Below are 222,887 nucleotides of genomic sequence, written 5' to 3'. Positions count from 1 at the left end.
CCCCTGCGGGCCGGGCGACCATCTCGTCGTCGAGGCGGGCGTCGAGCACGCCATCCGTGTCATCGAACCAGGCCGCATTGTCCTCATTGGCAAGATGTAGCCGGCATGACGCCCGCTACCGTTCCCACCCCGAAGCAGGCCATTCAGCGCGAATGAGCCGAACGACCGCTTTGAGGACAAGCTTACAAGTCTCCTTAACGTATCGAGCGCAAAAGCTCTTGAAGGGATGTGAACCTGAGATCCTGCTATTCCGATTTTCGCTTGGTGCCATATTATCTAGTAGCTGCAGGATCTTGATCCCCTCTCAAGGTGGGAACAACGACTCTATTCGGTCGTGCCTTTTATACGTCATGACCTGACATCTCGCCCATTTGTGAATACCGCTTATCAAGAATAAGATATGAACGACAGAGAAGCGCTTCCAGACATTGATACCGCCGCAAGTCAAGACCAACTCATTGAATAGCCCCGAGTTTCGTCGACGCCCTCGGGTTAGATTTTCTGCTGCTTCTCGAACTCGACGGGCGACAGCATTCCGTTCCTGACGTGTTTCCGTTTCGGGCTGCAGAACATTTCAATGTAGTCGAACACGTCCCGACGTGCTTCATCGCGTGAACGGTGGTGCGATGAATGAATACCCCGAATCCCATACTCGATCTCTATCATGGTGACCGCGATTCAAACCAGGGAGAACGATCACTATGCATGCCCTCAAGCGCGTCGTACTTTACGCGCGTTATTCGACAGATCAACAAAACCCCGCTTCGATCGAAACCCAGCTCGATCTCGGAAAGGAATTCGTCATGCGGCAAGGCTGGGATCTGGCCGACACCTTCGTTGATGCTGGTGTCAGCGGCTCGTCATTTGAGACGCGGCCCGGTCTCCAGGCCGCATTGGCCAGGTCGAGCACTGGCGCCTATGACGTCTTTCTATGCCTCACTCTCGATCGCCTTTCCCGCGACCTCGAGCACAGTGCTCGCATTCTCAAGATCCTGCAGTTTCATGATGTCGAACTGTGGACGGTACACGGCGCCGCAGCGGTGTCGTCAATGGAATTGGGACTGAGGGCGGTTCTCAATCAAGAGGTGCTCGAACAGGTTCGCTATCGCACGCGCGAAGGCATGAAGACTGTCGCCAGGCATGGCCGGGTGCCAGGTGGTATCTGTTACGGCTACAGAGTGCGACGTGAGTTCGACGATAGCGGGGAGCCGGTGCGCGGCCTGCGTTCGATCGACATCGCTGAGGCGGCAACCATCGTCTGGATTTTTGAGCGGTATGCAGACGGCATGAGCCCGGTCAGGATCGCTGACGAACTCAATGCACGCGGTGTACCCGGCCCGCGCGGTCGACCTTGGCAAGGGACCGCTATTCGCGGTCATCGTAATCGTGGGAGCGGCATTCTGAACAATCAGGCCTATATCGGACTGATCGTCTTCAACCGCCTCGCCTACCGGAAAAATCCTGCGACAGAACGTCGGGTCTCTCGGGAGAATGCTGTCGAACACCATGTCGTGCAGGAGGTGCCGTCGCTCAGAATTGTTGAAAATGCCCTTTGGCAACGGGTGAAGACCCGCCAGGAGAACTGGCGCGCGGGCTAGGACAAGGCTCGTACCGTTCGGCCGGATGGCTTCACTCCGCGCACGTGCCAAGGATCGGCGTCATCAGCCTTACATGCGTATCGATACGCTCGAGAACCTTCGCCGGAGCGACACTACGTTCCGGCAGCGACCACCAAACTTCGTTGACGCGCTCGACCGTATCGACCACCGCTTTAAGCACAGCCGCTTCCGGCAAGCGCGCGCGATTGGCGAAGGCTTTCCATCGTTGCGCATTCAACGCCTTGAAGGGGCGCTCGCCGGCGAGCGACAGAGCCATGGCATCTGCTGGGATGTAAGGGATCGTCGAGAGCACGTCGTAGACAGGCGCAAACTCCGGTTTGTCGCCCGCTTCGCGATAGATCAGCGACCAGTTTTTCAGGTGCATGTCACCATTGCCGGTTATGGCAGCCAGAGCCAGTCGGCGGACGAACTCGAGCGCAGCGTCGGGCGAAACGGCAATGTTCAAGGCTGCGGCGATATCATGATATGCAGCTCCTTCGTACTTCCGCGAAGGATAGACGCCGAATACCTGCGCGAAATCCTCGATATGGATCCGCTCGCCGTTTGCGCCACGATCGAAACGTTTGACGAGCAGGACTCTACCGTCCGACAGCGTCTCGAACTCCTTCGGGATACCTTCGAACTCTGATTGCTCGACGAGTTCACGCTCCGGAACCTCCATGCCGATCGCTTCAGCCAGTGCAAGATTGGCATATTCATTTTCCGACACGCCGGGAAACGAGGTCGATGGAAACTTGGCAATGTAGGCCCCCTGCTCGTCGCCGATCGGCAACGTCAGTCCACCGCCCTTCCCCGTGTTCTTGATGACCGAAAGCTTCATCTGAACGCCGGCGAGCGAAAACCGGGCTTTCGGCTTGCTAGAGGGCAGATTGTCGAGACGAGCAATCGTCCTGTCGCTCGGCACGACGCGGACGGCGCCTGGCAGATCCGAACCCAGTGCGACGAGCAGATCGAAATCGTTTCCCGCGCGAACACTCCCCGCGTGGTGTTTTTCCATTGCCTCGCGCAGCTTGTCTTCGGGAAGCAGATTGGCGAAGAACGCCGGCAACGCTCTGGCGACGGGTTTCGGGTCCTTGCGCAAGCCGCCAGTGACTGCGCGAAAAGACAGGCTGAGCACCGGGAAGCCGCCCGTGGCGCGATAGCTGTCCTCGAAGCTGAAGGCGTTGAAATCGCCAGGCGTCCTGACAATCGTACCGACCTTCACATCGTTCAACAGCACGCTGAGCGACGAGATGGACCTCGGATTGGAAGATGATTCAGACATTCTCATCCCCGTCCCCGTCCGGATGAGCCATGAATGCCGGGAGATCGTCGAGATCATCCTGCGGCCGCAGCAGCGCGCTGACGGCCGGAACCATAGTCTGCGGTATAAGCATCAGTTCAAGCCCGAGGGCGCGGCCGATGTTGATCAGGGTCGTCGTGCGCGCAGCACTGCTTCCGGCTTCTATCTCACGATAGCGGGGGCGCGATATACCCGCCATGTCGGCAACCTGTTCCTGCGTCAGTTGCCTGCCTTTACGCGTAGCCTTCAGCAACTGCCCGATTTCCAGCAAGGCATCCGACTCAGACCGTGCCATCCTACCTACCCAAAAGTTCTCCGTGGAGCAGGGCAAGCTATCTCAAACTTTCTGAGCTCGGTCAACGGAAAAGATATAAATACGTATCATATAGCATTAATTGATCCGTATTAATATCATTTATGCTGCTTTCTGAACGGCCGCGTAACGGCCAACGAGTCGCGTCCACCATACATACTTTAAAGGCACGTCCCTATTTCCGTTCGCCCCGGCACTGATGCCAGAGAGAAACGGATGAGGATGCCCAAACACGATCTTTCATCACGTCATTTTCAGCGAAAAATTTCGGAATTCCGCGAGGTGCGTATTGCACCGATATCCTCCAAGCAGGTGCTGGAGAATCTTCGCCCCTATCTGATCAGCCTCATCATGTACCGCAAGCTGCCACCGATCCTGAATGGACATCTCGACTGGACCGCGATCATCCGATGGCTTAAGGCGCCTCCCGTTAGCGAAGACGCCCGCCGGCAAAGCAGTATACCCAGATGAGCAAAAGTGAGGCAGTCAAAAAGACAGCGCCAGTTTCCTCGACCAGAAAACCGAAGCGCGCTGCGACCGACGGGGTTTGCTGAGTAATCATCTCAGGTTCGACTGAGTACCGCCGCTACCAGGCGGCAGCCAGCAAGCAGCGTTATGCGATCCGCTTTCCTGGTGTCACCTATGGCGGCGGTTCGCTTTCGCCCCACACCCGGGCATCTGTAGCCAATGCCAATCAGAATATGGCCGAGGAACTCGACGACACGCTTCATCGATGACGACCGCATCGAGATCGACTTCAATACTGTCGAACGGTCCATCAGACCGATCGCCCTCAATCGGAAAAAAGCGTTGTTCGCCGGCTCCGACGCCGGAGCCGAGCATTGGGCGACAATCGCCTCACTGATTGAAACGGCGAAGCTCAACGGCGTCGAGCCGATGGCCTATCTCACCGACGTAATCACCAAGATCGTCAATGGCCATCCCAACAGCCAGATTGATGACCTGTTGCCATGGGCCTATGCCGAGATGCCAGACGCCAAAGCAGTGGCCTGACAACACCGCCTACGACGTACACGCGGCATCAAAGCAATCGTTCTTTCCGGTCACGATTCCTCGCTTGACAGAAAGGCTGGCGCGTATAGACCCGCGGCAGGTATTTTCGGTTGGAGCAAGCATTGTGAAAGCACTGGCATCCGTTTCGGCTTTCGTCGGCAAGACCTTCGCCGGCTGGGTCATCCTCTTCGCGGTCCTCGGTTTCTTTTTTCCCGATACCTTCAAGCAGTTCGGTCCTTGGATCGTCACGCTTCTGGCGATCATCATGTTCGGCATGGGACTGACCTTGTCGGTTGAAGACTTCCGCGAAGTGGTGAAGCGTCCCTTCGATGTCGCCATCGGCGTGCTCGGCCAGTTCCTCATCATGCCGCTTCTCGCCGTCCTGCTGACGCGGATCATCCCGATGCCGCCGGAAGTAGCGGCGGGTGTCATCCTCGTCGGCTGCTGCCCCGGCGGTACGTCTTCGAATGTCATGACCTACCTGTCGAAGGGCGACGTCGCGCTGTCGGTGGCTTGCACCTCCGTCACGACGCTGGCCGCGCCGCTCATCACGCCCTTCCTCGTCTGGCTGTTTGCCAGCCAGTACCTTCCCGTCGACGGCTGGGCCATGTTCCTCAGCATCGTCAAGGTCGTCCTCGTGCCGCTCGCCCTCGGTGCACTCCTTCAGAAGCTGCTGCCCGGCGTCGTCAAGACGGCGGTGCCCGCGCTGCCACTCGTGAGCGTCATCGGCATCGTCCTCATCGTTTCCGCCGTTGTCGGCGCGTCGAAGGCGTCGATCGTTCAATCCGGCCTGATGATCTTCGCCGTCGTCGTCCTTCACAACGGGCTCGGCTATCTGCTCGGCTTCTTCGCGGCGAAGGTCACGGGGCTTTCCCTTGCCAAGCGCAAGGCGATTGCCATCGAGGTCGGCATGCAGAATTCGGGTCTCGGCGCGGCGTTGGCGACGGCCTATTTCTCGCCGCTCGCCGCCGTTCCCAGCGCCATTTTCAGCGTCTGGCACAACATCTCGGGCGCACTGCTGGCCAACTGGTTCGCTGGGAGAAAGGAAGAGGCCTGACAGGCCGCACATTCTAAAGTTGCAGTTTGGCAACTCCCGTGCAACGATCCGGTGACCGAGGTAACCTCGGCGCTGCTGCGCCCGGCTGTCGGTTGGTACAATGAGCACTCCTGGCGAAGAGGACCGCCGTGACCGTTCTGAATGCCCTTGACGCCGCCTTCAGCGGCATGGCGCTGCATTCGGCCAGCGCATCCGCCGCTGGGCGCAGCCGGCACCGATGAAGCGCATGGTGCTGCTGGCGCTTTTCTGCGGCCTTGCCATCGCCGCCATCGGCGTCATCTCCGGCGGCAAGACCTTCGGCACAGGCTACGAGCAGGCCAAGGGCGCCGTGCAGGGCCAAGCTCTGCCGCTGCTTTTCTTCCTCGAAAAATTCGCAGCCGGCTTCCTCTCCATGCTTTCAGGCATACCCGGCGGCATCTTCGCACCATCGCTTTCGGTCGGGGCCGGCCTCGGCAGCACGCTTGGCTCGCTCCTCGGCACGAGCATCGCCCTTTCGGCAGTGCTCGGCATGGCGGGATACTTCGCCGGCGTCGTGCAGGCGCCGATGACCGCCTTCGTCATCATCCTCGAAATGACCGGCGACCACGAGGCCGTGATCCCCATCATGGCCGTGGCAATGCTCGGCTACCTGATGTCGCGCATCCTCTCGCGCGAACCGCTCTACCATGGGCTGGCGCGCGTCTTCATCGCCGCGGCCATCCGGGCGCGGCGGGCAGCGGAGAAGGGACAGGAAGAAATTCCGCCAAGCGCATGAATGCGTCCCGATGCATGTGGAAGGCGGAACGGTGTTGAGCCGCGCGCAACATTTTCTATAACGGCTTCGTTTCCCGGATCTGGTAAAACTCCGAGTGGCTCTTCTGGCCGCCGATCGGCCAGACAACATATCGATCAGGCCTGTTCTTCGCCGGCAAGGTTGCGAGGCTCTTCCACGTTCGCTCCGTGCTGAACGATACGGGCTACGAGCGCACCTATCATGTCGACGGCCAGATATTCTTCGCCTCGGCGGAGAGCTTCATCGCCGCCTTCGATTTCGCCGAGCCGCTCCGCAAGGTAACGATCGACGTGTCGCAAGCGCATCTGAGGGGCATCACCGCCATCGGCGCGCTCGACAAGATCGTCCTCAAACACCGCCGCCAAGGCATCGAGGCCTCGGTAATCGGCGTCAACGAGGCGCGTGCGCACATGCTTGACCGCTTCACCCTCCACGACAACGAACATGCTGCCCTATCGGCAGGAGCGGACCATTAAGGTTCTGGCGGCCCGATTTCGCGGCCGCGCGGGACTCGCTTCCCTTGGAAGGCGCTCGTCTTCAAATTCCGACGCAGCCCTACCACGGGTTCGTTCCGAAACATAGGAAGGCCCGGCTTCGGCCGGGCCTTTCCAATTCGGCGTCGCGGCGCCGGGCCGAACAGCATTTTCTACAACGACCCATTTGACGGCGCATAGCGCGCCAGTGCCTTGATCACATGGCGTGCCCTGACACGTCCGATCTGCCTGCCTGCCTCATCGAGAACACCCACCCATTCATGCTGGTCGAAACAGGGCAGCACGTCCTCGCAACGCGCATCGGCCGGCATCGCCATCTCGCAAGGCTCGAATGCTCCCTTCTCCATGATCGTGCGGATATGGATGGCCCGCGCCTTGTTCACATCGCGAACGAACTCCTCGATATGGGCGTTGGCCGGGTTGAGAACGATCTCCTCCGGCTTGCCCACCTGCTGCACGGCCCCGTCCTTGAGCACGGCGATCCGGTTTCCGATCTTCAGAGCTTCGTCGAAATCATGCGTAATGAACAGAATGGTCTTGTTCAGCGAGGATTGCAGTTCGAGAAGCTGTTCCTGCATGCCCGAACGGATCAGGGGATCGAGCGCGGAGAAAGCTTCGTCCATCAGCAGGATATCGGTGTCCATGGCCAGCGCCCGGGCAAGGCCGACACGCTGCTGCTGACCGCCGGAGAGCTGGCGCGGTCGTGACTTCTCGTAGCCGGAAAGTCCGACGATCCCGATCCAGTGCGCGGCCTTTTCCAGCCGCTCGGCCTTGCTCATGCCGCGCGTTTCCAGGCCATAGGCGACATTGTCGATGACGGAACGATGCGGCAGCAATCCGAACTTCTGGAACACCATGGCGATGCGGGTGCGCCGGAAATCGCCGAGCTGCGCCATCGTCATGTCGAGCACCTTCTCGCCATTGACGACGATTTCGCCCGCCGTCGGCTCGATCAGCCGGTTGACATGGCGGATCAGCGTCGACTTGCCGGAGCCGGAAAGCCCCATCACGACATAGATCTGCCCTTTCTCGATATCGAGCGAGACATTGTCGAGACCGACCACATGGCCGGTCTCGGCCTGCACGTCGGCCTTGGAGCTGCCCTGCCGCAGCAGCGCCAGCGCCGCCTGCGGATCCGGGCCGAAGATCTTGGTGACGCCCCGCATGATGATGGCAAGCTCGTCCGAGCCGGGCGCAGAAGCGGGATCATGAAGCTGAGCATGCTCTGTCATCAGCGAACCTCCCCAACGCCGATCCGCTCCTGGAGACGGCGCCCATAGGCCTGAGTGATGCGATCGAACACGATGGCGAGTGCGACGATGCCGAGACCGGCGAACAGCCCGCGGCTGACCTCAAGCCGGCCGATGCCCTGAAGCACCTGATAGCCGAGGCCGCCCGCACCGATCATCGAGGCGATGACGACCATGGCGAGCGCCATCATCGTCGTCTGGTTGATGCCGGCGAGGATGGTGGGCAGCGCAAGGGGAATTTGCACCCCGAACAAACGTTGCGTGGCCGAGGTGCCGAACGCGCGGCTCGCCTCCATCACCGCCGGGTCCACGTTGCGCAGGCCGAGATCCGTCAAGCGGATTAGCGGTGGCGATGCGTAGACTATGGTGGCGAGCAGCGCGGGTATCTTGCCCGGCCCGAAGATCATCACCGTCGGAATGAGGTAGACGAAGCTCGGCAGGGTCTGCATCAGGTCGAGCACGGGCGTCACCATCTGGCGGACACGGTCCGAACGCGACATCCACACGCCGACCGGAATGGAAATGACGATCGCCGTCAGCGTGGCAGCAATCATCAGCGCCGTGGTTATCATCGCGTCACGCCACAATTGCATCAGGCCGAGGAAAACCAGTCCCAGGAAGACGACAAGCGGCAGTCGCCAATTGCGTGTCGCCATGAAGGCGAGGCCGACGAAGAAGGCGATGAACAGCCACCACGGCGTCGCGATGAGCAGGCGCTCGATCCAGTTCAGCAGCATCAGCAATGGATAGGCCGCGGTTTCAAGCTCGCCGCCCCAGTTGCGCACCACCCAGCTCAACCCGTCGTCGACGGTGCGCCTGAGCGGCCTTGTGTCGATCAGTTCCGGAAACATCCGCTCCCCTTGAAATATACGATTGAAAACCCGCCAGAAGAAAATGCGACCGGGCAGATGGCCCGGTCGCTTGCAGACGTTGAGATGACCGCGCCGCCATCACTTCAGGAAGGCGCGTACCTTCTCGGCAACCTCGACCGGAACCCAGCCCGTCCAAACGTCCTGCTCCGTCTTGAGGAAGTTGCGAGCGGTTTCGGCCGCATCGGCCTTGTTCTCGTCGCCATAGACGAGAAGCTTACTGATCTGGGCATTGCTCAGGCCGGCCTTGGCCATATAAGCGGCGACGGCCGGCGCTTCCTTCGGCAACCAGGACGCAGCGCCGATAATCGCCGGGGAAGACGGGTAAGCGGTGATGCCCGGGGCGTCCGTGCAGTCGGTGTCCGTATTGCAGGCATAGACGTCCGGCTTTGCCGGGCCGAGGTCGAGCTGGACCGCATCGAATTTACCGAGGATCGAGGTTGGCCCCCAGTAGTAGAACAGGATCGGTTCCTCGCGGGTGAAGGCGCGCGCAATCGAGGCATCGAGAGCCCCGCCGGAGCCTGGCGAGAATAGGTTCCACCCCTTGCCGGACATATCGAAGGCTTCATAGAGTGCCGAGGTAGACAGCTCACACGCCCAGCCGGGAGGGCACGAATACAGCCGCCCCTTGTCGCCGTTCTCCGGGTCCGGGAAAAGGTCGGGCCGAGCGATCACCGCTTCGGCGCTCTTCAGTTCGGGATGCTTTTCCTGCATGTAGCGCGGAATGAACCAGCCCTCGACCGTGCCGTCTGTGATGGCATCGCCGAGCTTGACGACGATACCGTCTGCAATGCCCTTCTCCCAGGCTTCCTCGACCGTGCTGGTCCAAAGTTCCGGTGCAACGGCAGGCGTGCCGCGCGAAATCATCGATGCGGAGGTCGGAACCGTGTCGCCCGTCACAATCTCGACCGAGCAGCCGTAACCGTGCTCCAGGATGATCGCATGGATATGCGCAAGCGCCGCCGCCGATGGCCAGGTCATCTCGGCTATGTCGATCTTCTTCTCGGTACCACATGCAGCAGCATCCTGCGCGTTTGCAATTGCACTCGTAGAAGCGGCAGCAATCACGCCAGCAGGGAGAAAGGAAAGACCAATCAGAGCGGTAGCGACAAACGATTTTCTAAGCATATATAACCCCATCCATTCATTTCAATGGATTAAGGCTATCAACCATGAAATACCCTGTCAAATTCTTGCAGGATACATTTATATTACGCACAAATCGATCTCTTCTACATATGAAAGTATACGATTGTATATTCAAAAAATTCATCACGATTCAATCAAACAGAAATCATGTTTCTACGTAAATTTTTTGGTGGAAAAAAATTCTCATTCCCCGTCTATCGAGCAGGGTTTGAGTTCATGCACAACGCTCGGTCTGACCTCGACCGCTGGAGTTTGAGGAAACACCGGGCAGGTATCGAACTGGCTCCCGCACGCCTTTGCATGGATGCATGCACGATGCATCCGACATCCCCGCCATCGTCTGGGCGGCAAGCGGAAATCGACACTCCGACCTTAAAAGGCGATCGTGCTGACCGCCGGGAACATCGATTCGGGAGTTTTCTTCGGCATATTATTGCCGAACCAAGTCATGATCTGGCAATTTCCTGCCTGATCGATCTTCCATCCATGGCTCACTGCGAGAAAATACAATGGTTTAGATTTGGCCCGGCTCTTGCAATGAATGGAGGATGGCGCGGTAGGAGAGAACCGCGTCCTTTGCACAACGGGAGGAGTTTTCCATGAAGAAAGCCGTCAAACGCGCCGCCATCGCGGCTGTCGCCACCCTGGCCATGGCCGCGTCCGTCACATCGGCGCGGTCCGACGAATTCATCAACGTCCTGACCGGCGGCACGTCCGGGGTGTATTATCCGCTCGGCGTCGCCCTGTCCAAGATCTACGGCGACAAGATCGAAGGCTCGCGCGTCCAGGTCCAGGCGACCAAGGCGTCGGTCGAGAACCTGAACCTGCTGCAGCAGGGCCGTGGCGAGATCGCCTTCGCGCTCGGCGATTCCGTTAAGCTCGCCTGGGAGGGCGACGCCGAGGCCGGGTTCAAGGCGCCGCTCGACAAACTGCGCGGCATCGCCGCTATCTATCCCAACTACATCCAGATCATGGCGTCAAAGGAATCGGGCATCGCCACGCTTGCCGACTTCAAGGGCAAGAGCCTTTCGGTCGGCGCGCCAAAATCCGGCACGGAGCTCAACGCCCGCGCCATCCTGACGGCCGCCGGCATGAGCTATGACGACCTTGGCAAGACGGAATACCTGCCGTTCGCCGAATCCGTCGAACTGATGAAGAACCGCCAGCTCGACGCCACGCTGCAATCGGCAGGCCTCGGCGTCTCATCCTTCAAGGACCTTGCCACCTCGCTCGACGTCCAGATGGTCGCCGTTCCGGAAGACATCGCCACCAAGCTCGGTGCGCCCTACATCGCCGCCACCGTTCCGGCGGGCACCTACCAGGGCCAGGACAAGGACGTTCCGACGGTCGCCGTCGTCAACTTCCTCGTGACCCATTCGGAGGTTTCGGACGAGACCGCCTACCAGATGACCAAACAGCTCTTCGAGAACCTTCCGGCCATGGTCGCCGCGCACAAAGCGGCCGAGCAGATCGACCTCAAGGAGGCGCTGAAGGGCATGCCGATCCCACTGCATCCTGGCGCCGAGCGCTTCTACAAGGAAAAGGGGCTGCTCTGACGGGTCCGGGACAATCCATGCGGCGACGGAGGATCGCCGCATGGAAGCCCTCGCCCATCAGCCACTCGGGAGGAAACGATGCACGACACCCAAGGATCGATCGACGGCGCCGCCGTCGATCTCAGCAAGCATGATGCGCTCGCGGGCGCATTTCCCGCGACTCCGGAAGGACGCCTGCTCTTTGCAATTGCCTTCTTGTTCTCCGTCTTCCAGATCGCGACGGCCGCGCATCTTCTCGATCCGCCGAGCCAGCTCATCCGAGCGATCCATGTCGGCTTCGTCACCGTCCTGATCTTTCCATTGCTCACCGCCATGTCCGGCCGCCGCGGCCTAGTGCGCATCGCCGCCTGGACGCTTTCGGCGTTCGGGGCGGCCGTGGCCGCCTACCAGTGCTACGAATATGCGGACCTTCTGGTGCGCGCGGGCGATCCCCTGCCGCAGGACATCGTCTTCGGAGTCCTGGGAATCGGCATCGTCTTCGCCGCCGCTTGGGCCTTGATGGGACCGGCGCTGCCGATCATCGCCGGCGTCTTCCTCGCCTATTGTCTGTTCGGTGAATACCTGCCCGCTCCGCTCGACCACCGCGGCTACGACTTCTCCCAGGTCATCGACCACATGGCCTACGGGACGGAGGGCATCTACGGCATCCCGACGCTGGTATCGTCCAGCTATATCTTCCTCTTCATCCTGTTCGGCGCCTTCCTGGAGAAGGCGGGCATGATCCAGCTCTTCAACGATGTCTCGCTCAGCCTCGTCGGTGCGCGGCGGGGCGGGGCGGCGAAGGTCTCGATCATCTCTTCCGCCCTGATGGGTACGATCTCCGGCTCGGGCGTCGCCAATGTCGTCACCACCGGCCAGTTCACGATCCCGCTGATGAAGCGGTTCGGCTACAGCCCGGCCTTTGCCGGCGGCGTGGAGGCGACCGCCTCCATGGGTGGCCAGATCATGCCGCCCGTCATGGGCGCCGTCGCCTTCATCATGGCCGAAACGCTCGGCGTCGAATATCACGAGGTCGTCAAGGCCGCCCTCATTCCCGCGATCCTCTACTTCGCCTCCGCCTTCTGGATGGTGCATCTGGAAGCCGGAAAGCGCGGCCTTCTCGGACTGTCCAGAAGCGAGCTGCCCTCGGCACGCACAGCCATCGTCAAGGGTTGGTATCTGATCCTGCCGCTTGCCGCGCTCATCTGGCTGCTCTTCTCCGGCTATACGCCGCTTTTCGCCGGCACGGTGGGCCTCGGCTTCACCCTGCTGCTCATTCTCGGCAGCTCGATCGCTCTCGGCCTTCCCTCGACGGTCGTCAGGGTCATCTTCTGGATCGGCCTCGGTCTCATCGCCGCCGCCTTCTTCAAGTTCGGCATAAAGGTCGTGGTGGTCGCCCTTGCCGCGCTGATCGTCGCCAATGCCGTCTGGAAAGGCGGGCGCGAGACGCTCGTAATCTGCCGCGATGCGCTGGCGGAAGGCGCCAAGACCGCGCTGCCGGTGGCCATCGCCTGCGCGCTCGTCGGCATCATCATCGGTACGATGACGCTGACCGGCGCGGCCAACACCTTCGGCCAGTTCATCGTTTCGGTCGGCGGCAAGAGCCTGTTCCTGTCGCTGCTGCTGACCATGGTGACGTGCCTCGTTCTCGGCATGGGCATCCCGACGATCCCGAACTACATTATCACCTCGTCCATCGCGGGTCCGGCGCTTCTCGAACTCGGCGTGCCGCTGATCGTCAGCCATATGTTCGTGTTCTATTTCGGCATTCTCGCCGACCTGACACCGCCGGTGGCGCTCGCCTGCTTCGCCGCCGCGCCCATCGCCCGCGAGAGCGGCCTGAAGATATCCTTCGAGGCCATCAAGGTGGCCGCGGCGGGCTTCGTCATTCCGTTCATGGCGGTCTATTCCCCGGCACTCATGCTCCAGGACGGCGGCGCGATTGCCGCCTCCCTCGGCTATCCGGCGGCGGTCGCCTACATCGTCTTCAAGACGGGCTTCGCGATTGCCCTGTGGGGCGCTGCAGTGATCGGCTTCGCCGCCGTCCGGCTCACGCTCTTCGAGCGCGTGCTGGCGACGGCCGCGTCCTTCTCCACGCTCGCCGCGCTGCCCTTGACGGACGAGATCGGCTTCGCGCTCGGAGCCGCCTTCGCCGTCCTCATCTGGCGCAAGGCTCGCGCGGCCGAGCCGAAAGCGGCCTGATGAGCGCACTGCTGTGCATGGCGGGCGGCAAGGCCATCGTCCTTGCCGCCGGCCTTTTTACCCTGAGCTGGACCCATTCGGTGGAGAAGACCGCATGGCAAGAACTCTGGGCCGTCACGCCGGATGGTCTGGTGCTGCGGGAGGCGCGCGTAAAGGGCTCGGGCGCCGGCATGGAGCCCGGCGAAGGCGCGCGCCGACAGGACGGCTGGTGGGTATGGGAACCGCATGCCGCCCCACTTGCCGAACTGGTGCTCGCATCGTCCGGCGCCACCGGCTCCGGCTGGATGCTCTGCGCCGGCGACGATTGCCGGGAGCTTGGCCACGACAAGGGGGAGCCCATCGTGCTACGCTCTTGCCCCGCAGCCACACTGAAGGAATCCGGCAAATGATGACCGGATGCCATTCTTCTGTTCTTTCAGTACGGAAGGGGCGCTAAGCTCATGGCCGAGAACATTCACAGACGGATCGATCCGAAAATGACGCGCACCATCGGCCGCATGACGTTCGCCATGCTTGTGGCGACCTGCATCGCGCCCTTCGTCGCCTATCACCTGGCAAGCGGCGTCGCCATCGGCGCGCTCGAAGGTCAGCTCCAGCGCAGCCTCGTCCTGACCAATCGCGCCATCGAAACGGAGATCGAGCGCTTCCGCTACCTGCCGATGGTGATCGGCGAGGACGCGCGCATCCGCGCGATAGCCGGGCCGGAGCGCGGCGAGACGACCCTCGCCGCCGCGAACGCCTATCTGGAGACCATCGTCCGGCAGGCCGGCCCCGCCGACCTTTACGTGCTCGACGCCCGCGGCGTCACCCTTGCGGCCAGCAACCATGCAACGCCGGAGAGTTTCGTCGGGCAGGATTACAGTTTCCGCCCGTATTTCCGCAACGCGATGCGCAAAGGAGAGGGCCGCTACTACGCCATTGGCGTGACGACCGGCAAGCCCGGCTATTTCCTCGCCTCGCGCATCGATATCGCCGGCAAGCCGCCCATCGTCGTCGTCGTCAAGGCGGACCTGTCGCCGCTGGAGCTGACCTGGGAGGCAGCCGGCGTACAGACCGCCATCGCCGACCGCTGGGGCATCGTCTTCCTCTCTGGCAATCCGGACTGGAAATATCGTCCACTGGCGCCGCTCGGGACGGAAGCTTCGGTGCGGCTCGCGGCGGAACGCACCTACGAGGGCGCCGACCTTGCGGCACGCAGGCCGATCCTGCCGGAAGGGGTCGGCCTGCCCTCCGGCGCCCTGGAGGACCCAGCGCTCCATCTCGAAGAAGGCGGTGCACCGCTGCTCGCCCGCTTCTCGACGGTGGAGCCGGACGGCTGGCGCGTGCTGGCGGCGAGCGGCACTGGGGATACCGCCAAGCTCGCAGGCTTCTGGGCGCTCGCCGCGCTGATCACCGGCCTTTTGGCGACAGGCACGCTCTACTTCCTGCACCAGCACGCCCAAATCATCCGTATGCGGCTGCGTCAAGGCGAACTGCTCGAACGCATGGTGGCCGAGCGCACGCGGGATCTCGCCTGCGAGATCGACATGCGCCGCAGGACCGAGGACGAACTGCGCCACGCGCAGGAGGGCCTCATCCATTCGGAAAAGATGGCGGCGCTCGGCCGCATGTCCGCGGCGATCGTGCACGAGGTCAGCCAGCCGCTCGCCGCGCTCGATGCCACCCTCGCAACGGCCGGCGTGCTGGCCGGCAAGCAGGAGGCCGGGGCCGCCGGCGAACGCATCGTCGACGCGCGCTCCCTCGTCCGGCGCATGCAACGTACCGTCAAGCACCTGAAGACCTTCGCCCGCAAGGACGCCTCGGAGCTGGAGGACGTTTCGATCGACAGCGTCATCGGCAACGTGGTGGACCTCGCCGTCCCGCGTACGAAAAGCCTCGGCATCACCCCCGTCATCGAGGCACAGGCCCCCTCGCCCATCGTGATCGCCGTCGCGCTGAAGCTCGAACAGGCGATGCTCAATCTCCTGCTGAACGCGCTGGATGCCGTCGAGGGGCGCCCCGACCCCGCCATCACGATCCGGCGCACGCAGGATTCGGATCGCGTCGAGGTAGCGATCATCGACAACGGATCGGGCATCGCGCCGGAACATCGCGAGCGCATCGGCGAACCCTTCTTTACCACTAAGCTGACGGGCGAAGGCCTCGGCCTCGGCCTGTCCATCGCCACGACGATCGTGCGCGAATGCGGCGGCGAGATCCGGTTCGCCGAAGTGCCGGGCGGAGGGACCTCCGCTATCGTCTCCGTGCCGCTCGGCAGGCGTGACGCCGGCAACCTGGAGGCGGCGCAATGAACCGCGGCCACATCCTGCTGGTCGACGACGACCGCGACCTGCTGAAGGCCGCAACGGACTGGCTCACCGTCAGCGGTTTTTCCGTCGAAGCATTCCATCGGCCGGAGGAGGCCTTTACGGCGCTGCTACGCGCAGAGCCGCATGTCGTCGTCACGGACGTGCGCATGCCGGGTATCGACGGCATGACGCTGCTCAATTCCATCGTTTGCCAGAAACCGGACGTGCCTGTCGTGCTTATCACGGCGCATGGCGATGTCGGACTTGCCGTCCAGGCGATCAAACAAGGCGCGGAGGATTTTCTGGAAAAGCCTTACGATGCCGAACGCTTGCTTACGGTGCTAGACAAGGCCGTTGAGAAGCGGCGCATGAAACAGGAGATCGTGCGCCTCCAGAATCTTGTCGGTGGCGAGGAAAAGGACGCCATCGTCGGCGACAGTCCAGCGATCCAGAATCTGCGCAGCCGTGTCGCGACACTCGCCGATGTCGATATCGACGTTCTCGTCATCGGCGAAACGGGCACAGGCAAGGAGCTTGTCGCACGCGCGCTCCATCGGCTCAGCCGGCGCTCCGCCGGTCCCTTCGTCGCCATCAACTGCGGGGCGCTGCCGGAAGCCATCTTCGAAAGCGAGGTGTTCGGCCATGTGAAAGGCGCCTTCACCGGCGCGATTGCCGATCGCGAGGGCAAGTTCGAGCATGCCGCCGGCGGCACGATCTTTCTCGACGAGATCGAATCCATGCCGCTCGGCCTGCAGGCGAAAATCCTGCGCGTGCTGCAGGAACGGGTCGTCGAGCGGCTCGGCGAGAACCGGCTGCGGCCCGTCGACGTGCGCATCGTCGCCGCCGCCAAGAGCGATCTTGCCCCCGAGATTGCTGCCGCGCGCTTCCGTGAAGACCTCTTCTATCGTCTCGCCACCGTGGATATCCGCATTCCGCCGTTACGCCAGCGGCGCGACGACATTGGCCTCCTGTTCGGCCATTTCGCCACCCTTGCGGCGCACAGATATGGCCGGCCCATTCGGGCGGCTCCCGCCGGCCAGATCGAGCAACTCCGGCAGCAGGAATGGCGAGGCAATGTGCGTGAACTCAAGGCACAGGCAGAACGCTTTGCGCTGGGCCTCGACGATACCATCATGCAGGCCGGCACGGCCGCACCCGAAGCAACGGACCTTGCCCTGCCGGATCGGTTGGCCGCATATGAGGCCCATCTCATCCGCGAAGCACTTGATCGCAGCGATGGAAGCGCCGCGCGCGCAGCTGCGGTCCTCGGCATTCCGCTTCGCACACTCAACGAAAAGATGAGCCGGCGCGGTCTCCAGAGCTATCGAAGGAGGCAGACGGAAAACAACGAGCAGTAGCGGGCTTGGTTTATTGCGCATGCGCTCCACATCGCTACATGCAAATCCTCGAAGCACTTGCGTCGTCTGGAGGGAATAAGGGGCGGTTTATGACGTCACGGCGGGTCTGGTTGCTGTCCCAACTCGTGCGCCGGATCTGGTTCCGCGCAACGCTGTTTTCCATTCTCGCCATTGCGACGGCCTTGATCGCCATCGTGCTCGCTCCCTTCATACCTGGCGACCTATCGACCCGTATCGGCGCGGACGCCGCGGGCAATATCCTCGGCATCATCGCGTCCAGCATGTTGACCGTGACGACGTTCTCGCTCAGCACGATGGTTTCGGCCTACTCCGCAGCGACCAGCAACGTCACGCCGCGTGCGACGAAACTCGTCATGGAGGACAGCACGACGCAGAATGTGCTCTCGACCTTCGTCGGATCGTTCCTCTTCAGTCTCGTCGGGATCATCGCCCTCAACACTGGCGCGTACGGCGATCAGGGGCGCGTGGTGCTGTTCCTGGTTACGATCGGCGTCATCGTGCCCATCGTCGTGACCCTGCTCCGCTGGATCGACCATCTCGCGAAGTAACGCTCGCCGCACCGCCGAGACGCCAAAGGAAGCTTCGCGGCACTCTGCATCGGCGAAGCGCTGACAGACTTCCGTCTCATCCATAGCCGCAAAGTTCCAGACTATGCGGCTTTCTCAATCGGGCGCCGCGAAATCCGGGCTTGGCGACGGAAGAGACATCCACGCCAACCGGCAAAGCGCTCAACTACGCGACGTCCGGTAGGCCGCCGATCAACTTGTCCAGCGTCACGGGATAGTCGCGCACGCGAACGCCGGTCGCGTCGTAAATGGCGTTGGCGATCGCAGCGGCCACGCCGCAAAAACCGAGTTCGCCGACCCCCTTCGCCTTCATCGGCGACGACATCGGATCCGTCTCGTCCATGAAGATCACCTCCTGATGCGGAATATCGGCATGGACCGGGACTTCGTAGCCGGCCAGATCATGGTTGACGAAAAAGCCGCGGCGGGTATCGACAACCAGTTCTTCCGACAGCGCGGCGCCCGCTCCCATCGTCATCGCGCCGATCACCTGGCTGCGGGCGGTGATCGGATTGAGAATCCGGCCGGCCGCACACACCGCCAGCATTCGGCGGATGCGGGTCTCTCCCGTCGCCCTGTCGACGCCGACCTCGACAAAATGCGCGCCGAACGTCGATTGCTGGTGCGTTTCGGAGAGCTTGCCCCATTCGATCTTGTCCTCGACCGTGATCCCGTCGGGACCGGCTGCCTCCGACAGTGGAACCGAGCGGCTGCCGGAGCGCACTTCGCCATTTTCGAAGCTGACGTCCTGCGTGTTGAGGCCGAGCTTCTTCGCCACCGCCTCGCGTAATTTGACGCAGGCGGCATAGACGCCCGATGTCGAACAGGTGCCGCCGAACTGGCCGCCGGAGCCGGAGGAGACGGGGAAGCGGGAATCGCCGAGATGAACGGCCACCTTTTCGAAGGGAAGGCCCAGCATTTCAGCGGCGGTCTGGGCGATAATCGTGTAGCTGCCCGTGCCGATGTCGGTCATGTCCGTTTCGACGGTGACGACCCCGTCCTTGTCGAGCCGCACCCGCGCGCCGGACGGAACCAGCAGATTGTCGCGGAAGGCGGCAGCCATCCCCTGCCCGATCAGCCAATTGCCGTCGCGCCGCGCGCCCGGCGTGCCGCGCCCCTTCCAGCCGAACCGCTCAGCGCCGAGCTTGAGGCAGCCGATAAGATCGCGATGCGAGAACGGGCGCTCCGGATTTTCGGGATCGACCTGGGTGTCGTTGAGAATGCGGAACTCAACCGGATCCATGTCAAGTTTTTCCGCCATTTCGTCCATGGCGATTTCGAGCGCCATCAAGCCGGGCGCTTCCCCCGGCGCGCGCATCGAATTGCCTTCGGGGAGATCGAGCGTCGCCAGCCGCATCGCCGTCATGCGGCTTGCGCCGGCATAAAGCAGGCGCGTCTGGTTGACAGCAATCTCAAGCGGCCCGCCCGGCAAGTTTCCCGACCAGCTTTCATGCCCAATGGCGGTAATTTTTCCGTCGCGCTCAGCCCCGATGCGAATGCGCTGGATCGTTGCCGGCCGATGGGTGGTGTTGTTGGCGACGAAAGGCCGCGGCAGAGCCACTTTGACAGGGCGTCCGGCTGCGCGCGCACCGAGAGCAGCCAGAACGGCGTCCGCCCGCAGAAACAGTTTGGCGCCGAAACCGCCGCCGATGAACGGCGACATCAGGTGGATTTTTTCCTTGTCGATATCGAGCGTCGTCGCAAGATCGGTGCGCCACCAGTCGATCATCTGGCTGGATGTCCACACGCTCACCTCATCACCGTCCCACGCTGCAATGGACGAATGCGGCTCCATCATCGCTTGAGACTGGTCTGGAGTCATATAGGTTTCGTCAAGGCGTGCCGCAGCCGCCTTAAAGGCAGCATCGAAATCGCCGACGGCCGTATCCGGCTGCTGCGAGTCGTCAGGCTTGACGGCCGATCCCTTCGCTTGTGCGAGATCGTAGACGCCGTTTCCTTCGTCATATTCCACCTTTACCAGCACGGCCGCCGCACGCGCCTGCTCGAAGGTGTCCGCCACAACGACAGCGACTGCCTGATGATAGTGCTGGACCTCATTCCCGCCAAACAGTCTGGCGATATTGTGCTCTCCCTTCTTGAGCTCGCCGATCTCCGGTGCGGTGACCACGGCGATAACGCCAGGTGCCTTTTTTGCGGCAGTCGTATCCATCGATTTAATCCGGCCCTTGGCAATGGAGGAACCAACCGGATAGCCATAGGCATAGCGAATGTCGGGATCATGCCACTCATAGGCATACTTCGCCCGGCCGCTGGTCTTAAGTTCGCCGTCGATGCGGCGGATGGGCCGGCCCACGACCGTGAGCCGGTCTATCGGGTTGGTGGTTGCTGGTTTGTCGAACTGCATGGATTACTCCTTTGCCCCCGCGATGACGGCGCTGAGCGTGCGCGCGACGAGATCGACCTTGAAGCGGTTCTGGTCGGTGGGCCGGGCATCGGCGAGAAGCACCGACGCGGCCGCCTTGGCGCCTTTCGGCAAGACGCGCTCCGCCGCCTCCATACGCCATGGCTTATGCGCGATGCCGCCAACCGCCATACGGCCCGTTCCATCGGGCTGGACGACCGCGCCGACCGAGACCAGCGCGAAGGCGTAGGACGCGCGGTCGCGCACTTTCCGATAGATGTGTTTGCCGCCAATCGGCGGCGGCAGCACCACAGCGGTGATGAACTCGCCGCGTTCGAGAACGGTCTCGATGTGTGGTGTGTCGCCCGGCAGACGGTGGAAATCGGCAATCGCGATGGAGCGTTTGCTGCCGTCGCCCTTCACGGTTTCGACGGTCGCATCGAGGGCGCGCATGGCCACCGCCATGTCGCTGGGGTGAGTGGCGATGCAGGCGTCGCTGACCCCGACCACCGCGTGCTGGCGGCTGAAACCGCCGATGGCCGAACAGCCGCTGCCCGGATGTCGCTTGTTGCACGGCTGGTTGGTATCGTAAAAATAGGGACAGCGCGTCCGCTGCAACAGGTTTCCAGCCGTCGTCGCCTTGTTGCGCAACTGGCCGGATGCGCCGGCAAGCAGCGCGCGCGACAGCAGGCCGTAATCGCGGCGGACGGTTTCATGCGCGGCCAGATCGGTGTTGCGTACCATTGCGCCGATACGCAAGCCTCCCTCGGCAGTCGCTTCGATCGTGTCGAGGGCGAGGCCGTTGACGTCGATCAGATGCGCCGGCGTTTCGATCTCCAGTTTCATCAAGTCGAGAAGATTCGTGCCGCCGGCGATGAACCTGGTATCCGCATTGGAGGCCGCGGCCTTCGCTGCGGCCTCGACGGAGGAGGCCCGCTCATAGGTGAAAGGTCTCATGTCGGTGTCTCCGCGACTTCGGTGATGGCGTCCAGGATGTTCGAGTAGGCCCCACAACGACAGATATTGCCGCTCATCCGCTCGCGGATTTCGTCTGGCGTGATCGTCGCCTGCGCGGTCAGATCGGCTGTTACATGGCTGGGAATATTCGCTGCGATCTCTTCCAGCACCGCCACGGAGGAACAGATTTGGCCGGACGTGCAATAGCCGCACTGGAAGCCGTCATGCTTGACGAAGGCCGCCTGCATCGGATGCAGTTCGCCCGGCTGTCCCAGCCCCTCGATCGTCATGATGTCGTCGCCGTCATGCATGACGGCAAGCGTCAGACAGGAATTGATGCGGCGCCCGTCGACGATCACCGTACAGGCACCGCATTGACCGTGATCGCATCCCTTCTTTGTGCCAGTGAGATGCAGATGCTCGCGCAGCGCGTCGAGAAGCGTGGTTCTGTTGTCGATCTCCACACTATGCATCCGGCCGTTCACGGTGAATGTCACCTGAGATCCATGATTCATTGCAGCTCCTTGCGACTGGCCCGCCGCTTCTCCGACAAGCGCCGTAACCGCGACAGTGGCGGCCGTGGACGCCACCAGGTCGCGGCGGGAGATTTCGAGTTGAAGGCTTTGCATAATCTGCACCAGTTCGTTGGAAGATCCTGACTGCATCGTTTCGTCCGGCGGACGCACCGTCATGTCGCTACTGCGTCGTCACCGCAGGCTGAAGGTCCGGCGAACCGTCCGCCGCGGGATTGGTCTGGAGTTCGGCGATCAATTGCTTCATCTCCTTGATCTCCCGGACCTGAGCTTCGATGATACCGTCGGCGAGTTTTCGCACGCGCGGATCCTTGATATGCGCCCGGCCACTCGTCATGATCGCGATGGAATGGTGCGGGATCATAGCCTTCATGTAGGAGACGTCGTCCACCGTTTCCTGGCTGCGCACTAGCCAGAGCGAGAGACCGAACACGACTGTCGCCACCACGACGATCGCTACATTGACCATGCGATTTGGATACATCGACCACATGAAAGACAGCATGACGATGACCATCGCAGCGCCCATGAGAAGCGCCATCCACATGCGTGTCTGGCTATAGAAAATATGATCGGCGGCGAACGTGTTCAGGTACATCAGGCCGAACATCACGACGGTCGAAACCGCGATCATGAAGCAGAAGCGGGCATAGCTCATGTTTCGTGTTCCCATTCAGCGGTAAAAACTGTGCGCAGAATACGAAACTCGCGGGCGAAGAAATTGTGCCGCCCTGCCGCCAGATAATTGCTTTCGCTCGGTCGGTGAAACCAGTTGGGTCGCATTTAGACCACCTCTGGCCGATGCATGATTAATGCTTCATTCTCCTGTCAGCAATACTGGACGGCACGGGTGGGATGTTCCAAACTTTCTAAGAATCTATGGGGGTCTTCCCTGCCCCGTACTGCTGTAATCCGCAGCCGCGCACCACCCGGACGCAAAACTCGCTATCTGGAGGACACCATGAGCGACACTGGCATCCCCGTTCCCGAAGGTCCAACGGAACTGATCGACACGACGTACACGATCGGCCAGGACAACATCACGCCCCGGATCGGCCCCTTCGGCCTCGACGTTCACAACCCGGTTTTCCTGATCTCGGGCCTGACCATCGTCGGCTTCGTCTTCCTGACGCTCGCCTTCCAGCAATATGTCGGACCGCTCTTCTCCGGCCTGCGCGACTGGCTGACCGCGACTTTCGACTGGTTCTTCCTGGCTGCCGGCAACGTCTTCCTGCTGCTGTGTCTTTTCCTGATCGTTTCGCCCTACGGCAAGGTCCGCATCGGCGGGCGCGATGCCGTGCCGGATTATTCCTACTCCGGCTGGTTCTCCATGCTTTTTGCCGCCGGCATGGGCATCGGCCTGATGTTTTACGGCGTATCCGAGCCGATCTCCCATTACTCGTCCGCCGTCGCGGCGGATGCCGGAAGTCCGCAGAGTTGGGCGCCACTCGGCGGCGCGGCAGGAGATACAGCGACCGCTCGGCATCTCGGCATGGCCGCGACGATCTTCCACTGGGCCCTCCATCCCTGGGCGATCTATGCCGTCGTCGCGCTGGCATTGGCGCTGTTCTGCTACAACAAGGGCCTGCCGCTGACCATGCGCTCGATCTTCTATCCGATCTTCGGCGAGCGCGTCTGGGGTTGGGTGGGGCATGTGATCGACATACTGGCCGTCTTCGCTACGCTTTTCGGCCTTGCCACCTCGCTCGGCTTCGGCGCCGAACAGGCCAATGCCGGTCTCAACCATCTGTTCGGCGTGCCGGTCAATGACGTCTCCAAAGTCGTGCTGATCGTCGCGATCACGGCCGTCGCCCTGGCTTCGGTCGTGGCCGGGCTCGAAGCGGGCGTCAAACGTCTTTCCGAGATCAACATGATCCTCGCGGCGCTGCTGCTTGCCTTCGTCGTGGCGGTCGGGCCGACACTGGCCATTTTTACCGGCTTTTTCACCAACCTCTTCGAATACGTGCGCTACCTGCCGGAACTGTCGAACCCGTTCGGCCGGGCCGACGACAATTTCCGCCAGGGCTGGACCGCCTTCTACTGGGCCTGGTGGATTTCCTGGTCGCCCTTCGTCGGCATGTTCATCGCACGCATTTCGCGCGGGCGCACGGTGCGCGAGTTCCTCACCTGCGTGCTCATCATCCCCTCGTTGGTCTCCGTCTTCTGGATGACCGCCTTCGGCGGAACGGCGATCAGCCAGATCGTCAACGACGGCTACCAGGCCGTGGTCGATGCGCCGCTGGAGCTGAAACTGTTCGCCATGCTGGAAGCCCTGCCCCTTCAGGCGATCACGAGCTTCATCGGCATCGTACTGGTCATCGTCTTCTTCGTGACCTCGTCGGATTCCGGCTCACTCGTCATCGACACCATCACCGCCGGCGGCAAGGTGGACGCGCCGGTTCCCCAGCGCGTTTTCTGGGCAAGCTTCGAGGGCCTCGTCGCCATCGCCCTGCTGCTCGGCGGGGGATTGGGCGCTTTGCAGGCGATGGCGGTCTCCACGGGCTTTCCATTCACCATCGTCCTGCTGCTCGCCTGCTTCGCGATCCTCAAGGGCCTTGCCAACGAACCCCGCTAGAGACGTTAGAATCGAGACCCTGAAGCGCTCACGGGCGCTTCAGGAAGCTTGGGACACGGAGCAGGCCCTCGGCACATCGCGAGATTACTTATTCACACGGCATTCAGATCGAGCAGAAAACTCCGTTCAGACGGAAAGAGTAACCGGCTCTAGGACTTCAAGGCCAAAGCCCCGGCCGCTGCGATCATCGCACCACCGGCAACCCGCCGCGCGGCGGGCCGGTAGGGCCATCCGTGAGAAGCTCTGGCAATCGTGGCCGCGGTCATCGCATAAGCGATCTTTACGCCTGCTACGGCAATCAACGTGATGGCCGCGATCAAGGCGACATTGATGAACGTCATAGCGGTCAGATCGATAAACAAGGGAAACAGCGCTGCGTAGAAAAGGATGGCCTTCACATCGCCAAGCGTCAGCAGGATACCAGCGGCGAAGCTTATCCACAGGCCGCCCCCCCGACCATCCGCGCCGGCGCCATTGATCGCAGCAGTTTCGTTTCGCAGCAGGCTGATCCCGAACCAGAATAGATAGGCTGCTGCGGCGTAGCGCATCATGGCAAAAGAGACCCCCATCGCTTCGGTCATCGCGACCAGCCCGGCAACGGCGAAAGCGACGAAGATCAGGTCGCCCACGGCTATCCCGAGGGACGTCGCAATGCCATGGCGTACGCCACGGGTCGCCGAGCGGACGACAACGAGCGCCACACTGGAGCTAGGCAGAGCGGCCAGCGCGATCATGGCCAGGAAAAGCGACAGCGATCCCAAGAATGTCATAAGCATATCCTCCAGCCGATAGGCCGCAAACAAGGCGGCAGGTTAGGATCGCAGTGCCGTGCGTTGCAAGTTGCCGGCCTGAAGATGCACGGTGGATAGCGGCAATATCGTCTTTCTTTCCGGCTGGAGGCACAACCACGCGGATGTTAGGACGCAAATGGAGTACAGATCAACACGACCGAAGCAACGGCAGCCAAGATCATCACCGCGGCAGAGGCCCTGTTTTACGAACACGGGCTGCGCAGCGTTGGTGTCGATGCGATTGCCGAGCGCGCCGGCGTGACCAAACGCACCCTCTACAACCATTTTCAAAGTAAGGATGCTCTGATCGCCGCCTATCTGGAGGCCCGCGACAGCGCGACAGTGGAACGTTATCGCAACTGGCTGGGTGACCCCACCTGACCATTGCCCGAGCGCGTGGCGGGCATGTTCGCCGCCCTTGCAGAACACCCCCAAAACCCCAGGTGGCGTGGCTGCGGCTTTACCCGCGCGGCTGTCGAACCGGCCGGTCAGCCGGGGCACCCTCGATCCACTTAATAAGTTTGCTGCACGCGATGACGGCATCAGGCGCTGGCATAGTTCCACTCCAAAAGAGTGATTGGCCGTTAGAATGAAACTGCGATATCGAAGATCGACTTCTACCCAACGGGTTGGCGAGCTTGCAACCGCGATCGCTCGCGCCCAATTCTGCAGGTTGGCACTCTTTGTTCTGATGCAAGCGACGGGCAGATCGCAGGGATGGCATGCTTCCCAGGCAGACCGATCGCCTCGACATCGTCACAGCGCGCCGTCGACGATGACCATGGGGCGGCCACGCGAGCAAGCTTCGATCCGTGCGTCAACACGATAGATATCGCGCAGCATCGCCGGAGTGATCACGTCCGCCGTCGCACCGCTCGAAGCCATTTCGCCATCGGCGATGACGATCGTGTTTGTGCAGTAGCGGAGCGCGTGATTGAGATCGTGCAGCGCGATGAGCACGATCATACCGGTGCGAGCGGCAAGCCCGGCGACAAACTCGAGGACGTCGATCTGGCGATGCAGGTCGAGCGCGGAGGTCGGCTCGTCCATCAGCAGGACTTCCGGCTTGCGCACCAGCGCCTGCCCGAGGGAGACAAGCTGCCTCTGACCGCCTGAAAGGGCGTCCAGGCCGCGAAACGCAAGATCTTCGATGCGCAGCGCCTTCAGGATCACGTCGATCTCGAACAGTTCGTCGTCCTGCACACGCCAGCTTCCACCCTGTTTGGTGGCAAGCAGCAGCGATTCGTAGACCGTGAGCACGGCGTTCGAGCCGGTATCCTGCGGCATATAACAGATCGCCCGATCACCACGCGTCGCGTCGGAAAGCTGGACGACCCCGGGACCGGAAATCAGGCCGGCGATGCGCTTGAAAAGCGTCGATTTTCCCGCGGCGTTCGGCCCGATCACGGCCGTGGTCGCGCCGGGCGTCAAAAGCTCGATCGCCACCTTGGACAAAACCGTCGTGCGGCCATAGCTGGCGCCGAGGTCCTTCAGCACCAAGCTTACCATGCCCGCCTCCGGTTCGAGAAAATCAGGACGAAGAAGAAGGGCACGCCGACAAGCGCGGTGATGACACCGATCGGCAGGATGGCACCCGGGATCAGAACCTTGCTGACGACTGAGGTCGCCGAGAGCAGCAGCGCTCCGCAGATCATGGCGCCCGGCAGGAAGAAGCGCTGGTCCTCGCCAACGACCATGCGCGCGATATGCGGGCCGACAAGACCGACGAAACCGATCGTGCCCACGAAGGAGACGGGAATGGCGGCCAGCAGGCTGACGACGAGCATCGTATGAAGGCGCAGGCGGCGCACGTTCACCCCCATGCTTGCCGCCTTGTCGTCGCCGAGCCGCAGAGCCGTCAGCGCCCAGGCATTGCGGATGAAGAGCGGCAGCGTCACGACCAGGATGGCGGCGGTGACGAAAACCTTGCCCCAGGTCGCCTTGGTCAGGCTGCCCATCGTCCAGAACACGACGGCCGCCAGCGCCTGTTCGGAAGCAAGATATTCGAGCAGCGACAGGGCCGCGTTGAAGGTGAAGACCAACGCGATGCCGAGCAACACGATCGTCTCGACGGTGACGCCGCGCAGCGTCGAGGCGAAATGGATGAACAGCGCCGCCACCATGGCCATGACGAAAGCATTTACCGGCACCATGTACTGAACCGCGCCCGGAAAGATCGCGACGCCGCCGACAAGCCCCAGCGCCGCGCCGAAGCTGGCGGCGGCCGAAATACCGAGAGTGAAGGGACTGGCGAGCGGGTTCGACAGGATCGTCTGCATCTGTGCACCGGCGACAGAAAGCGACGCCCCGACCATCACGGCCATCAGCGCGATCGGCATGCGGATGTCCCAGATGACGACACGCAGTTGATCACCCGCCGTTTCAGGTGAGAAGAGCGCGGAAAGCACCTGCGAGAGGCTGTAGTTCGCCGGCCCCAGCGCCATGTCGATGGCAATGCTGGCCGCCAGCGCGACCGCAAGGCCGCTCAGGATGAGAATGCGCCGAAAGGCAAGGGCGCGATACTGATCGCGCCCCGTTACCTTCGTTTCGATCGCCGCAGCGCTCATTGCCTATTCACCCTTCAGCGAGACGAAATATCCCGGCTTGTAATCGAGCGGCAGGAAGCGCTCATGCAGTTCCTTGAAGGTCGCTTCCGGGTCTAGATCCTTGAAGAGGTCGGGGTGGAGCCACTTGGCGATCTGTTGTATCGCGACGAATTGGTAGGGATTGTTGTAGAACTGGTGCCAGATCGCGTGGATATTGCCGTCCTTGACCGCCTTGATGCCGGTAAAGGCCGGGCGCTTCGTCAGGTTTTCCAGCTTCCGGTGCGCCTCCGCGGCATCCGCGCCATAACCGACGCCGATCCAGTTGCCGCCGGGAACATAGCCTTCCCACATGCCGCCGGTGATGATGACCTGGTCAGGATTGGAGGCGATGATCTGCTCCGGATTGACCGCGCCGAACGTGCCGGGAATGATGTCCTTGGCCATGTTCGTGCCGCCGGCGAGCTCGACCATCTTGCCGAAGTTCTCGTTGCCGAAGGACATGCAGCAATCGTCGGAATATCCCCCTGCCCGTTCCATGAAGACGACCGGCTTTGCGGGATTGCTCTTCTCCAGGACATCCGTGACCTTCCTGATGGCATCGGCTCGGAAGGCAATGAAGTCCTCCGCGAGCTTCTCCTTGCCCATCAGCGTGCCCATGACGCGCATGCTCGGCTCGGTGTTCTCCATCGGCTTTTCGCGGAAGTCGACATAGACGAGCGGAATGCCGACCTTGGCGAGCTTCTCGATATAGCCGGCCTCTTCCGTCGCGGTCTTGGCGTCGACATTCATCAGGATGACGTCGGGCTTCAGGGCTACCGCCTGCTCGATGTCGAACGTGCCCTCCTTCATGCCGCCGAAGGTCGGCAGCTTGGCGATTTCCGGATATTTCGCGAGATAGGCGGCGTAGGATTCCGGATCGGCCTTCGGCAGGTCGTCGCGCCAGCCGACGACATGCTGGAACGGGTTTTCCTTGTCGAGGGCGGCGAGGAAGTAAATCTGCCGGCCTTCGCCGAGGATGACGTGCTTGACCGGCACATCGACTTCAACGTCGCGGCCCGTCACGTCCTTCACGACGATCGGCTCGGCCATAGTCGGAAGCGCGGTGGACAGGAGAAGGCCGAGGGCGAATATTGCCGACTTGCCTGAAAGACGCATGGGTTTCATCTCCAGTGAAAACTTCCGGCAGGTATTATTAGGCGACTTTCATAGTCAAGTTTTATCTTTTAGAAGCGTTCGAATCTGGAAATGAGGGCAACAACATGCAGAGCGAGCCAATGGCGGATGGCGCCAACTTCACGTTGCGTGATGAGATCAAGGCTTACTGGTCCGCCCGCGCGGCGACTTTCGACCAGTCGCCCGGCCATGAAATTTTCTCCGAAGAGGAACGGGCTGCCTGGCATGAACTCATCGAGCGGCATCTTGGCTGGGGCGCCGGCCGCAAGGCGCTCGACCTTGCCAGCGGCACGGGCGTGATCTCCCATCTAATGGATGATCTGGGCTATCGCGTCACCGGCATCGACTGGTCGGAAGCCATGCTGGAACGGGCGCGCGCCAAGGCGGCCTCACGCGGCCGCTCCATCCGCTTCCATCTCGGCGATGCCGAGAACACGCTCGAGGCAGACGACAGCTACGACGTGATCGTCACCCGCCATCTCGTCTGGACGCTGGTCGATCCCGAAACCTGTTTCCGCGAGTGGCTACGGGTCCTCAAACCGGGCGGCAAGCTGCTGGTCATTGACGGCGATTTCGTCAATGCGGGCCTTGCCGAGCGGCTGGTCAAGCGCCTTGCCACCCTCCTCGAGCGAACCGGCCTCGTCAAGCCGCAGGCCCCACACGCGCCGGCGATCATGGCCGGCACGCATGAGAGCATCCTGTCGCGTGTCTATTTTTCCGGCGGTGCGCGGGCCGAGCCCGTGGCACGCCTCATCGAAGAGGCTGGCTTCTCGCCAGTGACAATCGACACGAACCTTCGGCGAGTTCACGACGCGCAGGCAGTAAATCTCAGTTTCTTCAAAGGCGTGGCACGTGGGCTTCAGCACCGTTACGCAATCGTTGCGGAAAAATCGAAAGGTTAGAGTAACCGCGCCGCTCACAGTGACCTAAAAGGCTGTTACGAGTCGATCACAGCAGAGTTATCATTAGCCAAGTCAGCAAGACCATCACGACCTGGTACATCGATCCGGACGCGGAAGACTGAATGTCGGACGACGGGCAAGCCCAACCCTCATCGAACGGGAGCTGCGCGAAAGACAGTTCGTCCTACTCTGCCTCGACTTCAAGCCCATCGTGGAGGCGTATGAGATGGCTGGAGCTAAACCTTTCGGCAGGGCCGCAGGAATCGCGCGATGGCTCTAGAAATGGCGCGAGAACTGATTGCCACATTGATTTTGCTCTTGAGCGGAATCGAATCGGCGGCCGTACCGTTAAATGCTGACACGGCACGCGGGGCGCGCGAAGACGCAAAAGCGCATAGATCGCAATGACCGCGCCCCAAAAAATGACCAATCGACTTCCGATTAATCTTGCGAATCGCATAAGTGTGCGCTTATGTGACGGTATGATCGAGAACGACATATTCCGAGCCTTGGCCGACCCGACCCGCCGCGCGATCTATGAGAAGCTGGCAGAAGGCGGCATGAATGCCAGTGCCCTGCGCGAGGGCATGGAGATCAGCCAGCCGGCGATGTCTCAGCATCTCTCGGTCCTTCGGAGCGCGAAACTGGTGCGAGAGGAACGTCAGGGGCGTTTCGTGAACTATGAGGTCGATCCGGAAGGGCTCACCCTCATCGCTGAATGGCTGGAGAAGTATCGCGCCTACTGGCCTCAGCGCGTCGAGGCTCTCAAGGTATTGCTGAAGGATATGGACCAATGAATCATGGAAAGATCGAAGAGCAGAAAAATGGCATCGAACTTGAATATGAGCTCGACGAGCCGCCGCAAAAGGTCTGGCGGGCGATCAGCATTCCGGAGTTTCGGGAACACTGGCTGCCGAAGGAGGCACTGGCCGATCCCGAAGCGGACTCCGTCACGCCCGGCGAGGAAATCCGCTACAGGATGCGCGACAGTGCGCCGCCATTTCTTGAAAGCACTGTGACGTTCAGGATCGCCCCGAACGCGGTCGGCGGAACCAGTTTGCGCATCATCCACGAAATGACGGGCGCAAGGTTCGACCGGATGGCCACAGCGGCGGCCAACAACAACAGCCTACCCTTCATGCTCGCCGCTTGACGCGGCGGGATTTCCGCCAAATTCGGGAAAATGGAGTTCGCCGATGTGCGAAGCGATGCAACTCGTCCCCATGGTCATAGAACAATCCAGCAGAGGGGAACGGTCGTTCGACATCTACTCCCGCCTTCTGCGCGAGCGCATCATCTTCCTCAATGGCGAGGTGAACGATGCCGTTTCGGCACTGGTGTGTGCGCAGATGCTGTTCTTGGAGGCGGAAAGCCCGAAGAAGCCGATCAATCTCTATATCAATTCGCCAGGCGGGGTCGTGACCAGCGGCCTCGCCATGTATGACACCATGCGATACATCCGCGCACCCGTGCATACTCTGTGCATGGGCACCGCTCGCTCGATGGGATCGTTCCTGCTGATGGCGGGCGAACCCGGCCAGCGCGCCGCCTTGCCCAATGCCAGCATACTCGTCCATCAGCCGTCCGGCGGTTTCCAGGGGCAGGCGTCGGACATGCTCATCCATGTCGAGGAAATCCTGAAGACCAAACAGCGGATGACACGTCTTTACGCCGAGCATTGCGGACGCTCCTATGAGGAATTCGAGCGCGCGATGGACCGTGACCGTTTCATGACAGCGGAAGAAGCGCTTGAATGGGGTCTAATCGACCGCATCCTGGAACACAGCGAGGAACCTCCGGTCACGACCACGCCGCTAATCTGATATCCGCATACGCCGCCACATCGAGATTTGCGGACACGAACGGCAGATTGTGCAGCGCTTCCATCACCGCTGCAGCGTCCAGTCCGCGAAGAGAGACGATGTGAGTTCCAATGAAACGATCAGTTCGGCGAACACAATCAGCGCCCTTTTTCAAATCGTCCGGTGGATGGCCGCCCAGGCATAGGCGAATCCTGAGCGCCTGTCTGACCGACGCGACGGAGCCGCACTCCGATCATGGACGGCGGCGTGTTGATAGATAGATTGATGCGAGGGCCGGAACGTGCTGCTAAATGACGCGGTTTTATACTTATGACTGCTCGGCCGCCTTCGGCTCAAGAAATCGCCTGACCATCGCGGTCATGAGTTTTCTGCTCTCGTCAAAGCCGATGCCCGGCACCATCAGCGGCAGCATCGGGGCGGCGTCGACGATCGCAATCAGCATCGCGGCGGTGTGTTCAGGGTCCAGACCGCGATCGACCTCGCCTTTTGCCTGACCTGCCCTCAGGGTTTGCGCAAGCAGTTTCCTCACTCCTGCGGTGTTGTCGGCAAGAATGTCGCGGACGCGATCGTTGCGGCCGGCTTCAGCCAGGAGTTCGAATAGAATGCGGCAATGCGCCGTGTCGTCCCAGCTCGACATACTCCAGATTTCCGACAGCAGCACCGTCGCCACATCCCCTGTCTCCTGTCGACCAAAATAGGTGTGCAGCGTCGAAAGATATTCGTCTGCCATCTGCTCGATGATCGCATCCTTGCTGGGGAAGTAGTGGTAGAGGTGGCCCGGACTCATCCCCGCTTCCTTGCAGATCATCGAGATCGAGGCACCCTGCAGCCCATATCGCAAAAAGCAGCGATGGGCTGCGTCCAATATCTCCTTCCTCTTTCCTTCATGCTGCTCCGGTACACGTACGCGGCCCATATGCCCTCCTAAATAGAGCGATCGATCGATCTATCTTGACGACCTGTCAAAATTTCGAATAATTAGAGTTGCTGTTCAATCTATTATAGAAGATGCCGCGCGTCCAGTTCAATCGGATCGAGGCGGCCGCATCTCCTTGAAGGGGTATCATGAATAAAACCGTCCTGTCGTACAAAGCCGTTGTGGCGTGGTTGCTCACGGCGTTCTTCCTGTTCGGTGCCTGCGGAAATACGTTCCTATCTGCCGATTACGCCGCCGCTTATGCCCGTTGGGGCTATCCAGGCTGGTTCCATTACCTGACCGCTCTCTTAGAGCTTTGCGCGGCGTTGCTCCTGATCGGACACGGGACCCGTCTTTACGGTGCAACTCTGGGCGCCATCGTCATGGCGGCGGCGACCCTGACCACCCTTGTCCATGGTGACTACGACCATTCCACAGCGCCGGCAATTGTCCTTGCCGTTTCCCTTCTCGTGGCAGTCTTTAACCTGCCCGCGCGCAGCCAAGTCGCCTGAAACATTTCCTCGGGAGCTACCACATGACACAGCCAACCATGCAGGCGGGTGCAGAAGAGCGCGCAGAATCGGGCAACAACACATGGGCCGATCTTCTGGTGGCCCGCCATCTTGCCATCCTCACCGTTCTTGCCAGCGGCGTTCTCCTTTACGCTATGAACCTTTACTTTACGGCAGCGCTGATGCCCTCGATTGTTGCGGAGATCGGCGGTCAACATTATTATGCATGGGTAACGACGTCTTTCGTCGTCGCCGCCATCGTCGCCTCGCTCTTCGTTAGCCGCGTCCTGGACTGGAAAGGGCCAGGGACGGCCTATGTTCTTGGCCTCATCGCATTTGCGGTCGGGGCAGCGGGTAATGCCGCAAGCCCAAGTATGGAATTGCTGATTCTGGGCCGTGTCGTTCAGGGCCTTGGCGGGGGCCTGCTGGCAGGTCTCGGCTATGCGGTAATTCGGTCGGCCCTGCCCGAACGTCACTGGGCGCGCGCAACCGGCGCCGTGTCGGCAATGTGGGGCATCGGCACGCTGTTCGGTCCGGCGCTCGGAGGCGTTTTTGCCGAGCTTGGTCTGTGGCGCTGGTCCTATGGCGCTCTCGCGCTTGCCGCACTCGCCTTCGCGGTTCTTGCGCAGCGTTCCTTTGGCGGCATGGCCGGATCTGGACATCGCACGACCGTGCCTGTGGCTTCACTTGTCCCCCTCATCCTGGCAATCGTCGCGATAAGTCTCAGCTCGGTCGTTCCGATCGGATGGCCTACATTCGCCATGATCGGAGTGGGACTGGTGCTTCTGGCGCTGTTCGTCATTGTAGAGCGCCGCACCCGCGATACGATCCTGCCGCACGTCACATATCGGCGCGGCAATTCGCTGAAATGGGTCTACCTCACGGTTGCCACACTCAGCGCCGGCGTGATGGTCGAGACATTCATTCCGCTGTTCGCGCAGAAGATCGCCGGACTTCAACCGCTTGTAGCCGGTCTTCTCGGCGCGGTCCTTTCACTCGCCTGGGTCATTGCGCAATTGTTCGTCGTTTCGATTTCGTCGGAGGCCGGCAGGCGGCGTGCCATCCGTCTGGGCCCACTCCTCTTAACCGGCGGACTCATCGCCTACGGACTGTTGCAGGTCCAGGGCGCCGATATTGCCATGGTCGCGATCTGGGCTGGGGTTCTGGCCATAGCCGGCGCCGGCATCGGACTAGCATGGCCGCTGCTCGGCGTTGCGGCCATGAGCGCGACGCGCGATCCCGCCGAAGGAGGAAAGGCCGCCGCGGCCATCACCACCACGCAACTCATCGCGTTCTCCGTCACCTCGGCCCTCTCGGGAACACTGATGACCGCTGGTGGCGAGGCCGTCGTCGACGCTGCCCGTTACGTCATCCTCGGTATCTCGCTTCTTACCCTTGCCGGTATCCTTACAGCCGGTATCGCGACGAGGCGATAGGGCATCATGCCCCTCCGCTGGTGGATTCCGTTTCCGCGGAGGGGCTATTGCAAGGAAGAGAGATGGCAATGGAAAAACAGAACACCAAGAACAGCCTGACAGTCGGAGACATTTGCCCGCCGCAGCGGCATCGCCGTCTCAACAGTGCATTTCTACAAGGTGAAAAATTGCTCGTCCGTCACAAGCGCGGAATTTGAATCATGCGTGGCAGAGAGCTTTCGCGCCTTCTCGGCCATTCTCCGACCCAAGATAGACATTACTCAGCTTCGGCGCCCCCCTCCTTCAGCCGTTCACGCGCCGCGTATGCCAAGCTCCCCAGAAAAGGCTGGAAAAGAATTTGCTTGGCGTTTCGAAGCCAGCTTCAGCGAGGAGGTTTCCCACCCGTTCTTCTGATTCCGGCGGAGCAGCGCCGCTCATAATCTTGTTGAGCTTTCGCTGAACCTCATCTTTGTCCGCCCCGCCCATGCGCCAGCGGTTTGCCCACGCCGCCAGCAATAATGGTTCAGAAGCATAATTTCTGTAGTTCCCGGCAAGGATCAGAGACGCTCCTGGTCGCAAACGCATAGCGATTTCGTCCAGGAGCGTTTCCTTGCCGACGTCGTCCGGAATATGATGCAGGACACCTATCACGAGCGCCGCATCGAAAGTGGTTTCGGGCGGAACGGCCAAGAGGTCGCCATAGACAAAGGTCACTCGTGAGCTAAGACCAGCCGCCTCGATCTGCGCTCTGGCAAGGTCAAGCATCGGCGTGGACGGATCGACTGCGACAAAGCTCCAGCCGGACTCGAGACCCGCTGCTGCGAGCACTTCTCCCCCCGTGCCGCCAGCGCCGACGACCAGCACTTTAGCATCTCGGCGCTCCGGATGTGCGGCAGCCAGGATGCAGGCCGAGAGCTCATGGCAGGCGTCATAACCAGCAAGCGCGATCCGCGCCTGGCGGGCGTATTCCTCTGCCCGGGACGCATCGAATTTTGAATGTGAACTCTGTTCCACGACGATATTTGCCTTCCCTGCACGAGGTGATTATCCGCTTCAGGAAATGATAGGAGATTTTAAAACACCCAAGAGGAAATTTTCATGACTGAAAATCCCGAAACGAAGCAAAAGCATGACCGGTTGTTTGCTTTTCTCCAGGCATTTCCGCTCGAAGCACACCCGAGCGATACGATTGAATCCGCAAACCTGCTCATCGCGGCGATCCCGGATGCACAACATCCGACACACATTTTCTATCGTCCGCGCACTGGAGGGTCTCTCGGCACCATGGTGCTGCTTGCGACCGCCAGCCTCGATTTCGGCGGTCATTGTAATCCGCTGGTCGATGCGCTTCCGCAAGAGATCGTCTTTGAGCTTGCCGCGGAACCGCAGCTCGCTGCGCTCTCGGAACTCTTTATGACCGAGCGATCCTTCTCGCGATGCGGCAGCGGATTTATCGGCAAGCGGCTGAGCGAGATCCTCGTCATCTATGCGATCCGGCGCGCCATTGCCGAGGGAACGGTCACCGCAGGTCTTCTAGCAGGCCTTGCGCATTCGGAACTTCATGCCTGCCTCGTTTCCATGCACGACGATCCCACTCGCCCGTGGCGCGTTAAGGAGCTGGCGGAGCTTTCCGGCATGAGCCGAAGCCGGTTTATGAGGGAGTTTGCCGAAACCGTGGGGCGTCCCCCGCTTGCCTATCTGGCGAGATGGCGCCTCACATTGGCGCAGCTTATGTTGTCCAAGGGGTACAGTGTCAAGGTGGCTGCCGGACGCGTCGGCTTCGGCAGCGCCTCAGCCTTGTCGCGCGCCTTCTCGCGTCACTTCGGATACGCCCCGAGCGAAATCGGAAAACATCATCGGCCACTGCGGACACAATAAAGCAGCATTAATCGCGCCGGAAACCAATGATCGCTTTGTCCGTGTGGACGTCATTCGTGCTGATGGCCGCTGGCGACTGCTCACCACTCGATTGCGACCTGGCCTTGCCGGTGCTCGCCAATCGGCCAGGCGTTCATTCGGTTCGGCGAAGACGTCTCCAAGGTCGAGCGAGACCGCGATATGTGATTTGCCCTCGACGACATCCCATACGCGGCGCTCCACCTCGACCTCGAATAGGCGCCAGCAATGGGGACATCCTGGGTATCTCTTGCTGCCATCCAGCGGGCGACAACATCCCGCTTGATCGTTCGGCCCAGCTTTTCGCTCTCTTAATCCATGGTGGAGTTTATCGCGCTTCGCGTTCACATTCGCCGGCTTCTTCAGCACAAACGTCTTCGCGCCACGCGAGGGCGCGCATCGACAGAAGGATCAATGCGGTTCAAATCGCTTGAGCATTTGCCTCAGTTGATCATTTTGAAGCCGGAGCTTCACTGCCAGTCGGGACCGCAGCTCCGTGATCTCGCTGTCCAGCGCCGCCATGGGGTTTGCCTGGATTGGCCCGGCCTGCTTCGCCAAAGCAACGTCCAGTTCCGCATCCCTGGCGTGATCCGGCACTTTCGCCCTGGTTTTCCGATGGATTTTCGGCGATGCCTTGCGCTGAGAATTTCGACGTTCGGCGCCCACGGTGCCTGTAGCGCGGTCCGGGGCCAAAGCAGGGACTTCACCGGCTGGCGTCACGTAAGCGACGTCTGCCGCGATTGCCGGCGGTGGCTCCTGACGATCCCCGGTTTCGATCTTGCCAGCTTGCGATGCCGCCGATGATTCTCGCCCAGGTGCAGGCTCGCCTTCGTTCGATGTTTCAGACGCGGTGGAATGGGCTCCAAGCGCACCGGCATTGTCGAGAATCCCGATGGGGCTGGCCTGGTCAACATGACGTTGATCCGCAGTCATGCCCCGAGACAGCAATCCGGTGAGAAGTTTCCAGGGCGACTTTACCATCGCTTCTCAACTCCCATCTTGACGTACGCTCCGGTAACCCACCGGGAAACGGAGACCCCCATGCAGCCGCCGAGCAACATCGCGCTGAAGCGAAAGGCCGGCCTGGCAGCCGACCAATCCTCCGACATCAGCTCAGTCAAGGCCGAGACGTTTGCGAAGGTCCGCGTTCTCGGTGCGGAGCTTTTCCGCGAGCAGCTTCCGCAGTCGCCGATTTTCCTGCTCGAGCTGGAGCAAATCCTCCATTTTCTCACCGGCAGCTGTGACAGGCGAGACAGCCTGCTGGGCGGAATCGACAACCTGATCGACAGCAGCCTTGGCTTTGCGCCCGCCTCGGCGAGCTGAGGGCTTCATCTCCGCTGCGACGCTTTTGCTACCCCTCTTTGCCCGGGCTTTCTTGACGGCCGGTGCTTCGACCGAAGCATCCGAAGATGCAGTTTCCGACACTGCGCTCTTGGCACGCGGGCCACGCTTCCTGGGCTCCGGCGTTTTCGACAGAGCAGTTCCGGTTTCAGTGGACGTCGGTTCGGTTACGCTTGTTTCGTCGGCCATTTGTTCCTCCGGAGGAAAGTTTGATGTTGGCTTTTGCTGAAGATCTGCTGTCAACGCGGGTGCGCGCGGTGCCTCGTCTCCCGCTGCATCCGAACCTGCGGGAGACCCGCCAAGCCGAGGGGCCTCCACGTTGTCGTCGTGCTCGGCGAACTGGCGCAAATCGACGCTACCCCAGATCGAATTGGATTGCGGCACGGGTTTTCGACGTACACCCTTGTACTCAACGACAAAGTTCTTTTGTGGCTTTTTCAAATGTTCGAGGCTCCAGGTGCGCTCATTTCGTCATGCGCAGAGAGATTGTCGCGCATAAAAACGCAAAGTCCGGCTCTGCACAAGGTGGGGCTAGCCGAGGCGTCCCGGGGCTGACGAAGGCGATGGACCAGAAAGTGGTCACGCGCAGCGGCCTCGTGCGAACGATCCAAGAGAAGGCATTATTCTGCGATTACCGCATTGAGTTCTTGAACGCTGAGGCGTAATTCCGACTGGGGCGAAGATGGAAGAGGTTCTGAAAAAAGGCAGCTTTACAATCGGCGAAGTTCTTCGCTTTCGCGGCTCCCACGCTGAAGCTCGCGCCTCCGACATTCTACTCCACACGCGACATCGGCCAAGCAATTCGCCATCAGCCGGCGCATCCGTGAGGCAATCGATATTCTGGGGTCAGAAGGAGCCGGGCATTCCGCAAGCGATGCCGCTCATCACCATCTTTCCCGCTTCACGTGACGACGCTGACCTGCCAGGGAACGAACTCGTCCTGACCGTAGCCGAAGAGCTCGCTCTTCGACGGCTTGCCTGACGCGCAGTCGAGGATCATCTGGAATATCTCCTGTCCGAGCCCTTCGATGGTCGCGGTGCCGTCGATGATCGTGCCGCAGTTGATGTCCATATCCTCTTCCTGGCGGTTCCAGGTCGCGGTGTTGGTCGCAAGCTTGAGGGAGGGCGAAGGCATGCAGCCGAAGGCGGAACCGCGGCCGGTGGTGAAGCAGATCAGGTTTGCCCCCGAGGCCACCTGACCGGTGGCCGAGATCGGGTCGAAGCCGGGGGAATCCATGAAGACGAAGCCGCTCGCGGTGACCGGCTCGGCATATTGATAGACCCCGTTGAGCGGCGTGGTGCCGCCCTTGGCGACCGCGCCGAGGGACTTTTCCAGGATGGTGGTCAGCCCGCCGGCCTTATTGCCGGCCGACGGATTGTTGTTCATCTCCGCCCCGTTGCGGGCACAATATTCCTTCCACCATTCGATACGATCGATCAGCTTTCGGCCAACCTCCTCGCTGCAAGCGCGGCGCGTGAGGAGGTGCTCCGCGCCGTAGACCTCCGGCGTCTCGGAAAGGATGGCCGTGCCACCGTTCTTCACCAGGAGATCGACGGCCGCGCCCAGCGCCGGGTTGGCTGTGATGCCGGAATAGCCGTCCGAGCCGCCGCATTGCAGACCGACGACGATGTGCGAGGCAGACAGCGGCTCGCGTTCGACGTCGTTGATCGCCGGCAGCATCGCCTTGATCTGCTCGATGCCATGCTGGATGGTCTTGGCCGTGCCGCCCTGCTCCTGGATGGTGAAAGTGCGCAGCCCCTCGCCGGCGGCAAGGCCACGCTCGGCAAGGATGTCGGAAATCTGGTTGGCCTCGCAGCCGAGGCCGATCATCAGCACGGCGCCGAAATTCGGGTGCACAGCATAGCCGGCAAGCGTTCGGCGCACCATCGCCATGCCTTCGCTGCGCGTGTCGACGCCGCAACCGATGCCATGGGTGAGCGCTACCACACCATCGACATTCGGAAAATCCGCAAGCACCTCGGGGCGCAGGTCGCGCCGGAAATGATCGGCGATGGCGCGCGCCACGCGGGCGGAACAGTTCACGCTCGTCAGGATGCCGATATAGTTGCGCGTCGCCACGCGGCCATCGGCACGACGGATGCCCATGAAGGTCGCGGGCTCGGCGGCCATCTCGACCGGCTCGGCCGCGCTACCGATCGCGAAATCGTGCTCCACCTCCGTCATGACGAGATTGTGCACATGGATATGGGCGCCAGCCGGAATGTCCGCACTCGCCGCCCCGATGATCTGGTTGTACTTGCGCACCGGCGATCCGGCCTTCAGGTCGCGCACCGCGACCTTGTGCCCCGCGGGGATATCCTGAAGCGTGGCAATGCCGAGATCGGGCAGAACGGTGCCGGCGGGGATCGCCTTGGCGGCGATCACGACGTCGTCTTCGGGGCGCAGGCGGATGATGGTCGAGATGGACATGGAATTTTCCGGAAACGATGCGGGGATGGTCCCGACCCGTTTAAGGGCCGGGACCGAACGGTTAGTTGAACGAGGCCATGTCGTCGGGCAGGGCAACGCCGTGATAGGTCTTGTAGACCTCGCGCAGCTTGCCGCTGGCGAGGTTGTCCGTGACCCACTGGTCGAGCCAGGCCTTGAATTCGGGCTCGTTCTTGCGTAGGCCGATGCCGAGCGGGAAGGTCTTGAGCGTCAGTTGCGGCTCGATCTTCTTGTCCGGGTTAGCGGCATTGACCGGAACGAGCAGCGAGGGGGCGACGACATAGACGTCCTGCTGGCCGGAAACGACGGCGTTCGTGGCGGTGGCATTGTCGTCGTAGCGCACGACGGTGATGTTCAGCCCCTCGTCCTCGGCGACCTTGGTGATGATCTGGTCGTTGGTCGAGCCGCGCGTGACGGCAACTTCCTTGCCTTCGAGATCCTTGAGCGCGGAGACCTTCAGACCGCCGGTGGTGGCGACAGCCGACTGGATCACGGCATAGGGATTGGAGAAGTCGATCGTCTTCTTGCGCTCGTCGGTGATCGAAAAGCTGGCGATGACGGCATCCACCTTCTTCGTCATCAGGTAGGGAATGCGGTTGGCCGGCGCGACGGAAACGATCTTCAGCTCCACGCCGAGGTCCTTGGCGAGAAGCTCCGCGGTCGCGACGTCGGAACCGACCTGCTTCATCTCTCCGTCGACCATGCCGAAGGGCGCCTGGCCGAGGTCGACACCGATCGTGATGGTTTTTGCAGCCTTGATGTCGGCGAGTTGGTCGGCGCTGGCCGTCACGGCGCTGACGCCGAGGGCGGCAAGCGCGATGAGAGACGTCATGTATTTCGAGATACCCATTTTTTCCTCCGGGTTTGGGATGATGGTCGAAAGCCGGCTGGCCTGCTGCCTAGAGGCCGTTACCAACGAATTGCGCGAGTTCGGGGGTGGACGGCGCTTCGAGCATGGCGCCCGGCCCCTGTTCGTGGATGCGGCCCTTGTGCATGAAGATCACCGTGTCGGCGACGCGGCGGGCAAAGGACATTTCATGAGTGACGAGCACCATGGTCATGCCCTCGCGGGCGAGATTTTCCATGACACGCAGCACCTCGCCTGTCAGTTCCGGATCAAGTGCCGATGTCACCTCGTCGAACAGCATCACCTTGGGCTGCATGGCGAGAGAACGGGCGATCGCCACGCGCTGCTGCTGGCCGCCGGAAAGCTGCTCGGGATAGGAATGGAACTTCTCCGCAAGACCGACGCGCGAAAGGACCTCCATGGCGCGGTCGCGCGCCTCGCCTTTCGCCGACCTCTTGACCCAGCGCGGCGCGAGCATGACGTTCTGCCCGACGGTCAGGTGCGGAAAGAGGTTGTAGCTCTGGAACACCATTCCGACGTCGAGATGCAGTTCGCGCAGCAGGCGCTTCTCGAGCCTCGTGCCGAGCCTGTGCGAACAGATGTCGATCTCGCCGCTGTCGATAGTCTCGAGGCCATTCATGCAGCGCAGCGCCGTGCTCTTGCCCGAGCCACTCCGGCCGATCAGCGCCACGACGCTGCCCGGCTGGACGTCGAAGGAGATGCCGTCGAGGACCTGCAGCGCACCGAACGACTTCGACACATTGGTCAGCTTAACGATTGGAGACATTGAGGCGATCCTCCAGCTTTCGGCTCCACCAGGCGAGCGGGAAGCACATGACGAAGTAAAGGGCGGCGACGAGCACGAAGACCTGGAAGGGCTGGAACGTCGAATTGTTGATGAGCTTGCTGGTATAGGTGAGGTCGGCGACTCCGATGACCGAGGCGAGCGAGGTGTTCTTGACCACCTGCACCATGAAACCGACCGTTGGCGGCGTGGAGAGGCGGAGCGCCTGCGGCACGATGATGAGCCAGAAGCGCTGCGCATCGGAAAGCGCGAGACATTCGGCCGCTTCCCACTGGGTCTTCGGCACGGACAGGATGCCGCCCCGCCAGATCTCACCGAAATAGGCGCTGGCATAGATAACGATCGCCAGGCAGGCGGCAGCGAACGGCGGCAGGTCGTAGCCGAGCAGCGACAGGCCGAAATAGGCCAGCATCATCTGGATGAGCAGCGGCGTGCCCTGCACGATCTGAACGTAGAGGAAGGAGAGATTGCGCACGATCCGGTGGCGCGAAACGCGCGTGACGGCGACGAGGAGGCCGATAACGCCGCCGCCGGCGAAGGCGACGAGGGCAAGCCCCACGGTCCAAAGCGCCCCGACGAGAAGGGCCTGTATCTGGAAGGTCGTCAACATATCTGTCTCCTCAGAGCGGCGTGCCGAGACGGCGAAGGCGAGGGAACACCAGCCGGGCGATGAGCCAGAAGGCGCCGCGCACGGCCACCGCGAGCAGGATGTAGAGCACGGCCACGACGAAATAGATTTCGAAGGAGCGGAAGGTGATCGAGTCGATGCGTGCGGCGATAGAGGTCAGTTCCTCGGCCGAGATCTGCGAGACGACGCTGGTCGTCAGCATGATCAGGATGAACTGGCTGGTGAGCGCAGGATAGACGCGCTCGGTCGCCGGCGGCAGCACGATCATGGCAAGTGTCTGCAGCCGCGACAGGCCGAGACACTGCGCCGCCTCCAACTGGCCCTTGCGGATCGATTCGATGCCGGCCCGCATGATCTCGCAGGTATAGGCGCTGATATTGATGACGATCGACAGGATCGCGCAGACATTCGCGCTCAGCTTCAGGCCGAGCGAGGCGAGGCCAAAATAGATGAGAAACATCTGGATGAGGAGCGGCGTGTTGCGGATCACCTCCACGTAGACGCCGCAGGCCCGCCGTATCCAGACGCTGTGCGCGGTCCTGCCGACGGCGAGCACCGTGCCGAGCAGGAAGCCGAGCGCGATCGTGAGCACCGACATCCTGATCGTCAGCCAGAGCCCGCGCAGAAGCTCGGGCCAATAGTCCGACAGGAAACTGAAATCGAATTCATAGGCCATCGGCCGGTTATCCTCCACGTCTGCCCGCGGCTGGAAGGCCGCCCACGCTGTCGCGTCGATGCGCGGCCGCCACGTGCCCGCCCCTCCCGAGCGTTGGGCGGGCTTATAGCATCGCGGCTCTAATTGTTCAATATACGAGACATTATCCCATATTATGGGAAATCCTATTAAATTATCGCCTTAGAGAGTTGATTTCTCTCACATTATGCATACTCTTTCCAAATCTGACCGGAGGACCACATGGAGAAAAGCGAAGAAATCGTGCAGGGAACGCAATCGCTCGCGCGCGCATTTTCGGTGCTCGACGCCGTAGCCGACGGCAATGGGGACCTCGCCTCCATCGGCCGCGTCCTAGGCACCAGTCGCAGCACCACGCACCGGCTCGTCTCCTTCCTCCAGCGCAGCGGCTTCGTGCGACATGTGGACGGGCGCGGCTATGTGCTCGGCGCAAGGCTGATCGAGCTCGGATCTGCGGCCCTGGCGCAGATGCCGCTGACCAGCGTCGCCCGCCCCTTGCTCGAACGCCTCTCGCAGCAGACGGGCGACACCATCCATCTGAGCGTCCGCGACGGCGACGAGATCATGTATGTCGACAAGATCTCGGGAAACAAAGGCCTTGAAATGCGTTCCCGAGTTGGCCTTCGAAAGCCGATCGCCATCACCGGAACCGGCAAGGCGCAGATGCTCGACCTGCCTGAAAAGGAGTGGAACCGGCTCTATGCACTCGCGCAGATCGCCATTCTATCCGATGAGATGCCCCCGCCCGGCTTCCTGCCATGGGAGGAATATGTCGCGGCCATGCGGGAATATCGTGCCCGCGGCTATACGATGGAAGTCGAAGAGAACGAGGCATCGATCTGCTGTGTTGCAGCTCCGATCAGGGGAGCGCGGGGCGAGATCGTCGCCGGGCTCAGCATTGCCAGCACCCTACCGTATATGACGCGCCAGCGTCTGACGGCCCTCGTGCCGCTCGTGACCTCTTGCGCGGAGGATATTTCCCGCGAGCTCGGCTTTACGAGAAAATGATCGTTCAAAGATGCTGTCGGTGCGGACCCTGCTCCTCACAAAAGCATTCAATCGGCTCACGAGCTTCCGAGGGACAGAGCTTCTTCCGATATTGAAGTACTACGCACCACAACGACTTTCGATTCGGCGCCCAGATTGGGAATGACGGGACCGAGGCGCTTCCTGGTAAGCCGGACCCAATCCCACCACAGGAATTGCTCGTCACAGGGTCGGCATTGCTTATGGTGAGATCACTTGAAGACATTACCGATGCAAGCTCTTGAAGGGATGTGAACCTGAGACCCTGCTATTTCGTTTTTTGCTCTGTGCCGGATTATCTAATAGATGCAAGATCTTGATCCGTCCTAAGTTGGGATCAGCGCCTTTATTTGGTGATGCCTGTTACGTGTCGTGAACTGACACACGGCCCATTGTTTGTGAACGCTGATTATCAGAATAAGATAGGGCATGAACGACAGAGAAGCACTTCCAGATATTGATATCGCCGCAGGTCAAGATCGACTCACATTCGTAAAACGGATGGTCTCCATCGCGGAGTCCGAGTCGGGGGTGACTGTCGAACTTCATCAAGATACGTTCGGCAATGAAGGACTGCATTTCGCGAATTTCCTTCTACCGGGATTTTCAGAGAATATACGATCAGGCGGGCAACTTATTGTCCGACCCGGAGAGGCTAGAATCCTCATAGAAATGCGGTCGGCCGATTGGCAAACGGACCATCCGACCAGGAACGAATATATAGCTTTCTGCAAAGAGGTATTCGGACCGCTTTTACGTGCCTACAACAAAGCCTTCGGCACGCATTATAGGATGCGGGTCTCGCGACCGCGTGCTGACTATCAGTTGCCTCCGCAATCGAAGCGTCTGTTCGAGCGGTTTTCGATCTTGGCCAACACGCGTACACTGCATCCATTGGATTGGGAGAGGTTTTACCTATTCGTCCGCAACAGCCGGAAGGAGTTGCCCGAAGGCGCGCTTCGCCCGCTTCTGATACAAAAAGGGTTTTCCTCGGAAATGGCTCAGATGCTCAGCGAACTGTATTATCATCTTTGGCGCTTTAAACGGCTAAAGTTTTAGGCGTAGCCGGATATTCGGTCCGAGTTGCATCGCCGTATGTCACCTCCAACGAATTTAAGTCGCGATAGCCTAAAGCTTCAGCAATGTGGCTATGAGAAATCCGGCCTTATCCGTGTGGAGACCTGATAGGAAACATATCTTCGCCGTGATGGTGTAAGCGGGTATGATGCAGGCGGCATAACCATCGAACGACGAGAGGCTCGTCATAATGATCGTGATGCGCGTCAACTCCTTCAGCCCCACAAACTTCGCATGTCTGCTTCGCCAGATTCCCTGCCTTGACAGCTCGCTGCACGGCAAGATGAGCATCGTACTTAACCGGGTTTGCTCGGCGCCAGTGAGCTTGACGGGTATTCGTTTTTAGCATCCGCATATTCTCCTCGACACTATGTAGCCACAAGCTCGGCGAGCTTGTCGGCCACGCCGGACATCGTGTCTTCTTCGGTGCTTAGACCGCTTCGCGAGGCCAAAAGAGGACTGACATTTCGCAGAGCTTCATATGTCGTGTTATGCACGATTGGCACGAGCTGTTCTGTCGCCAACAGAGCTGAAAGCTCTTTATCTGCGACCCCTGCTGCTGGAAGGCGACGGAGCAATGCAGGCGTTACGAGAACGATACCTACGCGCGATTTCGCCAGTCCTTTGTCAATTTCCCGAAGCAACGAAGTACCGAGAGCGACGTCTTTCTCGCTGAACCAGACTGATACACCGCGTGCTTCAAGCAGGTCGTGTAGCGTCTTGGCATCCTCCTGACGGTCGTCCCACGCATGACATAGAAAAACATCGCGGAGATCGGGAAGCTCCGCTCGGACTTCTGCAGTCTGACGTATTGGCGTGAGCGCTCGCACTTCCGTGGGGGTGTACAATACAGATGAACCGGCCTTCGACCATTTCGCACGGACACGACCGGATCCGCCACCTCCGCCTACTGATGAGGGACGGTAAGGTGCCGTGTAAGAGGGGGAGGAACCGTAGCCGCTGTCGTAACTGCTATAACTGCTATAACTGCTGTAGCCACGATAACGGCCGCTTCCACGGCATGCCGGACAATTCGCTGCGGCACTCGCTGAGCGATGCCCTTCAACTGGCGCTGTGCATCGAGCCATTGGGAATATTCCTTCGAATGAATGTAGCGTCTAGCTATCTTTGATCGTCGTGCGCGGATTGGCTTTCCCGTATCTCGTGGATACGAAACGACCGGATATGGCACTTCGATATGTACCACCTGTACTACCGCCGCCTTTTGCCTCTCGAATCGTCGTTCGTGGACTGGCCAGTCCGTGTTTGGTTGTGACAAATCGTCCGCTGATTGCGCTGCGGAAATTGCTTCCGCCGCTTCTACTTTTCGCCATCTTTAGCTCCATTCGATCGAACGTAGGATTCGGGTTGTTCCCAACGTACGGCGTGAGGGTGTCAAAAACTGTCACCCTCACGCTGCGAGGCGTGCCGCCGTCGTTGCTACGTTCGAGCCCTCGGAACCATTTTACGGCAGAGCGTCAAAATCGCTTCTGCGATGCTGTTCGACTAGAGTGCGCAGACCTTCGGGAGCGATGATTTCAACGGCATTCCCCCATTGATAAAGATGCCAAGCCATTTCAAGCCAACCGGCGGCCTTAAAGCGCACGATCAGGCTTCCATCATCCTGTAGTTCCACTGTTTGTTTCGGGTGGAAGGAAAACTCGGCCGCTCTTGCTGCGGCATGCGGAGCAAAACGCCAAATGACTTCGTCATACTGCTTTGGGTCTTGGTAGACGCCGAATGATTTTGCCGCGTAATCTTCCAGCGAAAAGCCTGGCGAGAGGCTGAAGCTCTCATCGAGAGTCTGAGCGCTTAGGATCTGGTCCATACGAAAGTTAAGCATATCTTCGCCGCGGGCCGGCTGGCGCGCCACAAGATAACTGCGGTGCCCGAGAAGGAGCCCGTGCGGTTCGATGATCCGTTCAGGTTCATCTTGGCTTCGATAACGTAGCCGCAAGCGCAATGGTCCGCGTAGTCCCTCGATTACCGCGTCAAGAACCGCAGGTGCCAAGTTGACGCGTGGACCGGGGCGAGTAACTGAGCCCATGGCTAGGAGGACCGCCTCGACATCTGCCTCGGTGCGCAAAGCATCTTTTGGCGTCAAACGCGCTAGCAAAGCGTCGCGCAAATCATTCAGGGCAGCAGTGTGGCGAAGACGGCCATCGCCGCGCGCTGATCTACTTGCGATCTCGAGGGCCTCGATCGCAGTTTCCTGGCGGATCTGGAGTCTGTCGAGTGCCGGGTCGGCAACACGCCATCGCCGGCGCCGATCGGGACCGTCCACGACCTCGACGTTGATGAAGACGGTCTCCAGCGCTTCTGTCATGCGTTGCGCTGTTCGATGCGAAACTCCGAACTCCTCACAGATTTCATCGAGGCAGATCCCGGTTCGCCTAGTTGCAGCCAGCCGGGCCAGTCGGATCAGATCTTGAGCCTTGGAGTGTGACATGGGCATTCCCGCGGGCCGGTTGTGATGCACAACTCGCTTTAGTGCTTGAAGGTATTCTCACGATGCCATTTCAGAAATTGAGGATGAGGTCGCTCATGGATACCTGCCGGCACGATCGCTCTTCCGGTTCTATTGATGAGGCCTTGGATGCTGTCGCGGTCGTTTGCGTGACGCGAAACCAGAACCTCGAGATCGTCCGACAAGCCGATAAGGCCGCGATCGAACATCCAGTGTGCAGTTCCGGAAAGCGCAATGCCGTTCGACAAAATGTCCGGGCCACTCGCTTCAACGGGGCGGATATGGGCAGCATCAACCTCCGCGCGGCCACCGCCGTTGATCAGCTTCAAGCCTGTTACCGCGCAGCGTTTGTCATAGGCCTGCAAGATCAAGCGGCGGAACAGCCGATCGCGAACGACGCGTGATGAAAGCTGTGTGACTCTCGTTCTATCCAGCTCGAATATGAAAGGAGCCTGGGCGCTCTCAGCGAGCCCGCTTGGCAGTATCGCGTCGATTGCCTCACCCGACCGCGGCAGTTCCGGTTGATTTTCCGCCAGCCCAATCGACAGAATGCGATTGAAATCTGCGGCTGAGATCGGCCGGACTGCTGCTTGAGCCCTTCCCGAAATCCCTCCCGCGTCGTTGAGCACCCCGTGCTCGATCACACCATTTGGCCCGTTGAAGGGTACGGCATTTACGAAATCAAGATAGCTGCCGGGTTCAATCAGAGCCAGATACATCCCGGGCGCTTTAGGATCCGGGATGACCTGCGCGACTTTGGCCACCGCGAAATATCCGCGCGTCGCCGCAACCTTTCGAGGCTCGTAATAGATGATCCAGTCCCCAACGCAGGCTTGAACGCGACCGAGATACTGGCTCGGAAACTGATATTGTTCAGCCGGACTGTCGTCGTAGATCGAATCTGTGCGGTGAATGAAAACCCCGAATCCCATACTCGATCTCTATCATGGTGACCGCGATTCAAACCAGGGAGAACGATCACTATGCATGCCCTCAAGCGCGTCGTACTTTACGCGCGTTATTCGACAGATCAACAAAACCCCGCTTCGATCGAAACCCAGCTCGATCTCGGAAAGGAATTCGTCATGCGGCAAGGCTGGGAGCTGGCCGACACCTTCGTTGATGCTGGTGTCAGCGGCTCGTCATTTGAGACGCGGCCCGGTCTTCAGGCCGCGTTGGCCAGGTCGAGCACTGGCGCCTATGACGTCTTTCTATGCCTCACTCTCGATCGCCTTTCCCGCGACCTCGAGCACAGTGCTCGCATTCTCAAGATCCTGCAGTTTCATGATGTCGAACTGTGGACGGTACAAGGCGCCGCGGCGGTGTCATCAATGGAATTGGGGCTGAGGGCGGTTCTCAATCAAGAGGTGCTCGAACAGGTTCGCTATCGCACGCGCGAAGGCATGAAGACTGTCGCCAAGCATGGCCGGGTGCCAGGCGGTATCTGTTACGGCTACAGAGTGCGACGTGAGTTCGACGATAGCGGGGAGCCGGTGCGCGGCCTGCGTTCGATCGACATTGATGAGGCGGCAACCATCGTCTGGATTTTTGAGCGGTACGCAGACGGCATGAGCCCGGTCAGGATCGCTGACGAACTCAATGCACGCGGTGTACCCGGCCCGCGCGGTCGACCTTGGCAAGGGACCGCAATTCGCGGTCATCGTAATCGTGGCAGCGGCATTCTGAACAATCAGGCCTATATCGGACTGATCGTCTTCAACCGCCTCGCCTATCGAAAAAATCCTGCGACAGAACGTCGGGTCTCTCGGGAGAATGCTGTCGAACACCATGTCGTGCACGAGGTGCCGTCGCTCAGAATTGTTGAAAATGCCCTTTGGCAACGGGTGAAGACCCGCCAGGAGAACTGGCGCGTGGGCTAGGACAAGCCTCGGTACCGTTCGGCCGGATGGCTTCACTCCGCGCACGTGCCAAGGATCGGCGTCATCAGCCTTACATGCGTATCGATACGCTCGAGAACCTTCGCCGGAGCGACACTACGTTCCGGCAGCGACCACCAAACTTCGTTGACGCGCTCGACCGTATCGACCACCGCTTTAAGCACAGCCGCTTCCGGCAAGCGCGCGCGATTGGCGAAGGCTTTCCATCGTTGCGCATTCAACGCCTTGAAGGGGCGCTCGCCGGCGAGCGACAGAGCCATGGCATCTGCTGGGATGTAAGGGATCGTCGAGAGCACGTCGTAGACAGGCGCAAACTCCGGTTTGTCGCCCGCTTCGCGATAGATCAGCGACCAGTTTTTCAGGTGCATGTCACCATTGCCGGTTATGGCAGCCAGAGCCAGTCGGCGGACGAACTCGAGCGCAGCGTCGGGCGAAACGGCAATGTTCAAGGCTGCGGCGATATCATGATATGCAGCTCCTTCGTACTTCCGCGAAGGATAGACGCCGAATACCTGCGCGAAATCCTCGATATGGATCCGCTCGCCGTTTGCGCCACGATCGAAACGTTTGACGAGCAGGACTCTACCGTCCGACAGCGTCTCGAACTCCTTCGGGATACCTTCGAACTCTGATTGCTCGACGAGTTCACGCTCCGGAACCTCCATGCCGATCGCTTCAGCCAGTGCAAGATTGGCATATTCATTTTCCGACACGCCGGGAAACGAGGTCGATGGAAACTTGGCAATGTAGGCCCCCTGCTCGTCGCCGATCGGCAACGTCAGTCCACCGCCCTTCCCCGTGTTCTTGATGACCGAAAGCTTCATCTGAACGCCGGCGAGCGAAAACCGGGCTTTCGGCTTGCTAGAGGGCAGATTGTCGAGACGAGCAATCGTCCTGTCGCTCGGCACGACGCGGACGGCGCCTGGCAGATCCGAACCCAGTGCGACGAGCAGATCGAAATCGTTTCCCGCGCGAACACTCCCCGCGTGGTGTTTTTCCATTGCCTCGCGCAGCTTGTCTTCGGGAAGCAGATTGGCGAAGAACGCCGGCAACGCTCTGGCGACGGGTTTCGGGTCCTTGCGCAAGCCGCCAGTGACTGCGCGAAAAGACAGGCTGAGCACCGGGAAGCCGCCCGTGGCGCGATAGCTGTCCTCGAAGCTGAAGGCGTTGAAATCGCCAGGCGTCCTGACAATCGTACCGACCTTCACATCGTTCAACAGCACGCTGAGCGACGAGATGGACCTCGGATTGGAAGATGATTCAGACATTCTCATCCCCGTCCCCGTCCGGATGAGCCATGAATGCCGGGAGATCGTCGAGATCATCCTGCGGCCGCAGCAGCGCGCTGACGGCCGGAACCATAGTCTGCGGTATAAGCATCAGTTCAAGCCCGAGGGCGCGGCCGATGTTGATCAGGGTCGTCGTGCGCGCAGCACTGCTTCCGGCTTCTATCTCACGATAGCGGGGGCGCGATATACCCGCCATGTCGGCAACCTGCTCCTGCGTCAGTTGCCTGCCTTTACGCGTAGCCTTCAGCAACTTCCCAATTTCCAGCAAGGCATCTGACTCAGACCGTGCCATCCTACCTACCCAAAAGTTCTCCGTGGAGCAGGGCAAGCTATCTCAAACATTCTGAGCTCGGTCAACGGAAAAGATATAAATACGGATCATATAGCCTTAGTTGATCCGTTTATATATCATTCATGCTGTTTTCTGAATAGCCGCGTAACGGCCAGCGGGTCGCGTCCACCATACATGCTTTGTTAAAGGCACATCCCTATTTCCGCTCGCCCCCGGCACTAATGCCAGAGAGAAACGGATGAGCATGCCCAAACACGATCCTTCATCACGTCATTTTCAGCGAAAAATTTCGGAATTCTGCGAGGTGCGTATTGCACCGATATCCTCAAAGCGGGTGCTGGAGAATCTCCGCCCCTATCTGATCAGCCTCATCATTTACCGCAAGCGGCCCCCGATCCTGAATGGCCATCTCGACTGGACCGCGATCGGAGAGGCCTGCGGGGTCGAAGACGAAATGACAGCTGAACTCAGGAAGCAGTTGCGGCCGGCACTGGACGCGATCATCCGATGGCTTAAGGCGCCTCCCGTTAGCGAAGACGCCCCGCCGGCAAAGCAGTATACCCGGATGAGCAAAATTGAAGCAGTCAAAAAGACAGCGCCAGTTTCCTCGACCAGAAAACCGAAGCGCGCTGCGGCCGACGGGTTTTTTGCCCGGAACACATCCGCGCAACGCGGTCCTGCACCAAAGCCGATCAGCCCATTTCCGGATCCATTATTCGAGGCGACTGCCGATCCGACAAGCTTTCAGGATGCGCTCATCTACCATATGCGCCGGTTCGGTGACAGTTACTGGCAGCTCTACCGCGCCGTAGTTCGCCTGACCGAGACCTTCGACAGCAAGACACTTCTGTCCTGGATCCAGGGCGAGCGTGTCCCGCGGTCGGTTGCCAGCTTCGACATCCTGCGGCGAATCGAGCAGCGGTATCGGTTGTCGGAAGGCTATTTCAAGGCGAAGCTGCCGCATCAGCAGCGCTCCCTCTACGGCCATGACCTCGGCGACATCAGCCCGGCCGAGCGTCGGCGCATTTCCTTACATCTACCGGAAAACTTCAACACCCTGCCCTTCACGAAGCGAGAGGAGATTCTCGACTGGGTGCGCCGAGTAATCATCTCAGGTTCGACTGAGTACCGCCGCTACCAGGCGGCAGCCAGCAAGCAGCGTTATGCGATCCGCTTTCCTGGTGTCACCTATGGCGGCGGTTCGCTTTCGCCCCGCCCCCGGGCATCTGCAGCCAATGCCAACCAGAATATGGCCGAGGAAATCGACGATCCGGACCTTCTGTCCGGTGTCGTCGACGCGCCGCCACGTCTCGCGATGGAAATGGCCGATTTGATCCGGTTCAAGACTTCGACGCTGACGGCGATCGGCTTGCAGCGCAACGGGGTCTGGGGTGAAGAAACCGCCTCTCAAAAGATCGAACATCTCGGCCTGATGTTCGGCGCACTTGCCGCTTCCCCATCGGGCATGATCAAAGGTCGAGGCGTGCCGCTCAGTCACCTGAGCTTTGGCTTGCTGATCTTTCCCGGTGTCTGGGACTGGTATCTGCAATGGCGCGAGCAACGGCGTGGCTTCTACACGAAGTGGGAAGAAGACATGCTGATGGTCGCGCAGGCACTCACGCGCGCGGAGGTAGGATGGATCCGACAGCACCCGGAGCTTCTGAAGAATGTCAGACCGATCGATGGGCTGATTGCACCGGAGGAAATCGAGTTCGCTACCCGCGACTGGAACGGCGCCTGCGATGCGTTTCACCGGCATGCCGCCAACCGTTCGAAAGAAATCCAGCGAGTAGCGCGCGTCCATCGCGATCCGTTCGAGCCAATCATGTGCGTTCTCGAAGCGGACAGCCCGCTCGCGGAGTACCGCAAGATCACCGACGAGATCCTGAAACGCATGCCAGATGAAAATCGCTACCCGCGGCCGGCGGCGGAAGCCGTTCGATCCTTGCTGCTGTTGCGCCTTGGCCTGCATCTCGGCCTTCGCCAAAAGAACCTGCGGCAGTTGCGTGTCTGCCCGCGCGGACATTTCCCAACATCCGAACGCCGCCTCGAAGACATGAAGTGCGGTGAACTGCGCTGGAGCGATCGTGATGGCGGCTGGGAAGTACTCATTCCGTCAGTCGCCTTCAAGAACGCCAGCTCATCGTTCTTCGGTCAGAAGCCGTTCCGCTTGATCCTCCCAGACCTGCTGGACCTATACAAATACCTTGAGGCTTACATCGACAAGCATCGCGGTGTGCTGCTCGGAAATGCAAAGGATCCTGGCACCTTCTTCGTCAAGACGGTGAAGACGACAAGCCTCGACGCCGCATACGACTCAACAAAATTCTACGAGGCATGGCGAACCGTGATCCAGCGGTACGGGATCTACAACCCCTACACCGGTCGCGGCGCCATCAAGGGCTTGTTGCCGCATGGGCCACATAATCTCCGCGATATACTTGCAACGCATATCCTGAAGCAAACCGGGTCGTATGAGCAGGCCAGCTATGCCATTCAAGATACGCCGGATGTGGTACAGCAGCACTACGGTCGCTTTCTACCTCAAGACAAGGCAGCGTTGGCCGCTAAGATTTTGAACCAAGTTTGGGAAGCTGCATAGCTATCCATTTTGCGTCAGGTGCGGACATAGATCTGCACCTGACGATGAGTAGTTTTCGCCTCGAAACGAATGAACCTATGACTCATTGACGAGTCCAATATATTGACTATCAACCAAAAATTCTCGTTAGCCTACGCTGCGTTGACCGACTCAAGGATTTCCTGAATAAGCTCACCGAAATCGCCATCGTATTCGATGTGGGTCAACTGCACGACATCGCAGGTTCGGGCTCTCAATTCCTTCAGTTGATCCATTCTGTCGGACGTCAATTTCTCGCGCACGTCGTTGCCAAGCTTGATGAGCCTCTGCTGAAGGTGGAGAAGAGACGCCCCCACCATAAAGTTCGACCAATCGCTATAGCGTCGAGCAAAGCGCAGGCCCGATCCGGTAAGGGATTCCGAAAGGAACCGAGCTTCTTTGTGATTTGCCAGAAGCAGGAAAAGAAGACGCTCGCCTGAAGTAGTAGGTCGCCACGGCTCGGCGTCGTCAATGAATTCAATCATCGTAGAACATGCACGCAAGATTTGAGTCGGAGTTACGTTACAATTTAAGGGGCCCTGAGGCGAGCGCTCTTTTGCCGTGGGTGACGGCATAATTGACCGGCCACGCTGCCATCGACTGCAGTTTTCTGGGGAACCTGCATGCCCCCGACAGTAATTTCTTGAACTCACCACAACGGACAGTTATTTTTCGCGCGAAAAGTGATTTGCAGTTTTGTGCGAGCCCATAGCATGACAGTCATTCTAACAGCTTGCACCATGCGCAAACGGTTTTCCCCAGCCCCTTCCCTGATCGCGGCGAGTCTTCAGCATGGGAGCCTCCGTTCGGTTGCCGAGGAATGGAGCACCCGGTTAGCAGGGACAGCCGGCGTCGCAGAGGCGATCAAGGTCTATGCCGGTCGGAGCATGCTTGAGGCAAAACAAGCGGCCTCCGGTGCCAACGCTACTCTTTTCATTGCGTCCGCAGGGTTGGGTCTTGTCGAAGCGACCGATCTCATCCCGTCTTACGACCTCACGGTGGCCAAAGGCCTTCCTTCCTCGATCCTGTCGAAACTCCCGGACGGGACGACCGAAGAGGAGTGGTGGAATGCGATTTCGAGGCGAGACAAGGTCTCTCAGATCGAGACGCTGTTGAAAATCGACCATGCCCTTCTTCTGGTCGCTCTTCCCGCAAGCTACCTCAAAATGCTCAGCGGGTTTCTGAAGACGTTATCCGTCTTCGCGAGTGGCCGGATCCGAATTTTCACTGGATCCGAGCAATTCGAGATCGATCTCGAATTAAAGCCTTATCGCATGCCGTACGATCGACGTCTGGATGGGGGACCAACGCCTGGCACGTTCGCTGACTTCGCCCAGCGCGCCCTTTGGCATTTCGTGACCGACATATTGCCGGCGTCGCCGAATGGTGATGCGTTAGACCACGCTGGTCGAGTGGCTTCGGCCCAGGATCGGTGGGACAGGCCCATTTCAAAAGCCGGAATCCGACTGAACGACGACGACCTTTTAAGGACCATCCGCGAGGAGTGGGGTTCTGTGCAGGGTCGTTCGACTCGACTCCTCCGCATGCTTCGCGATGAGCTCGGTATTGCTTGCGAACAGGGCCGATTTGCCAGACTGGCCGCAATCGTTCGCGCCGAGAGGACACAGCTATGACAGCAACGCAGTCGATGGCCGTTCGTGCGGTCCGGACACAGCAAGGGTACGGAACCGACGTTTATGCGTTTTTCCTTCCCGGTTCTGCGGTCATGCAGATTGCCGAGATTAGCCGCATCAAACGCGATGAAGCCGAGTTACAGGGCTTCCAGCGGCAGGAAATCCGCAGCCATGTGAACTCGATTGTCGAGTTTCTGAATAGCGGACCTGTCCTCTTTCCAAACGCGATCATTCTTGCGCTTTCGGACGCGGTCGAGTTCAAAGCCGCACGCGGTACCAAACCATCCGATATCATTGAGATCGGGACATCCGGCACTCTCCATTTACCGCTTAGCAAGGACGGGAAGAAGATTGCCTGGATTGTTGACGGCCAGCAGCGATCGATTGCTCTTGCGCGCGCAGAAAACAAAGACGTTCCAGTCCCAGTCATTGCCTTCGTTTCGCAGGACATCGAGGTTCAGAGGCAACAGTTCATCCTGGTAAACAAGGTGAAGGCCCTCGACACGAGGCTCATCAATGAACTCCTGCCGGAAGTCAGCACCCTTCTGCCGCGCGATCTCGCTGCAAACAAGCTTCCAAGCGAGTTGTGCAACCTCCTTAATAACCATAAGGCTTCGCCCTTCTTCCAGTTGATCAAGAGGCGGTCCGACCAGAAGGCGAAATCTGCTGTCGTAAGCGACTCCGCTCTGATCGCTGCGATCAAGATCAATCTTAAAACGCCGACGAGTGCGCTTAGCCAATATGCCGGCGTTGACGGCGCCTGTGACGCCGACGAGATGTTTCACGTCCTCGTCAAGTATTGGTCGGCTGTGCGCGATACTTTTCCGGAGGCATGGGGACAGCCGCCGGAGAAAAGCCGCCTCATGCATATGGCCGGCATTCGGGCGATGGGCGCACTCATGGACCCGATCATGGTCCGTGCTGATAGTGTTAGCGATAGCGAAGAGGACATCCGCCGATCGCTGACTCGTTTGCGCGACCATTGCTGCTGGACGTCCGGAAAGTGGGATGAACTCGCCTGGAGATGGAATGAAGTCCAGGGGACCCAACTGCACATCGACCGCCTGACGCAACATCTGATCCTATTGGATCGCAAGCTATCGAAGGCCTCTCGATGAAGTTTATTTTCGCAGACAGCCTCGACCATGTTGATCCGGGCTACGATTTTCTCCGCGACCGGTATTCCGAAGGCCGCACGCCTTATTGGGACGACGCCTATCCGCATGAAATCATGGGTTATGCCCCCTATAAAGGCATGCTGGTTTCAAGAGGTATCGTGGGTGGCGTGGCCGTCGGTGGTAAGTACACTGAAGCGCAGGCTATGCGCTTCCGGCGGGTCGGTGCTCGCGAATTCCTGCGCCTCGACAAGCCCGAGTTCGAGCATCTGCCGATCTTCGGCGATTGCGGCGCCTTCACCTATCACAAGGAAGACAAACCTCCTTACACACCGGAGGACACGGCGGAATTCTACGATGATGCCCGTTTCACCCATGGCTGTTCTGTCGACCACATCATCTTTGATTTCGACGAAGACCTTAAAGGCATGGAGGGTGGCACCCAGGAAGCGCGTCGCCGGTTCGAAATCACGCTCGAAAACGCCTCGGCTTTCCGGTCAGCAACGGCCCACATGTCGGGGCGGTTTACGCCGATGGGGGTCATTCAGGGCTGGTCGCCGGGTAGCATGGCAGAGGGCGCCCGCCGTTTGGTCGCGATGGGTTACGATTACCTGGCGCTTGGTGGTACCGTCCCACTCAAAGCCTCGCAGATCAAATCCTGCCTGGCAGCCATCCGCGATATCGTTCCCGCTTCCACGCGCATCCACATTCTCGGCTTCGCCAAAGCTGACGAGATCGACACTTTCGGTTCGTTCAACATCACCAGTTTCGACACGACTTCGCCCCTGATCCGCGCCTTCAAGGACGCCAAAGCGAACTACTATCTGCCCTCCAAGGGCGGCAAGCTCGATTATTACACCGCCATTCGGGTGCCGCAGGCCCTCGAGAATCCCAAGCTGATGCGCTTGGCCAAGCGTGGCGCGCTTCATCAAGAAACGCTGGTCGAGATGGAAAAAAAAGCGCTATCCGCCTTGCGTGCCTATGACCGCGGCGAAGCTGTGCTCGATGAAACGCTCGATACGGTGATTGCCTACTCGACACCGGCCGTGACGGGGTCGCCGGTCGAAGAACTGCCGGACGCCAAGGCAGTCAAGGATCTTCGCGAGCGGTACAAGCGCACGCTCATCGACCGACCGTGGAAAAAATGCTCCTGCGCGATCTGTTCGGCCCTCTCGATCGAAGTCGTGCTGTTCCGGGCCAGCAACCGCAACAAGCGTCGCGGTATCCATAACCTTGGCGTCTACAACGCCCTCGTCGATCAACTTCCAAGCAATAGCGATAACAATGACCATACTCAAATTTCCGGCAATCCGAGCGAAACAGAGCGAAACGCACACCGTTCTTTCGTTTGCAGCGAAAGCGTCTGACCTGAAGAATTTCGCCGTGATCGAACGGGTTGCGCGCGACGAGGGTGGCGCGCTGAGCGGTTTTCAGCGTCCGCAGATTGCTGGTCACATCCGCGAAATCCGCGACTATCTGGAAAAACCGGAAGCGATCCTTCCCAACCCGATCGTTGTCGCCTTCACCACCGGAATCACGATCAGTGAGGAAGCCGCGGACGGCCGCTGCATGGTGGAGATTGACGCAATGGGTGGTGCGCCCGGTCTCGTCGTCGATGGCCAGCAGCGCCTGACTGCCCTCAGCCAGGTTGAGGAAAAGGATTTCCAGGTCTTCGTGTCGGCCATCGTCTGCAGAGACGAGGAGGAACTGCGCCGCCAGTTCGTGCTCATCAACAATACCCGGCCGCTTCCGAAATCGCTGATCTATGAACTGCTGCCGACGGTAAGGGGGCTGCCGCGCCGTCTGGGTGATCGTTCGGTCGCGGCAGATCTGGCAGCACGCCTCAATTACGACGACGGCTCTTCGCTCAAGGGCAAAATCTACCAGCACACGAACCCGACCGGGATTATCCGTGACACGGCGATCCAGCGGGTCGTTATCAACTCGATGAGCGACGGCGTCATGCGTGAACTCATCCGCGAACCCGATGGAGCCGATCTCAGCTTCGCCCTCGTCAGTGACTTTTATCGTGCGGTACAGACCGTCTTCCTCAATGAATGGGAGGGTCACACGCCGAAGACTTCTCGACTGGTCCATGGCGCCGGTATCATGTCGCTGGGCTATGTGATGGAGGTGCTCGCGCTCCTCGATGGCGCCCGCACCGTTCACGACTTCTCCAGGGGCCTGGCATGCCTTGTCGGCAATACCGCGTGGACGTCAGGAGAATGGAACTTCGGCGAGAATGATCGCCGCCATTGGAAGTCCGTGCAGAACGTCAACCGCGATATCGTGACCCTCGCGCAATACCTCATCGGGATCGTGCGTGCCGATGTCAAGCGGCGCCGCGCCGACGATGTCGAACCGAAACAAGCGAGCATGTGATGGTCTACGCCGTCAAGGAACTGTTCAAGACGTTGCAGGGAGAAGGCGCCCAAGCCGGTCGGGCGGCGGTGTTTTGCCGGTTTACTGGCTGCAATCTTTGGTCGGGACGGGAAGAGGACCGTGACCAGGCCGTCTGCAAGTTCTGCGACACGGACTTCGTGGGCACAAACGGCACCGGCGGGGCGAAATTTAAAGACGCAGAAGCGCTTGCCCTTCAGATCGCCGCGACGTGGGGCGATGCGACGCACCGGCGCTACGTCGTGTTCACAGGCGGTGAGCCCCTCCTGCAACTCGATGACGATCTCGTTGCAGCCGTTCACCGGCACGGCTTCGAGATTGCGATCGAGACAAATGGCACGCTTGAGCCTCCAGCCGGCGTCGACTGGATTTGCGTCAGTCCAAAAGCCGGCGCGCCCTTGAATCTGAGGGCCGGCAGCGAGTTGAAGTTGGTTTTTCCGCAACCGGATCTTCTGCCGGAGGCGCTGCCGGACTTAGCCTTCGAGCACTACTTCCTGCAGCCGATGGATGGACCGAACCGGGCTGCAAACACGGTGGCTGTGACGGAATACTGCCTGGAAAATCCAAAGTGGCGCCTGTCGCTGCAAACGCACAAGATGATCGGGATCCCATGAGAATCACCCAAGCTTTCACTTTTGAAGCGGCGCATCGCCTGCCCCACGTGCCGGCCACCCATAAGTGCCACCGCATGCATGGTCATTCCTACCGGGTCGAACTGCAGTTGGACGGCAAGGTGAACCCGGAGACTGGTTTCGTCATCGACTTCTTTGATCTGGAGGAGGCTTTCGGTCCCCTCCTCGCGCAACTCGACCACCACACGCTTAACGAGATCGAGGGGCTGGAAAACCCGACGGCCGAGAACATTGCATCATGGATCTGGACGCGGGTTCGCCCGCTGCTTCCGGAATTGAGTTCAGTGAAAGTCTTCGAGACGCCCATGTGCTGGGCCGAATACGACGGCAATTAAAAGGATGGACCGATGACATCGACAGCGCTGGTTTTGTTTTCCGGAGGTCAGGATTCGTCGACCTGCCTTGCTTGGGCCCTAGATCGATATGAACGGGTGGAGACGGTGGGCTTCGACTACGGCCAGCGTCATCGGATCGAACTCGACTGCCGGAAAGCCCTTCGCCTGGAACTCGCGGCCATGAACCCGGACTGGGCAGGGCGCCTAGGTGAGGACCATACGATTTCGTTGGCCTCGCTCGGCGAAATCTCCGACACTGCGTTGACCAGCGAAATCGCCATCGAAATGGAAGATACCGGGCTACCGAACACCTTCGTGCCGGGCCGGAACATCATCTTTCTGACCTTCGCGGCCGCGCTTGCCTACCGCCGGGGATTGAAACACATCGTCGGCGGCATGTGCGAGACGGATTATTCCGGCTATCCAGATTGCCGCGACGATACGATCAAGGCGTTGCAGGTCGCTCTCAATCTCGGCATGGAAAAGCGCTTCGTGCTCGATACCCCCCTGATGTGGCTTGACAAGGCGGATACCTGGAGTCTGGCGGACCGTCTCGGAGGTCCTCGCCTTGTCGCGACCATCGTCAAGGAAAGCCACACCTGCTACCTCGGAGAACGGGGTGATCTCCACGACTGGGGATATGGCTGCGGTACATGTCCGGCCTGCGAATTGCGGGCGAATGGCTATGAGCGATTTGTTGCAGAACAGGTTTGAAGCGAGGGCGATCATATGAACACGACAAACAGACAGCGTATCGAAGGCGCACTTTTCCTGGCGGGTTTCATGGCCTGCATCCCGCTGGCAAACTACATGATCGGCCACATTGGAACGGCATGCGTTCCGAACGGCCCGTGCATCATTCCGGTCGGTCCCGGATTGACAGCTCCAAGCGGTGTTCTGCTGGTAGGGCTCGCACTGGTGTTGCGGGATCTCGTGCAGCGCCGGCTCGGCATCGTTTGGGCGATCGGCGCGATCGCCGTCGGCGCGGCTTTGTCCACCACGTTCACGGCCTCTGCCCTTGCTTTCGCATCGGCCGCGGCCTTCCTTTCCTCGGAAATCGCTGACCTGCTCGTGTTTACTCCCCTGCAGAAGAAGGGCCTAGTCAAGGCCGCTCTGCTGAGCAGCGTGGCCGGCCTGGTCGTCGACAGCGTAATGTTCCTCTGGTTGGCTTTCGGGTCGCTTGAATTCCTCACAGGACAAGTTGTCGGCAAGGCGCTCATGGTGATTGCCGCCCTTCCCCTGCTTTTTTGGATTCGCAACCGGGATCGACGATTGGGACTTACGCCAGCATGACGGAATAAGTCAGAAAATCTTCTGGGAGCGTCCAGGATGCTGGTTATCCGCTCCGATGAAGTTAAGTTAGATCGCCAAGCAAGACGCCAGGTATCTGTCACAAGTCCTAATCAGTCGCAGGCTGCACTAAATATGAACCGTCGTAACAGCCACGAGGTTCACCCACTCCGGAGTTCGGAGATGGTGCTTTTCAGCTTCAGTTGAGCCGATCGAGGACTGCCCGTAGGATGCTAGCCGTGCCTTTACCCGGCGCCCAGATCGGCTCTTTACCGATCAGCGCATCCTTCACGCAGTAGAAGGCTTGATGGCTACTGCTCTTCCAGGCGAAAACGAACAGGTCTGCAGTCTTGGCGAGATTTGTCAGTTGAGTCGTCGCGACCAGGTCCGAATTCACGACGACTTTGCAACCGGGAAACAGCCTTTCAAGCGCGGTCTTCGCCCGGCTGCCCGCCGCTTCGGCCAGCGTGTAGATGCCGATTGTCTTGCCATCAAGGTTGGGCAGAGCAGCGGCGGCAATGTCATCCACGCCCTGCTCGCGCTGGAGGGTGCTGACCGCCTCGGCCCCGACGCCATAGTCTTTCGCCAGCGTGTGGACCGAAACTAGATCTGCCGACATCAGTCGATGGGCAAAACCGGCGGCCTGGCCAAGCACCTGCAGGAAAAGCCTCAGCCGGGCATCGCGGGCCTGATCTGACGGGCTGGGAAGGATCGCGAGCGCCTCAGCGACGTCGAGGCTCCACGGCAGATAGGCGTAGGAGCCGATCCTTTTCTGCACATCTTCAAGATCATTCATCAGCGACACGTACTCGGATGAAGACAATCCCTGCTCGATTAGCAGTGTCGTCAACTGTGCGAGTAGGTCGAGGTCCGATCGTGATAGCGTATCGCTCATCGCGATCAGCAGGAACAGCAACGACGCGATCGGCTTCGCCGCCGGTGACGCCTTCACATCGTCTGGGAAGAAGCTCGCGAAGAGCTGCGGAACGGCAGCGCGAGCGATCGCGCTGGCCTCGCCGTCGAGGCCGCCGATGATATTCGCGAACTGGTGGGCGAGTGAACTGCTTTCTCTTATCTCTGCCGCGTTCCAGTTGGTCGGAGCGGATTGCGCGTCGCGCTCAGCGGCGACGAGATTGCGCCCCGCCCGCAACTGCTCCGCCCACCGCAACCAGGGGCTTACCACGGCTGCGGGCACCAATTCGGCTCGCGCGTGTTCGCCATCGTCGGTCAGCGACTGCCTCAGGCTCTCGATTTTCGCCGCAACGGCGGGGGCCAAAGAATCGAGGAGCGCCGGATCGGAGCCTTCAATTAGCGCAAGGAAACGATCCTGAGCCTCGTCGGTTCCGATCGTGCCCACACAGGACACCAACCTGCTAATGGTCTTCCTGCTCGGCGGCAGCCGCATGTAAAATTCAAAAGCGCGGTCAATCTGCCCGTCGTCAAAAGCCTCGTCCGCCTCGTCCAAAGTCGTGGCAGATGAGGGCTTGGGTTCTGCGACAGGTCCCTGCTCGAACAACGCGGTGTCCGTTCCTGCAGGCAACAGGGCGAGCAGCGAAGCGACAAGCGCCGGGTCGGGGCTCGGTTGCAACTGCTCGAACAGCGAGAACGCCTTGACCACGCGTGGCGCACGAATGCCACGGCGCGACGTAAACAGTTTGGGATAAGGTGTTGCGACGTGAACGATGAAGGCTTCGCGCAGCGCGGCCGGATCACCACTGGCCTCCGCCTCGTCGACATAGGTGCGGTAAAGCGCCTCGATCAGGTCTGCGAGAATCTGCGGCGGAAGGGCAAGATCCGAGAGCGTCTTGATGAGCCAGTGATCGCGCGCGATCTGCGGCCAGAGCCCGAGGCCAGCGCTCAGCCGCACGTCGAGATATTTGAGGTTCTCCTCGTTGAGGCGTCCGGTCTGTTTCAACTCGGCGATCATTGCCTCAGCCTGCGTTTCGTCGCCGGCCAGCAGAGCGCGCTCGAAGTCGCCCCGGATCGCTCCGACCGGGCGGATCTGCGCGCGTGTCACTCGCGGCTTTCGCTCGAGAAGCCCGGCAAAATCACCTAAGCGACCGGCGATCACCCGCTTTGCTGCGGCATCGGGTCCGGTGAAGCGATAGACAGTCCCACCGAAGCGGTCGCGAAGCGCGGCCGCCATCGGATCCGGGGCATCGCTCGGCACTCGGTCGAAGCGGCTGAGCCACGTCGGCCCCAGCCACGCTTTGAGCTCGTCCCCGAGCTCAAATCCGCCGGCGACTCCTTGTGTGGTGGCATACCAGCCCGTCACCTCTCCGCCGCGCACGAACGGTAGAACCAACGGCGCGTTGGTCCTATCAGCGCCGAGATGGGCGAGCCATCGCCGAACCTGATCCGCCTGTTCGGCAGGGGCGGAGCCGCCGAGAAGTGACCTCCAGCTCAGCTCGTTTGGAGAGGCGAAGAAGTCCTCCAGCCATTCTTGCTCACTCTCGGGCAGATGCTCGATCATGTGGCCGCGCCCATATATGATTCAAAATTTATCCGCGCTTCGGCGAGCGTCTTCGGTGTGGTGTCGTAGACCACCATCTCGTCGTTCAATTCGAGGCCGTTGTAGGTGAGGTTCATCGACCCGGTGAGCAGGCCTCGTTTGAGTAGCACGCCCTTTATGTGAAGATGCTGCCGCCGGACGACGCACAACTTGTCGGTGAGACCGGACTCGTCGGCTGCCATCGTGAGCGCATCGATGAGCGGATCGTTGTGATCATCAAGACTCGTTGTAATGCCCAGCGCCGTGCCGCGCGCCATGACGTCGGTCAAAACCTCGACCAATCTGATCTCGCGGCTGCCCCACTCCGGATTGACCGAGCCGAAACCGCCTGCGCGGTTGTCAAATAGCACCACGTTGCTGATCCATGGGCTGACCAGCCAGGCGCGCTCTCCGCCTGGCGCAAGGAGTTCGCCGAGGAACATCATTTGCAGGAGTTCACGAATGAGATTCTGGCTCGTCACCGCGCTCTTGAAGATCCGTCGTGTTTCGAAGCTCATTGCAGCGCCTCCGCGACATCGAGATCTACATGGAAGGCGTTCTCCACCCGTCGCACCGCCTGTACGCGGGCAAACACCGACAAATAGGCGGACTGCACCGGATTGGTCGCCAGGAAGCTCAGAGCGTCCGCCAGCAAAGGTGAAGCCGCCATCGGGCACACCAACGTCGCCGCGCCTACGGCGGCGAGACGATCAAGGCAAAGGTCCTGCCAGCCGTCAGCCTCGAGATCGACGAGCGCAGCATCCTCTGCTAGATAGGTCCGCACCAGCAGCGGATCAGGCAGCGGCAGATCGGCAAATGGCGAATAAGGCCGAAGACCCGATTGCCTGATGTGCGCCCCGCGCGGCCAGAGCAGTCCGTAAATCACGCCGTATCGCCACTGATCCGGATTGACCGTCGGCGGATCGATGCCGGCCAGGGCAAGTGCCGCATCAATATCGTCGGAGCGCGCGAGCCGGTAGGCGAGCACGCGAGCATCCAACTCGATGCCAAGGCGCGCTTCCTCGGCGTCCCACAACCGCACAGCGAAGAGGAAGAAGGCATCGCTGTCTCTGCTCGATCCGGGCCGGAGGATGCGATTGGCGAGCGCGACGACGAACGCGTGAAAGGTGACGAATCCTTCCTCCGCAAGCGCGTGACGCAACGCGGTGAAACTCGCATGGCTTTCCACCGCGCCCGAGCTATTCCGGAACGCACACGTCGCGGTTAGCAGTGGATCGTCGTTGTCGCCCTCCACGACCGATGCAAGGAAGCGACCGAGTTGATAATCGCTGAGCGAGAAGTCATTGTCGCGCAGCGCCGCCGTCATCAGGGTGAAGAACCGCCGCGGGTCCTCAACGTATTGACGCTGCGCCTCCTCGATCTGCCCATTGCCGCCCGGCGTCATCTCACTGATCCAGATCTCGCCATCGGGCGTGCCGGCGAGCACGTCATCCTCTTCCCGAACTCCGGCCGTCACATCGAGGATCAGACCGTCGCCGTCGATCTGCGGACATAGGCTGGTAATGGCGCTGAGCGCAGCCGTGCCGACGGTCGAAGCGTATCGCTCGCGCAGCCATGGCTCCCAGCCCGCGTCGATCGGCGTCCATAGTATCTCAGCCAATTCAAACAGGCTGGCCACCACTTGCCGGTCGGCGAGGAAGCCGGCCAGATCCTGGCGCAGCTTGTCCTGCTGGTTGCCTTGAGCATTGGCATCATCGACGATCGCCGACTGAAACAGGATGTTGAGCGTCTGGTCGAGGCCGAGTTCGGCGTTCCCGACCGCCAACCGTTCGGCCGCTTCCCTCAACGAGACCCCACGCGCCATCGCTTCATTGCTGAGGGCTGCGAGCATAAGATGCGCCAACCACTCTCGCGCGAACGGGTTTTCTACCCGTTCGCTAAGCGGCCCGTTCAATGCCTGATGGTGGAAGCGCGCCGTGCGCATCGCCCGATATCGCGGGTCCGACTCCGCTCCGAGGTTCGACCACAAGGCCTCGGGGAACCGCAGGCGCATGCACATCGCATCGACAGCAAGACTGAACCCGAGGGCGACCGCTTCACCACCAACTTCGAAGTGGAACTCCTTGGGGAGTGATCCTCCGTCGCGAAAGCGAATGCCCGCGTCGCTCCCAAGCGCCATTCGGCGGACTTCGATCGGGCTCAGTCCTTCATGCGAGTAGAACCGCACGTCTTCGATCAACGATGTCCAGTGACTACCGCGCGGCGGATCGAGCACTAAGCCCTGATCGCGGGCGACAATCTGACTGCGCCAGCGAAGTCGGGCGTTGGACGTATCGACGACAGTAGCGGGCGGTGGCTGGACTTCGAGAACACGCGGCCGATAGACGGGGACCAGCCGAGCCGAACCGGCGACATTGATGCGCCAATCGCCGAGGCGGTCGAGACGGGCGAGCGGCTCGAGCGGCACAGTCTGCCCGCGGTTCTGGTTGAGGGCCGGGCATAACCAATGCCGCTCGAACGCATGGCTGATGCCGTATCGCCGCGACACGCGGCCGGGCGCGAACTCGCGCAGGGCCTGCGCGATCGGCATAGCAACCCGCTCGGGCGTTGCGCTGCCGGGTTGCGGCAAGACGATATCGACTTCAGGAAGGTTGAGGTCGCTGAACAGGTTGGCCGGCGCGAATTCAGGTAGAGGCGAGTTGAAGACCTGATGATCCTCGCCGGGCTCGCCCCAAGCGCGCCAGTTGCTCTCGAGCCGGCGAAGCGCAGTTGGCAGGACCTGCGTCATGAGCGGCCTGGGGTGATCCCAGAGCAAGGGCGTGACCGCGCTTTCATCGACCTTGAGCGCCGAGGCGAGATAGGACACATAGCGGTCGAGTTCGGCAGGGATGGTGAGGATGCGGCGGATCACGCCGGCGAGCGCTGTCTGCCGCGCCCGCTGATAGTTGTTGTCGGTGCTGCTCGATAGGTCCAGCCACACGCTTCCCGGTCGGGAGGGGCCTAGCATTTGGCTCAAATAGTCAAGCGTCGCATAGACCGCCTGAATGCGCATCACATAGCGGTTAGCGATCGGTAGCGTACGCAGCGGCAACTCGGGATCGAACAGCAGGTCATAGCCCTGGTAGGCGAGACGGTCCCGTCCATAGTCGGACAGCACCGCGACGGTCCAAGGCCGCATCAGGCGTGATCGGCCAGCGCGACCTTTGCGCTGGAGAAATTGCGCAACGTCGCGGGGTGCCTTGTGCTGGATGACCGCGCCGACGCGCGGATCGTTGAACCCAACTTCGAGCGAAGCGGTCGCGACAATAATGTCGAGATTGTTGCCGACCCCCGGATCCATCGACATCACGCGCCCGATCGCCTTGCGATCCTGCGGCTGGAGAGTGTGGCCGATCTCAACCACCGCCTCCCAATCCTGCCCATGCAGCTTGCGGTGCTCGACCGGCAGCGGACGACGCAGCGAAGCCAGACCACCGTCCGGCTTGTTCGCCAAGTCGGGTACACCGCTGCTCCGTCGACCCTCGGCATCGAGCATGGCGAAATACATGCGGTTTGTAACATCGATGTCGTCGGTGAACAGGAACACACGTTCGCCGATGATGCCCTGGCTCTTGCGTTCATCCGGCGCGTCGAGAAGCCGGGAAAGGAGCATCCCTGTCTGAATCGTCGTCGACAGCAGTGCGGTGCGCGACACGGGATCGCCGCGCAGCGCGAGCAAATACTCGGCACCTTCCGCGATCATGTCACTGTTGGAAGGGGCGATCTCGGCCGACGCCTGTTCGTACAGGCCGGTCAATTGCGCAAAGAAGCGCGCACCGTCCTTGAGCGTGGCGGACAAGCCCACAAAGCTGACGTGCCGCCGGAGGAGTCGCCGCCAGCGACGTAAGAGGAAGGCAACTTGAGCACCGGAACTACCTGCGTAGGTGTGGACTTCGTCCAGCAGCATCATCTCCACCGGTCGCTGCGCACGCTCGCCGATTCCAAACAGATGCCGGAAACGGTCGTCCCCCATGCGCTGGTTGAGCATCTCGGTGGTAGTGAACAGGATGTCGGGCGTCTCGGACTGCAACCGATCGCGGGTGAGAATGATCTCGTCGCTCTCGATGGCGGCGCAACATTCTAGGCATTCGAGCCGTTCACGCCCCGTGCGCCGGTCCGCGTCCCGCCACGCCATGTCGCCGTCACAACCCGGCGAGGGACAACGGAGATATTCGCAGACGAGACCGGCGGAGGTTTGTCGCCAGCCGCTGCGCGCCTCGTGGGCTTTTTCTGCGGACCGAGGCGTCGGACCGAAGAACGTGCCGATCAGGATCTTCCTGCGTCCGCGCGCCGCGAGCAACGCATCGAGCCGGCGCGACTGGCCATAGACCTCGGCGAACTGATCCTTGAGCAGTTCGTTGCGCGGATAAAGGGCGAGGACCTTGACCCACCGGTCGCCGACGGCATCACGTTGTATATGCGAGGCGATCCGCGACAGCGCGGGCAGATAGAAGGCCATGGTCTTGCCGCTACCGGTGCCGGCGCTGACAAGCGTGGCTGTCGATTGCGAGCCCTCAAAGCTCCCAAGGATCCGCGCAGCGGCCGCGACCTGAAAGCCTGCAAGCGCAAATCTTGGCCCATAGCTATCGACGAGCGCCGAGAGGGCAGCGCGCGCGGCCTGATCGGGCGTTGCTGACGCAATCGTCTCGAGCGCAGTCGCTGCGTCGATTTCTCGCCGCGGGTATCGGCGTCGGCGCCAAATGAAGCGGAAGTCGGCAACGAGGGTCGGCGCGGCCTGCCAGCCGATGGGTCCGCGATGTTGCGGAAAGAGTTGGCGCAACCGGAACAGTAGACGCACGCCTTCCGCCATCCGCGACCGATATCGCGAGCCCGATACCTCACCGACGTCGAACAGGAGGGCACGATCGATCAGCGCGACGATGACGTGACCTGCATCCGCGAAAGAAACCCCCGCGCCCAATCGCGGATCGTCGAGCAGTGCATCGATAATGCCGTGCAATTCGCCCGCTGAGACGTGGCCATCGACCAGGCCCCATGTCAGGAGCCGGGCTTCACGTTGCTCGATCTCATCGAGCGCGGCGAGCAGCAGAGCTTCATCGGCTTCCATCGGCATTCCCCGGCACGATACGGTAATTGTCGAACGCATCATTGTCGTTGAGCCATTTGAGGACCGCTTCGGTCAGCAGGTCGAGCTTCGCTCCCCCGCTCTGGATGGCCTCGAGGAAGCGCTTCACGTCGACCGGCACGTCGAAGTCGAACTCCTTCGCCGTCTCGGTAAGTCGTGCCGCCAGTGCCTTCACGCGTCCGATCGCTGCCTCGTCCGCTGGGAGCTTGTCGAACTCGGCTCGGAACGTCTGGTGGAGTTGTTCATAGGTCTTGAACGCGGCATTATTCGCCGGCGTGAAGGCAATGCGGCCTTTCACCAATGCTGGCGCCTCGCCGGTGAACACGGTTTGCCGATATCCCTTCCAGGCACGCACGACGGAGTCGGAGACGTCCGTGGAGGCCGTCTTTATCTCCTTGAGCAGATTGGCCCAACCAGTGCCCTTTTTGAGCGCGGCTGCCTTTCGCTCCGCCGTAAAGCGTTCGAGTAGTGTCGCGGCCCGTTTGCGTGCCGTCTTGAGCGAGGGTGGTTCGGGCGTTTCGATTCCCGAACCGAGCAGCAGCGCACGATGGTCAAGGGCGCGGCTGAGTTCGGCCGCGAGCGGCGCGAGGTCCGAGCGCAGGTCCTCGAGCAGCCCTGTTTCCTCGACATTCGCACCAAGCAGATCGAGCGCAACCAGTCGTTCGCGAAGCGCCTTGGTGCGAGCAGGAAGCGAAGTGCTCATTCGGCGGCCTCCGCTGCCACGGGCGACTTTCCACTCGCGCCTTCGAGCAGGCTCGTGATCTCCGCCGCAACGGAGTTGGGATCCGATTGGCCCCGAACCGCCTCCTGCTGAGTGACGCGCGGCTGAGCTTGCGACACGATCTCGTTGGCGAGGGTCAGGAAGGACATGGTCCTCTGGATCAATCCGAGATCGAGCGACCCAAGCGCGTTGAGCAACTTAGGGATTTGCTCACGATCCGCTTCGTCTACGATCGTCGCCGTCTTTTCAACCAAGTCTACGAAGCGGCTGGTCTGAAACTCCGTTAGGCGCATTTCGAACTCGCTGAGCTTGATCGTGACATTAGCGGGCCAGCAGTTGGTCTTCTGCAGCAGCGGGATGATCTCGCGCAAGTCGGCAACGAAAGCGCCCTTGTCGAAGCTCTCATCTACATAATCAGTGATCTCGCTGCGGAAGGCACGAAGCTTGGCTATGACCGACTGGAGCTTTCCCCAGATGCGCGCGTCGGTCATGGTCGGGATGAAGGTCCGCGCCTCGTCCGGCAACCCGTCCGGAAGCGGCCCCGCCGGCAAATCCCAGGCAAGCGCGTCGAGCAGCCGGGGGCTGTCGACCGCGAAGGGCTTGCTTCCGGTGCCTTGGAAGCTGGCGCTGCGATCGAGCAGTAGCTGCTGCAGGATCGTGCGCGTGCTCCGGCCGTTGACCGACCCCGTCGCCTGGGCGCGAAGCTGATCCCAGCCTTCTTCAAACGCTTGCGTCTCCACCTGCGGCGGCGGCGAGAAGAGGCCGCGCAGAAGCGGCTCGGCGCTAGCCGGCCGAACCGGAGGGGAAAGGCCGACGATGCGCGATTGATTAAGTAGGGCTCGGCCGATCACCGCGGTCTGCGCATTTGCTTCCGCAACGAGCGTTGGGACCAACTGCGCGACCAAACGATCGATGATCGCGGCGCTCGCGACATAGTCAGTATCTGCCTCGGGATAATCCCAGCGATGACCGTTGAAGCCGAACCGCAGTGCACCGAGAAAGCCTTCGCGCAGCGCACCTTCCGGGTCGTCATGGCTATCGCAAACGACAAGGATGCGACCGCCGACCGGATTGTTGCGCGACCCGGCGATAGCTAGCCAAGTAGCCTTGATCTCCTGATCCGGAATGCGAAGTGCCGGCCAATTGATTGCACCCTTCAGCATCACCGCCAAGGCGCTTCGAAGCTCACGCGCGTCAGCCTGAACCAACTCGGTACCAGACGCCCAAGCATCCAACTTCTTCGACCAGGCCGCGACACGCGGATCGTGATCGGCTCGCGCTGGAGGAGGCGCGGAGGGCGGAGTTTCTTCGAGGGTCGAGCCTGCCGGCAAGGTTGGTGGAGTGGGTGTCGGTACGTACGCCACGTTGGCGAGTTCGGCTGGCGTCGGTAGCGAGAAGGTCGAGAAGATCGCCGGCGGCACATGGGCAAGCGCGGCCTGATCCGCCGCATTGCCGGCCCATACCGCCAGCGCCGAACCCAAGCGCCGCTTGACTTGCTCGGGCTGGCTTACCTGCCGGACCAGACCGGCGAGATAGGCGTTCGGGCGCAGCCCGTGGAATTCGGGCGGCGGGAAGCTCCCGCTGACAAACGTGCCTCGCATCAGCATGGGGCGGCGGAGGATCTCGTTGATTACACGGCGTGGGTTGAAGACGAGCCGATTTGCCTCCGTTAGATGCTGGTGGACGAGTTGCTCGATCGCCAGACGGTTGAACGGAAATAGCGCGTGGCCGCGCGCAGAAAAGCCGAAAGCGGTCAGCGCCTCGGCTTCCTCGTCGCTCTGCTCCTCATCCTGCCAGGCTGGCAACCAGCCGGTGAGAGCATCGTCGGCGCCGCGACGGTCAAAGCGTTTGCGCAGGCCGTCTTCGCCCCAGCGGGCCGCATTCAGATAGGCGCCGACCATCTCGGTCACGGCGCGCTTGATCTCATCATCGCTCTGCTCGCGGTGGCCGACCACCCAGACGCGTTGCGCGCGCGTCAGGATCGTGTCACGCGAGGCGAGATATCCGTCTGTGAGCGCGAGCGCCGTGCGCATGGTGGCGCGCACCTTCTTGCCGTCATGGGTGCCTTCCTGCACACAGACTTTGAGAAGCACATCCTGAATGCCCGACAGCGCGGCGAAATCCTCCACGAGCAGCACCAGGTCCATGTCGTCCTTGAGCAGGATCTCACGGATCCCCAGGATAATGTCCTGTAGGGTGATGCCACCGGTGCTCTGCTCGAGCTGAAAAACATTGCCAATAGCAGTATCGACGATCGTGTTGAGAATGTCCGCCGCGGCTTGCCGGCGGCGCACGTCCTGGACGGCAAGCTGAGTCTGATAATAGGTCTTTACCGGCAGGGCCGCTTCGTTAAGATCGATCGCATCGGGAAGAAGCAGGTCTTCGGCGAAGAATTGCGATTGGGTTTCGTCTCCCTCCGCACCGTCTTCCCGTCCCCGCAGCGCGCGCGCGACGACTCGCGCAAGGACGACCTCATCGAAATGGTCCTTGAGCGCGGCGTCCCCAAACAGCTTCGGCAGCATTTGGGCATGACCGATCAGCGGCCTCAACTCCACCGCGCGGTCCTTATGTTCGCGCGCCTCCAGCAACAGCGTCTCCGCCCGGCCTGCCAGCGCGTTCTCGATCTGCGCGCGGAACAGTACTACGGCCTTTCGCTTGTCGATCTCCGCAAATGCACGCGCGAGTTCCGATCGTGATCTCTCGAAGCGAGGATCGCCATCCAACGGCTCGAGGATGAGTTCGACAACGCGTCGGAGGCTTGCACTCTTGGGAATACGGATGATGTGGAGGCGATCGCGCTTGGGCGAGCGCTGGAGTTGCGCGTCGAGCCAGCGGATGATGTGCGACTTGCCGACGCCGGAAGGTCCGGTGATCGGAAACAGCATATATCCACCCGGCACGTCGTCGGAAAGAAAGGCATCGAGCAGTTCCTGCTCGCTTGCCGGAGACTCGATATTCGTACCGGCATTGCGCGTGGTGAGCGGAGTCGGCTGATGAACTGCCAGCAGAACCGACACGTCCGCGGTCTCAGCTTCGTTCTTGATGCACGCGTTGACCTCGTCGGCCCCAGGCCAATATCTCTCGAGCATCAACGCGCCTTTCCTGATTGCGCCAGGGCTACATGCGAGACGTCCCGCCAGGTGCGCGCATTGCTGCCGGTGAGCGATACGACGCCTTCGGTATCACTTCGGTTTGAGAGCGTGATGAATCCCTCACGATCGAGTCGCTGGATAGCCCGCGACATGGAAGAGGATACGAGGCCAGCACGTAGTCTGGGCCAGGCGCTCTCCTTTAACGCACCCTCGACCTGCACCCGGTAGGCGCCTCCGTCGAGGACCGGCAGCACCGCGCCAGCCCGCTCCACAAAGGCAGGAGCGGACAATTCTCGGTTCGAACCGAAGATCTCGGGAAGCGCCTCGCGCAGCGCCTGCGTTGGATCGACGACCCACTGCATGCCGTCGCGGGCGAATCCCAGATAGAGCATCCAGGTTTTGAGGCCGTTCCAGCGCGTATTGTTCTGGGCGATCTTCTGCGTGCCGCTGTCGATCAGCTGCCGCCCCTCTAGTTCAGCCAAACGGTCGGAATTGACGTCGAGCGTATAAACGTCCTGGGTGAGCATCCAAGCCACGCCGCGCGACAGGTCCGCGCTCTTGGCTCCCTCGCTCTCCCAGAAACGCGCATTGTTTGCGGAGTGCAACGCCACCGTGCGTGCCACTTTCGGAAGGCGGGCTTCCGCTTCGTCGGCGTTCTTGCCGAGCGCGGAGCGGTACGGCTCGGCGATGATAACGGACCCGTTTTCCTCGCCGAACAAGCCAAGTTCGGTCCAGCGGTTCAACGTTTTCGTCAATTGGCTGGTATCGCACGCGTCGGTGGCGCCGCCACAAGCAAGGATTAAATCTTCGCGGCTCTTTGGACCAAAGCGAACGAGCGCGCGAACCAGCACGATCAGCACATTGAATAGCCCGTCGCTTGCTTGGTTGAGGAGACTCACAGGCGCGCTCCAAGGTTGAATTGGTCGACCGCTAGCACATTGGAACCGGTGTCGGCAATGCGGCGCACGAAGTTCCATGGGTCCGGCGTCGAGGCCGATGCTATAATGACATGCAGCGGTCGCTTCATGATGAATAAATCTTTCGGCAGCGTCGTGCCAGTCGTGTCCGTCCAGAGTGTCACCCGGGGAAGCTCGTAGGACGAGGGACGCAGCATTTCTTCCTCGAGCGTCTGCAACAACAGCACATGATCCTCGCCGTGCTTGTGCAGGACTGACAGCGCCGGATTGCGCCGGCGAAACGACGCGGAGGTCGCGATCTCACGCACGCCGAACATCGCAACGAAATTTCGGAGCAGGCCGACGATCTCAGCTTCGTCGACCAGGTCCTCGAGGGGCAGGATAATCGGCTGGTTCAAGTCGAGATGCGGGAAACGATCAGAAAAGAGGCTGAGGTCGAACTGGCCGACCTGCTCGATCCCGTAGGCGGGAGGCGCCGGATACTCCGTGTTAGCCGTCCCCTCGCGTCGATGCGTCGGGCATCCCCCACACGCGCGTGACACAATTACCGAACGCCCCGGGGCGTTACTGCGGTAGAGACGATCCAGCAGCAGCGAAACCTCGGTCGAACCGCTGAGCAGCTTGTCGAGCAGCACGCGGTTCTCGGTCGCTGCATCGAACGAGCGCTGCCGCTCCTGACCGATCAGCGCTTCGAAGCGTTCGCGGCTGAGGTGGCCGAACTCCGACATGCCAACGACGGTGCGCTGAAAATATTTGGACCAATGCTCATCGCTGCGGAGCTCAAAGGCGGTTTCGCTCTCGTCCTCCTGCTGCGCAATACGGGACGGCGGCTGCGATTCCAGTTCCAGCATGCCAGCGCGAGCCATCATGATCAAAGTGCGCATGTTCCAAGACTCGTTATAGTCTGACTGCCTCCGCAGCCGCGGAGGAACGACCGCCAGGTCCACCTCGAGCAGCTGCCCTATGGTATCGAGTTGCGCGCTTTGACCATACATGGTCGACCACCGCTCGAACGCGAGAGCGTCGCTGATCAAAGAAGGCGAGGCGATCTGGTGGGCCGTCTCCTGGTCCTCGCGCGAGTAGATCAGGAACGACGCCGAGGGACACCCATCGCGTCCGCCGCGCCCCACTTCCTGGTAGAAGCGATCGAGTGTCTCGGGCACGGCGGCATGAATGACCGTGCGCACATCGCGTTTGTCGATACCGACCCCAAAGGCCGAGGTGGCGACGATTCCATCGAGCCCGCCCTCAGACCACTGGTCGATGATGCGCAGACGATCGGCATGCGGCGTCTCGCCGTGAAAGCAATCGATACGCGCATAACCTTCGCTCCGCAACAACCGCATCCATCGTTTCGCATCACTGCGCTTCGTCACATAAAGGATGAACGGGCGCGGCGCGTGCCGCAGGAGTTCGAGAACCTTACGGTCCTTGTCTTCGGGATCATCCTCGCGGTGCACCCAGTATTGCGGCTCTGGCCGAAGATGGACGGAGGCGACCATCTGGACAGTGCGCGCGGGCCCGAACAGCGCGTCGATTGTTTCCACCGTGTCAGGCGCCAGGGTCGCGGACATCAGAAGCGTCCTGAACCGCCGGCCCTCGGGGCATGCGTCAAGCAGACCGCGGCGAACGCCCGCCAGCATTTGAAAGGCGGGGCGGAAGCCATCACCCCATTGGCTCACCAAATGGGCCTCATCGACGATAAGATACGAGATCAGCCCGGCGCGCGCCGCATCGTAAAGTGAGGGCAGCAGCGCGCTCGTCACCGCCTCGGGTGAACAATAGAGAATGCCTTGGCGACCCTCGCGGATGGCGGACTTGATCGCGGCGCGCTCCTCCGTGCGGAGGCCGGCATGCCAGGCAAGCGCGGGCACTTCGCGTCGTGGGTAGCGGCGTTTAAGCATGTCTCGCATCTGCCGCGATTGATCGAGCTGTCAATGCCGCGTGAATTTTCCCCAGAAGTGCCGAAGTAAAATTCCCCAGTTATGCCGACGTCGACGACATGGCGAATTGAGGATTTTTCGGCGGCCGCCCGCGCGGCTTTTGTGGTGGGGCGAACGCCGGGGGAGCGATGAGGGCTTTGGAGCGAACATGCTCCGGCATGAGTTCGGCATGCTGCCTCAACCGATAGCTGGATCCTTCGATCTGCACGACGACGGCATGATGCAGCAGTCTGTCGAGCAGTGCCGTCGCGACGACAGGGTCGCCAAAGACATCGCCCCATTCTGCAAAACCGCGGTTTGACGTGAGGATCATTGCGCTGCGTTCATAGCGGGCGTTAACGAGCTGGAAGAACAGATTGCCGCCGCCCTGGACGACCGGCAAATAGCCAATCTCATCGACGATGAGCAGGCTCGGCCTGCAGAAGAAGCGAATGCGTTCCTGCAGCTTGCCTTCCCGCTCTGAACGGGCAAGCGAACCGATCAGATCGGCGAGCGTCGTGAAATACACGCTCTTTCCGGCCTTCACGGCTTCGACGCCGAGCGCCGTGGCAAGATGGCTCTTTCCCGTTCCCGGTGGGCCGAGGAAATGAACCGCTTCGTGACGCTCGACGAACCCGAGCTGGGCCAGGGTGAAGATGCGATTCCGGTCGAGAGATGGTTGAAAGGTAAAATCAAAACCGGCGAGCGTCTTGATCGTCGCAAGCCTGCCCATCCGCAGGGCGGTCTTGATGCGACTGTTCTCGCGCAGGGTGAGTTCCTCCGACAGGAGAATATCGATGGCCTCAAGGGCCGACAGCTCACCGTGCTCGAGGCGGCGCACGACATGGTCGAGAGCTTCCAGTGCGCGCGGCATCTTCAGACCAACGAGATCATGACGGATACGGTCGATCATCGACGGAATGGGGTCGAGGGTGGCGCTCATGGTCGGTTCTCCTGTGCCAGGACCTTGCCGACGGCATCATAGAAGGCAAGCGATCGCTGCAGCACGGTATCGCCGGCGGGTTTGACAACATGAGATTCCTGCCGTCTCCCCGGCCAATGTTGCGGCTGAATGGGTCGCCGATGATCCGGATGAACCCGGCGCTGTTTACGGCCCTCCAGGACAGGATGTGCTGCGATCAGCGTGCCGTTCTCGAAGATGCGGACTTCGTCAGCGAGAGAGTGGACCTCTACCATTCGGCTTCGCGTGGCATCCGGAACGCTGTAGGTATTGCCACCGACGCTGACCATGCCCTCCCGCGACACGCGGCGCTCCAGCTTCAGAACGGATCTGAACGGTGCCAGCGGTAACGGTCGCAGGTGCGGCCGCTCCTCGGCGAAGGCTTCATTGACGAAGCGCAGGGTTGTTGCATGCTTCCTCGGATTGGCGACGGTGTCCAGCCAGTGCCGGAGCTGGGCGTTCAGGTCATCGAGATTGCGAAACGAGCGGGCCAGGAAGAAGTCCTCGCGGATGTACCGGAACGGCCGCTCGACCTTGCCCTTGGTCTTGGCGCGATACGGTTTGCATGCCTTCGGGTGGAAGCCGTAGTGGCGTGCCAGGTCGATGAGTACGCGATTGTAGATGATACCTTCCGTCTGGCCTTCGCCAATGACGGCGGTCTTCATCCGGTCGTAGAGCACCTCCCTTGGAGCGCCGCCAAGGGCCTCGAAAGCCGCGATGTGGCAGCGCAGGACGGTTGGCAGGTTCTGATGCATGACGAAGCGCGCCCAGATGAGACGGCTGTGGCCCAGCACCATGGAGAACAGCCAAACGATCCTCGGCGTCATCGGTTCGTCGGTGAAGACGACATGGAATTGGGCGAAATCGACCTGAGCCTGCTCGCCGGGTGGCGTCTCGAAACGAACCTCATAGCCTTGGCTTGCTGCAGGGCGCACATCACGGAGAAAATCCGTCACGGCCGTGTAGCCGCCCGTATAGCCTCGCTCGCGCAGTTCTCGTAGCAGCCGACTGCCGGTCAGGCCTGGATAGGTCTTCACCCGTTCCCGCAGGTAAGAAGCAAACGGATCGATCACCGTCGCTCGCGGCTTCCTGGGACCATAGGCCGGAGCCTCAAGGCCTCGCTCTATGTATTTGCGCACCGTCTTGCGGTCGATGCCCGTTTCTCTGGAAATGGCCGACACCGTCAGCCCCTGCTGATGCAGATCCAGGATCATGATCGTCTCCCTCAGCTTGATCACCAAAATCCCCCTCCCGACCATCGGAAGGAGTATCGGCGATGACGCGCCGCCGGTCTTCCGGGGCCCGCCCCGGAAGACCGGCGGCCGCAGCACCTGGGGAAGATTCAAACGGCACTATTGGGGAGTATTGCTCCGGTACTGACACGAGCACCAGCGCTGTCGTCGGCACAATACAAAGCGATAGACCGCCTTCGATGCCCCGCGCGAGGACGGGGGCCTGGGCGATAAAGCTCTTGCCCGACCCAGTCGGCAGAGCGACCACCAAAGTCTCTCCGGGCGGCAGCAGAAAGGCGCTGCGCACGGCTTCGCGCTGTCCCGGGGACACGTAGGTGTCGAAACCGCTCGCCTCGCTAAGAAAGGGATCGATCGGCCTTTGCCAGTCGAGCCGGACATTCCGCTCGGCAAAGACATCCTCGAAGACCGGGTTGTCACTGTCTCCGAGCCAGGCCGCATGCCATGGCCGGGCTTCGATGAGGAGATGCCCGCTCGATTCACTATGGGCACGGATGCCAAAGCTCGCCCAATCGGTTCGGCTGGGCCAACCAACTCCGGACGGAACGCGCAACTGCGCCTGCTGACCCGCGCGCAGCGATTGCCGGCGCAGCACGTGCCGGAAAAGCGCCATCGCGTCCTGCGGACTGTTCAGCCGCCCCGCTTCCTTCGCGGCTAGGAGCACTTGGGTCAGCCTATCAAAAATGCCATCTGTGATCGGCGACTGTCTGACAGCCTTGGCGAGGTCTAGCAGAGCATCCTGCAAGCTTCCGAAATCATGCACGGCCATCAGATGCCGCCCGAAATTTGGTCGGTCGCCGATCGGCTCGCCGAGATGAAGACTGCACCAATCGTATCAAGCCGAACACGAGGGACATTGATGCCGGCCCGCAGTCCAACGGCGAGTTTCTCCTCGAATGCAAGCTCCGCACTTTCTCCTTCGCGGCCCTCCGCACGTGCCCGCACCCGCAGTTGCCCTAGGCGCCCTTGATCGATGCGAGCCGCTCGCTGCTCTGCCTGGCCGAGGCTTGCTATCAGTTCTGGATCAGCACGAAGTGCATCCTCCGCCACCGATCTAGCCTTTCCGCAAAGCTCTCTCCAATAGGCGAGTTCCGGGAGTTGCAACTCCAGCAGACGCTGCCATCTCCTCGAATTCAGGTTGAGATCGAGTGCTCCGCTACGGTCGGGCTTGACGCTATACGGACGCGCTAATCTCGCCAACAGTGCCTCGTTATGGACAGGGTTCAGCTCACGATCGAGCCAAATCGAGCGATAGAACGGAGCGAGCGCCATGTCGCCTCGCCGGCGAACGGCTGCGCGGGCAGCGCTCGTATCACGGTCGTGCGCTGCTAGCACGCGCATCGCCACGGCGCTGTCCGCCTCCAAAATGAAATCGAATCGGAAATAGAATTCGGCAAGCGGGTCGCCAATATGATCGGGCACGAAGCGCCACATAGCGAAGGATCGACCGCGGTCGTCGGCGTCCGTGAGCGCGGTCATTCCACTGATCAAGGGATCGCCATAGCGCAAAAGACCAACGCCATTGGCGCGCTCGACACGACTGAGCGCAGTGCGTCTGCGGAATGTATACGGAATCGTCCCGATCGTCCGCACGCCCCTCGACCCGAATCCCAGATCGAGCGCGTCCGCGCACTGCGCCAGGAACGCGGGAAGCGAGATCAGGGTATGCGGATTGGAGGTCGAATAGACGTAACGAAATGGTGCCGCCACACCGGCGCCGGCGAGGAGGCGCGCCTCGTCGGCGCGGCCGAACTGCAGAGTCTGGTCGAGCCAGGCTGCGGTATCAGTCGCAAGCGACTGCCAATCATCGTCGATTTCCGAAAGCTCATCGATCATATCGGTGGGAGGCGCTCCCAACGCATCGAGGGCATCCTGTTGATCTATCGATTTGATCTCCCGTTCGATGAAACCCTGGTCGCCTGCGCCGCTCGCTGTCAGATCGGTAATCACTTCTGCGCCATCCGTGAAAAGTGCGGGCCTGATCTCGCGCACAGTCTGCTCGATCAAATATTGAAGGCTCGCAACCGAACGGTCGAATACCCTTAGGGCGGTGTCGAGATAGCCTATCCAAGCCACTTCCAGGGGATCGTCCTCGCAAGCCAACACGAGCGATCGCACGGCTTCGCCGGATCCATAGCGATCCACCCGGCCGAGTCGCTGCTCGATCCGGTTTGGGTTGAGCGGCAGGTCATAATGAACAACCACTTTATTTCCGCCCTGTAGGTTTAGACCCTCCTCGGCTCGTCGGTCGCAGACGAGCACAGGATGATCGGCTGCCGCTGCAAAAGCTGTCCATACATCGTCCTCTGGATCGTGCCGATCGACCGTAATCTCCAACACGTCACGGATGCGTTGCGCGAGGGCGTCGGCGGTCTTCGGATCGGAGCAGAAAACTACGCACTGCGCGCGACTGCGCACTAATGGAGCAAGCGCTTCAAGCAGCGCTTGTACCCGGTCCTCAAACAGGCCATCGCGGCCGAGACAACGGTTGATTGACGCAAAACGTTCTTGATCTCCGATCACCGCGGTTTCGCTGGCGAGGAAACCGATTATCCCAGGGCCAGTACTCGGATATTGCGACGCGCGGTCGAGTACCTCCCAGAAGGTGCGCACAACACGATCACTCCAGAGCTTTTCGGAGCCGGCCGCGTCGAGTTCGACGGCCTCATCGAACCGCCAGTCTTCCAAGGCGGCAGTCAAAGCTGCGCGATCGGTGCTACGATATCGGATGATCTTGGCGCCAGAACGGTCAGGGGTTAGCCCCCCGATGCTCCGCCGCCGATGGCGCAGGATGCGCCGGTGCAACCTGTAAACTTCGCTGAGATGGGTGTGTAGTCGTCCGATCGCCTCTACGAGAGCAGGATCATCGGGATCGGGCATCGTGTCGATGACGCTGCGCAAATCCCCCGCATGCTCCTGCAGCAATTCGTCATGGGGAAATAGGGTCGCCAACTGGTCGATGGTATAGTCAAGGTATAGCGCGTTTTCGATCGTCAGACCGGCCACGATCTCCGCCAGCGCCTGGCGGCTTTCGACCTTTCGCCGAAACGACTCCTCATCATCGAGCTGGTAAGTAGCGGGGTCGAGCAGGTGTAGCATCTCAAGAAAGCCGCGCTCATTGTGGAGTGCTGGCGTCGCAGACAATAACAGGACACGGTCGATTGATGGAGACGCTGCAGCAACATCGGCGTAAATTCGGTCACCGATGACCGTCTTTTGCCCAGTCAGATGATGCGCTTCGTCGATCACTAGCATCGTAGCGCTAGGCAGAAGCGCGCGTATGCTCTCGTAGTCGTCGAGTGCAACAATGTGAAGGCTGTGGTCTAGGCAGCGCCCGAGAAAAAATTTGTTCGCAAGCTCCCTTCGCCACTGATCGACTAACGCTGCGGGCACAATCACAAGAATGCTGCATTTCTGCTGCGTATCAATAATGCATTGCCGGATAAGTACGCCGGCTTCGATCGTTTTGCCCAGCCCAACCTCGTCCGCGAGCAAATAGCGCTGCACGGGGTCCTGAAGGATGCGGCGCACTACCTCGACTTGATGCGCTTCGAGTTCGATCGCCGACGCAAGTAGAGCCGACATTCCCATCGACGCTGCGCGTTGGCGGGTCTGCGAACGCATGAACGCACTGCGACCATCGGAAAATCGCGGGCTCTCGTTGATCCGGTTGGCGAGGAACAACATCGGGTCCTCGATTGGGAGAGCCCACCGCACGAAGAGCGCCTCGGCCTTCAGGTGCTTCGCCTTGCCGTTCGGGAACTGGACGAGTTGGCTGTCGCCATGATCGTCGAGCAGCCGACCAATCTCCCAAGAACCCGCCGCCTCGTCGAATTGATAGATGCGGGTCTGCTCAGCGAGCGTCACGCGCTCGATCAGATCAGCTTCAATCTGGTGGACGACCAACTCGGACGTGGGTGAATCGAAATATTCGACAGCACAGAGAGACCCTTTCCGGTCAATCTGCTTGCCAATGCCCAGCGATGCGTACTGCCCCCCGTTCGACCGAACGAACAATGCCTAACCTCCCCGCGCTATTACATCGTCTTATTTCATTAAAGTTTATGATTCGCTGCCCAATCGTAAGAGAGGTTCTCAAACTAGTTGACGACGGCTCGCAGGCGGAACAGTGGGCGCAGCTAAGGAAGGCGCCAGTCACGGTACGTCGAGCAGATTTGACAACAGGAGTGCTATGTCGCGGCATCCGTGAAGGAAAGGGGCTTTTTCGGCGCCTTTTCATCGAAAGCGCTGGGTTCGTAGAATTTTTCGTGGGAACTGTCGAACAGCAAATCCTTCGGAAGGTTGTCGAACAACGTAAAGAACTCGACATACTCTTTGAATTTTCGAGCAAGCGGAAAGAGGCCATTATAGAAGAGCACGAGGAGCTCAAAGTCGGAAAGTTGGGCCCTCAGGATGCGGATGTATCGAGCCTTGTTGACGTTACTTTCGTTGATGAATCGGATGATGTTGTAGAGATATCGGTAATAGTGCGCCAGGTCGTTCTGATACGACTGCCACAGGCGATCGTGAGCATTGAGCGATTTCTGAAGCTCGTCTAGGTTAGGATCGGCCTCGTAAAACGTCCTCATTTGGTCGCGGAAGTACTTGAAACATTCTCTCCCCTTCAACTGGTTTTTCGAGGTGCCGCGATCGACATCGATGGAGTTGACGATCGTATTGTGAATCGAGACCATCTGAAAAAACGTGTTTTCGAACTGCATCCGCTCGCTGCTCAATCGATCTTCAAGCTTCTGCTTCTGAAGATCTAACGCGTCCTGCTTCGCACTGTGGATCTCGCGTTGCTGGAGGATGATCGTGAGCAGCAGCGCCATGAAGCTCAGGAAAGTCAGAACCGGGTTGAGCAACCCGCCAAAAAAATCGCCGAACGTGCCCCAGTTTTTCCCGGCAGCCTCAGCGTGGATTGCAACGACGAAAACGGCTCCCATCGACGCCAAGGCAACCGAAAGCAGAACGGTAAACAGGCCCCTTGAATCGCCGCCGCGCGGTGCGACGGCCCGATCGACGATAATCGAGTTCCAGAGAACCATCGACCAGACCGATGCGATGGTCGCTACGATGAGCCAGGTTTCTGTTCCAAAATCACCAAGGGGTCGGTAGAAGACAGCGCCCGCTCCAATCACGGCGAGTCCGGCAAACCAGGCTACTATACGCATGCAACGTCCTTCCTTGAGCTACGACGTAGCATCGATCTGATATAGCTTGCTTTGCCCCGTCTGGTACACCAAGTAATTCCTGCCGCTCTAGCTGACATCGAAGACCAGTTGCGATCCCATCATCCTTAACGCAACCAGACTGGTCTCCAGGAATACCTTTATGATGCCCTTGTCCGGAGGCATCGGAAGATCTTCGAAATCGAGGCGGTCCGGAAATGAGAACTCCGGTAAGACGCTTGTCAATGATTTCGCGAGTTCCAAGTAAACTACTTTCCCCACGCGAAGTAGGAGCGAGTTTGAAACCGAACAAAATATCACCGAAGCCAAGCGATCGGAACGAGCTTTATTCCATCACGCCAGCGTTCGACCGTGGCATCGCGAAACCAATCAATGAGCAGGTCAACGTGATCAGTTACGATGATCTGCATTTGTGAGGATTGACCAACACAGTAATCAAGGAGGAGACGATAGAGCCTTGCGACCGCAGCCTGATCCTCATCCTCACCTCCTGATATCTCGCCAACATCTCGATCTGGCGGATAATGAGCTTGTGAAGGTTGATCCAGCATCAAAAATGCTGGCACCGGCCGGCGGCGAGCGCGGAAGAGCTTGTGAAGTGCGAGATGCGCAGCCACGTGATAACCAACCCAGTTTTCACCGCTGCCAATCTGCGGCAGTGATAACGGCCCATCAACCGTATCCGCGACAACCGTCAGATTCTTCCGATCAAGTCGTAAGCTATTTTCGCCGTGTTCAAGCTGCAGCCGTCCCGCATATTCTGTGATGTCACGACCGACGAGACTGAGTGCAGTTGTAAGCCTTTCTTCCATCGCCTCCTGATCGAGCGCACGCTCCAACTCCGTGACTTCAGCCCGTACCCGTGCGATCTGAAGCCGCAGGCCATCATCATTGGATACCGCCTTCGCGTTTTCCAAGTAATATCCTATTCGTCCAGCAACCCTCGCCTGCTCTGTAAATTGATCCTGCTCAACACGCAGACGCTCGTTGTCGGCGATACGGGTCGTGATATCGCGTTGAACCAAACCCAAATCGGACTCAAGAGTGGTTCGCTTTGCCTCAAGCTCGGCGATCTGACCTTGTAACCGAGGATTATCGCGACGGACCGCACTTAGCTGCCGATCTAAACCCGCTAGCGACCGCCGTATTTCATTCACCGAGGGAACTGGCACGGGAAGGTGACTATCACAGAGCGGGCAAACCTCGTGGCCGCGCTCGCCGACATCCACGAGCCCTATCGATGCCAATCGTGCCTGCTGTTCACGCGCTTCGGCCTCAAAATCAGTTGCCTCTCGAGTCAGGCGCTGGAGGTCTTTGATTTCGTCTCGGATCTCTTGAAGCTCGGTTCGTAGCCGCCTGCGACGTTCTTCCAGATCAGTCAGATCGGCGGCCGGATCGTCGTTGTGAGCGTAAGTGAGCGTGCGTGGGGCCTCAGCCTGAACCAATAGTTTCCTTACATCGTCAACCGAATCCGCTGTTGCATCAAGAGGAAGCAGGCCAACGCGTTTTGCCTCTTGCAGAAGGCTCCGGGCGGTACCGGAGGCCTCGTCAGCCAACGCTTTTGCCTCGGCGAACTCGCGTTCCAAAGTCCGAAGTCTGCGACGCGCATCCTCGTACCGTTTCTGTTTGAGGTAATGATCCTCACCCATTGCTCCGACGAAGTAAGGAAGTGTGTCCTTAATCGCTTGCGGGATCCGTTCCTCACCTTGCCGATGAAACAGCAGTCGTCTGTTTGCAATCTCGTCCTGGCCTTGGAAACTGAAGAAGATTGCCTGACCGGAGGACGCTTCCAATGGACGCCGCGTTGCTCCTGGCTCTGGTACATATAAGTTTTCTGCGATGCCGAGGATCGCCGAGAATCGAGCCCTCAGCCCATCAGCCGTGGAGTTCTTCACAAAGACGTCCGGATGTTCCGGAAAGTCTTCAACGTTTCGCTGAAAATAGATTTCGTCGCTGGTCTTGACGGCCGGCCCTGGATTTTTCCTCGCAACAAGAATGCCTTCACCGCTGTTGTCGAACAGCACAGCGAACCAGGATACACCCCGGCGAATCTCCCCTTCAGCAACAGTGCATTCCGTCCGTCCCCAGCAGTAGTCCACGATGTCGAGCAAGGCGGACTTTCCCGTTTTCGAGGCGCCCGTAACGACGTTCAGAGCACCAAGATTGAAGCGAACATCCCTGCGCTCACCTTCTTTCGAATAAATAGCGATGGCTCGAATCTGTAGTGTCATACCCTTATTCCCATCGTCTGAAGGACAGCGCCCGTGGCCTGCAACACAGCGTCTGCTTGTGATTGATGAGCAAACCAGCGTCCGAGCAGACCGGCAGTGCGCCGGATCTCATCGACTTCATCTGTGCTAACCGAAGGCTTGGCGGTTAAGCTCAAGGGCTTATCACCGATACTCACGCCATTCTTGTCGACTCTGATCGCGCCAAGCTGCGAGAGAAAAAGCAGCGCTTCCCGGCTGACAGGCCGCAGACGCAATACGCGGTCGGGCACCGTACTAAGAACATCAGCGTTTTCGCCGGCCCACGACGCAAAGGCTGTATTTGCCTTTCGTGGGAGAGCTTGTCGCGTTGCCGGATGCAGAGCAAGCGGAAGCACAAGAAAAGTTAGGGCAAACGGCAATGGGTTCGGGCCAAGTTTGCTGTAGCCATGCAGGGTACGCGCGATCAGCTCGCCACAAAATGCCGGATTGAAATGAGCAGCCTCTTCCAAGGGTCGCTCTCGCCAAGGCCTGGTGAAGTGTCGGGTATCAGCCATCTTGGCTTTCCTCGGCGCACAAAACCATAAAGTCCTTGTGCCACCCAACGCGAAGATCATTGGCAAGGATGTGGTAGGAACCGACGTTCAAGAACTTCGCGGTGATCGACCGGAACGGCAACCGGGCTTCGGTTTCGACCCAATAGTAAATTTCTTGTGCATCCTGTTTCAGTTTTGTGTCGTCGATCTCGCCCTCAGCATGCGCATCGCACATTGCAGCGAAACGAGGCTCCCACTCTTCCACGAGCCGCTGTTCAAACCTCTCTAGCTCTTCGTCCAAAACAACGTGCTCTCGGGTCCACTTCGATCGCTGGACGAATGCGCGATAATAGTCTCGTTTTGCGAAGCGCAGGCGATTTCCACCAAGCCCGATGACATGAAGCTGCTTCACAAACCGGAAGCCATCGTATTCCGCAATTTCGATGTCACTCGGCTCGGCGTACTCAAAATCCGCGATGATCGCGTCGCGCTTGAGAAGCTCTCTGATATCATCGAGCTTTGCTTCTAGCGCGCTTATGGGAATAGGATCAGGCGGGTTCGCCATGAGCACCTCGCATATGCGAGGCCACCACCAACCTTCGAGCATTTCGCGTGCGAGTGCGGCCTTCCCGGTTGGAGCGACAAGACGCAGCGAATGCTCCAGTTCTTCCCCGAGATCATTCAAGAGTGGCTGCCGATCGACAACTTCAATTGCACTCAGCAACGACGAACGCATGGCATCCGACAGGGCAAGAAAGGCGGAGAATGCCAACTTCAGAGATTTATTGTCGGAGGTTTCCGCAATCGTCGTCAGAATCTCCTTAGCCAGCTTTGGATTGCGTTTCGTGCCGGGACCATATGACTGCCGCGGACGTAGCAATGATGCCGCAGACCCCTCAGGCGCCTCCCCCGTCGTGACGAGCATAAGCTTCGCCCTCGAGGGTAGCGAAGGATCGTCGGCTGCGGCCTCGGCCCATACTCGAAGCGTTTTCCAAATGTCGGGACTGGCGTCTGTCAGGCTAGCAACGCGATCAATGTGATGTTTCGTCTGCAGGAGCTCGATTGGAGTTCCTTCTTTCTCAAAAGATACATCATCCAGTCGCTCGACCGAGACCTCTACTTCCGCTCCGCTGTTTACGTAGGGAATAGACAAAAACAGCGCCAAGCGGGCTTGATAGAGATATCCGGCGGCTGAGGGTGCTGCGCTAAACTGATTATCTCGACTGCTCAACCTCCCCTCCTTTTTGTTTTCTTCCGGTCAGCGGCCGTTTCTTGCCACCCTGATATTTTCCTATGGTTTATCAGAGGCATCACCGAGTCAACGTATGATGGCACTCAAGTAACCCAATTCACAACCGGTTTAGGCTCCTAATGCTCAGGAAACAGGACCATGGTCGCGGGTCATGTGCGATCGAGTTCCGCGCGACCTATTCGAGATCGAAGCGGCGGAGCCTCATCTGGAAGACTTGAAGAAATGGTTGCGCAGTCGGAGCGTGCAACAGAAGCAGCCAAAGGGGTGCGCATGGTGCCGATTGCCTCTTTCCTCCTTCGCCTTCTCCGGCCTCGGTGCTTGCCGCACGACAGAAGATAGTCAGCGGTGGCGGGCGGCGATCAATCTCTATCGCTAAGGTTCATCGTCACCGGCCGGCGCCAAGTCGGTTTCTGCGGCAGTTGCCGTTCGGCTTAACAATCCCGCATCCTCCAGCGCTTCGATGTCCGGCAGGTCGCGCAGCGTCTCCATGCCGAAGGCGGTGAGGAAGTGTTTCGTCGTGACATAGGTATAGGGCGCGCCCGGCGTCGGACTGCGTGGGCCGGAGGCGAGGAAGTTGGCGCCTCGTAGGCTGGCGATCGTGTCGCGGCTGACCTCCCTGCCGAAGATTTTCGACAGGTCGCCGCGGGTGATCGGCTGGAAATAGGCGATCGCCACCAGCACCATCGCCTCGAAGTCGGACAGCGCCAGCGCCCCTCCCCCCGTCGACGCTTGCGACGCCCGAATCGCGGACGCGTAAGCCGGACGCGTTCGGTGCTGCCAGCCGCCGGCGGCGAAGACGATCTCATAGGGCCGGTCACGCAGTGCTTCCTGCAGGTCGTCGATCAGGAGATCGATGCTGCAGTCCTTGCCGACGACACGCGCCAGTGTCTCGCGACCGACCGGCTCAGCCGCGGCAAAGATCACCGCCTCGACGCGCAGCATCCATTCCCGCCAGCGCAGCTCCGGCGGTAAATCCACCAGGTCCCGATCCAGGAGATATTCATCTCCGGCCTTCGCTTGCCTCTCTCGTCCTTTACCGTGGGACGGTTTGGCTAGGTCCGCTTCGCTCATCGTCACAACCCAAAAATCCGGAACGCGCTGCGACCGGACAGTTCCCGCACCGCGCCAAAGCCTTCCAGCCGGTCGAACAGCCGGGTCGCCGCCCAGCGCGAGAGATTGCTGCCGGGCGCCGAGGCCGCCACGGCGTCGTGATCGAGAAGCGCTTGGATGACGGCGCCGGCGCCCTTGGTGCGCACCTTTGGCGCGGCGGCGCGCAGCGTCTCGGCGCGCCGGGAAATCTCGCCGGCGGTGCGCAGGGCCGCGCCCGTTGCCTCGGTGAGGGCGAGGCAGACGGCGCGGGCGAAGGCCGGTTCCCCCGGGCGCACGCGGCCCCTGCCCCCAAGCGTCTTGAAGGCCGGTCCATAGCGTTCGGCCATCAGCAACGGCACGGCAAAATCCCATTCCAGCAGCGCGGCGATCAGCATGTCGGCCAGCATCCAGGCGAGCGGTTCGGCATCCGGGCGCGTAGCATAGATGGCGCTCACCAGGTCCGCCGCGGCAAGCGGCGCCGGGCGGCCGGATTGCAGCGCATCGTCGGCGTGGTCGACCGCCGTCGCCAGTCGATCGTCCCAGGCCAGCCCCAACAGATCGGCAAGCTCAGCCACCGCTTTCGAGGAAAAGGCGGTTTTTCGGGTGGAAAGCCTTTTGGTTGCCAAAAACACCTTTCCCGCCGGTCCGGGATCGTCACCGGCGGCCGTCAGCAGAACGGCGTCGCGCAACGCCGGCTCGTCCTCGCTGCGGCCCATCAGCCGAACCGCGACGGCGGCACATTTGAGGGCCTGGCGTGCGCGCCAGCAGCCGGCCCAGACCGGCGTAGAACGGACAAGATCGTCGAGCGATTTCAACGCGATGCCGGCGGCGAAGGTGGCGGCAAGATCGTCCGGCTCGCGGCCGCGCGGCAGGGTCCAGCCGGGCAAGGCGGCAATGAACGCCGAAGCGGAAACGGGCGAGGCGACGGGCGAATCCATGGCCGCCATCCTACAATGGGTGCGCGGTTTATGCTATAGATTTCGATAAAACCGCACGGCTTGTCGTCTATGTATAATGATGGATAAGTTTGCATTATCAATCATTTACGCGATATTAAATTCCCAATTGGCGACTAAACTGGCGATAACTCCCAACTCTTCGAGAGGCCTAACGTCACCAATAATCTGAGACAATGATACGAGTCATTTGGCTCGGCAAACGAGACCTCCTCCTCCGAGATCATTGAATGACCCTCACCCTTTTATGAAGGGGTCGCCCGCATCCTTTTGCAAACGTCGTTTTGCGAAGTAATGGGGAGAGAGCGCAGAATATTAGACGACATCGTTTGCCGAGAGGATGCGGGGGGCATGCCGGATCAATCGCCTAGAAGGCGGCCTGGACACCGACAGACAGCGCATCACTGCTGGTCCCCGCGGGTACAAGCCTTCCCCTCCAGATATCGCTTGATACGGAAGGGCCTTATGTCGGGCTCGTACTTCTCCGCCAGCGCCTCGAACACGACCTCGCTCTCGCACATATCGAAGCCCTGGAGCACCAGTTCGGCGACGATCTCGTCGCAGAGCCTGTCGAGTATCTCGTCGCGTTTTTTCTTCTGTTTCGCCGTCACGATCATCTGCCACAATAACGTGCGGGCGATATCGTCCCGCGTCGGCCGCCTGTTCTCCCGGGCATCGTCCCTCACCCTCTGCTGGCGAACCCGCTGCTCGGCATTCCTCTGTCGTATCGATTTCCTGGCCATATGCTTGTCTCCTTGTGTTGGAGACCCAGCCTCGCCGGCGGCGATGCAAGTGACAAACGAGGTTTGCAGACCGCGCTTCCCCTCGCCCGCAAACGCCGTTTCCTGCAAACGGGGTTTGCCACTGAATCGCGGTTTCCCAATCCGGCAACGCGGATTTCCTGCCGGGAATCGCGTCAGGGTAAATTGAGATGATGTGTTTCAACATGCCCGCAACCCACATCGGATCGGCGCAAATCGACTTGATGCAGAACGACGTGCGGACACGGCGCAATGCCGCCCCCGCACGTTGATCGACCATGTCGGCGACGTATTCGAGTCAGCCAGCCTCGCACTTTGCGGCGTTGATTATTTCCCGCAGTTCGTCGCCCGACATGATCCCGACTGCACTCAGACGTGTGGCGATCTCGCGGTGCAGGTTCCGATGCTCCTCCAGCAGTTGCCTTGCAATGGCCTCGGCAGCAAGGAGCCGTGCATGAACCCGCTCGGCTAGGTCGCGATCAAGGGCGAGCTCGTTCATCGCCGCGGTGGGCGGGCGGTAGAGCAGCGGTTGATGGCGGGAGAAGCCGAGCCGCGTCTCCGCGGCCAGCGCCATGTCCGTCGCCCGCGCCAGATCGCTCTCATCTGCACCGCCAGCCCCTGCAAGCGTTTCGCCGAACAGCAACAGCTCCGCCGTCCGCCCCGCCAGGATCGCGGCCATCGCGTTCGTCAGCCAGGTCTCGTTCTGCGGCAAACAATCGTTCGCGACGGTTGCGACCATACCGAGGCCGTGGAGACCGATGCTCGCGGCCTGCACCTCGGCAATGCCGGTCAACGTGTAGACCAATGCATGTCCCGCCTCATGCACGCTTGCCCGCCGGCGCAGATCGTCGGACATCGCCGCCTGTCCATCGCGCAGGGCCGTTTCGAGATCGTCCCAGACCATCGCTCGTCCTTCACGCCGCAGCTTGCTCCTGACTTCGCGAACGAGACGCTCGATATCGGCGCCCGTCCGGCCAAGCGCCAGCAGTGCGAGCGGACGCAAGCTACCCGGAGACCGGGAATGATCGGCAGCTTCAGTCATGACGGCGTCCTTTCTCTGCTTGCGGCTTGTAATCCGGCTCATGCCGGACTGGCGGCTTACCATTTATGGGCGGCGGCGGGCGCAGACGTCGCCGTGCGTACGCCACAGGCGCGGAAGCGAGCACCGCATGGAGATCGGAGCCGAGGTGATGACCGAGGATGCCCACCAATGCCTCCAGGTTGGGCATTGGAATCTGGACGTGGGTTTCCAGCCGGCCGGAGCGCAACAGCGCCGGATCGATCCTCTCCGGAAGGTTGGTGGCCCCGACGACGATGATGCCTTCCGTCTTCGAAGCCCCGTCCAGCAGTTCGAGCATGCGGTTGATCAGCGACGCCCAGTAGTCGTCGTAGTTTCTGCTGCCCGCGCCCTGCCGCCTGCCAATATTGTCCAACTCGTCGATGAACAGGATTGACGGCGCGCGCTCCGTGGCGACGATGAAGGATGCCGACATGCGTGTCAGCACATCGCCGAGATAGCCGGGCTCGAGCCAGCGGGCGACCGATGTCGCCAGCAAGGGAACCTCGAGCGTGTTGCAGAGCGCCCGGGCAAAGATCGTCTTGCCGGTTCCGGGCGGCCCCGACAACAGAAGCTTCGTCGTCATGTCGTCCCAGCGCAGTTTCCCCTGCTTCCAGAGCAGCAAATCAGCCTTGAGGTTGAGCGCCCAGTCACGCGCCGGGCCGTAACCGGCAAGCGTCTCGACGGACAGCAGACGATCCTGCTGTGACGGTGTTCCCGCCGCATCAGCCGCGGCCGCGTCGCTATCCGGCGGGGTGACCGGCTCGATCACTTCGATACCGACATCCTGCGGCTTCTTCTTTCCGGCATTCCTTTGCGACGTCGTCTCGCTGGCCCGCCCCTTTCCCGACCGCTGTTTCCGGCCTCGCTCATCCTTGCCCTCCCGCTCTTCCTCTTCCTCGGCCGCCGAGCGCTCGGCGAGCATGGCCAGCACCGACAGCGTCTGCTCGACCGCCCTCCCCGGGCGAACTGCAAGCGCGACGTCGTCGAGGGTCAGGCTTTCCGGATCGAACGCCATGTCATCCATGGCGATCAGGCTTTGCTTCGGGGGAGTGCCACAGCAGACATGCAGCAGCTCCGCGAGCATCTCATAATCGATCCCACCACATTCGAGGACGAGATCGGCGGTCTCGGTGACGACCGGCGTCAGGGCGGAACGGGTCTCGTCGGCAAGGAGGATCGGCGCAGGGTCATCGAGGAGCGCCTGACGAAACTGCTTCCGGATGTCCTGATCGTCCGTATTCTCGACTGCGATACCCGAAAGCGTCTTCAGCTTGCGCCGATTCACCGCGGACTGCTGCTGCCTGTACCGGCCGGACAGAGGATTATCACGAAGCACGTCTTCGAGCGCCGCCCGGAACGGCAGGAGCAAGCCATCCTCAAGCATCATGCCGAGGCACAGCTCGAAGCGCGGCACGGGCGCCTTCAACAGGACAAACGGCGCTGCGGGACGCAGCGCCTCGATCAGCGTCTGTATATCAGGCAGACTGGCGCCGACGGCGCGGGCAACGAGCAGCGCAACGGCCGCACGGACGGGATTTGGCGGCGGCAGATGCTCGCGAAGAAGCGCAGTGACATAGGGAAAGTCGATATCCAGCGTGCCAGCGCTTCGGCTACCCGCTGTGCTGACCCTTTGGACTTTCCTTCGCCTGCCCTTCGGCTGATCCTCCGATGCGCCCACGGTTCGGCATTCGAACGTCACAACTCCGTCGACCGCATCCTCATCCGGCACGATAAAGGTGATGGGTTCGTCGGCGCGTTGACGAGGAGCGCGGCCCACGCCCATCATCCGCGCGACGGTCGCGCGATCCCGATCGGGATTGCCGGTCAGCAAATGCCAGGCCTGATCGGTCACCTTCCAGATCGTCCCTTTCCGCTCCTCCCCCTCGATGAAGGCGGACGTCAGCAATCCCGCATCGCCCGCCCGCTCATAGAGCGTCAGCACGGCGCGGCGGCGAAGGCGCTTCAGGAGATAGCGCGTCATCCGATCCGTCAGCGTGTCCATCATACAGTCTCCTTCACGAGGGACGCACAGAACAGGCGGTTTCCGGAAAGCCAGTCGCGGATCATGCGGCAGGTCGGGTCACCCTGATTGCAGAGATCGATCAGCCAGACGCGCAACTGCGGCGGCAGGCTATCGAGACGAACGCCCTTGCGGCGGGCAAACCGGATCGAGGCGCGCACGACCGCGGCGACATGTGCAGCGCAGTCCTCAGACAGGGCGCTGTGCTCACCGGCAGATTCGACCGCAGCGGTGAACGCGGCCGCCCGCTCCTGCAAAGACGGCGCCGTCATCACCGGCAGGGTTCGCGTGATCGGGAAGGGAATGACATTGGAAGCGGGTTGCGTCATGGCAGACGTCTCCTCATCGCCTGTCCGAAGGACCAGGCGTCAAAACAGTTTCAGCAAGGGAAGAAGGTGTGGTCCGGGCAGCTACGGGCTGGCGGCCCGCGGCGCGCGCGCAAAGCCTATCGCGACGGGAAGCCGCGGCCGGCCCCGAGTCTCTGTTCCGCAGACGTCGTCGCCATCGCAATGAAGCGTCGACGCTTTCCGGGCATTGCCGGCAGAAGTAACCTGCCGACAGCTGGCCAGCGCCGCCGACCAGTTCTCCTCGACCCGGCGCTGGAAAAGCTCGCGCAGATGCGCCATGGCCTCGCCGGCTCCGGTAACCTCAAGAAGATGATCGAGATGCGAGAGCGGCCAGACACCGCCGTCGATATCGGCGCGCTGGTTTTCCGCATTGAGGACGACCACCCGGACCTCTTTCGCCCGCAGCCTGCGATGCTCTTTATAGAGCAAATCGGGAACGACCAGTGCCGCCGCCAGCATCCTGCTTTTCAGTTCGGCGATGCGAGACAACTCGTACGAGCCGAGGCTTCTCTTCACGTCGACCAGATGCGCGACCTCGGTCCTGCGGTTCAGGATCAGCAGATCAGGCGTGTAAGTCTTGCGCCCGCCGCTATCGGCATCGAGACTGAGCGAGCGGTACAATGCCGGATCGTTCATCTCGACGAGTTCGCTGGCGGCCTTCGTGACCGGCAGGCGCAGGTTCTGCGTCAGCACGACGAGATCGGGATTGCGGCCGGCAACCAAGGCGATGCCGCGCTCCAGCAGCTTGCCCTCGGCGGCCGGCACGGCGCGTAGCACGGCGGTCACCTCGATCATGCCCGCATCGAGCGCCCGACTAAGGGCATCGCGCGACAGACCCGTCGCGACGATCTCGTCGACGAGAGCCTCAAGGGACGGCAGCAGGACCGCGAGATCGGCCGTGTGGGGATAGATTGGCGTCGGCACGCCATTATCTGTGTTCAGGTCCATCATATCTCTCCTGTCGAAGGATCGGGATCACCAGCCCTGCGAACGGCGGACACAGGTCCACGGATGCGGAAACGATTTCCGCATCGGACTTCGCAGAACGGACGATCGGTTGCGATCAGCCGCGGCCGCGCGACATCGACACGGAGCGGCGGTTCTCGACAGGAGAACGGGGAGAAGAAGCTTCCACCCGGGAAGCGAAGCATTTAAGGGTCGACATAGCCGGTAGCCTTTCAACAGAAGGTTTCTGGTCAGGCCCTCGGCGGATGCGCCAACATCCTCGGGGGCCGCTAAGTGTCTTCAGAGGTTTCAGTTTCCACAGACCAGACTGGCATAGCCCGGAGATTCCCTTCCGGCAAGCCGGCGGAACACATCCGGAACAGATAGAGCTCCGGTATGGTTAATGCCGAACGCGGGTCGCCTTCGGAACGCTAGAGCATGCCCCTAGCGCATCCTTCTCGCACCCTCGTGAGAGAAGACCGGCCAGGCGGCGCGACCACACCTCGTCTGCCGACATTCGATCAGACCAGACCAAGAGCCCGATTGAAATAATCACCGATCGCCTGCAAATCCTTCGCCCGCTGAGCCTCCACCTTGCTCGCCGGCCGTTTCTTCGCTTTCGCTGGAGACTTACTGCGAGGTTCGCCATCTTATTCCAATTTTTCTCCGTTTACGCGATACTGAACTCGGAAACTTCAATCCTTTTGGTTCGGAAACCATACGCTGCGACACCAATGGTTCGGCAGGAATTCGAGCCTGTCAATAGCAAAACAATTGTCAACATTGACTTTTTTCGCCTCCCCTTCCAAACGGCCGGCAGTCCAGAAATTAGCGGCACTCTCATACCCTGAAAATAAAGGATTTGGCCTCGCTCCTTCGATATAATATAAAAATAGTCATAATAGGGGTTGTGCTTGGTGATTTTTGCAGTTCTCATTTTCTTATAGCAACAAGTACGGAGTAGCTACGAGATGATACTAAAGACACCAGACTTCCCGGCGCAATTCGAGAAGGCATGCGAGAGCAGCAAGAAGCGGAAGATCGAATATCAGGGCAAGCTCCTCGCTCCGGGCGAGGATGCGGCGATCATTGTCACGCCGGACGCTCTCAGTATCCTTCTCGATGGAAAGCCCGCGCCGGCCGGTCATCCGCTGATGGCGTTGGCGACCAGGCACGAGGAGAAAATCCGAAGCGAAATGGCTGGCGACCTCAGCCTCTTCTGCCGCAAGATCGCCATTGTCGGCCGGTGGAGCGGCGACGGCCAGGACAAGAGTGTGTTCGAGCCCTATCTCCTTAACAGGACCGAGCATGACGGCTCCACGCAAAGCCGTCAGTATGAATATCAGATTTTTCCGCGCGACGACGCTTGGCCGAAGGTCCATTGCGTCGTGAATCTCAACCGGACGATGAGCGGGACGCTCGCACGCCGAACGCTTGTCTCTTTCAGCGAGGCGATCACGACATATCCCCATCTGCACGAGATGCTGATCGGGCTGTTCAACCTGCCGCTCGGTGTCGTGTGGTGTCCGCCGCAAGTTCCCGAGTTTCCGATCCTTGTCGCGGAGTGGAACCGCTTTACGGGCTGGAAGGACAGGAAGGCGCGCAAGCGGGAGCCCGCATGACCAGTCTGCGTGTTCTCGACCCGTTCAGTGGAATTGGCGGTTTCAGTCTCGGGCTGGAGCGCACGGGCGGGTTCAGGACCGTCGCCTTCTGCGGGATCGCAGAATTCCAACGCCGCATTCTATCAAAGCATTGGCCGGAAGCGCCCATCTATCATGACGTTCGAACGCTCAACGCCGACATTCTCAAACACGACGGCATCGCGGTCGACGTCATCTGCGCCGGCTTTCCCTGCCAGGACGTCAGCATCGCCGGTCGCGGCGAAGGCATTGACGGATCAAGGACGGGGCTCTGGCGGGAGGTCATCCGCCTTGCGGAAGAACTCGCTCCACGACTCGTCATTCTGGAAAACATCTCCCAAATTCGCTCTCGCGGACTGGAACGCCTGCTCTCTGCACTCGATGCGATCGGGTATGATGGCCAGAATACGCGCCATCGGCAACGCCGTCGTGCCGTTCATCCCTCAGATGATCGGCAATGCAATCCTTCTCGCGACCGGCTATCCGGCAACAACGAACCCGGACAACCATGGAAGACATGGAATATGATCATCGAGCATCATCATAACGAATATTGCGACGAGGATGTCGTCTACATCTGGATTGACGAGGCCCTGCCGCCCGGTTTCGAGCTTCGTCTTCTCATAGAACTTCTTGCCTTGGCGGGCCCGCGCCGGTTCGGTTCGAGAGATGCTTCAGGGCGAAGGGACGAAAGCGCTTACGCCCTCATAGAGGAGGAGCTGCAAAGGGCGGCATACAAACATGGAGGAGAAATAAGTTCCGATAAGGGCTACAGGCTCGACTATGTGGACGGCTACCGCATCAAAGTGGAATATCTGCCGTTCGGGCGGACCATTCTTGAAGACAGCTGCCACATTCGTCGACGCAATCCCGGAATGCCGCGGGTCTCCTCAGCAGACTTCGAAGGCATGTACGGCGATGGCGCGCTTGCTGGGGTGATAGAGCGGGCGCTTGCGGTTCAATAGATGCTGACACTGGATACACCCGACTTCCCGAACGCATTCGATGACGCGCTGAAGGCCAGGGCGAAAAGCAAGCTTTCCTATCGAGGCAAACTGCTGCTGCCGGGCGAGGATGCCGCAATCGTCGTAACGCCTGATACCCTGCATACCTTCCTGAACGGAGAACCTGTATCGGCGGAACACCCGCTGGCTATGAAGGCGGCGGCTTTCGAGGCGGAGATTCGGCGGTCGGCCGAACGCGATCTCATCCGCCATCGGCAGATCGTCGTCATCGGCCGGTGGCATGCCGGCGACCGCGACCCGAAGGATTTCGAGCCCTATGTCACCCGCAAGATCGGCCGCAACGGCACTATGCGAAGCTATCGATACCGCTACAGGATTTTCCCCTGCGACGGCCTGGGCTCGGGTGAGGGATACACCATGAGCTTCGACAACGGCGCGGATGGCGCATCGGCACACAAGGCCCTCGCCGCGTTCACCAGAAGGATCACCGCTCCTGAGGGCCTCAGCGAACGCGCCATTATCGCACTCGACCTGCCGAGGGGGGTTGTCTGGTGTCCGGCGACCGGCGCGAGTTTCCCGATCCTCGTCAGCGAGTGGACCGCGTCGGCCGCGGCGACGCAAGACGACACATCCGGGAAGCATACTGCTCCCACCGCATAAACCTGCCCCCAAACGCAAAAAGGCCCCGCACGATCGCGGGGGCCTTTGGATTTTGCAGGCGAGCACGGTATCAGGCTGCCCGACGCTCAACCTGTTCAACGGTGGCTTCTTCATCGACGTCTTCGACCTCGCCAGGCAACGGCTCGCCGTGGACGACGAAGCGCAGCAGCGGCACGACTTCATTCTGAAGCCAGGGAACGAAGTCGTCGCGGGCCGGCCAGGACTCGACCCCGCCCATACGGTGAAGCAGCATCTGGACCTCGCGCCAGACGGTCCCTTCCGGAAGCCTGGCCGGCCGCCAGTTGTCGCTTTTGATCATTTGAGGCTGGAGCGGCGCGGCGATGCTGTTGACGAGATCGTGCGCGTGCCGGCAGTCATGAACGATCTTGTCCTGAAGCGCGCCCTTCCGGACGGCGCGCCCGCGAGCAAGCGGCTCCAGCGCCTTCTCAACCTGATCGAGCACCGCCGACATCAGTTGGCCGAACTGAACGGCATCCCGATCGATCTTCCACTCCGCGACCTTGCGAAGACCGGCCGGACCTCCTGCATTGAGGATGGCAGCATCGCTCTTGCGCTTCGGCTTCGTGCCGAGCATCTCCCTGACGTCCTTGACCTTGATGCGCTCGCCGCTCTCCATCTGCGCGATGACCGCCTCGATCTGCGCGGGCTCGCCCTTGGCCAGCTCGAACATCACCGTCGGCAGAATCGCATGCTTCAGCAGAGCGTCCCGATAGTCCCCGAGCCGCTCATGGACCGAGATGTAGTTCCAGGCGGAACGGACGGTGTAGTCCGTGAAGACCTTGAGGCACCTGCCGAAGCCCCGTTCCGGGACGAGCGCCTTGATTTCGGCAAAGCAGGCGCCGAGCTCGAAGGCGTGATGGGTAGAATCCCGGTTCAGCGCAACGATCTTCTCCAACGCGCGCCGGAGCGCGTTGTCTTGTTCGCCGACGGTCGCCGAAGCCGCGGCAACTGGCTTTCCCTTCCCCTTCTTCTGATTGTGACCCTTCAACTTGATGACTGTACTCATATGTGATCCTTTCGGTTATCCAGCACGTTTGCTGTACCTCCATGATCGTTCCATGAGGTCCACCTGTCAAATCGACGACACACATAAGCTATTGATTACAAATATCTTTTACTGATTTTATTGGGTTTTCCGAAGTGCGGATTCGCTTCAAAATGCCAAAACTGCGACAAGTTGACGCACCACAAATGCATCCCCGTCGCACCCCTCAAAATGCAATCATTGATTGATTTTTCAATCGCCAGCAGTCACGATCCGGCAATTATTTCCGCGTCGGACGTCTTTCATCTCAACTGGCGCATCGAGACCCAAATTCGCCCGCAGAGCATCCGCTCCTGCCGCAAGACGATCACGAGTCCGACTTCTTCGACCGCCCGAGGCGTTTCTCGTGATTGACGACCTGCTTGATCAACCTGATTGGATGAGGCAACAGCTTGGCGCTCGGTACGGGAACTACGGACAGTGCCTGCGCCATAACCCTCAATCGTGCAGGATCTGTGTAGCGACCTTCGTTCACGTCATCGTTCGAATGACCGAGGATGTCTTTCCTTATTTCAGGCCGAATATCCCCCTGCTTCATTTCGTTGTTGCACCAATGTCGCAGGGAATGAAACACCTTCCCCTCCTCCTTGGCGTTTGACAGCGCAGCGGCACGCATTTTCTGCCAGTTGTCGTCGAAGACGTCTCCCATCGGCGTTGCACTATTCGCCGCTCGCAATTCCGGAAATAGCAGTTTGTGGCCAGAGCTACGCAGCGCGGCCACATATTCGAGAAAGCCCAATCGAACAAGTTCCGCGTGAATCGGGGTACGGCGCTTTGATTGGGGATTCTTCAACTTGCGAATCCAGTTGTTTTCGATGCGAAAACACGGCAATTCACCATCGTCGTCAATTTCACTAAGCAAAAGCCCGCAATTCTCCTCACGCCGCGCGCCGTTATAAACCGCCATAAGCGGCAACCAATAGGCCGCATCATGAAAAACAGTCTCACCGTTATCCAGTCGTTCGCTCTCGCTTGCCGAGCCGTTCCAGATAGGAAGACTAAATAAAGCCGAGAGTTCATCAGTGCTGAACCGGCCTCGCTCGTCGCGAACGTCTCCCTTCCTCTTCGATCGCAGTCCTGCAACACCTTCATAGTGACCGAAGGGGTAACCTGCATGCTTGCAGACGTCGACAATATTTCCCATCTGCGTCATGTGTCTGTTGATTGTGCTGGTGGAAAATCCTCTTTCATCGGCGGACAAATTCTCCGCGCGCTTCAGGATTTCAGCGACGCTACAATCGAAATCCTTCGGAGATTTCCCGTAGTGCTTCGGCATTTTGTAGAAAATACTCTTGAAATCGGCGATGTGCGACTGCCGCATTCTTCGAGGATCATCATGTCCCATGAATCGGACGAAAAGATTTGCAAGGGCGATATGCTGCTTGCAGGTCTTGTTGTTCCAGTCGCCCGATGCCAGCCGCTCACCCGCTGCCCTTGTCACAAGTTCGACAAGGCCACGGCCTTCCGTATCGAACATCTCCTCTTCGAGGTCGGCACCGTCGGTATCATCTCCCTCAACTTCTTGTGTCGCGGCAGGCTGGGCGGCTGTAGTCCCGCCGGGTTGCCAGGCCACCGGACAGGCTATGGCCGGAGTCTGTGCAGCCAGCGGAAATTCCTCGGGGACCGGCCGTGCATAGGGCGCCGTCGCGGCTATCGCGGTCGGTAGCACGACCTGAGCGGACAGCGCGGCCTGCACAAGTGCAAGATCGTCTTCCCGCACCCCAGACCAACGCCGCTCCGTGTTAAGGAGCGCTGCCGCCATACCGCGCATGTAGATTGATTCTGCCTCCCGGAAATGACCGTCGACAAGTGGGATGTTGTACTGCTTCAAGATACCTTCGAGTTTCTGTCTGCCGGGGCGGGCGAAGCCGGATGTCCTGTGGAATTCAAGGCAATTCCTGACCTCGTCGATCATGCTGTTGTCCAGACCGGCCGCGTACAACGCGCGCTCCTCGATCGGACCGATGGCAGCATTCTCCCCTTGGGCCGCATAGAGCCGAATGGCCCATGCCGACACGGTCTCGCTTCTGCGGGATTTCTGGGCGTCACGGCCGGACGTTATGGCGTCGAGATAATGGCTGTGCTTCGTCGCAACCTGAATCAGTATCCTCTTGGCGTCTTCGGGAGAAATCATCTTGCTCTTCAAGGCTGGCAAAAGACAATCACTGGCGAGCGCAACCTCGGGCGCGATTCTCCTTGCCAGCTCCATCTCCTTGGTGTGCAGGCTCAATTCGAGCCGCATCCAAGCACGAGCACCGATTCCATTCGGTAAACGCCGCCGCCACCAGTAGACCGAACCGCGTTTGAAGACGTGTTGAATTGCCGTCATGCTGAACCCTTTCTGAAAGGGTGAGCAGGATCTTGTCCGCCTTCCCGTAAGACAGCTGTGTACGACAGTCGTGTAAGACAATCCTGTACGACAGTGCCCCGAATTCGATTCCCAGCTAACTCGGAAGTGCTGGAGAACCGGGATTTGACTTGAAATAAGGAAATGCTGGCTGGGGCGCCAGGATTCGAACCTGGGAATGCCGGTACCAAAAACCGGTGCCTTACCGCTTGGCGACGCCCCAACACGGCGGGAGCCTGATAGCAAAGCGGGAGGGCGCGGACAATGCTTAAGTTCCGATTTTGCGCGATTATTCTAAAGGGGCGGGCGGCGATTTCGGCGGGCATGCCGCTTGGCAGGCCGGTGCTGCGGCGATAGGCTCCGGCGGAAAGATCATCCGTCCGGCTGCAAGCCAAAGCCTCTGCCGCCGTCTTCCCGAGGAGCCGCCATGTCCCAGTTCCGCGCCCGCCCGCCGGCCGTGCCCACCGTTCTTCTCGACGACGCGGTGGTGCGCGTCACGCGCTGGGATTTCGAGCCGGGCGCCGATACCGGCCATCATGTGCACGGGCTCGGCTATGTCGTGGTGCCGATGACGGATTGCGACTTCCTCATCGAGGAGGAGACCGGCGAGCGGCGCGTCCACACCAGGACCGGTGCCGTCTATCGCCGCGAGGCGGGTGTGGCGCACAATGTCGTCAATGGTGGCGACAAGCCGATGAGCTTCATCGAGATCGAATACAAGTGACGGGTAAAGCGAGCGACGGGAAGGACGAAGCGCCGCATTTCGACCTCGCCTTCAAGCCGGCCTATGGCGAGGCGGTGGCGGTGGCGCCGCGTGTGCAGCGCCTCACCGTCAACAATCCCAGCCCCTTCACCTTCCATGGCACCAACAGCTATATCGTCGGCGACCGCTCGGTGGCGGTGATCGATCCCGGACCGGAGGACGAGGCGCATTTCCGCGCGCTGATGCAGGCGCTTGCCGGCCGCGAGGTGACGCATATCGCCGTCAGCCACACGCACCGCGACCACTCCCCCCTCGCCCGGCGGCTGAAGGCGGAGACGGGGGCGCTCATCGTCGCCGAAGGCCCGCACCGCGCCGCCCGGCCGCTCCATGCCGGCGAGCGCAATCCCTTCGCCGAAAGCGCGGACACGGATTTTTCGCCGGACATCGCGCTCGGTCACGGCGAGACCGTCGAGGGCGACGGCTGGGCGCTGACGGCGCTGCTGACCCCCGGCCACACGGCCAACCATGCCGCCTTCGCGCTCGACGGGCCGGACGGCATCGTCTTTTCCGCCGATCATGTCATGGCCTGGGCGACGACCATCGTCGCCCCGCCGGACGGCGCGATGGCGGACTACATGGCCTCCCTGGAGCGGCTGCTGGAACGGGATGACCGCATCTATTTTCCCGGCCATGGCGGGCCGGTGACGGAGCCGGCCTCCTTCCTTCGCGGGCTGCGCACCCACCGGCGCATGCGCGAGCGGGCGGTGCGCGAGCGCATCCGCGCGGGCGACCGGCTGATCGCCGATATGGTGAAGGTCATCTACCGCGAGACCGATCCGCGGCTGCACGGGGCGGCGGCGCTTTCGGTGCTGGCGCATCTGGAGGATCTCGTCGCGCGCGGCGAGGTGGTAACGGAGGGGCCGCCTTCAATGAAGGGGCTCTATTTCCCTGCTCCCGGCCTTTGAACATGCGTCACAAGGCAGGCGCTAGTCGCCGGCGATGCCCAGCAATTCGGCATCTAGCGCCTTGAGGTAGCCTTCCACCAGATCCGCCCCGATGCCGAGGTCGTGCGGGCCGTAGCGGGAGGCAGCGCGCATGTCGACCAGCGTCGTCTCCGCTTCCTCGCGCAGGCGGATCACCACATCGAAGCGGAAGCCGAAGACGGGCGAGCGCCACTCCCCCTGCAGGAGCACGTCGCCAGCACCGCCGATATGCGGCTTGATGGGCGTTTCCAGCGGGCGGGCTTCGGGAATGGGCACTTCGCCAAGGGCGTCGGAGCTTTGCGCCGCCTTGCTCGGATCGACCACCAGGTCCTCGAGATCGGCGAGGATATTGTCGAGCCCGTCTTCCGCGGTGATCGTGATGCCATAGGCGGCTGCGACCTTGCGCACGCCCTGATAGACGCGATCGAGCGCGCCTTCGTAGCGCCGGCCGGAAAGGGCGGGATAGGCTTCGAGCTGGATTTCACGGTCACGCGGCGTCACGGCGCCGGCGCGCGGCAGCCAGTCCTGTTCGGCGGACGGCACGGCGAGCCATGGCGGAGGCGCGGCGGTATCGGTCGTCACGTCGAAGAGCGCCGGCTTGTAGAAATAGGAATAGCCGGCCGCGCCCGCGACGCCGAGCGGCAGCAGCGAAAAAAGCAGCGCGACGAGCGATGCCTTGCCGCCCCGCGCGCCGACCTGCCAAAGGCGCGCAAGGCCGAAGGCGGCCAGCAGCACGGCGACCGCCGCCATGGCGCAGGCAAAGCCGGCGAGCGCCAGGAAATGCGGCGTGGTGAGCGGGCCGAAGCGATGCGACAGCACGACGGCGATGAAGAGCATGCAGGAAAACAGCGCCAGACGCCGGGCCCAGTGCGCCGCGTGGGAAACGGGCCGTTCATACTGGATCGTGATCGCCATGGCCTCACCGGATGCTCGCGGCGCCGCTGCCGCGCTCTTTTCCTAGCGCAACAGGGCGCGGTTTTCCACCGCTCCGCTGCGGCATCGTGGCTGTGACTTTCCGGCCTCGCGCGGCAAATATCCTTGCGTGCCGCAAATTTGCCACGCTCGTTAACGAGTTTTCACGAACGGGGGAATTTCATTCGATGCAGTTCCGGCGGCAGGACCGCTTCGCTGGAATTGCGCTAGGAGCCTGACGATGTTGCCGACGCAGACAGCCGCCGACACACCTGTCGCCACCAATGCTGGCGAGCCCGCCCTCCCCCTGGAGCTTTTGGAACTGGAACTTTCGCTCGACGGCTTTGCCGGCGATGCGGAAACCTTCACCGAGGCCGTGCGCAGCGCCGCCGACCAGGTGGGCGGGGATTTCCTCTTCGAGCTGCCCGCCTCCGGCCTTGCAGAGGATTGCCTGCGGATTGCAGCGCTACGCGTGCCGAAGGGAGACGCAGGATCGCTCGAAGTGGTGTTCGCCCTGCTCGATGCGGAAGGCGCCGCGATCCGGGTCGAGAGCCCCGACGATTCGACGAAGGACCTCAAGCGCTTCGCCGACGCCTTCATCGACGTGCTCGAACGCATCTGAGGGCTTGCCGCCGCGCCCGGGCAAGCCTATCTCCATGGGGTCAACAGACCGCCGGAGGCCGCATGTCCACGATGTTTCCAAAGCTCGCCGCCCTTGCGGCCATCGCCGTCGTCATCGCCGGCTGCCAGACGGCAGAGGAAATGCGCGCGGCCGATGAGGACCGCTGCGTCTCCTACGGCTTCCGCCCCCGCACGGATGCCTTCGCGGAATGCCTGCAGCGCATTGATCTCGACCGGCGCTATGCGCTGCGGCAGGCGAGCCGCGACGCGCTCTACATGCCGCCGCCCGTCATCATCGTGCGCGACCACCGGCACCGCTGAGGCGGGCGCCGCGCTTGCCGCCGGTCAGGCCTTGCCGCCCTTGAACGCTGCTTGCGCCGCCGCGAGGCGCGCGATCGGCACGCGGAAAGGTGAGCAGGAGACGTAATCCAGCCCCGCATCCTCGCAGAAATGGATCGAGGCCGGGTCGCCGCCATGCTCCCCGCAGATGCCGAGCTTGAGGTCGTTGCGCGTGCGCCGGCCGCGCTCGGCGGCGATGCGGATGAGTTCCCCCACGCCGTCGAAATCGAGCTGGACGAACGGATCCTGCTCGACGATGCCCTTCTGGATATAGGTCGACAGGAACGCCGAGGCGTCATCGCGCGAGATGCCGAAGGTCGTCTGCGTCAGGTCGTTGGTGCCGAAGGAGAAGAATTCGGCCGATTCGGCGATGACATGGGCGCGAAGGGCGGCGCGCGGCAGCTCGATCATCGTGCCGGTGAGATAGGTGATCGGCACGCCGCTCTCGGCGATCACCGCCTTCGCCACCGCCTCGATGCGGGCCTTCACATAGTCCAGCTCCGCCTTGAGGCCGACCAGCGGCACCATGATCTCCGGCTCGACGGCGGCACCCGTCTTCTTCGCCGCTTCCGCAGCGGCCTCGAAGATGGCGCGGGCCTGCATCTCGGCGATTTCCGGATAGGAGATGGCGAGGCGGCAGCCGCGATGGCCGAGCATGGGGTTGAATTCGTGCAGCGTATCGACGCGGCGGCGCAGCACGGCCTCGTCGATCGCGAGGGCGGCGGCGACCTCGGCGATCTCCTCGTCGCTCTTGGGCAGGAATTCGTGCAGCGGCGGGTCGAGCAGGCGGATCGTCACCGGCAGGCCGTGCATGATCTCGAACAGCTCGGCGAAGTCCGAGCGCTGCATGGGCAGCAGCTTGGCGAGCGCGGCCCTGCGGCCGGCCTCGTCCTCGGCAAGAATCATCTCGCGCATCACATTGATGCGACTTCCCTCGAAGAACATGTGCTCGGTGCGGCAGAGGCCGATGCCCTCGGCGCCGAAGGAGCGGGCCGCGCGGGCATCCGCCGGTGTCTCGGCATTGGTGCGCACCTTCATGCGGCGCGTGCGGTCCGCCCATTCCATGATGCGGCCGAAATCGCCGGAAAGCTCCGGCTGCAGCATCGGGATCTCGCCCTTCAGGATCTGGCCGGAGGAGCCGTCGATGGTGATGACGTCGCCCTTCCGAAGCGTCACGCCCTGGGCGACCAGCAATTCGTTGCGCAGGTCGACGCGCAGCGTGCCCGCGCCGGAAACACAGGGCGTTCCCATGCCGCGGGCCACTACCGCCGCGTGGCTGGTCATGCCGCCGCGCGTGGTGAGAATGCCTTCGGCGGCATGCATGCCGTGAATGTCTTCCGGGCTGGTCTCGATGCGCACGAGGATGACCTTGCGGCCCTCGTCATCCGCCTTCACGGCCTCTTCGGAGGTGAAGACGATCTCGCCCGTCGCCGCGCCCGGCGAGGCCGGCAGGCCGGAGCCGATGACGTCGCGCCGCGCGCGCGGATCGATGGTCGGGTGCAGGAGCTGGTCGAGCGAGGCAGGGTCGATGCGCGAGACGGCCTCGCCCTCGCTGATCAGCCCTTCCGTCGCCATGTCGACGGCGATCTTCAGCGCGGCCTTGGCCGTGCGCTTGCCCGAACGGGTCTGGAGCATCCAGAGTTTTCCCCGCTCGATGGTGAATTCGAGGTCCTGCATGTCGCGGTAATGCCGCTCCAGCCGCTCGCAGATGCCGCGGAATTCGGCGAAGGCCTCCGGCATCAGCTTTTCCAGCGACGGCCGGTCGGAGCCGGAGGCAAGACGCGCCTCCTCGGTGATGTTCTGCGGCGTGCGGATGCCGGCGACGACATCCTCGCCCTGCGCGTTGACGAGGAATTCGCCGTAGAGCTTGTTCTCGCCGGTCGAAGGATTGCGCGTGAAGGCGACGCCGGTGGCTGAGGAATTGCCGAGATTGCCGAAGACCATGGCCTGGACGTTGACGGCGGTGCCCCAGACAGCGGGGATGTTATGCAGCGTGCGGTAGGTGACGGCGCGGGCGTTCATCCAGCTTGCGAAGACGGCACCGATGGCACCCCAGAGCTGGACTTCCGGGTCCTGCGGGAATTCCTCGCCGAGCTCTTCCGCGATGATCTCCTTGTAGCGGGCGATGACATGCTGCCACTCGACGGCGGAGAGCTCCGTATCCTGCTCATGACCGAGCCGACCCTTCTCGTCTTCGAGGATCTCCTCGAAGACCTCGTGGTCGAGGCCCATGACGACATCGCCATACATCTGGATGAAGCGGCGGTAGCTGTCCCAGGCAAAGCGCGCGTCGCCCGCATCGTGGCCGAGCGCCTCGACCGTATGGTCGTTGAGGCCGAGGTTCAGCACCGTGTCCATCATGCCGGGCATGGAGGCGCGGGCGCCGGAGCGCACGGAAAGCAGCAGCGGTTTCGCCGTGTCGCCGAAGGCGCGGCCGGTGATCGCCTCCATATGGCGAAGCCCCTCGCGGACCTGATCCTTCAAGCCGGCGGGCAGCGAGCGGCCGTTCTCGTAATAATGATTGCAGGCGGCGGTGACGATGGTGAGCCCCGGCGGCACCGGCAGGCCGAGATTGCACATTTCAGCAAGGTTCGCGCCCTTGCCGCCCAGCAGATTGCGGTCGCCCGCGCTGCCTTCGGCACGGCCTCCCCCGAAGGTATAGACCCACTTCTCCATCGACGCCTCCCAAATGCGTTCCCGTAATCTACAGGAACTGCATCCCTTTGAAAACGCGGTAGGATGGGAAATTTGCTGCATTGCATCAATTTTGCAACGGCAATGCAACATCACGAGAGGAGGCTATGGCCGTGCCCATCGGGCACGGCGGCAATCGGCGGCTCAGTTCCCCTCGATGGAAAGCCCCTTGTCGTCCAGCCGGATCTCCACGCCGTCCGGCTTCTTTTCCTGCTGCCAGGCATAATAGGAAAACCCGGCCACCACGACGACGAGGGCGCCGATGATCATGTAAAGTGCGTTTCTGCTCACGTGTGATCCCCAATTGCATAGTCCCGCCGCAACGTGCGGGCAGCGGTCAACGCATTGGAAAGGCTTTTGTTCCCGGCGATCAGGAGGCTTCGCGAAGCTGCTCGGCCGTCTGCAGGTCCACAGAGACCAGCTGCGACACGCCCTGCTCGGCCATGGTGACGCCGAAGAGGCGGTTCATGCGGGCCATGGTGATGGGGTTGTGGGTGATGATGACGAAGCGGGTCTCGGTGGAGGCCGCCATCTCGTCCATCAGGTTGCAGTAGCGCTCGACATTGTGGTCGTCGAGCGGGGCGTCCACCTCGTCCAGCACGCAGATCGGCGCGGGATTGGTGAGGAAGACGGCAAAGATCAGCGCCATGGCCGTCAGCGCCTGCTCGCCGCCGGAAAGCAGCGTCATGGTCTGCGGCTTCTTGCCCGGCGGGCGGGCGAGGATTTCGAGGCCGGCATCGAGCGGGTCGTCGCTCTCGATCAGTTGCAGCTCCGCCGTGCCGCCGCCGAAGAGGTGGGTGAAGAGGCGCTGGAACTGGACGTTGACGACATCGAAGGCGGCGAGCAGGCGCTCGCGGCCCTCGCGGTTGAGGCTCTGGATCGCCGAGCGCAGCTTGCGCACCGCCTCGATGATATCCTCGCGCTCGGCAACGAGCGCGTCGAGCTTTTCGGTGAGATCCTTCTGCTCTTCCTCGGCGCGCAGGTTCACCGCGCCGAGACGCTCGCGCTCCATCTTCAGCCGGTCCAGCTCCCGTTCGCGTTCGCGCGGATCGGACAGCGGGGCATCGGCGGGATGGCCGGTGAGGCGCAGCGCCTCGTGCGGCGCGCAGGACAGCGCCTCGCGGATACGCGCCTCGCCCTCAACGCGGCGCTCGCGGGCGGAAACGAGACGTTCTTCCGCGCGGCCGCGCGTCTCGCGGGCTTCGGCAAGCTGCGAAAGGGCCGTCGCGGCCATGCGGTCGGCCTCGCGCTGGTGGTTCTCGGCCTCCTGGAGGGCGTCGGCGGCTTCACGGCGGGCGGCCTCGGCATTGGTGAGGCCGATCAGGAGCTCGCGGCGCTTCTCCTCGATCTCGTCGGGGGCCTCGATGAGCTCTTCCATCTCCTCGCGCGCCTCGCCTTCGCGCTCGCGCAGGGTTGCGATATGGCTTTCCGCATTGGCGGCGCGGCTCTTCCACGTCTCGCGCTCGGCCGAGATGGCCATCAGCCGGCGGCGGCGGTCGGCCATCTCGCGGGCAAGGCCGTCATGGGCGGCCCGGGCTTCGGCCAGCGTCGCCCGGTCGGTCGCGACATCCATCGTGTGGGTGCGCAGGCGCAGGTCGAGATCGGCGAGGTCGGGCGCGTCTTCCAGCGCGGCGCGGGCATCCTCCAGGCTTTCGGCGGCCTCCTCCACCTGCGCCTCGATCTGGGCGCGCGTTTCCGAGAGCACGGCGCGGCGGCGGATAAGGTCGCCGGAGGCGCGCTCGGCCGCTTCCAGCGCCTCGCGGGCCTCGGCCAGCGTGCGGGCGGCACCCCGCTGCGCCTCGCGCGCCGCTTGCTGGCGCTGCGTCTCGGCGCGGATCGTCTCGGCCGCGCGGGCTAGATCGGCTTCCGCTTCGGCGAGCGCCGCGCGGGCGTCCTCTGCCTCGGTCTCCAGTTCGGCGAGGCGGTTCTTCTGTTCGAGGCGAAGGGCAGCGGCGCTCGGCGCATCCGCGCCGGTGACGTGGCCGTCCCAGCGGAAGACCGCGCCGTTGCGCGTAACGAGCCGCTGGCCCGGCTTCAGCTTCGGCAGCAGGGACAGCGCCAGCTCCACGCTGGCGGCAAGGCCGATCTGGGTAAGCCGGCGGTGCAGGACTTTTGGCGCACGGACATGGGCGATCAGCGCCGGGACGCCATCTGGCAGGGCCGGATCGCCGACGGGGTCTCCCGACAGCCGCCAGTGAACGGGCGCATCCACATCCGCGGGCGAATCGAGATCGTCGCCAAGCGCGGCACCGAGCGCGGTCTCATAGCCGCGGTCGACATCGACCTCCTCCACGACCGGCGCGAAGGAACCGCCGGCGGCACCGGCTTCCAGCATGCGGCGGATGGTGCGGGCTTCCGTCTCGATCCCGGCAAGCCGGGCGCGGGCGGCATCGACCGGACCGCGCAGGGCGGATTCGTTGAAGCGGGCTTCTTCCAGGGCCTCTTCGACCGCAACGAGCATGTCGCCGGCCGCCTCCAGCGCCTCTTCGGCGGACTGAACGGCGACGCGGCGCTCTTCCGGATCGGGAAGCCCCGCGATGCGGGCGTCCATCTCCTCCAGCTCGCGCGCCTGCGCGTCCAACTGCTGGCCGAGCCGGAGATGGCGTTCGGAAAGGTCGCGGATCGCCTTTTCGAGCTGGTTGCGCACTGCCTGCGCCTCCGCGCGCTCGGCGGTGACGGCGGCAAGGGCGGCTTCGCTTTCGGCAAGCTTCGCGGCGGCCTCGTCCATCGTCTCGCGGGCGGCCTCGGCGCGCTCGTCGGCCTCGGCGAGGATCTCGCCGATCTCCTCCTCCTCGGCCGTCAGCCGTTCCAGCACGGCGGCATTATCGGCCACCATGCGCTCCTCGCGGAAAATATCCTCGGCGAGCTGGGCGAGGCGGCGGGTGAGTTCGTCACGACGGCGCAGCAGCCGGGCGGAATCCTCTTCGAGCTGCGCGCGGGCGATCTGCAGGCGCTGGAGGACGGCGGCGAGCTTGGCCTCGTTCTCGCGCAGTTCCGGCAGCTTGAGGCTGGCGACGGCCTGGTCCTTTGCCGCCTGCATCTGCGCATTGGCGCGCTCGGCGACGAGCGAGGTCGTCTGGTTGAGCTGGCTTTCCGCCTCGCTCTCAGCCTCCTTGGCCTGCGCCCAGCGGATATGCAGCAGCATCGCCTCGTGGCGACGGATGTCGGCGGAGAGCGCCTTGAAGCGGCTCGCCTGCCGCGACTGGCGCTTCAGGCTCTCGATCTGGCTTTCGAGCTGCGAGGTGACATCGTCGAGCCGTTCGAGATTGGTCTCGGCGGCGCGCAGGCGCAGTTCCGCCTCATGGCGGCGGGAATGAAGGCCCGAAATGCCGGCCGCCTCTTCGAGAAGCTGGCGGCGGGCCTGGGGCTTGGCCTGGATCAATTCGCCGATACGGCCCTGCCCCACCATGGAGGGCGAGCGGGCGCCGGTGGAGGCGTCGGCGAAGAGGAGCTGCACATCCTTGGCGCGCGCCTCCTTGCCGTTGATGCGGTAGACCGAGCCGTTCTCGCGCTCGATGCGGCGCGTCACCTGGATCTCGTCCTCGTTATTGAAGGCGGCGGGTGCGGTGCGGTCGGAATTGTCGAGATAGAGGCCGACTTCGGCGGTGTTCCGCGCCGGGCGGTTACCGGAACCGGAGAAGATGACGTCGTCCATGCCGGACGCGCGCATGTTCTTGTAGGAGTTTTCCCCCATCACCCAGCGCAGCGCCTCGACGAGGTTCGACTTGCCGCAGCCGTTCGGCCCGACGACGCCGGTCAGGCCCCGCTCGATGACGAATTCGGTGGGCTCGACGAAGGACTTGAAGCCGAGGAGGCGGAGCTTGGTGAATTTCATGCGGCACCGGCAAGGGCGGGATACCCTTCCTTCGCATGGCGAAGGATGCCCCTCACCTGCCTGCCGGCATCCTCTCCCCGTAAACGGGGCGAGGAACGATGGACGCGCCGTTTTCCTCCTTCTCCCCGCAGCCAAGGAGAAGCTCCCGGCAGGAGGATGAGGGGCAACGCCGCCGCAAAATAAAAAGCGGGCGCACGGCTTCCGCCGTCGCCCGCCGAAAATCCGGTCGAAGGATCAGAGCATGCTGTCGATGAGGGCCGACATGGTGTCAACCGACATGTCCCCCGCGTAGCGCTTGCCGTTGATCAGGAACGTCGGCGTCGCGGCGACCCCGAATTCCTTGGCGGCACGTTCCCGTACCGCGTTCACATCATCCAGAAGTTTCTGGTTCGTCAAGCAGGCCTGGAAGCTCTCCTGTGTAAAACCGGCGAGCTTGGACATCTGCAGCAGCGCTTCGCGGCCATCCTGCGCGGCGGCCCAGGTTTCCTGCTGCTTCATCAGCATGGAAAGCATCGGGAAATACTGCGCAGCATCGGTGAGCTTCGTCGTGTCCTGCGGGTTGCAGCGCGCCAGCATGAAGGCGGCCGCGGCACGCGGGTCGAACGGGAATTCGCGCACGATGAAACGGACCTTGCCGCTGTCGACATATTTCGTCTTGATCGCGTCGAAGGTCTTGTTGTGGAAGTCCGCGCAATGCGGGCAGGTCGTCGACATGTATTCGACGATGGTGACGGGCGCATTCGCCTCGCCAAGCGCCATGTCCGGCAGGGCGCCGGGCTTCAGCACCTCGGCCATGTCCACGCTGCCCTCGGAAGACGGGACGTCCACAGCCGCGGCGGGCGCTGCCGCCGTTTCGGTCGTTGCCGCCGTGGTCTCGTTCGATGTGCCCGAGGCGGTCGCCGGCGTCGAGCTTGCGGTCTCGCCCGTCGTCTGGCTGGTCTCGGGAGCCTTGGCGGTCTCCTTCTTCTCGTCGGAGCAGGCGGCCAGCGTCACGGCGAGCGCCGCAACGGCGGCGCCGGTCAGAAGACGCTTCATCAGGCTCATTTCGGAAAGGGACATGGTCTCTCCTGTCGGAAGGGATGTAAAATTCTTTCGCTCTCCCGTTATACCTGCTTTCGGGCGCGAACAAGCGGTGTGAAGGCCAGTAACTTCAAAGAATTGTGACCGTTCGATGATCAGCGGCGCCGGCCGAGCACGGCGGTGCCGAGGCGCTTCAGCGCCGCCTTCAGCGCCTCGCCCTCGATGCCCTCGACCAGTTCGTCGAGATGGCGGGCCGCAGCGCCGGTCAGCGGACGGGGCCGGGGACGATGGCGCGTATGCAGCGCCACCGGCTTCTGCACGATCCTCACCTGGCTGACGGCGGGAAAGCCGAAGAAGCCGTTGATGCGCTGGATGATCTCGCCCTGCTGGTGGCTGAGGAAGAGCGCGCGCGCACCCTCGCAGGCGATCGTCAGCACGCCCGGCTGGTGGCCGCCGCCCTCGCCCGCCATTTCCGAGGCGCGGCGCGGCCAGGCGATGCGCTCCGGCCGCGTGCATTCGGCGAACTCGGCGCCGGCGATCTCCTCCCACGAGCCGAGCAGCATCGTGTTGATACCGGCGCGCTTTGCCAGCACGGGATCGATGAGGTCGTTGGCGACCTCGCTGATCTGGACGACACCGCGTCTCGACTGGCGTGCGGGCATTTTCGCGTTCACGGCCTACCCCTTGCGGGAAAATATTCCTGTTCTCGCCCGCAGGATGCCTTGAACATCGCGGACCACTCGGCCAGTTATAGAGCAATTCCAGCAGAAATGTGCAGCGGTTTTGCGCGCGCCGCCCTGTCAGGCTATAGAAGCGCCCCGATCCCGTTTCAGGCAGACCATGACCCAATCCCACCGGACCGCGGCGCCCGCCGACCTGCTTCTCGCCTGGTACGACCGGCACCACCGCGATCTGCCGTGGCGCGTCAGCCCGCCAATGGCGGCGCGGGGGATTGCGCCCGATCCCTACCGCATCTGGCTTTCCGAGGTCATGCTGCAGCAGACCACCGTGCAGGCGGTCAAATCCTATTTCGCGCTCTTCACCGCGCGCTGGCCGACCGTGACGGACCTCGCAAATGCCGACAACGAGGACGTGATGAAGTCCTGGGCGGGCCTCGGCTATTACGCCCGAGCCCGCAACCTCAAGAAATGCGCCGAAGCCGTCGCCTTCGAGCATGGCGGGGTCTTTCCGGATACAGAGGACGGGCTGAAGGCCCTGCCCGGCATCGGCGACTATACGGCGGCGGCCATCGCCGCCATCGCCTTCAACCGGAAGAGCGCGGTGCTTGACGGCAATGTCGAGCGCGTCGTCTCGCGCCTTCACGCCATCGAGACGCCGCTTCCGGCGGCAAAGCCGGAAATGCGCGCGCTGGTGGCCGAAATGACGCCGGAGGACCGGCCGGGCGACTTCGCCCAGGCGATGATGGACCTCGGCGCGACGATCTGCACGCCGCGCCGCCCGGCCTGCGCGCTCTGTCCGTTCAACGCGGACTGCCGGGTGCTGGGGCGCAATGACCCCGAGCTCTATCCGCGCAAGGCGGCGAAGAAGGAAAAGCCCGTCCGGCTCGGCGCGGCCTTTGTCGCCGAGGACGAGACCGGCGCCGTCTTCCTGCGCAAGCGGGGGGAAAGCGGCCTTCTCGGCGGCATGACGGAAGTGCCGGGCAGCGCCTGGACGGCGCGGATCGACGGGGAGACCGATATCTCCGCCGCGCCCTTTTCGGCGGACTGGCAGGCCTGCGGCACCGTCGTCCATGTCTTCACGCATTTCGAACTGCGCCTCAGCGTCTACCGCTCCGTGGTTCTGCGGGATGCGCAGGCGGGCGCGGGATGGTGGCAGCCGAAGGAAACGCTCGACGGCGAGGCACTGCCGACCGTCATGAAGAAGGCCATCACGCAAGCCATACCGGACGCGTTTCAAAAAAAGAGGAAAGCATGAGCAGCATCGAAATCCGCCACATCGTCTTCGACATCGGCCGGGTGCTGATCCACTATGATCCGCATATCCCCTTCGCGCGACTGATCCCCGACGAAGCGGAGCGCAACTGGTTCTTCGCCAATGTCTGTACGCATGACTGGAACCTGGAGCAGGACCGCGGGCGCCGGTGGGAGGATGCCGAGGCGCTGCTGATCGAGGCGCATCCCGACCGCGTCGAGCAGATCCGCGCCTTCCGCAAGCACTGGCACGAGATGGTCTCGCCCGCCTATGTGGAGAGCGTCGCGATCCTGGAGACGCTGATCTCACAGGGACGCGACGTCACCATGCTGACCAACTTCGCCGCCGACACCTTCAAGGAGGCGCGAAAGATGTATCCCTTCCTCGACAAGCCGCGCGGCGTCACCGTCTCGGGCGAGATCGGGCTCATCAAGCCGGATCTTGCGATCTACGAGAAGCACAGCCGCGACTTCGGCCTTTCGCCCGCCCATACGCTCTTCATCGACGATGCACCGGCCAATGTCGAGGGCGCACGCATGGCGGGCTGGAACGCCGTGCTGTTCACCGGTGCTGAAAAGCTGAAGAGCGACCTTGCCGCGCACGGCATCGCGCTCTGATCCGGTCACATCCGGCCCGAAACCGAAACGCCCGGAGCCGCAAGGCTCCGGGCGTTTTCGCATTTCCGGGACTGAAGGTACAAAAACCGGAAAAGCGATATCCGGCCGGTTGATCGGCCTCGGCTTTCGCAACGATTTCCGTTGCTTGGCCTGATGTGTTTGCCGGATCACAGTAAGCGGGCGATGGTTAACATCGTTTGAACGCGGTGTCGCAAATGTGTGGGCAGGAGGGGAGCGCAATGCTTTTTTGGCAGCTCCTCATCCGGCTGCCGCCACCTTCTCCCCGCAAGCGTGGAGAAGGGCCCGTGCGGGACCGGTTTCCCAAGAGCAAAACCGATAATCGGAAGCGAGCGTTGCCACGCGGTTCCTTCTCCCCGCTTGCGGGGAGAGCGACTGTCTTTGTTGTCAAGTGTTTTGCCATAGCCTTTGGTCCCTGATGATGGCGTTGAGCATGGTCAGCAGCTTCCGCATGGTTGCGACGATGGCGACGATCTTCGGCTTGCCGGCCGCCACGAGATGATCGCGGAAGGCCTTGAGCACCGCATTGTGGCGACTGGCCACGAGGGCTGCCATGAACAGCACGGACCGCACGTTGCTCCGGCCTCCGCCGATGAAGCTCCTGCCCTTCCACTTGCCCGATTGCCGCGTCCACGGTGCAAGCCCGGCCAGCGCCGCGATCTGTCGCCGGTCGAGGCTGCCCAGTTCCGGCATATGTGCCAAAAGCGTGCGCGCCACCGCCGGTCCCACGCCCGGCACCGAGGTCAACAGCCTCTCGCGCACCCGCCACAACGGTGATTTGCGGATCCGGTCGTCCATATCGGCATCAAGGCTCTCCAGCTCGCGCCGCAGCGCCGTCAGGACGCGCCGGATGCTCTTGCGGGCGGGCGGGGATGCGGCCATCCGCTCGCGGTTCTCTTCCGCCACCATCATCTGCACGATCTGGCGCCGCCGTGTCACCAGTTCGCCGAAGGCCCGCGCCGCCTCGTCCTTCAAGGGACGTATGTCGGGCTTGGCCGCTTCGACGAAGGCCGCGATCACTGCCGCGTCGATCGGATCGGTCTTGGCATGTTTGCCCAGAGCATTCGCATAGGCGCGAACCTGTGCCGGATTGACGACCACCACGGCAAGCCCCGCCGCCGAAAGCGCCGCCACCGCCACATGCTCGTAGCCGCCCGTCGCCTCCAGCGCCACCAGAGCGGGGCCGTGCGACGACAGCCGGGCTATCAGCGCCTCCACGCCGGCATGATCGTTGCCGACCCGGAAATGTTCACCCGACGGTGCGACATGCACGTCGAGCCAGTCCTTCGATACGTCGATACCGACGACAACCTTGTCCATCCGATCCCATCCTTGCCTAAGCGGGCTTCGCAATGTCGAGCGGCCCTGGCGACTGTTCGGGTTCGATGGAACGGCGGATGGAGACCCGGGCTCTCCCGCGGGCTTGGTGTCCCAAAAGTGCTGCGGGATGCCATCCGCCACCGCAATGCCAAATACACCGGCTTTCGCGGATAAAGGGAAGTTACAAAGGTGCCGGCAGGCCGGATGAGGGGCTGCAGCCCGACCACAAAAGCCACAGCCCCCGGTGCAGGGAACACCGGAGGCCGCAGCTGGAGAAAGAGTAAAGGTCGTCAGGTGGCCTATTCGAGGCCAGCCATACCGGAGCGCACGACAGCGCGCAGCGCGTCGATCGGCTTCAGCTCCGCGCCGTCGGCATAGTGCCAGAAGGTCCAGCCGTTGCAGGCGTCGAGCCCCTGCACCTTGGCGCCGACGCGGTGGATGGAGCCGGCATCGTTGCCAGAGGCGAGCGTGCCGTCGGCGCGCACGATGGCGCTGTGGCGGCGGCGGGCATCCGTCAGCACCGTGCCGGGCTGGAGAAGGCCACTTTCGAGGAGCGTGTTGAAGGCGACGCGCGGTTCGGCCTTCTTGCCGCTCATCACGGAAAGGGTGCCGGAGCCGAGCGGCTCGACCGCGTCAATGCGCGCGCGGGCCGCATCGATATAGCTCTGCTCGCGCTCGATGCCGACGAAATGACGGCCGAGGCGCTTGGCGACGGCGCCGGTCGTGCCGGAACCGAAGAACGGGTCGAGCACCACGTCACCGGGCTTGGAGGAGGCCATGAGGATGCGGGCGAGCAGCGCTTCGGGCTTCTGCGTCGGATGCACCTTCTTGCCGTCCGCGTCCTTCAGGCGTTCGCCGCCGTTGCAGATCGGGAAGAGCCAGTCGGAGCGCATCTGCACGTCGTCATTGGCGGCCTTCATGGCATCGTAGTTGAAGGTGTAGCCCTTGGCCTTCGGGTCGCGGGTCGCCCAGATCATCGTTTCATGCGCGTTCTGGAAGCGGCGACCCTTGAAGTTCGGCATCGGGTTGGTCTTGCGCCAGACGATGTCGTTGAGGATCCAGAAGTTGAGATCCTGCAGCGTCGCGCCGACGCGGAAGATGTTGTGGTAGGAGCCGATGACCCAGATCGTGCCCGACGGCTTCAGCACGCGGCGGCAGGCGAGCAGCCAGGCGCGGGTGAAGGCGTCGTAGGCCTCGAAGGAGGCGAACTGGTCCCACTCGTCGTCGCAGGCGTCGACCAGGGACTGGTCGGGACGGTGCAGCGCGCCGCCGAGCTGGAGGTTGTACGGCGGATCGGCGAAGATGACGTCGACGGACTGGTCCGGCAGCGCTTCGAGCGCGGCAACGCAGTCGCCCTTGATGATCGTGTCGAGCCAGCCGCTCTTGCGGGGCGAACGGGAGACGTCTGCAAGCGAAAGAACAGATGGCATTTTTTACTCGCTGATACGCTAACTCGGAACGGAACTTGATGGTGCTTATGGTTACCGAAGATGGTTACCAAAGACTGAAGGGTTTGGAGAAAAAGCGAAAACCGTTTCGCAAGGGGATCGCGGCGCCGAATTCAAGAGACCGCGAATAGACGCCCCTTCCCGCACGTTTCCCTGACAATGCCGCCGCCTGGCCGAGGGGATCGGCCGGTTTTCCGGCAAACGAGGAGGACGACCGTGCGATTGAGAGCCGTTTTCATGCTTCTGGCGGGGCTGCTTGCCGCCAGCGGGGCGCTCGCCGCCGACAAGACGATGATCGTGCTCGATGCCTCCGGCTCCATGTGGGGCCAGATCGGCGGGCGCAGCAAGATCGAGATCGCCCGCGAGACGCTCGGCTCGGTGCTGAAGTCCGTGCCGACGGGCACAGAGCTTGGCCTGATGGTCTACGGCCATCGTGAAAAAGGCTCGTGCAGCGACATCGAGCTGGCCGTGCCGCCGGCCGCAGGCACCGAAAACGCCATCACCGCCTTCGTCAACGGCCTCAATCCGAAGGGCAAGACGCCGCTCACGCAGTCCGTCGAGCAGGCCGCCGACATCCTCAAATATACCGAGGAGAAGGCGACCGTGGTTCTCGTGACGGATGGGCTGGAGACCTGCGAGGCCGATCCCTGCGCCCTCGCCTCCGCGCTCGAAAGCAAGGGCGTCGATTTCACCACCCATGTCGTCGGCTTCGGCCTGACGGAGGAGGAAGGCAAGCAGGTCGCCTGCCTTGCGGAAAATACCGGCGGCAAATATTTCCAGGCCTCTGACGCCACGCAGCTCGTCGCCGCGCTGACGGAGACGGTGGCGGAAGCGCCGATGTCGAAGCCGGAGCCGGAAGTGGTCGAGACCACGCCGGAGCCGGCCGTCGAATTCAACACCGCGGCCGACAGCGTGCTTTCGGAAGGTGGGCTGTCGCTCGGCGACAATGATGACGTCCACTGGCTGATCTACAATGCCGGTGCCGACGGCAAGCCGGCCGGCGACTATATCGACAGCCAGTACAAGGGCGCCTATTCCGGCAGCTACCCGCCCGGAAAATACATCGCCGTCGTGACATTGCAGAGCGCGATCGAACGGCAGGTTCCCTTCGAGGTGAAGGCCGGCGAAGTGGCAAAGCCCTTCGTGAACTTCGATTCCGGGCATGTGACCGTCACCGCGCGGCGCACGCCGACCGACGCCGAGCCCGACTCGAACGGCGCGATCCAGGTCTCCTTCGGCAGCTATTCCAGCACCTATTACGGCACGGCGAAATTCTATGCTCCGGCCGGCGAGGTAAAGCTGCAGGGCACCATCGGCCCCTCCAAGGTGGAGGAAACCATCGCGGTGAAGGCCGGCGAGGAGATCGCGCGCGACCTCGTCATCGGCGCGGGCATCGTCCTCAACAAGGCGGTCTATGCGGAAGGCGGGCCGGAGGTCGATTCCGGCAATGTCTTCTTCGAGATCGTGGCGCCGGAAAAGGCGATCGACGGCAGCCGCAAGAGCGTCGCCTACGGCTACGGCACCGGCACGAAGCTCGACATTCCGGCTGGCGACCATGTGCTGACGGCCAAGCTCGGCTCGGCGACGGGGGAAATCCCCTTCACCGTCAAGGCCGGCGAGATGAAGGAAGTCGTCGTCAACATCAATGCCGGGGTTCTGGCGATCACCGCGCCGGGGGCCAATTCCATCGAGATCCTCAGCGCCGCGAAGGACATCCAGGGCAACCGCAAGTCCGTGTCGATCAATTACGGCGCGGAATGGCAGGACACGGTGCCGCCCGGGGACTACATCGTCGCGGTGAAATACGAGGGCGACGTCGCGCCCAAAGAAGCGAAGGCGACCGTCAAGGCCGGCGAGCGGGCCGAGGTGACGGTGCAATGATCCGAAAGACGATGCGGCCCGCCATATGCGGACCGCGTCGTCCTCATGCCGCGTGGAAGGCGCGGCTGTCCTCCGGCGCCTCGTTCCGGTCGTTGAGGCCGTAGTCGCGCACGACACTGGCAATGCGCAGCCGATAGGCGTCGAAGACACCGCCGCGGCCGAGCGACTGGGCAGTGCGATGTTCCTCGGTGGTGCGCCACGCCTTCACCGCCGCCTCATCGCGCCAGAAGGAGAGCGAAAGCAGCCGTGTCGGATCGGTGAGGCTGCGGAAGCGCTCGATGGAAATGAAGCCTTCGATGCCGTCGAGCAGCGGGCGGAGGTCGCGCGCCGTGTCGAGATAGAGCTCCATGCGGCCGGACGCGGGCACGACCTCGAAGATGACCGCGATCATGGCGTCATCCTCGGCGCATGGGGCGGCGAGGCGTTCCTGAGAAAGATGCGGTCCTCCTTCAGGAAGCGCTCCCTGCGGGAGAATTCATAGTTCTCCCGGCCGAGCGGATCGGCGGCAAGCCGGGCGCGATAGGCCTCGTAGGCCGCAAGACTCTCGATGTTGTAGACACCATAGGCCGTGGTCGCCGAGCCCTCGTGCGGGGCGAAATAGCCGATGAGGTCGGCCCCGCAGCGCGGGATCACCTGGCCCCAGTTGCGGGAATATTCGGCGAAGACATCCTTCTTGAAGGGGTCGATCTCGTAGCGAATGAAGCAGGTGATCATCGTCGTCTCCTTGATTGCGATGATCCCTTTTCCCACATTGCCCGACGCCAATGCTTCGTCTATCATCGAAGTATGAAAGAAGGACCGGACATTTCCCAGATCGGCGCACTCATCGGCGATCCTGCACGCGCCAACATGCTGACCGCGCTGATGGGCGGTCAGGCACTGACGGCGACCGAGCTTGCCGGCGCGGCCGGCATCACCTTGCAGACGGCCAGTTCGCATCTTTCCAAACTGGAGGGCGGCGGGCTCGTCGTGCAGCGCAAGCAAGGGCGGCACCGCTATTTCGGGCTTGCGGACGACGAGGTGGGCGCGTTGCTCGAAAGCATCATGGGTTTTGCGGCCAATCGTGGCCTGCTGCGCACCCGCCCCGGCCCGAAGGATCCGGCACTGCGCCGGGCACGGGTCTGCTACAACCACCTTGCCGGCGATTTCGGCGTGCGCATGCTGGACCGGATGGTGGCCGACGGCGACGTCACGCTCGACGGCGACGATGCCGAGCTGACGGCTTCCGGCGAAGCGCGTGTGGCGGCGCTTGGCATCGACGTCCCCACCCTCAGGGCGCAACGCCGCCCGGTCTGCCGCACCTGCCTCGACTGGAGCGAACGCCGCTCGCATCTCGCCGGCTCCCTCGGCGAGGCGCTACTAGCCCGCTTCATCGCGGATGGCTGGGCGAAGCGTGAGAAGGACAGCCGCGCCATCCGCTTCACGGCAGAAGGCGAGCGGAAGTTCACGGCATTGTTTCCGTGAGGGCAGGCGAATGCCCCTCATCCGCCTGCCGGCACCTTCTCCCCGCTTGCAGGGAGAAGGTCGCGGCAGCGGGATGAGGGGTAGCCGCTCCCGGCCGCTACGCATGGCTCCCTCCCCGAATCGGCAATTGTCCCACGCCCCCCTTTCGTGTAGGGAAACCGCGGCCTCACGGGCGCTCCGCGCCCCTTCGTTCTTCCGTAATTCCGGATGCAGCCCTCCCGGACTTGCCCCTATGAAAGACAGCAGCTCATGAACGGTTTCGATCTCATCATCTTCGATTGCGACGGGGTTCTCGTCGATTCGGAAATCATCGCGGCGGAAGTGGAATCGGCGCTGCTGACGGATGCGGGCTACCCGATCAGCGTCGAGGAAATGGGCGAGCGCTTTGCCGGCATGACCTGGCACAACATCCTGCTGACCGTCGAGCGCGAAGCCTCCATCCCGCTCTCGGCCACCCTGCTCGACAAGTCGGAAAAGCTGCTCGACCTGCGCCTCGCGCAGGAGGTGAAGGCCATCGACGGCGTCAAGTCGATGCTCTCGCGCATCCCCAGGCCCTATTGCATCTGTTCGAATTCGGCCTCGCACCGCCTCGACATGATGCTCTCGAAGGTCGGGCTTCGGGAGGTCTTCGGCCCCTATGTCTATTCGGCCAAGGATCTCGGCGCCGACCGTGTGAAGCCGAAGCCGGATATCTTCCTGCACGGCGCAAAGCAGTTCGGCGCCAATCCGGCGCGCACGCTGGTCATCGAGGATTCGGTTCACGGCATTGCAGGCGCCCGCGCCGCCGGCATGCGCGTCGTCGGCTTCACCGGTGCCTCGCACACCTACCCTTCCCATGCCGACCGCCTGACGGAGGCCGGCGCGGAAACCGTCATCTCGCGCATGAGTGAATTGCCGGACGTCGTCGCCGCGCTCGCCGAATGGCAGGAAGCGATCTGAGCCTTCCAATCATCCCAACGAAAAGGCCGCGGAACGATGTTCCGCGGCCTTTTCTTTTGAGATGTGCAGAAGCGGTTACTTCTTCCGCTTCTTCGCCGACCCCTCTTCAAAGCCGACATAGGCCTTGGTGAAGCTGCCGGAGCCGCCGGGGATCGCGACATTGCTCTGGGTGAAGATGAACTGGGCCGCGCTGCCATCGGCCGGAATCGTGACCGGGAACTGCACGAGCTGGGAATAATGCGAGGTCTCGCCGTCCATGACCGCGACGCGGATCGGCAGCGTTACCGTACCGCCGGCACCGGCCGGGCCGACGACGATGCGGCCTTGCACCATGATCGTCATGACGAGCTGGTTCTCGTTCAGCACGCACTGGCGCGTCGTGTCGCCGAGCGTCACCTGATAGGCAAGGTTCTGCGGATCGTCCTTGGCGCCCTTGCCGTAGCGCTGCAGGACGGCGGTGCCGTCGCGCAGGAAGACTTGCGGGCACGAGCCCTGGATCACCGCGACCTGCGTCTGCTGCTGCGCGGCGGCCTGGACGCCCGACGGATCGCTCGTCACGCCGAGATCTGCTGGCTTGTCGGTCTGGTTGCAGCCGGCGACGACGGCGAGAAGGGAGATGCCGAGAAAACGGCGGATGGTCATTCCAAACACGATACGTTCTACCCCTGCGATCAGGCCCCGCCCCCGGCGTCCAAGCCTTTCGGAACTCGTTTTACGGGCCTTTTCACGACCCTAGGCGATGGTCTATAGCAGCGACGCGGCGAAAAATCGATTGTCGAATGAAACCGCCCTCAGAAATTCGGAGAGGCCCGCCTCGCTTCATCGGGACGGGCCGGACGCAACGGCATTTGCAAATCCAAGGACGTGCGACGTGGATTATGTTTCGACCCGGGGCGAGGCCCCTTCCCTCGGTTTCTCCGATGCGCTTCTGGCGGGCCTTGCCCGTGACGGCGGCCTCTACGTGCCCCGCGAATGGCCGTCCTTCTCGAAGAAGGATATTCGGGCACTCCGCGGCAAGTCCTATCAGGAAATCGCCTTCACGGTGCTTCTTCCCTTCGTCGAGGACGACATTCCGGCCGACAAGTTCCAGGCGATGATCGACGAGGCCTATGCCACCTTCCGCCATCCGGCGGTCGCCCCACTCGTCCAGACGGGCCCGAATTCCTTCGTCATGGAACTCTTCCACGGCACGACGCTCGCCTTCAAGGACGTGGCGATGCAGCTTCTCGCCCGCCTGATGGACCATGCGCTGGCCGTGCGCGGCGAGCGCGCCACCATCGTCGGCGCCACCTCGGGCGATACCGGCGGCGCGGCCATCGACGCCTTTGCCGGTCGCGAGCGCACCGATATCTTCATCCTCTTCCCCGAAGGCAAGGTCTCGCCGGTGCAGCAGCGCCAGATGACCACCTCGAAGGACAAGAACGTCCACGCACTCGCCATCAAGGGCAATTTCGACGACTGCCAGAACCTCGTCAAGGCGATGTTCAACGACACGAAGTTCCGCGATGGCGTAAAGCTCTCGGGCGTCAACTCGATCAACTGGGCGCGCATCATGGCCCAGATCGTCTATTACTTCACGACGGCCGTCGCGCTCGGCGGGCCGGACCGGAAGATCTCCTTCACCGTGCCGACCGGCAATTTCGGCGACATCTTCGCCGGTTACGCCGCCAAGCGCATGGGCCTTCCCATCGACAAGCTGGTGATCGCGACGAACGAGAACGACATTCTCGCCCGCACGCTGAAAACCGGCCGCTACGAAATGAAGGACGTCAAGGCGACCACCTCGCCCTCCATGGACATCCAGATCTCGTCCAATTTCGAGCGGCTGCTGTTCGAAGCCCACTACCGTGACGCCGGCGCCGTGCGCCGCGCCATGGCGAGCCTCAAGCAGTCCGGCGCCTTCGAGATCGGCGATCACGCGCTGAAGACGATCCGCAAGAAGTTCCGCGCCGGCCGCGCCTCGGAAAAGCAGGTGGCGCAGACGATCAAGGACACGCTGGCCGCGACCGGATACCTGCTCGACCCGCATTCGGCCATCGGCGTCTTCGTCGCCGCCAAGCACGAGAAGCCGAACGCGCCGATGGTGACGCTCGCCACCGCCCACCCGGCGAAATTCCCCGCCGCAGTAAAATCGGCATGCGGTATTGACCCGGCGCTTCCGACGTGGCTTGCTGACCTCATGCAAAGGGAGGAGCGGTTCGACGTCCTCGAAGCGGAACTCGATGCGGTGGAAGCCTTCATCGGGAAGCATACGCGGGTTCGGGGATAGAATCGCAGAAAGTGCGTATGATGAAAGTTGAGTGCACCCGGCTTGCGTCCGGGTTGACCGTGGTGACCGAAAACATGCCGCATCTGGAGAGCGTCGCTCTCGGCGTGTGGATCAAGTCGGGGTCACGCAACGAAACCACGGACGAGCACGGCATCGCCCACCTTCTGGAACACATGGCCTTCAAGGGCACGGAGCGCCGCTCCGCCCGCCAGATCGCCGAGGAAATCGAGAATGTCGGCGGCGAGGTCAACGCCGCCACCTCGACGGAAACCACCTCCTACTATGCCCGCGTGCTCAAGGACCATGTCCCGCTCGCGGTCGATATCCTTGCCGACATCCTGACGGAATCCGTCTTCGACGAGGAAGAGCTGCGCCGCGAGAAGCACGTCATCCTCCAGGAAATCGGCGCGGCGAACGACACGCCGGACGACGTGGTCTTCGACAAGTTTTCCGAGGTCGCCTATCGCGACCAGATCATCGGCCGCGCCATCCTCGGCACGCCGGACACGGTGCTGTCCTTCTCGCCCGGCGAGATTCGCTCCTATCTCGACCGCAACTACACGACGGACCGCATGTTCGTGGTGGCGGCCGGTGCGGTGAACCATGACGAATTCGTGCGCCAAGTCGAGGACCGCTTCTCCTCGCTGCCGACCGCGCCAAAAATCTCCCCGGTCTTCGAGCCGGCCCGCTATACCGGTGGCGATATCCGCGAGACGCGCGACCTGATGGACGCGCAGGTGCTGCTGGGCTTCGAGGGCAAGGCCTACCACGCCCGCGACTTCTACTGTTCGCAGATCCTCGCCAACATCCTCGGCGGCGGCATGTCCTCCCGCCTCTTCCAGGAAGTGCGCGAGCATCGCGGCCTCTGCTACTCGATCTACGCCTTCCACTGGGGCTTTTCCGATACCGGCATCTTCGGCATCCATGCCGCGACCGGCGGCGAGAACCTGCCCGAGCTGATGCCCGTCATCTTCGACGAGCTGAAGAAGTCGTCCGAGACGATCGACCAGCAGGAAATCGAGCGCGCCCGCGCGCAGATCCGCGCCCAGCTTCTGATGGGCCAGGAAAGCCCGGCCGCCCGCGCCGGCCAGATCGCCCGCCAGATGATGCTCTACGGTCGCCCGATCCCGAACGAGGAGCTGATGGAGCGCCTCGCCGGCATCACCATCGAGCGCCTGACGGACCTTGCCGGACGCCTGTTCTTCGACACGGTGCCGACCATCTCGGCCATCGGCCCACTGGAACACCTCGTCCCGGCCGGCGACATCACGCGCTCGCTCTCGCGCGGGACCATCGACCGCGCGGCGAGCTGAAGCCGCGCCTTTTCCGATATCCTGGGGACCCGCAAGCGGGCAAAATAAAACCCGCCTTGCGGCGGGTTGCCTGATCGGGACCCTGGGAGGAGAGAGGTCCCGATGAATGGGACGGGATGACCGGACTGGCGCTGCCGGATATGGCGCGCCGATGTCATCCCTCATGGCGCGGGGCGTTGGCCCCAAGCCGTATCAGCCGAAAACGACCATGCCCTTGACGGCAGCCTGGATGTTCGAGCGGGAGATGCCGAGGTCCTGCAGGGCGCGGTCGTCGAGGGCGCCGAGTTCACGGACGGCGCGGCGGTCAGCGGCATTCTTCTTGAGCTTTGCGAAGATGTTCATCGTTCAATTCCTTTGTGTTTCCCTTGCGTTGATCAATAGATAAGCGACCTCCTGCCTAAAGAAAATGCATATGCTCACACCGCTGACATGCGGCTTTTGCATAGCACCGAGGCAGGCCCGAATCGGCCCGGCGACGCGAACGAAAAAGGGGTGTCGCCGGCTCCATAGGACTGCCCCGTTTCATTTGACGCCGGCGAGGCTCTCGGCATAGTCTTTGTGAGAAAGGGGCCGCCACGAGGACGGCGCGCGGAGGACTGAATGGCACGGTCGGTTTTTCGGTTTCTGTCGCGCCAGCCCGACACCGTGGAACTAGCCGGCGAACGGCACCTGCTGCGCCTCCCCCGCTTCCAGGATTACAGGCAATGGTATGCGTTGCGCTCCCAGAGCCGGCGCTTCCTCGAACCATGGGAGCCGACATGGCGGAGCGACGATCTGACGGAAGGCGCCTTCCGCGCCCGCGTCCTTCGTAATGAACAGGAATTTTCGTCGGGGCAGGCCGTCCCCCTCTTCGTCTTCACGCGCGAGGAGAAGACGCTGCTCGGCGGCCTCACCGTCGGCTATATCCGGCGCGGGGCGGCGCAATGCTGCATGATCGGCTACTGGATGGGTGAGCGCCATGCCGGCCAAGGCCACATGTTCGGTGCACTCAACCTCGCCATACCCTATATCTTTTCGAGCCTTCAGTTGCACCGTATCGAGGCAGCCTGTATTCCAGACAATACAAGAAGCATACGTCTCCTTGAAAAGGCCGGCTTTCAGCGGGAAGGCTACCTTCGGGAGTATCTGAAGATAAACGGGGAGTGGCGCGACCACGTGATGTTCTCGCTTCTGGCCGCCGACAGGCGGCCCCAGGCGGCACCGGGCGCGGCAGGACTGGGCAGTACCTAAGGACAATGCACTTTCAATGACGTCTTCCTTCGTGCCGCAAGCGCTGCGTGCCAGCCGGTTGCTCGCTTTCATCCTTCTGGTGCCGATCCTCCTTGCGGGGATGCTGCCGGCGCGCGCCTATGCCGTCGAGCCGGTGAAGATCTCCCGTGACGACACCGCGCTCGACCTCACCGCCACCACCGAGATCTATACCGGCCGGGGCGAGGCTTTCCAGGTTTCCACAGCGCCCGGCACCGATGGCATCGTGCGGCGCATCGAGGTGCGGGCCACCTCCGACGAGCACCAGGGCGACTGGGCGGTCTTCGCGCTCGCCAACGTTTCCGACGAGCAGATCGACCGCGTGATCGTCGCCCCGCATTTCCGCCTCGTGCAGTCCAAGCTGTTCTGGCCGGACCTCGGCTCCAAGCGCATCATCTCGATCACGCCGAGCGAAGGCTTCGCGCTCGACCGCGAGCCGAGCGAAGAGGCGGACGTCTTCTCCATCACGCTCAACCCCGGCACGGTCGTCACCTTCGTCGCGGAGCTCGCGACACCCGACCTGCCGCAGATCTATCTCTGGGAGCCGGACGCCTACAAGGACACGGTCAACGCCTTCACGCTCTATCGCGGCATCGTGCTCGGCATCGCGGGCCTGCTCGCCGTGTTCCTCACCATCCTCTTCGTGGTGAAGGGCACCTCCATGCTGCCGGCGACAGCGGCGCTCGCCTGGGCGGTGCTCGGCTATATCTGCGTCGACTTCGGCTTCCTCTCCAAGCTCATTTCGATCACGGCGGGCGACGAGCGGATATGGCGCGCGGGAACGGAGGTGTTCCTCGCGGCGGGCCTTGTCGTCTTCCTCTTCACCTATCTCAACCTCAACCGATGGCATGCGCATCTCGCCTATGCGACGCTCGCCTGGATCCTCGGCCTCGGCCTCCTCTTCGGCGTCGCGATCTACGATCCGCCGATCGCCTCGGGCATCGCCCGCCTCTCCTTCGCGCTGACAGCGACGGTCGGCATCGTGCTCATCGCTTATCTCGGCTTCAACCGCTATGATCGGGCGATCCTGCTCGTGCCCGCCTGGGCGCTGATCCTCGTCTGGCTGTTCGGCGCCTGGCTGACGGTGACGGGCCAGCTCAACAACGACATCATCCAGCCAGCGCTCGGCGGCGGCCTCGTCCTCATCGTGCTCCTCATCGGCTTCACGGTGATGCAGCACGCCTTTGCCGGCGGCGCCTACAGCCAGGGCCTGTTCTCCGATCTCGAACGCCAGTCGCTGGCGCTGACGGGCTCGGGCGACACCGTCTGGGACTGGGACGTGGCGCGTGACCGCGTCGTCACCATTCCCGACATCTCCATCCAGCTCGGCCTTGCGCCGGGCGTCATGCACGGCCCGGCGCGCAACTGGCTGCCGCGCCTCCACCCCGATGACCGCGACCGCTTCCGCGCCACGCTCGACGTGCTGCTGGAGCACCGCAAGGGCCGGCTCAACCACCAGTTCCGCGTGCGCGCCGAGGATGGCCACTATCACTGGCTCTCGATCCGCGCCCGCCCCGTGCTCGGCGCCAATGGCGAGATCATCCGCTGCGTCGGCACGATCATCGACATCACCGAACAGCGCAACTCGATCGACCGCCTCTTGCAGGACGCCCTGCACGACAACCTGACGGGCCTGCCGAACCGTCAGGTCTTCCTCGACCGCCTGCAATCGATCCTGTCGCTGACCGCCAGCTCCGAGACCGTGCGCCCGACGGTGCTGACCATCGACATCGACCGCTACAAGCAGGTCAACGACGCGCTCGGCATCGCCGCCGGCGACAATATCCTCATCGCGCTAACCCGGCGCCTGCGCCGGCTCCTCAAGCCGCAGGATACGCTGGCCCGGCTTGCCGGCGACCAGTTCGGCCTGATCCTCATGTCGGAGCGGGATCCCACCAAGGTGGCGGATTTCGCCGATGCGGTCAGCAAGGCGATCATGGTGCCGATCAATTTCGGCGGCCGCGAGATCATCCTGACGGCCTCCATCGGCCTCGTCTCCTGGGTCGACCAGCAGGAGGATGCGGCCGGCCTGCTCAACGATGCCGAGCTTGCCATGTACCGGGCCAAGAAGGCCGGCGGCAACCGCGTCGAGCCCTTCCGCCCCGCCTTCCGCACCTTCGGCGCCGACCGCCTTCAGATCGAGACGGACCTGCGCCGCGCCATCGAGCGCAAGGAGCTTTCCCTCGTCTACCAGCCGATCGTCCGGCTCAAGGATGCGGAGATCGCCGGCTTCGAGGCGCTGATGCGCTGGGACCATCCCAAGCGCGGCAATATCTCGCCGGCCGAGTTCATCCCCATCGCGGAGGCGTCCGACCTCATCAACCAGCTCGGCCTCTTCGCCTTCGACAAGGCGGCGAGCGACCTGATGGACTGGCAGCTCCAGACCGGCGAGCTTCCGGTCTTCGTCTCGGTCAACCTGTCGAGCGCGCAGCTTCTCAACAACGAGCTTTACAACGACGTGCGCGCGGCGCTCGCCCGCACCCGCTGCGAACCGCAGAAGATCAAGCTGGAGCTTACCGAATCCGTCGTGATGGAGAATCCGGAACAGGCCCGCCTGATCCTCAACAAGCTGCGCGATGTCGGCCTCGGCCTTGCGCTCGACGATTTCGGCACGGGCCATTCCTCGCTCTCCTATCTCACCCGCTTCCCCTTCGACACGATCAAGATCGACAAGGCGCTGGTGCGCGACGGTTCCGACAAGCGCACCGTGCTGCTGCGCTCCGTCATCTCGATGGCGCGGGAACTGGAAATGCAGGTTGTCGCGGAAGGAATCGAGTCGGAGGAGGACGCCATCGAGCTCGGCAACATGGGCTGCGAGTTCGGCCAGAGCTACATCTTCGGCCCGCCGATCGGCTACGATTCGGTGCTGCGCCTCCTGAAGGAACGCTTTCCGTTGATGAAGCGGGCGTAAGAGGCAGTAGGCAATAGCCAATAGGCAGTAGAAACTCCCTACTGCCTATTGGCTATTGCCTACTGCCCTGACCAGCCGATTGATGAAATCCAGCTTCTCCACCACCGGCGGCGAGAGCACGAAGGGGTAGCTGTCGGGCTGGCCCATGGAGCGCTGGATGGCGTTCATCGCGACGCTGAGCGGAACCCAGGATTCGACGAGCCGGCCGGCATTCGGCGCCCGATAGGGATCGAAGGTGACTTCCGCTTCCAGCTCCTCATGCCCCTTCGGATCGGTGTTGAGGCCGAAGGCGCGGGCGGTTTCCAGCGTATCGACGATATGGAAGAAATGCGCCCAGCATTCGGCGAAATCCTCGGCCGGGTGGCAGCTTGCATAGGTGCTGATGAACCGCTCCTGCCAGTCCGCAGGCGGCCCCTCGTCGTAGTTGCGCTGGAGGGCGGCGGCGTAATCTTCGCGCTCGTCGCCGAAGAGATTGCGCGCCTCTTCCAGCATCGCCTCGTCGCAGACGAGCTGCGTCCAGTAGAAATGCCCGACCTCATGGCGGAAATGGCCGAGCAGCGAGCGATAGGGCTCGCCCATGGCAACGCGCACGCTCTCGCGCACCACATCGTCCGCCTCGGCGGCGCGCAGGCTGATCAAACCATCCTCGTGGCCGGTCATGGCGGCCGCGACGACATTGCCGTTCGCATCCAGCTCGTCGGCAAGGAAATCGAAGACGAGTCCGCCGGCGGGGTCCTCCTCGCGGGTCGGATGCGGCAGCTTCCAGCGCAGGATCGAATAGAAAAGGTGCCGCTGCGCCGCGCCGATACGCCGCCAGCGCTCCAGCCCGACGGGATCGGTGGTGGGCACGATGCGATTGTGCCGGCAGGCCTCGCAGAAGGCATGCGGACTGTCGGCGGGAACGATCCAGTTGCAGACATCGTGAACGGCATTCGCGCAGTAGCGATAGAGGCCGCCCGACGCGATCCTCCAGACGCCCTCGCCTTCCGGCACCAGGGCATGCAGCGTCACGTCCGCGGCAAGGAAGCCGAGAGGCGCGCCGCAGCGCATGCAGAGGCGGTTGTCGAAATGGATCGTCTGGCCGCAGGTCCCGCAGGTGAAGAGTTTCATGGCGTCCCGGATCGTTCGGTGCATTCGGCAGGATACCCGCGCCGGCATTTGCCGGTGCGGGTATCCCTGTTCGAAAAGGACTGGACGGCCTTGGCCATCCGGACAGGATCAGAGCCGGTCGACGGCGCTCTTGACCGCGTCCTTGGCTTTGCCGACGGCCTTCTGGGTCTTGCCCTTGGCTTCCTGTGCGGCGCCCTCGGCGCGCATCTTCGGGCTGTCGGTCGCCTTGCCCGCGGCCTGCTTGGCCTTGCCGGCCAGTTCGTTGGCGGTGCCCTTGATCTTGTCGCTCGTGCTGCCCATCGTCATGCTCCCTGTGTCCGGTTGCAAGCGCCACTATCAGCGCGCCGGGAGAACGGCGTGCAACGCAGCAGGTTCCATCAGGGCGAAAAAATCGGAAGGCAGACCCTCAGGCGTGGCCCGCTTCCGTGGAGAGCATGGCGGGCGTAATGCCCATCAGGCCGAGCGCGCGCTCGTACTTGCTGTCGAGATTGGTGTCGAAGATCAGCTCTTCCTGCGCCGGGCAGCTCAGCCAGCCATTGGCACCGATCTCGTTCTCGATCTGCCCTGCGCCCCAGCCGGCATAGCCGAGCATCATCATGCCGCGCTGCGGACCACGGCCACGGGAAATGGCGCGCACGATGTCGAGCGTCGCGGTCAGGCAGATCTCATCGCTGACCGGAATGCTGGATTCGGACATGTAATCGTCCGAATGCAGCACGAAGCCGCGCCCGCTTTCCACCGGTCCGCCGCAGCGGATGGGAAAATCGAGCGTCGCGCCCGGCAGGCGGATCACTTCCTCCTCGCCGAGGAGATCAAGATGCAGGAGCACGTCGGAGAAGCTGAGCGGCTGCGGCCGGTTGATGACGAAGCCCATGGCGCCGTCTTCCGAATGGGCGCAGATATAGACCACGGTGCGGGCGAAATTGTCGTCGGCCATCCCCGGCATGGCGATCAGGAACTGACCGTCAAGGAAGCCGCGTTCTCGTGTCTTTTTCAGAACCGACATAGCCATAGTGCAGACAGCCTATCAATTCGCGGCCAAATGAAAAGCGTTCTTTTCGCCGGCCCACCCATCCGGTCTTACATGAAAGGCATGCCGGGCCGGCGCGCGATCAAGCTTTTATGATGGCCGCGCGAGGTTTTGTTGCTGGCAAGCGGCAAGAGCCGGCGCTAGATATGAGGCCATGAAACGCCTGCTGATCGCCGTCATCCCGCTGCTTTTCGCCGCCTCTTCCGCCGCCGCCGCCTCCTCTTCCTGGGTCGAGACGCCGGGCGGAGATGTGCGCCTCGTCGCCCTTCCGGCTTCCGCCGACGGCACGATGCGCGCCGTGCTCGATATCCGCCTGCACGACGGCTGGAAGACCTATTGGCGCGATCCCGGCGGCAGCGGCATTCCCCCTTCGGTGGCAGTCACCGGGGCGACGCTGACATCGGTCGGCTTTCCCGCGCCGAAGCGGCTCGGCGATGCCGAGACCCATTACATCGGCTACGACAGGCCGGTGCGCCTGCCCCTGACGCTCGACAAGGCGGCGGGGCCGATCACCGCCACCGTCTTCATCGGCATGTGCAAGGAGATCTGCATTCCCGTGCAGGCGGAACTGACGGTGGATGCGAGCGACGAGAGCTTCGCCAACCCGCTCGAGGAAGCCGCCGTCGCCGACGCCGAGGCGACGCTGCCGCATGGCGCGGGCAACGGTTTCAAGCCGCTCTCCGGCGCGTGGGCGGCGGACGGCAAGAGCGTGACGGTGCGCTTCGAGGCGCCGGCGGACGGCCCCCTTCCCGACGTCTTTCTCTCGGGCTCATCGAGCTTCGAATTCGGCGCGGCGAGCGCCGCGCGGCTTGAGGGCGATGCCTATGTCGCCGAGGTGCCGGTGCTGCACAAACCCAAGGTCTTCGATCTTGCGAAGGACCCTATCCGCCTGACGGTGCGCGCCGGCGAGAAGACGATGGAAAGCCCGCTTGCCATCGACTAGCGCTCCCCTATAGTTCCGCCGCAAGCCATTTTGCCACCAGACAGGAGAGACGCCGTGACCATTGCCGTTGGAGACAAGCTGCCCGACCTCAAGCTGAAGGAACGCACGCCGGACGGCCCCGCCGACATCTCGACGGACGAGCTGTTCAAGGGCAGGCGCGTCGTGCTCTTCGCCGTACCCGGCGCCTTCACGCCCACCTGCTCGCTGAACCACCTGCCGGGCTACCTGGAAAACCGCGACGCGATCCTTTCCAAGGGCGTGGACGACATCGCCGTCGTCGCCGTCAACGACCACCACGTCATGGGCGCCTGGGCGACCTCGACGGGCGGCGTGGGCAAGCTGCGCTTCCTCGCCGACTGGGACGCCGCCTTCACCAAGGCGCTCGGCATGGACATCGACCTTTCCGCCGGCACGCTGGGCGTGCGCTCCAAGCGCTATTCCATGCTCGTCGAGGACGGCGTGGTGAAGGCGCTCAATGTCGAGGAAAGCCCCGGCCAGGCGACGGTTTCCGGTGCGGCAGCGATGATCGAGCAGCTTTGATGAGGCGTTTTGGATGAGGGATCGCCCCTCATCCCCCCTGCCGGGACCTTCTCCCCGCAAGCGGGGAGAAGGAGAAGGTAGAGCGCTCCCCGCCCTTGCCGATACGTTTCGAGGGAGGGAAAACGGCAAGCCCATCGCTCCTCGCCCCGCTTGCGGGGAGAGGATGCCGGCAGGCAGGTGAGGGGCAGCAGCAACCCGCTCAGCCCCTCTTGAACGGCGCCATGCCCTTGCGCGCCAGCTCATCGGCGCGTTCGTTCTCCGGGTGGCCGGCATGACCCTTGACCCAGTGCCATTCGACCTTGTGGCGAAGGCGTGCCTCGTCGAGCGCCTGCCAGAGGTCGCCGTTCTTCACGGGCTTCTTGTCGGCGGTCTTCCAGCCGTTCTTCTTCCAGCCGAAGATCCATTTCGAAATGCCGTCCATGACGTATTTCGAGTCCGTGTAGAGATCGACCTCGCACGGGCTCTTCAGCGCGGTGAGCGCGCTCATCGCCGCCATCAGCTCCATGCGGTTGTTGGTCGTCGCCGCCTCGCCGCCGGACATTTCCTTCTCGACCTCGCCATAGCGCAGCACCGCGCCCCAGCCGCCGGGGCCGGGATTGCCCGAGCAGGCGCCGTCCGTGAAGATATCGACATGCTTCATCGGGAAAGCCCGTATTCGCGGGCGTCAAGCACCTGGCGGTGGAAGCGCAGCCGGCGCAGGTATTCGAGCGGGTCCTTCTTGACGACCAGCGCGCCGGGCGGCGTCATCAGCCAGTCGTAGAGCCGCGTCAGGAAGAAGCGGATCGCGGAGCCCTGGGCCAGCAGCGGCAACGCGGCCACCTCGGCGTCGGACAGCGGGCGCACGCTCTCGTAGCCCTCCAGCAGCGCCATGCCCTTGGTGAGGTTGAACGAACCATCCTTCTCGAAGCACCAGGCATTGAGGCAGGTGGCGACGTCATAGGCGAGAATGTCGTTGCAGGCGAAGTAGAAGTCGATCAGGCCGGAAAGCTCGTCGCCGATGAAGAAGACGTTGTCCTGGAAGAGGTCGGCATGGATGACGCCCGTCGGCAGGTCCTTCGGCCAGCGTGCTTCCAGGAGATCGAGCTCACCGGGGATCTCGTCCCGCAGCCCCGTCTCCACCTCGTCCGCGCGGTCGGCGGACTTGTCCCAGAGCGGTCGCCAGCCATCGACGGAAAGCGCGTTCCGCCGGGTGAGCTCGAAGCCCTCGCCGGCAAGGTGCATCTGCGCCAGCGCGCGGCCCACCTCCCGGCAATGCTTCGCCGCCGGCTTGCGCAGCCACATGCCTTCGAGGAAGGAGATGACGGCGGCGGGGCGGCCGGAGAGCTCACCGAGCAACGCGCCGTCGCTGCGCGGCAGGGGCAGCGGGCAGGACAGGCCTCTTTCCGCCAGATGGTGCATCAGGCCGAGGAAGAACGGCAGGTCGCCCGGATCGACGCGCTTCTCGTAGAGCGTCAGGATGAGGGCGCCCTTCGTGGTGTGCAGCAGAAAGTTGGAATTCTCCACGCCCTCGGCGATGCCCTTGTAGGAGAGCAGCGTGCCTGCGTCATAGGCGGCGAGGAAACGGGAGAGATCGTCTTCGGTGATATCGGTATAGACGGCCACGGCGGGTCTCAGGCTTGATAGGTGGGGTCGATCGGATAGGTGGTCGGTGCGGCGCGCTGCCCCTCACCTGCCTGCCGGCATCCTCTCCCCGCAAGCGGGGCGAGGAGCGATGGGCTCACAGGTTCCCCTCCAACCGCAAAGTGGGAAGAAGGGAACGGAAGACGGCCCGGATTTCCCCTTCTCCCCGCTTGCGGGGAGAAGGGCCCGGCAGGGGGATGAGGGGCGCAAGAGTGGTTCACAGTCTCACTCGCCATTGACGAAAGCCATGTCGGCCGAGGTCAGCTCGATGCTGCGCAGTTCACGGTTGACGAGGAAGTGCTCGTTCTCCTCGACCGTATCGGCAAGCTCCACGACCGCGTTGTAACGCGCGCGGAAAGCCTCGATGATCTCGTTGACGATGACCTCCGGGGCGGAAGCGCCGGCCGAGAGGCCGACGGTGCGGATGTCGCCGATGGTCTCCCAGTCGATCTCGGAGGCGCGCTGGACGAGCACGGATTTTGCCGCCCCTGCTCTCAGCGCCACTTCGACGAGGCGCTTGGAGTTGGAGGAGTTCGGCGCGCCGACGATGAGGAAGAGGTCGCAGCCGGGCGCCGCCTGCTTGACGGCCTCCTGCCGGTTGGTGGTGGCATAGCAGATGGAATCGGCGGCGGGGGCCGTGAGGTTCGGGAAGCGCTCGTGCAGGCGCTTGATGACGCCGGCCGTGTCGTCCACCGAGAGCGTTGTCTGGGTGACGAAACCGAGATTGTCGGGATCCGGCGGCACGTATCTGTCGGCGTCCTCGACCGTCTCGACCAGCGAGACGGAGCCTTCGGGCAATTGCCCCATCGTACCGATGACCTCCGGGTGGCCGGCATGGCCGATCAGCACGACATGACGGCCGAGGCGCTGGTGGCGCATCGCCTGCTTGTGGACCTTGGAGACGAGCGGGCAGGTCGCGTCGAGATAGAAGAGGTTGCGCGCCTCGGCATCGGCCGGAACCGACTTCGGCACGCCATGGGCGGAAAAGACGACGGGCTGCTGGCGGTGCTCTTCCGGAATCTCGTCGAGTTCCTCAACGAAGATCGCGCCCTTGGCTTCCAGCCCCTCCACGACATAACGGTTGTGCACGATCTCGTGGCGCACATAGACCGGCGCGCCATAGGCCTTCAACGCCAGCACGACGATCTGGATGGCGCGGTCGACGCCCGCACAGAAGCCGCGCGGGCCGCACAGCCTGATGGTCAAGTCCGGTCGGTTTTCAATCATGCTCATCGGTTATCCGGAAATGGGACGGGGCCTTGCGCCCATATAGGCCGTCGCAGGCCGCCGCGCCAAGGGAAAACAGCTTCAGGCGGCACTTTCAGGGCGCCGGATCGCCCTTCCGGCGGAACAGGGCATAGAGCGCCACGCCCACCAGCGCCGCGGCCAGACCGTACCAGGTGACGGCATATTGCAGGTGGTTGTTCGGCAGGTCGAACTGGGTGACGCCGCCGATCGGCAGGCCCTTCGGGTTCGGCGCATCGCCCGCATCGACGAAGAAGGGCACCAGCCTGTCCGCGGCAATGCCGGTGCTCGATGCCATGGCATCGAGGTCCTTCCAGTAGAAGATGTTCTTGGCAATATCATTGTCCGGCACGATGGAGGACGGCTTTTCGGCAAGGCGGGCACGGGCAAGGCCGGTGACGGTCTGCTCGCCGGTAAGCTGGCCCTGCTTGCGCATTTCCGGCTCCTTCGCCTCGTAGGGCACGAAGCCGCGGTTGACGAACAGGAAGCGGCCGTCGGCAAGCTGCAGCGGCGTATAGATGTAATAGCCCGTTTGGCCATGCCAGGTGGCGAAGAAATGGCGCTCCCGGTTGTTGGCGAAGACGCCGGAGACAGTGACCGGGCGGTATTCGATATCCTCGCCCCTTGCCGCCATCGCCTCGATATCGGCAAGCGGCACGGGGGCGGCGACGCGACGCTCGGCGATATCGGCGAGCAGCGCTTCCTTCCAGTAGAGCCGCTGGACCTGCCAGGTGCCGAGCGAGAGCAGGATGGCGAGCGCGACGAAGAAGGCGATCCACGTCACGACCGTCTTGGCCCTGCCCATGCGCGGCGCGCGGCCTGCCGGCACCTCAGCCACGGTCGATCTCGCCCGGCCGCGCATTGTTGCGGTATTGCAGGGTGATCAGCAGGCCCTTGAGGATGCGCGTCAGCCAGAGGCCGAGGCCGATGACGAGCGGGATCCAGAGCAGGAAATGCACCCAGAGCGGCGGGTTGTAATTGACCTCCATCCAGAGCGCCGCGCCCACCACGACGAAGCCGACGATGAGCAGCACGAAGACGACCGGCCCGTCACCCGAATCGGCGAAGGAGTAGTCGAGCCCGCAATTGGTGCAGGCCGGCCGGACCTTCAGCAGCCCGTCGAAGAGCTTGCCCTCGCCGCAGCGCGGGCAGCGGCCGCGCGCCCCGGCACTGAAGGGATCGATGGGCGGATAGAGTGCCTTGTCTTCGTCCATGGTGAAATTCCGTTTCGTAGACCGGTCGCGTGAAGGCCGGGCACCACCTATAATCGCCAGCATCCGCCCCGTCCAATCGAAAGCCCGCGACAAAGACGCCTGAAAGAGAAACGGCCGCATCGCTGCGGCCGTTCGTGTCGTTGCGTTTCGTCCGCTCAGCCGTGGGCGAGCGGGGCGCCCCAGCCACCCCAGATGTAGATGGAGAAGAACAGGAAGAGCCAGACGACGTCGACGAAGTGCCAGTACCAGGCGGCCGCCTCGAAGCCGAAGTGCTGCTTCGGCGTGAAGTCGCCGCGCATGGCGCGGATGAGGCAGACGATCAGGAAGATCGTGCCGACCAGGACGTGGAAGCCGTGGAAGCCGGTCGCCATGAAGAAGGTCGCGCCGTAGATCGAATCCTTGAAGGCGAAGGGCGCGTGGGCATATTCGTAGGCCTGCACGGCCGAGAACAGCACGCCGAGGGCGACCGTCAGCGCAAGGCCGTTGACGAGGCCCTTGCGGTCGTTGTGCAGCAGCGCATGGTGCGCCCAGGTCACGCAGGTGCCCGACAGCAGCAGGATGATGGTGTTGTAGAGCGGCAGGTGCCAGGGATCGAGGACCTCGATGCCCTTCGGCGGCCAGACGCCGCCGGTATAGGCGGTGCGGGCGGCCTGGATCGGCTCGCCGGGGAAGAGGCTGGCGTCGAAGAAGACCCAGAACCAGGCGACGAAGAACATCACTTCCGAAGCGATGAACATGATCATGCCGTAGCGCAGGTGCAGCGAGACGACGCGGGTATGGTGGCCCTCATGCGCTTCCTTCACCGTGTCCGCCCACCAGCCGTACATGGTGTAGAGCGTGATCAGCAAGCCGATGAAGAAGACCCACGGCGTGGCGAGGTCCATGCCGAACATGTGGAAGGCGCCGCCCGACAGGTAACGCATGTAGGCGATGCCGCCGAAAGCCATGACGAAGGCGCCGATGGAGGCGAGCAGCGGCCACGGGCTCGGGTCGATGATGTGGTAGTCGTGTTTCTTCTGATGCGCATCGGCCATGTGACTTATCCCCGAATGTATCGCGTTCCGTTCCCGGCATAGCCGGAAACGCATATATTTCAAAGCTTGTTCGCGTTGTCCGCCTTCACGTCCACAGCCGAAACCACCGGTTTCGACGCCTCTCGCGGATAGAAGGTATAGGACAGCGTGATCGTGTGGACGCCCTTCGTCTCGACCGGACCGACGATCTCGGGATCGACGAAGAAGACGACGGGCATTTCCATTTCCTCTCCCGGCTTCAGCGTCGTCTCGGTGAAGCAGAAGCACTGGACCTTGTTGAAGTAGGCGCCGGTCGCCTCTGGCGTGACGTTGAACGTCGCCTGGCCGGTCGTCGCCTTGGAGCTGTTGTTGCGGGCCTTGTAGAGGATCTGCACGGTCTCGCCGATCCTGATCTCGACCTCGCGCTGCACCGGCTCGAAGGTCCAGGGCAGGCCCGGGCCGACATTGGCGTCGAAGCGCACCTTGATCTTCTTGTCGAGAATGACGTCGGACGCCTGCTCGACGCGCTGCGTCGTACCGCCGTAGCCCGTCACCTTGCAGAACATTTCGTAGAGCGGCACGGCGGCATAGGCCGCACCGACCATGCCGATGACGAAGGAACAGCAGATGGCGACGATGGCGCCATTGCCCAGCCTGCTCTTTTCGGTCTTCTTCATCTCGCTCATGCTCAGCCCACCATTCCGCCGCCGAATTTCACCAGCGTGACGATGTAGAAAAGCACGACGAGACCCAGGAGCACCGCGCCGAGCGCGATGTTGCGGCCGCGACGGGCCTTCTTCTGGCTTTCCGTGAGATTTATCGTTTCCATTACAATACCCATCCGAACGAGGCGATCAGGTGGTCGAGCATCAGACCGGAGAAGACCGCGAACAGGTAGACGATGGAGAAGGCGAAGAGCTTCTTGGCCGGAACCATCGCGCGGTCGCCCTCCGGCATGCGCAACACGCCGACAGAATACCATACGAAGCCGAGGCCGAGGGCTGCGGCAAAGAGACCATAGCCGAGGCTCGCGAAACCGAGGACGCTCGGCACGACCGCGATGGCGGCGGTCAGCACCGCATAGACGAGAATCTGGACCTTCGTGGTGGCCTCGCCGGCAACATTCGGCAGCATCGGCACGCCGACGGCGTCGTAGTCGCGCATCTTGAACAGCGCAAGCGCCCAGAAATGCGCCGGGGTCCACAGGAAGGTGATGAGGAAGAGGACGACGCTCTCGATGGAGACGCCGCCGGTGACACAGGCCCAGCCGATCATCGGAGGGAAGGCGCCGGCCGCGCCGCCGATGACAATGTTCTGCGGCGTCGAGCGCTTCAGCCACATCGTGTAGATGACAGCGTAGAAGAAGATGGTGAAGGCGAGCAGGCCCGCCGAAAGCCAGTTGACCACGAGGCCGAGAATGGCGACCGAGAAGGCCGAGAGCGTCAGGCCGAAGGCGAGCGCCTCCTGCGGGCGGATACGGCCCGAGGGAATGGGACGCTTGGCGGTGCGGGTCATGACCGCATCGATATCCGCGTCGTACCACATGTTGAGGGCACCGGAAGCACCGGCGCCCACGGCAATACAGAGGATCGCTATCGCGCCGATGAACGGATTGATCGTGCCGGGCGCAACGACGAGGCCGGCAAGGGCCGTGAAGACGACCAGCGACATGACGCGCGGCTTCAGCAGTTCGAAGAAATCGCGCGGGGACGCTTCGGAGAGATAGACCTCGCCGCCGCCCGGGATCGTTTCGTGATGCTCGATGACCGCCATGTTCTTTCCGTCTCGTTCCGTTGTCCGCAAGAGCGCTGGCCTGCCGGCCCTCCCTCTCTGTCGTCATCCTCGGGCTTGACCCGAGGATCCACCCCCACGGCACGCCGGAGAGGTGGCATGGATCCCCGGGCCAGCCCGAGGATGATGGAGTATGGGGTGTCGGTTGCTGCCAAACGACCCGCCGACCTCCGTCGGCATTCGCATGTTCTGCCAGTCTTGAGGCCGCCGTCGCCGGCGGCCTCGATCTTGCAAGACCTTACTTGATCTTCGGGAGCTGTTCCCACTGGTGGAAGGGCGGCGGCGAAGAGAGCTGCCATTCCAGCGTGTTGGCACCCTCGCCCCACGGATTGTCGCCGGCGACGCGCTTCTTGGCGAAGGCTTCGAAGACACCGAAGAGGAAGATCAGGACGCCGACGCCTGCGATATACGAGCCGTAGGACGACACCGCGTTCCAGCCGGCGAAGGCATCCGGGTAGTCGATGTAGCGGCGCGGCATGCCGGCAAGGCCCAGGAAGTGCTGCGGGAAGAAGATCAGGTTCACGCCGATGAACATGACCCAGAAGTGCAGCTTGCCGATGAACTCGGAATACATGTAGCCGGTCATCTTCGGGAACCAGTAGTACCAGGCCGCGAAGATGGCGAAGACGGCGCCGAGCGACAGGACGTAGTGGAAGTGGGCAACCACGTAGTAGGTGTCGTGCAGGGCGCGGTCGAGGCCGGCGTTTGCGAGCTGGACGCCCGTGACGCCGCCGACGGTGAACAGGAAGATGAAGCCAATCGCCCAGACCATCGGGGTCGTGAAGCGGATCGAACCGCCCCACATCGTCGCGATCCAAGAGAAGATCTTCACGCCCGTCGGAACCGCGATGACCATCGTGGCGAAGACGAAGTAACGCTGCGTGTCGAGCGACATGCCGACCGTGTACATGTGGTGCGCCCACACGATGAAGCCGACGGCGCCGATGGCGACCATGGCATAGGCCATGCCGAGGTAACCGAAGATCGGCTTGCGCGAGAAGGTGGACACGATGTGGCTGACAATGCCAAAGCCGGGCAGGATCAGGATGTACACTTCCGGGTGACCGAAGAACCAGAACAGGTGCTGGAAGAGGATCGGGTCACCGCCGTTTTCCGGCGCGAAGAAAGCCGTGCCGAAGTTGCGGTCCGTCAGCAGCATGGTGATGCCGCCTGCCAGAACCGGCAGCGAGAGCAGAAGCAGGAAGGCGGTGATCAGAACCGACCAGGCGAAGAGCGGCATCTTGTGCAGCGTCATGCCCGGAGCGCGCATGTTGAGGATCGTCGTGATGAAGTTGATCGCGCCGAGGATCGAGGACGCGCCGGCGATGTGCAGGCCGAGGATCACGAAGTCCATGGCCGGCCCGGGCTGGCCCGTTGTCGAGAATGGCGGATAGACTGTCCAGCCACCGCCGGAACCGTAGGCACCGGCCGGGCCTTCGACGAACATCGAGAGCAGCACCAGCAGGAAGGCCGGGACGATCAGCCAGAACGAGATGTTGTTCATGCGCGGGAACGCCATGTCCGGCGCGCCGATCATGATCGGAACCATCCAGTTGGCGAAGCCGCCGATCAGCGCCGGCATGACCATGAAGAAGATCATGATGAGCGCGTGAGCGGTCGTGAAGACGTTGAACATGTGCTTACCGCCGTCGATGGCAGCATCGCCCTCGAAGCCGTAGACCATCTGCGCCAGACCGTGGAAGATCTGGATGCCCGGCTCCTGCAGCTCCATGCGCATGAAGATCGACAGCGTGCCGCCGATGAGGCCGGCGATGATCGCGAAGATCAGGTAGAGGGTGCCGATGTCCTTGTGGTTGGTCGACAGGAACCAACGCTGGAAGAAGCTAAGCGGCTTGTGTTCGTGGTGATCGTGGTGATCGCCGTGGGCAGCGGATGTTCCGGCCATGGTCTCAACTCCCTAGTATTACTGCGCGGCGTTTTCGGCGACGGTGACGGACTTGGCCGCACCATCGACAGACGCCATCAGGGCCTTGTTTGCATCGCCGACATTCGTCGCGGCGGCGGCAAGCCAGGTATCGAACTTTTCCTGCGAGACGACGCGGATGGCGATCGGCATGAACGCGTGGTCCTTGCCGCAGAGCTCGGAACACTGGCCGTAGAACAGGCCTTCACGATCGGCCTTGAACCAGGTCTCGTTGAGACGGCCCGGAACGGCGTCGATCTTGATGCCGAAGGACGGCATGGCGAAGGCATGGATCACGTCGGCGGCGGTGACGAGAAGACGGACATGCTTGCCGACCGGGACGACGAGCTCGTTGTCGACGGTCAGGAGGCGCGGATAGACCGCCTTGTCTTCCTTGCCGGCGGCGGCGCGGTCGGCGTCGGCCATCAGCAGGCTGTCGAAGGAAAGCGGATTGTCGCCCGTCTGGTACTCGTAGCCCCAGTACCACTGATAGCCGGTGGCCTTGATGGTCATTTCCGGCTCTTCCGTCGGAGCGAGCTGCTTGGTCAGAAGCTGGAAGGAAGGAACGGCGAGGAACAGGAGAACGATGACCGGGCCGAGCGTCCAGACAACTTCGATCGCCGTGTTGTGGCTGGTCTTGGACGGGACGGGATTCGCGCTTTCGCGGAATTTCACGACGATGAGGACGAGGAGAAACAGAACGAACAGGGTGATCGGGACGATGAACCAGAGTGTGTACTGCTCGAACCAGCGAACCTCTTCCATGATCGAGGTCGCGGCGGGCTGAAGACCCTTCTGCCACGGCATCGGCTGGTCAGCGAAGGCGGTCGAAGCAAAGAGCAGACAGCCGATGGCGGCCAGAACTGCAAAAGCTTTGTTTTTCACAACGTATCTCCCCAAGGCGTTTGATTGGGATCAAACAGACGCGCAGAATCCCTGCTATACTGAGTGCTTAAAATCATAGTTTCATGCTCGCCGCAACAGCCATGGGGGACACCCCGTGCGGCATTTTTGCGCAAAAGCAAAAGCCCGGGGCGACTCCCCACAGTTTCTTCATAATTCCCTATAGCATGAAAGGTTTGACCGCGGCGAGCCGAAGCGCCCTGCCCGCCTGCCGCGCACCGCAGTGCACGCGGGTTATATATAAAGTATCGTCGTCCCGCCTGTTCGCCGTCCAATTTCCGCCTTCAATCAATCGGAAATGAGCGGCCGGGGCTTTTCATTTCCCCGCCGCCTATTCAAAGATACCGCGATTGATTCGAGATTCCGAGGTTTTCATGGGTTTTGCTTCCCTTTCCCGGCTGTCCCGGGCGGCACTTGGAGCTGCCGTTCTGGGGCTCGGCGCCGCAGCGCTCCCGTCCCTTGCGGCGGCCCAGCAGCCCGGCACGGTGAAATCGAACCATGGCGCCTGGTCGATCGTCTGCGATCAGCCGGCCGGCGCCTCCGGTGAACAATGCGCCCTGATGCAGAACGTGCTTGCCGAGGACCGGCCCGAGCTCGGCCTTTCAGTGGTCGTGCTCAAGACCGCCGACCGCAAGGCGAAGATCCTGCGCGTGCTCGCCCCGCTCGGCGTCCTGCTGCCGAACGGCCTCGGCCTCAATGTCGACGGCAAGGATATCGGCCGCGCCTATTTCGTGCGCTGCTTCTCCGACGGCTGCTATGCCGAAGTCGTGCTGGAGGACGAGCTCCTGAAGACCTTCCGCTCCGGCGCGACGGCCACTTTCATCGTCTTCCAGTCGCCGGAAGAGGGCATCGGCATCCCCGTCGACCTCAAGGGTTTCGGCGAAGGCTACGACGCGCTGCCGTAAGAGGCGCACCGGCGGGCTTGCCGCCCGCCGCCGGGGAACTTACATGAACCCCGTATTCAAGAGCCTGCGGAGCCGCCCATGAACACCGACCTTCTTTCCCTCTTCGATGCCGACGAGGCGTCCGTTCAGGCGGTGCTGCGGGAGACGCTGAAAGGAGCGGACGACGGCGAACTGTTCCTCGAACATGCGCAGGCCGAATCGCTCTCCTTCGATAATGGCCGCCTGAAGGGCGGCAGCTTCAACACGGACCAGGGATTTGGCCTGCGCGCCGTCGCGGGCGAGGCGGTCGGTTATGCCCATTCGGGCGAGATGGCGCTTTCGGCGCTGAAGCGCGCGGCGGATGCGGCCGGCGCAGTGACGCGCGGCTATTCCGGCGATTATGCCGACGCGCCCGTCGGCACCAATCGCCGGCTCTATACGGAAGACAATCCGATCGGCTCGCCGACCTTCGAGCAGAAAGTGGCGCTCCTGACCGAGATCGACGCCTATCTGCGCGGCAAGGACCCGAAGGTGCGGCAGGTGACGGCCTCCATCGCCGCGAGCTGGCAGGTCGTCAATATCCTGCGCGCCGACGGCCACCGCGTCACGGACGTCCGCCCGATGACCCGCGTCAACATTTCCGTCGTCGTCGGCGAGGGTGACCGGCAGGAGACAGGCGGCTACGGCATCGGCGGGCGCACGACCTTCGACGCCTTCCTCACCGGCGAAAGCTGGCGCGCGGGCGCCGACGAGGCGCTGCGCCAGGCGCTCGTCAATCTCGAGGCCGTCGAGGCGCCCGCGGGCACGATGGACGTGGTTCTTTCCAACGGTTGGCCGGGCGTCATGCTGCACGAGGCCGTCGGCCACGGGCTGGAGGGCGACTTCAACCGCAAGAAGACCTCGGCCTTTGCCGGGCTGATGGGCGAGCAGGTCGCCGCAAAGGGCGTCACCGTCGTCGACGACGGCACCATCGACAACCGCCGCGGCTCGATCACCGTCGACGACGAGGGCACGCCCTCGGCCTATAACGTGCTGATCGAGGACGGCAGGCTGGTCGGCTACATGCAGGACCGGCAGAACGCCCGCCTGATGGGCATGAAGGCGACCGGCAACGGCCGCCGCCAGGGCTATGCCTACCGCCCGATGCCGCGCATGACGAACACCTACATGCTCTCCGGCGACAGGACGCCGGAGGAGATCATCGCTTCGGTGAAGAACGGCCTCTATGCCGTCTCCTTCGGCGGTGGGCAGGTGGACATCACCTCGGGCAAGTTCGTCTTCGGCTGCACCGAGGCCTATCTCATCGAGAACGGCAAGGTGACGGCGCCGGTCAAGGGCGCCATGCTGATCGGCAACGGGCCGGACGCCATGCGCCGCGTCTCGATGATCGGCAACGACACCAAGCTCGACACCGGCATCGGCAATTGCGGCAAGGCCGGTCAGTGGGTGCCGGTCGGCGTCGGCCAGCCGCATCTGCGGATGGACCAGATCACCGTCGGCGGCACGAAGGCCTGATTTTCAGGCTTCGATGCGCCGCAGCAGCCAGTCGCGGAAGGCACGCGCCTCAGGCGAGAGGCGCTTGAAGCTGCGCGCCACCAGCCAGTAGGCGCCGTGGCGGATCGACAGGTCGAAGGGCTGGACGAGGCGGCCGGCCGCGATGTCCTCGGCGGCCAGGAAACTGTCGACCAGCGCGACACCGTGGCCGCGCAGCACCGCCTGCAGCACCAGATTGCCTTCCGCGAAGATCTGCGCGCGGCCGAGCGCTACGTCCGGCAGGCCGGCGGCGGCAAACCAGCGCTCCCAGACGCTGCGGTTCTCCTCGTGCAGCAGGGTATGGGCGAGCAGATCGGCCGGCGTCCTTATCGCGGGACCCCCGGCAAGAAGGCCCGGCGCGATCACCGGCACGAGTTCCACGTCGACCAGGTGGTCGACCTCGGTGCGCGGCCAGGCCTTCGCATCCAATCCATGCCGCACGGCGATCTCCGCCTCGTGAGTGCGGAAATCGATGAGCCGCATGTCGGAATCGACCGCCACGTCGATCTCCGGATGGCCCATGCGGAAATCGTCGAGATGCGGCACCAGCCAGCAGGCGGCGAAGGACGGCTCGGCGCTGATCTCAACCAGCCCGCCGCCGCGCCGGCCGCGGACCTCCGACAGGCTGGCGTCGATGGCGTCGAAGGCGCGCGACAGGACGGCAAGCAGCGCCTGCCCCGCCGGCGTCAGGCGCACGGCGCGATGGCGGCGCTCGAAGAGCGGCCTGCCGAGATCGGCCTCCAGTTCCTTGACCTGCCGGCTGACGGCGGCCTGCGAGACCGCGAGCTCGTCGGCGGCAAGCGTGAAGCTGCCGAGCCGGCCCGCCGCCTCGAAGCTCCTCAGCGCCGTCAGCGGCAGCCGTCCACGTTTCATCGCATAACCTCAAGTCATCTGAATTCGACGATAAACTCGTTTGAGGACAGGTGGCAAGCGGGCGGACAATCCATGCGGAAAACAGGCATGGAGGAATAAAACATGCTCGCCGATCTCACGACCGTCTTCCTGGAGGTGATCCGCATCCTCACCTTCCAGTCCGGCCGGTCCGCGCCGCCCCGTCACAGGAAAGCCGTTGTTAACCACTCGGATACCGACCGGATGCGATAACCGCGGCGGAAAACAGCAAGGAAAGACGAAGACGACATGCCGATTCGCAGCGTCATGCGACAGGGACTGAAGCGCGCCGTGATCACCGGCGGGCTGGAGTTCGCGCATCTGGCGGAGCGCGTCGGGCTGATGGCGTCCGCGCGCGGCATGGGCGCGATCTTCACCCTGCACCATGTGCGGCCGAAAGCGCCGCAGACCTTCGATCCCAATGCGCATCTGGAGATCACGCCGGAATTCCTGGAGGCTGCCATCGAGCATCTTCGGGACGAAGGCTATCAGTTCGTCGCGCTTGCCGACATGGCCGCGCGCCTTGCCATCGCGCGCGCCGGCGAACGCTTTGCCGCCTTCACGCTCGATGACGGCTACCGTAACAATGCGGTCCACGCCCAGCCGGTGTTCACCCGGCACAAGGTACCCTTCACCGTCTTCGTCGCGCCCGGCCTTTCCTGCAAGACCCACGGCATCTGGTGGGAGACTGTGACGGAACTGCTGCGCGCCGTGCCGCATCTGGAATTCGACTTCGGCTCCGGCCCCGTCACCATGCCGCTCGCCACGCCCTTCCAGAAGCAGGCGGCCTATGCCCGTTTCGCAAGGTTCGTCCATGGCGGAGCCGACGAGGCCGCGGCCATCGAGCGGCTCGACACGTTGGCGAAGGCCCATGGCATCGATCCGCTGATGATCACGGAACGGCTCGTCATGCGCGAGCCGGAACTGAAGAGCCTCGTCCTCAACCCCCTCGCCTCGATCGGCGCGCACACCGTCAGCCACCGCGCGCTGTCGCGCCTTGGCGAGGAGGAGGCCCGCCGCGAGATGGACCAGTCGGCCGAGCGCATCGCCGCGATCACCGGCCAGCGCCCGGAAACCTTCGCCTATCCCTATGGCGACCGCGCCGCCGCATCGCCGCGCGAATACCGCCTCGCCAAGGAGCTCGGCTTCCGCGCCGCCGTGACGACCGAGCCCGGCACGCTCTCCGCGCGTTCCTTCGACCTGCCGACCGCCCTTCCCCGCATCTCGCTGAACGGGCTTTACCAGAAGCCGAAATATGTCGGCGCGCTCGCTTCGGGCATCCCGTTCAGGCTGATGCGGCGGTAGGCTTCGAGCAATTGCCCCTCATCCCCCTGCCGGGACCTTCTCCCCGCAGGCGGGGAGAAGGGGCAGAACGGCGCGCCCATCGCTCCTCGCCCCGTTTACGGGGAGAAGATGCCGGCAGGCAGGTGAGGGGCGCCCCTTCCCCCATGCCATTTCATTCACGGATACATCCGCACCTTCGTCCACCCCTTCCCATCTTCCGTGTGGCGGAATTCCACGCGGTCGTGCAGGCGGAAGGGGCGGTCGTGCCAGAACTCGATGGAGACGGGTTTCAGGCGGAAGCCGGACCAGTGGGATGGGCGGGGAATGTCGCCGATCGCATAGCGCGCGGTATATTCCGCGACCGCCTTTTCCAGCGCGAAGCGGCTTTCAAGCGGCCGCGACTGCTTGGAGGCCCAGGCGCCGATGCGGCTGCCGCGCGGGCGCGAGGCATAATATTCGTCGGCCTCCGCATCCGACACGATCTCGATATCGCCGCGCACGCGCACCTGCCGGCGCAGCGATTTCCAGTGGAAGCACATGGCAGCCTTGCGGGCACCCAGGATCTCCACGCCCTTGCGGCTCTCGAAATTCGTGTAGAACACGAAGCCCCGCTCGTCGAAGCCCTTGAGCAGGACCATGCGCACATTCGGCAGGCCCGTCTCGTCGACGGTGGCGAGCGCCAGCGCGTTGGCGTCGTTCGGCTCGCTCTTGCCGGCTTCCGCCAGCCACGCGCCGAACAGGGCATAGGGTTCGTTTTGCTCGGTGAAGTCACCGCTTGTTAACGCATTATCGCTCATATTTGAATCAATGCCGATCTATCTAGCTGTATGAGGCAGTCTGGAGTGAAAGACATAACAAAGACGCGACCGGAGACAAAGCCAAACTGGACGCGCAGCCTCGGGCTCGCCGCCGTCATGATGTCCGGCGTGGCGCTTTCGGGCTGCATGAGCGGTCTTGACCTGTTCTCCTCGGACAGCAACGTCGACAAGACGGTGCGCACCAACACTGTGCCCAACGGCAACGCGGAACGGCTGACCGATGAGATCACCGTGCGCAATGCCGTGTCCTCGGCCGACCTCCTGCGCACCGGCGGCAATCCCATTCCATGGGCGAACTCCGCCTCGGGCAGCGCGGGCGTCATCAGCAGCATCGCGGAAAACCAGGACAGGGCGGGCCGTCCCTGCCGCGACTTCGTGACGACCAAGCACTCCTACCAGGGCATCGCCAGCTTCACCGGCCGCACCTGCATGGGCAATACCGGCGAATGGCTGCTGCTCGCCTTCGACCGCCAGGGCTGATCCGGTTCGGGGCGTATTTGCACTTTCTCAACCCTGATCCGTAACAGCCGATTAGGACGTTTCTCGCTATCTTGGACTGTAAACGGAAACGGGTGGAAGTAATGCGTGATCCCTATTCGGTCCTCGGCGTGAAGCGAAATGCGGGCCAGGAGGAAATCAAGGCCGCCTGGCGCTCGCTGGCGAAGGCCGTGCATCCCGACCAGAATCACGACGACCCGCTCGCGACCGTGCGATTCACCGAGGCCGGCCGCGCCTACGATCTCCTGCGCGACCCGGAAAAGCGCAGCCGCTACGACCGCCAGCAGCGCGAGGCCGAGCTTCGCCGCATGGAGCAGATGCGCCGCCGAGAGGCCGAGCGCAAGGGCAAGGTCGAGGCCCCGCGCATGTCCGAGGACGCGGAAGACATGATCGCCCGCATCTTCGGCGTCGATTCCCGCGGCCAGCAGGCCGAGCCGAGACCGCAGGCCCGTCCCCAGCCGCAGACGCAATCCGCCTCGCCGGCCCAACCGCAGCAGGCCGCGGCGCAGGATGCCCGCAAACCCGCGGACGAGCCCGCCGCCACCGACGAGACGATGCCGGCGCGCGGCAGCGCTCCAGGCGGCGCCATCATCTCCGCCATCATCCGCCGCATCCGCGGCAGCCGCGCAAGGATCGACAAGGCACCGGATCTCGTTACCGACATCACCGTGACGGTGGAGGACATCCTCAACCGGGTGCGTCCGACCATCGAGACACCGGAAGGCCAGACGATCCGCGTGCCCATCGGAGCGGGCACGACGGACGGGCAGGTCATCCGCCTCAGGGAGGCCGGATACCGCATCGAGAATCTGCGGCGGGGCGACGCCGTCGTCACCGTGCGAGTCGCACCCGGCCGCTTCCGCACCGACGGTTTCGATCTCAGGATCGACCTGCCGATCACCATCGAGAACGCCGTTCTCGGCTGCGAGACGACGATCGACGGGCCGCTCGGCCCGATCCCCGTGACGGTTCCGGCCTGGTCGGGATCGGACCAGACGATCCGCATCGAGGGCGAGGGACTGACGAAGGACAACGGCGAACGTGGTGATCTCATTGCCGAAATCCGCCTTCTCCTGTGGGAGAAGCCGGATGCCAAGATGATCGATCTCATGCGGTCGCTGCGCGAAGGTCTCTATCTTTAATCGATTTATGATTCTTCTGTGAAACATGCACCCAATGTTACGGATGCTAACAGTTCCTGAACCCCCGCGCGCTTGAACCGCATTGCCGCCTATGCCATAGGCAATTTCGACTTTGATATCAGGGGGCAAACCATGGTTCAGGCATCTGGTCTGATGAAGGGCAAGCGCGGCGTCATCATGGGCGTCGCCAACAACCGTTCCATCGCCTGGGGCATAGCCAAGGCTATCCATGCACAGGGCGGCGAAATCGCCTTTACCTACCAGGGCGATGCCCTGAAGAAGCGCGTCGAGCCGCTGGCTGCCGAAATCGGCGCGGTGCTGGCCGGCGACTGCGATGTTTCCGACGAGGCGTCGATCGACGCGGTCTTCGACAATATCGAAAAGATGTGGGGCAAGATCGACTTCATCGTGCACGCCATCGGCTTTTCCGACAAGGAAGAGCTGACGGGCCGCTATGTCGACACCACGCCCGGCAACTTCGCCAAGACGATGCAGATTTCGGTCTATTCCTTCACGTCGGTCGCCCGCCGTGCGGAAAAGCTGATGACCGACGGCGGCTCCATGCTGACGCTGACCTATTACGGCGCCGAGAAGGTGATGCCGAACTACAACGTCATGGGCGTCGCCAAGGCCGCGCTCGAGGCGAGCGTCAAGTATCTCGCCGTCGACCTCGGCCCGAAGAACATCCGCGTCAACGCCGTCTCGGCCGGCCCGATCAAGACGCTCGCGGCCTCCGGCATCGGCGACTTCCGCTATATCCTCAAGTGGAACGAGTACAATGCGCCGCTGCGCCGTACCGTCACCATCGAGGAAGTAGGCGATGTCGGCCTCTATCTCCTGTCGGACCTGTCGCGCTCCGTCACGGGCGAGACGCACCACGCCGACAGCGGCTACCATGTCATCGGCATGAAGGCCGTGGACGCACCGGACATTTCCGTCATCAAGGACTGACGCACTTCAGGGACCCGCCTTGCTCATCTACATGATCCGACACGGCCAGACCGCGTGGAATGCAGAGGGCAGGCTGCAAGGCCAGAAGGACATCCCGCTCAACGATACCGGCCGCCGCCAGGCGGCCGGCAACGGCCATGCCCTCAAGGGCATTCTCGGCGACACCGTTGCGGATTTCGACTTCGTGGCGAGCCCCCTCGGGCGCACGCGCGAGACGATGGAGATCCTACGCCGCGCCATGGGTCTCGACCCGCTCGCCTACCGCACCGATCCACGCCTTGTCGAACTCTCCTTCGGCGACTGGGAAGGCCATACGCTCGCCGAGCTGAAGGCGAGCGCCCCGGAGCGAGTGGAAGAGCGCGCCCGCGCCAAATGGAACTTCATTCCCCCGGGGGAGGACGCCGAAAGCTACGAGATCCTCTGCTGGCGCATCGGCTCGTTCCTCGGCGACGTGACACGCCCAACGGTCTGCGTCAGCCACGGCGGCGTCTTCCGCGCGGCCTTCCGGCTCAATGGCATGGATGAGGAAGAGGCAGCGAACACGCCGATCCACCAGGACCGCATCCTCAGGCTCGACGGAACGGGGATGCACTGGCTTTAGGATGCCGTGCTGATTGAAGCTGCCTGCCGACGCACCCAGCGCCCTTCGCCCCGCCCGCAGGGAGAAGATTCCTGCAGGGGATGAAAGGCAGCGCCACCTCTTACTGCACGATCTCCAGATCGTTGATGACGCGCTTGCCGTCGACGTCGGTGTAGAACACCACCACCTTCACGCCCGGCTCGAGGCCGTCGAAGTTGAACTCCTCCGGCGCCTGGTACTTCTTGCCGTCGTCGAGCGACAGGCTGAGATTGGCCGTATCCACCTTGGTGATCACCGCCTCGACATCGGCGCTTTCCGCGGAAGCGGCGAGCGGTGAAAGGAGAACAGCCATGGCCATCAGTGTAGCGATGAGCAACCGCATCTTGCGAATCCCTGGAAATGAATCAGTCTTTTTGCCGGTCACGTCAGATGCCCCCCAAATATGGCGAAATTCGCCCGTTGCCCGTCCCGGATGGAATGGATGACGGGAAAGGGCCCGCGAATCAAGGTGACGGTATGCGTCATCCCCCGCATTGTCCGACGGGCAAAGCGCCGCTGCTACCCACGGTCAGGAGGAAGCACAAGTATTTCAGTTGCTTATAAATGCAATTTTAAGGAAGCCTCCCATAGTGTTTCGCCACAACCGGGGAATTCTTTTTGCCTTTGCTCGCCGCCCTTCGCCGTCATCTGGCGTCCATCGCAGAGTGGGCGCGGCCCTCGCTCGTTCCCGCCGCGATCGCGGGCTGTGTCATCCTCACCGGCGACGTGCTCTATGAGCGGCTGAACGAGAACATCTACCGCAGCGAACTGCAAAACCATGTATCGGCCGATCTGACGCTGGCGGCCGCACGCCTGCAGAGTGAGGTAAAGGGCAATATCGCCGCCCTGCGCAGCATTTCCAACCTGTTCTCCGTCGCCCCCGATCAGGGCACCGCGCAGTTCGGCGTTTTCGCCCACAAGCTGATGGTGCAGAACAACCACTTCCGCCGGATCGGCGTGGCACCCGGAGGCAAGGTCTCGCAGGTATTTCCGCGACAGGGCGCCGAGCATTATCTCGGCACGGACTTCAACCGCTTTCCCTCCTTCCGCACCGCAGCGGAGCGCGTGCGAACGCGCGGGCGGTCGCTGATGTTCGGCCCGGTCGAATTCGCCAGCGGCGGGCGCGGCTTCCACCTCTTCATGCCCGTCTTCACCCGTGTCGACGCGCGGAGTGATTTCTGGGGCTATATCGACGGGCTGATCGACGAGCGTAGGCTGCTGATCGATGCCGGCCTGCTCCAGACCGGCCGTCATATGCGGCAGGGCGCCCCGCAGCACACCACCGACATCGAACTTGCCATCCGCGACGTGAGCGTGCCGGACAATATCGTCGATCCGTTCTTCGGTAGCGCCGACGTGTTCGACAACGAACCGGTCGTGCAGGTGCTCGATTTTCCCGGCGGTCGCTGGGAACTGGGCGCGGTTCCGGCCAGCGGCTGGCACCATCCGCCCGCCAACCTCATGCAGATAAGGCTGACCGCCGCCGCCGCCGCGCTCATCATCATCGTCCCGATCTTCCTGACCGGCGGCCTCGTCAGCGAGCGGCAGCGCAACATGGCGCGGCTGCGGGCGCGCGAGCGGCAGGTCCAGTCCCTGTCGCAACGCCTCGACATCGCGCTCGACGCCTCCAAGATCGGCATCTGGGAAATCGAACTCCCCGCGGGCGGCCGCAGTTGGGACAGCCAGATGCACCGCCTGCACGGCTTTCCGGAAGACGAGACGCCGGACGACGACGAATGGCGCTCGGTGCTGCATCCCGACGACATCGCCAAGACCAAGGCGGAGATGGACCTCATCCTGGCCGGCGGCAGCGAATACCGGTCACAATACCGCATCCTCATGCCGGACGGCAGCTGGCACTATATCCGCAATGTCGGCTCGCGCCTCGTCGGCCCGAACGGCATGGAAAAACTGACCGGCATCAGCTGGGACGTCACCGAGGACGTCCTGCTCAACCAGGCGCTTCAACGCGCCAAGGAACATGCCGAGGTGCAGAATGCCGAGCTTGCGAAGCTGACGCGGCGCCTCGACCTTGCGCTCGATTCCTACCAGTGCGGCCTGTGGGAAGCGGACCTGGAGAACGAGTTAACGCTGTGGGACGAGCGCATGCACCAGCTCTACGGCTTGACCTATACCGACGGCGTCGTCACGCGCGAAATGTGGCTGGGCTCGATCCACGAGGCGGACCGGCAGGCGATCATGGACAATGTGGGCCACTGCATCGAGCACGATCTGCCCTATGTTCACGAAGCGCGCATCCTGCTTGCCGAGGGCATCATTCGCCACGTCCGCTCCGTCGGCAAGATCCATAGAGGCCCCGACGGCGGCCGCAAGCTCATCGGCCTCGCCTTCGACGTCACCGAGGACGTGATCCTCAAGCAGAGCCTCAAGGCGGCGAAGGAACAGGCGGACGCCAAGAATGTCGAACTGGCGCAGGCCAAGGATCGCATCGAGCACAATGCGCTGCACGATCCGCTGACGGGCCTTGCCAACCGCCGCAGGCTCGATGACGAGCTGACCGCGATCGCAGCGCGCAGCGGGACCGCCGACGAGCGCGTCGCCATCCTGCATATCGACCTCGACCGCTTCAAGCAGATCAACGACACGCTCGGCCATGCGGCCGGCGACGCACTGCTGATCCATGCCTCGCAGGTGCTGCGCTCCTGCGCGCGGCCGGGCGATCTCGTCGCGCGCATTGGCGGCGACGAATTCCTCGTGGTCGCCGGCGGCACGACGGACGAGACCTATCTCAGTACGCTCGCCCGCCGCATCATCGGCCTCATGCAGCAGCCGGTCGAATACGAGGGGCATCTGTGCCGCTTCGGCGTCAGCATTGGCATCGCGCTCGCCGAGGGCCGCGCCATCGACACGGCGAAGCTGCTCGTCAATGCCGACATCGCGCTCTACCGCGCCAAGGCGATGGGACGGAACCGCCACGAATTCTTCACCGAGGTGCTGCAGGCCGAGATCATCTCGAACAAGCGCATCGCCGACGACATCCTCTCGGGCATCGAGAACAACGAATTCGTGCCCTATTACCAGCCGCAGATCGACGCCGGCACGATGAAGCTCGCCGGCGCCGAGGCGCTGATCCGCTGGAACCACCCGCGCGACGGGCTGCTGACGCCCGACCGCTTCCTCAAGATCGCCGAAGACCTCAACGTCATGGCGACGCTCGACCGCATCGTGCTGGAAAAGGCGCTGATCGACTGCGCCCGCTGGGCGGCGCAGGGTCTCATCATGCCGAAGATATCGGTCAATGTCTCGGCCCGGCGCCTGCGCGACGAGAGCCTGATCGACAGCCTCACCGGCCTCTCCATCCAGCCCGGCCAGATCTCCTTCGAACTGGTGGAATCGATCTTCCTCGACGAGAGCGACGACGTCGTGCTCGCCAATCTCGAGCGCATCAAGGCGCTCGGCATCGATATCGAGATCGACGATTTCGGCACCGGCCACACCTCCATCGTCAGCCTCCTGAAGCTGAAGCCCAAGCGGCTGAAGATCGACCGCCAGCTCGTCGCGCCTATCCTTTCCTCGCACAACGAGCAGGCGCTGGTGCGCTCGATCATCGAAATCGGCCGCTCCCTCGGCATCGAGATCGTCGCGGAGGGCGTCGAGACGATGGAGCATGCCGAGATGCTGAACCGGCTCGGCTGCGACCTCCTGCAGGGCTTCGCCTTCGCCAGGCCGCTCTCGCGCGAGGCGTTCCTCGCCTTCGGCACCGAGATGCGGTGGAAGATCGCTTCGTAGTCGCAAGTCTGCCCCTCACCCCCCTGCCGGGACCTTCTCCCCGCAGGCGGGGCGAAGAGGAGGATGCATCGTTTCCCTCAATCGCAAGCGTTCCGCCGGCAGGAAAGCCGGGCCACATGTCCCTTCTCCCCGCCTGCGGGGAGAAGGTGGCGGCAGGGGGATGAGGGGCAATCGCACCCCGGAAGTGCGAAACCCTTGTCCCTCCCCGCCTTTTTCCACTAAGAGAGGGCGCATATCTTTCAGGTCCGGTTCCGCTCATGTCGCACAACACTTTCGGTCACCTTTTCCGCGTCACCACCTGGGGCGAAAGCCATGGGCCGGCGCTCGGCTGCGTGGTGGACGGCTGCCCGCCCGGCATCCGCTTCACGCTCGCCGAAATCCAGGCCTGGCTGGACAAGCGAAAGCCCGGCCAGTCGCGCTTCGTGACGCAGCGCCGCGAGGACGACCTCTTGAAAGTGCTCTCCGGCGTCATGCCGGACGAGGACGGCGAGACGATGATCACGACAGGCACGCCCGTCTCCATGCTGATCGAGAACACCGACCAGCGCTCCAAGGATTATGGCGAGATCGCCCGCCGCTACCGCCCGGGCCATGCCGACTACACCTATGACGTCAAGTACGGCATCCGCGACTATCGCGGCGGTGGACGCTCCTCCGCCCGCGAGACCGCGGCGCGCGTCGCCGCCGGCGGGCTTGCCCGCAAGGTCGTGCCGGGGCTGACGGTGCGCGCCGCGCTGGTGCAGATCGGCAAGCACAAGATCGACCGCAATAACTGGGACTGGAACGAGGTCAACAACAACCCGTTCTTCGCGCCCGACCCCGCCATCGTGCCTGTCTGGGAAGAGTATCTCGATGGCATCCGCAAGGCCGGCTCCTCCGTCGGCGCCGTCGTGGAAGTCGTTGCCGAGGGCGTTCCGGCCGGCATCGGCGCGCCGATCTACGGCAAGCTCGACCAGGACATCGCCTCGCTGCTCATGTCGATCAACGCCGTCAAGGGCGTGGAGATCGGCGAGGGCTTCGCCTCCGCGGAACTCACCGGCGAGGCGAACGCCGACGAGATGCGCATGGGCAATGACGGCAACCCGATCTTCCTGTCGAACCATGCCGGCGGCATCCTCGGCGGCATCTCGACCGGCCAGCCGGTCGTCGCGCGCTTCGCCATCAAGCCGACCTCTTCCATCCTCACCGAGCGCCGCTCCATCGACGCCGACGGCAACAATGTCGACGTGCGCACCAAGGGGCGGCACGATCCCTGCGTCGGCATCCGCGCCGTGCCCATCGGCGAGGCGATGGTCGCCTGCGCCATTGCCGACCATTACCTGCGCGACCGCGGCCAGACCGGCCGTCTGAAATAGGAGCCTGCCATGAGCTACGACCAGAAGCGTGTCGTCGACGCCATCCGCGCCTTCGAGGCCGGCGAGATCGTCGTCGTCATGGATGACGACGGCCGCGAGAACGAGGGCGACCTGATCGTCGCCGCCGTGCATTGCACGCCGGAAAAGATGGCCTTCATCGTACGCCACACCTCCGGCATCGTCTGCACGCCCATGCCGCGCGAGGAAGCCAAGCGCCTCAACCTCAACGCCATGGTGGCGGAGAACGATTCGGCCCACACCACCGCCTTCACCGTCTCCGTCGACTTCAAGCACGGCACGACGACCGGCATTTCCGCCGACGATCGCACGCTGACCGTGCGCAACCTCGCCAATCCGAATATCGGCCCGAGCGACTTCGTACGCCCCGGCCATATCTTCCCGCTCGTCGCCCGCGAGGGCGGCGTGCTGATGCGCTCCGGCCATACGGAAGCCGCCGTCGACCTCTGCAAGCTCGCGAGCCTTCCGCCGATCGGCGTGATCAGCGAGCTCGTCAACGACGACGGCACCGTGATGCGCGGCCCGCAGGTTGCAAGCTTCGCGGAGAAGAACGGCCTCAAGCAGGTCTCCGTCGCCGACCTCATCGCCTATCGCCAGCGCAAGGAGACGCTGATCGAGCAGGTCGGCAGCTTCGACATCGAAACGCCCTACGGCAGGGCAAGGGCCGTGACCTACACGCTACCCTGGGACCCGATGCAGCACCTCGCCGTCGTCTTCGGCGATATCCGCGACGGCGTCGACATTCCGGTGCGCCTGCATCTCGAAAATGTCGGCGGCGACGTCTTCGGCGCGGACCGCCAGATCGACGGCATCATGAAGCGCATCGCAAGTGAGGGCCGCGGCGTCGTCGTGTATCTGCGCGAAGGCTCGGTCGGCGTCGGCCAGTCGTCCACGGCGCGCAAGGGCATGCACGACCGCGAGGGCCATGACGAGGCGCAGGCACGCGAGAGCGAATGGCTGGAAATCGGCCTCGGCGCGCAGATCCTCAAGGATCTCGGCATCACCTCGATCCGCCTGATGGCCTCGCGCGAGCGCCACTATGTCGGCCTCGAGGGCTTCGGCATCAAGATCAGCGCCACAGACCTCTGCTGAATTTCAGCCCCATTGAATATCCCGCATCCGTGAAACGTCTCGCGGTTGCGGGATTTTCCTTGGGGGCGGACGGCATGTGGGATTTCAGCATCGGCAGGACCATCGGCATCCTCGCGCGGACGATGCCGTTCATCCTCATGCGCATGGCGATCTATTTCGTCATCACGCTCGCCTTCATCCTGGCGTCCGGCACCGGCGCCGGCATCGGCTACGGGGTGGGCTCGCTCAGCGACAGCCCGGAATCCTTCGCCATATGGGGCGGCATCTTCGGCATGGGCTTCGTGGGTGTCGCCGTCTACTGGGCGCGCGAATGGCTGCTCTACATGGTCAAGGCCGCCCATATCGCCGTCATCGTCAAGCTGATCGACGGCGAGGCGCTGCCGGACGGCAAGGGCCAGGTCGCCTATGGCCGCGAGATCGTCACCGCCCGGTTCGGCGAGGCCAACGTGCTCTTCGCGCTCGACCAGCTCATCAAGGGCATGATCGCCGCCATCACCGGGCTCATCGGCGGCATCGCGGCCTTCCTGCCGATCCCCGGCCTCGACGGTATCGCGCGCTTCGCCAACACCGTCATCCGCCTGTCGCTGACCTATGTCGACGAGATCATCCTCGGCTACAACATCCGCACGAACAGCGACAACGCCTGGGAAAGCTCGCGCCACGGCCTCGTGCTCTATGCGCAGAACGGCATAAAGATGGTCAAGAACGCCGTCTGGCTCTCCGTCTTCCTGTGGCTCCTCTCCATCCTCGTCTTCGTGCTGGCGCTCGCACCGGCGGCCGCGATCCTCTACGCCTTCCCCGGCGAGATCGCCGGCCTCAGCTTCGTCGTCGCCATCGTCTTCGCCTGGGCCTTCAAGGCCGCGGTGCTGGAACCCTTCGCCATCGCCGCGCTGATGGCCGTCTATCTCGACACGATCCGCAGCCAGGTGCCGGACCCGGAATGGGACGCGAAGCTGACCGGGGCTTCGGACAAGTTTCGGGCGCTTGCGGAAAACGCGCGGGGTGCGTTCGGCGGGCGGCCAGTGGCGGCGTAGCTGCCCCTCATCCGCCTGCCGGCCACCTTTGTAACTTCCCTTTATCCGCGAAAGCCGGTGTATTTGGCATTGCGGTGGCGGATGGCATCCCGCAGCACTTTTGGGACACCAAGCCCGCGGGAGAGCCCGGGTCTCCATCCGCCGTTCCATCGAACCCGAACAGTCGCCAGGGCCGCTCGACATTGCGAAGCCCGCTTAGGCAAGGATGGGATCGGATGGACAAGGTTGTCGTCGGTATCGACGTATCGAAGGACTGGCTCGACGTGCATGTCGCACCGTCGGGTGAACATTTCCGGGTCGGCAACGATCATGCCGGCGTGGAGGCGCTGATAGCCCGGCTGTCGTCGCACGGCCCCGCTCTGGTGGCGCTGGAGGCGACGGGCGGCTACGAGCATGTGGCGGTGGCGGCGCTTTCGGCGGCGGGGCTTGCCGTGGTGGTCGTCAATCCGGCACAGGTTCGCGCCTATGCGAATGCTCTGGGCAAACATGCCAAGACCGATCCGATCGACGCGGCAGTGATCGCGGCCTTCGTCGAAGCGGCCAAGCCCGACATACGTCCCTTGAAGGACGAGGCGGCGCGGGCCTTCGGCGAACTGGTGACACGGCGGCGCCAGATCGTGCAGATGATGGTGGCGGAAGAGAACCGCGAGCGGATGGCCGCATCCCCGCCCGCCCGCAAGAGCATCCGGCGCGTCCTGACGGCGCTGCGGCGCGAGCTGGAGAGCCTTGATGCCGATATGGACGACCGGATCCGCAAATCACCGTTGTGGCGGGTGCGCGAGAGGCTGTTGACCTCGGTGCCGGGCGTGGGACCGGCGGTGGCGCGCACGCTTTTGGCACATATGCCGGAACTGGGCAGCCTCGACCGGCGACAGATCGCGGCGCTGGCCGGGCTTGCACCGTGGACGCGGCAATCGGGCAAGTGGAAGGGCAGGAGCTTCATCGGCGGAGGCCGGAGCAACGTGCGGTCCGTGCTGTTCATGGCAGCCCTCGTGGCCAGTCGCCACAATGCGGTGCTCAAGGCCTTCCGCGATCATCTCGTGGCGGCCGGCAAGCCGAAGATCGTCGCCATCGTCGCAACCATGCGGAAGCTGCTGACCATGCTCAACGCCATCATCAGGGACCAAAGGCCATGGCAAAACACTTGACAACAAAGACAGTCGCTCTCCCCGCAAGCGGGGAGAAGGGCGTTGTGGCGCTGCCTCACCCCCCCGCCATGGTCGCGATGTCTGGAAACGGTCCGACATACCCCTTCTCCCCGCTTGCGGGGAGAAGGTGCCGGCAGGCGGATGAGGGGCCGCGCTACGCCCCCTCCCCGCGCCACCCATTGAGATACCGCACCTCCTCCACGCCGGAGAACTTCGCCAGCCGCCCCAGCTCCGCCTCCAGCCTTTCCATCCGCCCCGCCGAGGCGCGCACCTTCGGCTCCCACCAGAGACGCTTGACATCCAGCGTGCCTGCCTTGCGGTCGGCCTTCATGTCGATGCGGCCGACGAGGCGGTCGCCTTCCAGCAGCGGGAAGACATAGTAGCCATATTGCCGCTTCGGTTCCGGCACGAAGACCTCGATGCGGTAGAAATAGCCGAAGAGCCGTTCCGTCCGGTTCCGGTCGCGGATCAGCGGGTCGAAGGGCGAGAGCACGCGCAGCCGGTTCGGCGGTTCGGGAATGTCGCCGAGACGTTCCGGGAAATCGGCGAAGGCATGGGAGGCGCGTGGCTTGCCGCCGTCGGCCGGCTCGATCAGGACGGGGCGAAGCTCGTCGCGGTGGGCTTCCACCCAGGCCCTCGCCTCGTCCGGCGAGATGAGATCCCAGAAGGCGGCGATCTCGCCGTGGGTGGCAAAACCGAGCCGCTCCAGCGCGCTGCGGCAGGCCCAGTTGACGAAGGCGTCGTGCTCCACATCCGGCTCGTGATGATGCGTCGGGACGACGCGCTCGACGAGATCGTAGACCTTCTGGAAATTCTCCCGCCGGGCGATGGCGACCTTGCCGGTGCGCCAGAGATATTCCAGCGCCGTCTTGTTGGGATGCCAGTTCCACCAGCCGCCGGACCTGTGATCGTCGGCCTTCAGATCGCGCGAAAGCACGGCGCCGCCCGAGACGATGCGCGCATAGGTCTCGTCGAAGGCCTCCTCGAAGCCCGGCTCGCGCCATTTGCGCCAGCGTTCGATGATGGTGGCGTCCTCGCGGCGGAAGCGGTGCTTCCAGTAGCGGAAGAAGGCGCTCGGGATGATCGAGGCATCATGCGTCCAGTTCTCGAAAAGCTCGCCGTCCTTTTCCAGAAGCTCGGCCAGATGCTCGCGCCGGTAGGTCTGGTTGCGCGAGAAGAGGATCTGGTGGTGCGCGCGCTCGACCGTGGCGATACTGTCCACTTGCACGAAGCCGATATCGTGGATGAGCCGGAGCAGCCCTTCCTTGCCGAGCAGGCGGCCGGGAGAGGCGCTGAGACCCTGTCGGGCGAGGAAGATGCGCCGAGCCTCGGCATTGGGGAGAAGAATCGTCATGGGTGGATGATAGGCATATATTCTTGGTTTGTTCCACTTCTTTTGAAACACCGCATCCAGCCCGCCCCCTCTGCATGCCGGCATCTCCCCCACAAGGGGGAGAAAGCGGGAGGTTTTCTCATCGCTCAGAATGGAATGCGGAAGGCACGGCACAGTAAGCCCCTCCCCCTTGTGCGAAGGGGTTTCCCCAACGACCACCGCCCGGGTTCCCTTTGCGCCGCGCCATGCTATAGCTCCCACCCACTTTCCGCGAACCGGGACCCCGCTCTTGGATATCGTCTTTTCCGCCGCCACGGTGCGCTACGGCGGGCGCATCGCCCTCCATCCGCTCGACCTTTCGCTCACGGAGCGGCGCATCGGCGTGGTCGGCCTCAACGGCTCCGGCAAGACCACCATGGCCCGGCTCATCAACGGCCTCGTCAAGCCGACCGAAGGCACGGTGACGGTCGGAGGGCTCGATACGGTGAAGGACGAGGCGGCCGCGCGCGGGCGGACCGGCTTCATCTTCCAGAACCCGCAGCACCAGATGATCCTGCCGATCCTTGCCGAGGACATCGCCTTCGGCCTCAAGAATCGCGGCCTCGCCAAGGCCGAGATCGCCGAGAGAACGGACGCCGTTCTCGCCCGCTTCGGCATAGCGCATCTCGCGCGGCGGCGCGTGCACGAGTTCTCCGGCGGAGAGACGCAGCTCGGCGCCATCGCCAGCGTGCTCGTCACCGGGCCGGACCTCCTCATCCTCGACGAGCCGACCAACCAGCTCGACCTGAAGAACCGCACCCTGATCGAGCGCACCATCGCCGACCTGCCCGAACAGGTCCTCGTCATTACCCACGACCTCGCGCTGCTTGAGAGCTTCGACCGGGTGCTCGTCTTCAGCGAGGGCCGGCTTGCTGCCGATGCGCCGCCGGACGAGGCGATCCGCACCTACCGGAAGATCGCGGCATGCTGAACGGGCTCGACATCGAGGGCAACTCGCCGCTCCACCGCATGCCGGTGCGCGGCAAGTTGATCGTGCTCTTCACCGCGGCGATCGGGCTGTTCTTCCTTTCGGACCTTCGCCTTCTCGTGCCGGCGCTCGGCCTTGCGGCCGCGCTCTTCCTTTCGACGGGCATCGGCATTGCGGAAGCGTTCCGCCGCACGCGCTTCGTGCTCTTCACGGTGCTGCTCGTGGCGGCCGCGAACTATGTCTTCGTATCGCCGCACGAGGCGGTCGTCGTCTTCTGCCGGCTTTCCATCCTCGTGCTGCTTGCCGCCACCATTACCGCGGCGACCGGCATTTCGGCCTTCATGGACGAGATCGCCCGGCTTGCCGCGCCGCTGGAACGCCTCGGCCTCGTGCGGGCGGCGGATGTAAGCCTTGCGGTCGGCCTCGTCATCCGCTTCGTGCCGGAGATTCTGGCGCGCTATCACGACATCGCCGATGCACACAGGGCGCGCGGCCTGCCGCTGCGCCCGCTCACGGCCCTTGTGCCGCTGATCATCCTGACGCTGAAGGATGCGGATACGATCGCCATGGCGATTGACGCCCGTGGCTTTCGGCGTCACTAAAGTGCCGAGGCCTTTCGAGCCACTGGCCTTTTCGAACGAGGACATGAAGTGACCACCAGAGATCTCGTGCTTGTCGCCCTTTTCGCCGCCATCATGGTGGTTCTCGGCCTTCTGCCGCCCATCACGCTCGGCTTCATTCCGGTGCCGATCACCGCGCAGTCGCTCGGCCCGATGCTCGCCGGCTGCATTCTCGGCGCGCGGCGCGGCTTCCTCTCCATGCTGCTCTTCCTGTTGCTCGTCGCCATCGGCCTGCCGGTCCTGTCGGGCGGACGCGGCGGCTTTGCCGTGCTCGCCGGCCCGACGGGCGGCTATGTCGTCGGCTGGGCCTTCGGCGCCCTCGTCTGCGGCCTGATCGCAGAGCGCCTCGTGCGCGAGGGGCAGAACGAGATCGCCCAGATCGCCGCCTTCGTCGCAGCCGCCTTCATCGGCGGTGTCGTCACCGTCTATCTCTTCGGTCTCGTCTGGCTGAGCTACGCGACCGGCAATGCCTTCCTGCCGGCGGTCGCCGCGTCCGCGGCCTTCCTGCCGGGCGACCTGATCAAGGTCGGCATCGCCGCCCTTGCCGGTCGCGCCGTGCTCGCCGGCTACCCGCTGCTGCCGCAACGCGCCTGAACCCATGCTGCGTGCCGTCGTCCATGCCTTCGGCGATCCCCGGAAGGTGATCGGCCTCGAAGAGGTGGAGCGCACGGCACCCGGCCCCGGCGCGGTGGAAATCCGTATCCGCCGCGCCGCGATCAACCCTTCCGACCTCATTCCCGTCACCGGGGCCTATCGCAGCCGCACCACTCTGCCCTTCGTGCCCGGCTTCGAGGGCGTGGGGGAGATCACACGCCTCGGCGAGGGCGTGACGGGGCTTGCGGCCGGCCAGCGCGTGCTGCCGATCGGCGCGAGCGGGCTCTGGCAGGAATACCTTGTCCGCCCGGCCGAATGGTGCTTTGCGGTGCCGGACGACCTTTCCGACGATCAGGCCGCCATGGCCTATGTGAACCCGCTGACGGCCTTCCGGCTGATCGACGCGGTCGAGACGCATTTCGGCACGGCAAGCGGCCAGCGGATCGGCGTCACCGCCGCAGCCTCCGCCATAGGGTGGATGCTGCTCGCACTGCTGGCCGATGCAGGCTTCCGGCCCGTCGCGCTGGTGCGCAGCGCTGCGACGGCGGCGCGGCTCGGTGGAACCTTCGGCGGCGAGATCGTCGTGCAGTCGACACCACCGCTTGACGGGATACTCGATGCGGTCGGCGGCGCGGCGGGCGATGCGCTGTTCCGGCAAATCCGCGCCGGCGGCGCCTTCATCCAGTATGGCGCGCTTTCCGGCGCGCAGCTCGATCCGGCGCTGGTGACGGCCCGGCTGGAAGAGGTCGCCTTCGCCTTCCTCTGGCTGCGCAACTGGGTGCATTCCGCCCCGCGCGCCGCCATCGAGGCCGCCTTCGCCGGGAGCTTCGCCGGCATCCGCGCCGGCATTCTCGGCTCGGCGGTCGACAGCGTCTTTTCGCTGCCGGACCTTCCGGCCGCCCTCGCCCGGCAGGACGACCCGTCCCGCGCCGGCAAGGTGCTCCTCACGCCCTGACGGTTGAAAAGGCGTGGACACCGGCCCATTTCCCGTGGACCTCGCCAACCGCAATGGGTAGCTTCCGGCCATGACGACGTTTCTCTTCGAGAACCCGATCTTCCTTGAGCATCACACGCCCGAGGGCCATCCGGAGCGTTCCGACCGCATCCGGGCGCTGAACCTTGCGCTGGAACATGAGCGTTTCTCGCCGCTGGTGCGCGAGAAGGCCCCGCAGGCGAACGAGGATTTCGTCCTGCTCGCCCACCCGGAAAGCCATCTGCGCGCCGTGATGTCCGAAATCCCGGAAGAGGGCATCAACCAGGTCGAGGCCGATACCTATGCGAGCCCCGCGAGCCTGCAGGCGGCGCTGACCGGCATCGGCGGGGCCATCGCGGCGGTCGACGCCGTCTTTTCCGGCAAGGCCGACAATGCCTTCGTCGCCGCCCGCCCGCCCGGCCACCATGCCGAGCGCGAGAAGGCGATGGGCTTCTGCTTCTTCAACAACGCCGCCATCGCCGCCCGCCACGCGCAGAAGGCCCATGGCGCCGAGCGTATCGCCATCGTCGACTGGGACGTGCATCACGGCAACGGCACGCAGGACATCTTCGAGGACGACCCGTCCGTGCTGTTCTGCTCGACGCACCAGATGCCGCTCTATCCCGGCACCGGCGCCAAGGACGAGACGGGCGCGGGCAATATCGTCAACGCGCCGCTTTCGGCCAATGACGGCAGCGACCATTTCCGCGAGGCCTTCAAGTCGCGCGTCCTGCCGCGCGTCGCGGAATTCAAGCCGGACCTAATCGTCATCTCCGCCGGCTTCGATGCGCATCACCGCGATCCGCTCGCCCAGATCAACCTCGTCGCCGACGATTTCGACTGGGCGACCGGCAAGCTGATGGACCTTTCCGAAAAATCGGCGAACAACCGGGTGGTCAGCCTGCTGGAAGGCGGCTACGACCTGCAGGGCCTCGCCGAATCCGCCGCCACCCATATCTACCGCCTGATGAGAGGCTGACCATGACCGCTACCGCCCCTGATGTTTCCGCCCTCTCCTTCGAACAGGCCGTCGAGGAACTGGAAAAGATCGTCGCCGCCCTCGAACGCGGCGACGTGCCGCTCGACCGTTCCATCGAGATCTATGAGCGCGGCGAAGCGCTGAAGAAGCACTGCGAGACCCTGCTTTCGGCCGCCGAGAACCGCATCGAGAAGATCCGCCTCGACCGCGCCGGCAAGCCGCAGGGCACCGAGCCGCTCGACGGGGCGTGAGCTTCGTTCCGGCGACACATCGTCAACAGCCGCCGCCCTATCCACGTCCCTCCTTGCCCGCTAGCATGCGGGCACGAACCAACGACAGGAGGGTGTGATGAGCTTCTTTCCGGGACAGGACCCCGAGGCAGGGGATGCGGCGGCGTGTGATGCGCTGGAAAACCTGATCATTCCGCGCACCAGCGACATCGGCGGGCTGGAGGTGCGGCGGGCGCTGCCGACGGCCAAGCGCCGGCTGGTGGGGCCGTTCATCTTCTTCGACCGCATGGGGCCGGCGCTGTTGCGCGCGGGCGAGGCGATCGACGTCAAGCCGCATCCGCATATCGGGCTCTCCACCGTCACCTATCTCTTCGACGGCGAGATCAAGCATCGCGACAGCCTCGGCACCGAGATGGTGATCGCCCCCGGCGACCTGAACCTGATGACGGCCGGGCGCGGCATCGTGCATTCCGAGCGCTCGCCGGAGAACCTGCGCGGCAAGCCGCAATCGATCTCCGGTCTTCAGACCTGGCTGGCCTTGCCCGACCATCTCGAGGAATCGGCCCCGGTCTTCTCCCACACGACGAAGGCCGAGCTTCCCGCCTTCTTCGCCGACGGCATCACCGGGCGCACGATCATCGGCAAATACGAGGGCCATGCTTCGCACGTCAGCGTGCCGACCGATACGCTCTATACGGACCTGATGCTCGCCCCCGGCGCCTCCGCCCCGCTGGCGGCGGACTGGGAGGAGCGTGCGGTCTACATTCTCTCCGGCACGCTGGATGTCGCCGGCGACGTCTTCGAGGCCGACCGGCTGCTCGTCTTCCGCGCGGGTGACCACATCACGCTGAAGGCGGGGCCGGAGGGCTGTCACATCATGCTCTTCGGCGGCGCGGCGCTCGGCTCCAAGCGATACATCTGGTGGAACTTCGTCTCCTCCTCCAAGGAGCGGATCGAGCAGGCCAAGGAAGAGTGGCGCACCGGCCGCTTCGACATCGTGCCGGGTGACGAGGAAGAGTTCGTGCCGCTGCCGGCGGGATAATGCATAGGTATCGAGCTATTTATTTTTTCTCCTCTCTGTTGTCGTGCTCGGGCTTGGCCCGAGCACACACCTCCTCTGCAGAGACTCTAGATCCCGGATTCGAGGTCGGGGATGTCGCATAAGAAGTTTTGTTATTGACCAATCCATAGCTATCGAGCTATATAAAAATCCATAGCCATCGAGGTATGGATTTTGACCGAACCGCACGACATCCTCTTCCGCACATTGGCCGACCCCACGCGGCGAGCGCTTTTCGAGCGGCTGTGCCGCGAGGGCGAAAAAACCGTGGGGGCGCTGACGGCGCAGGCCGGGGTTTCGCAGCCGGTCGTCTCCAAGCATCTCGGCCTTCTCAAGCAGGCCGGCCTCGTGCGCGACCGCCACGAGGGGCGGCAGACCCATTACAGCGCGCAGCTCGGCGCGCTTGCGCCGCTGGTCGACTGGACCAGCCAGATGACCCGGTTCTGGGAGGCGCGGTTCGACGATCTGGAAAATTTGCTCAGGAGAATGGACCAATGAACACGGAGATACGCTCTGTCGTCGTCGAGCGCGAGATCGCGCATCCGCCGGAAAAGCTCTGGCGCGCGCTGACGCAGCCGCACCTCATCGCCGAATGGCTGATGCGCAACGATTTTGCGCCGGTCGTCGGTCACAAGTTCACGCTCAGCGGAGACTGGGGCAGCGTCGAATGCGACGTGCTGACGGTGGAGCCCGGAAAAAGCCTCACCTACACCTGGAATCACGCGCATGCTGACCCAGCTTTCGATCTGAGAAGCGTGGTGAGCTTCACGCTGACGCCGACAGGTTCCGGCACGCTGCTGCGCATGGAGCAGACCGGCTTCCGGCCGGAGCAGAAGCAGGCCTTCGGCGGCGCGCGCTACGGCTGGGAGCAGCACTTCACCAATCTCGAACGGGTCCTGGCAGGGCTGGAACAGGGAGGCGCGCAATGAACTGGACCCTGAAAATCCGTCAGGTTCACCGCTGGCTTTCGATCCTCTTCACGCTCGCCGTGCTCATCAACATCGCGGCGATGACGCAGGGGCAGCCGCCCCTCTGGGTCGGCCTTCTCGCCCTCTTCCCGCTCATCCTGCTTCTGGCAAGCGGGCTCTATCTCTTCGCGCTGCCCTATGCCGCGCGGTGGCGGCACGGCTAGGAGGGCGCGATGGCTGGCGAGAAGACCGATAAGCCCGTCCTGCTTTCGGGCGGCAATCCGCAGATCGCCAAGGGTTACGGCGACGGGCCGATCCAAGCCTATATCGCCGCGATGCCGGGCTGGAAGAGCGATATCGGACGGCGGCTGGATGCGCTGGTCGAAGAAATCGTGCCCGATGTCCACAAGGCGGTGAAATGGAATTCGCCCCTCTACGGCATCGAGGGCGACGGCTGGTTCCTCAGCTACCATTGCTTTGCGAAATACATAAAGCTGACCTTCTTCCGCGGCACGTCGCTCGACCCGGTTCCGCCGGTCGCATCCAAAACGGCGGAAACGCGCTATTTCCACATCCACGAAGGCGAGGCGCTGGATGAAGGGCTGCTGGCCGGGTGGATCCGGCAGGCAAGCCGCCTTCCCGGCGAACGCATGTAACCGGCGAAAGGCAGCATCATGACCGACGCGCAATCCCCTTCCGAACTGATCGACGGACGTATCGCGGAGCTTGCCGACTGGCGCGGCGAGATGCTGGCGCGCCTGCGCGCCCTGATCCGGGAAACCGATCCCGAGGTCGTCGAGGAATGGAAATGGCGAGGCGTTCCCGTCTGGGAACATGACGGCATCCTGTGCACCGGCGAGACCTACAAGGCCGTGGTGAAGTTGACCTTCGCCAAGGGCGCCGCGCTGGAGGACCCGGCCGGGCTCTTCAACTCCAGCCTCGAGGGCAACACGCGCCGCGCCATCGACTTCCGCGAGGGCGAAACCATCCAGGAAGACGCGTTCAAGGCTTTGATCCGCGCCGCGGTCGCGCTCAACCAGACCGCGCGGGCGAAGAAGAAAAAGTAGAGGGCACCTTTCCCTTGCCCGTCCGGTAAGGCCGGGCGTCCGCAAAATGCCCCATTTGCCCAACAAGACTCGGTGCATGCGTCGGTTTGTAAGGTATCAATCCGGCGAAATACGCTCTAGACTTGCCGAAACGGTTGAAATCGCGCGCCGCATTCTGCATGTGACAGGCTAGCGCGGTACATGTACCGAACGCCCGGGCGCGCCTCCGCGAGGAGCTGCCATCTTCGGGCCCGACAACGAGGCATGAGAGTGACACAAACGCCAGCCACGCCCCTGCTCGACAAGGTCCGCATCCCGGCGGACCTGAAGACCGTCGAAGACCGTGACCTGCCGCAACTGGCGGCGGAGCTGCGCACGGAAATGGTCGACGCCGTCTCGCGCACCGGCGGGCATCTGGGCGCAGGCCTCGGCGTGGTGGAGCTGACCATCGCCATCCACAAGGTCTTCGACACGCCGAAGGACCGGCTGATCTTCGACGTCGGCCACCAGTGCTATCCGCACAAGATCCTCACCGGCCGTCGCGACCGCATTCGCACGCTGCGCCAGGAAGACGGCCTTTCCGGCTTCACCCGCCGGGCCGAGAGCGAATACGACCCCTTCGGCGCCGCCCATTCCTCGACCTCGATTTCCGCCGGCCTCGGCATGGCGGTCGCCGCCGACCTTTCGGGCGAACACCGCAACGTCATCGCCGTGATCGGTGACGGCGCCATGTCGGCCGGCATGGCCTATGAGGCGCTGAACAATGCCGGCGCGCTCGACGCGCGCCTCATCGTCATCCTCAACGACAACGACATGTCCATCGCCCCGCCGACGGGCGCGATGAGCGCCTATCTGGCGCGCCTCGCCTCCGGCCGCACCTATATGGGCTTCCGCGAACTCGGCAAGAAGCTGACGGCCTATCTCGGCAAGAAGGTCGATCGTGCCATCACCCGCGCCGTCGAGCATGCGCGTGGTTATGTCACCGGCGGCACGCTCTTCGAGGAAATGGGCTTCTACCACATCGGCCCGATTGACGGCCATTCCTTCGAGCATCTCCTGCCCGTGCTGCGCAATGTGCGCGACAATTCCAAGGGCCCGGTGCTGATCCACGTCGTCACCCAGAAGGGCAAGGGCTACCCGCCGGCCGAGGCCGCCGCAGACAAGTATCACGGCGTGAACAAGTTCGACGTCATCACCGGCGCGCAGGCCAAGGCCAAGCCGAACGCGCCCGCCTATACCTCCGTCTTCGCCGATGCGCTGGTGCAGGAAGCGGGCTTCGACGACAAGATCGTCGGCGTCACCGCCGCCATGCCGAATGGCACCGGCCTCGACAAGCTCGCGAACGCTTATCCCTCTCGCACCTTCGATGTCGGCATTGCCGAGCAGCATGCCGTGACCTTCGCCGCCGGCCTTGCCGCCGAGGGCTACAAACCGTTCTGCGCGCTCTATTCCACCTTCCTGCAGCGCGGCTACGACCAGGTGGTGCACGACGTCGCCATCCAGGGCCTGCCGGTGCGCTTCCCCATCGACCGCGCCGGCTTCGTCGGCGCCGACGGACCGACCCATGCCGGCTCCTTCGACACGACCTATCTCGCCACCCTGCCCGGCTTCGTGGTGATGGCAGCCGCCGACGAGGCGGAGCTGAAGCATATGGTGCGCACCGCCGCCGCCTATGACGCCGGCCCGATCTCCTTCCGCTACCCGCGCGGCGAAGGCGTCGGCGTGGACCTGCCGGCCCGCGGCGAAATCCTCGAGATCGGCAAGGGCCGCGTCGTCAAGGAAGGCACGAAGGTCGCCCTCCTCTCCTTCGGCACCCGCCTTGCCGACTGTCTGCTGGCCGCCGAAGACCTCGACGCCGCCGGCCTTTCCACCACGGTCGCCGATGCGCGCTTCGCCAAGCCGCTCGACCACGACCTCATCCGCCAGCTTGCCCGCAACCACGAAGTCCTCATCACCATCGAGGAGGGCGCCGTCGGCGGTTTCGGCAGCCATGTGCTGCAGTTCCTCGCATTGGAGGGCCTGCTCGACCAGGGCCTCAAGGTGCGCCCCATGGTGCTGCCGGACGCATGGATGGAACAGGCCAAGCCCGAGGCCATGTATGCCAAGGCCGGCCTCGACCGCGCCGGCATCGTCTCCACCGTCTTCCAGGCACTCGGCCAGAAGGCCGTCGCGGATGTGGGCGCGGCGGGCTGAGGCACCCTCATCCGCTTGCCGGGGCTTGCCTCTTTGCCGCCGAAGCGGCATGAGAGGCGCATGTCCCACACCAGCGAAACCATCCGCCTCGACCAGCTCCTGCTGAATGCCGGCCTCGTCGCCAGCCGCTCGCGGGCGCGCGATGCGATCACGCGCGGCACCGTCACGGTGAACGGCCGCGTCGTCACCAAGCCGAGCGCCAGCTTTCCGGCCTCCGCCACCCTCGCTATCGACGATCCGGCACAGGCCTATGTGTCGCGCGCGGCGCTGAAGCTGACGGCGGCGCTCGATCGGTTCGGGCTCGATCCCAAGGGTCTCGACTGTCTCGATATCGGCGCCTCCACCGGCGGCTTCACGCAGGTCCTGCTGGAGCGCGGCGCGGCGCATGTCGTTGCCGTCGATGTCGGGCACGACCAGATGCATCGAAGCCTTCGCGCCGATTCGCGTGTCACCAATCTCGAAGGGCTGAACGCGCGGGCGCTCAGCCGGACCGATCTCGGCGGGCGGGCCATCGGCGCGGTCGTCTCCGACGTCTCCTTCATCTCGCTGAAGCTCGCCCTGCCGCCGGCGTTGACGCTGGCCGAACCCGGCGCCTTCTGCGCCCTTCTCGTCAAGCCGCAATTCGAGGCGGGGCGCGAGGCTATCAGCAAGGCGGGGCTTCTGAAGGACCCGGAAAGCGCCCCCGCCGTGGCGGCGGAACTGGAACGCTGGCTGGTCGAGGAGATGGGCTGGCAAAGCCTCGGCCTCGTGCCTTCGCCCATCACCGGCGGCGACGGCAATCACGAATTTCTTCTTGGAGGGCGAAAGCCATGACGACGGAAACCCTCACCATCGCGCGGCTCGGCAGCGGCGGCGACGGCATCGCCGAGGCGCCGGGCGGCCCGGTCTACGTGCCCTTCACGCTGCCGGGCGAGACCGTCGCCGTCGCGCGGGTGAAGAACCACGGCACCGTCATGTCCATGTCGGTCGCCTCGCCCGAGCGGGTGGAGCCGCCCTGCGTGCATTTCGGCTCCGACGGCAGGAACGGCACCTGCGGCGGCTGCACGCTGCAACATGCGAGCGACGCCCTCTACCACGACTTCAAGCGCGGCCTCGTCGTCAATGCGCTGAAATCCAAGGGCCTGACGCCCGACGTGGCCCCGCTCGTCATCGCCCGGCCGGGCGAGCGCCGCCGCGTCGCGTTTACCGCGCGCAAGACGGAAAAAGGCATGCTGCTCGGCTTCAACCAGGCCGGCAGCCACCACATCGTTTCCATCGAGCACTGTCCCATCGCCAGCGATGGCATCGTCTCCCGGCTGGAGGACATCCGCCGGGTGGCCGCGGCCATCGCGACGTCGAGCGAGCCCTTCCGCCTGACGGTGCTGGAAACCGCGACCGGCCTCGACCTCGCCTTCGAGGGCGTGAAGAAGGTCGGCGACAGGGAGCGCCGGGCCGTCACCGAATGCATCCTTTCGCTGCGCGGCATCGCCCGCGTCTCCAATGACGGCGAAATCCTCATCGAGCCGGTGAAGCCGGAGATCGACTTTGCCGGCGTGCGCGTCTTCCCGCCGGCCGGCGGTTTCACGCAGGCGACGAAACCGGCGGAAGAGGCCATGGCCGAACTGGTGCTGGACGCGCTCGGCAAGGCCAAGCGCGTCGCCGACCTCTTCGCCGGCTCCGGCACCTTCGCGCTGCGCATCGCGCGCAGGGCCAAGGTCCATGCGGTGGAGGGCGACGAGAAGGCGATCAAGGCGCTGGACCACGCCGCGCGCAACACGCAGGGGCTCAAGCCCGTAACGGTGGAGCGGCGCGATCTCTTCCGCCGCCCGCTGATGACCTCCGAACTCAAGGTCTATGACGCCGTGGTCTTCGACCCGCCCCGCGCCGGCGCGGAGGACCAGTGCAAGGAACTCGCCCGCTCCGGCGTGAAGACCATCGTCGCCGTCTCCTGCAACCCGGTGAGCCTTGCCCGCGACCTTTCCATCCTCACCGCCGCCGGCTACCGCATCCGCCTCGTCACGCCCATCGACCAGTTCCTCTGGTCGGCGCATGTAGAGGCGGTGGCGGTGCTGGAGAAGGCCGCATAGCAAAAGGCCCGGATCGCTCCGGGCCTTTCGTTTTCCTGGGCTTCTATGTTCAAGCCGCGCGGCGCGCCGGGGCAGCGTGGGAGGCGGCTCCCGCCCCCAGCCTGAACTGCGCCAGCAGCGTGTTGAGGGCTGCGGCCTCGGCGGCCAGGCCATGGCTGGCGGCGGTCTGTTCCTCGACCATGGCGGCGTTCTGCTGCGTGCCCTGGTCCATCGTGTTGACGGCGGTGTTGATTTCCTGGAGGCCGGTCGACTGCTCGCGGGCGGCAGTGACGATGGCGTTCACATGGCCGTTGATCTCCTGCACCTCGCGCACGATGGCCTCAAGGGCGGCACCCGTCTCGCCGACGAGGGTCACGCCGGAGCGCACCTGATCGCCGGAAGTGGTGATGAGCGCCTTGATCTCCTTGGCGGCGTTGGCCGAACGCTGCGCAAGTTCGCGCACTTCCTGCGCCACGACCGCAAAGCCCTTGCCGGCCTCGCCGGCGCGGGCGGCTTCGACGCCGGCATTCAGCGCCAGAAGGTTGGTCTGGAAGGCGATATCGTCGATGACGCCGATGATGTTGGAAATCTCGTGCGAGGACTTTTCGATGCCCTGCATGGCGTTGACCGCGCGGCGGACCACTTCGCCGGACTTTTCGGCGCCGGTGCGGGTGCGCGAGACGAGCGAGCCGACTTCCTCGGCGCGGCGAGTCGAGTCCTTGACGGTGGTGGTGATCTCCTCCAGCGCGGCGGCGGTTTCCTCGACGGAAGCCGCCTGCTGTTCGGTGCGGCGGGCGAGATCGTCGGCGGCCGAGCGGATTTCCGTCGCGCCCGCATCGATGGCGCGGGCGTTCTGGCCAACGGTCGTCATCGCCGTGTGCAGCTTGGTCAGCGAATGGTTGAAGTCCGTGCGCAGGCGGTCGAGGTGGCCGGCGAAGGGTTCTTCGATACGGTGGGCAAGGTCGCCCTCGGCGAGGCGGCCGAGGCCATCGGCCAGCGCCTCGACGGCGTGCTGGATCTCAGCGGCTTCGTGGGCCTTCATCGCCTCGCGCTCGCGGCGCTCGCTTTCGGAAAGCACACGGCCCTCCTCGGCGGCGTTTTCGAGGCGCGTGCGCTCGATGGCATTGTCGCGGAAAACGGCGACGGCGGCGGCCATGCGGCCGATCTCGTCGCGTCGCTCCTCGCCGGGGATTTCGGTGCCGACGTCACCGGCGGCAAGCCTGTCCATGGCGACGGTCATGTCCTTGACCGGACGCACGACGAGGCGCGACAGCACAGTGGCGAGGAAGCCCATCATGACGATGACGGCGAGCACGGTGGCGATCGTCGCGGCGATGCGGAACTGGTCGATGGCCGAGAAGGCCATGCCGCTGTCGATGGTGAAGCCGAGATACCATTCCACCGACGGCAGGCCCGTGACCGGCACGAAGGAGACGAGCACCGGCTTGCCGTCATAGGTCGTGTGCACGATGCCGCTGCCGATGGCGGGCGTCGCTTCGGGGAAGGCATCTGCGAGCGTCTTGGTGACGAGCGCCTGGTTCTTGTGCACGAGGATCTGGCCGTCCTTGCTGACGAGGAAGGCAAAGCCCGCGCCGCCGAGATCGACCGAATTGACCATGTCGACGAGGGACTTCAGCGAGAAATCGCTGCCGGCGACGCCGACGAGCTTGCCGTCGCGCTTGACGGGAACCGCCGCGGTGATGACGAGATCGCTGGTGGAGGCGTCGACATAGGGCTCGGTCAGCACGCCGCCATTCGCCTTGACGGCATCCTGATACCAAGGCCGCTGGCGCGGATCGTAGCCTTCCGGCATGTCCGACTTCGGCCATTGCGTGAAGACGCCCGCCTCGTCGCCGACATAGGTGGAGATGAACTGGCTGCTCAGGACCTCGTTGTCCAGAACGGCTTCGGTGCCGGCCGGGTCGGTGGATTTCGCGGCCGCGTTGGCGGCCATTTCGGTCAGCGCCACGCGGCCGTTCAGCCAGTTGGCGATGCTCTGGGCGGCCTGCTTGCCGGAACTGTCGATGCTCTCCTCGACGGATTTCGTCAGCACGGAGCGCTGCAGGCTGTCGATATAGAGTGAAAAGCCGGTGAACGCGGCGATGACGACGAGGGACGCGACGACAAGGATGCGCGTCATGAGATTGGAGCGTCTGGACACGGTAGCAGTGTTCCTTCCGATCGCCGGCGCAAAAGCGCCGGCGCTATGCTGAACGGCATGCCGGAGGCGAGGTCGACCGCATCATGCGGCAGCCGGCTGGATCGCCGGGAGAATGCCGCACCATAGGAAAACGTGTTTAAGGTCCTCTTAAAATTGACGGACCACAAATGGGGGACGCCTATCCTTTGCCCCGCGCCATGAAGGCCTCGAAGGCGGCGCGCGCCTCGGGACTCTTCAGTTGCGCGGCGAAATGGTCCGCCTCCTCGTCGATCCGCGCTGCGACCTCCGCCCGGTCGCCGCGGATGAGACTGCGGGCGATGGCAAGAGCCTTCGGCGGCTTGGCGGCAAGGCGTCGTGCGGCGGCAAGCGCCTCGTTCTCCACGGCGGCCGGCTCCACGACTGCATAAACGAGGCCGGCATCTTTTGCGGTGGCCGCCGAAAAGCCTTCGCCGGCGGCCAGCAGCGCGAAGGCGCGCTGGTGGCCCATCAGGCGCGGGGCAAGGAGGCTGGAGGCGGCTTCCGGCACGAGGGCGAGGTCCACGAAGGGCGTCCTGAATTCCGTGCGGATGGAGGCATAGGTGAGGTCGCAATGCAGATGGATGGTCGTGCCGATGCCGATGGCAAGGCCATCGACGCCGGAGACCAGCGGCTTGCCGTGGGCGGCGAGCGCGTGGAGGAAATCGATCACCTCGCGGCCCATCGTGCCGCTCATGGCGAAGGCCATGAAGTCGTTGAGGTCGTTGCCGGCTGAAAAGCAACCTGCGGAGCCGAGAAAGACGGTCGCACGCACGCCGTCGTCCGCATCGCCCGGCCTCAGCGCATCGGTCATCGCCTGGTACATGGCGCGGGTGATGGCGTTCTTCTTTTCCGCCCGGTTGAGGCGGATCACCTGCACCCCGGGGGCGCTTTCCGGGCGCTCGATCAGGATATGGTCGGTCATCGACGTGGGTCCTTTATTCGGTTGCAATCCCCCCTTTGCCTGCCGGCATCTCCCCACAAGGGAGAGACAGATAGAAGCTTGCCCACCGTTCCAAAATGATTGCCACCGGGGCGGCACATTAAGCCCCTCCCCCTTGTGGGGAGGGGTTGGGGAGGGGTCTTATTCCAGAACCACCCGCGCTGCTTCCAGGCTCGCGGCACCGGACATCACCCGGTCCTTCAGCGCCGCCGTCTCGCCGATGACATTCTCCGCGGCGAAGCGGCAGAGCGCGGCGCGTTCGGCGTTGCGGCCGTCGCCGCCATCGGCGAGCGCGCCCTTGGCGAGGTAGGCGCCGGTGAGCACGAGGCCGAAGAGGCGCTGGTAGGGCGTCGCGCCGGCAAGCGCTTCGGCCTGCCGGCCCTCGGCGAGTGTCGCGAGCAGCCATTCCGTGGCGGCTTCTAGATCGGCGATGGCGGCCTCGAGGCGCGCGCCCGTCTCGCCGAGTTGCGGCGCATTCGCGGCGCTTGCCTTTGCCGCGATCGCGTGCAGTTCGGCGATGAAGCCGCGCACGTGGCTGCCATCCGAAAGCGGCAGCTTGCGCGTGACGAGATCGATGGCCTGAATGCCGTTGGTGCCCTCGTAGATCGGCGCGATGCGGGCGTCGCGGTAGAGCCGCGCCGCGCCCGTCTCCTCGATGAAACCCATGCCGCCATGCACCTGCACGCCGAGCGAGGCGACATCGACGCCGGCATCGGTGGCAAAGCTCTTGGCGATGGGGGTGAGGAGGCTCGCGCGCTCCGCCCAGTGCTGCGCCTCATCGCCATGCGCCATGTCGACGGCATGGGCGCAGGCATAGGTGATGGCGCGGGCGCCCTGCGTCAGCACCTTCATGGTCAGGAGCATGCGGGCGACATCCGGATGTTCGATGATCGGACTCATGCCAGAACCCTGCCAGCCGGGCGCCTTGCCCTGCGTGCGCTCCTTCGCATAGGCGATGGCCTTCTGCGTCGCGGCATCGGCGATCGCCACACCCTGCATGCCAACGGCAAGGCGGGCGTTGTTCATCATGGTGAACATGCAGGCAAGGCCACGGTTCTCCTCGCCGATGAGCCAGCCGATGGCCCCCGGCTCGTCGCCGAAGCGGCCGTCACCGTAGATCATGGTGCAGGTCGGCGAGCCATGAATGCCGAGCTTGTGCTCGATGGAATGGCAATAGGCGTCGTTGCGCGCGCCGAGCGACCCGTCCTCATCGACGAGGAATTTCGGCACGAGGAAGAGCGAGATGCCACGCGTGCCGGCCGGCGCATCCGGCAGGCGGGCGAGGACGAGATGCACGATATTGTCGGTGAAGTCGTGCTCGCCATAGGTGATGAAGATCTTCTGGCCGAAGAGGCGGTAGGTGCCGTCGGCGCGGCGCTCGGCGCGGGTCTTCATGACGCCGAGATCGGAGCCGGCATGCGGCTCGGTGAGGTTCATCGAGCCCATCCACTCGCCCGAGATCATCTTCGGCAGATAGGTGCGCCTGAGATGGTCGGAGCCGTGGGCCGCCAGCGCCTCGACGGCGCCGATGGTCAGCGTCGGGCCGATGGCGAAAGCCATGGAGCCGCCGTTCCACATTTCGAGCGCGGCGACATGCAGCATGTGGGGAAGCCCCTGCCCGCCGAAATCGGGGGAGGCCGTCAGCGAATTCCAGCCGCCTTCCGCCCAGGCCTTGTAGAGCGCTGGCCAGCCGTCGGGCATTTTCACCGCGCCGTCGGCAAGGCGGGCGCCCTGCCTGTCGCCGATCTCGGCGAGCGGCGCCACTTCCTCGGTGGCGAAACGGCCGGCTTCGGAGAGGATGGCGTCGACGAGATCGTCCGTGAGGTCGCCGAGATGGCCGCCTTCCAGCGCCGGGGTGAGTCCCGCCACATGCTTCAGCGTGAACGCAATCTCCTCGACCGGCGCCTTGTACATCTCTATCCTCCTCCATCGCGCCCGAACCATGGGCGCCGCTTGCTGGCTGGAAGATTATTGATTTTTACGTAAACGTCAATATTCGACAACATATTCCCGAAGAGAAACGGGCCGGCCGGCGAGGAGCCGGTCGACCCGTTTGCGTGCCGCAACGCCATCGGACATCTTGAAGACGGAACCTCAGCGATAGGGCGAGATGCACTGGCGGCGCGGCCCGTGATAGGGCTGGAACGTGTTGTCATAGGCCCGGTACGAGCGGTAGCGGTTGGCGCACCAGCGCACATGCGAGCTGCCGCCGCGATAGTAGCCACGGTCGTTCGCCACCGCGCTACCGATCATGGCGCCCATACCCATCATGGCGAAGGGAACCCAGGCATCGCTGTGATGGCGGTGGCGGTAATAGCCGTAGCGTGGGCCATGACGATAGTAGCGGCCCCGATCATAGCGGTTATGGCGCGGGCCGTATCCACTGCGGTCATGGCGCGGCCCGTACCCGCTACGGTCATGGCGATTCCAGTTTTGGCCGCCCGAATTCCGCCACTTGCGCCAGTAGCGCCGGTCTGCGACGCGCTGGACCACACTAGCGCCGTCGTCGGCCGGCTGCACCTTCACCACCGGCAGCGGCATGGCCCCAGCCGGCACGACAGGCGTTGCCGCAAAGAGGGCGGAAATGGCGACGACGAGGCATTTGCTTGTAAGTCTCATGGCATTTCTCCCGGATCGATTGCCGCGCGCAAAGCGCAAGGCTTTGATGCTGAAACGCAAAACGGCCCGGATGGTTCCGCCCGCCGGAAGCGGCAGGCATCGCTTAGCGCTTCGTTAACCATGATAGCCGCACCATGGGTGCTTGCGAAGGACCTGAGATTCGCAAGGAGCGTCCATGAATCCGCAGCTTTCCGGCCTTGCCGCCCTCCTCCTCCCGTCGGCCCTTGCCCTTGCGGCACAGGCCGCGGATGTCGAGCCGTGGAAGAAGCAGGAAAATGCTATCGTCATCGACGCCTACGAGCTGAACGAGATCGACTGGTCCGAGATGCTCGCCGACAAGCGTATCGCCGGCTTCATCTCCAAGGCTTCGGACGGATTGCCGGAAAGCTATAGCTGCAAGGGCGATCACAACGGCGACACGGTCGCGCATTGCAAGACCATGTGGCGCAAATACGCGGTAAGCCGCGAGCTCTACGAGACGCGCCGGCTGCTCGCCCGCTCGAAGGGCCTGCTCTGGGGTGCCTATCACCTGGCGCGGCCGGGCAACCCGATCGAGCAGGCCAACCATTTCCTCGATTATGCCAATCCGCAGGACGACGAGATGATGGTGCTCGACATCGAGAGCATCGACGCGGACAACTATATGTCGCTCGAGGATGCGCAGGTCTTCGCCGGTCACGTCAAGACGCGCACCGGCCGCTATCCGGTGCTCTACACCAACCATGCCACCGCCCGGTATATCGCCGCCAACCGCGACAGGTACCGCATCCTCTCGCGCCTTCCGCTCTGGTATGCCCGCTACAAGCCAGCCGTCGCCGGCAGCTTCCCGATGGGCAACTGGGAGAATTACGCGCTCTGGCAGTTCTCCGCCGCGGCCAACTGCACGAAGCGCCGCTGCCCCTACCGCGTCAAGGGCACGGAAAGCGACATCGACGTCAATGTCGCGCCGATGGGCAAGGCGGCGCTGCGGCAGGTCTGGGCCTTCGGCAGCCTCCTGCCTGAAAAACCGTTCGAGCCGGTGGACGACATCCTCACCGCCTCCATTCCGGCGACCGGCGCGCTGAAGGCCTCCGTCGAGGCAGCGGCCGCCACCGGCGCGGCGGCGCAGACGACGGGCGCGATCACCCTTGCCTCCGGCACCGCCGCCACCTTCTCCGTCAGCGTTTCGGCCGACGCCACGGCCGGCCTTGCCGCGTCGGGCGCGGCGACGGTCACGCCCGGCCGCAACCTCGTCGAGGTGACGCCGCTCAACTACCAGGACTTCTGACTACCAGCCCCCGCCGCCACCGCCGCCTCCGCCCCCACCGGACGAGCCGCCGCCGGAGGAGAAGCCGGAGGACGAGCTTTTCGGCGGATCGGGCAGCGAGGAGCGCATCGTGCCCGCCATGGAGCCGGCAAAGCCGCCCATCCGGTCGGAGAAGGCACCCGAGGAGAAACCGTCGCCGTGATACCAGGCGGGCTGGTAGGCGGCAGCAGCCCCGGCGGCCGCGGCCGTCAGCAGCCAGCGGTCGAAGGTCTGCGACCACGGCTTCTCGACGCCGAGCGCAACCGCATAGGGCAGCAATGTCTCGTAATGACGCGGCGACATTTCCGGCGCGCCGGCCATGTTCATGCGGTCCTTTTCGGCAAGCGTCAGGTATTGGCGCAGCCCCTCGATGCCGTCCATCATCCTGCGCCCCACCGGCGTCGGCGCGCCCATCAGGAAGAAGAAGACCAGATTTGTGACGACGATGCCGCCGATGGCGGCAAAGAGCGGCAATTGCCCGGCCGCCTCCACCGAAACGAAGGTCGCCAGCGCGATGCCGCCGAAGACGGTCAGGAGGATGAAGCCGACGAAGGCGATGAGCGCGACGGCGAAGATGCGCGCGCCGAGCGTTTTGGCCTGCCGCAGGTTCTGCCCGAGCCCGGCCGCGAAGACCGAGATGAAGATCGAGGCGAAGACGGGCATGATGACGAGCGCGATGCCCTCCTCCGGCAGCGAGCCGAAGATCAGCAGCGCCGCAAGGCAGGCGAGCGTCAGGACGATGCCGCCGATCGCCTGCGGCCAGTTGGCGTGGTAGTATTTCTGCCGGTGTTCCTTCTCCATCGCGTCGCGAAAGTCCCGGCCGAGCTTCTGGACACTTCTGCCGCTCGACTTCTGGATGGAGAAATGGCTGCCCGCCGCCGGCAGGGCGGCCAGCAGCGTGGCTTCGCCGGTCGGCAGGGGTCCTTGCACCGGCTTGTCCGTGCGCGTGACGGTGATGGAATTCTTGAGGTCGCCGAGTTCTACCAGTCCCTTGACGGCGAGGTTGAGGAAGGCCGCCGAGATCGCCGTCCAGCCGTGGCCGCCGAAGCCCTTCTCGTCGATATAGTTGACCAGCCCCGGGGAAATGCCCTCCGGCGCATCCCAGCGCGGCACGACCACGCCGCGCGGCGGATCGCGGCCGACGGCAAGCCAGGCCCAGAGATAGTAGCCGAGGACGAGCGCGAAGCCGCCGAAGGCGAGGAAGAGATTGCGGTTGTCCTTGAAGAACAGCGCGCGTTCCTCGGCGGTCGTCGGCTTGTCGATGCTGCCGGCGGGCATCTTCACGCCGATGGTCAGGCCCTCCTGCGGGCCGAGCGCGCGCGTCGTCTCGAAGAGCGCCCGGTTGCCGCGGTTCTCGGCGCGGGCGTTCCTCTCCGTCGCGCCATTGGGGCCGGTGAAGTAGGTAAGTTCCTGCGCGCTGACGCCAGCCGGCAGCGTCACCGTGGCGCTCGCCCGATGGATGGGAAAGGCCCATTCCGTGCCGGTGACGTTCCAGAAGAGTTCGTCATGCGTGTCGAAGAAGCGGATCTGCCGGCTCGTCTCGTAGGTCAGGCGATAGTCGTGGAAACCCGGCGCGAGCTGCGTGTCGGACGAGCCGAAGAAGATGCGGATGCCGCGGCGGATGCTTTCCGTGTGATAGGGCTCCGGCCGCCCGTCCCGCTCGACGCCGAGAATCTTGAAGCCGACCTCCTTCTCGCGGCCGTCCGCATCGGTGAAGGTCAGCGGAAAGTCGCGGTAGATGCCGCGGCGGATTCGGTTGCCCTCGGCGTGGACGCGCATCGTCTCGGTGACGGTGAGCGTGCCGTTCTTCGCCACGACGATATCGGAATTGTAGCGGTCGAAATATTCCTCCGCGCGCGCCGCGCCTCCCACAAGAAAGCAGAACCACAGGGCCAGGAGGGCGGCGATTCGCGTCATCAGGCGCTCCGGGTTCAGAATTTCACCGTGGGCACGGCGCGGTCGGCCGGGTTGTCGATCTCGAAATAGGGCGCCTTGGCGAATTTGAAGAGGCTGGCGAGGAGGTTCGACGGGAAGCTCTCGACCTTCACGTTGAGATCGCGGGCCGCGCCGTTGTAGTAGCGCCGCGACATCTGGATCTCGCCCTCGATGGTCTCCAGCGTCTGCTGCAGCTCGGCGAAGTTCTGGTTGGCCTTGAGGTCCGGATAGGCCTCGGCAAGGGCGAAGATGCGGCCGAGCGCCTGGCTCAGCATGCCCTCTGCCTGCGCACGGCCGGCGACGTCGCCAGCGGGGACGGACTGCGCTCGGTTGCGCAATTCTACGACCTTTTCCAGCGTCTCCTTCTCGTGCGCGGCATAGCCCTTCACGGTTTCGAGGAGGTTGGGGATAAGGTCGGCGCGGCGCTTCAGCTGCACGTCGATGCCGGACCAGGCCTCCTCCTTCATCTGCCGCGCCCGCACGAGGCCGTTGTAGATGACGATGGCATAGATGACGACCACCGCCGCGATTGCGAGACCAATCATGCGCTTCAAAGCTCCCTGTTCGCGTTTTCCGGGAGATTAGCATCCGAAACGCCGCTGGAAAGCCCCGGAGGCCGCTTTCCTGTAACCGCGGGAACCGCGCCGCCGGTCGCCCTGCCCGATAGTTGCTTCATCGACCACCCGAACCCGAAGCAACCGCCATGAAAACCCTCGCCCTCTCCATCAACGTCCTCGGCTTTGCCGCCCTCTTCCTCGCCTATGCGGCAGGCGCTTCGGTCGAGCGGCCCTCGGGCGTGCGCCGGGCCCTCCAGACCTATGCCGGCCAGCTCCCGACCGGCGCCTATCCGACGCTCAAGCCGGTTTGGGAGCTGGGGGTGACGGTTTCGGCGAAGGCTTGAAGAAGGAGAGAAAGGATCGCCCCTCATCCCCCTGCCGGGACCTTCTCCCCGCAAGCGGGGAGAAGGGGAGGATGCAAGGTTTTCCCAAAGCTTGGATGGGTAGGAAGCCGTTTCTCCATCACCTTCTCCCCGCTTGCGGGGAGAAGGTGGCGGCAGCCGGATGAGGGGCTATCCCGTTCAGGCCGCGTCCTTGGTCCAGTTCGCGCCGCCCGCATCCGTCAGCAGGAAAGCCTCGCCGCAGGCTTTGGCCAGCGTGCGCACGCGCAGGATGTAGCTCTGGCGCTCGGTGACGGAGATCACGCCGCGCGCGTCGAGCAGGTTGAAGACGTGGGACGCCTTGATGCACTGGTCGTAGGCCGGCAGCACGCATTTGTGCAGCGCGTTGGTATCGCCCGGTGCGCCGGCCGCGAGAAGCGCCTGGCACTCCTTCTCCGCGTCGATGAAGTGCCGGTGCAGCATGGCCGTGTCGGCATATTCGAAGTTATGGCGGGAATATTCCTGCTCAGCCTGCAGGAAGACATCGCCATAGGTGATCTTCTCGTCGCCCTCGCGGCCGTTGAAGTTGAGATCATAGACGTTGTCGACGCCCTGCACATACATGGCGAGGCGTTCCAGGCCATAGGTCAGCTCGCCCGCGACGGGCGCGCATTCGATGCCGCAGACCTGCTGGAAGTAGGTGAACTGCGAGACTTCCATACCGTCGCACCAGCACTCCCAGCCAAGGCCCCAGGCGCCGAGCGTCGGGCTTTCCCAGTCGTCTTCGACGAAGCGCACGTCATGCAGCAGCGGATCGAGGCCGATGGCGGCGAGCGAGCCGAGATAGAGCTCCTGCAGGTTCGACGGGTTGGGCTTCAGGATGACCTGGTACTGGTAATAGTGCTGGAGACGGTTCGGGTTCTCGCCGTAGCGGCCGTCCGAAGGGCGGCGCGAGGGCTGCACATAAGCGGCGCGCCAGGGCTTCGGGCCGAGCGCGCGCAGGGTCGTCGCCGGGTGGAACGTGCCCGCGCCGACTTCCATGTCGTAGGGCTGGAGCACCGCGCAGCCCTTGTCCGCCCAGTAGTTGTGCAGCGTCAGGATCAGCCCCTGGAAGGAGCGGGTCGGATTCATGTGGTCGGGCAGGGCGGTGGAGGTCATCGGTTTCGTGTCCGGGCATTCTGGAAGAGCTTGCGGACTGGTGCCACGATGCGCCTGATGGGTCAAGGGTTTCGGCCTGGCGCGGGCGCCGCCTCAATGGCGCTCCAGCGAACGGAAGAGGCCGGAGCCCGCGGCCTGCGTGACGGCCTGCACCCGCTGCGGCGCAAGACCGGGCACGCCGCGGATGCGGCGACGCGCGCCGCCCGGCACGCGGGCACCGTACCAGGCGGCCAGCATCGGCAGTTCGCGGCGCAGCGTGCCCGCCGCCCGCCAGCCGAGCGCCTGTAGCGCGCTTGTATCGAGCGGCGAACGGCCGGCATCGCCCGGCCGGCCCTCGGTGAAGGCGACGCCCGCGACCGGGTCCTGAACGGCCTCGAGCACCATACGGGCGATGGAGAGGATGTCGTGAAGATCGTCGCCCGCCACATTGTAGGTGGCGTTTTCCGCTCCGCGGGTGACGACCGTCCTCAGCGCCGCGCAGAAATCGGCGATCGTGACGAAGGCGCGCGTCTGGCGCCCCTCGCCATGCACCGGAAGCGGCTGGCCGACGGCCGCCATTTCGAGGAAGCGCGGCAGAAGCTTTTCCGTGTTCTGCCGCGTGCCGACGATATTGACCGGGCGCAGCACGCGGATATCGAGATCGAAGGAGCGGCGAAGGCCGGCGATCAGCATTTCGGCGGCGGCCTTGGAGGCGCCGTAGGGATTGTCCGGCAACAGCGGCGCGCTCTCGCCAATCGGCGCACCCGCGCCGGCGCCATAGACCTCGGCGGTGCCGACATGGATCATCAGCGGCACGCGGCGGCGGCCCATCGCCTCGACAAGCACCTGCGTGCCGAGCGCATTGGCGACCGTGAAGCGCTCCGGCACCGCGAAGGCGCGCTCGACATGGCTTTCGCCGGCCGCATGGACGACGAGGTCGGCATCCTTCAGCATCTCCGTCACGAGATCGAGATTGCCGACGTCGCCCTGCTGGATCGTCACCCGGCCGGTTCGGAAGGCGGCGTCGAGATGCGACATGTCTGCGGCATAGGTGAAGGCGTCGAGCACGCGGATGCGCGCCTGCGGGCAATGCACCAGGAGATCGTCGACGATATGCGAGCCGACAAAGCCCGCGCCACCGGTCACGACGATGGTGTTGATCCGGTCGAGATCGAGCGAGGCCATGGGTAACTCCGTTCATGCGAACACGTCACGGGCCGCATCATGCAACCCTGGCCCACAGATCGCCCTGCCTGCGCGCGGGCGCAACGGCGGGGAACGTCCGCAAACGGATAAATACGCCGTTAACCTTACGGGGCATGGTTAATGTGCCGGAACGGCACGAGGGGCCTCTTTCCGCCAGTCCCGCCGCAGGACGGAGGCGTGCCGCGACGCTACTCGTCGTCGCGGCGCAAACGGTATTCGCCGGTCTCCGGATCCTTGACGAGCGTGCCCGTCGCCCCGGTGCGGCGCTCCTCCTCGGTGCGGCGGCGTTGCTTGCTCAGCCGCTCGGCATCGGTCACGAACTTGCGATAGCCGTACCAGGCAAGCCCGACGACCAGAAGCAGAAAGATGATCTGGGCCATCGCCCCTCCCCTTATCGTTTTGTCGGCGCCTTAGCCGGAAAGGCCGAAGCGACCCCACAGCGCCTTTTCCTCCGCAAGGTCGGCCACCGTCGCCACACCCGCAGAGCCTATACGCTCCGCCATGTCGCCGGAAAGCCCCCCGACGCCCGGGGTCTTGCGGCCGAAGAGCCCCTTCGGCGCCGAGACGAGCTCCAGCCGCGTCTTCGGCCCGTAGCGCCGTTTCAGTTCCGAGCGCATGTCGGAGAGACCATCGACGAGGCCGAGCGCACGGCCGCGGGTGCCAGTCCAGAACAGGCCGGAGAACAGGTCCGGGTCGGCGGCAAGCCTTGCCCCGCGCCGCGCCTTCACCATGTCGATGAAGACCTGATGGATCTCGAGCTGGAGGGATTTGAGGTATTCGATCTCGTTCTCCCGCTCCGGCTGGAACGGATCGAGGATCGCCTTGTTGGTGCCGGCGGTATAGACGCGCCGCTCGACGCCGATCTTCTTCAACATTTCCGGGAAGCCGAAGCCGCCCGAGACGACGCCGATCGAGCCGACGATGGAGGTGGGATCGGCGAAGATCTCGTCGCCCGCCAGCGCGATCATGTAGCCGCCGGAAGCCGCGACGTCCTCGACGAAGACGAGCACCTGCTTGCCCTTCTCGGCCGCAAGATCGCGGATGCGCTGGAAGATCAGACGCGACTGCACCGGCGAGCCGCCGGGCGAATTGATGGAGACGGCGACCGCCGGCGCATCCTTGTAGGCGAAGGCCTTGTCCAGCGCCGTGGCGACGCCGGCGAGGTTCAGCGCCGGCCGGAACTGGCTGCCGCCCGTCATGATCGCACCCTGCAGCCGGACGACCGGAATGACGACCCCTTCCTTGCGGAACTTCTTCGGCACCAGTCTCTTCAAAAATCCGGCCATCGCGCGACCCTGTCTCCTGTTCGGTTGCCCGGCAGATGTATGCATGGCCGGAAAAAACGCAATGCCACGCCTGAAAAATCAGGCCCTCGGCAGGCGCGGATAGGCCGCAAGGCCGTTATTGAGGTCGTCGACGAAGGGGGTGAAGTCGTGCTGGCCGGGCTCGTGCATGACGAGCGGCATGCGCAGCGCAAGCTTACTGCGCGAGCCCTTGATGGCCGTGACGAGGATGCGCAGCGCCACTTCTCCGGCGTGGGCGTGGAGGGCGGTGATCTCGATGCCGCCGAAGCGGCGGCCGCAGGCGGTGATGATTTCGGCGATGGATTGCGGACGGGCGATGAGGGAGAGCTGGCCGCCGGGCTTCATGATCGCGCCCGCTGTCTTGATCCAGCGCTCGAAGAGGTCATGCTCCATCGCATGGGCTTCCGCCTTCAGGGCATCGGGCGTGCGGCTGTCGGTGCGGTCGTTGAAGGGCGGGTTCATGATGACGTGGTCGTAGACGTCGTCGAGAAGGCCGGCCGCGATGCGCGCCTTGCCGGAAAGGGAGACATCCGCCTCCAGCACCGAGACGCGGCCCGCAAGGGCGGCATTCGCGGTAAGCGCCAGCGTCTTGCGGGCAAAGCCGGCCATCAGCGGCGAGCGCTCGACAAGCGCCACCTCCGCCTTGTCAAGGCGCGAGGCGACGGCGAGGCCGGCCGCCCCCGCCCCGGCCCCGAGGTCGGCGACACGCATCGGCCCCTCACCCGCGACAAGCGCGGCGAGCAGCATCGCATCCATGCCGGAGCGATGGCCTATGCCCTTCGGCTGGACGATGTGGAAGCGGCCATAGTGGAAGGCGTCGACGGTTTCGCGGACGGTCATGGGTGGGGAGCCTTGGCGGAGAACGAGTGGGAGGCGGCACCTGGGCAGCGCCCCATGCCCCTCATCCGGCTGCCGCCACCTTCTCCCCGCAGGCGGGGAGAAGGGACAAGCGGCGAGGTTTTGGGCAAGGGCGAATGTCTTCTGACTTGGGAAAGCCGGGCGGCATTCCCCTTCTCCCCGCTTGCGGGGAGAAGGTGGCGGCAGCCGGATGAGGGGCACTTGCCCGCCCACATGCTCACGGCCGCAACTCCACCCCAAGCCCCGCATCCGTGAGGATGCGCCGTGCCTCGTCCTCACGGTCCGCCTCCACCAGGAAGCGGCGCGGCAGCATGCCGAGGGAGCCTTCGAGAATGCTCATGCCCTGGTCGGCGATGAGGCAGTGGATACCCGCCTCCTTCATCAGGCTTTCCGCAAAGGAGAGCAGGACGGCGTCGTTGGTACGGATCAGTTCGATCATTCCGGTCTTTTTCCAGCCTTAATTCCGAGGGCGGGACAATTCGCCTCTTGCCGCAGAAGGCCCCGCTTTCTATTGTCTTTCAACAAAAATGAACAGGAGTCCGGGCATTTGGGCGTCGTGATACCGCTTGAAGAAGGCAAAAACAAACAGGCATCGGTGAAGCCGCTCGTCGACCTTACGAAAGCCGACATGGAGCGGGTGAACCAGCTCATCCTGTCGAAGGCCGGTTCGGACGTGCAGATGATCCCGGAGGTCGCCAACCATCTGATCTCCTCCGGCGGCAAGCGCCTGCGTCCCATGCTGACGCTCGCGGCCGCCTCGATGTTCGGCTATGACGGCGACCACCACATCAAGCTCGCCACCAGCGTCGAGTTCATGCACACGGCGACGCTGCTGCATGACGATGTCGTGGACGAGAGCGACATGCGCCGCGGCAAGTCCACCGCCCGCATGATCTGGGGCAACCAGGCGAGCGTGCTCGTCGGTGACTTCCTGCTCGGCCAGGCCTTCAAGATGATGGTCGAGGTCGGCTCGCTGGAAGCGCTCGACGTGCTCTCCACCGCCGCCACCGTGATCGCGGAGGGCGAGGTGCTGCAGCTCTCCGTCGCCAAGAACATGGAGACGACCGAGGACGACTATCTCGAAGTCATCCGCGCCAAGACGGCCGCGCTTTTCGCCGCCGCCGCCGAAGTCGGCCCGATCATCGCCAATACCAGCCGGGCCGAGCGCAACGCGCTGAAGTCCTACGGCATGAATCTCGGCCTTGCCTTCCAGCTCGTCGACGATGCGCTGGACTATGGCGGCAAGGCCGCCGATCTCGGCAAGAACACCGGCGACGACTTCCGCGAAGGCAAGATCACGCTACCGGTCATCCTCGCCTGGCGGCGCGGCACGGCGGAAGACCGCGCCTTCTGGCGCGAGGCCATCGAGGGCGGCAACAGCGACGATGCCAATCTGGAGCGCGCGCTCGGCCTCATCACCCGCTATGGCGGCCTTGCCGACACCATCGCCCGCGCCCAGCACTACGGCATGATTGCCCGCGACGCGCTCGCCCCACTGCCGGCCTCGCCCTGGAAGGACGCGCTGCTCGAGGTCATCGACTTCTCGATCGCCCGCGTCAGCTGACCCGGCCCGCGAAAACGCGGGCGGCAGGATTTTCTTGCCGCACCGCGCCAAAAAAGCCATTCTCTGCCGTCACGAGTCCGTGACTGATTTGGGCGCCATCGTGGCACGATGTGCCATGCGCGGCTCGGGGCGAACTCCATACCTTCCGGCGAAAGGCATTTTGATGCGGCATTCCCTTCTCCTTCGGCTTCTTTCCGGCGTGGCGATTGCGGCCAGCATCGCGCTCACCGGTCCTCTGGCGGCATTCGCGGAGGACAAGCCCGCAGCAGCGGCCACAGCCGCCGCGGAGGAAACGCCGTTCGATCCGCTCAGCGTCAACACCTTCTCGGGCGCGTTCCTCGCCGCCCGCACCGCGGATTTCGACAAGGACTACGAGACCGCCGTCACGCTCTACAAGATCGCGCTGCAGTTCGACCCGACCAATTCGGACGTCAAGCAGCGCCTGATGGTAACGCACCTGATGAACGGCGACTTCTCCGAAGGCGTGAAGCTCGCCGACACGCTGAAGAACGATCCGGCCGTCGAGCGCATCACCTCGGTCGTGCGCGCCATGGAGGCGATCCGCAAGCGCGAATACAAGACCGCGGAAAAGATCCTCGCCTACAAGGGCCCGAACGATCTCGACCGCATGATGAACGACCTGCTGCTTGCCTGGGCCAAGTTCGGCGACGGCAAGCCGAAGGAAGCGCTGAAGCTCATCAGCGGCATGCAAGGACCGGAATGGCTCGCCATCTTCAAGAACTACCATGCCGGCGCGCTGGCGGCTGCCGCGGGAGATAAGACGACGGCCCGCGCACGGCTCAACGAGGCGATCCTCGACCGTAACGGCGCGAGCGCCGCGCCCGACACGTTCCTGCGCGCCGTGATGGCGCTGGCGCGGCTGGAAGCGCGCGAGGGCAACAGGCAGAAGGCGCTCGACGCGGTTTCCGTCGGCGACAACTTCGTCAACAGCTATGCGCCGCTGAAGGCGCTTCGCCAGAGCATCGAGGCCGGCGACAAGCAGGAGCAGCAGGTACGCACCGCCGCGCAGGGCGCCGCCGCCGTGCTCTTCTCCATTGGCGGGGCGCTGAACCGCGAGGGCGCGGAAGACATCGTCTCGCTCTATCTGCAGGCCGCCCACGCGCTCGATCCCGACAGCGACGATGTGCTGGTGCTTCTGGGCGGCCTTGCCGAGACCCAGAAGAAGCCGGAAAAGGCGATCGAATATTACCGCGCCGTGCCGGAAAAGTCGCCGATGCGCCGCATTTCCGAGCTGCAGCTCGGCCTCAACCTCAACGACACCGGCAAGCCCGACGATGCCAGGAAGCATCTTCAGGAGCTGATCGATGCCGATCCCTCCGACCTGCGCTCCTATCTGGCGCTCGGCAGTGTGCTTTCCGACGCCAAGGACTACAAGGCGATGGGCGCGCTCTACGACAAGGCCGTCGACGTCATCGGCTCCGTGCCGCAGCGCACCCATTGGACCATCTTCTTCCAGCGCGGCATCGCCTATGAACGCCTGAAGGAATGGGACAAGGCCGAGCCCAACTTCCGCAAGGCGCTGGAGCTCAATCCGGACCAGCCGCAGGTGCTGAACTATCTCGGCTATTCCTGGGTGGACATGAACCTGAACCTCGACGAGGGCCTGGACATGATCCGCAAGGCGGTGAGCCTCAAGCCCGACGACGGCTATATCGTCGATTCGCTCGGCTGGGCCTATTATCGCATGGGCCGCTTCGATGACGCGGTGGCGGAACTGGAACGGGCGGCCGAACTCAAGGCCGGCGACCCGACCATCAACGATCACCTGGGCGATGCCTACTGGCGCGTCGGCCGCAAGCTGGAAGCCACCTTCCAGTGGAACCGCGCGCTCGGCCTGAAGCCGGAAGAAGCGGAGATACCCAAGATCAAACTGAAGGTCGAGAACGGCCTGCCGGACCTGCCGAAAACCGTCCCTGCCTCCGCGGAAGCCAAGGACGACAAGCCCGCGCAGAACACCTCGCCGGAAGGCAAGGCGACAGACCGCAAGTCCTGACGCGATGCTCGCCGAAAGCCTTTCGGGCTTTGCCGTTGTCGAACCGGCACCGGCCAAGATCAACCTCGCGCTCGCCGTGGTCGGCCGGCGCGAGGATGGCTACCACCTCCTCGACAGTCTCGTGACCTTCGCCGCCTTCGGCGACCGCATCGGCCTGTCGCCCGCGGCCGAAGACCGCTTCACGCTTTCCGGCCGCTTTTCCGAGACCCTTGCTGCAGAGGGCGACAACCTCGTCATCCGTGCTCGGGACCGCCTGCGCGCTGCGTTCGCCCGGCACGGCAAGGCCGCCCCGCCCGTCCACATCCATCTCGAAAAGAACCTGCCCATCGCCTCCGGCATCGGCGGCGGCTCGGCGGATGCGGCGGCGACGCTGCGCGCTCTTGAGGCGCTCTGGCAGACCCGCCTGCCGCACGGGGAGCGCGAGGCGCTCGCCCTCGGGCTCGGCGCGGACGTGCCGATGTGCCTTGCCGGCCGCCCGCTGATCGCCCGCGGCATCGGCGAGGATATCACGCCCCTCGCCCTGCCGGCGCTGGCGATGGTGCTGGTCAATCCGCTGGTCGGCGTTTCCACGCCCGCGGTCTTCAAGGCGCTCGCCTCCCGACACAATCCGCCGCTCGTCATGAACGACGCGCCTGCCGGCTGGCTCGATGCCATCGGCGGCCTGCGCAACGACCTAGAGCCTCCCGCCCGCGACCTCTGCCCGGAGATTTCCCTGGTCGCGGAAAGCCTTGCCGCGACGGATGCACGCGTGGTGCGCATGTCCGGTTCCGGCGCCACCTGCTTCGCGCTATATACGAGCGAGGCGGCGGCGGAAGCGGCGGCGGCGATGCTGGCGCAGCGCCATCCCCGCTGGTTCGTCACCGCCACCCGGACAATCGGAGGCAGCGATGGCGAAGCTTGACGAAACGAGACCCTTCATTCCCGTCGGCATCGCCGTGCTCACGGTCTCCGATACGCGAACGCCCGAGACCGACCGCTCCGGCGATACGCTCGCCGCACGCATCGCCGATGCCGGCCACCGCCTCGTCGCCCGCGCCATCGCGCCGGACGATGTCGGCGCGATCCGCGCCCGGGTGGAGGCTTGGACGCGTGAGGAGGCGATCGATGTGATCATCACCACCGGCGGCACCGGCTTTACCGGCCGCGACGTGACGCCGGAGGCGCTGGAGCCGATCTTCGAGAAGCGCATGGACGGCTTTTCCGAGGTCTTCCACCGCATCTCCTACGACAAGATCGGTACCTCGACGATCCAGTCGCGCGCGACCGGCGGCGTCCTCAACGCCACCTTCGTCTTCGTGCTGCCGGGCTCGCCCGGCGCCTGCAAGGACGCCTGGGACGGCATCCTCAAGGCGCAGCTCGACTATCGCCACATGCCCTGCAATTTCGTGGAAATCATGCCGCGCCTCGACGAGCATCTGAAACGCTCGCCCGGCTGACCGCACTCTCTAATTCTGTGTTTTAACGCGCATCGCTTTCACCGCCCAAGTAGGCACGATCTCGGCGACAAGCTCGCGCACCGCCCGGCCGTTGGCGATGTCCGCCAGCGCCATGCCCGGGCGCAGGCCCGCCGCCGCCGTGCGCTTGCTGACGAGATAGCCCTGTTCGAGCAGCGACCTGCGGCCGATCCGCTGGAGGAAGCTCCGGCGATGGTTGCGGGAAGCGGCGAAGCGCGCCGGCTTCAGATCGATCGCGACATGGTCGGTGACGGCGTCCACCCAGCCCGCCAGCGGCCGGGCACCGGGCTCCAGCAGCAGAAGCCAGTCGCCGCGCGCCGACTGCACCACGTCCTTCAGGTCCCAATCCGTCAGAAACCGGCAACCGGCAGCGTCGGCCACCCGCGCCGAGCCATCGGTCGAACCGTGGTCGAGCACGATCACGTCACGTACCACGCCTTCGACCGCGCCCGCCACCAGCGCGGAAAGCGTCTGCGCCAGTTCCGCCTCGTCGTTGTGGCATTCCATGATGATCGTCAGCATTCCTTCCCATACCGCATCGCAGCATCGATTGCCACCATCCGGCCGCCCTGCCGGGCGGAACGGAAATTTGTTCTTGCAATGTTCTCATTTCGGCGATAGGAATATAGTCATTGAATCGGGGCGAGACGGCCCCGCCCGGAGACAGCCATGAACGATCTTGTGAGCCTCAGGCAGGGCGCATTGGCGCCCGGCCACACGAAGGACGTTGCCGATGCGCTGATGGCGCAGACGGGCATGCGGGTCGACGGCGATCGGCGGCGCGGCCGCGCAGCAAGCCTCAATTTCACCGGCCGTTTCGAGCCGGTGACGCGCGAGACATTCGACGACGGCTGGCAGACGCTGGAGGAGCTTCCCCCCTTCCGCACGGAGGTGCAGGTCGAGAAGCCCCGCACGATCATCACCCGCAACGAATCGCCGGACATTCCCTTCGACCGCTCGATCAATCCCTATCGCGGCTGCGAGCATGGCTGCATCTACTGCTTCGCCCGGCCGACCCATGCCTTCATGGGCCTTTCCGCCGGCCTCGACTTCGAGGCGAAGCTCTTTGCCAAGCCCGATGCGCCGAAGCTTTTGGAGCGCGAACTTTCCAGGCCCGGCTACAAGCCGCGCGTCATCGCCATCGGCACCAATACGGACCCCTACCAGCCGATCGAGAAGGAGTGGCGCATCATGCGGCAGATCCTCGACGTGCTGGATAAAGCGAACCATCCGGTCTCCATCGTCACCAAGTCGGCGCTGGTCATGCGCGACATCGACATCCTCTCGCGCATGGCGGCGCGCGGGCTCGCCTGGGTCGGCATGTCCGTCACCACGCTCGACCGCAAGCTCGCGCGCACCATGGAGCCGCGCGCCGCGACCCCGCCGCGCCGGCTGGAGGCGATCCGCGCGCTGTCGGAAGCCGGCATCCCGACGGCGATCATGATGGCGCCGATCATCCCCGGCCTCAACGACCACGAGATCGAGCGGGTGCTCGATTCGGGCAAGGCGGCGGGCGCGCTCGAAGCGAGCTACGTACTCCTCCGCCTGCCGCTGGAGGTAAGCCCGCTCTTCCGCGACTGGCTGCTTCGCAACTACCCGGACCGCTACCGCCATGTCATGTCGCTGGTGCGCTCCATGCGCGGCGGCAAGGATTACGACGCCGAGTTCGGCAAGCGGATGAAGGGCGCCGGCCCCTATGCCTGGCAGATCGCCCGCCGCTTCGAAATGACTGCCAAGCGGCTGGATCTGACCCGCACCCGCCGCAACCTCGCCATCGACCAGTTCATCCCGCCCTCGGGCAGCGGCGTGCAGCTTTCGCTGCTGTAAATCCGCATCGCAGGCGAGGGATGTGTCGCCACACATCTCTCTCCGGCAAGCCTATCGCCATGGGATTGGACCTCGCCATTCCTCCTTTTCCCTTCGGGGAGAAGGCTGCCCGAAAGACCGGATGAGGGGGCCACACAGCTAACGGCGTCAATTTGAATATGTCCTCCGGCCCGGTAGCGGGCCGGCCTCGGCAGAACCGCTTTCCGGCCCGCGCCATCCCCTGGGCGCCCCGGAAGCTCCTCTGGCGCGCCGCATCCGCCGGAGGACTTGCAGGGAATCGGACGGATGTGCATGGTCTCCGCCATGGCCAAGAGCATATCCTCCGATTCCCGCCTCCTTTTCGACATGCCCGAAGGGCCCGATTTCTCGATGGAGATCGCGGCCCGCAAGCGGGGCCTGTGGCCGGTCGCCGGCACGGACGAAGCCGGGCGCGGCCCGCTCGCCGGCCCCGTCGTCGCCGCCGCCGTGGTGCTCGACCCGGACAATATCCCGCCCGGCCTCCACGATTCCAAGCAGCTGAGCGCGGCAAAACGTGAGTTGCTTTTCGCGCTCATCATGCAGAGCGCCTTCGTCTCTGTCGCCTCCAGCTCTTCGCGCCGTATCGACGTCATCGATATCCGCAAGGCCAGCCTCGACGCCATGCGCCGGGCGGTCGCCGGCCTGGAGGTCGCACCGAAGCTGGTCCTGACGGACGGCCGCGACGTGCCACCGGGGCTCGCCTGCGAAGGCCGCGCCGTCGTCAAGGGCGATGCGCTCTCCGTCTCCATCGCCGCGGCCTCCATCGTCGCCAAGGTCATGCGCGACCGCATGATGGCCCGCGCCGAAGCCACCTTCCCCGGCTACGGCTTCGCCATCCACGCCGGCTACGCCACGGAAGTCCACCGCAAGGCCATCGCATCGATAGGGCCGTGCCGCCTCCATCGCATGAGCTTCCGGCCGCTGAAGCAGGACTGACGCGCCGAGCCATACGGAGTCTACGGAACCCGCCGTTGGCCGGCCCCCTCCCTACACGCGTCTTCCTCGACTATGTTTTACTTGGAACGGGCGATCTGGAGCCACGCTATGGAGAAGGCTGTAAGGCGACTATTCGAGCGGTACGAACGCTTTTTCAACCGCTCTCTGGGCGGCAAGTCGGACATGAGCGAACTCGCATCGCTTTATGCTTCCGAGTTCATAGGCGCCGCTCCCGCCGGGGTAAGAACCGGGAAGAACGACGATCAATTCAGGCGAGGCATGACGCAGGGCCATGATCACTACCGCGCGATCGGGACGAAGGAAATGCGGATACGCGATATCCGCCTGTCCCCGATCGATGAGCATCATTGCATGGCCCATGTTGCCTGGACCGCCACCTATGCGCGGACAGATCGGCCGGACGTCAACATAGATTTTGACGTTCACTATCTGGTTCAGGCGCTGGACGGAGAGCCGAAGATTTTCGGCTGGATATCGGGTGACGAACAGGCGCTTTTGAAGAAGCATGGCATAGCCTGAACTTCAGCGGCGGATCAGTCACAATCGGCGAAGCAGCCGCCAATACAAAAAGGCCGCCCTCGGGCGGCCTTTCTAAATCGTTCTGCGAAAGGCACCTCAGTTGAGGCGGGCCTTCACTTCCTTGACGGCGTTGTCGAAAAGCGTCTTGCCGGTGGTCGCATCCGCCTTGGCGGTGATGACCTTCTCGGCAGCGGCGACAGCGAGGTCGACGGCGGCAGCGCGCACGGCGTTGATCGCGTCGGCTTCCGCCTGCTTGATCTTCTGCTCGGAGAGCGCCGTGCGGCGGGCGACGTATTCCTCGGTCTTCTGCTTGGCTTCGGCGGTCAGCGCGCTCGCCTCGCGTTCAGCGGCGGCGACGATGCTGGCGGCTTCCGCCTCGGCATCCTTGCGCTTGCGCTGGTACTCTGCGAGCAGGTGCTGGGCTTCCTCACGAAGACGCTTGGCTTCCGCCAGCTCGTTCTGGATCTTCTCGGCGCGGGCGTCGAGACCCTTGGCCATCATGCCCGGAACCTTGAGATAGGCGATGAGGGCCAGGAACAGCAGGAGGCCGACAAAGGCGTAGAATGTTGCGTCGAATTCCATCGAAACCTCCCTTATTCGCCTGCGACCGTCTTCACGGCGGAAGCGATCTCGGCCTTGGTGGCCTTGGCGCCGATCAGCTGTTCGACGACGGCGGCCGTGGTTTCCTCGGCGATGGAGCCGACATCGGCAAGCGCCTTGGCCTTGATTTCGGCGATGCGGTTCTCGGCACCGGCAATCTTGTCCTGCAGCGAGGCTTCGATCTTGGCGCGCTCGGCATCGGCCTTGGCCTTGGCTTCGTCGCGGGCGGTCGAGGCGATGGCGTTGCCCTTGGCACGGGCGCTCGCGAGGTCCTGCTCGTAGGACGCGATCGCGGCATCCGCTTCCGCCTTCAGGCGTGCGGCTTCGTCGAGATCCTGCGCGATGCGGTCGTGACGCGTCTCGAGGATGCCGCCGATGCGCGGAATGACGACCTTCGACATGAGAAGGTAGAAAAGACCGAAGGTGATCGCCAGCCACAGGAGCTGCGATGCGAATGTGGTCTGGTCGAAAGGCGGGAAGACGCCGGTGGCGTGCTCTTCACCATGTGCGACACCAGTTTCGGTGTGCACTTCGCCTGCCGGCTGGGCCTCATGCGTGGTAACGGCAGGAGTCTCGGCCTGGGCGATTTCGAAAGGGGTGGACTCGGCCGACGCCGGGGTCACGGACATGCTCACCTCCAGGGGGCACTCTCAATCATGTACTCAAGCGTACGGTGGACCACGGCCCAAGGGGCCATGGTCCGATCCTCTGCCGATATCAGACGGCGAAGAGGAGGAGGAGAGCGATGAGCAGCGAGAAGATGCCCAGAGCTTCCGTAACGGCGAAGCCGAATACGAGACGGCCGAACTGGCTGTCAGCAGCAGACGGGTTGCGCAGAGCGCCGGAGAGGTAGTTGCCGAAGATGTTGCCGAGGCCGAGAGCCGTGCCGGCAAGACCGAACGTGGCAAGACCTGCGCCGATGAACTTTGCTGCTTCCGCTTCCATGTTGAACTCCTTGAATGGGTTGTTGCGGCTTATGAGCGACGCCCGAGGGCGCCGACGACTGTTTCCTTAGTGACCACCCGGATGCACGGCATCGTTGAGGTACATGCATGTCAGAACTGCGAAGACATAGGCCTGCAGGAACGACACGAGGAATTCGAGACCGGTCAGGGCGACGGTCATGAGAAGGGGCAGGACGGCGCCTGCGACACCCACGGCGCCGAGGGCGCTCAGCGAGGTGACGAAGCCGGCGAAGACCTTCAGCGTGATGTGACCCGCCAGCATGTTGGCGAAGAGACGGATCGAGAGGCTGATCGGGCGCGAGAGGAACGAGATGACCTCGATCGAGACGACCAGCGGAAGAAGCGCGCCGGGCACGCCGGAGGGCACGAAGAGCTTGAGGAAGCCGAAGCCGTGCTTGTAGAAACCGTAGACGATGACCGTGCCGATGACGAGGATCGCCAGGGCGAAGGTGACGATGATCTGGCTGGTGACCGTGAAGAAATAGGGCATCATGCCGATGAGGTTCGCCGTCAGCACGAACATGAAGAGCGAGAAGACGAACGGGAAGAACTTCATCCCGTGGCTGCCCGCCCCTTCCCTCAGCATCGAGGCGATGAACTCGTAGGACATTTCCGAGACCGACTGCATGCGGCTCGGCACGAGGCCGCGCTGGCCCGTGGTGAAATAGAGGAAGCCCGCGGCGACCGCGACGGTGGCGACCATGAACAGCGAGGAATTGGTGAACGAGAAATCGATGCCGCCGATTTCGATCGGAACAATCTTGTTGACCAGGAACTGATGGGTCGGATCGTTGGACACCGCTTATCTCTCTCGCTTGCCCGCCTTGCGGCGGAAGTCACCCACTATAGGGACCACGCCGTCAGGCGCCGTCCTTCGTCTCGGTTTCGTCCCGCCTGCCGCCGGCCTTGCCGGGCTCTCGCCCCGCCAGCCTGTCGACCGGGTGGGGCGATGCCACCATGCCAGCCGCGCGCATCACGTTCAGAACGCCGGCACCGAAGCCAAGGAGCAGGAAAACGATCATCCCCCAAGGCCCTGTACCCGCAAAATGGTCCAAAAGATAGCCCAGAAGCGCCCCGACGATGACGGCTGCGACGAACTCGCTCGAGAGCTTCATGGCGACCGCGTAGCCCGTACGGCTCTCGGCTGCCCTCGCCTCGGCGGCTGCATCCGCCCCGTCTGTCTTGCGCCGCTCCGCGAGTTCCGCGTCGAGGCGCTTCAGCCGGTCTTCCAGACTTTCCTTTTGCTGATCGGTCATGGCGCCCTCCTCGTCTTTCTCCGCCGGTGCATTCGCCCCATTGCGGACATATTAAAGGCTAGGCTGCAAGCCATATCCGACCCCTTTTGAAGTCGGGCGCAACATAGTTTTAGGTGCCGGTATAGTCAAGGCATGGCGAAGCTTTGCGCAACACCAAAAATATCGAACAATATCAGTTAATTAACAGGATTCACGCGGAGGCCGCGACTCTCCGCCCCGGGAATCGCGCGCGGTGTGGCACGGACTCACCACACCCGCCGGACGATCGGCAGGCCTCTCAGCTCCAGCCGCCGCCATAGGTGCGGTAGAAGATGTGCTTGCCGATCTTGGCCACGCGCTTCATCGTCCGCCCCCAGGGCGGGTTCACATAGGTCGCGTGGTAGTGGGTGGCCGAGCCGACGTCGTCGAGCCAGATCTTGCCGGCGGTGACGGCCATGGCGACTTCCTTCGCCGTCTTCCAGTTCCAGGGCGACAGGATCAGGTCGGGAATGCGGTCGCAGGCGAAGGAGAACTGGCAGCGGCCGCGCCAGTTTTCGTTCTGGTAGACGACGCCGCAGATGGTTTTCGGATAGGCGGGATTGCGCACGCGGTTGAGGATGACCTGCGCGACGGCGGCCTGGCCCTTCACCTCCTCGCCGCGCGCCTCGAAATAGATGCCTTCGGCAAGGCACTTCTGTTCCTTGGCGCTGAACACCTCCGCCGGCAGGGCCGTTGCGGCCCAGGCGTGATCGTCGGGGGAGATGTCGGGAATGAAGCGGCCGAGTTCCGCCTTGGGCTTCAGGATCGAATCGAAAGGCGATTCCCGGGCATAGTCCGGCCCGACGGGGGCATAGGCGGTGGCGAGCACGTCGGCCTTGTCGTTGGTGACGAGGCTGGCGAGCATGGGCGAGACGCCCGGATCCTTGTGCGCGGCCTTCTTCTTGTAGAAGGCAGTGGCGATGGCGATCTCCTTGCCCTTGATCTGCGGCTTGGCGAAAGCCATGCGCTCCTCGGCGTCGAAGACCGGCGAAAGCAGCGAGCTGGTGCGCTCCAGGATCGAGCCGGCGGCAAAGCCCTTCGGCGGCAGGACGGGCAGGACGGCGATGATGCGGCCCTTCTTGTCGCGACGGTTGACGCGTTCCTCGTCGGGAATTCCGCCCTTGCCCTTGTCTTCGCTGAGCACCGCCGCCTTGACGCCGCCCGGCAGGTCCACCCCGGCCCCGCTCTCGATGCCGCCGGTGGTCATGGCGTCGGCGAAGTCGATCTCGATCTCGTGCACGGAGCCGGCAGGCGAGCGCGTCAGCACCATGGTCTGATTGCCGCCCTTGCGGTTGAGGCCGGCAAGATAGGTGGCAAGGTCGGTCCTTGCCGATTCGGTGGGAACGATGGCGGCAAGGCCGAGCCCGAGCGCCAGAGGGACTTTCCATTCCCGCTTCAGATACGCAAAGAAGCGGCCTGCCTTGGCATGACGAATGCTACGCTTACGCAACTGTCTACTCCGCACGCATGTGCAGGCCCCCGCGCCGACGGCTCGCCGGCGTGTTCTCCTGCCCGGAACTGTTCGATAGGAGCCTGCCGCGCCGAGGCACGGGCCCAAAGCGGCTCGTTGTCAGGGTAAAATGAAGCATTAACCTTGATGGTACGTTAACAAAAAATCGCTTTGCGCGTTGATTCCGTTAACGAATAGTAAATGTGCCCCCGCACTTATGCGCTTGGCTCGTCTATTGATTCCATTGGCGAATCCATTGCCATCCCCGCACCTTGACACTCTTTTTGACAGCGTATGTCATGTGCCTATGACCGATCCCTACCAGCCCCGCTACCAATGGCGCAGGACGCAACTAGACGAGAACGATCCTCCGACCGATCTCGACTGGTGCGGATTTGATGGAGTGGCCTATATTGGCAGGATCAGGAAAGACACGGCGGGGCCGACGGCCGGCAAATGGCAGTGGGCGGCGGCGTATCCCCGCGAGCTACGTGACAAGAGGATATTGCCGAACACCGGCTTTGTAGATACAGCCAGGATTGCCACGCAGATGGTGGAAGAGTTCTGGGATAGGTGCATCGAGAAGATAGAGGCTAACCGCGCCGACTGATCTCTCTCTGGATGCGCAGCTCTTCCCGAATCCTGTCAAGCTCGATCGCCATATGGGTTTCGGTCTTCGTCATTTCCTCGCCGACCTCGACAAGGTTCCTCACCGCCGCGACGAGTTTCCCAACCTCCTCCGTCAGTCTGTTGAGGGCGGATGGATCGACAATAACGGCGGCCACCTGGGCCTTATCTGTTGCAGGAGTGGATTTCTGCCCCTGCCACAACCCGAGGCGTTGAACCGCGAATATCACCGCCAGCACCGCTCCGAACGTAATAAGGGCGGCCGGCGGTAGCTCAGCCAGCTTTTCCATTCAGTCTCTCCCCTTGGTCGCGAGCCGCGCGATGGATGTTGACAAGCTCGCCGACCGCGAAGAGCGGATATATGGCGAGCCAAAGGCTCACGACATCAGAGGATGCAAAGCCATAGGATATACCGGACCAGATGAGACATCCGATACCGGCAGAGAATTGCCGTATCTGCGGAGTGACTTCCTTCTTCGCCCCATTGATGATCAATCCCATGAGGCGGGCAAAGCCGATGATGAGCATGAACCAGCCCATCATATCCTCGGAAGGGACCACGGCCCGAAAAGCCGAGAACGCTGGCTGGTTGAACGTAGCGACCGGCAAAAGAAGGACATAGCCGGCAAGGACCATGTGTCCGGCATAAAACCATTCCATCATCCTCGGGCCGAAGCGATGCGATATCCTGATCCACAGACCAGGCGTTCCGATCTCGCCCGTCATTTTGACGCCTCATCGTGCCTGGCGCATTCGTCTCGCGTCCACGTGTGCGACCCGCATAACCCGGCAACAGTATCGTCTATCTTGTCCTGATCGCCAGCGGTTGCCCCGCGCGCGCCGATCAGGGAGGTTCCGACAACCGCCCGGGCCGCGCTATTCAGCCGCTCTTTCGACGCAGACACCCGTTGCGTTGAGGTACACGCGGCCACGCTCGCGGCACAGGCGACGAGCAACACGAGCTTTGTCAGCTTCATTGGTCAGTTCTCCAATTGCTTTCGTAGTTGCGGCATCGAGCTCGGCGCGCTCCAACGCCCTGCCCTGCTCCTCGGCGCGCGGGAGGAGCCAGAGGTCATTGACGACGCCGAAGCCGAGGAAGACGACGAAGCCGCCGATCAGCGCGCCACCGATGAGGGAGATCTTGTCGATCATGTCGCCCACCTGAGCCGCTTGGCCGCGGCATAGGCCATTTCCACGCCTGCCCCGAGACCGAAGCCGGCGAGCATGATCAGATCCGGGTCAGCACCGATCTGCTGGCCGAGATCGGCATCGAGATAGCCAGCGGTGACAAGCGCGGCGGCGATATAACGCAATGCAATGCGCGCGAGGACAGCGGTCATTTCTTCCATCCGAAAATGAGGGAGAGGAGAGCTTTCAGAAGGGCAGCGAGGCCCGCCTTTGGCGCCGAGGATTGCGGCGCGGGCTCGGCAGGTGGGGATTTCTTGGCGGCAGGAGCTTCCGCGGCCGGGATGTTGATTCGCGGGCTATAGCCAGCATCCCGCAGCGCCTTTTCGAAGGCCGCAGCGTAGCCGGCAATCATCGCCCCGTTCTTGGCGGTGTCACCATTCACGATGGCGCGGGAATTGTAGTATTTGAAGCCCGGCACGTCGGGGTTTCGGATCACGAGGTAATCATAGTCGGCAAGCTTCTTGCTGGTGAAAAGCCCCTGCTCCATGCCGTCGAACGTCGCTCGGACTGAGGCCTTCAGATCAAGCGCCGATGCCTTTGAAAGGCCGAGCTTTCGATAATTCTCCTCATGCGTGATCTGGATGAGGCCGCGGCCGAACCAACCTTCGCGCCAGTAAGGTTTCGTGACCCACGGAAGCTGTCCCTTGGCATAGGCAGCATCGAGACGCTTGATCACGGTCGCGTCGGACGGATTCCGGTCCTTGCTGTTGGCGTAGACCGTTTCCTTCACCGGCTGCATCTGGCCGCCGGTCTCGTGATAGACCTCCGACAGGATGGCCGCGAGATGGAAGAGCGGCGTCCCGCGCTTCTCTGCCTCATCGAGAATGGCCTCGACACCGTTGACCTGCGCTTGAGACAAAGACGTGCCGAAGACGCCGGATGCGCGTTGGCGCACCGACGCATAGAATGCGGAGCGGTTCATGGGAATGTTCCTGAGGTGGAAGGGTTAGGAGGCCGAGAGGATTTCCGCGGCACGCTCGGCGCCGAATAGACCGGTCGCCATGGTTTCGAGCAGCGGCCAAAGCTCATGATCGCTGCGGTAGGACGAGGCGTACTTGAAGATGTTCTGGACGCGGATGGGCTGAGTTGTCATGGCGGCTTCGACCTGTGCCGCCTCGTCGTCCGTCATACGAGACCAAAGGTCCACCGGGTAAAGCACGATGGGCAAATCGGGCAGCGGAAGCCAGCTATCTCCATCCCATATCTGCCGGGCATCGCCGCTGGGCGGAGGCGAAGCAACCTCAGTCGCGTACCGATATTTCTCGTCGGCAGCGTCCTCCGGATCTATATCGATCAGGCTTCCGCAATACGATCCGTCAGGGTTCACGTAGAACTTCTGGGCCATGGTCTCAAAGCTCCGCGATGATAATGATCTGGCCAGACGCCGAGGGAACGCCTGTAGCACTGGCACCCGTGGCGTTGAGCACGGTGGATATACCGCCGTTGGTAACCTGGTACTTGATCTGGGTCGTATTCCCCGAGGGGATGGAAAGCTGCACGCCGTAGGCCGTGCTTGCTACCACACCGTAGTCGGCTTTCAGAACATCGCCTGCCGACATTGCCGAGACAGTTGCCGTGAGCACGACATAGGCGCTGAGCTTCTTCGGTGCACTGGGCAGGCCGTGAGAGATCAGGCCGTTAGAGCCGAGTGCCGCGGTGAAGGGGGCACTGATGAATGCGGCGGCGGCGGGCACGTTTCCGAGATCGACCGCACGATCCGGCATCGTGATTGCACGGTCTGCCGTGAGAGCTGCGAGATTGAGCGTCAACGCCCGCGGCGTTCCGGCCGCGTTGAAGAGCTTGAACGAAGCTGCCGCGAACTGAGCGTTCGCGATCGTCCGTGCCGTCTTGAAGATGCTGGAGATGAGATTTGCCAGCGTGAACTTCTTCAGGCCCCACGACGCAGCACTGTCAGCGAGGCCCATTTCGTCCGCGTCATCGAGTGCGGCCTTGGTGGTCGCAGCGTGAATTGCCGCCGCGATACCGCCGGTCACAGTCGCTGCGGCCTTCATCGCCCAATGGTAGGCTGAGTACAGTCCGGGAAGAACCGGCACATCTTCGGCTTCCGTGGCCCACCTACTTGCGAGCGCGGCACTATCCGCAGCACCCCCCGCCGAGGTGTCAGCATCCGAAGCGCTTGCCGCCGCTGCGTTTGCGGCCGCTTCAGCTGCAGCCACAACGGCGGCGGAAACCTGATCGCTCACAAGTCGGAACGTCGACCCTGCGACCACACCGAAAAGCTGCATACCCGCCGTGAGGCCTCCAGGCGCAACATCATTTCCCGTGTTCGTCTTGATCGTGAGCGTCGGCCCGCCGTTGAACACGACAGTCACGGGAGAGCCCGTGTTTGCTTCATAGACACCCATCATCACCAGCGCCGAGGGACTGATCGGTAAAGAACTGGTCGCAATGATCGCGTTCGGGGTCCCTGTGCCGACATCCGTGGCCGTGATGAAGCTGTAGGGAAGATCAGCAATCCGACTCCATGAGCCGGTACCGGAAGCGCCCGTCTTTTGATAGATGCCGTTATAGCCGGCCGTCGGGTCATCAACGACCCAAGCCATACTGTTCGGCCCGTGCACGAGATCAGAGTAAAGCGCCGCGCGGGTGGCGTACACGGATCCGCTGTTCGCACCGATAGCGGTGACAAACGATTCCAGCCAAGACCCCCATGCTCGAATTTTTGCCTTATCAGGCTGCAAGGGCGCGCTCGCCGGGCCATCCGCCCAGATCGTGTTTGCGGTTTCAACCATGTTGTCTCCGATAAGTTTAGGTGACAGTGAAGGCGCCGGTTGCAACAGGGCTGCCGGCAATGTCCGATCCGTTCACGGAAACCACCCACCCGTATTTCACGCCGGCAGACAGGCCCGTTACCGTTCGAGCATCGGTCGAACCCGCAGCGCCGTATTCCGGTGGTGGATAGTAGGTGGCAGCACCGAAGCTGTTGGTGGTGCCGATATAGATCTTGGCACCGACGTAATTTTCACTGTTCGGCGCCGTCCAATTGAATGTTGCCGACCCCGCGGAAGCAGAGACCGAAAGGTCCGTCACAACACCCGGAGGATTGGGATCGGACGTCGTGGCGACCGTTTCAGTGGGTGACCAATCCGAGTAACTCCCCCCGGACCCCTTGAATGCAACCTCGACATCAAGGATCGTGTCAGCGGGAACGGCTGATGTGCTGAGAATAATGATGCCGCTGGCCGGCATCACATCGGGGAACGCTTGCTCTACCCATGCTCCCGTCGCACCCGATCCGTCATTCTGCACACGATAATGCAGGACCGGCGTGAGGCTTTCGTCTTCCGGGTCCGTGATAATCGCTTTTAGGTAGACGGAACCGCCTGTAGCGATAGCCTGGACGGCCTCTAGAACCGGGGCATTCAAGCCGGCCGCATTCGGCGCGGGCGGAACGGGCGGCTGCCGTCCTTCGTCGACTGCCGGGTTCCACGCGTCGATATTCTCCGGGTGCTGCACGATCTCCATCGAAAATCCTCCCCTTGTGATGGCGAGGATCGATCGTCTGTTCTCGACCAGCTTCCCGTTGAGGCGTGGCAGGCGGTTGGGAGTCTGCAGCCTCACCCATCGGGAATAGATGGCGTTAAGGCCAGACAGGCGCACGTCAATGCTCCCCTTGACCTTCTCCTGAAGACGAAGCCAATCGCGTTTGCCGAGGCGCCTGGCTTGGCGCCACTGGTGCACCCATTGATAGTTCGCCTCTTCAGACAGCACGCGCCCCTCCTCGAGCTGCGCCGCGGTGTCCTCAAAGAAGTCTGTATCGCTCGTTGTGTAGTCGGTTGCAGGATAGGTGAACTTCGGCACCAGCCTGTTGATCGCATCCTCGAAGAGGACATCGTATTGGATCTGGTGCCCGACTATGTCGGCATCCGTCAGAACCGCGACCCGATCCTCACGAAACTTGCCGACGGTGAGAAGAAGGGCACCATCTCCCCGCTCGCATATCCATCCGTCACATGCGGCCAGGATTGCATTGGTCGCAGCCTTGGGACCGTTCTCGGTGGTATCCCAACCGTTGCACTCATATCGCTTTTCGGTCCCGCCCGAGGCGCGCGGCACATCCTCATCGCAGATGTTTGCCTCTTCGATCCACATGCTGAGGACAGGCAGGATAGCTTTCCGATAATCCCGGCGATGACCGAATTCATTGAAACACTGATGCCAGCACATGATGAGCGCGGCATTTCTTGTAAACGTCCAGGTGGACGGATCGTCAGGGCTTTGCGACGGGTTTCGATAGTCCCAGCAATGCGCGCCATCGACCTCAACCGACAACTGCGGTGCGCCGTAAGGGTACGTCCTTTGCTGCTCCTTTTGCCGCGCATTGCCGACAAGATACCCAACGGACGCCTGACCATCCCCACGGTGATCGTTCGTCCATATCCCCGATGGCCCAAGCCGGGATACGATACCTGCATAGGCCGTCTCCACCGGAAGCCCCAGCCGGCTGGCAATGCGAACACCGCCCGCCGCATATCGCCCATCGGCCAGCCCGTTTACGAGAGCCATGCCACCGGAAATGTTGTTGCTCAACGTCACGACATCGTCATGCAGGTAGTATCGATTGACCGCATGAATGCGGTGTCCTGCAAGCGCCTGCACGCAATAAAGATATGGCCCGAGCGATTCCCACAGCATCCGAGCGCCGGCAACTCGTGTCCTGCCGACGATGAAATTCCGGTAGGGAATAGCCTGTGTCAGCGGAACCTTGCCATCCTCTGCCTTGGGTGGCTTCGGGGCCAAGAGCATTTGCAGGCCGATGGATATTGCCGTCGTGGCGATGGCCGAGGCTATCGATGCGAACGTAATTGTCGTGGCGCCGATCGTGAAACCGGCGGTCCCGAAAATTGCGGTGAAGATCGGCGTAAAGATCGGGTCGAAGAGAACCTGGCTATAGAGCGACGTCGTATGCCCCAGCCCGTACCGCTGGAGCATCATGCGATGGTGAAAGCTCAAGGCGTATATCTCCAGGCTGCGACGTGATCGGCACGCTTTCCAGCCACACCATTCGGGCCAAGCGCGACCCAAAGCGGGCCGAATCGGACGGCACAAATTTCCCTGACGACACAGTCGATGGCAGACGGAGCGCGAATGACGCCGATATCCCCGTCTCGAAGATCATCCATCACGCGCACGAAGCCGAGCGGTTCGATCCCGCCGCCGATCATCTTCACCAGGCCTCCTTTGGCCGTCATCACGGCGTATGCACCGCGCTCGTCGCTGTAGGTCCCGCGGACACGGGCGGCCGGGTCGGTCCCGCAGAGATGCTGCGCCCACGTCGCGCAGAACATCACGCAATCGTCGCCGGAGACCCCGCCCCAACGAAACCGGTGAGGCAGGCGAATGAATTCGTGAATATCCATGGACTTCTCAGAAGTTGGGCCAGACCGGCTGCACACCGCGCGCAAGCCGCGCCGTGCCATCGCAGAACTTGTCGGTGGGCGAGATTGCCTTTTGATGCGCAGAGGACCACAGCGACCGCGATGGGCGCGATCGCGTACTTTCCCCTGCGACCACCGACAGGGAAAGCATCAATGACAGGTCTCCGTCGCTTGGTTGTGCCTGAGATGCCTCCCCGACGTGAGAAGCTATCCCGCTCCAGATCGGAATGATCCTGCTCATCGGCTGGTAATAGCGGTCGAGCGTCGTAATCCCGATTTGGACCTGTGCGCCCCTTACCGGAGGCAGAGCGTCCAGCGTCTTCGCGCCTGTAACAGGATCGATGCCCGACAGTGTGAAATCCACGCTGTCCGCAGTCCCATTGATCAGCACCTCCAGCGTCGGCACCCCGATCAGGACGCCGCCGCCGAGATAGACGGTTCCGTTCGGATCGATGCTGTCGAAATTGGCCGGGATGTCGTGCACCCCAAACCAGACATGGAGAGCAGGCTCGGTCCCCACCCGAAGGAAGAGCCCGAGTTGATGGCTCCCGCGCATCTCCTCAATGACGGCATCAGGTATCCACGCCATCAGAACGCCTCGGTGAACTGGAGCGTCGGTCGAGCTTGGAGCCAGCCGTCGACGTCCAAGGGAAGCGTGAACCCTTGCGGAAAGCGCATGACGCAGAGCGGTCGCGCTAACTCGACACGGGTGTTCTCCTCGCACGCCTCTCGAAGAGCTGGCCCGATCCCGAGCGCGTAGTCGGCATAGCTCAGCTCTACACCTTCCACGGTCTCGCTCCCCTCCTCGGTCTTGATGCTCTCCCAATACCGATATGCGCGCCAGCCCTTAGTGGGATGATTGATCGAAAACCAGTCAGACCAACGCAGAGGCCGGGAAGCCCCGTAGACGCGCAAGAAGATATTCCCTGCCCCGAGTGCGGCTGAAGCCGTCAAACGCCCCCACACAGAAGCCTGCGAGTACCCCGAGGTATCAGAGAACAACGCACCGTCCGAATGCGGGATGCCGTCGATGACAGGCCGACGTGCCGCGAATGGTCCCCAAGCATCGGTCAAGAGAGGCACGTTGAAGAAGCGGAATCCGCCATTGCCGCGGGCACCCAGCCAGTTGATGATCTCGAAGCGTTCGGTGTCGTCTGCCTGAAGGACGCATTGCTCGTAGAGCGCCTTCACACGGCCCCCACCGCTCATCTCTATCGAGATCGCCTCGCCTGTCCCGTTCACGCCGCCATCAATCGAGTTTCCGATGATGTCGAAGGACGCCCGCTTCGGCCGGAGATATCGAACCGGAACGGTAGGATTGTCTGTGTAACGAGCCATCCCTAGCCTTTCTGGTTCGAGTAACGCCGCTGCATGTCGCCGAAGCCGCCACGCCGCATCTGGTAGCTCTGCTCGCCCTGCGCCGCTGCAATCCCCTGTTGAACGAGGTCGCGGATATGCTGGTCGCCGGAGCCGCCATAGATATGGATGTCGTATTTCGGCGGCTGGACTTTTGGGTCGTTGCCGTTGGCAGCCATCATGTCCTGGCTCTTGTTGGTGTTGAACACCTTGGAGCCCTGCGGGAGATTGACGAGTTCGGGACCGCGCTCACCGACGATGGCAAGACCGCCGGGCGCATAGTTCGTGCCATCAGCGTAGAGCCCGACGCCGCCTTTCAGCCAAGCCGACGCGAACTGCGAAGAGCCAGAGAACAGGCCCATGCCGTATTTGGTGAGGCCGGAGAGGATGCCACCGCCACCACCGTTCGCCATAAGCGCTTGCGGTATGCTTTCCAGGGTTGAGCCGAGCTTTCCAAGGCCACCACCAAACTCACCGAGGCCTTTGGAGGCCTTCTCCAGCTCCGCATTGAACTTGTTCACATAGGACTTCCCAGTCGTTCCCAGTACGTCGGCGGAGTTCGCTCCTTGGGCAAGCGGACGGCCGGTAAACCACACTGACGCCGCGTCCTGCGGATTACCGTACTTTGCAACGGAAGCACCGAAGTACTTCTCGAATACAGCATCTTGAGCGCTCTTGCTGCCCAGAAACTCGTTCGGCGTTAATGAAGTACCCAGCGCACTTTTCGTCCACGACGGGATGTTGGCTCCCATGACCTGATAGGCGCCATAAGCACGATCTCCGGTGCGCGTGACGGGGCCGAGCGCGCTGTAATTTCCGCCACTGCTCTCAATCGCTTTGATTGCAGTTGCATAGGATCCGATATCGCCCAGAAGCGAACGACTGACAGGGACGACGGGAGCCTTACCGAAATTGTCATTCGCAGCAGAACCGCCAAGTCCAAGGGGTTTAGCCGCTACCGCACCGACTGCATTCGCTCCAGCGCCCGTTCCGCCCTTCGAGCCCGTGAGCCAGTCGGCAAAGATGGTGCCGATCCCGTCGAAGAACTTCTCCCACAGCTTCGAGGCCTCACCCGAAATCGCGGCCTCAAGGCCCTTGAGGAAGGCCTTGCCGATGTCGTGGCTGCCAGAAAGCAGCTCGGAACTGAACGCGTCTCCAAAGCTCTGGGCCAAGTCCTTCGCCTGCTTCCATTGAAGCTGCTGGCGGATGGCGTTCGCCTCAGGGGAGTTCAGATTCTCATCGAAGCCATATCGCGTCAGCGTGGTGGCAATCTGCCTATCCATCGCGCTACGGCCAGCCTGGCGCTCGGCGAAGCTGACATCGAGCCAGAAGTTCGCCTTCGCCTCCTGCGCGCGGAGATAGGCCTTGGTAACCTCATCAACCTTCTCGTTTTCCTTCTCCAGCTCGAAGAAGTTGGGCTTTTCAGTTGGCACCGGAACGGCGGTAAACCGCCCATCGGAGTTAAGAATGCGAGAATCGGCGACGTCAGGATCGCCCGCTAGATCGGAAGGTCTCGAAGTTGGGATGCCGGGAACGCGGGGGATAAACATTTCATCACCGAGTATCCGCCCGTTCTCGGACCAGAGGGGCGACAGCCTGGGCAAAGAGGTGAACGATTTCGCTTGATCCGCGACTTCTCGCATCTTGTCGGCTGCGCCAGAAAGTAGATCATAGAACTCCTTGATGACCGGATTTGACTTGTCCCCGAGTATTGTCGAGAGGCTTTCCAGAGCGCTGTTGAGTGCCAGGGTTGGGTCTTTACCCGCTTCGATCGCGTCTTTGACGTCGACCATGTTCTTGCGGAAGATTGAGACCTTCTCAGTGTCAGCCGAGTTGATGGCATTGGACAGAGCGAAATCGGTGTCCATTCTCCCAATCGCTGATACCAAGCCCTCCATCTCACCGCGGAGGCCCTTGATCTTCAACTCTGCAGCGGTCGCGGATGCTTCCTGCTTGTCTTGTTCTTCCCGCGCGCGTTCGAGTTCGTCGGCGTACGCTTTGAGAGCAGGGGCTGCATCGCCCCAACGAGCGGCAACTGTCTGAATAAGCTCGCTCTGGCGCTCCAGATCGGCTTCCATTTTGCCGGAGCCGTCTTCGGACGTGGAAAAATACTGGATCAACGCCGCCACACCGGCGGTCAGGCCGACCGTGACAAGCGTAACCGGGCTGATGATCGAAGCGAAAGCTGCGCCAAGCCCCATGACTGGACGCTCCATAGCAGCCAGCACCGACGCCAACTGCGTACCTTGCTGAAGGCCGATCATCAGCGGGCTCATGCCCATCGCTGACGTAACCGCGACGTCTTGAAACTGATAGCCAGCATTGATGCCGGCCGCTCGCTGCGCGCCGCTCACCCCATTCTGGTTTGCGGCCTTGACCGCAGTTCCCGCCGTCGTTGCTGAAGTCTTCAGGCGCTCAAAGGCGAGGCGTTCACCGTCAAGCGCCTTTTGCATCTGCTGGGCATTGATGATCCCAAGCTGATGAGCCCTGTTGATCTCCGACACCGCTGCGGCGTAGTTCTTCTGTGCGTTCGCCAAGGGCTGATACTTGACCGTCAGGCGCTCGATCTCGGCGCGGAACGCCCTAACATGCTCATCCTGGTTCTGGAACGGGCGGGCGACCGGCGGCACCTTCTTCGTCTCGTCTCCGACACGCCTCAAGGCACCTGCAAGTGCTCCCGCCGAGGTCGTCAGGCTCTCTGCCGCCGTTTCCATCTTGGCGGCTGCGGCATACAGCCTTTCCAGATCGACCGCGGCCGACGACGCCTGTGTGGAATCGATTTTGAAGCCAAGTGAGGCAACAGTCATGGGTTTACCTTTAGGTGAAAGGCGGTATCGTCCTCGCCGAAACGGAGGCCGCTAGGATGATGAAGAATTTTGTTGCTCTGGGCGCGGTTCTCGCGCTGGTAGGCTGCAACACCATAGAAAACCAGTATGTCAGCGCCACAGGTCGTTACGGTAGCGGACAGACAACCTTTGGGGCCATGCAGGAGAACGTGAAGTTCTCCATCGGCGATGGTCGGGTAACCTGCCGCGGCACCGCACCTGACTGGCGGAAAGCAACGGTCGTCATTCCGGTGGCATGCACCGATGGGAAGTCAGGGACAGTAACCATGACCAGACCCATGACGAACGCATCCATGGTCGCTGGTGAAGGGACCATGCAGTTGACCAATGGCGAAACACGTCGCTTCATATTCGGCCGCAAAGACCAGCTTTGATCCACGCCAGCTTGTTGGGGGAGAGCCTTCCTCCGTGATAAACTAGAACAGCTCAGAGAGATAATGCTCAAGACCATCAACACGCCCCTTGGCTGGGGCGCCATCACTTTCGTTGCCTCAATGATCCTCATTGGCTCGCTACTAGGCCCCGTCGCCTGTAATTCCGGCTGGCAGTCTTCCTCCATTGGCAGGCAGGGAGCATGTTCTCATCACGGCGGAGTTAATCGCACGCCTGCGCTGCTGCAGTTCCTAGCGAGCCTTGGTTTGGGTGTATGGGTAGGCGTTCGCATCAAAAATAAACGAACAGAGAAGCCGTCACGCCAAATCGTTTCTAGCGCAACTCAGAGGGCCACGAACTCCAAACGAGGCACGATCTGCCCATCTTGCGGATTGGCAATGAGGGCGTTCGCCTTGGATGGAAAAATCCTTCTGCGTTGCGACTGCGGGACGGAAGTACGGTATCGATGAACGATGCTCCGGTACCTACGGCTTTGGTCGCCCATCCAGGGTCTATTCCATCTACATCAAGTGCTCGTAGGCAGTGAAAAGGCGCCCCGAAGAGCGCCTAAAGGTATTGGCATTGTGGCAGTGGTTATGCTTCTGCCAGCGCCGGTTTGATGAGCTGCGCCAGCTTCGTCAGGCCCTTGGCCGTCACGCGAACCTGCTCCGTGACCTTTTCGGAGCCATCAGCGCGCAGAACCGTCGTTACCTTGTGCTCCAGAAGGCCGGATTGCGTCTTGGACGAGTATCCGAGGTCGTGGGACGCCCCCACCCGCTTGTAGATCCAACCGTTCTGGCGAAGCCAGTTGAACAGGTCGCTGGGACGCATCTGGAGCGCTTTTGCGGCGTCGGTGATGCAGAGAGAACCGTCAGCCTCGGAAAGGCGCTGCAATGCCTCCTGCGACGGCAGAAGCTCCTTGACCTGCCTCTCCAGTTCCAGCGCCTTTTCGCTGTAGGTTAGCAAAAGGCCGCGAAGAGCGCCGGGGTCGTTGAGATCGACGGTCGGGCCGCTGTTGGCGATACGACGAAGTTCCGCCTCCATGGCGTTGAACGCTTCGATGTAGCGCAACTTCCATTTCAGCGCCTTGCCGCCGGTGAAGCCCATGGCGAGGAGCGTGAAGCCGTCGCGGTCCATATCATAGGATCGGTAGGTCTGGCCGGTCGAAGGCTCAACATATGGGGTCTCTCCAAATTTGGAGAGACCTAGCTGCGGCTCGCTGGCAATCAGATTACCGATATCACGCAAAATATGGCCGTGCTGTTTCCCGAAGAACTGAGCCACGTCGCGGCTGTTGGCGAACACCTCGCCGTCCTTGGCATGTACGATCGGGTTGCGTGTGGCATCGATCGGTGTCATCTGTGCATTCGTCATTGCCTATGTCCTTTCCGAGGTTAGGCAGTGGAGCTAGCCATCGCGGAAACGATGGCCGGTGGTCGTGACAGCGGGGCCGCTTGCAAGGCTCAAACCCCGCCGTCACGGATCAGGCGACATTGCCGCCCAATTTCTTAATTTTCGTTAACCATTCGACTGCACTAGGCGCCCGGCCTGCCAAGCCCGGTAACGCACAGGGGTTCGCTTTCATGAACGCCGGAGCCTATGAAGCTCGGGTTCGCGTTACATCCCCATGGCAGCGGGGAATTGGTGATTTCAGATGATCAGGCTGCGAAGAAAGTGCCGGTGCAGACGGCCAGCCTCTACATCCCATCCACATTCGGCTGTTTCGCAAAGCCACTGGTCGGACAGGACAGCTTTGATCTTTTCCTGCACCTCTTCGGCGGTCTGGCATTGGTGGGTGACAACATCCTTCACCGCGCTCCATGCCGCCTCGTATTCAGGCCCCTCAGCCTCAACGTCTCCATCTGCGCCAGCCGTCGCAAGCCACGCGGCGTTTGCGGCGCGGTAACGATTGACGAGAACGCCGATGCCCAGCGTAGAGACAGCGCCGATTGCCGCTGGCGTCGAAGCGGCGATTACTGCCCCACGGATAAAGGTGCGCCGATCCATCACGCTACCTCCGGCTTGGGACTGACACGCCCGCTGCCGATACGGCGCGAAACCGTGACGCATTCGTTCACGTGGTTGATCTTCACGCGCCACATTCCGCCGTGGATGCGTTGCATCGTCTCGGCGAGGTAATTAGCTGCAGCCTGAGCCTCTGCCATTTCGTTGGTGGCAGAAAGAGCGGCTTTGACGATGGATGGGTGGATTGCCAATGATGGCGCACGTTTGCTATCATGCTCGCGCATGTTGAAATCCTTTCGAGGGTTTTGATGTTGCTGCGAAAGGGCGAAGCGGGTTTACGAGGCCGTTGCTTCGCCCTTTTCCTTTTCGGACTCAGCCAATCCCTTTTCGATGAGGGATCGCACAGCCGCAGTCCGCGATTGAATCCTGTTCAGGAAACGATAATCCTCTACTCGTTCCAGCAATGAGGGCTCCATGGTGATTGGAATCCTCTCGCTTTTCATTTCGCTCAACATTGCCTCCTTTGTGTGATGTGGTACGAATGGGATAGTGGCACTTGGGCACATTGATGGCAATAGGGCATTAGTGCCCAAATGCCATTATTCAACTATGGCATTGTTCAGGAACGGATATTTCTATGGCTGACGCCCCATCGCGCGACCAAAACAAGTTCATCATTCGTATGCCTGATGGCCTGCGAGAGCGAATCCGCGCTGCTGCCGAGAAGAACAATCGTTCCATGAACTCTGAGATCGTCGGGACCTTGGAGTCCTTCTATCCAGAGCGGATGTCGCTAGAAGATATCCGCAACTACATCGCTCAGTTAGTGGATGGATATCGGCATAGCCCGGCCGAGGACCTTCTCACGGAGATCGCCGACATGATTCAGTTACTCGGAGAGAAGCTGCCGATAGAGGACAGCCTCGCCTATCGCGCCATGAACGAAGATCCTGAAACCGAAGATTGGAACCGTGAGCACCCAGACAACCCGACCGCTGGCTCCATTGCGCACTCCAAGATGCAACGCGGAAAATCCTGAACCTCCCCTTCCGTTGAACACCCGCGCATTGGGGCAGGAAACTGCCAACGTCGCAATTCCCTCCGCCACAAAATGGAAGGGAATTGTTTTGGGAACGCGCCTCACGGAAAATCAGACGATTATGCTGAACGTGCCCCAGATTGCTCATCTGAGGCGCTGAAACGTTATCCACAGAAACGCCAAAAAGCGGTTGGAAATTGCAGAGACGCTCTGTCGCGCCGATTTAACCGCGTATCAATCTCACTGCGTTAGGCTAGACTCCAACACAATCTTGGGTAATGTCGCGAAGAAACTTCTTCTCACTCCAAATCGTCTTACGCGGATAGCATGTCAGCCAAGCCAACCACTCAACACCCTCCGAAGAAACAACGTATCCTTGGGTTTGGAAGTGGAGGGGTGGAGATTCCGACATCTCAGTCGTTCCAGGAAGGTCTCGTAATTGCGGGACATGGGCCCTATATTCCAATTACGCCGCCGCAAGCGGGAAGCCCTAAGAAGCAGGAATCAACCGTGACAAGGGAAGAAGTCGACGCAAAACTCGAACGCACCGAAGCAAAGGTCGAAGCCACAGTTTCGGAAATGAAGGCAGAGTTCGCGAAGTTTGAGACTGAGATGGTAAAATTCCGCTCAGATATCTCCTCTGGGATTTCTGAGATGAACACCAATGTCGCCATTTTGAAGAACACTCTCCCGTCAAAGGGCTTTCTCGTTGTGACTGCGATTTCCATCGTCGCCGTCACCATCGCTATCCTAGCATTGGGAGCGACACAGTTTGGCAACGGCATTATGGCGTCCTCTGCCTCCGTCAGTCAGGCCGTTAATGCTGAGAAGGTAGCCGTTGAGGCGCAGCGGATTTCCGCAGAGAATGCGACTCAACTCAAGAGTATTTCCGAAAGCCTCGGTGCGATCGCAGTGAAGTTCGAAGCGATGCAACGCGAGCAGGCGCCGCAGCAATAACGGATGCCCCTGCCCGTTTTGACAACCCCACCTTCCGAGGTGGGGTTTCGCGTTTAAGGCTTCTTGTTCGCCTCCCGCTGCGCCTCCCGCCATTTGCGAGTGCGGCGAGATGGGTGGTTACCTTCCTCGATGAGGAAACAGCGCATCGAACAGGCGAGCGGTAAGCGGACGCTTGGAGACCTCGACCTTAGGAGCTTCCTTGCCCTCTGCAGCCTTGGCTGCGTCCATAGACCTCCGCTTGATGTCGAGGGCGATTATCGCGTCGAGTTGCCACGGCAGAAGCGAGATTTCGCGAAGGTCGGCCCAAGCCTTGATTTCGCGAAATCCGAGGGCATTTAGACCGAACCCGTTTCCCTGTCGCTGACTGTCTAACTCTCGGAACCAGTACCAGACTTGTTCCCCGGCCGACGGGATTTTGATTTGCTTGCCGTCGGCTTGGTCAGCGACGAGCTGGCAGAGGCGTTCGATGAGCTTGTAGCGAAAGGGCTACGGCGCACCGCCCGCGCCTGAGCCTGCTCCATGAACATGCGGAATCGACCAAAGAAGGTTCGCGCATTCTCCTCAGAGAAGGGAACTTCCTTGCCGCCGATTGCCGGGTTCGGGCTCCAGTGCGTCACGACCTTGGAGAGGAAGGCGACCATTCTTTCGTCTTCCTCGTCCTCAGCCGTCTGAAGGCTCCCCTTCTCCTCTGCACGAGCTGCAAACTCGGCGGCGACCGATTTCATCGCCTGCCGAGCCCGCTTGCTGTCAGGGCCGACCATTCCAAGCTTGAGGCCGATTGGCTGGCCTACCTCGTCGAGAAGGTCGAACTCGATGCCGGCCTCCTGCGCTTGGACGAGTGCATCGAACCGATCAAGAGAGATTGCCTCAGCCATTACGCGCCTCCAGTAGCGGCCACCGTAACGATAGCGCTGTTGATTTCGATGTTGCCCGAGATCAGGCGGGCGGTGTTGGCGCCGCCACCATTCTCCTGCGCGGTCATGACGATGCCATAGAAGAGCTTCGTCGTACCGGTCGGGACAGTGGTGGCGGTATGCGTGCCGCTCTGGGTGCCCGTCGTCGTGATGGCCGAGCCGCCCGGCGTAGCCGCTACGCTGAACGCATCCGTGGTGGGGCTCACGACATAGTAGGTGGTACCGGCGGTCAGGCCGGCCGGAAGCGCGCCGGTCGTGCTGAACTTGACCGGTGTATCCGCGGCGAGGCCGTGAGCGGTCCAGGAGATCACGCCAGGCGCTGCGATCGTCATGGTCACCGCCGACGTTGCCGGAGCCGGAGCGTCATCAAAGGCGAGCTTGAACGGGAAGTTATGCGCCGTCGCTTCAGCGGCGATGAGCGCGATCTGACCGTCATCCTCGGGCAGGATGATGAAGTTATTCTGCATCGAGCCGGCGTTGCGGGTGCCTTTCGCCTTCAGGTCGCGGCCGGAGGAGATCACGGATTCGGTGATGAGCGTGGCGGCATCGCCGATTGCGCCCATGGTCTGCCAGCCCTTGATTTCGGTCCAGACGGTGGAAGCGAACAGCGCCGCCGTCATGTCCTCGTCGTCGGGCACGTCATTGACTGCCGGGCCGATATAGATCTTGGCACCGGCAACCGGATAAAGCTGAGCCATGGCTCATTCCTTTCTGTCTGATTGCGCTTGCCGAAGGCGCTGGGACGGCAGGCCAATCAGGCCGGAACTCGTGGGTAGCAAGCCCACCGAATTGTGACTGGGATCGTCACATGGGTATCGCCAACGACGAAGACGCCGATCTCCGGGTCCTCATCGATCCTGACAAGCGCGGTGTCTTTCGCGAAGCGCGTGCCTCGCTTGAAGTGCGCCCTAATCTGGGCAGCGATATCCAGGCCTCGGGCATGTGTCGTGCCGTTAGGCCACGTCACGTTCGCACGCATGAAGCCTTGGCGGATCGGGTCCATCTCCAGTGAGAGATCCGTCTCGATCGATCTGTTGAAGTGGACCTCGAGACTGACGAACGGCTTGGCTGCCTGCGGAACGAATTCAATGCCGGGATATGCGACATTGCCGGCTGCGGTCCACCCCGGAGGAAGGGGCCACGTACCGAAGTATTCCATCAGGCCGCGAAAGATATTCTCTTCAACCGTTGCCGCCATCCGTGCTACTCCGTCAGTCCATGGCCGAACAACCGCTCAGCGATCGCGAGATATTTGCCCTGCTCGATCAGGCCGTTGACCTTTTCCGGGGGCAGAAGGCCGAAACCGAAGGCGGTGAGGCCGTGATGGAGATGTTCATCAAGAACACCGACTTCATCCAGCGCGCGATGCTGATCATGCTGGCTGAGAACCGCCCTCAAAGCGGGAACGAACCTTAGCCTCTGCCTCGGCCACGATTTGCGGCCACCGCTGCGCGACGGCATCGACAAAGCCGAAACCTGCCTGATTGTAGACACGCCCCAAGCTATCGGTCCCGACGAAGCCGTAGTTCATGCGCGCTGCGTATCCAGCCTGAAAACCGAGATAGACGGTCGAGCCTAGCTCGGCCCCGGCGATCAACATCTCCACGCCGCTATCGGAAAACTCCTTCTGCTCCGGCTTCACCGTCGGCATTTCGGCCGTCGATGCCATCAGAGACCGGCGAAGGTGGCCGAATTTGACCGGCATCCTCCCGCCTTCCGCAATTGGCTTTCGCACCTCATTGGCTACCGTCTGCGCAGCAGTCTGGAAGATCGCCTCAGCGCGATCCATCTCCGCCCTGCCCCATTCCCCGATAGTGGCCGCGAAACTCATCAGCGCCCCCGTGAGCGGGCGTAGGCCTCTGCAAAATCGTAGTCGTATTCGACGTCACACCGGCAGCCGATAATCTCGGCAGCGCCAGCACCAAGCGAAGTGTCGCCCGGGTAACGGAGCAACGCGCCGGAAGGCGACTGGAAGGCGAGATCCATTCCCTGCACGCTCTGCCCATTCAGAACCATATGCGTGTGCCGCACGCGCCTGTCTCCAGCCGACCGCCACTTGCGGGTGACCAAGCTTGCATCGCGGCCCATCTTGTCGAGGCCCTGCTGAAACGCCTCGTGCTTTGCGGCCATGACCGATGTCATTGTCTCAGTTCTGGCCACCATCTCACCGCGGAGCTTCAGGTTCCGGTCTCGCAGTCGCATCAGCACCTTTTCGAGAGTGGCCTTATCCAGAGGCTTCCCGGCGTCGATAGCGCGCCGCACGGCTCCATCCAGCCGTTTATCGCGGGTCTTGAGCGTCAGATACTTTCGCATCAGTTCGGGATCGCCCGAGAGAAGGTTGATGCGGGTGCGTTCGATCAGCGCCGCCTGCTGGGCGTTCAGTCCGATAACTCCGCCTTCCCTCTTGCCCGTGATGCGGCTCTGCCGGCCGACCAAGTCGAGGGCAATCGTGCCAGGCCCCTGTCCTTGGGCATAAGCTGAGACGATGGTCTCGCGCGCAGCCTCCCGCGTCTGCTGCGTGATCCCCTTGATCATCGTCGAAGATAGATCGCGGATGTTCGCCTCGGCCCTTTGGTTCTGGACATCCCAGCGGAGCACGACTCGCCCGCCGAGCGGGTCGGATAGGCGCGGCATGTCTTTGACGACCAGAATGCCGCCAGCGTTGTAGGCCTGCCTCAGCGCCTCAGCGAGCGGGCGAAAAGCCGCCTCGTCGATGTGTAGGGCTTCGATTGCCCCTTCTACATCTCGCCGTTCCAACCTCTCCACAATCTCGCGAAGCACGATCTCGGACTTGATGTCCTCGACCGCCTCCAGAAAGGCCCGCTCCATCTCCGGGGCCAGCCTGTCGATCAGGTCAAGAAGCTGCTGGCGTAGCGTGGCCATCAGTCGGAAGGCTTCTCAGCTTTCTTGACGGTTTTCTCGGCGGCAGGCGTATCATCCTTGATGATCGAGCCGAGCCCAAGCCGTTCGATGGCCTTTGCCTCCGACACTGGCAGACCGGTCAGCATCTTTCCGGCCTTCTGGCTCTTGTAGTTCTTCGAGAGCAGGACGTTGGTCATGCCGAATTCCTTCCGTTGTGGCCGTCTAGCGGCGCGACTGAATTTCCCAGAAAACCACCAGCCCGGCGGGCGACAGCGGCTTGACGTTGATGATGGCGTGCTCCTCGCCGCCGATCACCACCATGTCGGCCGTGCTCGGCTCGATCGAGAGGCCGGCGGTCGAGAGATACACAAGCTTATCGCCCCGCATGATGAGCGTTCCGTCGATTTTGTCGTCGGTGTATTCCATGACGGCCAACTCGCAGGCGTGGTCAGTTATGGTCGTCACCGGGTCGTAAGGCGGGCCGCTTGTCGTGGTGCGTCGGATGGCACCAGTCTGGCCGAACTTGGCGATAAGACGCTCAGCCGTGGCGCGGGTGCGTGCGTAATCGAAGGTGCCCATCAGACGACCATTATGCCCGGGAGTACCGGCATGAGCAGCGGCCACAGCATGCCTTCAATGAGGGTGACGACCGGCGTGGCGAGCGCAACCAGGTCATCAATGCTGGCGGTCTGGCTGACGCTGTATTCTACTTCGATCTGGCCGATCTTCTCGCGCTTCACGGTCGAGGTTCCGGTAACGACGGGGCTCAAGGAGCCGGGGTTCGTCAGTTCCAGCCATGCGGCCTCGTAGCTGGCGTTGATCACAATCTCCGGTATCTGATCGCTTCCGATAGGCTCACCCCACTGTGTGGAGGCGTCTGTGCGAGGCCAGGCACGATCCTGAGCGAGACCGCCAGCCCTGCGCCCGCTGAACCGCGGCTCGTATCGATCGATCACCAGAGAGCCACGTTGACGCGCTGCGGCAATCTGAGGCTCAGTCGCATCCTCGGGAATGACATAGCCCGCCGCAGCCCAATAGGCCGAAGCCCCCTCATTCGTGCCGTAGCCAGCCATAGGTTACTCCGCCAGCTTCTCGTCGATCTTGGCCTGCAGTTCCTCGGCGCTCCAGCCATGATAGGGCTTCTTGCCGACGATCTCGGCATAGTCGGAGCGCAGCTTGGCCAGTTCGTCGGACTGATCGGCCGGCTTGGAACCGCCCTTCTTGCCGTCTTCGTCGTGGTCCAGCGGATCGCGCTTTGACTGGCCTTCGATGACCTTCACGGCCATGCTGGCTTCGAGGAGTTGCAGATAGTCACCCGAGAACTCGCCCGACACCTCGCCGAAGGCCGGGAGGCGGATCATGCCTTTCGTGCTCTGCAGGTCGTAGGGCGAATTGGTGAGGTTCTTGACGGTGATCATTTGCAAATCCTCGTGAAAGAGAGGCGAGCGGCACGAATGCCGCCCGCATGGTTATGACGGCGATCAGGCCGGCGGCTGGCTGATCTGATCGAGATAGCGCATCGCTACCGTCGTCAGCAGTTCGACGCCGCCCGTGCGGAAGATGCCCGGTACAGCGAAGTTCAGCGGGCCATCCTGGTAGACCGGCAGGAAGCGATGCGGCATCGGCAGGTGCAGGCGCACATACTCGGCATCGTTCTTGTAGGCGACGAGGCGGCCGGCAGTGCCAGCGGCATCGCCCGTGCCGAGTTCGCGAACCGTGCGGATCGTGAGCGGGCGGCCGGTGGTCAGGGTGTAGATGTTCGTCCGCATCACGAACGACAGGATCGTTTCCATCGTCGTCGCGCTGTAGGGCGTGGCGGCGATGTAGTTGTAGGCCTCGATCGGGAGCAAGATGGTGTCGGCCATCTCGATCTCCTTGGAGTCGAGCCAAACGCCCTGAAGCGCGATGTTGATGTCGCGGACGATCTGCGCCGGGGTCTTCTGGCCGACGCCGGACGAGTCCACCCAGTAGCGGGAAGAACCAGTACCGTCGTTCGGCGCATCGGTCTTGGTGACACCAGAGTAGTTGATCAGGCCGCCGAGACCTTTCTCGGTGTTGCCCTTGAGGGTCAGGTCGTACATGAACTTCATGTAGGCCAGACGGGCGGCACGAGCGCGGCGATCCGGCAGGTTGGCGCCGGGGAAGCCCATGGTCGTGTTGACCTCTTCGATATTCCACTGGTAGCCGATGGCCGCCAGATGGAAGTTCTTGGTCTGGTAGTCCTGGCTGACGTCGGCCATCGGCACGTCCTTGGCACCGCCAGCCTGCCAATTGGCGCGGCCGCTCATGTCGGACGAGTACGTGAGGACGCCCGGGGACCACTCGGGGCCGGAGGTATCGACGAAGATCAGGCGACCGAAATCCCAATCGGGATAGCGGGCCTCGTAGACGGTCTGATTGACCTTGTAGGCCTGCGCGGTGACGAACGCGAGGGCCTGCGCGTCGTTGAAATGCTGGTTCATGGCTTAGGTCCCCGAGACAGAGAGCGAAGGAACCGGACGACGATAGCGAACGAGGCCGATGGCGCCGGATTTGCCGGCAACCTCGAACTGCGCGCCCGGGATGGTGACGACCGTCGCGGACTGTGCCGCACCGGTCCAGGTCTTGTTCGCCGTGTTCCAGCGAGCGGCAGCGCCCGCCGTGACGTCGGCACCGAGCAGAACGCCGATGACGCCGGATTCGCAGATGGCGACATTGTCATACTGCGCATAGGCATCCCCGGTGTGGGGCAGAACCTGCGAGGCTTCGGTGATGCCGATCACATTCTCGCCGTTCGTGGCGGTGATCTCGACGCAGGTATGCTCACCCGTGCCGGGCTTCACCGGAACGCCGAATCCAAGGGTGCCGGAGCCTTCCTTGGTACGGGTGATGGCATTCCATTCCTCCATGTTCGCCCGGCGACCGAGCGCATAGGAGGTGAGAGTGTCCTTGAACGTGAGTGCCATTGCTTAGGCCTCCTTCTGATTGCGCCAGGCGTTGATGTCGGTGACGCTGTCCGACCACGCCTTTTCCGAGGCGGTCGCGCCGTCAAGTGTCTGCTTGAGACCATCCTTGACGACCGCGGCGAACGGATCGGCCGGCTTCACGTCCTTGGCGATGGCCTTGAACATGCCGGTGATCATGTCGTCGGAAGCGTCCTTGATCATGTCGTCGCCGAGCTTGGCCTTGACTGCGGCGCGGCGGAGGTCGGCATCGCTGCCCTTGATCTCGATCTTGGCGTCGATAGCCTTCACGGTCTGGACGAGAGCGGCGCGGTCGGCGACGAGTCGATCAACGTCCTCGGGCTTCAGTGCGGCGTCCTGCGCCTTCTTGAGATCGGCCTTGAGGGTGCCGATCTCCTGATCCTTGGCAGCGATGGCCGCAGTGTGGGCGGCATCGTTGGCAACGATCTTGGCGGCAGAGGATTCGAGATCCTTCTGCAGTTTGGAAATGGCCTGGGCGCCCTGGTCGGTCGTCTGAACCGACAGTCCGTCCACGACCACAGTCCGAAGTGCTTCAGTCATGACGACTGTCTCCTTGTCAGTGGTAGATACCGGGGCGGCGCCCCACGAAATCGCACCGTCGCCGATGCGAGCTTTGGAACCAGCCCGCGCCCGATCGACGATCGCGAGATGGTTGATCTTGATGTTCGATTGCTGGGCGTCGTAGGCCTGCCCATCGGGAGCCACACCGTCGCCCCAGACGAGTTCGCAGGTGTACCCGGCCGACAGCTCGCGCTTGCCGGTCTCGACGGCCTCGATCGCCGCAGCGTCCTTCAGGATGAGCGGTAGATGCACCCACTCGCCGTCCTTCTTGGCCGCCGTGCTGACCTCGCCAACGGCGAGCTTCTTCCAGTTGTCGGCAGTGACCGCCTCCGCCGGGTGATCCATGGTCACCGGGGCATGGGTGAAGCTCTGAAGGCTGGCGTCGGAAAAGACCTGATCGGCGGGGCGGTAGACGCGCACCACGGGCAGTTCCGGTTTCCCGACCTCGGAGCCCGCGTAAAGCTGGATGCCGGTGCGCACAGACCGCGCTTCGGCGACGAGATATCCATCGGCCGTCCGACGCGTGCCGGACACCGCTACAGCGTCGGTGAATTGCATGATCGTTTCCTTAGATGCCCG

At 62.8% G+C, this 222,887-nt stretch carries 218 protein-coding genes, 1 tRNA gene, 8 pseudogenes and 1 other annotated feature (1 of these 228 cut by a window edge); of the genes and pseudogenes, 97 read left to right on the top strand and 130 right to left on the bottom strand.

The window, feature by feature from the left end:
• Positions 1–100, top strand: the final stretch of a protein-coding gene (locus tag ShzoTeo12_RS19725; RefSeq protein ID WP_318913783.1) for a cupin domain-containing protein. The gene continues 182 nt to the left of window position 1, outside the view; 100 of the gene's 282 nt are visible here — the last part of the coding sequence; the start codon falls outside the window, past its left edge; the stop codon is at positions 98–100.
• Positions 101–492: 392 nt separating this feature from the next.
• Here ShzoTeo12_RS19725 and ShzoTeo12_RS19720 read toward each other — a convergent pair.
• Positions 493–621, bottom strand: a pseudogene (locus tag ShzoTeo12_RS19720) (IS3 family transposase); the annotation flags it as partial.
• Positions 622–701: 80 nt separating this feature from the next.
• On the opposite strand from ShzoTeo12_RS19720, the gene ShzoTeo12_RS19715 reads away from it, so the two are divergent.
• Complete coding sequence (locus ShzoTeo12_RS19715; protein WP_318913781.1) at positions 702–1,598, top strand: recombinase family protein; 897 nt, start codon at positions 702–704, stop codon at positions 1,596–1,598.
• Positions 1,599–1,629: 31 nt separating this feature from the next.
• Here the strand turns inward: ShzoTeo12_RS19715 and ShzoTeo12_RS19710 are convergent, their stop codons facing one another.
• Positions 1,630–2,883: a type II toxin-antitoxin system HipA family toxin gene (locus ShzoTeo12_RS19710; RefSeq protein WP_318913715.1), complete on the bottom strand. Its 1,254-nt coding sequence runs from the start codon at positions 2,881–2,883 to the stop codon at positions 1,630–1,632.
• The gene (locus ShzoTeo12_RS19705) at positions 2,876–3,196 is read right to left on the bottom strand and encodes a helix-turn-helix domain-containing protein (protein WP_318913780.1); all 321 of its coding nucleotides are present in this window, start codon (positions 3,194–3,196) and stop codon (positions 2,876–2,878) included. The genes ShzoTeo12_RS19710 and ShzoTeo12_RS19705 overlap by 8 nt, the downstream gene beginning before the upstream one ends.
• Before the next feature lie 234 nt (positions 3,197–3,430).
• Here ShzoTeo12_RS19705 and ShzoTeo12_RS28290 point away from each other — a divergent pair.
• The 5 genes and pseudogenes from ShzoTeo12_RS28290 to ShzoTeo12_RS19680 form a co-directional block, all read left to right on the top strand.
• A pseudogene (locus ShzoTeo12_RS28290) lies at positions 3,431–3,936 on the top strand (hypothetical protein); the annotation flags it as partial.
• Position 3,937: 1 nt separating this feature from the next.
• Positions 3,938–4,228: pseudogene (locus ShzoTeo12_RS19695) on the top strand (transposase domain-containing protein); the annotation flags it as partial.
• A gap of 124 nt (positions 4,229–4,352) precedes the next feature.
• Positions 4,353–5,285 carry a bile acid:sodium symporter family protein gene (locus ShzoTeo12_RS19690; protein WP_318913776.1) on the top strand — a complete coding sequence of 311 codons (933 nt, stop codon included), beginning with the start codon at positions 4,353–4,355 and terminating at the stop codon, positions 5,283–5,285.
• Between the two features lie 143 nt (positions 5,286–5,428).
• Positions 5,429–6,039 (top strand): annotated as a pseudogene (locus tag ShzoTeo12_RS19685) (chloride channel protein); the annotation flags it as partial.
• Positions 6,040–6,111: 72 nt separating this feature from the next.
• Positions 6,112–6,167, top strand: a sequence feature (sul1 is cis-regulatory element that is thought to sense ions involved in sulfur or methionine metabolism; They are found in Alphaproteobacteria).
• Between the two features lie 6 nt (positions 6,168–6,173).
• Positions 6,174–6,533 (top strand): annotated as a pseudogene (locus ShzoTeo12_RS19680) (STAS domain-containing protein); the annotation flags it as partial.
• Between the two features lie 170 nt (positions 6,534–6,703).
• On the opposite strand, the gene ShzoTeo12_RS19675 reads toward ShzoTeo12_RS19680, so the two are convergent.
• The 3 genes from ShzoTeo12_RS19675 to ShzoTeo12_RS19665 all read right to left on the bottom strand — a co-directional run bounded on the left by ShzoTeo12_RS19675 (position 6,704) and on the right by ShzoTeo12_RS19665 (position 9,798).
• A complete protein-coding gene (locus tag ShzoTeo12_RS19675) occupies positions 6,704–7,783 on the bottom strand; it encodes a betaine/proline/choline family ABC transporter ATP-binding protein (RefSeq protein ID WP_318913774.1) in 1,080 nt (359 codons plus the stop codon).
• Positions 7,783–8,652: a proline/glycine betaine ABC transporter permease gene (locus tag ShzoTeo12_RS19670; protein ID WP_318913773.1), complete on the bottom strand. Its 870-nt coding sequence runs from the start codon at positions 8,650–8,652 to the stop codon at positions 7,783–7,785. The genes ShzoTeo12_RS19675 and ShzoTeo12_RS19670 overlap by 1 nt, the downstream gene beginning before the upstream one ends.
• Before the next feature lie 99 nt (positions 8,653–8,751).
• Positions 8,752–9,798, bottom strand: a complete 1,047-nt coding sequence (locus tag ShzoTeo12_RS19665; protein WP_318913771.1) for a glycine betaine ABC transporter substrate-binding protein — start codon at positions 9,796–9,798, stop codon at positions 8,752–8,754.
• Between the two features lie 620 nt (positions 9,799–10,418).
• On the opposite strand from ShzoTeo12_RS19665, the gene ShzoTeo12_RS19660 reads away from it, so the two are divergent.
• The 6 genes and pseudogenes from ShzoTeo12_RS19660 to ShzoTeo12_RS19635 form a co-directional block, all read left to right on the top strand.
• Positions 10,419–11,375: a TAXI family TRAP transporter solute-binding subunit gene (locus ShzoTeo12_RS19660; protein WP_318913770.1), complete on the top strand. Its 957-nt coding sequence runs from the start codon at positions 10,419–10,421 to the stop codon at positions 11,373–11,375.
• Positions 11,376–11,453: 78 nt separating this feature from the next.
• Positions 11,454–13,556, top strand: a complete 2,103-nt coding sequence (locus ShzoTeo12_RS19655) for a TRAP transporter permease (RefSeq protein ID WP_318913769.1) — start codon at positions 11,454–11,456, stop codon at positions 13,554–13,556.
• On the top strand, positions 13,556–13,945 hold the full coding sequence (locus ShzoTeo12_RS19650) for a DUF1850 domain-containing protein (protein ID WP_318913768.1): 390 nt from the start codon (positions 13,556–13,558) through the stop codon (positions 13,943–13,945). Before ShzoTeo12_RS19655 ends, ShzoTeo12_RS19650 begins: the two co-directional genes overlap by 1 nt.
• An 87-nt stretch (positions 13,946–14,032) precedes the next feature.
• Complete coding sequence (locus ShzoTeo12_RS19645) at positions 14,033–15,847, top strand: sensor histidine kinase (protein ID WP_318913767.1); 1,815 nt, start codon at positions 14,033–14,035, stop codon at positions 15,845–15,847.
• Positions 15,844–17,202 (top strand): sigma-54 dependent transcriptional regulator, encoded by a 1,359-nt coding sequence (locus ShzoTeo12_RS19640; protein WP_318913765.1) that lies wholly within the window; start codon positions 15,844–15,846, stop codon positions 17,200–17,202. The genes ShzoTeo12_RS19645 and ShzoTeo12_RS19640 overlap by 4 nt, the downstream gene beginning before the upstream one ends.
• A gap of 89 nt (positions 17,203–17,291) precedes the next feature.
• Positions 17,292–17,768 (top strand): annotated as a pseudogene (locus tag ShzoTeo12_RS19635) (DUF2254 family protein); the annotation flags it as partial.
• A gap of 187 nt (positions 17,769–17,955) precedes the next feature.
• Here ShzoTeo12_RS19635 and paoC read toward each other — a convergent pair.
• From paoC to ShzoTeo12_RS19615, 4 genes are all read right to left on the bottom strand, one after another.
• Complete coding sequence (paoC, locus tag ShzoTeo12_RS19630) at positions 17,956–20,154, bottom strand: aldehyde oxidoreductase molybdenum-binding subunit PaoC (RefSeq protein ID WP_318913764.1); 2,199 nt, start codon at positions 20,152–20,154, stop codon at positions 17,956–17,958.
• 3 nt (positions 20,155–20,157) lie between these two features.
• Positions 20,158–21,108 carry a xanthine dehydrogenase family protein subunit M gene (locus tag ShzoTeo12_RS19625; RefSeq protein WP_318913763.1) on the bottom strand — a complete coding sequence of 317 codons (951 nt, stop codon included), beginning with the start codon at positions 21,106–21,108 and terminating at the stop codon, positions 20,158–20,160.
• On the bottom strand, positions 21,105–21,737 hold the full coding sequence (gene paoA, locus ShzoTeo12_RS19620) for an aldehyde dehydrogenase iron-sulfur subunit PaoA (RefSeq protein ID WP_318914327.1): 633 nt from the start codon (positions 21,735–21,737) through the stop codon (positions 21,105–21,107). Before paoA ends, ShzoTeo12_RS19625 begins: the two co-directional genes overlap by 4 nt.
• A gap of 67 nt (positions 21,738–21,804) precedes the next feature.
• A complete protein-coding gene (locus tag ShzoTeo12_RS19615; RefSeq protein ID WP_318913761.1) occupies positions 21,805–22,299 on the bottom strand; it encodes a DUF305 domain-containing protein in 495 nt (164 codons plus the stop codon).
• Positions 22,300–22,602: 303 nt separating this feature from the next.
• Here ShzoTeo12_RS19615 and ShzoTeo12_RS19610 point away from each other — a divergent pair, with 303 nt between their 5' ends.
• Complete coding sequence (locus ShzoTeo12_RS19610; RefSeq protein ID WP_318913760.1) at positions 22,603–24,216, top strand: BCCT family transporter; 1,614 nt, start codon at positions 22,603–22,605, stop codon at positions 24,214–24,216.
• 149 nt (positions 24,217–24,365) lie between these two features.
• Here the strand turns inward: ShzoTeo12_RS19610 and ShzoTeo12_RS19605 are convergent, their stop codons facing one another.
• Positions 24,366–24,986, bottom strand: a complete 621-nt coding sequence (locus tag ShzoTeo12_RS19605; protein WP_318913758.1) for a LysE family translocator — start codon at positions 24,984–24,986, stop codon at positions 24,366–24,368.
• A 168-nt stretch (positions 24,987–25,154) separates the two neighbouring features.
• Between ShzoTeo12_RS19605 and ShzoTeo12_RS28285 the strand changes: the two are divergent.
• Positions 25,155–25,262 (top strand): annotated as a pseudogene (locus tag ShzoTeo12_RS28285) (TetR family transcriptional regulator); the annotation flags it as partial.
• Positions 25,263–25,265: 3 nt separating this feature from the next.
• Positions 25,266–25,388 (top strand): hypothetical protein, encoded by a 123-nt coding sequence (locus tag ShzoTeo12_RS19600; RefSeq protein ID WP_318913757.1) that lies wholly within the window; start codon positions 25,266–25,268, stop codon positions 25,386–25,388.
• Between the two features lie 375 nt (positions 25,389–25,763).
• Here the strand turns inward: ShzoTeo12_RS19600 and ShzoTeo12_RS19595 are convergent, their stop codons facing one another.
• Genes ShzoTeo12_RS19595 through ShzoTeo12_RS19585 form a run of 3 tightly spaced genes read right to left on the bottom strand, consistent with a single transcriptional unit; the run spans position 25,764 to position 28,708 of the window.
• Positions 25,764–26,516 carry an ABC transporter ATP-binding protein gene (locus tag ShzoTeo12_RS19595; protein ID WP_318913755.1) on the bottom strand — a complete coding sequence of 251 codons (753 nt, stop codon included), beginning with the start codon at positions 26,514–26,516 and terminating at the stop codon, positions 25,764–25,766.
• Positions 26,510–27,574: an iron ABC transporter permease gene (locus tag ShzoTeo12_RS19590; protein WP_318913754.1), complete on the bottom strand. Its 1,065-nt coding sequence runs from the start codon at positions 27,572–27,574 to the stop codon at positions 26,510–26,512. Before ShzoTeo12_RS19590 ends, ShzoTeo12_RS19595 begins: the two co-directional genes overlap by 7 nt.
• A gap of 3 nt (positions 27,575–27,577) precedes the next feature.
• Entirely contained in the window at positions 27,578–28,708 is a 1,131-nt protein-coding gene (locus ShzoTeo12_RS19585; RefSeq protein WP_318913752.1) for an ABC transporter substrate-binding protein, read from the bottom strand.
• Positions 28,709–28,812: 104 nt separating this feature from the next.
• On the opposite strand from ShzoTeo12_RS19585, the gene ShzoTeo12_RS19580 reads away from it, so the two are divergent.
• The 4 genes from ShzoTeo12_RS19580 to ShzoTeo12_RS19565 all read left to right on the top strand — a co-directional run bounded on the left by ShzoTeo12_RS19580 (position 28,813) and on the right by ShzoTeo12_RS19565 (position 31,451).
• Entirely contained in the window at positions 28,813–29,628 is an 816-nt protein-coding gene (locus ShzoTeo12_RS19580) for a class I SAM-dependent methyltransferase (RefSeq protein ID WP_318913750.1), read from the top strand.
• 482 nt (positions 29,629–30,110) lie between these two features.
• Entirely contained in the window at positions 30,111–30,425 is a 315-nt protein-coding gene (locus tag ShzoTeo12_RS19575; RefSeq protein WP_318913749.1) for a metalloregulator ArsR/SmtB family transcription factor, read from the top strand.
• Complete coding sequence (locus ShzoTeo12_RS19570; protein WP_318913747.1) at positions 30,422–30,781, top strand: hypothetical protein; 360 nt, start codon at positions 30,422–30,424, stop codon at positions 30,779–30,781. Before ShzoTeo12_RS19575 ends, ShzoTeo12_RS19570 begins: the two co-directional genes overlap by 4 nt.
• 43 nt (positions 30,782–30,824) lie before the next feature.
• Positions 30,825–31,451, top strand: a complete 627-nt coding sequence (locus tag ShzoTeo12_RS19565) for an ATP-dependent Clp protease proteolytic subunit (RefSeq protein ID WP_318913745.1) — start codon at positions 30,825–30,827, stop codon at positions 31,449–31,451.
• 307 nt (positions 31,452–31,758) lie between these two features.
• On the opposite strand, the gene ShzoTeo12_RS19560 is transcribed toward ShzoTeo12_RS19565, so the two are convergent.
• Positions 31,759–32,367 (bottom strand): TetR/AcrR family transcriptional regulator, encoded by a 609-nt coding sequence (locus ShzoTeo12_RS19560; protein WP_318913743.1) that lies wholly within the window; start codon positions 32,365–32,367, stop codon positions 31,759–31,761.
• Positions 32,368–32,516: 149 nt separating this feature from the next.
• Between ShzoTeo12_RS19560 and ShzoTeo12_RS19555 the strand changes: the two genes are divergently transcribed.
• From ShzoTeo12_RS19555 to ShzoTeo12_RS19545, 3 genes are all read left to right on the top strand, one after another.
• Positions 32,517–32,879: a DoxX family protein gene (locus tag ShzoTeo12_RS19555; protein ID WP_318913741.1), complete on the top strand. Its 363-nt coding sequence runs from the start codon at positions 32,517–32,519 to the stop codon at positions 32,877–32,879.
• A gap of 23 nt (positions 32,880–32,902) precedes the next feature.
• Positions 32,903–34,315 carry an MFS transporter gene (locus tag ShzoTeo12_RS19550; RefSeq protein ID WP_318913739.1) on the top strand — a complete coding sequence of 471 codons (1,413 nt, stop codon included), beginning with the start codon at positions 32,903–32,905 and terminating at the stop codon, positions 34,313–34,315.
• Positions 34,316–34,383: 68 nt separating this feature from the next.
• Positions 34,384–34,512: a hypothetical protein gene (locus ShzoTeo12_RS19545; protein ID WP_318913737.1), complete on the top strand. Its 129-nt coding sequence runs from the start codon at positions 34,384–34,386 to the stop codon at positions 34,510–34,512.
• Between the two features lie 85 nt (positions 34,513–34,597).
• On the opposite strand, the gene ShzoTeo12_RS19540 is transcribed toward ShzoTeo12_RS19545, so the two are convergent.
• Positions 34,598–35,308: an SAM-dependent methyltransferase gene (locus ShzoTeo12_RS19540; protein ID WP_318913736.1), complete on the bottom strand. Its 711-nt coding sequence runs from the start codon at positions 35,306–35,308 to the stop codon at positions 34,598–34,600.
• A gap of 84 nt (positions 35,309–35,392) precedes the next feature.
• Between ShzoTeo12_RS19540 and ShzoTeo12_RS19535 the strand changes: the two genes are divergently transcribed.
• Positions 35,393–36,172, top strand: coding sequence for an AraC family transcriptional regulator (locus tag ShzoTeo12_RS19535; RefSeq protein WP_318913735.1), 780 nt, complete (start codon positions 35,393–35,395; stop codon positions 36,170–36,172).
• Positions 36,173–36,601: 429 nt separating this feature from the next.
• On the opposite strand, the gene ShzoTeo12_RS19530 is transcribed toward ShzoTeo12_RS19535, so the two are convergent.
• A complete protein-coding gene (locus ShzoTeo12_RS19530) occupies positions 36,602–37,171 on the bottom strand; it encodes a hypothetical protein (RefSeq protein ID WP_318913733.1) in 570 nt (189 codons plus the stop codon).
• A 60-nt stretch (positions 37,172–37,231) separates the two neighbouring features.
• Here ShzoTeo12_RS19530 and ShzoTeo12_RS19525 point away from each other — a divergent pair, with 60 nt between their 5' ends.
• Positions 37,232–37,513 (top strand): hypothetical protein, encoded by a 282-nt coding sequence (locus tag ShzoTeo12_RS19525; protein WP_318913731.1) that lies wholly within the window; start codon positions 37,232–37,234, stop codon positions 37,511–37,513.
• A 919-nt stretch (positions 37,514–38,432) separates the two neighbouring features.
• On the opposite strand, the gene ShzoTeo12_RS19520 is transcribed toward ShzoTeo12_RS19525, so the two are convergent.
• The 5 genes from ShzoTeo12_RS19520 to ShzoTeo12_RS19500 all read right to left on the bottom strand — a co-directional run bounded on the left by ShzoTeo12_RS19520 (position 38,433) and on the right by ShzoTeo12_RS19500 (position 42,936).
• The gene (locus ShzoTeo12_RS19520; RefSeq protein ID WP_318913729.1) at positions 38,433–39,962 is read right to left on the bottom strand and encodes an altronate dehydratase family protein; all 1,530 of its coding nucleotides are present in this window, start codon (positions 39,960–39,962) and stop codon (positions 38,433–38,435) included.
• A gap of 61 nt (positions 39,963–40,023) precedes the next feature.
• Positions 40,024–40,830, bottom strand: coding sequence for a transporter substrate-binding domain-containing protein (locus ShzoTeo12_RS19515; RefSeq protein ID WP_318913728.1), 807 nt, complete (start codon positions 40,828–40,830; stop codon positions 40,024–40,026).
• 49 nt (positions 40,831–40,879) lie between these two features.
• On the bottom strand, positions 40,880–41,614 hold the full coding sequence (locus ShzoTeo12_RS19510; protein ID WP_318913726.1) for an amino acid ABC transporter ATP-binding protein: 735 nt from the start codon (positions 41,612–41,614) through the stop codon (positions 40,880–40,882).
• Entirely contained in the window at positions 41,598–42,242 is a 645-nt protein-coding gene (locus ShzoTeo12_RS19505) for an amino acid ABC transporter permease (protein WP_318913725.1), read from the bottom strand. The genes ShzoTeo12_RS19510 and ShzoTeo12_RS19505 overlap by 17 nt, the downstream gene beginning before the upstream one ends.
• A gap of 10 nt (positions 42,243–42,252) precedes the next feature.
• A complete protein-coding gene (locus ShzoTeo12_RS19500) occupies positions 42,253–42,936 on the bottom strand; it encodes an amino acid ABC transporter permease (RefSeq protein ID WP_318913724.1) in 684 nt (227 codons plus the stop codon).
• A gap of 240 nt (positions 42,937–43,176) precedes the next feature.
• Between ShzoTeo12_RS19500 and ShzoTeo12_RS19495 the strand changes: the two genes are divergently transcribed.
• Together ShzoTeo12_RS19495 and ShzoTeo12_RS19490 are read left to right on the top strand one after the other, a co-directional pair.
• Complete coding sequence (locus tag ShzoTeo12_RS19495; RefSeq protein WP_318913723.1) at positions 43,177–43,962, top strand: IclR family transcriptional regulator; 786 nt, start codon at positions 43,177–43,179, stop codon at positions 43,960–43,962.
• Positions 43,963–44,409: 447 nt separating this feature from the next.
• Positions 44,410–45,039, top strand: a complete 630-nt coding sequence (locus ShzoTeo12_RS19490) for a hypothetical protein (protein WP_318913722.1) — start codon at positions 44,410–44,412, stop codon at positions 45,037–45,039.
• A gap of 106 nt (positions 45,040–45,145) precedes the next feature.
• Here ShzoTeo12_RS19490 and ShzoTeo12_RS19485 read toward each other — a convergent pair whose 3' ends face one another.
• The 4 genes from ShzoTeo12_RS19485 to ShzoTeo12_RS19470 form a co-directional block, all read right to left on the bottom strand.
• On the bottom strand, positions 45,146–45,406 hold the full coding sequence (locus ShzoTeo12_RS19485) for a hypothetical protein (RefSeq protein WP_318913721.1): 261 nt from the start codon (positions 45,404–45,406) through the stop codon (positions 45,146–45,148).
• A gap of 19 nt (positions 45,407–45,425) precedes the next feature.
• The gene (locus ShzoTeo12_RS19480) at positions 45,426–46,145 is read right to left on the bottom strand and encodes a toll/interleukin-1 receptor domain-containing protein (protein WP_318913720.1); all 720 of its coding nucleotides are present in this window, start codon (positions 46,143–46,145) and stop codon (positions 45,426–45,428) included.
• 377 nt (positions 46,146–46,522) lie between these two features.
• Complete coding sequence (locus tag ShzoTeo12_RS19475) at positions 46,523–47,506, bottom strand: helix-turn-helix transcriptional regulator (protein WP_318913718.1); 984 nt, start codon at positions 47,504–47,506, stop codon at positions 46,523–46,525.
• 38 nt (positions 47,507–47,544) lie between these two features.
• On the bottom strand, positions 47,545–48,456 hold the full coding sequence (locus tag ShzoTeo12_RS19470) for an HNH endonuclease (protein ID WP_318913717.1): 912 nt from the start codon (positions 48,454–48,456) through the stop codon (positions 47,545–47,547).
• A gap of 51 nt (positions 48,457–48,507) precedes the next feature.
• Here ShzoTeo12_RS19470 and ShzoTeo12_RS19465 point away from each other — a divergent pair, with 51 nt between their 5' ends.
• Positions 48,508–49,404 carry a recombinase family protein gene (locus tag ShzoTeo12_RS19465; protein ID WP_318913716.1) on the top strand — a complete coding sequence of 299 codons (897 nt, stop codon included), beginning with the start codon at positions 48,508–48,510 and terminating at the stop codon, positions 49,402–49,404.
• Positions 49,405–49,436: 32 nt separating this feature from the next.
• Here the strand turns inward: ShzoTeo12_RS19465 and ShzoTeo12_RS19460 are convergent, their stop codons facing one another.
• Positions 49,437–50,690, bottom strand: a complete 1,254-nt coding sequence (locus ShzoTeo12_RS19460; protein ID WP_318913715.1) for a type II toxin-antitoxin system HipA family toxin — start codon at positions 50,688–50,690, stop codon at positions 49,437–49,439.
• Positions 50,683–51,003: a helix-turn-helix domain-containing protein gene (locus tag ShzoTeo12_RS19455; RefSeq protein WP_318913714.1), complete on the bottom strand. Its 321-nt coding sequence runs from the start codon at positions 51,001–51,003 to the stop codon at positions 50,683–50,685. The genes ShzoTeo12_RS19460 and ShzoTeo12_RS19455 overlap by 8 nt, the downstream gene beginning before the upstream one ends.
• A 238-nt stretch (positions 51,004–51,241) precedes the next feature.
• Between ShzoTeo12_RS19455 and ShzoTeo12_RS19450 the strand changes: the two genes are divergently transcribed.
• Positions 51,242–53,605: a hypothetical protein gene (locus ShzoTeo12_RS19450; RefSeq protein ID WP_413251180.1), complete on the top strand. Its 2,364-nt coding sequence runs from the start codon at positions 51,242–51,244 to the stop codon at positions 53,603–53,605.
• A gap of 131 nt (positions 53,606–53,736) precedes the next feature.
• On the opposite strand, the gene ShzoTeo12_RS19445 is transcribed toward ShzoTeo12_RS19450, so the two are convergent.
• A complete protein-coding gene (locus ShzoTeo12_RS19445) occupies positions 53,737–54,108 on the bottom strand; it encodes a hypothetical protein (protein WP_318913713.1) in 372 nt (123 codons plus the stop codon).
• A gap of 228 nt (positions 54,109–54,336) precedes the next feature.
• Here ShzoTeo12_RS19445 and ShzoTeo12_RS19440 point away from each other — a divergent pair, with 228 nt between their 5' ends.
• From ShzoTeo12_RS19440 to ShzoTeo12_RS19405, 8 genes are read left to right on the top strand one after another with little or no spacing between them, the layout of a single operon-like run.
• On the top strand, positions 54,337–55,257 hold the full coding sequence (locus ShzoTeo12_RS19440; protein ID WP_318913712.1) for a hypothetical protein: 921 nt from the start codon (positions 54,337–54,339) through the stop codon (positions 55,255–55,257).
• Positions 55,254–56,375: a DGQHR domain-containing protein DpdB gene (gene dbpB / locus ShzoTeo12_RS19435; RefSeq protein ID WP_318913711.1), complete on the top strand. Its 1,122-nt coding sequence runs from the start codon at positions 55,254–55,256 to the stop codon at positions 56,373–56,375. The genes ShzoTeo12_RS19440 and dbpB (ShzoTeo12_RS19435) overlap by 4 nt, the downstream gene beginning before the upstream one ends.
• Entirely contained in the window at positions 56,372–57,739 is a 1,368-nt protein-coding gene (gene dpdA / locus ShzoTeo12_RS19430) for a tRNA-guanine transglycosylase DpdA (protein ID WP_318913709.1), read from the top strand. Before dbpB (ShzoTeo12_RS19435) ends, dpdA begins: the two co-directional genes overlap by 4 nt.
• Positions 57,657–58,754 carry a DGQHR domain-containing protein DpdB gene (dbpB, locus tag ShzoTeo12_RS19425; protein ID WP_318913707.1) on the top strand — a complete coding sequence of 366 codons (1,098 nt, stop codon included), beginning with the start codon at positions 57,657–57,659 and terminating at the stop codon, positions 58,752–58,754. The genes dpdA and dbpB (ShzoTeo12_RS19425) overlap by 83 nt, the downstream gene beginning before the upstream one ends.
• On the top strand, positions 58,754–59,386 hold the full coding sequence (gene queE / locus ShzoTeo12_RS19420; protein ID WP_318913705.1) for a 7-carboxy-7-deazaguanine synthase: 633 nt from the start codon (positions 58,754–58,756) through the stop codon (positions 59,384–59,386). The genes dbpB (ShzoTeo12_RS19425) and queE overlap by 1 nt, the downstream gene beginning before the upstream one ends.
• Positions 59,383–59,739: a 6-carboxytetrahydropterin synthase QueD gene (gene queD / locus ShzoTeo12_RS19415; RefSeq protein ID WP_318913704.1), complete on the top strand. Its 357-nt coding sequence runs from the start codon at positions 59,383–59,385 to the stop codon at positions 59,737–59,739. Before queE ends, queD begins: the two co-directional genes overlap by 4 nt.
• Before the next feature lie 12 nt (positions 59,740–59,751).
• Complete coding sequence (gene queC / locus ShzoTeo12_RS19410) at positions 59,752–60,453, top strand: 7-cyano-7-deazaguanine synthase QueC (protein ID WP_318913702.1); 702 nt, start codon at positions 59,752–59,754, stop codon at positions 60,451–60,453.
• A 15-nt stretch (positions 60,454–60,468) separates the two neighbouring features.
• Positions 60,469–61,032, top strand: coding sequence for a VUT family protein (locus tag ShzoTeo12_RS19405; RefSeq protein ID WP_318913701.1), 564 nt, complete (start codon positions 60,469–60,471; stop codon positions 61,030–61,032).
• 196 nt (positions 61,033–61,228) lie between these two features.
• Here ShzoTeo12_RS19405 and dpdD read toward each other — a convergent pair whose 3' ends face one another.
• The 22 genes and pseudogenes from dpdD to ShzoTeo12_RS19295 form a co-directional block, all read right to left on the bottom strand.
• On the bottom strand, positions 61,229–63,502 hold the full coding sequence (dpdD, locus tag ShzoTeo12_RS19400; RefSeq protein ID WP_318913699.1) for a protein DpdD: 2,274 nt from the start codon (positions 63,500–63,502) through the stop codon (positions 61,229–61,231).
• Positions 63,499–64,038 carry a phospholipase D-like domain-containing protein DpdK gene (gene dpdK, locus ShzoTeo12_RS19395; protein WP_318913698.1) on the bottom strand — a complete coding sequence of 180 codons (540 nt, stop codon included), beginning with the start codon at positions 64,036–64,038 and terminating at the stop codon, positions 63,499–63,501. Before dpdK ends, dpdD begins: the two co-directional genes overlap by 4 nt.
• A complete protein-coding gene (gene dpdJ, locus ShzoTeo12_RS19390; RefSeq protein ID WP_318913696.1) occupies positions 64,035–68,588 on the bottom strand; it encodes a protein DpdJ in 4,554 nt (1,517 codons plus the stop codon). Before dpdJ ends, dpdK begins: the two co-directional genes overlap by 4 nt.
• A complete protein-coding gene (locus tag ShzoTeo12_RS19385) occupies positions 68,575–69,309 on the bottom strand; it encodes a hypothetical protein (protein WP_318913695.1) in 735 nt (244 codons plus the stop codon). Before ShzoTeo12_RS19385 ends, dpdJ begins: the two co-directional genes overlap by 14 nt.
• Complete coding sequence (gene dpdH, locus ShzoTeo12_RS19380) at positions 69,306–72,416, bottom strand: protein DpdH (protein WP_318914325.1); 3,111 nt, start codon at positions 72,414–72,416, stop codon at positions 69,306–69,308. Before dpdH ends, ShzoTeo12_RS19385 begins: the two co-directional genes overlap by 4 nt.
• Entirely contained in the window at positions 72,416–73,318 is a 903-nt protein-coding gene (gene dpdG / locus ShzoTeo12_RS19375; protein WP_318913694.1) for a protein DpdG, read from the bottom strand. The genes dpdH and dpdG overlap by 1 nt, the downstream gene beginning before the upstream one ends.
• Positions 73,315–75,255, bottom strand: a pseudogene (dpdF, locus tag ShzoTeo12_RS19370) (protein DpdF); the annotation flags it as partial. The pseudogene dpdF and the gene dpdG, both read right to left, overlap by 4 nt.
• A 64-nt stretch (positions 75,256–75,319) precedes the next feature.
• Positions 75,320–76,201, bottom strand: coding sequence for an IS21-like element ISRel3 family helper ATPase IstB (istB, locus tag ShzoTeo12_RS19365; protein ID WP_318913693.1), 882 nt, complete (start codon positions 76,199–76,201; stop codon positions 75,320–75,322).
• Positions 76,198–77,433: an IS21 family transposase gene (gene istA / locus ShzoTeo12_RS19360; protein WP_318913691.1), complete on the bottom strand. Its 1,236-nt coding sequence runs from the start codon at positions 77,431–77,433 to the stop codon at positions 76,198–76,200. Before istA ends, istB begins: the two co-directional genes overlap by 4 nt.
• A complete protein-coding gene (locus ShzoTeo12_RS19355) occupies positions 77,330–78,238 on the bottom strand; it encodes a DEAD/DEAH box helicase (RefSeq protein ID WP_318913689.1) in 909 nt (302 codons plus the stop codon). The genes istA and ShzoTeo12_RS19355 overlap by 104 nt, the downstream gene beginning before the upstream one ends.
• Entirely contained in the window at positions 78,238–81,486 is a 3,249-nt protein-coding gene (gene dpdE, locus ShzoTeo12_RS19350; protein ID WP_318913687.1) for a protein DpdE, read from the bottom strand. Before dpdE ends, ShzoTeo12_RS19355 begins: the two co-directional genes overlap by 1 nt.
• 173 nt (positions 81,487–81,659) lie before the next feature.
• Complete coding sequence (locus tag ShzoTeo12_RS19345; RefSeq protein ID WP_318913685.1) at positions 81,660–82,643, bottom strand: putative phage abortive infection protein; 984 nt, start codon at positions 82,641–82,643, stop codon at positions 81,660–81,662.
• 314 nt (positions 82,644–82,957) lie between these two features.
• Positions 82,958–84,892 carry a DUF3732 domain-containing protein gene (locus tag ShzoTeo12_RS19340; RefSeq protein ID WP_318913683.1) on the bottom strand — a complete coding sequence of 645 codons (1,935 nt, stop codon included), beginning with the start codon at positions 84,890–84,892 and terminating at the stop codon, positions 82,958–82,960.
• Entirely contained in the window at positions 84,889–85,425 is a 537-nt protein-coding gene (locus ShzoTeo12_RS19335) for a three component ABC system middle component (protein WP_318913681.1), read from the bottom strand. The genes ShzoTeo12_RS19340 and ShzoTeo12_RS19335 overlap by 4 nt, the downstream gene beginning before the upstream one ends.
• Positions 85,418–86,635, bottom strand: coding sequence for an ABC-three component system protein (locus ShzoTeo12_RS19330; RefSeq protein WP_318913679.1), 1,218 nt, complete (start codon positions 86,633–86,635; stop codon positions 85,418–85,420). The genes ShzoTeo12_RS19335 and ShzoTeo12_RS19330 overlap by 8 nt, the downstream gene beginning before the upstream one ends.
• Before the next feature lie 393 nt (positions 86,636–87,028).
• On the bottom strand, positions 87,029–87,727 hold the full coding sequence (gene scpB, locus ShzoTeo12_RS19325) for an SMC-Scp complex subunit ScpB (RefSeq protein ID WP_318913676.1): 699 nt from the start codon (positions 87,725–87,727) through the stop codon (positions 87,029–87,031).
• A 2-nt stretch (positions 87,728–87,729) separates the two neighbouring features.
• The gene (locus ShzoTeo12_RS19320) at positions 87,730–88,683 is read right to left on the bottom strand and encodes a DUF1403 family protein (protein ID WP_318913675.1); all 954 of its coding nucleotides are present in this window, start codon (positions 88,681–88,683) and stop codon (positions 87,730–87,732) included.
• 419 nt (positions 88,684–89,102) lie between these two features.
• On the bottom strand, positions 89,103–89,444 hold the full coding sequence (locus ShzoTeo12_RS19315; protein ID WP_162911176.1) for a hypothetical protein: 342 nt from the start codon (positions 89,442–89,444) through the stop codon (positions 89,103–89,105).
• Between the two features lie 316 nt (positions 89,445–89,760).
• Positions 89,761–90,504, bottom strand: coding sequence for an ATP-dependent Zn protease (locus ShzoTeo12_RS19310; protein WP_162911175.1), 744 nt, complete (start codon positions 90,502–90,504; stop codon positions 89,761–89,763).
• On the bottom strand, positions 90,497–92,527 hold the full coding sequence (locus ShzoTeo12_RS19305) for an ATP-binding protein (protein WP_318913673.1): 2,031 nt from the start codon (positions 92,525–92,527) through the stop codon (positions 90,497–90,499). Before ShzoTeo12_RS19305 ends, ShzoTeo12_RS19310 begins: the two co-directional genes overlap by 8 nt.
• Positions 92,524–92,871: a hypothetical protein gene (locus ShzoTeo12_RS19300; RefSeq protein ID WP_119254555.1), complete on the bottom strand. Its 348-nt coding sequence runs from the start codon at positions 92,869–92,871 to the stop codon at positions 92,524–92,526. The genes ShzoTeo12_RS19305 and ShzoTeo12_RS19300 overlap by 4 nt, the downstream gene beginning before the upstream one ends.
• Positions 92,872–92,952: 81 nt before the next feature.
• Complete coding sequence (locus ShzoTeo12_RS19295) at positions 92,953–93,840, bottom strand: hypothetical protein (RefSeq protein ID WP_162911173.1); 888 nt, start codon at positions 93,838–93,840, stop codon at positions 92,953–92,955.
• Positions 93,841–95,030: 1,190 nt separating this feature from the next.
• Between ShzoTeo12_RS19295 and ShzoTeo12_RS19290 the strand changes: the two genes are divergently transcribed.
• Genes ShzoTeo12_RS19290 through ShzoTeo12_RS19280 form a run of 3 tightly spaced genes read left to right on the top strand, consistent with a single transcriptional unit; the run spans position 95,031 to position 97,099 of the window.
• A complete protein-coding gene (locus ShzoTeo12_RS19290; protein ID WP_318913670.1) occupies positions 95,031–95,456 on the top strand; it encodes a hypothetical protein in 426 nt (141 codons plus the stop codon).
• On the top strand, positions 95,453–96,439 hold the full coding sequence (locus ShzoTeo12_RS19285; RefSeq protein ID WP_119254552.1) for a DNA cytosine methyltransferase: 987 nt from the start codon (positions 95,453–95,455) through the stop codon (positions 96,437–96,439). Before ShzoTeo12_RS19290 ends, ShzoTeo12_RS19285 begins: the two co-directional genes overlap by 4 nt.
• Positions 96,440–97,099, top strand: a complete 660-nt coding sequence (locus ShzoTeo12_RS19280) for a hypothetical protein (RefSeq protein ID WP_318913667.1) — start codon at positions 96,440–96,442, stop codon at positions 97,097–97,099. It begins immediately after the preceding gene.
• Positions 97,100–97,169: 70 nt separating this feature from the next.
• Here the strand turns inward: ShzoTeo12_RS19280 and ShzoTeo12_RS19275 are convergent, their stop codons facing one another.
• From ShzoTeo12_RS19275 to ShzoTeo12_RS19265, 3 genes are all read right to left on the bottom strand, one after another.
• Positions 97,170–98,126, bottom strand: coding sequence for a hypothetical protein (locus ShzoTeo12_RS19275; RefSeq protein ID WP_119254550.1), 957 nt, complete (start codon positions 98,124–98,126; stop codon positions 97,170–97,172).
• Positions 98,127–98,472: 346 nt separating this feature from the next.
• Positions 98,473–100,494 (bottom strand): site-specific integrase, encoded by a 2,022-nt coding sequence (locus ShzoTeo12_RS19270; protein WP_318913664.1) that lies wholly within the window; start codon positions 100,492–100,494, stop codon positions 98,473–98,475.
• A gap of 166 nt (positions 100,495–100,660) precedes the next feature.
• A tRNA-Gln gene (locus ShzoTeo12_RS19265) sits at positions 100,661–100,735 on the bottom strand.
• A 204-nt stretch (positions 100,736–100,939) separates the two neighbouring features.
• Here ShzoTeo12_RS19265 and ShzoTeo12_RS19260 point away from each other — a divergent pair.
• Both ShzoTeo12_RS19260 and ShzoTeo12_RS19255 read left to right on the top strand, forming a co-directional pair.
• Positions 100,940–101,236: a cupin gene (locus tag ShzoTeo12_RS19260; protein ID WP_318913663.1), complete on the top strand. Its 297-nt coding sequence runs from the start codon at positions 100,940–100,942 to the stop codon at positions 101,234–101,236.
• On the top strand, positions 101,233–102,180 hold the full coding sequence (locus ShzoTeo12_RS19255; RefSeq protein WP_318913661.1) for an MBL fold metallo-hydrolase: 948 nt from the start codon (positions 101,233–101,235) through the stop codon (positions 102,178–102,180). The genes ShzoTeo12_RS19260 and ShzoTeo12_RS19255 overlap by 4 nt, the downstream gene beginning before the upstream one ends.
• Before the next feature lie 21 nt (positions 102,181–102,201).
• On the opposite strand, the gene ShzoTeo12_RS19250 is transcribed toward ShzoTeo12_RS19255, so the two are convergent.
• Entirely contained in the window at positions 102,202–103,107 is a 906-nt protein-coding gene (locus ShzoTeo12_RS19250) for a DUF1499 domain-containing protein (protein WP_318914324.1), read from the bottom strand.
• A 244-nt stretch (positions 103,108–103,351) separates the two neighbouring features.
• On the opposite strand from ShzoTeo12_RS19250, the gene ShzoTeo12_RS19245 reads away from it, so the two are divergent.
• The gene (locus ShzoTeo12_RS19245) at positions 103,352–103,732 is read left to right on the top strand and encodes a hypothetical protein (RefSeq protein WP_318913659.1); all 381 of its coding nucleotides are present in this window, start codon (positions 103,352–103,354) and stop codon (positions 103,730–103,732) included.
• A 62-nt stretch (positions 103,733–103,794) separates the two neighbouring features.
• A complete protein-coding gene (locus ShzoTeo12_RS19240; RefSeq protein ID WP_245424701.1) occupies positions 103,795–104,052 on the top strand; it encodes a hypothetical protein in 258 nt (85 codons plus the stop codon).
• Between the two features lie 24 nt (positions 104,053–104,076).
• On the opposite strand, the gene ppdK is transcribed toward ShzoTeo12_RS19240, so the two are convergent.
• The 5 genes from ppdK to ShzoTeo12_RS19215 form a co-directional block, all read right to left on the bottom strand.
• Complete coding sequence (gene ppdK, locus ShzoTeo12_RS19235; RefSeq protein WP_318913657.1) at positions 104,077–106,746, bottom strand: pyruvate, phosphate dikinase; 2,670 nt, start codon at positions 106,744–106,746, stop codon at positions 104,077–104,079.
• 162 nt (positions 106,747–106,908) lie between these two features.
• Positions 106,909–107,055 carry a hypothetical protein gene (locus ShzoTeo12_RS19230; protein WP_318913655.1) on the bottom strand — a complete coding sequence of 49 codons (147 nt, stop codon included), beginning with the start codon at positions 107,053–107,055 and terminating at the stop codon, positions 106,909–106,911.
• 79 nt (positions 107,056–107,134) lie between these two features.
• A complete protein-coding gene (locus ShzoTeo12_RS19225) occupies positions 107,135–110,599 on the bottom strand; it encodes a chromosome segregation SMC family protein (RefSeq protein WP_318913653.1) in 3,465 nt (1,154 codons plus the stop codon).
• A gap of 234 nt (positions 110,600–110,833) precedes the next feature.
• Positions 110,834–111,658 carry a DsbA family protein gene (locus ShzoTeo12_RS19220; protein ID WP_318913651.1) on the bottom strand — a complete coding sequence of 275 codons (825 nt, stop codon included), beginning with the start codon at positions 111,656–111,658 and terminating at the stop codon, positions 110,834–110,836.
• 116 nt (positions 111,659–111,774) lie between these two features.
• Positions 111,775–112,281, bottom strand: a complete 507-nt coding sequence (locus ShzoTeo12_RS19215) for a DUF721 domain-containing protein (RefSeq protein ID WP_318914323.1) — start codon at positions 112,279–112,281, stop codon at positions 111,775–111,777.
• 178 nt (positions 112,282–112,459) lie between these two features.
• Here ShzoTeo12_RS19215 and mutY point away from each other — a divergent pair, with 178 nt between their 5' ends.
• Both mutY and ShzoTeo12_RS19205 read left to right on the top strand, forming a co-directional pair.
• Positions 112,460–113,554, top strand: coding sequence for an A/G-specific adenine glycosylase (gene mutY, locus ShzoTeo12_RS19210; protein ID WP_318913649.1), 1,095 nt, complete (start codon positions 112,460–112,462; stop codon positions 113,552–113,554).
• The gene (locus tag ShzoTeo12_RS19205) at positions 113,551–114,168 is read left to right on the top strand and encodes an HAD family phosphatase (RefSeq protein ID WP_318913647.1); all 618 of its coding nucleotides are present in this window, start codon (positions 113,551–113,553) and stop codon (positions 114,166–114,168) included. Before mutY ends, ShzoTeo12_RS19205 begins: the two co-directional genes overlap by 4 nt.
• Before the next feature lie 405 nt (positions 114,169–114,573).
• On the opposite strand, the gene ShzoTeo12_RS19200 is transcribed toward ShzoTeo12_RS19205, so the two are convergent.
• A complete protein-coding gene (locus ShzoTeo12_RS19200; protein WP_318911869.1) occupies positions 114,574–115,506 on the bottom strand; it encodes an IS110 family transposase in 933 nt (310 codons plus the stop codon).
• Positions 115,507–115,805: 299 nt separating this feature from the next.
• Positions 115,806–116,936: a site-specific DNA-methyltransferase gene (locus ShzoTeo12_RS19195; RefSeq protein WP_119254539.1), complete on the bottom strand. Its 1,131-nt coding sequence runs from the start codon at positions 116,934–116,936 to the stop codon at positions 115,806–115,808.
• Positions 116,937–117,170: 234 nt separating this feature from the next.
• Between ShzoTeo12_RS19195 and ShzoTeo12_RS19190 the strand changes: the two genes are divergently transcribed.
• Positions 117,171–118,835, top strand: a complete 1,665-nt coding sequence (locus tag ShzoTeo12_RS19190) for a vWA domain-containing protein (protein WP_318913645.1) — start codon at positions 117,171–117,173, stop codon at positions 118,833–118,835.
• Positions 118,836–118,878: 43 nt separating this feature from the next.
• Here the strand turns inward: ShzoTeo12_RS19190 and ShzoTeo12_RS19185 are convergent, their stop codons facing one another.
• Together ShzoTeo12_RS19185 and ShzoTeo12_RS19180 are read right to left on the bottom strand one after the other, a co-directional pair.
• Positions 118,879–119,226 (bottom strand): antibiotic biosynthesis monooxygenase, encoded by a 348-nt coding sequence (locus ShzoTeo12_RS19185; protein WP_318913643.1) that lies wholly within the window; start codon positions 119,224–119,226, stop codon positions 118,879–118,881.
• A complete protein-coding gene (locus tag ShzoTeo12_RS19180) occupies positions 119,223–119,549 on the bottom strand; it encodes an NIPSNAP family protein (protein WP_318913641.1) in 327 nt (108 codons plus the stop codon). Before ShzoTeo12_RS19180 ends, ShzoTeo12_RS19185 begins: the two co-directional genes overlap by 4 nt.
• Positions 119,550–119,621: 72 nt before the next feature.
• Between ShzoTeo12_RS19180 and ShzoTeo12_RS19175 the strand changes: the two genes are divergently transcribed.
• Both ShzoTeo12_RS19175 and ShzoTeo12_RS19170 read left to right on the top strand, forming a co-directional pair.
• A complete protein-coding gene (locus ShzoTeo12_RS19175; RefSeq protein WP_318913640.1) occupies positions 119,622–120,299 on the top strand; it encodes a winged helix-turn-helix domain-containing protein in 678 nt (225 codons plus the stop codon).
• A 249-nt stretch (positions 120,300–120,548) separates the two neighbouring features.
• Positions 120,549–121,238: an HAD family hydrolase gene (locus tag ShzoTeo12_RS19170; protein ID WP_318913638.1), complete on the top strand. Its 690-nt coding sequence runs from the start codon at positions 120,549–120,551 to the stop codon at positions 121,236–121,238.
• A gap of 75 nt (positions 121,239–121,313) precedes the next feature.
• Here the strand turns inward: ShzoTeo12_RS19170 and ShzoTeo12_RS19165 are convergent, their stop codons facing one another.
• Positions 121,314–121,880 carry a hypothetical protein gene (locus tag ShzoTeo12_RS19165; protein WP_318913636.1) on the bottom strand — a complete coding sequence of 189 codons (567 nt, stop codon included), beginning with the start codon at positions 121,878–121,880 and terminating at the stop codon, positions 121,314–121,316.
• Between the two features lie 229 nt (positions 121,881–122,109).
• On the opposite strand from ShzoTeo12_RS19165, the gene thrC reads away from it, so the two are divergent.
• Positions 122,110–123,507 (top strand): threonine synthase, encoded by a 1,398-nt coding sequence (thrC, locus tag ShzoTeo12_RS19160; protein WP_318913634.1) that lies wholly within the window; start codon positions 122,110–122,112, stop codon positions 123,505–123,507.
• Positions 123,508–123,524: 17 nt separating this feature from the next.
• Complete coding sequence (locus tag ShzoTeo12_RS19155; protein WP_119254532.1) at positions 123,525–124,820, top strand: M16 family metallopeptidase; 1,296 nt, start codon at positions 123,525–123,527, stop codon at positions 124,818–124,820.
• 192 nt (positions 124,821–125,012) lie between these two features.
• Here ShzoTeo12_RS19155 and ShzoTeo12_RS19150 read toward each other — a convergent pair whose 3' ends face one another.
• A complete protein-coding gene (locus ShzoTeo12_RS19150) occupies positions 125,013–125,162 on the bottom strand; it encodes a DUF1127 domain-containing protein (RefSeq protein ID WP_119254531.1) in 150 nt (49 codons plus the stop codon).
• A gap of 258 nt (positions 125,163–125,420) precedes the next feature.
• Between ShzoTeo12_RS19150 and ShzoTeo12_RS19145 the strand changes: the two genes are divergently transcribed.
• On the top strand, positions 125,421–126,050 hold the full coding sequence (locus ShzoTeo12_RS19145; protein WP_119254530.1) for a GNAT family N-acetyltransferase: 630 nt from the start codon (positions 125,421–125,423) through the stop codon (positions 126,048–126,050).
• Between the two features lie 16 nt (positions 126,051–126,066).
• Positions 126,067–128,979: an EAL domain-containing protein gene (locus tag ShzoTeo12_RS19140; protein WP_318913631.1), complete on the top strand. Its 2,913-nt coding sequence runs from the start codon at positions 126,067–126,069 to the stop codon at positions 128,977–128,979.
• Positions 128,980–129,024: 45 nt separating this feature from the next.
• Here ShzoTeo12_RS19140 and ShzoTeo12_RS19135 read toward each other — a convergent pair whose 3' ends face one another.
• The 3 genes from ShzoTeo12_RS19135 to ShzoTeo12_RS19125 form a co-directional block, all read right to left on the bottom strand.
• Positions 129,025–130,089 carry a putative zinc-binding metallopeptidase gene (locus ShzoTeo12_RS19135; protein WP_318913630.1) on the bottom strand — a complete coding sequence of 355 codons (1,065 nt, stop codon included), beginning with the start codon at positions 130,087–130,089 and terminating at the stop codon, positions 129,025–129,027.
• 108 nt (positions 130,090–130,197) lie between these two features.
• The gene (locus ShzoTeo12_RS19130) at positions 130,198–130,389 is read right to left on the bottom strand and encodes a CsbD family protein (RefSeq protein ID WP_119254528.1); all 192 of its coding nucleotides are present in this window, start codon (positions 130,387–130,389) and stop codon (positions 130,198–130,200) included.
• Between the two features lie 106 nt (positions 130,390–130,495).
• On the bottom strand, positions 130,496–131,101 hold the full coding sequence (locus ShzoTeo12_RS19125) for a YqgE/AlgH family protein (protein ID WP_119254527.1): 606 nt from the start codon (positions 131,099–131,101) through the stop codon (positions 130,496–130,498).
• A 172-nt stretch (positions 131,102–131,273) separates the two neighbouring features.
• Between ShzoTeo12_RS19125 and ShzoTeo12_RS19120 the strand changes: the two genes are divergently transcribed.
• Complete coding sequence (locus ShzoTeo12_RS19120; protein ID WP_318913628.1) at positions 131,274–132,062, top strand: protein-disulfide reductase DsbD domain-containing protein; 789 nt, start codon at positions 131,274–131,276, stop codon at positions 132,060–132,062.
• A gap of 54 nt (positions 132,063–132,116) precedes the next feature.
• Positions 132,117–132,602, top strand: coding sequence for a peroxiredoxin (locus ShzoTeo12_RS19115; protein ID WP_318913627.1), 486 nt, complete (start codon positions 132,117–132,119; stop codon positions 132,600–132,602).
• A 199-nt stretch (positions 132,603–132,801) separates the two neighbouring features.
• Here the strand turns inward: ShzoTeo12_RS19115 and rnhA are convergent, their stop codons facing one another.
• The 11 genes from rnhA to coxB form a co-directional block, all read right to left on the bottom strand.
• Positions 132,802–133,242, bottom strand: coding sequence for a ribonuclease HI (gene rnhA / locus ShzoTeo12_RS19110; protein WP_318913625.1), 441 nt, complete (start codon positions 133,240–133,242; stop codon positions 132,802–132,804).
• On the bottom strand, positions 133,239–134,204 hold the full coding sequence (locus ShzoTeo12_RS19105) for a homoserine kinase (RefSeq protein WP_318913623.1): 966 nt from the start codon (positions 134,202–134,204) through the stop codon (positions 133,239–133,241). The genes rnhA and ShzoTeo12_RS19105 overlap by 4 nt, the downstream gene beginning before the upstream one ends.
• Positions 134,205–134,447: 243 nt before the next feature.
• Positions 134,448–135,455, bottom strand: a complete 1,008-nt coding sequence (ispH, locus tag ShzoTeo12_RS19100) for a 4-hydroxy-3-methylbut-2-enyl diphosphate reductase (RefSeq protein WP_119254522.1) — start codon at positions 135,453–135,455, stop codon at positions 134,448–134,450.
• A gap of 88 nt (positions 135,456–135,543) precedes the next feature.
• Positions 135,544–136,272: an SURF1 family protein gene (locus ShzoTeo12_RS19095; protein ID WP_245424723.1), complete on the bottom strand. Its 729-nt coding sequence runs from the start codon at positions 136,270–136,272 to the stop codon at positions 135,544–135,546.
• Positions 136,273–136,297: 25 nt separating this feature from the next.
• On the bottom strand, positions 136,298–136,681 hold the full coding sequence (locus ShzoTeo12_RS19090) for a DUF983 domain-containing protein (RefSeq protein ID WP_119254520.1): 384 nt from the start codon (positions 136,679–136,681) through the stop codon (positions 136,298–136,300).
• Between the two features lie 155 nt (positions 136,682–136,836).
• Positions 136,837–137,715 carry a cytochrome c oxidase subunit 3 gene (locus ShzoTeo12_RS19085; RefSeq protein ID WP_119254519.1) on the bottom strand — a complete coding sequence of 293 codons (879 nt, stop codon included), beginning with the start codon at positions 137,713–137,715 and terminating at the stop codon, positions 136,837–136,839.
• 59 nt (positions 137,716–137,774) lie between these two features.
• Positions 137,775–138,380: a cytochrome c oxidase assembly protein gene (locus tag ShzoTeo12_RS19080; RefSeq protein ID WP_119254518.1), complete on the bottom strand. Its 606-nt coding sequence runs from the start codon at positions 138,378–138,380 to the stop codon at positions 137,775–137,777.
• Positions 138,381–138,382: 2 nt separating this feature from the next.
• Entirely contained in the window at positions 138,383–138,523 is a 141-nt protein-coding gene (locus ShzoTeo12_RS19075; RefSeq protein ID WP_318913621.1) for a hypothetical protein, read from the bottom strand.
• Entirely contained in the window at positions 138,523–139,467 is a 945-nt protein-coding gene (locus ShzoTeo12_RS19070; RefSeq protein WP_318913619.1) for a heme o synthase, read from the bottom strand. Before ShzoTeo12_RS19070 ends, ShzoTeo12_RS19075 begins: the two co-directional genes overlap by 1 nt.
• A 256-nt stretch (positions 139,468–139,723) precedes the next feature.
• Positions 139,724–141,391: a cytochrome c oxidase subunit I gene (ctaD, locus tag ShzoTeo12_RS19065; protein WP_119254515.1), complete on the bottom strand. Its 1,668-nt coding sequence runs from the start codon at positions 141,389–141,391 to the stop codon at positions 139,724–139,726.
• An 18-nt stretch (positions 141,392–141,409) separates the two neighbouring features.
• Positions 141,410–142,294, bottom strand: a complete 885-nt coding sequence (coxB, locus tag ShzoTeo12_RS19060; RefSeq protein ID WP_119254514.1) for a cytochrome c oxidase subunit II — start codon at positions 142,292–142,294, stop codon at positions 141,410–141,412.
• A gap of 392 nt (positions 142,295–142,686) precedes the next feature.
• On the opposite strand from coxB, the gene ShzoTeo12_RS19055 reads away from it, so the two are divergent.
• Together ShzoTeo12_RS19055 and tldD are read left to right on the top strand one after the other, a co-directional pair.
• Entirely contained in the window at positions 142,687–143,217 is a 531-nt protein-coding gene (locus tag ShzoTeo12_RS19055) for an invasion associated locus B family protein (protein ID WP_119254513.1), read from the top strand.
• A 78-nt stretch (positions 143,218–143,295) separates the two neighbouring features.
• Positions 143,296–144,711, top strand: coding sequence for a metalloprotease TldD (tldD, locus tag ShzoTeo12_RS19050; RefSeq protein ID WP_318913617.1), 1,416 nt, complete (start codon positions 143,296–143,298; stop codon positions 144,709–144,711).
• Positions 144,712–144,714: 3 nt separating this feature from the next.
• Here the strand turns inward: tldD and ShzoTeo12_RS19045 are convergent, their stop codons facing one another.
• Positions 144,715–145,602: a LysR substrate-binding domain-containing protein gene (locus tag ShzoTeo12_RS19045; protein ID WP_318913615.1), complete on the bottom strand. Its 888-nt coding sequence runs from the start codon at positions 145,600–145,602 to the stop codon at positions 144,715–144,717.
• 102 nt (positions 145,603–145,704) lie between these two features.
• On the opposite strand from ShzoTeo12_RS19045, the gene ShzoTeo12_RS19040 reads away from it, so the two are divergent.
• Both ShzoTeo12_RS19040 and ShzoTeo12_RS19035 read left to right on the top strand, forming a co-directional pair.
• On the top strand, positions 145,705–145,833 hold the full coding sequence (locus tag ShzoTeo12_RS19040) for a hypothetical protein (RefSeq protein ID WP_318913614.1): 129 nt from the start codon (positions 145,705–145,707) through the stop codon (positions 145,831–145,833).
• Positions 145,834–145,869: 36 nt separating this feature from the next.
• Positions 145,870–146,925 carry a polysaccharide deacetylase family protein gene (locus ShzoTeo12_RS19035; protein ID WP_318913612.1) on the top strand — a complete coding sequence of 352 codons (1,056 nt, stop codon included), beginning with the start codon at positions 145,870–145,872 and terminating at the stop codon, positions 146,923–146,925.
• Positions 146,926–147,080: 155 nt separating this feature from the next.
• On the opposite strand, the gene pdxH is transcribed toward ShzoTeo12_RS19035, so the two are convergent.
• On the bottom strand, positions 147,081–147,701 hold the full coding sequence (gene pdxH / locus ShzoTeo12_RS19030; protein WP_119254509.1) for a pyridoxamine 5'-phosphate oxidase: 621 nt from the start codon (positions 147,699–147,701) through the stop codon (positions 147,081–147,083).
• A 45-nt stretch (positions 147,702–147,746) separates the two neighbouring features.
• Between pdxH and ShzoTeo12_RS19025 the strand changes: the two genes are divergently transcribed.
• The 4 genes from ShzoTeo12_RS19025 (at position 147,747) to ShzoTeo12_RS19010 (ending at position 150,914) form a co-directional block, all read left to right on the top strand.
• Positions 147,747–148,202: an RT0821/Lpp0805 family surface protein gene (locus tag ShzoTeo12_RS19025; RefSeq protein WP_245424699.1), complete on the top strand. Its 456-nt coding sequence runs from the start codon at positions 147,747–147,749 to the stop codon at positions 148,200–148,202.
• 101 nt (positions 148,203–148,303) lie between these two features.
• Entirely contained in the window at positions 148,304–149,362 is a 1,059-nt protein-coding gene (locus ShzoTeo12_RS19020) for a DnaJ C-terminal domain-containing protein (RefSeq protein WP_318913611.1), read from the top strand.
• A 132-nt stretch (positions 149,363–149,494) separates the two neighbouring features.
• Entirely contained in the window at positions 149,495–150,313 is an 819-nt protein-coding gene (gene fabI / locus ShzoTeo12_RS19015) for an enoyl-ACP reductase FabI (protein WP_119254947.1), read from the top strand.
• Positions 150,314–150,332: 19 nt separating this feature from the next.
• On the top strand, positions 150,333–150,914 hold the full coding sequence (locus tag ShzoTeo12_RS19010) for a histidine phosphatase family protein (protein ID WP_318913609.1): 582 nt from the start codon (positions 150,333–150,335) through the stop codon (positions 150,912–150,914).
• A 100-nt stretch (positions 150,915–151,014) separates the two neighbouring features.
• On the opposite strand, the gene ShzoTeo12_RS19005 is transcribed toward ShzoTeo12_RS19010, so the two are convergent.
• Positions 151,015–151,275 (bottom strand): DUF1344 domain-containing protein, encoded by a 261-nt coding sequence (locus ShzoTeo12_RS19005; RefSeq protein WP_119254505.1) that lies wholly within the window; start codon positions 151,273–151,275, stop codon positions 151,015–151,017.
• A gap of 275 nt (positions 151,276–151,550) precedes the next feature.
• Between ShzoTeo12_RS19005 and ShzoTeo12_RS19000 the strand changes: the two genes are divergently transcribed.
• From ShzoTeo12_RS19000 to ShzoTeo12_RS18980, 5 genes are all read left to right on the top strand, one after another.
• Positions 151,551–154,682, top strand: coding sequence for an EAL domain-containing protein (locus ShzoTeo12_RS19000; protein ID WP_318913607.1), 3,132 nt, complete (start codon positions 151,551–151,553; stop codon positions 154,680–154,682).
• 257 nt (positions 154,683–154,939) lie between these two features.
• Positions 154,940–156,037: a chorismate synthase gene (gene aroC / locus ShzoTeo12_RS18995; RefSeq protein WP_318913605.1), complete on the top strand. Its 1,098-nt coding sequence runs from the start codon at positions 154,940–154,942 to the stop codon at positions 156,035–156,037.
• A 9-nt stretch (positions 156,038–156,046) separates the two neighbouring features.
• On the top strand, positions 156,047–157,147 hold the full coding sequence (gene ribB / locus ShzoTeo12_RS18990; protein ID WP_318913603.1) for a 3,4-dihydroxy-2-butanone-4-phosphate synthase: 1,101 nt from the start codon (positions 156,047–156,049) through the stop codon (positions 157,145–157,147).
• A 74-nt stretch (positions 157,148–157,221) separates the two neighbouring features.
• Positions 157,222–158,181, top strand: coding sequence for a hypothetical protein (locus tag ShzoTeo12_RS18985; RefSeq protein WP_318913602.1), 960 nt, complete (start codon positions 157,222–157,224; stop codon positions 158,179–158,181).
• Positions 158,182–158,396: 215 nt separating this feature from the next.
• The gene (locus ShzoTeo12_RS18980; protein WP_318909409.1) at positions 158,397–159,329 is read left to right on the top strand and encodes an IS110 family transposase; all 933 of its coding nucleotides are present in this window, start codon (positions 158,397–158,399) and stop codon (positions 159,327–159,329) included.
• A 154-nt stretch (positions 159,330–159,483) separates the two neighbouring features.
• On the opposite strand, the gene ShzoTeo12_RS18975 is transcribed toward ShzoTeo12_RS18980, so the two are convergent.
• A complete protein-coding gene (locus ShzoTeo12_RS18975) occupies positions 159,484–160,683 on the bottom strand; it encodes a winged helix-turn-helix domain-containing protein (protein WP_318913601.1) in 1,200 nt (399 codons plus the stop codon).
• A gap of 268 nt (positions 160,684–160,951) precedes the next feature.
• Between ShzoTeo12_RS18975 and ShzoTeo12_RS18970 the strand changes: the two genes are divergently transcribed.
• From ShzoTeo12_RS18970 to ShzoTeo12_RS18900, 15 genes are all read left to right on the top strand, one after another.
• The gene (locus ShzoTeo12_RS18970) at positions 160,952–161,632 is read left to right on the top strand and encodes an ABC transporter ATP-binding protein (RefSeq protein ID WP_318913599.1); all 681 of its coding nucleotides are present in this window, start codon (positions 160,952–160,954) and stop codon (positions 161,630–161,632) included.
• Positions 161,626–162,231 (top strand): energy-coupling factor transporter transmembrane protein EcfT, encoded by a 606-nt coding sequence (locus tag ShzoTeo12_RS18965; RefSeq protein WP_318913597.1) that lies wholly within the window; start codon positions 161,626–161,628, stop codon positions 162,229–162,231. Before ShzoTeo12_RS18970 ends, ShzoTeo12_RS18965 begins: the two co-directional genes overlap by 7 nt.
• A 48-nt stretch (positions 162,232–162,279) precedes the next feature.
• On the top strand, positions 162,280–162,843 hold the full coding sequence (locus tag ShzoTeo12_RS18960) for a biotin transporter BioY (protein WP_318913596.1): 564 nt from the start codon (positions 162,280–162,282) through the stop codon (positions 162,841–162,843).
• A gap of 4 nt (positions 162,844–162,847) precedes the next feature.
• Positions 162,848–163,798, top strand: coding sequence for a zinc-dependent alcohol dehydrogenase family protein (locus ShzoTeo12_RS18955; protein WP_318913594.1), 951 nt, complete (start codon positions 162,848–162,850; stop codon positions 163,796–163,798).
• A gap of 70 nt (positions 163,799–163,868) precedes the next feature.
• Positions 163,869–164,795 (top strand): histone deacetylase family protein, encoded by a 927-nt coding sequence (locus tag ShzoTeo12_RS18950; RefSeq protein ID WP_318913592.1) that lies wholly within the window; start codon positions 163,869–163,871, stop codon positions 164,793–164,795.
• Between the two features lie 2 nt (positions 164,796–164,797).
• On the top strand, positions 164,798–165,046 hold the full coding sequence (locus ShzoTeo12_RS18945) for an exodeoxyribonuclease VII small subunit (RefSeq protein WP_119254494.1): 249 nt from the start codon (positions 164,798–164,800) through the stop codon (positions 165,044–165,046).
• A gap of 97 nt (positions 165,047–165,143) precedes the next feature.
• The gene (locus ShzoTeo12_RS18940; protein ID WP_318913589.1) at positions 165,144–166,067 is read left to right on the top strand and encodes a pirin family protein; all 924 of its coding nucleotides are present in this window, start codon (positions 165,144–165,146) and stop codon (positions 166,065–166,067) included.
• A 192-nt stretch (positions 166,068–166,259) separates the two neighbouring features.
• A complete protein-coding gene (locus tag ShzoTeo12_RS18935; RefSeq protein ID WP_318913588.1) occupies positions 166,260–166,583 on the top strand; it encodes a metalloregulator ArsR/SmtB family transcription factor in 324 nt (107 codons plus the stop codon).
• The gene (locus ShzoTeo12_RS18930) at positions 166,580–167,014 is read left to right on the top strand and encodes an SRPBCC domain-containing protein (RefSeq protein WP_318913586.1); all 435 of its coding nucleotides are present in this window, start codon (positions 166,580–166,582) and stop codon (positions 167,012–167,014) included. Before ShzoTeo12_RS18935 ends, ShzoTeo12_RS18930 begins: the two co-directional genes overlap by 4 nt.
• A complete protein-coding gene (locus tag ShzoTeo12_RS18925) occupies positions 167,011–167,217 on the top strand; it encodes a hypothetical protein (RefSeq protein WP_318913584.1) in 207 nt (68 codons plus the stop codon). Before ShzoTeo12_RS18930 ends, ShzoTeo12_RS18925 begins: the two co-directional genes overlap by 4 nt.
• 9 nt (positions 167,218–167,226) lie before the next feature.
• Positions 167,227–167,649: a DUF1801 domain-containing protein gene (locus ShzoTeo12_RS18920; protein ID WP_318913582.1), complete on the top strand. Its 423-nt coding sequence runs from the start codon at positions 167,227–167,229 to the stop codon at positions 167,647–167,649.
• Positions 167,650–167,667: 18 nt separating this feature from the next.
• A complete protein-coding gene (locus ShzoTeo12_RS18915) occupies positions 167,668–168,060 on the top strand; it encodes a DUF1801 domain-containing protein (RefSeq protein ID WP_318913580.1) in 393 nt (130 codons plus the stop codon).
• Between the two features lie 249 nt (positions 168,061–168,309).
• A complete protein-coding gene (gene dxs, locus ShzoTeo12_RS18910) occupies positions 168,310–170,232 on the top strand; it encodes a 1-deoxy-D-xylulose-5-phosphate synthase (RefSeq protein WP_318913579.1) in 1,923 nt (640 codons plus the stop codon).
• A 60-nt stretch (positions 170,233–170,292) separates the two neighbouring features.
• A complete protein-coding gene (locus ShzoTeo12_RS18905) occupies positions 170,293–171,045 on the top strand; it encodes a TlyA family RNA methyltransferase (protein ID WP_318913577.1) in 753 nt (250 codons plus the stop codon).
• Positions 171,042–172,298 carry a class I SAM-dependent RNA methyltransferase gene (locus ShzoTeo12_RS18900; RefSeq protein WP_318913575.1) on the top strand — a complete coding sequence of 419 codons (1,257 nt, stop codon included), beginning with the start codon at positions 171,042–171,044 and terminating at the stop codon, positions 172,296–172,298. Before ShzoTeo12_RS18905 ends, ShzoTeo12_RS18900 begins: the two co-directional genes overlap by 4 nt.
• A 49-nt stretch (positions 172,299–172,347) precedes the next feature.
• On the opposite strand, the gene ShzoTeo12_RS18895 is transcribed toward ShzoTeo12_RS18900, so the two are convergent.
• From ShzoTeo12_RS18895 to ShzoTeo12_RS18880, 4 genes are all read right to left on the bottom strand, one after another.
• Positions 172,348–174,417 (bottom strand): methyl-accepting chemotaxis protein, encoded by a 2,070-nt coding sequence (locus tag ShzoTeo12_RS18895; protein WP_318914322.1) that lies wholly within the window; start codon positions 174,415–174,417, stop codon positions 172,348–172,350.
• Positions 174,418–174,616: 199 nt separating this feature from the next.
• Positions 174,617–175,378 carry a crotonase/enoyl-CoA hydratase family protein gene (locus tag ShzoTeo12_RS18890; RefSeq protein WP_318913573.1) on the bottom strand — a complete coding sequence of 254 codons (762 nt, stop codon included), beginning with the start codon at positions 175,376–175,378 and terminating at the stop codon, positions 174,617–174,619.
• A gap of 159 nt (positions 175,379–175,537) precedes the next feature.
• Entirely contained in the window at positions 175,538–177,310 is a 1,773-nt protein-coding gene (locus tag ShzoTeo12_RS18885; protein ID WP_318913572.1) for an acyl-CoA dehydrogenase, read from the bottom strand.
• Between the two features lie 180 nt (positions 177,311–177,490).
• Positions 177,491–178,015: a BA14K family protein gene (locus ShzoTeo12_RS18880; protein ID WP_318913570.1), complete on the bottom strand. Its 525-nt coding sequence runs from the start codon at positions 178,013–178,015 to the stop codon at positions 177,491–177,493.
• Between the two features lie 175 nt (positions 178,016–178,190).
• On the opposite strand from ShzoTeo12_RS18880, the gene ShzoTeo12_RS18875 reads away from it, so the two are divergent.
• The gene (locus ShzoTeo12_RS18875) at positions 178,191–179,282 is read left to right on the top strand and encodes a glycoside hydrolase family 25 protein (protein ID WP_318913568.1); all 1,092 of its coding nucleotides are present in this window, start codon (positions 178,191–178,193) and stop codon (positions 179,280–179,282) included.
• On the opposite strand, the gene ShzoTeo12_RS18870 is transcribed toward ShzoTeo12_RS18875, so the two are convergent.
• Together ShzoTeo12_RS18870 and ShzoTeo12_RS18865 are read right to left on the bottom strand one after the other, a co-directional pair.
• Positions 179,283–181,217 carry a DUF2207 domain-containing protein gene (locus ShzoTeo12_RS18870; RefSeq protein ID WP_318913566.1) on the bottom strand — a complete coding sequence of 645 codons (1,935 nt, stop codon included), beginning with the start codon at positions 181,215–181,217 and terminating at the stop codon, positions 179,283–179,285.
• Between the two features lie 14 nt (positions 181,218–181,231).
• Positions 181,232–181,780 carry a LemA family protein gene (locus tag ShzoTeo12_RS18865; RefSeq protein ID WP_318913565.1) on the bottom strand — a complete coding sequence of 183 codons (549 nt, stop codon included), beginning with the start codon at positions 181,778–181,780 and terminating at the stop codon, positions 181,232–181,234.
• A 158-nt stretch (positions 181,781–181,938) separates the two neighbouring features.
• On the opposite strand from ShzoTeo12_RS18865, the gene ShzoTeo12_RS18860 reads away from it, so the two are divergent.
• Positions 181,939–182,136, top strand: a complete 198-nt coding sequence (locus tag ShzoTeo12_RS18860) for a hypothetical protein (RefSeq protein WP_318913563.1) — start codon at positions 181,939–181,941, stop codon at positions 182,134–182,136.
• Positions 182,137–182,313: 177 nt separating this feature from the next.
• On the opposite strand, the gene ShzoTeo12_RS18855 is transcribed toward ShzoTeo12_RS18860, so the two are convergent.
• The 6 genes from ShzoTeo12_RS18855 to ShzoTeo12_RS18830 all read right to left on the bottom strand — a co-directional run bounded on the left by ShzoTeo12_RS18855 (position 182,314) and on the right by ShzoTeo12_RS18830 (position 187,056).
• Positions 182,314–183,270, bottom strand: a complete 957-nt coding sequence (locus ShzoTeo12_RS18855; protein WP_119254477.1) for a glycine--tRNA ligase subunit alpha — start codon at positions 183,268–183,270, stop codon at positions 182,314–182,316.
• Positions 183,271–183,363: 93 nt separating this feature from the next.
• Positions 183,364–184,434, bottom strand: coding sequence for a dTDP-glucose 4,6-dehydratase (locus tag ShzoTeo12_RS18850; protein WP_318913562.1), 1,071 nt, complete (start codon positions 184,432–184,434; stop codon positions 183,364–183,366).
• A 209-nt stretch (positions 184,435–184,643) separates the two neighbouring features.
• Complete coding sequence (locus ShzoTeo12_RS18845; protein WP_119254475.1) at positions 184,644–184,835, bottom strand: hypothetical protein; 192 nt, start codon at positions 184,833–184,835, stop codon at positions 184,644–184,646.
• A gap of 30 nt (positions 184,836–184,865) precedes the next feature.
• On the bottom strand, positions 184,866–185,741 hold the full coding sequence (locus ShzoTeo12_RS18840; RefSeq protein ID WP_318913560.1) for a S49 family peptidase: 876 nt from the start codon (positions 185,739–185,741) through the stop codon (positions 184,866–184,868).
• A 78-nt stretch (positions 185,742–185,819) separates the two neighbouring features.
• A complete protein-coding gene (locus ShzoTeo12_RS18835) occupies positions 185,820–186,599 on the bottom strand; it encodes a tRNA1(Val) (adenine(37)-N6)-methyltransferase (protein WP_318913558.1) in 780 nt (259 codons plus the stop codon).
• A gap of 235 nt (positions 186,600–186,834) precedes the next feature.
• Positions 186,835–187,056, bottom strand: a complete 222-nt coding sequence (locus tag ShzoTeo12_RS18830) for a DUF2007 domain-containing protein (RefSeq protein WP_318913556.1) — start codon at positions 187,054–187,056, stop codon at positions 186,835–186,837.
• Between the two features lie 108 nt (positions 187,057–187,164).
• On the opposite strand from ShzoTeo12_RS18830, the gene ShzoTeo12_RS18825 reads away from it, so the two are divergent.
• From ShzoTeo12_RS18825 to moaB, 4 genes are all read left to right on the top strand, one after another.
• Entirely contained in the window at positions 187,165–188,181 is a 1,017-nt protein-coding gene (locus tag ShzoTeo12_RS18825; RefSeq protein ID WP_119254471.1) for a polyprenyl synthetase family protein, read from the top strand.
• A 163-nt stretch (positions 188,182–188,344) separates the two neighbouring features.
• Positions 188,345–190,195, top strand: coding sequence for a tetratricopeptide repeat protein (locus tag ShzoTeo12_RS18820; protein WP_119254470.1), 1,851 nt, complete (start codon positions 188,345–188,347; stop codon positions 190,193–190,195).
• Between the two features lie 4 nt (positions 190,196–190,199).
• Complete coding sequence (locus ShzoTeo12_RS18815; protein ID WP_318913553.1) at positions 190,200–191,096, top strand: 4-(cytidine 5'-diphospho)-2-C-methyl-D-erythritol kinase; 897 nt, start codon at positions 190,200–190,202, stop codon at positions 191,094–191,096.
• Entirely contained in the window at positions 191,083–191,631 is a 549-nt protein-coding gene (gene moaB / locus ShzoTeo12_RS18810; RefSeq protein WP_318913552.1) for a molybdenum cofactor biosynthesis protein B, read from the top strand. The genes ShzoTeo12_RS18815 and moaB overlap by 14 nt, the downstream gene beginning before the upstream one ends.
• A gap of 9 nt (positions 191,632–191,640) precedes the next feature.
• On the opposite strand, the gene ShzoTeo12_RS18805 is transcribed toward moaB, so the two are convergent.
• A complete protein-coding gene (locus tag ShzoTeo12_RS18805; protein ID WP_318913551.1) occupies positions 191,641–192,171 on the bottom strand; it encodes a glycosyl transferase in 531 nt (176 codons plus the stop codon).
• 147 nt (positions 192,172–192,318) lie between these two features.
• Here ShzoTeo12_RS18805 and ShzoTeo12_RS18800 point away from each other — a divergent pair, with 147 nt between their 5' ends.
• The 3 genes from ShzoTeo12_RS18800 (at position 192,319) to ShzoTeo12_RS18790 (ending at position 194,970) form a co-directional block, all read left to right on the top strand.
• Positions 192,319–193,476 (top strand): PA0069 family radical SAM protein, encoded by a 1,158-nt coding sequence (locus ShzoTeo12_RS18800; RefSeq protein WP_318913549.1) that lies wholly within the window; start codon positions 192,319–192,321, stop codon positions 193,474–193,476.
• Positions 193,477–193,767: 291 nt separating this feature from the next.
• Positions 193,768–194,430: a ribonuclease HII gene (locus tag ShzoTeo12_RS18795; RefSeq protein ID WP_413251197.1), complete on the top strand. Its 663-nt coding sequence runs from the start codon at positions 193,768–193,770 to the stop codon at positions 194,428–194,430.
• Positions 194,431–194,538: 108 nt separating this feature from the next.
• The gene (locus ShzoTeo12_RS18790) at positions 194,539–194,970 is read left to right on the top strand and encodes a nuclear transport factor 2 family protein (RefSeq protein WP_318913548.1); all 432 of its coding nucleotides are present in this window, start codon (positions 194,539–194,541) and stop codon (positions 194,968–194,970) included.
• A 96-nt stretch (positions 194,971–195,066) separates the two neighbouring features.
• On the opposite strand, the gene ShzoTeo12_RS18785 is transcribed toward ShzoTeo12_RS18790, so the two are convergent.
• The 6 genes from ShzoTeo12_RS18785 to ShzoTeo12_RS18760 form a co-directional block, all read right to left on the bottom strand.
• Positions 195,067–195,552: a F0F1 ATP synthase subunit B gene (locus tag ShzoTeo12_RS18785; protein WP_318913547.1), complete on the bottom strand. Its 486-nt coding sequence runs from the start codon at positions 195,550–195,552 to the stop codon at positions 195,067–195,069.
• 11 nt (positions 195,553–195,563) lie between these two features.
• Entirely contained in the window at positions 195,564–196,199 is a 636-nt protein-coding gene (locus ShzoTeo12_RS18780) for a F0F1 ATP synthase subunit B (protein ID WP_318913545.1), read from the bottom strand.
• A gap of 88 nt (positions 196,200–196,287) precedes the next feature.
• Positions 196,288–196,515, bottom strand: coding sequence for a F0F1 ATP synthase subunit C (locus ShzoTeo12_RS18775; protein WP_119254462.1), 228 nt, complete (start codon positions 196,513–196,515; stop codon positions 196,288–196,290).
• 66 nt (positions 196,516–196,581) lie between these two features.
• Entirely contained in the window at positions 196,582–197,334 is a 753-nt protein-coding gene (locus ShzoTeo12_RS18770; protein WP_119254461.1) for a F0F1 ATP synthase subunit A, read from the bottom strand.
• A 61-nt stretch (positions 197,335–197,395) separates the two neighbouring features.
• Complete coding sequence (locus ShzoTeo12_RS18765) at positions 197,396–197,791, bottom strand: AtpZ/AtpI family protein (protein ID WP_119254460.1); 396 nt, start codon at positions 197,789–197,791, stop codon at positions 197,396–197,398.
• Positions 197,792–198,068: 277 nt separating this feature from the next.
• Complete coding sequence (locus ShzoTeo12_RS18760) at positions 198,069–199,259, bottom strand: cell wall hydrolase (protein ID WP_413251179.1); 1,191 nt, start codon at positions 199,257–199,259, stop codon at positions 198,069–198,071.
• A 307-nt stretch (positions 199,260–199,566) separates the two neighbouring features.
• Between ShzoTeo12_RS18760 and ShzoTeo12_RS18755 the strand changes: the two genes are divergently transcribed.
• The gene (locus ShzoTeo12_RS18755; protein ID WP_318913542.1) at positions 199,567–199,869 is read left to right on the top strand and encodes a hypothetical protein; all 303 of its coding nucleotides are present in this window, start codon (positions 199,567–199,569) and stop codon (positions 199,867–199,869) included.
• On the opposite strand, the gene ShzoTeo12_RS18750 is transcribed toward ShzoTeo12_RS18755, so the two are convergent.
• The 12 genes from ShzoTeo12_RS18750 to ShzoTeo12_RS18690 all read right to left on the bottom strand — a co-directional run bounded on the left by ShzoTeo12_RS18750 (position 199,853) and on the right by ShzoTeo12_RS18690 (position 210,636).
• Positions 199,853–200,176, bottom strand: a complete 324-nt coding sequence (locus tag ShzoTeo12_RS18750; protein WP_318913541.1) for a hypothetical protein — start codon at positions 200,174–200,176, stop codon at positions 199,853–199,855. The genes ShzoTeo12_RS18755 and ShzoTeo12_RS18750 overlap by 17 nt on opposite strands.
• Positions 200,160–200,612 (bottom strand): hypothetical protein, encoded by a 453-nt coding sequence (locus ShzoTeo12_RS18745; RefSeq protein ID WP_318913539.1) that lies wholly within the window; start codon positions 200,610–200,612, stop codon positions 200,160–200,162. The genes ShzoTeo12_RS18750 and ShzoTeo12_RS18745 overlap by 17 nt, the downstream gene beginning before the upstream one ends.
• A gap of 150 nt (positions 200,613–200,762) precedes the next feature.
• Positions 200,763–201,038 carry a hypothetical protein gene (locus tag ShzoTeo12_RS18735; RefSeq protein WP_318913536.1) on the bottom strand — a complete coding sequence of 92 codons (276 nt, stop codon included), beginning with the start codon at positions 201,036–201,038 and terminating at the stop codon, positions 200,763–200,765.
• Positions 201,035–201,226, bottom strand: coding sequence for a hypothetical protein (locus ShzoTeo12_RS18730; protein ID WP_318913534.1), 192 nt, complete (start codon positions 201,224–201,226; stop codon positions 201,035–201,037). Before ShzoTeo12_RS18730 ends, ShzoTeo12_RS18735 begins: the two co-directional genes overlap by 4 nt.
• Positions 201,223–201,996, bottom strand: a complete 774-nt coding sequence (locus ShzoTeo12_RS18725; protein ID WP_318913532.1) for a hypothetical protein — start codon at positions 201,994–201,996, stop codon at positions 201,223–201,225. Before ShzoTeo12_RS18725 ends, ShzoTeo12_RS18730 begins: the two co-directional genes overlap by 4 nt.
• A 24-nt stretch (positions 201,997–202,020) precedes the next feature.
• Positions 202,021–202,419, bottom strand: a complete 399-nt coding sequence (locus ShzoTeo12_RS18720) for a hypothetical protein (protein WP_318913530.1) — start codon at positions 202,417–202,419, stop codon at positions 202,021–202,023.
• A 4-nt stretch (positions 202,420–202,423) separates the two neighbouring features.
• The gene (locus ShzoTeo12_RS18715; protein ID WP_318913529.1) at positions 202,424–203,827 is read right to left on the bottom strand and encodes a hypothetical protein; all 1,404 of its coding nucleotides are present in this window, start codon (positions 203,825–203,827) and stop codon (positions 202,424–202,426) included.
• A 16-nt stretch (positions 203,828–203,843) separates the two neighbouring features.
• Positions 203,844–206,048: a hypothetical protein gene (locus ShzoTeo12_RS18710; RefSeq protein ID WP_318913527.1), complete on the bottom strand. Its 2,205-nt coding sequence runs from the start codon at positions 206,046–206,048 to the stop codon at positions 203,844–203,846.
• Entirely contained in the window at positions 206,045–206,455 is a 411-nt protein-coding gene (locus ShzoTeo12_RS18705; RefSeq protein ID WP_318913526.1) for a DUF6950 family protein, read from the bottom strand. The genes ShzoTeo12_RS18710 and ShzoTeo12_RS18705 overlap by 4 nt, the downstream gene beginning before the upstream one ends.
• Before the next feature lie 7 nt (positions 206,456–206,462).
• On the bottom strand, positions 206,463–207,062 hold the full coding sequence (locus tag ShzoTeo12_RS18700; protein ID WP_318913524.1) for a hypothetical protein: 600 nt from the start codon (positions 207,060–207,062) through the stop codon (positions 206,463–206,465).
• A complete protein-coding gene (locus tag ShzoTeo12_RS18695; protein ID WP_318913523.1) occupies positions 207,062–207,811 on the bottom strand; it encodes a hypothetical protein in 750 nt (249 codons plus the stop codon). The genes ShzoTeo12_RS18700 and ShzoTeo12_RS18695 overlap by 1 nt, the downstream gene beginning before the upstream one ends.
• Positions 207,812–207,813: 2 nt before the next feature.
• The gene (locus ShzoTeo12_RS18690) at positions 207,814–210,636 is read right to left on the bottom strand and encodes a phage tail length tape measure family protein (RefSeq protein WP_318913521.1); all 2,823 of its coding nucleotides are present in this window, start codon (positions 210,634–210,636) and stop codon (positions 207,814–207,816) included.
• A gap of 56 nt (positions 210,637–210,692) precedes the next feature.
• Between ShzoTeo12_RS18690 and ShzoTeo12_RS18685 the strand changes: the two genes are divergently transcribed.
• Entirely contained in the window at positions 210,693–211,049 is a 357-nt protein-coding gene (locus tag ShzoTeo12_RS18685; protein WP_318913519.1) for a hypothetical protein, read from the top strand.
• A 592-nt stretch (positions 211,050–211,641) separates the two neighbouring features.
• Here ShzoTeo12_RS18685 and ShzoTeo12_RS18680 read toward each other — a convergent pair.
• The 3 genes from ShzoTeo12_RS18680 to ShzoTeo12_RS18670 all read right to left on the bottom strand — a co-directional run bounded on the left by ShzoTeo12_RS18680 (position 211,642) and on the right by ShzoTeo12_RS18670 (position 213,296).
• Entirely contained in the window at positions 211,642–212,421 is a 780-nt protein-coding gene (locus ShzoTeo12_RS18680; protein WP_318913518.1) for a phage regulatory protein/antirepressor Ant, read from the bottom strand.
• Between the two features lie 276 nt (positions 212,422–212,697).
• Positions 212,698–213,054, bottom strand: coding sequence for a hypothetical protein (locus tag ShzoTeo12_RS18675; RefSeq protein WP_318913516.1), 357 nt, complete (start codon positions 213,052–213,054; stop codon positions 212,698–212,700).
• Complete coding sequence (locus ShzoTeo12_RS18670; RefSeq protein ID WP_318913515.1) at positions 213,054–213,296, bottom strand: hypothetical protein; 243 nt, start codon at positions 213,294–213,296, stop codon at positions 213,054–213,056. The genes ShzoTeo12_RS18675 and ShzoTeo12_RS18670 overlap by 1 nt, the downstream gene beginning before the upstream one ends.
• A gap of 353 nt (positions 213,297–213,649) precedes the next feature.
• Between ShzoTeo12_RS18670 and ShzoTeo12_RS18665 the strand changes: the two genes are divergently transcribed.
• Positions 213,650–214,051, top strand: a complete 402-nt coding sequence (locus tag ShzoTeo12_RS18665) for an Arc family DNA-binding protein (protein WP_318913513.1) — start codon at positions 213,650–213,652, stop codon at positions 214,049–214,051.
• A gap of 327 nt (positions 214,052–214,378) precedes the next feature.
• A complete protein-coding gene (locus tag ShzoTeo12_RS18660) occupies positions 214,379–215,008 on the top strand; it encodes a hypothetical protein (protein ID WP_318913512.1) in 630 nt (209 codons plus the stop codon).
• A gap of 368 nt (positions 215,009–215,376) precedes the next feature.
• On the opposite strand, the gene ShzoTeo12_RS18655 is transcribed toward ShzoTeo12_RS18660, so the two are convergent.
• Genes ShzoTeo12_RS18655 through ShzoTeo12_RS18645 form a run of 3 tightly spaced genes read right to left on the bottom strand, consistent with a single transcriptional unit; the run spans position 215,377 to position 217,120 of the window.
• The gene (locus ShzoTeo12_RS18655; RefSeq protein WP_318913510.1) at positions 215,377–215,883 is read right to left on the bottom strand and encodes a hypothetical protein; all 507 of its coding nucleotides are present in this window, start codon (positions 215,881–215,883) and stop codon (positions 215,377–215,379) included.
• A complete protein-coding gene (locus tag ShzoTeo12_RS18650; protein ID WP_318913508.1) occupies positions 215,883–216,620 on the bottom strand; it encodes a hypothetical protein in 738 nt (245 codons plus the stop codon). The genes ShzoTeo12_RS18655 and ShzoTeo12_RS18650 overlap by 1 nt, the downstream gene beginning before the upstream one ends.
• Positions 216,621–216,676: 56 nt before the next feature.
• Entirely contained in the window at positions 216,677–217,120 is a 444-nt protein-coding gene (locus tag ShzoTeo12_RS18645; RefSeq protein ID WP_318913506.1) for a phage tail terminator-like protein, read from the bottom strand.
• 20 nt (positions 217,121–217,140) lie between these two features.
• Between ShzoTeo12_RS18645 and ShzoTeo12_RS18640 the strand changes: the two genes are divergently transcribed.
• On the top strand, positions 217,141–217,338 hold the full coding sequence (locus ShzoTeo12_RS18640; protein ID WP_318913504.1) for a hypothetical protein: 198 nt from the start codon (positions 217,141–217,143) through the stop codon (positions 217,336–217,338).
• On the opposite strand, the gene ShzoTeo12_RS18635 is transcribed toward ShzoTeo12_RS18640, so the two are convergent.
• The 9 genes from ShzoTeo12_RS18635 to ShzoTeo12_RS18595 all read right to left on the bottom strand — a co-directional run bounded on the left by ShzoTeo12_RS18635 (position 217,295) and on the right by ShzoTeo12_RS18595 (position 222,866).
• Entirely contained in the window at positions 217,295–217,753 is a 459-nt protein-coding gene (locus tag ShzoTeo12_RS18635; RefSeq protein WP_318913503.1) for a hypothetical protein, read from the bottom strand. The two genes, ShzoTeo12_RS18640 and ShzoTeo12_RS18635, sit on opposite strands and share 44 nt — an antisense overlap.
• Positions 217,753–218,805 carry a phage minor head protein gene (locus ShzoTeo12_RS18630; RefSeq protein WP_318913501.1) on the bottom strand — a complete coding sequence of 351 codons (1,053 nt, stop codon included), beginning with the start codon at positions 218,803–218,805 and terminating at the stop codon, positions 217,753–217,755. The genes ShzoTeo12_RS18635 and ShzoTeo12_RS18630 overlap by 1 nt, the downstream gene beginning before the upstream one ends.
• Positions 218,805–218,981, bottom strand: coding sequence for a hypothetical protein (locus ShzoTeo12_RS18625; RefSeq protein ID WP_318913499.1), 177 nt, complete (start codon positions 218,979–218,981; stop codon positions 218,805–218,807). Before ShzoTeo12_RS18625 ends, ShzoTeo12_RS18630 begins: the two co-directional genes overlap by 1 nt.
• A gap of 25 nt (positions 218,982–219,006) precedes the next feature.
• Entirely contained in the window at positions 219,007–219,363 is a 357-nt protein-coding gene (locus tag ShzoTeo12_RS18620; RefSeq protein ID WP_318913498.1) for a hypothetical protein, read from the bottom strand.
• Positions 219,363–219,857 carry a DnaT-like ssDNA-binding protein gene (locus ShzoTeo12_RS18615; protein WP_318913497.1) on the bottom strand — a complete coding sequence of 165 codons (495 nt, stop codon included), beginning with the start codon at positions 219,855–219,857 and terminating at the stop codon, positions 219,363–219,365. The genes ShzoTeo12_RS18620 and ShzoTeo12_RS18615 overlap by 1 nt, the downstream gene beginning before the upstream one ends.
• A 3-nt stretch (positions 219,858–219,860) precedes the next feature.
• Positions 219,861–220,202 carry a hypothetical protein gene (locus ShzoTeo12_RS18610; RefSeq protein WP_318913496.1) on the bottom strand — a complete coding sequence of 114 codons (342 nt, stop codon included), beginning with the start codon at positions 220,200–220,202 and terminating at the stop codon, positions 219,861–219,863.
• A gap of 63 nt (positions 220,203–220,265) precedes the next feature.
• Complete coding sequence (locus ShzoTeo12_RS18605) at positions 220,266–221,246, bottom strand: DUF2184 domain-containing protein (protein WP_318913494.1); 981 nt, start codon at positions 221,244–221,246, stop codon at positions 220,266–220,268.
• 3 nt (positions 221,247–221,249) lie between these two features.
• Positions 221,250–221,729 carry a hypothetical protein gene (locus tag ShzoTeo12_RS18600; protein WP_318913492.1) on the bottom strand — a complete coding sequence of 160 codons (480 nt, stop codon included), beginning with the start codon at positions 221,727–221,729 and terminating at the stop codon, positions 221,250–221,252.
• Between the two features lie 3 nt (positions 221,730–221,732).
• Positions 221,733–222,866, bottom strand: coding sequence for a DUF2213 domain-containing protein (locus tag ShzoTeo12_RS18595; protein WP_318913491.1), 1,134 nt, complete (start codon positions 222,864–222,866; stop codon positions 221,733–221,735).
• Positions 222,867–222,887: the final 21 nt, after the last annotated feature.

Source organism: Shinella zoogloeoides (assembly GCF_033705735.1).
Lineage (GTDB): Bacteria > Pseudomonadota > Alphaproteobacteria > Rhizobiales > Rhizobiaceae > Shinella > Shinella zoogloeoides_A.
The sequence above is the reverse complement of the archived record's forward strand: the minus strand, read 5'-3'. Positions and strand labels throughout refer to the sequence as shown.

Bases quoted from the DNA above. Each gene is read 5' to 3' on its own strand.
- ShzoTeo12_RS19715 (WP_318913781.1), top strand. From the start codon at position 702: ATGCATGCCCTCAAGCGCGTCGTACTTTACGCGCGTTATTCGACAGAT.
- ShzoTeo12_RS19710 (WP_318913715.1), bottom strand. From the start codon at position 2,883: ATGTCTGAATCATCTTCCAATCCGAGGTCCATCTCGTCGCTCAGCGTG.
- ShzoTeo12_RS19705 (WP_318913780.1), bottom strand. From the start codon at position 3,196: ATGGCACGGTCTGAGTCGGATGCCTTGCTGGAAATCGGGCAGTTGCTG.
- ShzoTeo12_RS19675 (WP_318913774.1), bottom strand. From the start codon at position 7,783: ATGACAGAGCATGCTCAGCTTCATGATCCCGCTTCTGCGCCCGGCTCG.
- ShzoTeo12_RS19670 (WP_318913773.1), bottom strand. From the start codon at position 8,652: ATGTTTCCGGAACTGATCGACACAAGGCCGCTCAGGCGCACCGTCGAC.
- ShzoTeo12_RS19665 (WP_318913771.1), bottom strand. From the start codon at position 9,798: ATGCTTAGAAAATCGTTTGTCGCTACCGCTCTGATTGGTCTTTCCTTT.
- ShzoTeo12_RS19660 (WP_318913770.1), top strand. From the start codon at position 10,419: ATGAAGAAAGCCGTCAAACGCGCCGCCATCGCGGCTGTCGCCACCCTG.
- ShzoTeo12_RS19655 (WP_318913769.1), top strand. From the start codon at position 11,454: ATGCACGACACCCAAGGATCGATCGACGGCGCCGCCGTCGATCTCAGC.
- ShzoTeo12_RS19650 (WP_318913768.1), top strand. From the start codon at position 13,556: ATGAGCGCACTGCTGTGCATGGCGGGCGGCAAGGCCATCGTCCTTGCC.
- ShzoTeo12_RS19645 (WP_318913767.1), top strand. From the start codon at position 14,033: ATGACGCGCACCATCGGCCGCATGACGTTCGCCATGCTTGTGGCGACC.
- ShzoTeo12_RS19640 (WP_318913765.1), top strand. From the start codon at position 15,844: ATGAACCGCGGCCACATCCTGCTGGTCGACGACGACCGCGACCTGCTG.
- paoC (WP_318913764.1), bottom strand. From the start codon at position 20,154: ATGCAGTTCGACAAACCAGCAACCACCAACCCGATAGACCGGCTCACG.
- ShzoTeo12_RS19625 (WP_318913763.1), bottom strand. From the start codon at position 21,108: ATGAGACCTTTCACCTATGAGCGGGCCTCCTCCGTCGAGGCCGCAGCG.
- paoA (WP_318914327.1), bottom strand. From the start codon at position 21,737: ATGCAAAGCCTTCAACTCGAAATCTCCCGCCGCGACCTGGTGGCGTCC.
- ShzoTeo12_RS19615 (WP_318913761.1), bottom strand. From the start codon at position 22,299: ATGAGCTATGCCCGCTTCTGCTTCATGATCGCGGTTTCGACCGTCGTG.
- ShzoTeo12_RS19610 (WP_318913760.1), top strand. From the start codon at position 22,603: ATGAGCGACACTGGCATCCCCGTTCCCGAAGGTCCAACGGAACTGATC.
- ShzoTeo12_RS19605 (WP_318913758.1), bottom strand. From the start codon at position 24,986: ATGACATTCTTGGGATCGCTGTCGCTTTTCCTGGCCATGATCGCGCTG.
- ShzoTeo12_RS19595 (WP_318913755.1), bottom strand. From the start codon at position 26,516: ATGGTAAGCTTGGTGCTGAAGGACCTCGGCGCCAGCTATGGCCGCACG.
- ShzoTeo12_RS19590 (WP_318913754.1), bottom strand. From the start codon at position 27,574: ATGAGCGCTGCGGCGATCGAAACGAAGGTAACGGGGCGCGATCAGTAT.
- ShzoTeo12_RS19585 (WP_318913752.1), bottom strand. From the start codon at position 28,708: ATGCGTCTTTCAGGCAAGTCGGCAATATTCGCCCTCGGCCTTCTCCTG.
- ShzoTeo12_RS19580 (WP_318913750.1), top strand. From the start codon at position 28,813: ATGCAGAGCGAGCCAATGGCGGATGGCGCCAACTTCACGTTGCGTGAT.
- ShzoTeo12_RS19575 (WP_318913749.1), top strand. From the start codon at position 30,111: ATGATCGAGAACGACATATTCCGAGCCTTGGCCGACCCGACCCGCCGC.
- ShzoTeo12_RS19570 (WP_318913747.1), top strand. From the start codon at position 30,422: ATGAATCATGGAAAGATCGAAGAGCAGAAAAATGGCATCGAACTTGAA.
- ShzoTeo12_RS19565 (WP_318913745.1), top strand. From the start codon at position 30,825: ATGTGCGAAGCGATGCAACTCGTCCCCATGGTCATAGAACAATCCAGC.
- ShzoTeo12_RS19560 (WP_318913743.1), bottom strand. From the start codon at position 32,367: ATGGGCCGCGTACGTGTACCGGAGCAGCATGAAGGAAAGAGGAAGGAG.
- ShzoTeo12_RS19555 (WP_318913741.1), top strand. From the start codon at position 32,517: ATGAATAAAACCGTCCTGTCGTACAAAGCCGTTGTGGCGTGGTTGCTC.
- ShzoTeo12_RS19550 (WP_318913739.1), top strand. From the start codon at position 32,903: ATGACACAGCCAACCATGCAGGCGGGTGCAGAAGAGCGCGCAGAATCG.
- ShzoTeo12_RS19545 (WP_318913737.1), top strand. From the start codon at position 34,384: ATGGAAAAACAGAACACCAAGAACAGCCTGACAGTCGGAGACATTTGC.
- ShzoTeo12_RS19535 (WP_318913735.1), top strand. From the start codon at position 35,393: ATGACTGAAAATCCCGAAACGAAGCAAAAGCATGACCGGTTGTTTGCT.
- ShzoTeo12_RS19530 (WP_318913733.1), bottom strand. From the start codon at position 37,171: ATGGTAAAGTCGCCCTGGAAACTTCTCACCGGATTGCTGTCTCGGGGC.
- ShzoTeo12_RS19525 (WP_318913731.1), top strand. From the start codon at position 37,232: ATGCAGCCGCCGAGCAACATCGCGCTGAAGCGAAAGGCCGGCCTGGCA.
- ShzoTeo12_RS19520 (WP_318913729.1), bottom strand. From the start codon at position 39,962: ATGTCCATCTCGACCATCATCCGCCTGCGCCCCGAAGACGACGTCGTG.
- ShzoTeo12_RS19515 (WP_318913728.1), bottom strand. From the start codon at position 40,830: ATGGGTATCTCGAAATACATGACGTCTCTCATCGCGCTTGCCGCCCTC.
- ShzoTeo12_RS19510 (WP_318913726.1), bottom strand. From the start codon at position 41,614: ATGTCTCCAATCGTTAAGCTGACCAATGTGTCGAAGTCGTTCGGTGCG.
- ShzoTeo12_RS19505 (WP_318913725.1), bottom strand. From the start codon at position 42,242: ATGTTGACGACCTTCCAGATACAGGCCCTTCTCGTCGGGGCGCTTTGG.
- ShzoTeo12_RS19500 (WP_318913724.1), bottom strand. From the start codon at position 42,936: ATGGCCTATGAATTCGATTTCAGTTTCCTGTCGGACTATTGGCCCGAG.
- ShzoTeo12_RS19495 (WP_318913723.1), top strand. From the start codon at position 43,177: ATGGAGAAAAGCGAAGAAATCGTGCAGGGAACGCAATCGCTCGCGCGC.
- ShzoTeo12_RS19490 (WP_318913722.1), top strand. From the start codon at position 44,410: ATGAACGACAGAGAAGCACTTCCAGATATTGATATCGCCGCAGGTCAA.
- ShzoTeo12_RS19485 (WP_318913721.1), bottom strand. From the start codon at position 45,406: ATGCTAAAAACGAATACCCGTCAAGCTCACTGGCGCCGAGCAAACCCG.
- ShzoTeo12_RS19480 (WP_318913720.1), bottom strand. From the start codon at position 46,145: ATGGCTCGATGCACAGCGCCAGTTGAAGGGCATCGCTCAGCGAGTGCC.
- ShzoTeo12_RS19475 (WP_318913718.1), bottom strand. From the start codon at position 47,506: ATGTCACACTCCAAGGCTCAAGATCTGATCCGACTGGCCCGGCTGGCT.
- ShzoTeo12_RS19470 (WP_318913717.1), bottom strand. From the start codon at position 48,456: ATGGGATTCGGGGTTTTCATTCACCGCACAGATTCGATCTACGACGAC.
- ShzoTeo12_RS19465 (WP_318913716.1), top strand. From the start codon at position 48,508: ATGCATGCCCTCAAGCGCGTCGTACTTTACGCGCGTTATTCGACAGAT.
- ShzoTeo12_RS19460 (WP_318913715.1), bottom strand. From the start codon at position 50,690: ATGTCTGAATCATCTTCCAATCCGAGGTCCATCTCGTCGCTCAGCGTG.
- ShzoTeo12_RS19455 (WP_318913714.1), bottom strand. From the start codon at position 51,003: ATGGCACGGTCTGAGTCAGATGCCTTGCTGGAAATTGGGAAGTTGCTG.
- ShzoTeo12_RS19450 (WP_413251180.1), top strand. From the start codon at position 51,242: ATGAGCATGCCCAAACACGATCCTTCATCACGTCATTTTCAGCGAAAA.
- ShzoTeo12_RS19445 (WP_318913713.1), bottom strand. From the start codon at position 54,108: ATGATTGAATTCATTGACGACGCCGAGCCGTGGCGACCTACTACTTCA.
- ShzoTeo12_RS19440 (WP_318913712.1), top strand. From the start codon at position 54,337: ATGACAGTCATTCTAACAGCTTGCACCATGCGCAAACGGTTTTCCCCA.
- dbpB (WP_318913711.1), top strand. From the start codon at position 55,254: ATGACAGCAACGCAGTCGATGGCCGTTCGTGCGGTCCGGACACAGCAA.
- dpdA (WP_318913709.1), top strand. From the start codon at position 56,372: ATGAAGTTTATTTTCGCAGACAGCCTCGACCATGTTGATCCGGGCTAC.
- dbpB (WP_318913707.1), top strand. From the start codon at position 57,657: ATGACCATACTCAAATTTCCGGCAATCCGAGCGAAACAGAGCGAAACG.
- queE (WP_318913705.1), top strand. From the start codon at position 58,754: ATGGTCTACGCCGTCAAGGAACTGTTCAAGACGTTGCAGGGAGAAGGC.
- queD (WP_318913704.1), top strand. From the start codon at position 59,383: ATGAGAATCACCCAAGCTTTCACTTTTGAAGCGGCGCATCGCCTGCCC.
- queC (WP_318913702.1), top strand. From the start codon at position 59,752: ATGACATCGACAGCGCTGGTTTTGTTTTCCGGAGGTCAGGATTCGTCG.
- ShzoTeo12_RS19405 (WP_318913701.1), top strand. From the start codon at position 60,469: ATGAACACGACAAACAGACAGCGTATCGAAGGCGCACTTTTCCTGGCG.
- dpdD (WP_318913699.1), bottom strand. From the start codon at position 63,502: ATGATCGAGCATCTGCCCGAGAGTGAGCAAGAATGGCTGGAGGACTTC.
- dpdK (WP_318913698.1), bottom strand. From the start codon at position 64,038: ATGAGCTTCGAAACACGACGGATCTTCAAGAGCGCGGTGACGAGCCAG.
- dpdJ (WP_318913696.1), bottom strand. From the start codon at position 68,588: ATGGAAGCCGATGAAGCTCTGCTGCTCGCCGCGCTCGATGAGATCGAG.
- ShzoTeo12_RS19385 (WP_318913695.1), bottom strand. From the start codon at position 69,309: ATGAGCACTTCGCTTCCTGCTCGCACCAAGGCGCTTCGCGAACGACTG.
- dpdH (WP_318914325.1), bottom strand. From the start codon at position 72,416: ATGCTCGAGAGATATTGGCCTGGGGCCGACGAGGTCAACGCGTGCATC.
- istB (WP_318913693.1), bottom strand. From the start codon at position 76,201: ATGAGCGCCACCCTCGACCCCATTCCGTCGATGATCGACCGTATCCGT.
- istA (WP_318913691.1), bottom strand. From the start codon at position 77,433: ATGATCCTGGATCTGCATCAGCAGGGGCTGACGGTGTCGGCCATTTCC.
- ShzoTeo12_RS19355 (WP_318913689.1), bottom strand. From the start codon at position 78,238: ATGGCCGTGCATGATTTCGGAAGCTTGCAGGATGCTCTGCTAGACCTC.
- ShzoTeo12_RS19345 (WP_318913685.1), bottom strand. From the start codon at position 82,643: ATGCGTATAGTAGCCTGGTTTGCCGGACTCGCCGTGATTGGAGCGGGC.
- ShzoTeo12_RS19340 (WP_318913683.1), bottom strand. From the start codon at position 84,892: ATGACACTACAGATTCGAGCCATCGCTATTTATTCGAAAGAAGGTGAG.
- ShzoTeo12_RS19335 (WP_318913681.1), bottom strand. From the start codon at position 85,425: ATGGCTGATACCCGACACTTCACCAGGCCTTGGCGAGAGCGACCCTTG.
- scpB (WP_318913676.1), bottom strand. From the start codon at position 87,727: ATGAGCGAAGCGGACCTAGCCAAACCGTCCCACGGTAAAGGACGAGAG.
- ShzoTeo12_RS19320 (WP_318913675.1), bottom strand. From the start codon at position 88,683: ATGGATTCGCCCGTCGCCTCGCCCGTTTCCGCTTCGGCGTTCATTGCC.
- ShzoTeo12_RS19315 (WP_162911176.1), bottom strand. From the start codon at position 89,444: ATGGCCAGGAAATCGATACGACAGAGGAATGCCGAGCAGCGGGTTCGC.
- ShzoTeo12_RS19310 (WP_162911175.1), bottom strand. From the start codon at position 90,504: ATGACTGAAGCTGCCGATCATTCCCGGTCTCCGGGTAGCTTGCGTCCG.
- ShzoTeo12_RS19305 (WP_318913673.1), bottom strand. From the start codon at position 92,527: ATGATGGACACGCTGACGGATCGGATGACGCGCTATCTCCTGAAGCGC.
- ShzoTeo12_RS19300 (WP_119254555.1), bottom strand. From the start codon at position 92,871: ATGACGCAACCCGCTTCCAATGTCATTCCCTTCCCGATCACGCGAACC.
- ShzoTeo12_RS19295 (WP_162911173.1), bottom strand. From the start codon at position 93,840: ATGATGGACCTGAACACAGATAATGGCGTGCCGACGCCAATCTATCCC.
- ShzoTeo12_RS19290 (WP_318913670.1), top strand. From the start codon at position 95,031: ATGGCTGGCGACCTCAGCCTCTTCTGCCGCAAGATCGCCATTGTCGGC.
- ShzoTeo12_RS19285 (WP_119254552.1), top strand. From the start codon at position 95,453: ATGACCAGTCTGCGTGTTCTCGACCCGTTCAGTGGAATTGGCGGTTTC.
- ShzoTeo12_RS19280 (WP_318913667.1), top strand. From the start codon at position 96,440: ATGCTGACACTGGATACACCCGACTTCCCGAACGCATTCGATGACGCG.
- ShzoTeo12_RS19275 (WP_119254550.1), bottom strand. From the start codon at position 98,126: ATGAGTACAGTCATCAAGTTGAAGGGTCACAATCAGAAGAAGGGGAAG.
- ShzoTeo12_RS19270 (WP_318913664.1), bottom strand. From the start codon at position 100,494: ATGACGGCAATTCAACACGTCTTCAAACGCGGTTCGGTCTACTGGTGG.
- ShzoTeo12_RS19260 (WP_318913663.1), top strand. From the start codon at position 100,940: ATGTCCCAGTTCCGCGCCCGCCCGCCGGCCGTGCCCACCGTTCTTCTC.
- ShzoTeo12_RS19245 (WP_318913659.1), top strand. From the start codon at position 103,352: ATGTTGCCGACGCAGACAGCCGCCGACACACCTGTCGCCACCAATGCT.
- ShzoTeo12_RS19240 (WP_245424701.1), top strand. From the start codon at position 103,795: ATGTCCACGATGTTTCCAAAGCTCGCCGCCCTTGCGGCCATCGCCGTC.
- ppdK (WP_318913657.1), bottom strand. From the start codon at position 106,746: ATGGAGAAGTGGGTCTATACCTTCGGGGGAGGCCGTGCCGAAGGCAGC.
- ShzoTeo12_RS19225 (WP_318913653.1), bottom strand. From the start codon at position 110,599: ATGAAATTCACCAAGCTCCGCCTCCTCGGCTTCAAGTCCTTCGTCGAG.
- ShzoTeo12_RS19220 (WP_318913651.1), bottom strand. From the start codon at position 111,658: ATGTCCCTTTCCGAAATGAGCCTGATGAAGCGTCTTCTGACCGGCGCC.
- ShzoTeo12_RS19215 (WP_318914323.1), bottom strand. From the start codon at position 112,281: ATGCCCGCACGCCAGTCGAGACGCGGTGTCGTCCAGATCAGCGAGGTC.
- mutY (WP_318913649.1), top strand. From the start codon at position 112,460: ATGACCCAATCCCACCGGACCGCGGCGCCCGCCGACCTGCTTCTCGCC.
- ShzoTeo12_RS19205 (WP_318913647.1), top strand. From the start codon at position 113,551: ATGAGCAGCATCGAAATCCGCCACATCGTCTTCGACATCGGCCGGGTG.
- ShzoTeo12_RS19200 (WP_318911869.1), bottom strand. From the start codon at position 115,506: ATGGACAAGGTTGTCGTCGGTATCGACGTATCGAAGGACTGGCTCGAC.
- ShzoTeo12_RS19195 (WP_119254539.1), bottom strand. From the start codon at position 116,936: ATGCCATCTGTTCTTTCGCTTGCAGACGTCTCCCGTTCGCCCCGCAAG.
- ShzoTeo12_RS19185 (WP_318913643.1), bottom strand. From the start codon at position 119,226: ATGATCGCGGTCATCTTCGAGGTCGTGCCCGCGTCCGGCCGCATGGAG.
- ShzoTeo12_RS19180 (WP_318913641.1), bottom strand. From the start codon at position 119,549: ATGATCACCTGCTTCATTCGCTACGAGATCGACCCCTTCAAGAAGGAT.
- ShzoTeo12_RS19175 (WP_318913640.1), top strand. From the start codon at position 119,622: ATGAAAGAAGGACCGGACATTTCCCAGATCGGCGCACTCATCGGCGAT.
- ShzoTeo12_RS19170 (WP_318913638.1), top strand. From the start codon at position 120,549: ATGAACGGTTTCGATCTCATCATCTTCGATTGCGACGGGGTTCTCGTC.
- ShzoTeo12_RS19165 (WP_318913636.1), bottom strand. From the start codon at position 121,880: ATGACCATCCGCCGTTTTCTCGGCATCTCCCTTCTCGCCGTCGTCGCC.
- ShzoTeo12_RS19155 (WP_119254532.1), top strand. From the start codon at position 123,525: ATGATGAAAGTTGAGTGCACCCGGCTTGCGTCCGGGTTGACCGTGGTG.
- ShzoTeo12_RS19150 (WP_119254531.1), bottom strand. From the start codon at position 125,162: ATGAACATCTTCGCAAAGCTCAAGAAGAATGCCGCTGACCGCCGCGCC.
- ShzoTeo12_RS19145 (WP_119254530.1), top strand. From the start codon at position 125,421: ATGGCACGGTCGGTTTTTCGGTTTCTGTCGCGCCAGCCCGACACCGTG.
- ShzoTeo12_RS19140 (WP_318913631.1), top strand. From the start codon at position 126,067: ATGACGTCTTCCTTCGTGCCGCAAGCGCTGCGTGCCAGCCGGTTGCTC.
- ShzoTeo12_RS19135 (WP_318913630.1), bottom strand. From the start codon at position 130,089: ATGAAACTCTTCACCTGCGGGACCTGCGGCCAGACGATCCATTTCGAC.
- ShzoTeo12_RS19130 (WP_119254528.1), bottom strand. From the start codon at position 130,389: ATGGGCAGCACGAGCGACAAGATCAAGGGCACCGCCAACGAACTGGCC.
- ShzoTeo12_RS19125 (WP_119254527.1), bottom strand. From the start codon at position 131,101: ATGGCTATGTCGGTTCTGAAAAAGACACGAGAACGCGGCTTCCTTGAC.
- ShzoTeo12_RS19120 (WP_318913628.1), top strand. From the start codon at position 131,274: ATGAAACGCCTGCTGATCGCCGTCATCCCGCTGCTTTTCGCCGCCTCT.
- rnhA (WP_318913625.1), bottom strand. From the start codon at position 133,242: ATGAAGCATGTCGATATCTTCACGGACGGCGCCTGCTCGGGCAATCCC.
- ispH (WP_119254522.1), bottom strand. From the start codon at position 135,455: ATGAGCATGATTGAAAACCGACCGGACTTGACCATCAGGCTGTGCGGC.
- ShzoTeo12_RS19095 (WP_245424723.1), bottom strand. From the start codon at position 136,272: ATGGGCAGGGCCAAGACGGTCGTGACGTGGATCGCCTTCTTCGTCGCG.
- ShzoTeo12_RS19090 (WP_119254520.1), bottom strand. From the start codon at position 136,681: ATGGACGAAGACAAGGCACTCTATCCGCCCATCGATCCCTTCAGTGCC.
- ShzoTeo12_RS19085 (WP_119254519.1), bottom strand. From the start codon at position 137,715: ATGGCCGATGCGCATCAGAAGAAACACGACTACCACATCATCGACCCG.
- ShzoTeo12_RS19080 (WP_119254518.1), bottom strand. From the start codon at position 138,380: ATGAGCGAGATGAAGAAGACCGAAAAGAGCAGGCTGGGCAATGGCGCC.
- ShzoTeo12_RS19075 (WP_318913621.1), bottom strand. From the start codon at position 138,523: ATGGAAACGATAAATCTCACGGAAAGCCAGAAGAAGGCCCGTCGCGGC.
- ShzoTeo12_RS19070 (WP_318913619.1), bottom strand. From the start codon at position 139,467: ATGGCGGTCATCGAGCATCACGAAACGATCCCGGGCGGCGGCGAGGTC.
- ctaD (WP_119254515.1), bottom strand. From the start codon at position 141,391: ATGGCCGGAACATCCGCTGCCCACGGCGATCACCACGATCACCACGAA.
- ShzoTeo12_RS19055 (WP_119254513.1), top strand. From the start codon at position 142,687: ATGGGTTTTGCTTCCCTTTCCCGGCTGTCCCGGGCGGCACTTGGAGCT.
- tldD (WP_318913617.1), top strand. From the start codon at position 143,296: ATGAACACCGACCTTCTTTCCCTCTTCGATGCCGACGAGGCGTCCGTT.
- ShzoTeo12_RS19045 (WP_318913615.1), bottom strand. From the start codon at position 145,602: ATGAAACGTGGACGGCTGCCGCTGACGGCGCTGAGGAGCTTCGAGGCG.
- ShzoTeo12_RS19040 (WP_318913614.1), top strand. From the start codon at position 145,705: ATGCTCGCCGATCTCACGACCGTCTTCCTGGAGGTGATCCGCATCCTC.
- ShzoTeo12_RS19035 (WP_318913612.1), top strand. From the start codon at position 145,870: ATGCCGATTCGCAGCGTCATGCGACAGGGACTGAAGCGCGCCGTGATC.
- pdxH (WP_119254509.1), bottom strand. From the start codon at position 147,701: ATGAGCGATAATGCGTTAACAAGCGGTGACTTCACCGAGCAAAACGAA.
- ShzoTeo12_RS19020 (WP_318913611.1), top strand. From the start codon at position 148,304: ATGCGTGATCCCTATTCGGTCCTCGGCGTGAAGCGAAATGCGGGCCAG.
- fabI (WP_119254947.1), top strand. From the start codon at position 149,495: ATGGTTCAGGCATCTGGTCTGATGAAGGGCAAGCGCGGCGTCATCATG.
- ShzoTeo12_RS19005 (WP_119254505.1), bottom strand. From the start codon at position 151,275: ATGCGGTTGCTCATCGCTACACTGATGGCCATGGCTGTTCTCCTTTCA.
- aroC (WP_318913605.1), top strand. From the start codon at position 154,940: ATGTCGCACAACACTTTCGGTCACCTTTTCCGCGTCACCACCTGGGGC.
- ribB (WP_318913603.1), top strand. From the start codon at position 156,047: ATGAGCTACGACCAGAAGCGTGTCGTCGACGCCATCCGCGCCTTCGAG.
- ShzoTeo12_RS18985 (WP_318913602.1), top strand. From the start codon at position 157,222: ATGTGGGATTTCAGCATCGGCAGGACCATCGGCATCCTCGCGCGGACG.
- ShzoTeo12_RS18980 (WP_318909409.1), top strand. From the start codon at position 158,397: ATGGACAAGGTTGTCGTCGGTATCGACGTATCGAAGGACTGGCTCGAC.
- ShzoTeo12_RS18975 (WP_318913601.1), bottom strand. From the start codon at position 160,683: ATGACGATTCTTCTCCCCAATGCCGAGGCTCGGCGCATCTTCCTCGCC.
- ShzoTeo12_RS18965 (WP_318913597.1), top strand. From the start codon at position 161,626: ATGCTGAACGGGCTCGACATCGAGGGCAACTCGCCGCTCCACCGCATG.
- ShzoTeo12_RS18955 (WP_318913594.1), top strand. From the start codon at position 162,848: ATGCTGCGTGCCGTCGTCCATGCCTTCGGCGATCCCCGGAAGGTGATC.
- ShzoTeo12_RS18950 (WP_318913592.1), top strand. From the start codon at position 163,869: ATGACGACGTTTCTCTTCGAGAACCCGATCTTCCTTGAGCATCACACG.
- ShzoTeo12_RS18945 (WP_119254494.1), top strand. From the start codon at position 164,798: ATGACCGCTACCGCCCCTGATGTTTCCGCCCTCTCCTTCGAACAGGCC.
- ShzoTeo12_RS18940 (WP_318913589.1), top strand. From the start codon at position 165,144: ATGAGCTTCTTTCCGGGACAGGACCCCGAGGCAGGGGATGCGGCGGCG.
- ShzoTeo12_RS18930 (WP_318913586.1), top strand. From the start codon at position 166,580: ATGAACACGGAGATACGCTCTGTCGTCGTCGAGCGCGAGATCGCGCAT.
- ShzoTeo12_RS18925 (WP_318913584.1), top strand. From the start codon at position 167,011: ATGAACTGGACCCTGAAAATCCGTCAGGTTCACCGCTGGCTTTCGATC.
- ShzoTeo12_RS18920 (WP_318913582.1), top strand. From the start codon at position 167,227: ATGGCTGGCGAGAAGACCGATAAGCCCGTCCTGCTTTCGGGCGGCAAT.
- ShzoTeo12_RS18915 (WP_318913580.1), top strand. From the start codon at position 167,668: ATGACCGACGCGCAATCCCCTTCCGAACTGATCGACGGACGTATCGCG.
- ShzoTeo12_RS18905 (WP_318913577.1), top strand. From the start codon at position 170,293: ATGTCCCACACCAGCGAAACCATCCGCCTCGACCAGCTCCTGCTGAAT.
- ShzoTeo12_RS18900 (WP_318913575.1), top strand. From the start codon at position 171,042: ATGACGACGGAAACCCTCACCATCGCGCGGCTCGGCAGCGGCGGCGAC.
- ShzoTeo12_RS18895 (WP_318914322.1), bottom strand. From the start codon at position 174,417: ATGACGCGCATCCTTGTCGTCGCGTCCCTCGTCGTCATCGCCGCGTTC.
- ShzoTeo12_RS18890 (WP_318913573.1), bottom strand. From the start codon at position 175,378: ATGACCGACCATATCCTGATCGAGCGCCCGGAAAGCGCCCCCGGGGTG.
- ShzoTeo12_RS18885 (WP_318913572.1), bottom strand. From the start codon at position 177,310: ATGTACAAGGCGCCGGTCGAGGAGATTGCGTTCACGCTGAAGCATGTG.
- ShzoTeo12_RS18880 (WP_318913570.1), bottom strand. From the start codon at position 178,015: ATGAGACTTACAAGCAAATGCCTCGTCGTCGCCATTTCCGCCCTCTTT.
- ShzoTeo12_RS18875 (WP_318913568.1), top strand. From the start codon at position 178,191: ATGAATCCGCAGCTTTCCGGCCTTGCCGCCCTCCTCCTCCCGTCGGCC.
- ShzoTeo12_RS18870 (WP_318913566.1), bottom strand. From the start codon at position 181,217: ATGACGCGAATCGCCGCCCTCCTGGCCCTGTGGTTCTGCTTTCTTGTG.
- ShzoTeo12_RS18865 (WP_318913565.1), bottom strand. From the start codon at position 181,780: ATGATTGGTCTCGCAATCGCGGCGGTGGTCGTCATCTATGCCATCGTC.
- ShzoTeo12_RS18860 (WP_318913563.1), top strand. From the start codon at position 181,939: ATGAAAACCCTCGCCCTCTCCATCAACGTCCTCGGCTTTGCCGCCCTC.
- ShzoTeo12_RS18855 (WP_119254477.1), bottom strand. From the start codon at position 183,270: ATGACCTCCACCGCCCTGCCCGACCACATGAATCCGACCCGCTCCTTC.
- ShzoTeo12_RS18850 (WP_318913562.1), bottom strand. From the start codon at position 184,434: ATGGCCTCGCTCGATCTCGACCGGATCAACACCATCGTCGTGACCGGT.
- ShzoTeo12_RS18845 (WP_119254475.1), bottom strand. From the start codon at position 184,835: ATGGCCCAGATCATCTTTCTGCTTCTGGTCGTCGGGCTTGCCTGGTAC.
- ShzoTeo12_RS18840 (WP_318913560.1), bottom strand. From the start codon at position 185,741: ATGGCCGGATTTTTGAAGAGACTGGTGCCGAAGAAGTTCCGCAAGGAA.
- ShzoTeo12_RS18835 (WP_318913558.1), bottom strand. From the start codon at position 186,599: ATGACCGTCCGCGAAACCGTCGACGCCTTCCACTATGGCCGCTTCCAC.
- ShzoTeo12_RS18830 (WP_318913556.1), bottom strand. From the start codon at position 187,056: ATGATCGAACTGATCCGTACCAACGACGCCGTCCTGCTCTCCTTTGCG.
- ShzoTeo12_RS18820 (WP_119254470.1), top strand. From the start codon at position 188,345: ATGCGGCATTCCCTTCTCCTTCGGCTTCTTTCCGGCGTGGCGATTGCG.
- ShzoTeo12_RS18815 (WP_318913553.1), top strand. From the start codon at position 190,200: ATGCTCGCCGAAAGCCTTTCGGGCTTTGCCGTTGTCGAACCGGCACCG.
- moaB (WP_318913552.1), top strand. From the start codon at position 191,083: ATGGCGAAGCTTGACGAAACGAGACCCTTCATTCCCGTCGGCATCGCC.
- ShzoTeo12_RS18805 (WP_318913551.1), bottom strand. From the start codon at position 192,171: ATGCTGACGATCATCATGGAATGCCACAACGACGAGGCGGAACTGGCG.
- ShzoTeo12_RS18800 (WP_318913549.1), top strand. From the start codon at position 192,319: ATGAACGATCTTGTGAGCCTCAGGCAGGGCGCATTGGCGCCCGGCCAC.
- ShzoTeo12_RS18795 (WP_413251197.1), top strand. From the start codon at position 193,768: ATGGTCTCCGCCATGGCCAAGAGCATATCCTCCGATTCCCGCCTCCTT.
- ShzoTeo12_RS18790 (WP_318913548.1), top strand. From the start codon at position 194,539: ATGGAGAAGGCTGTAAGGCGACTATTCGAGCGGTACGAACGCTTTTTC.
- ShzoTeo12_RS18785 (WP_318913547.1), bottom strand. From the start codon at position 195,552: ATGGAATTCGACGCAACATTCTACGCCTTTGTCGGCCTCCTGCTGTTC.
- ShzoTeo12_RS18780 (WP_318913545.1), bottom strand. From the start codon at position 196,199: ATGTCCGTGACCCCGGCGTCGGCCGAGTCCACCCCTTTCGAAATCGCC.
- ShzoTeo12_RS18775 (WP_119254462.1), bottom strand. From the start codon at position 196,515: ATGGAAGCGGAAGCAGCAAAGTTCATCGGCGCAGGTCTTGCCACGTTC.
- ShzoTeo12_RS18765 (WP_119254460.1), bottom strand. From the start codon at position 197,791: ATGACCGATCAGCAAAAGGAAAGTCTGGAAGACCGGCTGAAGCGCCTC.
- ShzoTeo12_RS18755 (WP_318913542.1), top strand. From the start codon at position 199,567: ATGACCGATCCCTACCAGCCCCGCTACCAATGGCGCAGGACGCAACTA.
- ShzoTeo12_RS18750 (WP_318913541.1), bottom strand. From the start codon at position 200,176: ATGGAAAAGCTGGCTGAGCTACCGCCGGCCGCCCTTATTACGTTCGGA.
- ShzoTeo12_RS18745 (WP_318913539.1), bottom strand. From the start codon at position 200,612: ATGACGGGCGAGATCGGAACGCCTGGTCTGTGGATCAGGATATCGCAT.
- ShzoTeo12_RS18735 (WP_318913536.1), bottom strand. From the start codon at position 201,038: ATGATCGACAAGATCTCCCTCATCGGTGGCGCGCTGATCGGCGGCTTC.
- ShzoTeo12_RS18730 (WP_318913534.1), bottom strand. From the start codon at position 201,226: ATGACCGCTGTCCTCGCGCGCATTGCATTGCGTTATATCGCCGCCGCG.
- ShzoTeo12_RS18725 (WP_318913532.1), bottom strand. From the start codon at position 201,996: ATGAACCGCTCCGCATTCTATGCGTCGGTGCGCCAACGCGCATCCGGC.
- ShzoTeo12_RS18720 (WP_318913530.1), bottom strand. From the start codon at position 202,419: ATGGCCCAGAAGTTCTACGTGAACCCTGACGGATCGTATTGCGGAAGC.
- ShzoTeo12_RS18715 (WP_318913529.1), bottom strand. From the start codon at position 203,827: ATGGTTGAAACCGCAAACACGATCTGGGCGGATGGCCCGGCGAGCGCG.
- ShzoTeo12_RS18705 (WP_318913526.1), bottom strand. From the start codon at position 206,455: ATGGATATTCACGAATTCATTCGCCTGCCTCACCGGTTTCGTTGGGGC.
- ShzoTeo12_RS18700 (WP_318913524.1), bottom strand. From the start codon at position 207,062: ATGGCGTGGATACCTGATGCCGTCATTGAGGAGATGCGCGGGAGCCAT.
- ShzoTeo12_RS18695 (WP_318913523.1), bottom strand. From the start codon at position 207,811: ATGGCTCGTTACACAGACAATCCTACCGTTCCGGTTCGATATCTCCGG.
- ShzoTeo12_RS18690 (WP_318913521.1), bottom strand. From the start codon at position 210,636: ATGACTGTTGCCTCACTTGGCTTCAAAATCGATTCCACACAGGCGTCG.
- ShzoTeo12_RS18685 (WP_318913519.1), top strand. From the start codon at position 210,693: ATGATGAAGAATTTTGTTGCTCTGGGCGCGGTTCTCGCGCTGGTAGGC.
- ShzoTeo12_RS18680 (WP_318913518.1), bottom strand. From the start codon at position 212,421: ATGACGAATGCACAGATGACACCGATCGATGCCACACGCAACCCGATC.
- ShzoTeo12_RS18675 (WP_318913516.1), bottom strand. From the start codon at position 213,054: ATGGATCGGCGCACCTTTATCCGTGGGGCAGTAATCGCCGCTTCGACG.
- ShzoTeo12_RS18670 (WP_318913515.1), bottom strand. From the start codon at position 213,296: ATGCGCGAGCATGATAGCAAACGTGCGCCATCATTGGCAATCCACCCA.
- ShzoTeo12_RS18665 (WP_318913513.1), top strand. From the start codon at position 213,650: ATGGCTGACGCCCCATCGCGCGACCAAAACAAGTTCATCATTCGTATG.
- ShzoTeo12_RS18660 (WP_318913512.1), top strand. From the start codon at position 214,379: ATGTCAGCCAAGCCAACCACTCAACACCCTCCGAAGAAACAACGTATC.
- ShzoTeo12_RS18655 (WP_318913510.1), bottom strand. From the start codon at position 215,883: ATGGCTGAGGCAATCTCTCTTGATCGGTTCGATGCACTCGTCCAAGCG.
- ShzoTeo12_RS18650 (WP_318913508.1), bottom strand. From the start codon at position 216,620: ATGGCTCAGCTTTATCCGGTTGCCGGTGCCAAGATCTATATCGGCCCG.
- ShzoTeo12_RS18645 (WP_318913506.1), bottom strand. From the start codon at position 217,120: ATGGCGGCAACGGTTGAAGAGAATATCTTTCGCGGCCTGATGGAATAC.
- ShzoTeo12_RS18640 (WP_318913504.1), top strand. From the start codon at position 217,141: ATGGCCGAACAACCGCTCAGCGATCGCGAGATATTTGCCCTGCTCGAT.
- ShzoTeo12_RS18635 (WP_318913503.1), bottom strand. From the start codon at position 217,753: ATGAGTTTCGCGGCCACTATCGGGGAATGGGGCAGGGCGGAGATGGAT.
- ShzoTeo12_RS18630 (WP_318913501.1), bottom strand. From the start codon at position 218,805: ATGGCCACGCTACGCCAGCAGCTTCTTGACCTGATCGACAGGCTGGCC.
- ShzoTeo12_RS18625 (WP_318913499.1), bottom strand. From the start codon at position 218,981: ATGACCAACGTCCTGCTCTCGAAGAACTACAAGAGCCAGAAGGCCGGA.
- ShzoTeo12_RS18620 (WP_318913498.1), bottom strand. From the start codon at position 219,363: ATGGGCACCTTCGATTACGCACGCACCCGCGCCACGGCTGAGCGTCTT.
- ShzoTeo12_RS18615 (WP_318913497.1), bottom strand. From the start codon at position 219,857: ATGGCTGGCTACGGCACGAATGAGGGGGCTTCGGCCTATTGGGCTGCG.
- ShzoTeo12_RS18610 (WP_318913496.1), bottom strand. From the start codon at position 220,202: ATGATCACCGTCAAGAACCTCACCAATTCGCCCTACGACCTGCAGAGC.
- ShzoTeo12_RS18605 (WP_318913494.1), bottom strand. From the start codon at position 221,246: ATGAACCAGCATTTCAACGACGCGCAGGCCCTCGCGTTCGTCACCGCG.
- ShzoTeo12_RS18600 (WP_318913492.1), bottom strand. From the start codon at position 221,729: ATGGCACTCACGTTCAAGGACACTCTCACCTCCTATGCGCTCGGTCGC.
- ShzoTeo12_RS18595 (WP_318913491.1), bottom strand. From the start codon at position 222,866: ATGCAATTCACCGACGCTGTAGCGGTGTCCGGCACGCGTCGGACGGCC.